General features: G+C 61.9%; 198 protein-coding genes, 4 tRNA genes, 1 other RNA gene and 2 pseudogenes. 88 read left to right on the top strand and 117 right to left on the bottom strand.

Annotated features, from left to right (window positions below; translation table 11 throughout):
• The 3 genes from tnpC to H147_RS20990 form a co-directional block, all read right to left on the bottom strand.
• Window positions 1-1040, bottom strand: a 1040-nt coding sequence (gene tnpC, locus H147_RS0109225; RefSeq protein ID WP_375342051.1) for an IS66 family transposase, incomplete at its 3' end; no start/stop codon positions are given.
• Window positions 1041-1163: 123 nt separating this feature from the next.
• Window positions 1164-1496, bottom strand: coding sequence for an IS66 family insertion sequence element accessory protein TnpB (gene tnpB / locus H147_RS20985; RefSeq protein WP_211216544.1), 333 nt, complete (start codon window positions 1494-1496; stop codon window positions 1164-1166).
• A 17-nt stretch (window positions 1497-1513) separates the two neighbouring features.
• The gene (locus H147_RS20990) at window positions 1514-1903 is read right to left on the bottom strand and encodes a transposase (RefSeq protein ID WP_026352401.1); all 390 of its coding nucleotides are present in this window, start codon (window positions 1901-1903) and stop codon (window positions 1514-1516) included.
• 86 nt (window positions 1904-1989) lie between these two features.
• Between H147_RS20990 and H147_RS20510 the strand changes: the two are divergent.
• A pseudogene (locus tag H147_RS20510) lies at window positions 1990-2256 on the top strand (integrase core domain-containing protein); the annotation flags it as partial.
• Between the two features lie 24 nt (window positions 2257-2280).
• On the opposite strand, the gene H147_RS21570 reads toward H147_RS20510, so the two are convergent.
• Both H147_RS21570 and H147_RS0109250 read right to left on the bottom strand, forming a co-directional pair.
• Complete coding sequence (locus tag H147_RS21570) at window positions 2281-3120, bottom strand: restriction endonuclease PLD domain-containing protein (RefSeq protein WP_375342052.1); 840 nt, start codon at window positions 3118-3120, stop codon at window positions 2281-2283.
• A gap of 440 nt (window positions 3121-3560) precedes the next feature.
• Window positions 3561-3650 (bottom strand) — tRNA-Ser (locus tag H147_RS0109250).
• Between the two features lie 126 nt (window positions 3651-3776).
• On the opposite strand from H147_RS0109250, the gene H147_RS0109255 reads away from it, so the two are divergent.
• The gene (locus H147_RS0109255; RefSeq protein WP_019955080.1) at window positions 3777-4919 is read left to right on the top strand and encodes an AI-2E family transporter; all 1143 of its coding nucleotides are present in this window, start codon (window positions 3777-3779) and stop codon (window positions 4917-4919) included.
• Here H147_RS0109255 and H147_RS0109260 read toward each other — a convergent pair.
• From H147_RS0109260 to H147_RS0109325, 16 genes are all read right to left on the bottom strand, one after another.
• On the bottom strand, window positions 4916-5278 hold the full coding sequence (locus H147_RS0109260; protein ID WP_019955081.1) for a hypothetical protein: 363 nt from the start codon (window positions 5276-5278) through the stop codon (window positions 4916-4918). The two genes, H147_RS0109255 and H147_RS0109260, sit on opposite strands and share 4 nt — an antisense overlap.
• 10 nt (window positions 5279-5288) lie before the next feature.
• The gene (locus H147_RS0109265) at window positions 5289-5915 is read right to left on the bottom strand and encodes a M35 family metalloendopeptidase (protein ID WP_019955082.1); all 627 of its coding nucleotides are present in this window, start codon (window positions 5913-5915) and stop codon (window positions 5289-5291) included.
• A gap of 3 nt (window positions 5916-5918) precedes the next feature.
• Complete coding sequence (locus H147_RS0109270; protein WP_019955083.1) at window positions 5919-6635, bottom strand: alanyl-tRNA editing protein; 717 nt, start codon at window positions 6633-6635, stop codon at window positions 5919-5921.
• The gene (locus tag H147_RS0109275; protein WP_019955084.1) at window positions 6632-8950 is read right to left on the bottom strand and encodes a DUF3772 domain-containing protein; all 2319 of its coding nucleotides are present in this window, start codon (window positions 8948-8950) and stop codon (window positions 6632-6634) included. The genes H147_RS0109270 and H147_RS0109275 overlap by 4 nt, the downstream gene beginning before the upstream one ends.
• Entirely contained in the window at window positions 8947-9978 is a 1032-nt protein-coding gene (locus H147_RS0109280; RefSeq protein ID WP_043699698.1) for a cysteine synthase A, read from the bottom strand. Before H147_RS0109280 ends, H147_RS0109275 begins: the two co-directional genes overlap by 4 nt.
• A 52-nt stretch (window positions 9979-10030) precedes the next feature.
• Complete coding sequence (locus H147_RS20335) at window positions 10031-10417, bottom strand: NUDIX domain-containing protein (RefSeq protein WP_019955086.1); 387 nt, start codon at window positions 10415-10417, stop codon at window positions 10031-10033.
• A gap of 18 nt (window positions 10418-10435) precedes the next feature.
• Window positions 10436-10966, bottom strand: coding sequence for an NUDIX hydrolase (locus H147_RS20340; protein ID WP_019955087.1), 531 nt, complete (start codon window positions 10964-10966; stop codon window positions 10436-10438).
• A complete protein-coding gene (locus H147_RS20820) occupies window positions 10905-11132 on the bottom strand; it encodes a gamma-glutamylcyclotransferase (RefSeq protein ID WP_110570952.1) in 228 nt (75 codons plus the stop codon). The genes H147_RS20340 and H147_RS20820 overlap by 62 nt, the downstream gene beginning before the upstream one ends.
• On the bottom strand, window positions 11133-11573 hold the full coding sequence (locus H147_RS0109290; RefSeq protein WP_019955088.1) for a TrgA family protein: 441 nt from the start codon (window positions 11571-11573) through the stop codon (window positions 11133-11135).
• Window positions 11574-11628: 55 nt separating this feature from the next.
• Window positions 11629-12837, bottom strand: a complete 1209-nt coding sequence (locus H147_RS0109295) for an SAM-dependent methyltransferase (protein WP_019955089.1) — start codon at window positions 12835-12837, stop codon at window positions 11629-11631.
• Window positions 12838-12939: 102 nt separating this feature from the next.
• Complete coding sequence (locus tag H147_RS0109300; RefSeq protein ID WP_019955090.1) at window positions 12940-14355, bottom strand: cryptochrome/photolyase family protein; 1416 nt, start codon at window positions 14353-14355, stop codon at window positions 12940-12942.
• Entirely contained in the window at window positions 14352-15566 is a 1215-nt protein-coding gene (locus tag H147_RS0109305; RefSeq protein WP_019955091.1) for an aminotransferase class V-fold PLP-dependent enzyme, read from the bottom strand. The genes H147_RS0109300 and H147_RS0109305 overlap by 4 nt, the downstream gene beginning before the upstream one ends.
• Window positions 15559-16542 (bottom strand): acryloyl-CoA reductase, encoded by a 984-nt coding sequence (gene acuI, locus H147_RS0109310; protein WP_019955092.1) that lies wholly within the window; start codon window positions 16540-16542, stop codon window positions 15559-15561. The genes H147_RS0109305 and acuI overlap by 8 nt, the downstream gene beginning before the upstream one ends.
• A gap of 24 nt (window positions 16543-16566) precedes the next feature.
• Window positions 16567-17076: a DinB family protein gene (locus H147_RS0109315; protein ID WP_019955093.1), complete on the bottom strand. Its 510-nt coding sequence runs from the start codon at window positions 17074-17076 to the stop codon at window positions 16567-16569.
• Window positions 17073-17714, bottom strand: a complete 642-nt coding sequence (locus tag H147_RS0109320; protein ID WP_026352402.1) for a DUF1326 domain-containing protein — start codon at window positions 17712-17714, stop codon at window positions 17073-17075. The genes H147_RS0109315 and H147_RS0109320 overlap by 4 nt, the downstream gene beginning before the upstream one ends.
• 15 nt (window positions 17715-17729) lie before the next feature.
• Complete coding sequence (locus tag H147_RS0109325; RefSeq protein ID WP_019955095.1) at window positions 17730-18464, bottom strand: DUF2182 domain-containing protein; 735 nt, start codon at window positions 18462-18464, stop codon at window positions 17730-17732.
• A 147-nt stretch (window positions 18465-18611) separates the two neighbouring features.
• Here H147_RS0109325 and H147_RS0109330 point away from each other — a divergent pair, with 147 nt between their 5' ends.
• The 14 genes from H147_RS0109330 to H147_RS0109390 all read left to right on the top strand — a co-directional run bounded on the left by H147_RS0109330 (window position 18612) and on the right by H147_RS0109390 (window position 28649).
• Window positions 18612-19652: an ABC transporter substrate-binding protein gene (locus tag H147_RS0109330; protein ID WP_026352403.1), complete on the top strand. Its 1041-nt coding sequence runs from the start codon at window positions 18612-18614 to the stop codon at window positions 19650-19652.
• Window positions 19653-19766: 114 nt separating this feature from the next.
• Window positions 19767-20165 (top strand): hypothetical protein, encoded by a 399-nt coding sequence (locus tag H147_RS0109335; RefSeq protein WP_019955097.1) that lies wholly within the window; start codon window positions 19767-19769, stop codon window positions 20163-20165.
• A 48-nt stretch (window positions 20166-20213) separates the two neighbouring features.
• Window positions 20214-20672: a copper chaperone PCu(A)C gene (locus H147_RS0109340; RefSeq protein WP_019955098.1), complete on the top strand. Its 459-nt coding sequence runs from the start codon at window positions 20214-20216 to the stop codon at window positions 20670-20672.
• Window positions 20673-20730: 58 nt separating this feature from the next.
• Entirely contained in the window at window positions 20731-21336 is a 606-nt protein-coding gene (locus tag H147_RS0109345) for an SCO family protein (RefSeq protein WP_019955099.1), read from the top strand.
• Between the two features lie 60 nt (window positions 21337-21396).
• Window positions 21397-22746, top strand: a complete 1350-nt coding sequence (gene hemN / locus H147_RS0109350; protein ID WP_019955100.1) for an oxygen-independent coproporphyrinogen III oxidase — start codon at window positions 21397-21399, stop codon at window positions 22744-22746.
• 46 nt (window positions 22747-22792) lie between these two features.
• Window positions 22793-23149: a DUF4345 family protein gene (locus H147_RS0109355; RefSeq protein ID WP_019955101.1), complete on the top strand. Its 357-nt coding sequence runs from the start codon at window positions 22793-22795 to the stop codon at window positions 23147-23149.
• Window positions 23135-23484: a transfer-messenger RNA gene (gene ssrA, locus H147_RS20515) on the top strand. Before H147_RS0109355 ends, ssrA begins: the two co-directional genes overlap by 15 nt.
• 66 nt (window positions 23485-23550) lie before the next feature.
• Complete coding sequence (locus tag H147_RS0109360; protein WP_110570954.1) at window positions 23551-24306, top strand: phytochelatin synthase family protein; 756 nt, start codon at window positions 23551-23553, stop codon at window positions 24304-24306.
• Between the two features lie 37 nt (window positions 24307-24343).
• Window positions 24344-24991: a DUF1194 domain-containing protein gene (locus tag H147_RS0109365; protein ID WP_019955103.1), complete on the top strand. Its 648-nt coding sequence runs from the start codon at window positions 24344-24346 to the stop codon at window positions 24989-24991.
• A gap of 10 nt (window positions 24992-25001) precedes the next feature.
• Entirely contained in the window at window positions 25002-26252 is a 1251-nt protein-coding gene (gene chrA / locus H147_RS0109370; RefSeq protein ID WP_019955104.1) for a chromate efflux transporter, read from the top strand.
• Between the two features lie 61 nt (window positions 26253-26313).
• Window positions 26314-26784 (top strand): SspB family protein, encoded by a 471-nt coding sequence (locus H147_RS0109375; RefSeq protein ID WP_019955105.1) that lies wholly within the window; start codon window positions 26314-26316, stop codon window positions 26782-26784.
• Window positions 26785-26850: 66 nt separating this feature from the next.
• Entirely contained in the window at window positions 26851-28242 is a 1392-nt protein-coding gene (gene fumC / locus H147_RS0109380) for a class II fumarate hydratase (RefSeq protein ID WP_019955106.1), read from the top strand.
• Entirely contained in the window at window positions 28239-28415 is a 177-nt protein-coding gene (locus tag H147_RS20520) for a DUF4169 family protein (protein ID WP_019955107.1), read from the top strand. Before fumC ends, H147_RS20520 begins: the two co-directional genes overlap by 4 nt.
• Window positions 28416-28649 carry a ribbon-helix-helix domain-containing protein gene (locus H147_RS0109390; protein WP_019955108.1) on the top strand — a complete coding sequence of 78 codons (234 nt, stop codon included), beginning with the start codon at window positions 28416-28418 and terminating at the stop codon, window positions 28647-28649.
• Here H147_RS0109390 and H147_RS0109395 read toward each other — a convergent pair.
• The 4 genes from H147_RS0109395 to H147_RS0109410 all read right to left on the bottom strand — a co-directional run bounded on the left by H147_RS0109395 (window position 28634) and on the right by H147_RS0109410 (window position 32546).
• Window positions 28634-28879: a hypothetical protein gene (locus H147_RS0109395; RefSeq protein WP_019955109.1), complete on the bottom strand. Its 246-nt coding sequence runs from the start codon at window positions 28877-28879 to the stop codon at window positions 28634-28636. The two genes, H147_RS0109390 and H147_RS0109395, sit on opposite strands and share 16 nt — an antisense overlap.
• Before the next feature lie 225 nt (window positions 28880-29104).
• A complete protein-coding gene (locus H147_RS0109400) occupies window positions 29105-30487 on the bottom strand; it encodes a cytochrome P450 (protein WP_019955110.1) in 1383 nt (460 codons plus the stop codon).
• Window positions 30484-31761, bottom strand: a complete 1278-nt coding sequence (locus H147_RS0109405; RefSeq protein ID WP_019955111.1) for a hypothetical protein — start codon at window positions 31759-31761, stop codon at window positions 30484-30486. The genes H147_RS0109400 and H147_RS0109405 overlap by 4 nt, the downstream gene beginning before the upstream one ends.
• 29 nt (window positions 31762-31790) lie before the next feature.
• Entirely contained in the window at window positions 31791-32546 is a 756-nt protein-coding gene (locus tag H147_RS0109410) for a cytochrome c biogenesis CcdA family protein (protein WP_019955112.1), read from the bottom strand.
• A gap of 93 nt (window positions 32547-32639) precedes the next feature.
• Here H147_RS0109410 and H147_RS0109415 point away from each other — a divergent pair, with 93 nt between their 5' ends.
• Window positions 32640-32867: a sulfurtransferase TusA family protein gene (locus tag H147_RS0109415; protein ID WP_019955113.1), complete on the top strand. Its 228-nt coding sequence runs from the start codon at window positions 32640-32642 to the stop codon at window positions 32865-32867.
• Window positions 32868-33017: 150 nt separating this feature from the next.
• Here H147_RS0109415 and H147_RS0109420 read toward each other — a convergent pair whose 3' ends face one another.
• From H147_RS0109420 to purC, 7 genes are all read right to left on the bottom strand, one after another.
• The gene (locus H147_RS0109420; protein WP_043699705.1) at window positions 33018-35588 is read right to left on the bottom strand and encodes an Rne/Rng family ribonuclease; all 2571 of its coding nucleotides are present in this window, start codon (window positions 35586-35588) and stop codon (window positions 33018-33020) included.
• 402 nt (window positions 35589-35990) lie between these two features.
• Entirely contained in the window at window positions 35991-36803 is an 813-nt protein-coding gene (locus H147_RS0109425) for a hypothetical protein (RefSeq protein ID WP_019955115.1), read from the bottom strand.
• Window positions 36803-38137, bottom strand: coding sequence for a sigma-54-dependent transcriptional regulator (locus H147_RS0109430; RefSeq protein ID WP_019955116.1), 1335 nt, complete (start codon window positions 38135-38137; stop codon window positions 36803-36805). Before H147_RS0109430 ends, H147_RS0109425 begins: the two co-directional genes overlap by 1 nt.
• Window positions 38138-38146: 9 nt before the next feature.
• Window positions 38147-39901: a sensor histidine kinase gene (locus H147_RS0109435; RefSeq protein ID WP_019955117.1), complete on the bottom strand. Its 1755-nt coding sequence runs from the start codon at window positions 39899-39901 to the stop codon at window positions 38147-38149.
• A 45-nt stretch (window positions 39902-39946) separates the two neighbouring features.
• On the bottom strand, window positions 39947-40615 hold the full coding sequence (purQ, locus tag H147_RS0109440) for a phosphoribosylformylglycinamidine synthase subunit PurQ (RefSeq protein WP_019955118.1): 669 nt from the start codon (window positions 40613-40615) through the stop codon (window positions 39947-39949).
• Entirely contained in the window at window positions 40616-40846 is a 231-nt protein-coding gene (gene purS / locus H147_RS0109445) for a phosphoribosylformylglycinamidine synthase subunit PurS (protein ID WP_019955119.1), read from the bottom strand. It lies immediately after the preceding gene.
• Between the two features lie 14 nt (window positions 40847-40860).
• Window positions 40861-41622, bottom strand: coding sequence for a phosphoribosylaminoimidazolesuccinocarboxamide synthase (gene purC / locus H147_RS0109450; protein ID WP_019955120.1), 762 nt, complete (start codon window positions 41620-41622; stop codon window positions 40861-40863).
• 134 nt (window positions 41623-41756) lie between these two features.
• On the opposite strand from purC, the gene H147_RS0109455 reads away from it, so the two are divergent.
• Entirely contained in the window at window positions 41757-42071 is a 315-nt protein-coding gene (locus H147_RS0109455; protein ID WP_019955121.1) for a DUF1476 domain-containing protein, read from the top strand.
• 29 nt (window positions 42072-42100) lie between these two features.
• On the top strand, window positions 42101-43120 hold the full coding sequence (gene bmt, locus H147_RS0109460; protein WP_019955122.1) for a betaine--homocysteine S-methyltransferase: 1020 nt from the start codon (window positions 42101-42103) through the stop codon (window positions 43118-43120).
• A gap of 46 nt (window positions 43121-43166) precedes the next feature.
• Here the strand turns inward: bmt and H147_RS0109465 are convergent, their stop codons facing one another.
• A complete protein-coding gene (locus H147_RS0109465) occupies window positions 43167-44249 on the bottom strand; it encodes a PA0069 family radical SAM protein (RefSeq protein WP_019955123.1) in 1083 nt (360 codons plus the stop codon).
• Between the two features lie 131 nt (window positions 44250-44380).
• On the opposite strand from H147_RS0109465, the gene H147_RS0109470 reads away from it, so the two are divergent.
• Genes H147_RS0109470 through H147_RS0109480 form a run of 3 tightly spaced genes read left to right on the top strand, consistent with a single transcriptional unit; the run spans window position 44381 to window position 45957 of the window.
• Window positions 44381-45088: a cobalamin B12-binding domain-containing protein gene (locus tag H147_RS0109470; RefSeq protein WP_019955124.1), complete on the top strand. Its 708-nt coding sequence runs from the start codon at window positions 44381-44383 to the stop codon at window positions 45086-45088.
• A gap of 52 nt (window positions 45089-45140) precedes the next feature.
• Window positions 45141-45320: a hypothetical protein gene (locus tag H147_RS0109475; protein ID WP_019955125.1), complete on the top strand. Its 180-nt coding sequence runs from the start codon at window positions 45141-45143 to the stop codon at window positions 45318-45320.
• Entirely contained in the window at window positions 45310-45957 is a 648-nt protein-coding gene (locus H147_RS0109480; RefSeq protein ID WP_019955126.1) for a DUF1638 domain-containing protein, read from the top strand. Before H147_RS0109475 ends, H147_RS0109480 begins: the two co-directional genes overlap by 11 nt.
• Here H147_RS0109480 and H147_RS0109485 read toward each other — a convergent pair.
• From H147_RS0109485 to purM, 4 genes are read right to left on the bottom strand one after another with little or no spacing between them, the layout of a single operon-like run.
• Window positions 45929-46339 carry a SufE family protein gene (locus tag H147_RS0109485; protein ID WP_019955127.1) on the bottom strand — a complete coding sequence of 137 codons (411 nt, stop codon included), beginning with the start codon at window positions 46337-46339 and terminating at the stop codon, window positions 45929-45931. The two genes, H147_RS0109480 and H147_RS0109485, sit on opposite strands and share 29 nt — an antisense overlap.
• Before the next feature lie 32 nt (window positions 46340-46371).
• The gene (gene rnd / locus H147_RS0109490; RefSeq protein WP_019955128.1) at window positions 46372-47529 is read right to left on the bottom strand and encodes a ribonuclease D; all 1158 of its coding nucleotides are present in this window, start codon (window positions 47527-47529) and stop codon (window positions 46372-46374) included.
• Window positions 47530-47586: 57 nt separating this feature from the next.
• Window positions 47587-48183: a phosphoribosylglycinamide formyltransferase gene (gene purN / locus H147_RS0109495; RefSeq protein ID WP_019955129.1), complete on the bottom strand. Its 597-nt coding sequence runs from the start codon at window positions 48181-48183 to the stop codon at window positions 47587-47589.
• Window positions 48180-49220: a phosphoribosylformylglycinamidine cyclo-ligase gene (purM, locus tag H147_RS0109500; protein ID WP_026352407.1), complete on the bottom strand. Its 1041-nt coding sequence runs from the start codon at window positions 49218-49220 to the stop codon at window positions 48180-48182. Before purM ends, purN begins: the two co-directional genes overlap by 4 nt.
• 181 nt (window positions 49221-49401) lie before the next feature.
• Here purM and H147_RS0109505 point away from each other — a divergent pair.
• Both H147_RS0109505 and H147_RS0109510 read left to right on the top strand, forming a co-directional pair.
• Window positions 49402-49478: transfer RNA gene (locus H147_RS0109505), tRNA-Ile, on the top strand.
• Between the two features lie 93 nt (window positions 49479-49571).
• Entirely contained in the window at window positions 49572-50780 is a 1209-nt protein-coding gene (locus tag H147_RS0109510; RefSeq protein WP_019955131.1) for an NADP-dependent isocitrate dehydrogenase, read from the top strand.
• A 30-nt stretch (window positions 50781-50810) separates the two neighbouring features.
• Here the strand turns inward: H147_RS0109510 and H147_RS0109515 are convergent, their stop codons facing one another.
• Window positions 50811-51722 (bottom strand): transferrin-binding protein-like solute binding protein, encoded by a 912-nt coding sequence (locus tag H147_RS0109515; RefSeq protein ID WP_019955132.1) that lies wholly within the window; start codon window positions 51720-51722, stop codon window positions 50811-50813.
• Between the two features lie 154 nt (window positions 51723-51876).
• On the opposite strand from H147_RS0109515, the gene H147_RS0109520 reads away from it, so the two are divergent.
• Complete coding sequence (locus H147_RS0109520) at window positions 51877-52482, top strand: YitT family protein (RefSeq protein ID WP_019955133.1); 606 nt, start codon at window positions 51877-51879, stop codon at window positions 52480-52482.
• Between the two features lie 63 nt (window positions 52483-52545).
• Here the strand turns inward: H147_RS0109520 and H147_RS0109525 are convergent, their stop codons facing one another.
• Window positions 52546-53499, bottom strand: coding sequence for a transferrin-binding protein-like solute binding protein (locus tag H147_RS0109525; RefSeq protein WP_162561653.1), 954 nt, complete (start codon window positions 53497-53499; stop codon window positions 52546-52548).
• A 193-nt stretch (window positions 53500-53692) separates the two neighbouring features.
• Here H147_RS0109525 and H147_RS0109530 point away from each other — a divergent pair, with 193 nt between their 5' ends.
• Both H147_RS0109530 and typA read left to right on the top strand, forming a co-directional pair.
• Entirely contained in the window at window positions 53693-54028 is a 336-nt protein-coding gene (locus H147_RS0109530) for an SMR family transporter (RefSeq protein WP_019955135.1), read from the top strand.
• A 77-nt stretch (window positions 54029-54105) separates the two neighbouring features.
• Window positions 54106-55923, top strand: a complete 1818-nt coding sequence (gene typA / locus H147_RS0109535) for a translational GTPase TypA (protein WP_019955136.1) — start codon at window positions 54106-54108, stop codon at window positions 55921-55923.
• A gap of 101 nt (window positions 55924-56024) precedes the next feature.
• Here typA and H147_RS0109540 read toward each other — a convergent pair whose 3' ends face one another.
• From H147_RS0109540 to recA, 3 genes are all read right to left on the bottom strand, one after another.
• Window positions 56025-56312: a DUF1330 domain-containing protein gene (locus H147_RS0109540; protein WP_019955137.1), complete on the bottom strand. Its 288-nt coding sequence runs from the start codon at window positions 56310-56312 to the stop codon at window positions 56025-56027.
• Window positions 56309-58963, bottom strand: a complete 2655-nt coding sequence (gene alaS / locus H147_RS0109545) for an alanine--tRNA ligase (RefSeq protein ID WP_019955138.1) — start codon at window positions 58961-58963, stop codon at window positions 56309-56311. Before alaS ends, H147_RS0109540 begins: the two co-directional genes overlap by 4 nt.
• A gap of 174 nt (window positions 58964-59137) precedes the next feature.
• Window positions 59138-60217, bottom strand: a complete 1080-nt coding sequence (recA, locus tag H147_RS0109550; RefSeq protein WP_019955139.1) for a recombinase RecA — start codon at window positions 60215-60217, stop codon at window positions 59138-59140.
• A gap of 182 nt (window positions 60218-60399) precedes the next feature.
• Here recA and H147_RS0109555 point away from each other — a divergent pair, with 182 nt between their 5' ends.
• On the top strand, window positions 60400-61002 hold the full coding sequence (locus tag H147_RS0109555; RefSeq protein WP_019955140.1) for a hypothetical protein: 603 nt from the start codon (window positions 60400-60402) through the stop codon (window positions 61000-61002).
• Between the two features lie 51 nt (window positions 61003-61053).
• Here H147_RS0109555 and H147_RS0109560 read toward each other — a convergent pair whose 3' ends face one another.
• A complete protein-coding gene (locus H147_RS0109560; RefSeq protein WP_019955141.1) occupies window positions 61054-61785 on the bottom strand; it encodes an RlmE family RNA methyltransferase in 732 nt (243 codons plus the stop codon).
• 14 nt (window positions 61786-61799) lie between these two features.
• Complete coding sequence (locus H147_RS0109565) at window positions 61800-62912, bottom strand: Ppx/GppA phosphatase family protein (RefSeq protein WP_019955142.1); 1113 nt, start codon at window positions 62910-62912, stop codon at window positions 61800-61802.
• 204 nt (window positions 62913-63116) lie between these two features.
• Between H147_RS0109565 and H147_RS0109570 the strand changes: the two genes are divergently transcribed.
• From H147_RS0109570 to H147_RS0109580, 3 genes are read left to right on the top strand one after another with little or no spacing between them, the layout of a single operon-like run.
• Window positions 63117-63413, top strand: coding sequence for a virulence factor (locus tag H147_RS0109570; RefSeq protein ID WP_019955143.1), 297 nt, complete (start codon window positions 63117-63119; stop codon window positions 63411-63413).
• A gap of 31 nt (window positions 63414-63444) precedes the next feature.
• Window positions 63445-64368 (top strand): methylenetetrahydrofolate reductase, encoded by a 924-nt coding sequence (locus H147_RS0109575; protein ID WP_026352409.1) that lies wholly within the window; start codon window positions 63445-63447, stop codon window positions 64366-64368.
• Between the two features lie 9 nt (window positions 64369-64377).
• Window positions 64378-65442, top strand: coding sequence for a methyltetrahydrofolate cobalamin methyltransferase (locus tag H147_RS0109580; protein WP_019955145.1), 1065 nt, complete (start codon window positions 64378-64380; stop codon window positions 65440-65442).
• Between the two features lie 36 nt (window positions 65443-65478).
• On the opposite strand, the gene H147_RS0109585 is transcribed toward H147_RS0109580, so the two are convergent.
• The 6 genes from H147_RS0109585 to H147_RS0109610 all read right to left on the bottom strand — a co-directional run bounded on the left by H147_RS0109585 (window position 65479) and on the right by H147_RS0109610 (window position 72878).
• Window positions 65479-66273, bottom strand: a complete 795-nt coding sequence (locus H147_RS0109585) for an HpcH/HpaI aldolase family protein (RefSeq protein WP_019955146.1) — start codon at window positions 66271-66273, stop codon at window positions 65479-65481.
• 61 nt (window positions 66274-66334) lie between these two features.
• A complete protein-coding gene (locus H147_RS0109590) occupies window positions 66335-67426 on the bottom strand; it encodes an ABC transporter ATP-binding protein (RefSeq protein ID WP_019955147.1) in 1092 nt (363 codons plus the stop codon).
• Window positions 67427-67448: 22 nt separating this feature from the next.
• Window positions 67449-69065 (bottom strand): alpha-amylase family glycosyl hydrolase, encoded by a 1617-nt coding sequence (locus tag H147_RS0109595; protein ID WP_019955148.1) that lies wholly within the window; start codon window positions 69063-69065, stop codon window positions 67449-67451.
• A gap of 88 nt (window positions 69066-69153) precedes the next feature.
• Window positions 69154-70308: a carbohydrate ABC transporter permease gene (locus tag H147_RS0109600; protein ID WP_019955149.1), complete on the bottom strand. Its 1155-nt coding sequence runs from the start codon at window positions 70306-70308 to the stop codon at window positions 69154-69156.
• Window positions 70308-71531 (bottom strand): carbohydrate ABC transporter permease, encoded by a 1224-nt coding sequence (locus H147_RS0109605; RefSeq protein WP_019955150.1) that lies wholly within the window; start codon window positions 71529-71531, stop codon window positions 70308-70310. Before H147_RS0109605 ends, H147_RS0109600 begins: the two co-directional genes overlap by 1 nt.
• Window positions 71532-71612: 81 nt before the next feature.
• On the bottom strand, window positions 71613-72878 hold the full coding sequence (locus H147_RS0109610; RefSeq protein WP_019955151.1) for an ABC transporter substrate-binding protein: 1266 nt from the start codon (window positions 72876-72878) through the stop codon (window positions 71613-71615).
• Between the two features lie 285 nt (window positions 72879-73163).
• Between H147_RS0109610 and H147_RS0109615 the strand changes: the two genes are divergently transcribed.
• From H147_RS0109615 to H147_RS0109625, 3 genes are read left to right on the top strand one after another with little or no spacing between them, the layout of a single operon-like run.
• Complete coding sequence (locus H147_RS0109615) at window positions 73164-74195, top strand: substrate-binding domain-containing protein (RefSeq protein WP_019955152.1); 1032 nt, start codon at window positions 73164-73166, stop codon at window positions 74193-74195.
• A gap of 1 nt (window position 74196) precedes the next feature.
• The gene (locus H147_RS0109620; protein ID WP_019955153.1) at window positions 74197-75519 is read left to right on the top strand and encodes a GH1 family beta-glucosidase; all 1323 of its coding nucleotides are present in this window, start codon (window positions 74197-74199) and stop codon (window positions 75517-75519) included.
• An 8-nt stretch (window positions 75520-75527) separates the two neighbouring features.
• Complete coding sequence (locus H147_RS0109625; RefSeq protein ID WP_019955154.1) at window positions 75528-76529, top strand: glucokinase; 1002 nt, start codon at window positions 75528-75530, stop codon at window positions 76527-76529.
• Here H147_RS0109625 and H147_RS0109630 read toward each other — a convergent pair.
• From H147_RS0109630 to guaB, 3 genes are all read right to left on the bottom strand, one after another.
• On the bottom strand, window positions 76526-78856 hold the full coding sequence (locus H147_RS0109630; RefSeq protein WP_019955155.1) for an ATP-binding protein: 2331 nt from the start codon (window positions 78854-78856) through the stop codon (window positions 76526-76528). The genes H147_RS0109625 and H147_RS0109630 overlap by 4 nt on opposite strands.
• Before the next feature lie 85 nt (window positions 78857-78941).
• A complete protein-coding gene (locus H147_RS0109635; protein ID WP_019955156.1) occupies window positions 78942-80111 on the bottom strand; it encodes an RsmB/NOP family class I SAM-dependent RNA methyltransferase in 1170 nt (389 codons plus the stop codon).
• The gene (guaB, locus tag H147_RS0109640) at window positions 80111-81559 is read right to left on the bottom strand and encodes an IMP dehydrogenase (RefSeq protein ID WP_019955157.1); all 1449 of its coding nucleotides are present in this window, start codon (window positions 81557-81559) and stop codon (window positions 80111-80113) included. The genes H147_RS0109635 and guaB overlap by 1 nt, the downstream gene beginning before the upstream one ends.
• Before the next feature lie 111 nt (window positions 81560-81670).
• On the opposite strand from guaB, the gene H147_RS0109645 reads away from it, so the two are divergent.
• From H147_RS0109645 to H147_RS0109660, 4 genes are all read left to right on the top strand, one after another.
• Complete coding sequence (locus tag H147_RS0109645) at window positions 81671-82357, top strand: hypothetical protein (protein WP_019955158.1); 687 nt, start codon at window positions 81671-81673, stop codon at window positions 82355-82357.
• A gap of 155 nt (window positions 82358-82512) precedes the next feature.
• The gene (locus tag H147_RS0109650) at window positions 82513-84543 is read left to right on the top strand and encodes an ASKHA domain-containing protein (RefSeq protein ID WP_019955159.1); all 2031 of its coding nucleotides are present in this window, start codon (window positions 82513-82515) and stop codon (window positions 84541-84543) included.
• 46 nt (window positions 84544-84589) lie between these two features.
• Window positions 84590-84663 (top strand) — tRNA-Gly (locus H147_RS0109655).
• 29 nt (window positions 84664-84692) lie between these two features.
• Window positions 84693-85043, top strand: coding sequence for a RidA family protein (locus tag H147_RS0109660; protein WP_019955160.1), 351 nt, complete (start codon window positions 84693-84695; stop codon window positions 85041-85043).
• Window positions 85044-85046: 3 nt separating this feature from the next.
• Here the strand turns inward: H147_RS0109660 and H147_RS0109665 are convergent, their stop codons facing one another.
• The 4 genes from H147_RS0109665 to zwf are packed head-to-tail and all read right to left on the bottom strand — an operon-like array spanning window position 85047 to window position 89262.
• Window positions 85047-85502 carry a prepilin peptidase gene (locus H147_RS0109665; RefSeq protein ID WP_019955161.1) on the bottom strand — a complete coding sequence of 152 codons (456 nt, stop codon included), beginning with the start codon at window positions 85500-85502 and terminating at the stop codon, window positions 85047-85049.
• Between the two features lie 27 nt (window positions 85503-85529).
• The gene (gene pgi, locus H147_RS0109670) at window positions 85530-87131 is read right to left on the bottom strand and encodes a glucose-6-phosphate isomerase (RefSeq protein ID WP_019955162.1); all 1602 of its coding nucleotides are present in this window, start codon (window positions 87129-87131) and stop codon (window positions 85530-85532) included.
• Complete coding sequence (gene pgl / locus H147_RS0109675) at window positions 87132-87803, bottom strand: 6-phosphogluconolactonase (RefSeq protein WP_019955163.1); 672 nt, start codon at window positions 87801-87803, stop codon at window positions 87132-87134.
• A 4-nt stretch (window positions 87804-87807) separates the two neighbouring features.
• Window positions 87808-89262, bottom strand: a complete 1455-nt coding sequence (zwf, locus tag H147_RS0109680; RefSeq protein WP_019955164.1) for a glucose-6-phosphate dehydrogenase — start codon at window positions 89260-89262, stop codon at window positions 87808-87810.
• Between the two features lie 134 nt (window positions 89263-89396).
• Here zwf and H147_RS0109685 point away from each other — a divergent pair, with 134 nt between their 5' ends.
• Complete coding sequence (locus H147_RS0109685) at window positions 89397-90404, top strand: glycosyltransferase family 10 domain-containing protein (RefSeq protein ID WP_019955165.1); 1008 nt, start codon at window positions 89397-89399, stop codon at window positions 90402-90404.
• Window positions 90405-90411: 7 nt separating this feature from the next.
• On the opposite strand, the gene H147_RS0109690 is transcribed toward H147_RS0109685, so the two are convergent.
• Window positions 90412-92133 carry a cation:proton antiporter gene (locus H147_RS0109690; RefSeq protein WP_019955166.1) on the bottom strand — a complete coding sequence of 574 codons (1722 nt, stop codon included), beginning with the start codon at window positions 92131-92133 and terminating at the stop codon, window positions 90412-90414.
• Between the two features lie 105 nt (window positions 92134-92238).
• Window positions 92239-92832, bottom strand: coding sequence for an HNH endonuclease (locus H147_RS0109695; protein ID WP_019955167.1), 594 nt, complete (start codon window positions 92830-92832; stop codon window positions 92239-92241).
• Window positions 92833-93111: 279 nt separating this feature from the next.
• On the opposite strand from H147_RS0109695, the gene H147_RS21615 reads away from it, so the two are divergent.
• Complete coding sequence (locus tag H147_RS21615) at window positions 93112-93432, top strand: REP-associated tyrosine transposase (RefSeq protein ID WP_043699714.1); 321 nt, start codon at window positions 93112-93114, stop codon at window positions 93430-93432.
• A gap of 135 nt (window positions 93433-93567) precedes the next feature.
• On the opposite strand, the gene H147_RS0109705 is transcribed toward H147_RS21615, so the two are convergent.
• From H147_RS0109705 to H147_RS0109740, 8 genes are all read right to left on the bottom strand, one after another.
• Entirely contained in the window at window positions 93568-94173 is a 606-nt protein-coding gene (locus tag H147_RS0109705) for an imm11 family protein (RefSeq protein WP_019955169.1), read from the bottom strand.
• The gene (locus H147_RS19590; protein ID WP_019955170.1) at window positions 94170-94427 is read right to left on the bottom strand and encodes a hypothetical protein; all 258 of its coding nucleotides are present in this window, start codon (window positions 94425-94427) and stop codon (window positions 94170-94172) included. The genes H147_RS0109705 and H147_RS19590 overlap by 4 nt, the downstream gene beginning before the upstream one ends.
• Before the next feature lie 129 nt (window positions 94428-94556).
• A complete protein-coding gene (locus tag H147_RS0109715; RefSeq protein ID WP_081625843.1) occupies window positions 94557-95180 on the bottom strand; it encodes an imm11 family protein in 624 nt (207 codons plus the stop codon).
• Window positions 95181-95183: 3 nt separating this feature from the next.
• Window positions 95184-95594, bottom strand: a complete 411-nt coding sequence (locus tag H147_RS19595) for a toxin-activating lysine-acyltransferase (RefSeq protein WP_019955172.1) — start codon at window positions 95592-95594, stop codon at window positions 95184-95186.
• 6 nt (window positions 95595-95600) lie between these two features.
• Complete coding sequence (locus H147_RS0109725) at window positions 95601-96269, bottom strand: alpha/beta hydrolase (protein WP_019955173.1); 669 nt, start codon at window positions 96267-96269, stop codon at window positions 95601-95603.
• The gene (locus H147_RS0109730; protein ID WP_019955174.1) at window positions 96266-96895 is read right to left on the bottom strand and encodes a DNA-3-methyladenine glycosylase family protein; all 630 of its coding nucleotides are present in this window, start codon (window positions 96893-96895) and stop codon (window positions 96266-96268) included. The genes H147_RS0109725 and H147_RS0109730 overlap by 4 nt, the downstream gene beginning before the upstream one ends.
• Window positions 96892-97614, bottom strand: coding sequence for a cobalt-precorrin-6A reductase (locus H147_RS0109735; protein WP_019955175.1), 723 nt, complete (start codon window positions 97612-97614; stop codon window positions 96892-96894). The genes H147_RS0109730 and H147_RS0109735 overlap by 4 nt, the downstream gene beginning before the upstream one ends.
• Entirely contained in the window at window positions 97611-98654 is a 1044-nt protein-coding gene (locus H147_RS0109740; protein WP_019955176.1) for a cobalt-precorrin-5B (C(1))-methyltransferase, read from the bottom strand. The genes H147_RS0109735 and H147_RS0109740 overlap by 4 nt, the downstream gene beginning before the upstream one ends.
• A gap of 97 nt (window positions 98655-98751) precedes the next feature.
• On the opposite strand from H147_RS0109740, the gene cobA reads away from it, so the two are divergent.
• The 3 genes from cobA to H147_RS0109755 are packed head-to-tail and all read left to right on the top strand — an operon-like array spanning window position 98752 to window position 102164.
• Entirely contained in the window at window positions 98752-99603 is an 852-nt protein-coding gene (gene cobA, locus H147_RS0109745; RefSeq protein ID WP_019955177.1) for a uroporphyrinogen-III C-methyltransferase, read from the top strand.
• Between the two features lie 55 nt (window positions 99604-99658).
• Window positions 99659-100933, top strand: coding sequence for a cobyrinic acid a,c-diamide synthase CobB (locus tag H147_RS0109750; protein ID WP_019955178.1), 1275 nt, complete (start codon window positions 99659-99661; stop codon window positions 100931-100933).
• Window positions 100934-100943: 10 nt separating this feature from the next.
• The gene (locus H147_RS0109755) at window positions 100944-102164 is read left to right on the top strand and encodes an MFS transporter (protein ID WP_019955179.1); all 1221 of its coding nucleotides are present in this window, start codon (window positions 100944-100946) and stop codon (window positions 102162-102164) included.
• Window positions 102165-102257: 93 nt separating this feature from the next.
• Here H147_RS0109755 and H147_RS0109760 read toward each other — a convergent pair whose 3' ends face one another.
• The 5 genes from H147_RS0109760 to H147_RS0109785 form a co-directional block, all read right to left on the bottom strand.
• Window positions 102258-103025, bottom strand: a complete 768-nt coding sequence (locus H147_RS0109760) for a phytoene/squalene synthase family protein (RefSeq protein WP_019955180.1) — start codon at window positions 103023-103025, stop codon at window positions 102258-102260.
• A complete protein-coding gene (gene cimA, locus H147_RS0109765) occupies window positions 103022-104641 on the bottom strand; it encodes a citramalate synthase (protein WP_019955181.1) in 1620 nt (539 codons plus the stop codon). The genes H147_RS0109760 and cimA overlap by 4 nt, the downstream gene beginning before the upstream one ends.
• A gap of 69 nt (window positions 104642-104710) precedes the next feature.
• Entirely contained in the window at window positions 104711-106144 is a 1434-nt protein-coding gene (gene cysS, locus H147_RS0109770; RefSeq protein WP_019955182.1) for a cysteine--tRNA ligase, read from the bottom strand.
• Between the two features lie 219 nt (window positions 106145-106363).
• Window positions 106364-107008 carry an outer membrane protein gene (locus H147_RS0109780; RefSeq protein WP_019955184.1) on the bottom strand — a complete coding sequence of 215 codons (645 nt, stop codon included), beginning with the start codon at window positions 107006-107008 and terminating at the stop codon, window positions 106364-106366.
• A gap of 501 nt (window positions 107009-107509) precedes the next feature.
• Complete coding sequence (locus H147_RS0109785; RefSeq protein WP_019955185.1) at window positions 107510-108619, bottom strand: anhydro-N-acetylmuramic acid kinase; 1110 nt, start codon at window positions 108617-108619, stop codon at window positions 107510-107512.
• A 61-nt stretch (window positions 108620-108680) separates the two neighbouring features.
• On the opposite strand from H147_RS0109785, the gene tyrS reads away from it, so the two are divergent.
• Window positions 108681-109991 (top strand): tyrosine--tRNA ligase, encoded by a 1311-nt coding sequence (tyrS, locus tag H147_RS0109790; RefSeq protein ID WP_019955186.1) that lies wholly within the window; start codon window positions 108681-108683, stop codon window positions 109989-109991.
• A 129-nt stretch (window positions 109992-110120) separates the two neighbouring features.
• On the opposite strand, the gene H147_RS21170 is transcribed toward tyrS, so the two are convergent.
• The gene (locus H147_RS21170) at window positions 110121-110270 is read right to left on the bottom strand and encodes a hypothetical protein (RefSeq protein ID WP_019955187.1); all 150 of its coding nucleotides are present in this window, start codon (window positions 110268-110270) and stop codon (window positions 110121-110123) included.
• Between the two features lie 45 nt (window positions 110271-110315).
• On the opposite strand from H147_RS21170, the gene H147_RS0109800 reads away from it, so the two are divergent.
• From H147_RS0109800 to H147_RS0109825, 6 genes are read left to right on the top strand one after another with little or no spacing between them, the layout of a single operon-like run.
• The gene (locus H147_RS0109800) at window positions 110316-111167 is read left to right on the top strand and encodes a GNAT family N-acetyltransferase (protein WP_019955188.1); all 852 of its coding nucleotides are present in this window, start codon (window positions 110316-110318) and stop codon (window positions 111165-111167) included.
• A gap of 30 nt (window positions 111168-111197) precedes the next feature.
• Window positions 111198-111617 (top strand): Fur family transcriptional regulator, encoded by a 420-nt coding sequence (locus tag H147_RS0109805; RefSeq protein WP_019955189.1) that lies wholly within the window; start codon window positions 111198-111200, stop codon window positions 111615-111617.
• A 3-nt stretch (window positions 111618-111620) separates the two neighbouring features.
• The gene (locus H147_RS0109810; RefSeq protein ID WP_019955190.1) at window positions 111621-112511 is read left to right on the top strand and encodes a DMT family transporter; all 891 of its coding nucleotides are present in this window, start codon (window positions 111621-111623) and stop codon (window positions 112509-112511) included.
• Between the two features lie 41 nt (window positions 112512-112552).
• Window positions 112553-113827 (top strand): phosphopyruvate hydratase, encoded by a 1275-nt coding sequence (eno, locus tag H147_RS0109815; protein ID WP_019955191.1) that lies wholly within the window; start codon window positions 112553-112555, stop codon window positions 113825-113827.
• Window positions 113824-114462 (top strand): DUF7002 family protein, encoded by a 639-nt coding sequence (locus tag H147_RS0109820; RefSeq protein WP_019955192.1) that lies wholly within the window; start codon window positions 113824-113826, stop codon window positions 114460-114462. The genes eno and H147_RS0109820 overlap by 4 nt, the downstream gene beginning before the upstream one ends.
• Window positions 114463-114471: 9 nt before the next feature.
• On the top strand, window positions 114472-114894 hold the full coding sequence (locus H147_RS0109825; protein WP_019955193.1) for a cupin domain-containing protein: 423 nt from the start codon (window positions 114472-114474) through the stop codon (window positions 114892-114894).
• Between the two features lie 117 nt (window positions 114895-115011).
• Here the strand turns inward: H147_RS0109825 and H147_RS0109830 are convergent, their stop codons facing one another.
• From H147_RS0109830 to pdxH, 5 genes are all read right to left on the bottom strand, one after another.
• Window positions 115012-118620, bottom strand: a complete 3609-nt coding sequence (locus H147_RS0109830) for a vitamin B12-dependent ribonucleotide reductase (RefSeq protein WP_019955194.1) — start codon at window positions 118618-118620, stop codon at window positions 115012-115014.
• 524 nt (window positions 118621-119144) lie between these two features.
• Window positions 119145-119221, bottom strand: a tRNA-Pro gene (locus H147_RS0109835).
• Between the two features lie 43 nt (window positions 119222-119264).
• Window positions 119265-119741: a DUF192 domain-containing protein gene (locus tag H147_RS0109840; protein ID WP_019955195.1), complete on the bottom strand. Its 477-nt coding sequence runs from the start codon at window positions 119739-119741 to the stop codon at window positions 119265-119267.
• Window positions 119738-120265: a cold-shock protein gene (locus H147_RS0109845; RefSeq protein WP_019955196.1), complete on the bottom strand. Its 528-nt coding sequence runs from the start codon at window positions 120263-120265 to the stop codon at window positions 119738-119740. The genes H147_RS0109840 and H147_RS0109845 overlap by 4 nt, the downstream gene beginning before the upstream one ends.
• A 116-nt stretch (window positions 120266-120381) precedes the next feature.
• Window positions 120382-120987: a pyridoxamine 5'-phosphate oxidase gene (gene pdxH / locus H147_RS0109850; RefSeq protein WP_019955197.1), complete on the bottom strand. Its 606-nt coding sequence runs from the start codon at window positions 120985-120987 to the stop codon at window positions 120382-120384.
• Window positions 120988-121140: 153 nt separating this feature from the next.
• On the opposite strand from pdxH, the gene fabI reads away from it, so the two are divergent.
• From fabI to trpE, 5 genes are all read left to right on the top strand, one after another.
• Complete coding sequence (fabI, locus tag H147_RS0109855; RefSeq protein WP_026352412.1) at window positions 121141-121947, top strand: enoyl-ACP reductase FabI; 807 nt, start codon at window positions 121141-121143, stop codon at window positions 121945-121947.
• Between the two features lie 4 nt (window positions 121948-121951).
• Complete coding sequence (gene gpt / locus H147_RS0109860; RefSeq protein WP_019955199.1) at window positions 121952-122455, top strand: xanthine phosphoribosyltransferase; 504 nt, start codon at window positions 121952-121954, stop codon at window positions 122453-122455.
• Between the two features lie 75 nt (window positions 122456-122530).
• Window positions 122531-123706 carry an aminotransferase gene (locus H147_RS0109865; protein ID WP_019955200.1) on the top strand — a complete coding sequence of 392 codons (1176 nt, stop codon included), beginning with the start codon at window positions 122531-122533 and terminating at the stop codon, window positions 123704-123706.
• Window positions 123707-123768: 62 nt separating this feature from the next.
• Window positions 123769-125610, top strand: a complete 1842-nt coding sequence (locus tag H147_RS0109870) for a peptidylprolyl isomerase (RefSeq protein WP_019955201.1) — start codon at window positions 123769-123771, stop codon at window positions 125608-125610.
• Window positions 125611-125617: 7 nt separating this feature from the next.
• Entirely contained in the window at window positions 125618-127126 is a 1509-nt protein-coding gene (gene trpE, locus H147_RS0109875; RefSeq protein WP_019955202.1) for an anthranilate synthase component I, read from the top strand.
• A gap of 3 nt (window positions 127127-127129) precedes the next feature.
• Here trpE and H147_RS0109880 read toward each other — a convergent pair whose 3' ends face one another.
• Entirely contained in the window at window positions 127130-128572 is a 1443-nt protein-coding gene (locus H147_RS0109880) for a divergent polysaccharide deacetylase family protein (RefSeq protein ID WP_019955203.1), read from the bottom strand.
• A 142-nt stretch (window positions 128573-128714) separates the two neighbouring features.
• Here H147_RS0109880 and H147_RS0109885 point away from each other — a divergent pair, with 142 nt between their 5' ends.
• The 7 genes from H147_RS0109885 to lexA all read left to right on the top strand — a co-directional run bounded on the left by H147_RS0109885 (window position 128715) and on the right by lexA (window position 134191).
• Entirely contained in the window at window positions 128715-129296 is a 582-nt protein-coding gene (locus tag H147_RS0109885; protein ID WP_019955204.1) for an aminodeoxychorismate/anthranilate synthase component II, read from the top strand.
• Complete coding sequence (gene trpD / locus H147_RS0109890; protein ID WP_019955205.1) at window positions 129293-130306, top strand: anthranilate phosphoribosyltransferase; 1014 nt, start codon at window positions 129293-129295, stop codon at window positions 130304-130306. The genes H147_RS0109885 and trpD overlap by 4 nt, the downstream gene beginning before the upstream one ends.
• Window positions 130306-130947, top strand: a complete 642-nt coding sequence (locus H147_RS0109895) for a uracil-DNA glycosylase (RefSeq protein ID WP_019955206.1) — start codon at window positions 130306-130308, stop codon at window positions 130945-130947. Before trpD ends, H147_RS0109895 begins: the two co-directional genes overlap by 1 nt.
• Window positions 130944-131753 (top strand): indole-3-glycerol phosphate synthase TrpC, encoded by an 810-nt coding sequence (trpC, locus tag H147_RS0109900; protein WP_019955207.1) that lies wholly within the window; start codon window positions 130944-130946, stop codon window positions 131751-131753. Before H147_RS0109895 ends, trpC begins: the two co-directional genes overlap by 4 nt.
• Window positions 131750-132226 (top strand): cyclic pyranopterin monophosphate synthase MoaC, encoded by a 477-nt coding sequence (gene moaC, locus H147_RS0109905; RefSeq protein ID WP_019955208.1) that lies wholly within the window; start codon window positions 131750-131752, stop codon window positions 132224-132226. Before trpC ends, moaC begins: the two co-directional genes overlap by 4 nt.
• Entirely contained in the window at window positions 132223-133395 is a 1173-nt protein-coding gene (locus tag H147_RS0109910; RefSeq protein ID WP_019955209.1) for a molybdopterin molybdotransferase MoeA, read from the top strand. The genes moaC and H147_RS0109910 overlap by 4 nt, the downstream gene beginning before the upstream one ends.
• Before the next feature lie 112 nt (window positions 133396-133507).
• Window positions 133508-134191 carry a transcriptional repressor LexA gene (lexA, locus tag H147_RS0109915; protein ID WP_019955210.1) on the top strand — a complete coding sequence of 228 codons (684 nt, stop codon included), beginning with the start codon at window positions 133508-133510 and terminating at the stop codon, window positions 134189-134191.
• On the opposite strand, the gene H147_RS0109920 is transcribed toward lexA, so the two are convergent.
• Complete coding sequence (locus H147_RS0109920; RefSeq protein ID WP_019955211.1) at window positions 134185-136251, bottom strand: ComEC/Rec2 family competence protein; 2067 nt, start codon at window positions 136249-136251, stop codon at window positions 134185-134187. The two genes, lexA and H147_RS0109920, sit on opposite strands and share 7 nt — an antisense overlap.
• A gap of 93 nt (window positions 136252-136344) precedes the next feature.
• On the opposite strand from H147_RS0109920, the gene gltX reads away from it, so the two are divergent.
• The 3 genes from gltX (at window position 136345) to H147_RS0109935 (ending at window position 139693) form a co-directional block, all read left to right on the top strand.
• On the top strand, window positions 136345-137745 hold the full coding sequence (gltX, locus tag H147_RS0109925) for a glutamate--tRNA ligase (protein WP_019955212.1): 1401 nt from the start codon (window positions 136345-136347) through the stop codon (window positions 137743-137745).
• Between the two features lie 91 nt (window positions 137746-137836).
• Window positions 137837-139132: a citrate synthase gene (locus H147_RS0109930; protein ID WP_026352413.1), complete on the top strand. Its 1296-nt coding sequence runs from the start codon at window positions 137837-137839 to the stop codon at window positions 139130-139132.
• A gap of 48 nt (window positions 139133-139180) precedes the next feature.
• Window positions 139181-139693 carry a GNAT family N-acetyltransferase gene (locus tag H147_RS0109935; protein WP_019955214.1) on the top strand — a complete coding sequence of 171 codons (513 nt, stop codon included), beginning with the start codon at window positions 139181-139183 and terminating at the stop codon, window positions 139691-139693.
• A gap of 31 nt (window positions 139694-139724) precedes the next feature.
• Here the strand turns inward: H147_RS0109935 and H147_RS20995 are convergent, their stop codons facing one another.
• Entirely contained in the window at window positions 139725-139880 is a 156-nt protein-coding gene (locus tag H147_RS20995) for a hypothetical protein (RefSeq protein WP_019955215.1), read from the bottom strand.
• Here H147_RS20995 and H147_RS0109945 point away from each other — a divergent pair.
• Window positions 139863-140372 (top strand): DUF2087 domain-containing protein, encoded by a 510-nt coding sequence (locus H147_RS0109945; RefSeq protein WP_019955216.1) that lies wholly within the window; start codon window positions 139863-139865, stop codon window positions 140370-140372. The genes H147_RS20995 and H147_RS0109945 overlap by 18 nt on opposite strands.
• Here the strand turns inward: H147_RS0109945 and H147_RS0109950 are convergent.
• From H147_RS0109950 to H147_RS0110000, 11 genes are all read right to left on the bottom strand, one after another.
• Window positions 140357-141133 carry an enoyl-CoA hydratase-related protein gene (locus tag H147_RS0109950; RefSeq protein ID WP_019955217.1) on the bottom strand — a complete coding sequence of 259 codons (777 nt, stop codon included), beginning with the start codon at window positions 141131-141133 and terminating at the stop codon, window positions 140357-140359. The two genes, H147_RS0109945 and H147_RS0109950, sit on opposite strands and share 16 nt — an antisense overlap.
• A gap of 69 nt (window positions 141134-141202) precedes the next feature.
• Window positions 141203-141643 (bottom strand): cytochrome c-type biogenesis protein, encoded by a 441-nt coding sequence (locus H147_RS0109955; protein ID WP_019955218.1) that lies wholly within the window; start codon window positions 141641-141643, stop codon window positions 141203-141205.
• Complete coding sequence (locus tag H147_RS0109960) at window positions 141640-143622, bottom strand: heme lyase CcmF/NrfE family subunit (RefSeq protein ID WP_019955219.1); 1983 nt, start codon at window positions 143620-143622, stop codon at window positions 141640-141642. The genes H147_RS0109955 and H147_RS0109960 overlap by 4 nt, the downstream gene beginning before the upstream one ends.
• A gap of 74 nt (window positions 143623-143696) precedes the next feature.
• Window positions 143697-143900 (bottom strand): hemolysin XhlA family protein, encoded by a 204-nt coding sequence (locus H147_RS0109965; RefSeq protein ID WP_026352414.1) that lies wholly within the window; start codon window positions 143898-143900, stop codon window positions 143697-143699.
• On the bottom strand, window positions 143890-144384 hold the full coding sequence (locus tag H147_RS0109970; protein WP_019955221.1) for a holin family protein: 495 nt from the start codon (window positions 144382-144384) through the stop codon (window positions 143890-143892). Before H147_RS0109970 ends, H147_RS0109965 begins: the two co-directional genes overlap by 11 nt.
• On the bottom strand, window positions 144375-144986 hold the full coding sequence (locus tag H147_RS0109975) for a holin-associated N-acetylmuramidase (RefSeq protein WP_019955222.1): 612 nt from the start codon (window positions 144984-144986) through the stop codon (window positions 144375-144377). Before H147_RS0109975 ends, H147_RS0109970 begins: the two co-directional genes overlap by 10 nt.
• A gap of 44 nt (window positions 144987-145030) precedes the next feature.
• Window positions 145031-145498, bottom strand: a complete 468-nt coding sequence (gene ccmE / locus H147_RS0109980) for a cytochrome c maturation protein CcmE (RefSeq protein ID WP_019955223.1) — start codon at window positions 145496-145498, stop codon at window positions 145031-145033.
• Window positions 145495-146523: an N-acetyl-gamma-glutamyl-phosphate reductase gene (gene argC, locus H147_RS0109985; protein ID WP_019955224.1), complete on the bottom strand. Its 1029-nt coding sequence runs from the start codon at window positions 146521-146523 to the stop codon at window positions 145495-145497. The genes ccmE and argC overlap by 4 nt, the downstream gene beginning before the upstream one ends.
• A 13-nt stretch (window positions 146524-146536) precedes the next feature.
• Entirely contained in the window at window positions 146537-147349 is an 813-nt protein-coding gene (locus H147_RS0109990) for a glutamate racemase (RefSeq protein ID WP_026352415.1), read from the bottom strand.
• A complete protein-coding gene (locus H147_RS0109995; protein ID WP_019955226.1) occupies window positions 147327-148232 on the bottom strand; it encodes a lysophospholipid acyltransferase family protein in 906 nt (301 codons plus the stop codon). The genes H147_RS0109990 and H147_RS0109995 overlap by 23 nt, the downstream gene beginning before the upstream one ends.
• Before the next feature lie 81 nt (window positions 148233-148313).
• Complete coding sequence (locus tag H147_RS0110000) at window positions 148314-151727, bottom strand: indolepyruvate ferredoxin oxidoreductase family protein (RefSeq protein WP_019955227.1); 3414 nt, start codon at window positions 151725-151727, stop codon at window positions 148314-148316.
• A gap of 153 nt (window positions 151728-151880) precedes the next feature.
• On the opposite strand from H147_RS0110000, the gene H147_RS0110005 reads away from it, so the two are divergent.
• Window positions 151881-152786: a LysR family transcriptional regulator gene (locus H147_RS0110005; RefSeq protein WP_019955228.1), complete on the top strand. Its 906-nt coding sequence runs from the start codon at window positions 151881-151883 to the stop codon at window positions 152784-152786.
• A 95-nt stretch (window positions 152787-152881) separates the two neighbouring features.
• Here the strand turns inward: H147_RS0110005 and H147_RS21250 are convergent, their stop codons facing one another.
• The gene (locus tag H147_RS21250) at window positions 152882-153091 is read right to left on the bottom strand and encodes a hypothetical protein (RefSeq protein WP_211216545.1); all 210 of its coding nucleotides are present in this window, start codon (window positions 153089-153091) and stop codon (window positions 152882-152884) included.
• 10 nt (window positions 153092-153101) lie between these two features.
• On the opposite strand from H147_RS21250, the gene H147_RS0110010 reads away from it, so the two are divergent.
• From H147_RS0110010 to grxD, 6 genes are all read left to right on the top strand, one after another.
• The gene (locus H147_RS0110010) at window positions 153102-153560 is read left to right on the top strand and encodes a hypothetical protein (RefSeq protein WP_211216546.1); all 459 of its coding nucleotides are present in this window, start codon (window positions 153102-153104) and stop codon (window positions 153558-153560) included.
• A gap of 263 nt (window positions 153561-153823) precedes the next feature.
• Window positions 153824-154111: a hypothetical protein gene (locus H147_RS0110015; protein ID WP_019955230.1), complete on the top strand. Its 288-nt coding sequence runs from the start codon at window positions 153824-153826 to the stop codon at window positions 154109-154111.
• Between the two features lie 251 nt (window positions 154112-154362).
• The gene (locus H147_RS20345) at window positions 154363-154935 is read left to right on the top strand and encodes a hypothetical protein (protein ID WP_211216547.1); all 573 of its coding nucleotides are present in this window, start codon (window positions 154363-154365) and stop codon (window positions 154933-154935) included.
• An 81-nt stretch (window positions 154936-155016) separates the two neighbouring features.
• The gene (gene purL, locus H147_RS0110025) at window positions 155017-157176 is read left to right on the top strand and encodes a phosphoribosylformylglycinamidine synthase subunit PurL (protein ID WP_019955232.1); all 2160 of its coding nucleotides are present in this window, start codon (window positions 155017-155019) and stop codon (window positions 157174-157176) included.
• A 100-nt stretch (window positions 157177-157276) separates the two neighbouring features.
• Window positions 157277-157513, top strand: a complete 237-nt coding sequence (locus tag H147_RS0110030; protein ID WP_019955233.1) for a BolA/IbaG family iron-sulfur metabolism protein — start codon at window positions 157277-157279, stop codon at window positions 157511-157513.
• A gap of 26 nt (window positions 157514-157539) precedes the next feature.
• Window positions 157540-157899, top strand: a complete 360-nt coding sequence (grxD, locus tag H147_RS0110035; RefSeq protein ID WP_026352416.1) for a Grx4 family monothiol glutaredoxin — start codon at window positions 157540-157542, stop codon at window positions 157897-157899.
• On the opposite strand, the gene zapA is transcribed toward grxD, so the two are convergent.
• A complete protein-coding gene (gene zapA / locus H147_RS0110040) occupies window positions 157900-158292 on the bottom strand; it encodes a cell division protein ZapA (protein WP_019955235.1) in 393 nt (130 codons plus the stop codon). It lies immediately after the preceding gene.
• Entirely contained in the window at window positions 158279-158749 is a 471-nt protein-coding gene (locus tag H147_RS0110045) for a hypothetical protein (protein ID WP_019955236.1), read from the bottom strand. The genes zapA and H147_RS0110045 overlap by 14 nt, the downstream gene beginning before the upstream one ends.
• Before the next feature lie 265 nt (window positions 158750-159014).
• Between H147_RS0110045 and tkt the strand changes: the two genes are divergently transcribed.
• A complete protein-coding gene (gene tkt / locus H147_RS0110050) occupies window positions 159015-161033 on the top strand; it encodes a transketolase (protein WP_019955237.1) in 2019 nt (672 codons plus the stop codon).
• A gap of 105 nt (window positions 161034-161138) precedes the next feature.
• Here the strand turns inward: tkt and H147_RS0110055 are convergent, their stop codons facing one another.
• Together H147_RS0110055 and H147_RS0110060 are read right to left on the bottom strand one after the other, a co-directional pair.
• Complete coding sequence (locus H147_RS0110055) at window positions 161139-161504, bottom strand: DoxX family protein (protein ID WP_019955238.1); 366 nt, start codon at window positions 161502-161504, stop codon at window positions 161139-161141.
• The gene (locus H147_RS0110060; RefSeq protein ID WP_019955239.1) at window positions 161501-162448 is read right to left on the bottom strand and encodes a DUF808 domain-containing protein; all 948 of its coding nucleotides are present in this window, start codon (window positions 162446-162448) and stop codon (window positions 161501-161503) included. The genes H147_RS0110055 and H147_RS0110060 overlap by 4 nt, the downstream gene beginning before the upstream one ends.
• A gap of 196 nt (window positions 162449-162644) precedes the next feature.
• Here H147_RS0110060 and gap (H147_RS0110065) point away from each other — a divergent pair, with 196 nt between their 5' ends.
• From gap (H147_RS0110065) to H147_RS21180, 4 genes are all read left to right on the top strand, one after another.
• Complete coding sequence (gene gap, locus H147_RS0110065; RefSeq protein ID WP_019955240.1) at window positions 162645-163646, top strand: type I glyceraldehyde-3-phosphate dehydrogenase; 1002 nt, start codon at window positions 162645-162647, stop codon at window positions 163644-163646.
• Window positions 163647-163671: 25 nt separating this feature from the next.
• Window positions 163672-163815: a hypothetical protein gene (locus H147_RS21175; protein ID WP_019955241.1), complete on the top strand. Its 144-nt coding sequence runs from the start codon at window positions 163672-163674 to the stop codon at window positions 163813-163815.
• 80 nt (window positions 163816-163895) lie between these two features.
• Window positions 163896-164897, top strand: a complete 1002-nt coding sequence (gene gap / locus H147_RS0110075; RefSeq protein ID WP_019955242.1) for a type I glyceraldehyde-3-phosphate dehydrogenase — start codon at window positions 163896-163898, stop codon at window positions 164895-164897.
• Window positions 164898-165078: 181 nt separating this feature from the next.
• A complete protein-coding gene (locus tag H147_RS21180; RefSeq protein WP_169379858.1) occupies window positions 165079-165237 on the top strand; it encodes a hypothetical protein in 159 nt (52 codons plus the stop codon).
• 54 nt (window positions 165238-165291) lie between these two features.
• On the opposite strand, the gene coaD is transcribed toward H147_RS21180, so the two are convergent.
• The 3 genes from coaD to H147_RS0110095 form a co-directional block, all read right to left on the bottom strand.
• On the bottom strand, window positions 165292-165786 hold the full coding sequence (gene coaD, locus H147_RS0110085) for a pantetheine-phosphate adenylyltransferase (protein ID WP_019955244.1): 495 nt from the start codon (window positions 165784-165786) through the stop codon (window positions 165292-165294).
• 66 nt (window positions 165787-165852) lie between these two features.
• Window positions 165853-166287: a CBS domain-containing protein gene (locus tag H147_RS0110090; RefSeq protein WP_019955245.1), complete on the bottom strand. Its 435-nt coding sequence runs from the start codon at window positions 166285-166287 to the stop codon at window positions 165853-165855.
• A 38-nt stretch (window positions 166288-166325) separates the two neighbouring features.
• Window positions 166326-167228 (bottom strand): LysR family transcriptional regulator, encoded by a 903-nt coding sequence (locus H147_RS0110095; RefSeq protein ID WP_019955246.1) that lies wholly within the window; start codon window positions 167226-167228, stop codon window positions 166326-166328.
• Window positions 167229-167324: 96 nt separating this feature from the next.
• Between H147_RS0110095 and H147_RS0110100 the strand changes: the two genes are divergently transcribed.
• The 4 genes from H147_RS0110100 to mmsB all read left to right on the top strand — a co-directional run bounded on the left by H147_RS0110100 (window position 167325) and on the right by mmsB (window position 171935).
• Complete coding sequence (locus H147_RS0110100) at window positions 167325-168824, top strand: CoA-acylating methylmalonate-semialdehyde dehydrogenase (protein WP_026352417.1); 1500 nt, start codon at window positions 167325-167327, stop codon at window positions 168822-168824.
• 92 nt (window positions 168825-168916) lie between these two features.
• On the top strand, window positions 168917-170053 hold the full coding sequence (locus H147_RS0110105) for an acyl-CoA dehydrogenase family protein (protein ID WP_019955248.1): 1137 nt from the start codon (window positions 168917-168919) through the stop codon (window positions 170051-170053).
• A complete protein-coding gene (locus tag H147_RS0110110) occupies window positions 170050-171072 on the top strand; it encodes an enoyl-CoA hydratase/isomerase family protein (RefSeq protein WP_019955249.1) in 1023 nt (340 codons plus the stop codon). The genes H147_RS0110105 and H147_RS0110110 overlap by 4 nt, the downstream gene beginning before the upstream one ends.
• On the top strand, window positions 171069-171935 hold the full coding sequence (gene mmsB / locus H147_RS0110115; RefSeq protein ID WP_019955250.1) for a 3-hydroxyisobutyrate dehydrogenase: 867 nt from the start codon (window positions 171069-171071) through the stop codon (window positions 171933-171935). Before H147_RS0110110 ends, mmsB begins: the two co-directional genes overlap by 4 nt.
• Before the next feature lie 64 nt (window positions 171936-171999).
• Here the strand turns inward: mmsB and uvrA are convergent, their stop codons facing one another.
• Entirely contained in the window at window positions 172000-174864 is a 2865-nt protein-coding gene (uvrA, locus tag H147_RS0110120) for an excinuclease ABC subunit UvrA (protein WP_019955251.1), read from the bottom strand.
• Window positions 174865-175136: 272 nt separating this feature from the next.
• Between uvrA and H147_RS0110125 the strand changes: the two genes are divergently transcribed.
• Together H147_RS0110125 and H147_RS21575 are read left to right on the top strand one after the other, a co-directional pair.
• Complete coding sequence (locus tag H147_RS0110125) at window positions 175137-175985, top strand: DUF4394 domain-containing protein (RefSeq protein ID WP_026352418.1); 849 nt, start codon at window positions 175137-175139, stop codon at window positions 175983-175985.
• 174 nt (window positions 175986-176159) lie between these two features.
• A pseudogene (locus H147_RS21575) lies at window positions 176160-176735 on the top strand (vWA domain-containing protein); the annotation flags it as partial.
• 1396 nt (window positions 176736-178131) lie between these two features.
• Here H147_RS21575 and lpdA read toward each other — a convergent pair.
• The 5 genes from lpdA to H147_RS0110155 all read right to left on the bottom strand — a co-directional run bounded on the left by lpdA (window position 178132) and on the right by H147_RS0110155 (window position 186001).
• Window positions 178132-179526 carry a dihydrolipoyl dehydrogenase gene (gene lpdA, locus H147_RS0110135; RefSeq protein ID WP_019955254.1) on the bottom strand — a complete coding sequence of 465 codons (1395 nt, stop codon included), beginning with the start codon at window positions 179524-179526 and terminating at the stop codon, window positions 178132-178134.
• Window positions 179527-179626: 100 nt separating this feature from the next.
• A complete protein-coding gene (locus H147_RS0110140; protein WP_019955255.1) occupies window positions 179627-180208 on the bottom strand; it encodes a DUF924 family protein in 582 nt (193 codons plus the stop codon).
• Between the two features lie 100 nt (window positions 180209-180308).
• Window positions 180309-181574 carry an MFS transporter gene (locus tag H147_RS0110145; RefSeq protein ID WP_026352419.1) on the bottom strand — a complete coding sequence of 422 codons (1266 nt, stop codon included), beginning with the start codon at window positions 181572-181574 and terminating at the stop codon, window positions 180309-180311.
• Window positions 181575-181655: 81 nt separating this feature from the next.
• Entirely contained in the window at window positions 181656-182711 is a 1056-nt protein-coding gene (gene queA / locus H147_RS0110150; RefSeq protein WP_019955257.1) for a tRNA preQ1(34) S-adenosylmethionine ribosyltransferase-isomerase QueA, read from the bottom strand.
• Entirely contained in the window at window positions 182708-186001 is a 3294-nt protein-coding gene (locus H147_RS0110155; RefSeq protein ID WP_245541130.1) for an AsmA-like C-terminal region-containing protein, read from the bottom strand. The genes queA and H147_RS0110155 overlap by 4 nt, the downstream gene beginning before the upstream one ends.
• A 92-nt stretch (window positions 186002-186093) precedes the next feature.
• Here H147_RS0110155 and bcp point away from each other — a divergent pair, with 92 nt between their 5' ends.
• From bcp to H147_RS0110170, 3 genes are all read left to right on the top strand, one after another.
• Window positions 186094-186561: a thioredoxin-dependent thiol peroxidase gene (gene bcp, locus H147_RS0110160; protein WP_019955259.1), complete on the top strand. Its 468-nt coding sequence runs from the start codon at window positions 186094-186096 to the stop codon at window positions 186559-186561.
• A 226-nt stretch (window positions 186562-186787) separates the two neighbouring features.
• Entirely contained in the window at window positions 186788-188080 is a 1293-nt protein-coding gene (locus H147_RS0110165; RefSeq protein ID WP_019955260.1) for a M23 family metallopeptidase, read from the top strand.
• On the top strand, window positions 188070-188570 hold the full coding sequence (locus tag H147_RS0110170) for a bactofilin family protein (RefSeq protein ID WP_026352421.1): 501 nt from the start codon (window positions 188070-188072) through the stop codon (window positions 188568-188570). Before H147_RS0110165 ends, H147_RS0110170 begins: the two co-directional genes overlap by 11 nt.
• A 205-nt stretch (window positions 188571-188775) precedes the next feature.
• On the opposite strand, the gene H147_RS0110175 is transcribed toward H147_RS0110170, so the two are convergent.
• The 10 genes from H147_RS0110175 to hemA all read right to left on the bottom strand — a co-directional run bounded on the left by H147_RS0110175 (window position 188776) and on the right by hemA (window position 200930).
• A complete protein-coding gene (locus H147_RS0110175) occupies window positions 188776-189411 on the bottom strand; it encodes a hypothetical protein (RefSeq protein ID WP_245541131.1) in 636 nt (211 codons plus the stop codon).
• Between the two features lie 30 nt (window positions 189412-189441).
• Window positions 189442-189918: a hypothetical protein gene (locus H147_RS0110180; RefSeq protein ID WP_019955263.1), complete on the bottom strand. Its 477-nt coding sequence runs from the start codon at window positions 189916-189918 to the stop codon at window positions 189442-189444.
• A gap of 276 nt (window positions 189919-190194) precedes the next feature.
• Window positions 190195-190965 carry a DUF2189 domain-containing protein gene (locus tag H147_RS0110185; protein ID WP_019955264.1) on the bottom strand — a complete coding sequence of 257 codons (771 nt, stop codon included), beginning with the start codon at window positions 190963-190965 and terminating at the stop codon, window positions 190195-190197.
• A 45-nt stretch (window positions 190966-191010) separates the two neighbouring features.
• Window positions 191011-192135, bottom strand: coding sequence for a peptide chain release factor 2 (gene prfB / locus H147_RS0110190; RefSeq protein WP_019955265.1), 1125 nt, complete (start codon window positions 192133-192135; stop codon window positions 191011-191013).
• 64 nt (window positions 192136-192199) lie between these two features.
• Window positions 192200-194719 carry a penicillin-binding protein 1A gene (locus H147_RS0110195; protein ID WP_026352422.1) on the bottom strand — a complete coding sequence of 840 codons (2520 nt, stop codon included), beginning with the start codon at window positions 194717-194719 and terminating at the stop codon, window positions 192200-192202.
• A gap of 123 nt (window positions 194720-194842) precedes the next feature.
• Window positions 194843-196003, bottom strand: coding sequence for an N-acetylmuramoyl-L-alanine amidase (locus tag H147_RS0110200; protein WP_019955267.1), 1161 nt, complete (start codon window positions 196001-196003; stop codon window positions 194843-194845).
• A complete protein-coding gene (locus H147_RS0110205) occupies window positions 196000-197145 on the bottom strand; it encodes a pyridoxal phosphate-dependent aminotransferase (protein WP_026352423.1) in 1146 nt (381 codons plus the stop codon). Before H147_RS0110205 ends, H147_RS0110200 begins: the two co-directional genes overlap by 4 nt.
• Before the next feature lie 38 nt (window positions 197146-197183).
• On the bottom strand, window positions 197184-198308 hold the full coding sequence (gene ispG, locus H147_RS0110210; RefSeq protein ID WP_019955269.1) for a flavodoxin-dependent (E)-4-hydroxy-3-methylbut-2-enyl-diphosphate synthase: 1125 nt from the start codon (window positions 198306-198308) through the stop codon (window positions 197184-197186).
• Between the two features lie 72 nt (window positions 198309-198380).
• Window positions 198381-199592: a helix-turn-helix domain-containing protein gene (locus H147_RS0110215; protein ID WP_019955270.1), complete on the bottom strand. Its 1212-nt coding sequence runs from the start codon at window positions 199590-199592 to the stop codon at window positions 198381-198383.
• 114 nt (window positions 199593-199706) lie between these two features.
• The gene (gene hemA, locus H147_RS0110220) at window positions 199707-200930 is read right to left on the bottom strand and encodes a 5-aminolevulinate synthase (RefSeq protein ID WP_026352424.1); all 1224 of its coding nucleotides are present in this window, start codon (window positions 200928-200930) and stop codon (window positions 199707-199709) included.
• 274 nt (window positions 200931-201204) lie between these two features.
• On the opposite strand from hemA, the gene H147_RS0110225 reads away from it, so the two are divergent.
• Window positions 201205-202584: a M20/M25/M40 family metallo-hydrolase gene (locus H147_RS0110225; RefSeq protein WP_019955272.1), complete on the top strand. Its 1380-nt coding sequence runs from the start codon at window positions 201205-201207 to the stop codon at window positions 202582-202584.
• A gap of 140 nt (window positions 202585-202724) precedes the next feature.
• On the opposite strand, the gene H147_RS20825 is transcribed toward H147_RS0110225, so the two are convergent.
• On the bottom strand, window positions 202725-202901 hold a 177-nt coding region (locus H147_RS20825), incomplete at its 5' end, for a transposase (RefSeq protein WP_211216548.1).

Below are 202901 nucleotides of genomic sequence, written 5' to 3' on the forward strand. Positions count from 1 at the left end.
ACGGCATAGATCTCGGCGATGCGGCGCAGGCCTTCGGCGGCGATCTGTGAGCCGTCGCGGTCAAAGACTTCCTTCAGCTTGCGGCGCGCGTGTGCCCAGCAATGGGCCACGCGAATGGGATCGCCGCCCTTGCGGGTAGGCTTGGTCAGTCGGTTGTAGCCCTGGTATCCGTCGATCTGCAGGATGCCGTCAAAGCCGGTGAGGAAGGTTTCGGCATTCTCGCCCGCTCGACCGGGTGCATAGAAGTAGACCACACCGGGTGGGTCCTCGCCGCCCCATGGCCGGTCATCGCGGGCCAGTGCCCAGAGATAACCTGTCTTGGTTTTGCCGCGCCCTGGATCCAGCACCGGGGCGGTGGTTTCATCCATGAACAGCTTGTCGGATCGTTTCAGGTGTTCAGCCAGCCGGTCGACGATGGGCTTAAGGTGGAATGCCGCCTTGCCAACCCAGTCGGCTAAGACAGCGCGGTGCAGATCGAGGCCAGCCCGCGTCAGGATCTGGCTCTGACGATACAATGGCAGGTGGTCGGCATATTTGCTGACCAGCACATGGGCGATGCTGGCCTCGGTCGGCAACCCGCCCATGATCAGATGCGATGGTACTGGAGCCTGGGTCACGCCGTCGGTGCAGGTCCGGCAAGCGTATTTGGGGCGGACGGTGACAATCACACGCAACTGCGCCGGCACGATGTCCAGCCGCGCGCTGCGATCTTCGCCAATCTTGTGCATGACACCGCAGCCACAGGGGCAGATCAGGCTGTCGGGTTCGATAATCTCTTCGATGCGCGGCAGTGCGGCCGGTAGATTACCGATGATGCGTTTTGGCGCAGGCCTGGTTGCCGTTTTCTCACCTGTCTTGGCGGCCAGATGCTCCTTCTGCACCTCGACCTCGGCCAGTGCGATGGACAGATCCTCGAAGGCCAGCTGCCGCTCATCCTCGGTCAGCTTTTCCGACCGCTTGCCATGCAGGGCATGGTTCAGCTCGGCGATCAGATGCTGTTGGCGTTGGGTAATATCCTGAAGTGCTGCGATCGTTTTCATCAACGACGTAACCACCGCACGCTGCGCGGCAGGGATAGTGGAAAGGTCAATGACAGGCGTCTCAATCATAGCCCGAGACTACGATAAAACCTCAGTAAAAACACGCAAAAGACAGCGCTTGATTCATTCTGCCGCAGCCGGTGGGCGCATCTCCAATGCCTTGACCTTCCGCCAGTCCAGACCGGCAAATAGGGCCTCAAACTGGGCGTGGTTCAGCGTCATCATCCCGTCCTTGATCGCTGGCCAAGTGAAGGTCGTATCTTCCAAACGCTTGTAAGCCATCACCAATCCGGTGCCATCCCAGTAGAGCAGCTTCAGCCGATCGGCACGGCGCGAGCGGAACACAAACACCGTGCCGGTGAATGGATCCTTGCGCAGCACCGACGACACGATCGCCGCCAGACCGTCATGACCTTTCCTGAAGTCGACAGGCTGCGTCGAGACCAGAACACGCACGCGGTTTGACGGGAACATCATAGGTTGGCTTCCAGGCCGCGCACGACCGATACAATCCGTTCCGCTGAGGCCCCGGCTTCCAGCCGGATCACGACTGCGCCCATGACAATCTCCGGCCTATCCTCCGCACCCGTTTTACCAAGCGGGGCCTCGTCAACGGGTCCAACGATCAGAGACGCGAATTCCGCAGGATCTTCCGGCGCAGGTAGCACCAGCCGTCCGGTCCGCGCCAGCGTCCGCCAGGAGGACAGATGGTTCGCAGGCACACCATGCCGCAGCGCTACCGCATTCACAGTGCTGCCCGGCAACAGCGTCTCCGCCACGATCCGTGCTTTCAGCTCATCCGGCCATTTCCGGTTCCGACGACCCCGGCCGCCAACCGGGAGAACCTCCGATGTAGTCTCCATGGAGAAAATCCAGTCCAACAATCAACAGGGTCCAATGAACCCATCATGCTGACAGACGGAAGGTGTGGGGCAGGAAACGCTTACCGCAGAATGGCTTCATCGAAAGCTTCAATGGCAGCCTGAGAGACGAGCTGCTGAATGAGGAGATCTTCGACACGTTAGACGATGCCCGCCGCAAACTGGCCCTCTGGCGATACGACTACAACAACGTCAGACCGCGTTCATCGCTGGGCAACTAAACACCCGCCGACGCGCGTCGAGCGCTTGAGCAATTTGAGGGCTCCGCGCACGACGCGCTTGCCCAAACTCACGACGAAGAATATGAAATCCAAACCCGCAAACTCTCGTTATGAATGAGGGAGCCTCGGGGGGGCAGGTCACAAACCAGTTGCACCCCCCGGTAGAGTGGAGCCTGTCAGGGCGGCAGTACCTGATGTTGGCGCCGCTGCTCCTGGTGCTAACAATATATAGGGCGGAAAAGGACTCAACGGAGCCGAAGGCAATGCAACTGCCGCAGGAGCCACCGGGGCGACCGGAGCGGTACCTGGGCTTTTTGTTGAGACCGGCGTTGCTGGCGAACCCGGGGCAGTAGCAGTCGATTTACTTGGCAAAGGCGGAAACTTTACCAGGGGCTTAAGGCCGATCCCTGCTGCGCCGCCACCCGAGCCACTAGACGCAGGACGCGGTCGACGAGGTGCAGGAGGAACCCCCAGTACTCCTTTGGCAACTAGCGGCGGAATATCCGTTAAGCTTCGAACTGTTTCCACGTTTGGCCGAGTTCCATCAAACCAAGAATCGATAGACGCGGAAATTTCATCCAGTGGCGGGACCGGATCTCCGTCATGCGTGTCTAAGATCACACCGACTTCTACATTTAGTCCTGTGACGCCGGCCAAAGTCAGATTGGCGGAACCGACATATGCCGTCCGACTGCCGTCTTGGCGGGTGACATGATACACTTTCGGATGAAATAAGCCGCTTGTGTAACTGAGAATGCCAATTCTTGCATCTGCTCTAGGGCACCCAATTAGGTCCACCAAGACTTCAATATCTTTCTGGCCAGTTTCTCCGCCATTTGATCCCAAAACGCAGCTGATTGGCAAACCCTGTGATGCCAGCCCCTGAATAAGCGGCAGCATGGGTGCCAAGCCATCTGAGCCGAAGTATCCAGACTGCCACCTTAGATGCCTGATATCCTCGGGCTTTAGGCTGGCCATCCAATCGCCTAGGGCGTGCGTCGCGTTTCGCGCTCCAGTATCGATGTATCTCACTCTGTAACTCCATGATCCTCCACGATGCTTAAGCTACAGGTTGAATATCTGGGAACAAGAGCGCTTTCTCAGGATTCAGACATCGGCATCACTTACTACTCACGTGTCGCAACTCCGGAAACGTTCGAACTCGGTTCCGCCCGGTAGCGAGATGAACTTGCAAAATCACCTAAAGTTACCAGTCGACAAAAGATCGCAAAAGCAATGCATTAAAGCTGTTCACCGAAACAGCCGCCGTTAACAGGTCGAGAGAAAGTTGCGCTGAAGAGAAGGCTTTCACGCGTCTGGTCACAAGTGACGGTGTACAGCCCCTCCCGCATAACCCCCGAAAACAACGGAAAAATCCGGCCGCGCCCGGATCGGGAGAACGCTTTCGTGAGGGCAATTGGCGGACAGACAGGGATTCGAACCCTGGAGACGGTCTCCCGCCTACACACTTTCCAGGCGTGCGCCTTCGACCACTCGGCCACCTGTCCGTGATGGGGGTTTAGCCGCAACTTGGCGGACTTTGCAAGACCCTCCGCACGAATTGTTCTGCCTGTTTGCCCCCGCCCCTTTCGCCCGATATATTGACCTGATCCAAGCGGAGCCGAATTGCCCTGATGCTGCATGATCCCCCCGAAGCGACCACCCTGGAAAAGCGGTCCGAGACAGCCCGGCTGCAAACCGGCGCCTTGATCATCATCGCCTTTGCGGTCGTGTTGTTCCTGCGGGTGCAGGCGCGGTTCATCCTGATTTCACTGGCGACGGCGATCATCCTGTTCAGTCTGACAAGCGATGTGATCACTTTCATCGCGCGTCAGCGGATCGGGCCGTTGCGCATCCCCAACGCCATCGCAAGCATCGCCGCGATGGTGCTGATCGCAACGGCGCTGTTGTTGCTGACATCGGTGCTGCTGGCGCAGATCAACACGGTGCTGGTCACCACGCTGGCCTATACCGAACGCGCGCCATCCGCGATCGCGTCGATGTTCAGCTGGCTGGGCGAGGATAGCGAGGCTGCAATCTTCAACGCCGTCCGGTCTATTGATGCGTCAAACTATCTGCGGGGTGCCGCCAGCCAGGCCAGCGGGATCACGCAGGCCACGGTGCTGGTCATTCTTTTCGTCGGTTTCCTGTTCGCCGAACGGGTGTGGTTCGACACCAAGCTTGAAAACTTCATCGGCGACAAGACGCAAGCGCGGCGCGTGCGCAAGATCATCCAGTCGATCATCCACCGCGTGAATTATTACCTGCTGGTCAAGACCGTGATCAGCGTGATCACCGGCGGCATGATCTATGTGCTAGCCCGCGCGTTCCAGCTGGAACTGGCGGTATCCCTTGGCATCATCACCTTCGTGCTGAACTTTATCCCCAATATCGGGTCGATCCTTGCCACGGGGCTGATCGCACTCGTGACCCATGTGCAACTGGGGGATCCGAACACGACGCTGGCGATCTTCGTGATCGCGACCTGCATCCAGTTCCTGAACGGCAATGTCATCGACCCGATGCTGATGGGTCGTGCCTTGCGGTTGTCGTCCTTCGGGATCATCCTGTCGCTGGCCTTCTGGGGGGCTGTCTGGGGTATTCCGGGTATGTTCCTGTCGGTGCCGATCATGGTGATGCTGCTCGTGGTGTGCAGCCATGTGCCCCATCTGCGCCCTTTTGCGATCCTTTTGTCGCGTGAAGGCCTGCCCGATACCGAACAGATGCTGAACGAAACCGCAGAACGTGACCTGTTCCAGAAGCCGCCAAAGCCCTAGCGGCGGCGCACCAGCACAAAGACCGCGCCGCCGATCACCTCGGCTGTGGCGGCGATCAGGATTGTGGCCTCCGCCTGCCCCATGGTGAATTCGTAAACACCCGTCGCCGCGATCCCGAACCAGACGGTCGCCAGCCCATAGCAGACCCCGTCCCGCGCGGTCCCGACCGGCAGGCCACGCAGCAGCCAGAGCATGACCGCAAGCCCCGCGAACAAAGGTGCAGCGCGTCGTGCAAGAAAATCTGCGCCGTCACTTGGGGCGACACCATAGGTCGTGACATAGGCCCGCCCCGCGACCAGAAGGATCACGAAAAGCACAAGAAAAACGACGGCGGTGACGCCGGCGGCGATGCGGAACATGGCGCTTCTCCTATGGTGGGGCTTTGCCTGACACGGGCTGACTTGCGTAATAGATCACGTCTTCGGTGTAATATTGATAATTGTCCGCGTTCTCGATCGCCCGTGCGGGGTCGGTGCTGGCCATCCGCGAACAGATACGGCGGGTATAGCAATGATCCTCGGTGCGGGCGACCGGTCGGAAATGCGACAATTCATGGACAAACGTCCCTTCGCGGGTGCCATTGTTGCTGGCCGTTGTGCCGGGCCGTAGTGCTGTCAACGGCGGCAGGTCAAAGAATGACGGGCAAAGATAAATCCGGTAGGGTCGATGAGCATAGACCCAGGCATATTCACCATTACCACATCCGTCATCGCGGATGCTGTCGCATTGCACGGTGACTGCCCCGGTGCGGATCGCCCTGACGACCGCCTTGAGGTTCGCCCGCACAATTTCGGCGTTGTGGTCTGAATAGACCCCGAACCAGCGCGCATATTCCGGCGTGTCACCGACCGCCGTGGCGGCCATTGTCGTCAATGATTTGGCACTGTCCAGCGCCTCGCGGACGATCCGGTCATGGGCCGGGCTGCATTGCAGGACGGTCTGCGCAGCGGCGGATTGACCGACCAGCAAGAGCACAAGGAAAAGGATCGCACGCATGGCCTACTCCAGATGCAGATAGACGCGCCGGTTCTGGCGGCCTTTCTTTTCGATCTTGCCAATCCGCACGCGGCCGATCTCGGACGTGTTGGCGACATGGGTTCCGCCGCAAGGTTGCAGGTCGGCGGTTTCTGAGCCGATCCCGATGCGAACCAGCCTGATCCGGCCCGACCCGCGCGGCGGTTGCACCGACATCGTCTTGATCAGATCGGGCTGCGCATCAAGCTGGGCATCGGTGATCCATTCCTCGGTCACGGCCATGTTGCAGGCAATGAGCCGGTTCAACGCATCATCGAGCGCGTCTTTGTCTTCGGGGGCGTCCGGCATATCAAAATCAAGGCGGCCCTTGTCCGCCGCTATCGCACCGCCGGACACCGGCAGGGGAATGACGACCGATAACAAATGCAACGCCGTATGCACCCGCATGTGCCGATGCCGGCGGTCCCAGTTCAACTTTTGCAACACGACCTGCCCGATGGCGGGCAAGGGTGCAGGTTCGGCAGGCAGCAGGATGATGCTGTCACCTTCGCCCTTGACGGCTGTCGCGATGTCAAGCGTCGCACCCGGCCAGGACAAGGTGCCGCTGTCACCCGGTTGCCCGCCCGATGTCGGATAGAACACAGTAGCATCAAGCACGATCCCCCCTTCGGTGGTGATCCCCAGCACGCGGCCTTCGGCCTGCCGCGCATATGCATCGTCACGAAACAGCGGTTTTGTCATGCAGGGGCACCTTTCAGGGTTTCGGGGTTGCGCAGCCACAGATCCTGCTGCGGGAACGGAATCTCGATCCCTTCGGCGGCGAATCTGCGGGCAATTTCATGGTTCATCTCTGATCTGGTGCTCAGCACGAAGTTCACATCGCGCAGGATCGCCCTGATCTCGAAATCAAGCGAGCTGGCACCGAAGCCGATGAACAGCACCGCAGGCGGCGGCGTGATGATGACCATGGGATGCGCCTCTGCGATCTCGCGCAGGATTTGCGTGACCTTCTCGGTATCGGTGCCATAGGCCACGCCCACCGGCACGATCACGCGGCCCACCAGATTGCCGCGCGTCCAGTTGGTGACCTGCCCGCTGACCAGATCGGCGTTCGGCACGATCACATCGGTGCGGTCGAATGTTTCGATCCGCGTGGAGCGAACCGAGATCGCGCGCACATAGCCCATCTGGCCGCCCACTTCGATCCAGTCGCCTTCGCTGATCGGGCGTTCGATCAGCAGAATGATACCGGATACGAAGTTGGACACGATGTTTTGCAGGCCAAAGCCGATGCCGACGGACAGCGCCCCTGCCACGATGGCAAGGCTTGACAGGTCGATGCCCGCAGAGGTGATGGCGACCAGTGCCGCAAGCAGGATGCCCACATAGCCAAAGCCCACGGCGATGGCATTCTGCCCGCCGGGGTCCAGCCGGGTGCGCGGCAATACACTGCGCCGCAGCGTCGCCTGAATGAACCGCGTCAGGATATAACCCAGCGAAAAGATGATCGCGAACATCACGAAATCGGTCGGAGAAATCCGCGTTTCGCCGATTGCGAACCCTTCGCGGAACCTGCTCCAGATTTCCAGGATATCGTCGGTGCGCGCCCCCCATATCAGCGCGAAAACCGGCAGGCTGGCCAGATAAAGACTGAAACTGACGAGGATCGGCAGCAGGGCGCGGAGGCCTTTGGTTTCCTCTGCGTTCTTGTGGCGCGTGCTGAGGTCGTGGACAATCCGCTGCAACACAAGGATCGCACCGATCAGTGCCAGCGACAAAATCGACGAGGTCAGCAAACCCTGCCCCGCCGAGGCATAGCCAAGTGCAGCAAGCGACGGACCAGCCACCGCAACGATGGTGCAGAACCGCCCCACCTGCATTCTGATCCGGCCTTGCGACACTGGTGCTGTCTCGGACGCCTGGGGTGGCGTCTTGATCAACCGTCCCAGCCGCCAGAACAGCGCACCCACCACAAGGATCACCGGTAGCGACATCGTCGCGACAACCCCTGGTCCAAGATCGATGGACCCGGCCGTCGCCTCGAACAATTCACCGAAGGCCAGGACCCAGGCCAGTGCCAAGGTCATGCGGCGCGCGTTGCTGCGGGTTTCCTTGCCATAGCCCAGATATTCCGGCAGCATCCCGTCGCTAAAAACCTGACGCCCCAGCCACCATCCCAGGACGACCGTCATCCCCGCCGCAGGAATGGCATCAACCATGGCCTGCCCCCGCAGCCCCAAGATCGCCAGCGTCTCGAGCCCGCGTGACAGCGCCACAAGCCCCGCAAAAGAGACAATGATCTGCAACAGCGACAACAGGAACAGCCAGATCGGCAACAGGAACGACTCACCGCGCGCCAGCCGTTGGCGTAATTGCACCAGCCACCAGCGGGTATAACCGACCAGCAGCACGGCAAGGCCAAAGAACAGGGCGGCGCGCGGCAGATTTTCAACCAGCCGTCCGTTGGCAAGCTGAACCTGCAAACCCGCAAAGGTTTCAGCGCCGACGGTGCGGAACACCTGCCATGTGGCGCTGGCCGCCTGTGGCCACAGCGCGGGGTTCAGGGGCGATGGGCCGCGCTGGAACAGCTCTGCCGTCTTTTGTTGCAGAATCTTGAGGTCCAGTTCGCTGATCAGTCCGTTCGCGCGGGCGTAAGCCTCTTGGGCCAGCGCGCGCGGGGCCAGCAAGGTATCGCGCTGCGCCTCAAGCTCTGCACGGCGTTCAGCGACCTGTGCGGGTTCTTCGCCACTTTCTGGGACCGCGCCGAGCGCCGCCAATTGCGCGTTTACCGTCACAAGCCGGGTCGCATTGACGTTGGTTTGCGATAGGAAATGATCCCGCCATCCGGCCAGTTCGGCCCGCAGGCGCATGATGACGAATTCGGACGAGGCGTCGCGCAGCACCAGCGTTTCAGCCCGTTCGGCCAGCGCGTTCCAGGCGGCAATGTTATCGTAGGTCGTGCTTGGCAGCGGTTGCGCGTCCTGTGCCGCCACGCAGAGCGGCCATAACAGGCTGCAACAGACAAGCAGCCGGAAGAACAGCCGCCGGGCCGTCATTCCGGTGCAAGCACCGACGGCACCACGGCCTTTTCTTCCAGCCAAGTGGGCACCGGCAGACCTTTTTCACGCATGAAAGCGGGGTTGTAGATCTTGGACTGATACCGGCTGCCGACATCGCACAGGATGGTCACGATCACATGCCCCGGCCCCATGTCGCGTGCCATGCGGATCGCCCCTGCCATGTTGATCGCGGTCGACCCGCCCATGCAGAGGCCTTCGTGCTGCATCAGGTCATAGATCAGCGGCAAGGCTTCGGCATCGGGAATCTGATAGGCGTAATCGGGCGTCAGCCCTTCAAGGTTGGCGGTGATACGCCCCTGCCCGATCCCTTCCGAGATGGAACTGCCTTCGGATTTCAATTCGCCATGGGTGTAGTAATTGTAAAGAGCCGCGCCTTCAGGATCGGCCAGCCCAATTTTGACACCTTTGGATTGCAGTGCCTGCGCCACGCCCGCCAGCGTGCCGCCTGATCCGACGGCACAGATGAACCCGTCGACCTTGCCATCCGTTTGCGCCCAGATTTCGGGCCCGGTGGTTTCCACATGCGCCTGCCGGTTGGCGGTATTGTCGAACTGGTTCGCCCAGATCACGCCGTTTGGCTCTGTCTCGCGCAGCGCATTTGCCAGCCGTTCGGAATAGCGGACATAGTTGTTGGAGTTGCGGTAGGGGGCGGCAGGCACCTCGACCAGCTTGGCGCCAGCAAGGCGCAGCATGTCTTTCTTTTCCTGACTTTGCGTTTCGGGAATGACGATCACCGTCTTGAACCCCATCGAGGACCCGAGCAGCGCCAGCCCGATGCCGGTATTGCCTGCCGTGCCTTCGACTATGGTGCCGCCGGGGCGGAGATCACCGCGCGCAATCGCGTCCTTGATCATGAAAAGGGCGGCGCGATCCTTGACCGACTGGCCGGGATTCAGAAATTCGGCCTTGCCCAGAATGGTGCAACCCGTCGCCTCGGATGCCGCCCGCAGCTTGATCAAAGGTGTATTGCCGATCGTGTCGGCGAAATCATTGCAGATCTGCATCATCAGGGCCTTTCGTTGCGCCCCTGATGTGTAGAACCGCGCCTGCCCGACATCAACCCATGGCGCGCAGGCGGTCGCGGTGTCTTGCCAGCCAGTAAAGCAGATGCAAAAGCGGGCCTGTCGCGATCTCGCCGCTGTCCGCAAGGGCCATGGCGGCGTCGAAACTCATCGTGTGCAGGCTGATATCCTCTGCCTCGGCTTCCAGCCCACCCGCATAGGGTGCCTCCGCCGACAGATCGCATAGCCCGACATAGGCATAGAAATAATCCGTCGTCGCCCCCGGTGACGGGTAATATTCGCCTGCCGGAACCAGATGGCGGATTGTGACCCCTGCTTCTTCGGCCGCTTCGCGCAGGGCAGCCTCCTGTGGGGTTTCACGCGCATCGACGATGCCTGCGACGGGCTCCAACATCCAGGGGTTCGGATCATGGCGCACCATCGGCCCGACACGCACCTGTTACAGCAGCAGAACCCGGTCGCGCTGCGGATCATAAGGCAGCAATAGCGCTGCATCGACGCCAACGAAAACCTCGCGCCGGAGCACCGGCGACAGGGTACCATCGAACAATGCATGGCTGACGTCGAAACCTTGAAACCGAAAGAATCTCCCCGATGCAGGTGCGGCGGGCGTGATGTCGAAATCCCGTGCGGTGCGCGTGCGGCGGGCCGCGCGTTGGCGTGCCCACGCGCGCGCCTCGATCATCGGCCACATCTGGCGGAGTGTGGCCGGATCGGGCAGCGGGTCGAGCGTCAGAACCTCCTGAGCGGCGTCGATGGCTGGCGCCAGATGTGCCTGTTCCCACACTTCAAGTGACCAAACCCCGCGGCCGGGGTTTTGGTCGCGGGGCGGCAGATAACCATGTGCTTTGTGCCGCCGGCCGTCCACCAAAAGGGTCAGGTCATGCAGGGCATAGCCGAACGCTGATTCATAAAGGCGCAGCCTGCGCATCTGCTCCTCGGACAGATCGGGCCAGATCAGACCCTGCACCAGCCCCCCCCGGACGTGGCGCGATGAACGGGACGACATGGCCCGCCACCGGAAAGACCGCGTAATCCAGCAATGTTGCGGAAACGGGTTCGGCCAGCCGCGCGCCGGATACCGCGGCCATCAGCCCGCGCGACATCAATGTCCCATAGACGAAAAGGTCAGTCACCTAGGGGTATTTCTGCGAAAAATATTCTGTGATCCAGGCGCAAAGCACGGCCCCGACGAAGATGCTTGAAATCAGGTTCACGTCGATGAACCGCACGCTTTCGGCCACCATCAGATTGAAGATATCGACGATCGCCTCCATCGGCCCGTCATAGCGCCGACGGAACGCATTGGCCATCATCAGGGAAAACGCCATGATGAACAGGGTAACAAAGGAAAAGGCGAAACCTGCCGACAGGCCGTGCCCGACCGCAGGCACATAACCTTCGCCTGTGCGTCGGCCGACATAGACCCAGCCGATCAGGATGCCGGTGATCACCGCCCCCGGCAAGAACGATGGCGGCGGGCGGCCTTCGACAAAAAACGGCGCGCCGACGCCAGCCAGATACCAGCCCCAAAGGCCGAACGTGATAGCACCGGCCAGCCGCCCGGCCGTGGGCATTGAAAGACGATTTGATGTCGCCATGTCAAAGCATCCTTGTCCCGGCCCGGCCCGTTCAGGACGCGCGGGTCACCGTAATCTGCGTTACGTCGCAGTTTCCGCTATGAAATGTCCCCGCGCAAGAGGTCAGATAAAAGTTCCACATCCGCCGGAATCTGTCGTCAAATCCCAACGCCGCCACCTGATCCCAGCGCGCATTGAACGTGTCGTGCCACCGGCGCAGGGTCTGGCTGTAGCTTTCGCCGAATTCGATTGATTGCGCGACCTTTAATCCTGCCTTTTCAATCTCTTGGCGCAGGACAACGGGGCTGGGCAGCATCCCGCCCGGAAAGATGTATTTCTGGATGAAATCCACGCCGCGCTTGTAAACATGCCAGCGGCGGTGCTCGACGGTGATGATCTGCAGCGTGGCATTCTTGCCGGGCTTGAGCCGTTCGCGCAGGGTTTCGAAATAGACGGGCCAGTATTTTTCGCCCACGGCCTCAAACATCTCGATACTGGCGATCCCGTCATAGACACCTTTTTCGTCGCGGTAATCCTGCAGCTTGATCGTGACCTTGTCGGACAGACCGGCCTTTTCCATACGCGCGACCGCGTAGTCGTGCTGCGCCTGACTGATCGTCAGGCCGGTCACCTTCAGACCGCGTTCGGCGGCGGCATATTCCGCGAACCCGCCCCAGCCGCAGCCGATTTCCAGCACATGATCGCCGGGCTGCACGCCCATCTGGTCGACCATGCTTTTGTATTTCTCGATCTGGCCGGCTTCCATGCTTTCCTGACCGGTCACGAACTTGGCCGAGGAATAGGTCATCGTGTCGTCGAGCCACAGACCGTAGAATTCATTGCCCAGATCATAGTGATAGCTGATGTTCTTGCGCGCCTGCTTTTTGGAATTGTTCTGCAGCCAGAACCGCATCTGTTCATAGAACCGCACCAGAAACTGCCCCGGAAAGCCGTCATAGATATGTTCCATGTCGTCATGCACGAGGTCCATGAAGGCCATCAGGTCCGGCGTCGACCACCAGCCGTCCATATAGGCCTCGCAGAAACCCAGATCGCCCTCGCGCAGGGTACGCGCAAAAACGTCGGCGTTGTGGACATGCACCTCGGCGACATAGCCGGGTTCGGCCCCTTCGGCACGGAAATGGCGGCCATCGGGCAGGATGATGTCGATCCGGCCGCGTTTCATGGTCTTGAGCGAGTCGAAGACATTGCTGAAATAACGCGGCAGTCCGGTCTGCCCATGCGTGGTCGTCAGAATCATTGATCTTCCGTTCGTATCTGTTGTTGCATCTGCAATAGCTGGGTAATTAACCTTTGCGCCAGCGAAGTCACGGCAATCCTTGCCAAAAAGTTTCCCGCCACATCAGAATCCGCGGTTGCTGTAGGCGTCAAGCGCCCGCGTGCGCCCCTGTTCGGGCGTGACCACCGGGTCGGGATAGGCGGCATCGGCGCGCAGGTGCCAGCTTTGCGGGATCATGCCGAAATAGGCCAGCGCGTCATCATGTGGGTTGCGCTGCCCTTCCGCGATCCAGCGTTTGACATAGGCGCGGTCCTTGTCGAATTTGTCGAGCTGCGTGACGGGGTTGAATACCCGGAAATAGGGCGTGGCATCCGGCCCCGACCCTGCCGACCATTGCCAACCCATCGCATTGCTGGCGGGGTCCCAGTCGATCAGGTGGTCGGCGAACCAGTCCAGCCCGATTTTCCAATGCGTCATCAGATGCTTGGTCAGATAGGAGGCCACGATCATGCGCCCGCGGTTGTGCATGGTGCCGGTGACATACATCTCGCGCATGGCAGCATCGACAAAGGGAATGCCGGTGCGCCCTTGTTGCCATGCCCGCACCTCTGGTGTGATGTCGGTATTCCACGGGAAGGCGTCCCAATCCTCTTTCCAGTTGTCGGTCAGGATGCGCGGCGTGTGATGTGCCAGATGATAGGCGAATTCGCGCCAGACGAGCTCTTTCAGGAACACCTCGGCATCGCCTTTGCCGTCACGCAAGGCGCGTTTGCCAGCGTGCCAGCAGATGCGCGGGCTGATCTCGCCGAAGGTCAGGTTTTCCGACAGGTTCGACGTACCCTTGATCCCCGGCAGGTCGCGGCCTTTGACGTAATCCGCCACGCGGTCGGCGATAAAGGCATCGAGTCTGTCGCGCGCGGCCTCCTCGCCCACGGTGCAATGGCTGGCCAGAATGTCAGCGGCGCGTTGCATCGGTTCGCGCAACTGCCAGTCGGCCAGATCGTCGCAGGCGGGCCAGGTCTGCGGCGCGGCGATCTTGGCAGGGCGCGGCAAAGGTTCGGCCACGTCATTGCCGCGCACGGCGTTCCACATGGGCGTATAGACCTTGTAGAACCCACCGGTTTTGGTTGCGACCGTCCAAGGCTCAAACAGCAGATGGCCTGCAAAACTGCGCGCGTCGATCGCGTCTTCTTTCAGCGCGGACTTCACGCCTGCGTCACGGTCATTCGCCGCCGGATGGTAAAGCCGCGACCAATAGACCGCCCCTGCCCCCGTTTCCCGGATCAGATCGCGCAGCACGTCAAGCGCCGGACCCTTGCGCAGGATCAGCTTGCTGCCCTGCGCCGCCAGCACCTTGCCGAACTGCGCCAAGGCCAGATCAAGCCGCAGTTTCTGCGCGGCGCCCAAGGTCGCCACCTGATCATCGTGGATATAGACGGGGATCACGGGCCGCCCGCTGTCACAGGCGGCGGTCAGAGCGGGATGGTCGGCAAGGCGCAGGTCGCGGCGGAACCAGACGATAACGGGTGTTTGTGTCATAGCACCTGATCTAGCGCCGCCATCAACTGGTCAACCTCGGATGGGCTGGTGTAATGCGTGAAACTGACCCGCAGCACACCTTTGTCCAGATCGACCCCCATCGCCTGCAAAGGACGCTGGGCATAGAAATCGCCACCTTCGGCCATGATCCCGAACGGCACCAGCCGTGCCGCGACCTCCGCCGCACTGCCTTGCAAAGCCATCGCCACGGTCGGCGCGCGGGTTGTGGCGTCGGATGGGCCGATCAACCGGACCGAGTTCTTGGCGCTGACATAGTCGAGCAGCGGTGTCAGCAGCGCGACTTCCTGCGCGCGCATCAGGTCATGCGACAGCCGCGCGGCATCCGCGCCAGTTCCGCCGCCGTGGTGCAACGACATAGCGTCGAAGTAATCGGCCATCCCCGCACTTGCCGCGATCTGCGCGTGATCTGGGCCTGCGGGGGTGAAGCGTTTGTAAAGGGTGTCGCCGTTGAAGTGGTGCCCCTGGTTGGGCAGATCAAAGCCGAAATCCTCGCGGATGATCATGATGCCTTGATGCGGGCCATAGGTTTTATAGGCGCTGAACAGATAGACATCGCACCCGAGCGCACCGACGTTGGCAAAGCCATGCGGCGCATAGCTGACACCATCAACACAGACCCGCGCGCCTGCCGCCTTGGCGATCCGCATGATGCCAGCTACATCATTAATGGCCCCTATCACATTGGAACAATGCGGAAAACAGACCAAGGCTGTATCATCACCCAAAAGCTGCGCCAGATCGTCGGGGTTCAGCAATCCGGTGTCGCGGTCAAGCTGCCATTCGACCACGCGCACCCCATCCTCGGCCAGCCTGCGCCACGGGCCGGAGTTTGCCTCGTGGTCCTGATCGGTGACGATGATCTTTTGTCCGGGCTTGATCCAGCGCCGCACGGCCTGCGCGAGCACATAGGTGTTCTGCGTGGTGGACGGACCAAAGGACAACTCCTGCCGCGCCACGCCCAGCATCGCCGCAAGACGCGTGCGGGCCTCGTCCATCTCCTCGCCACCAAGGCGCGATGCCTCATAGGCGGAATAAGGCTGCACTTTGCGTTGCGTGTAAAAGCGGTGCAGCCGGTCGATGACCTGCTGGCAGGCATAAGACCCGCCCGCATTGCCGAAAAACGCCTGTCCTTGCAGGCTGGGCTCCGAAAACGCGGGAAATTGCGCCCGCACCCATGCCAGATCAAGCATTCACATCCACCACGACACGCCCTTTCACCTTGCCCGCCAGAATATCCGCGCCCAGTTGCGGCAGATCGGACAGCGTCGCAGGCTGGATCATCGCGTCGAGCTTGTCCATCGGCAGGTCTTTCGCGATCCGTGCCCAGGCACGCACACGGTTGTCATAGGGCTGCATCACGGAATCGATGCCCAAAAGGTTCACCCCGCGCAAAAGGAACGGTATGACTGTCGCAGGCAGGGTCGCGCCCCCGGCCAGCCCAACGGCGGCGACCGATGCCCCATATTCCATCTGCCCCAGCACGCGCGCGAGCATCGCGCCGCCCACAGCATCCACGCAACCGCCCCACGTCTCGCCTTCCAGCGGGCGCTTGACAGTCTCGGCCAGTTCCTCGCGGGCGACGATCTGGGTGGCGCCGAGAGACGTCAGGTAATCGGCGGTTTCAGGCCGTCCGGTGACAGCCGCGACCTTGTAGCCCAGATGCGCAAGGATCGCCGTGGCAACCGACCCCACGCCGCCCGCTGCCCCTGTCACCAGCACAGGACCGGCCTTGATCCCGTGGTCTTCCAGCGCCATGACCGCCAGCATCGCGGTAAAACCGGCGGTGCCCACGGCCATCGCCTGCCGCGTCGTCAGACCATCCGGCAAAGGCACCAGCCAGTCGGCCTTGACGCGGGCCTTCTGGGAATAGCCGCCCCAATGCGCCTCGCCCACGCGCCAGCCGGTCAGGACGACCTTGTCGCCCGCCTTGTAGCGCGGATCATCCGACGCCTCGACCGTGCCTGCAAAATCGATGCCGGGAATATGCGGATAATTGCGCACCAGCCCGCCGCCCGGCCCGATGCAGAGCCCGTCCTTGTAATTCACAGTGGAATACTCGACGGCGACCGTCACCTCGGCGGCGGGCAGCCGGTCGAGCGTGATGTCCTGCACGGTGGCATGGGTTTGGCCAGCCTCGTCCTTGTCCACGATCAGGGCTTTGAACATTGGTCTTCTCCTTTGTGTGTCGGGTCAGAACGTCTCGGGCATGAAGGGGATATCGGTATCCTGCGGCTTCAGCCCCATCTGGGTCAGCATCGCATGAACCTGCCCCCGATGATGCGTCTGGTGGTTGAAGATCTGCATGACGCAGATCGCGCGCGGCTTGGTGATCTGGCGCTGCATGACACCGGAAAACCACGTGAGGTCCCCCGTCAGGTCAAGCGCGCGCACATCCTTGGCCCACAGGCTGATCCGCCCGTCGGTGCGAAAGCGGTCGGCGGACCAGACGGCGGCGGTGGGTGTCATGGTGACGCTGTCCCTGAATGGAACATCGGTGCTTGGGCCACCGTCAAGCCTGCTGATCCAGACGATATCGGCCCAAAGCAGATGGTTCAGCGTCCCGAGGATAGACCCGAAGAACGCGCCGCGATCCTTGGTCAGATCAGCAGTGGGCACGTCTTTCAACATCTCGCGCAGGCCCGCGTTCTGCCATGCGTTATAGCGCGCCATGATCTGGCAATATTCAGGCGAGACGATCATTGCGGACCGTGCCAGTCGATCTGGCAGATCTCGGCGCTGCGCCCGTCAAAATCCCACACGCGGCCAAAGGCCCGCACGCGCCCTTTGTTGGCGGTGGCGACCGTGATGTCGGGGCCCATCCAATAGCCGGTGTTGGTCACGACGATATCGGTGTCGGGGTCCTTGCCCACCACAGGGACCACCTCGCCCTGAATAGCCTTGCCGACCATCAGGCGGCGGGCCTTGCCTTCGGTTTCAAAGACGACGGGCGCACGTTCGGCCCCCAGAAATTCGCTGACCAGCACCTTGAACAGACCCGTCGTGCCGCGCGCCTTGCCGGTGAAGATGTTAAGCAGCCCGTCATAGGCGGCCTCACTCGCACGCTCGTCGATATAGGCGGCGGCTTTCCAGTTGCCCCGCGCCATCAGACCGGGGATTTCCAGCACCAGCCCGACATTCAGCCCGCCCAGATCCTCGTCACCATAATGGCCGCTGTCGATGCGGATGCCCGCCCAGGCCTGGCAATAGCCTTCGGTCGGTGCGTGTTTGCCCAAGGACACCACGCAGGGGCAGAACACCGTGCAATTGCAGTTGAGGATCAATTCGCCTTTGATTGCCCAAGGCACGGTGCCTACAGGTGCCGTCTGATCCAAAGCCATGAAGTCTCCCCCCATTTATACCGCACCCAGCAGGAAGCCGCAGGCCCCTGCCATCAGAACAAAGCCCAAAGGGCGTGTGACATAGCGCCCGACACTGTCCATCTTTTCACCCACCATGATCAGCGTGGCGATCCCCATGAAGGCAAGGTTCATCACCCCGCCCACGAAGGCAAGCAGCATCAGTGCCCAGCAGCAGCCAAGGCAGACCGCGCCCAGGCGCAGACCGTTGCGGAACGGCCCTTCGTCCCAGTGCTGCATGAAAAATGTCAGCGGCTGTCGGCATTTGGCGAGGCAGGCCTCTTTCACGGGCGAAAATTGGTAAAGCCCCGCGCCCATCAGCAACCCCGCCGTCAGCGAGACCGACAGGCTGTCACCGATCGCGCTGATCAGCCCGTAGCGGTACAGAACCAATTGCATAGCCGCGGCAATCAGGGAAAACAGGGCCCAGACCACGCCGTAGCCCGCCACCAGCGGCCAGAACGGCACGCCGGTCTGGCGGCCCAGATCGTCATGGGTTGCAAAGGCCGGCAAGGCGCTGGGCAACATCATCGCCGCTGCCATCAAACCCCACATCAGCGTCGCGCTGAGATACCCTGCCCCATCCAGCGTGACGGTGCAAAGCGCCTCCCAGAAATTCGCGCCATAGAGGCGCGACAGCCCCCGCAGATCCGCCGGCACCGCCATCAGATAGAGCGCCGACCATGCCGTGAGGATCAGACCGAACAGCAACAGCCAATGTGCTGTTCCCATCGCCCTGATCCGATCTGACAACATTTTAGGCATCCTCCGCTCGGGCTGAAGCCTGTCAGACATTTCTGGTCCCGGCAATGCGGAAATCCCCTTGCGATAACGCATGTGCGACCCTACGTTTCTGCGATGTCCAACAGGAGAACCACAATGAAAACAACCAGACTATTGGGTGCCGCCTCTGCTGTGGCGCTGGCGACAACCGCTTTCGCGCAGGATTCGGAATTGCTCGTGTTCGACTATTCCGGATTCGAGTCGCCCGACTATCATCAGGATTATATCGCGGCACATGGTGCCAGCCCGACGTTCACCTTCTTTGGTGACGAGGATGAAGCCTTCCAGAAGCTCCGCTCGGGTTTCCAGGCCGATGTATCGCATGTCTGCGCGCCATCCGTGACGCGCTGGACCGAAAGCGGCATCCTGGAACCTTGGGATACGGCACGCATCACCGCCTATGACGATCTGAACGCCAGCCTGACCGGTGAAGAGATCGGCGCAGGCCAGACCTATTTCATCCCGACCGATTTCGGCTCGACCGCAATCGCTTATAACCCCGAAGAAGTCCCCGCCGAAGACGTGGCCAGCCTGCAGGTGTTCACCAACCCCGCCTATGCCGGCCGCATGACGCTGCCTGACAACGTCGACGACGCCTTTGCGCTGGCCTATCTGGCGACCGGTGTCACCAACTGGCAAGAGGTGACGGATGAGCAGTTCGACGCCGCCGCCAACTGGCTGCGCGAGGTGCATCCGAACCTGCGCACCTATTGGACCGATCCGGCCGAACTGGCGCAGCTTCTGTCCTCGGGCGAGATTCTGGTGAGCTGGGCCTGGAACGAAACCTATCCCGCGATGGTCGAAGAAGGCCGTCCCATCGCGTTCCAGCGTGAAGCGACCGAAGGATCTTCGTTGTGGCTCTGTGGCTATGTGAAATTGGCGGAAGGTCAGGGCAATGTCGACAAGGCCTATGATTATCTGAACGCCTTCCTGTCGGAATCCTCTGTCGTGCCATTGCTCGAGTCCGGTTACGGTTCCGCAAATGCCACCGCGCTGAACGCATTGGTGACCGAAGAAGACCTGGTTGCATCCGGGCTTGAGGACATTGATGTGCCGATCCTTGCGCAATTGCCGATGAGCAATGAAGACCGTGAGCGGATGGCCGAAGCGTTTGAGATGATCAAAGCGGGCTTCTGATCAACCGGTCACGATGGAAAAGGGCGGCGCCGCTGGTGCCGCCCTTTTGCATGACCGCGACCCGCGTCAAAAAAGTGACTGGACCTTGGCGGGAAAGGTCTTAAACCACGCCATATGCAGCGACGACGCACCAGCACCGCACACGGCAATCATCCGCACCTGATAGGGCGCGTGATATTGGCATCCGTGCTGTCAGTGGCGCTGATGTTGGTCGGTTTCGGTCACAAGCCGGTGCAGGCCGAACCGCAGGCCGTGGCCTATCTGCTGGCCGGTGGTAACTGGGCCGACCTTTGCGCCGATGGCGACGCGCCTCATGGCGCGGGCGATATCTGCATGGCCTGCCTTGTCGTGCAGAGCGTCGGATTGGCCGACCCTGCCCTTTATATTCAACCCGCCCCATCCACACAAGATGCGCATTGGACACGGCATGCCACCGCGCGGCGTATCCTTGCAAGCGCGACGCCCCATCCGGCGCGCGCACCCCCTTGCGTTGATCGCACGATCATCATCTGACCCGATCATCTGCGCGGCCTGCCCGTGCCACCATTGAAAGACTCCATCATGAAAACCCTGTACATGGCCGGACTGGCCCTGCTTGGCCTTGCCACCACTGCCGCCGCCGAAAGTGCGATCAGCGTCGCGGATGCCCGCGCGTTCGAGACGGCGCCCACCGCGATGGCCGGTGGCGGCTTTCTTGCGATCACCAACACCGGAACGAGTGATGATACGCTCGTTGCCGTACTTGCTGACTTTCCCCGCGTCGAACTGCACACCACCGAATTCGAGAATGACGTCGCCCGCATGATCCATCTTGACGCGATCCCAATTCCAGCAGGCGAAACCGTCGCGCTGGAACCGGGCGGCATGCATGTGATGTTCATGGGTCTGCAAGGCAACCCGCTGACCGAGGGCGAAACGATCAACGCGACGCTTGTCTTCGAACAGGCGGGCGACGTGCCGGTGACTTTCGAGATCGTCAAGCGTGACATGGCGGGCCACGGTCACAGCCACAACCATTGATCCTGTCGGTGCTGTCCCGCATTCGCGCGGGCAGCGCCAGCGCATGAAAGGAAACCACATGAAAGCTGTCATCATCGGATCGAGCATCATGGCTGTCGCCGTGGGCCTCGGCGTCTATACTTGGCAGACCACCAATGCGGCGGCGGACCCCTGCGGAAACACCACCGTCGCGGGTGCGGCCATCGGCGGGCCGTTCGAGCTTGTCTCCGAAACCGGCGAAACCGTCACCGACCGCAATGTCATCACCAAGCCGACGTTGGTCTATTTCGGATATACATTCTGCCCCGATGTCTGCCCGATCGATACGATGCGCAACGCTATCGCGGCCGATATCCTTGCCGAACAGGGTGTCGACATCGGCACGGTGTTCATCTCGGTCGACCCCGAACGCGACACGCCCGAGGTCGTGGGCCATTTCACCGATAACTTCCATGACGAGATGATCGGCCTGACCGGCAGCCCCGAACAGGTGCGCGCGGCAAGCCAAGCCTACAAGACCTACTATCGCGCGGTCGAGGGCGACCCGGAATTCTATCTGGTCGACCATTCGACCCAGACCTATCTGATGTTCCCCGAGACGGGTTTTGCCACTTTCTTTCGGCGCGACACCCCTGCCGAACAGGTTGCCGAAATCACGGCGTGTTTCGCCGGGCGGGCAGCCTGATTTTGTGACTTTCTTGATCTGGCGCAATAAAATGCGCCGGATCATCTGCAAGATGGCCCTATGGATCATATTGCAAAACTGCGCCGCATGGGTCTGTTCGATGCGCGCGTCCCCCGCTACACCAGCTATCCGCCTGCCACCGCGTTCAACGCAGATGTTGGGCGCGGCTTTCAACGTGACAGCCTTGCCGCATTGGACCCTGCCGTGCCGGTCTCGGTCTATCTGCACATTCCGTTCTGTGAGCGGCTGTGCTGGTTCTGCGCCTGTGCGACGCAAGGGACGAGCACGCTCAAACCCGTCGAAAATTATGTCCGGGTGGTCAAAATGGAACTTGCGCTACTGGCGCGCACCCTGCCCGCCGGGGTGCGGATGGGCCAGATGCATTGGGGCGGCGGCACGCCCACGATCCTGCCGCCCGACATGATCCGCGATCTGGCACAGGCCGTGATGGATGTGATCCCGCCTGCGGATGATTTCAGTTTCTCGGTCGAGATCGACCCGACGCTGGTCGACGATGCCAAGATCGCGATGCTGGCCGATATGGGCATGACACGCGCCAGTATCGGGATTCAGGATTTCGCCCCCGATGTGCAGGCGGCCATCGGCCGCGATCAGAGTTTCGCCACGACCAAGGCTTGCGTCGACAGCCTGCGCGCGGCGGGAATCACCTCGCTCAACGCCGATCTGGTTTACGGGTTGCCGCATCAGAATGCGGCCAAGCTCGCGGACACCATCGCGCAGGTACAAGAGCTGGGCCCCGACCGGATCGCGTTGTTCGGCTATGCGCATGTGCCGAATTTCTCCAAACGCCAGAAACTGATCCCCGATGCGGCCCTACCCAAGGAAGAGGACCGCTATGCGCTGGCCCAACAAGCCGCGCGCGCGTTCGAGGCGGCGGGCTATCTGCCGATCGGGATCGACCATTTCGGCAAACCCGCCAATAGCCTGACCACCGCCATGCAATCGGGCCGGTTGCGGCGCAATTTTCAGGGCTACACCGATGACACCTGCCCCACGCTGATCGGGATTGGCGCGTCGTCGATTTCGCAGTATGGCGCGGGCTATGTGCAGAACGCGGCTGCCACCGCCGCATATCTTGCGCGGATCGAGGCGGGCGAGCTGGCCGGTCATCGCGGCTATGCGATGGGGCCGCAGGACAGGCTGCGCGCGGACGCGATCAACATGCTGATGTGCGATTTCGAAATCGACCTTGCTCTGCTGGACCGACACCCCGATGCCGCGATCCTGACGCCGGTGCATCGCGCGGTCCTTGACCAGTTCGCAGGGATGGTTGTGCTTGACGGCGACAGGATTCGCATCCTGCCGCAGGGCAAGCCGCTGACACGGATCATCGCCAATGCCTATGACGGGTTCAACGCAATGGCCGCGCGATATTCGCAGGCCTCTTGATATCCGTACCCGATGCGCCAGCTAAAGCAGGCAATCGGAGACCATCATGGACATCATCAACATCATCTTTGCGCTGGCAAGCATCGGGCTTGGCCTTTTCGGCTGGCTGGCGCCGCGCTACACGCTGGACACATTGGATTTGAAGGCGGGGCCCAGCAATATGGGGCCATCCGAAATCCGTGCGTCCGCGGGCGCGCTATTCGTGGGCATGGGTGGTGGCGCGCTGATCCTCGGCGGGCCTGTCGCCTACGCGATGCTGGGGTTCTGCTGGCTGGGCGCGTCTGTCGGGCGTGCCACATCGCTGGCGCTCGATGGCCGGTCGCGCAAAAAATGGACCTTTTTCGGGGTCGAAGCTGTCGTGGGTCTGGGCGCGCTGGCGCTGAACCTGCCCCTTGCAATGTGACGGCAGACCACCTAATTCTGGACTGTCCTTCGGGACTATGGACATAAACGCGCTCGTAATACGCGGATCGGACCCGGGGGCGGTACCCGGCGTCTCCACCAAACACTGCTCATTTGGCAGCCATGGGGACGAAACAGGATCGACGAACGTCTAAAGGGGTTTGCTTTGTCTCGGTGAGTTACCACCGTTATCGGTACAAAAAAGCTAGTTGCAAATGACAACAAAGCACCAATGGCGATGGCTGCGTAAGCAGTCGGAACTATTGAAACCTTAAGCCCTATGGTTTTGCGACCATAGGCGGGGTCCGCAGGTACCTGGCAACAGAAACCTGCACCTTTCCCCTTTCCAAACCGAAAATTCCGGCGCTAACGTGGTCCATCAACATCCCGATGGAGCCCCCGATGTCCCGTTACCCCACTTTTGCCGCGGCTGCGGTTGTTCTGGTCGCGGCCTTGCCTGTCGCCGCGCAGGAGGAAGAAGATTACGCCAAGCTTGGCCCTGACGCGCAAATCTTCACCGCCGACACCAGCTATCTGCGCAGCGCTCCCGCCCCCGATTACTGGGCGTTTTCGGCTTTCGTGAAGCCGCAATTCAGCACCTCCGCCTGTTCCATCGCGACCGTCACCGCCGCGATCAACGGGATCATGGGGCAGCCTGAATGGGCGTCGGAAACGATCATGACGCAGCAGAACCTGCTGGAGCTGACGGGCAATGCCGAATGGGCCGCCCTGTCAGCCGAAGGCGGCGATGGCGTCACCTTTCAACAATTGGTCGATTTCACCGGGCAGGCGCTGGCCGCTGTGGGGCTGGACCGGTCTGTGATGCAATTCAACCCGACCGCCGCGACCGATATGGCGCGCGGCCAGGTCGTCAACCTGCTGATCGAAAACGAGGCCAGCCCCGACGATGCCATCATGGTCTATTTCAATCAGGGCGTCGTGACCGGCGATTGGGATGGTCCACATATCGCGCTGATCGGGGCCTATGATGCCGCGACCGACCGTGTCCTGATCCTCGAGGTCGATCAGGAATGGTACGTGCCTTATTGGACATCCGTCGATGTGCTGCTTGACGCGATGGTGAAACCCACATCCGCCGAACACGGTGTTCTGGAAGGTGAAACTGGCGGTTTCGTGATGATCCGGGCGGCCAGCTAGGACTTGCCAAGCCCGCACGGGGCAAGGATGCTGCCTTATGCGTTGTCTTGCCCCGCTTTTCCTTGTTCTGTCCACGACCTCGGTACTCGCCTGTGAAACGGCGCTGTTGCTGACCATCGACGTGTCCAACAGTGTCGATACCGCCGAATATCGCCTGCAGACCGACGGGCTGGCCGATGCGCTGCGCGACAGCGAGATTGTCGAGACGATGGTGCGCGATCAGGTCGCTGTCGCGGTGGTGCAATGGTCGGGGGTGGGTGATCAGGTCATGTCGATCCCGTGGGAACGGATCACCCATGCCGGTCAGGCGGAAGTGCTGTCGCAACGCGCCCGCGCGATGGACCGCGCCTTTGTGCTGTCAGGCACCGCCACCGCCGAGGCTGTGCTGTTCTCGCTCGCACAATTCGACGCCGTGGCCGATTGCAAGCGAAAGGTCATCGACATTTCCACTGACGGCACCGCCAATGCAGGCAGCGATGTGCGCCTTGTGCGGGCGCGGGCCGAACGGGCGGGTGTCACGATCAACGGGATCGCGATCGAAAGCATGGGGCGCACCATTACAAACTTTTTACAAAGCGCCGTCATATCGCGGGACGGGTTCGTGATGACGGCCCGCATGCATCAGGATTATCCGGCGGCGATCAGGGCCAAGATCCTGCGCGAAATCTCCAGAGTGATCGGCTAGGGGAAACACCTTGAAGGAATTGTTCGCGGTCTTTGGCCGGATCGGGTTGTTGTCATTCGGCGGACCTGCCGCACAGATCGCGTTGATGCATCAGGAACTGGTGGACAAACGCGGTTGGCTGACCGAGGCGCAATTCCTGCGCGCGCTGTCGTTCTGCATGTTGCTGCCGGGGCCAGAGGCGATGCAGCTCGCCACCTATGCCGGCTGGAAACGCGGTGGCGTTGTCGGCGGGCTGATCGGAGGCGGGCTCTTTGTGTTGCCGGGCGCTGTGGTCATTGCCGCACTTGCGTTGCTTTACGGGGCCTATGGCGCTTTGCCTGTCGTGCAGGCGCTGTTCGTGGGCGTTAAGGCGACCGTGATCGTCATCGTGATCGCCGCGCTGATCAAGATCGCGGGCCGCGCGCTCGTATCCCGCGCGCATGTGCTGATCGCGGTCGCGGCCTTTGTCGCGCTGTTCTTTTTCGCCGTGCCGTTTCCGGTTGTCGTGCTGGTCGCAGGCATCGCGGGCGCGTTGATGCAGCATGACCGGACCACAACCGCCGCAGCACCGGGTGGCGGATTGCGACAGGCGGCCAAGGTGCTGCTGATCGGGGGTATACTCTGGGCAGCACCCGTCGTTGTCGTGGCCCTGTCAGGCAGCGCGTTTCTGCTGGACATCGCCGCTTTCTTTTCGCTGATGGCGGTGGTCACATTCGGCGGTGCCTATGCTGTCTTGGCCTATATGACGCAAGAGGTGGTGTTTTCCTACGGCTGGTTGACGACACCGCAGATGATGGATGCGCTGGGGCTGGCCGAAACCACGCCCGGCCCGCTGATCCTTGTCACGCAATTCGTAGCCATGGTGGCGGGACTGGCCCAAGGTGGCACGGCGCTGGCAATCGCGGCGGGGGCGCTGACGCTTTGGGTCACGTTCGTGCCCTGCTTTATCTGGATTTTCGCGGGCGCACCGCTGATCGACTGGCTTGACGGACGCCCGCGTCTGCGTGCCGCCCTTGCGGGGATCACGGCGGCGGTGGTGGGTGTCATCGCGAACCTGTCGCTATGGTTCGCGCTGCATGTCGTTTTTGCCACGATCAACCGGATGGAGACGAACGTGATCAGCGTTATCGTCCCTGATCTTGCAACAGTGCAACCCTTGGCAATCGCGCTGACCTTGCTGGCAGGCTTTCTTTTACTGCGGTTGAAATGGTCACTTTTGCTGGTTCTGCCGCTGACAGCACTTGTTTCGCTTGGCGCGACCTTTGCCTTGGGGATGGTTTGACTGCATCTTTTCTTGCCGGAAAATTCCCGTATGCTGCAACCAGACCGACAGGAGTAGCGCCGTGCCCGATACCATCGATTATGGAAACCTGATGCACCGCGCGATGCGTGGCCTGATCCAGGAAGTTCTGGCACGGGTCGCCAAGACCGGCCTGCCCGGCAGCCACCATTTCTTTGTCACCTTCGACACGATGCACCCCGATGTGGAAATCGCCGACTGGCTGTCCGACCGATATCCCGGTGAAATGACCGTCGTGATCCAGCATTGGTTCGCAAATCTGGATGTGACGGACGAAGGCTTTACCATCACGCTGAATTTCGGCGACAATCCGGAAACGCTGTACATTCCGTATGATGCGATCAAGACCTTCGTCGATCCGTCTGTCGAATTCGGGCTGCGGTTCGAGACGCAGGACGATCACACCGCCGATGTCGCCGAGGCACCGATGCATGAAATGGCGGAACCCGACGATGGCAAGCCCGCCGCGCGCAAGGAAGCAGAGGTCGTCAGCCTCGACAAGTTCCGCAAATAGCATGGCTTGCGCAGGGCGCAGCCCCTGCTAAAACCCTTTGGACCATTGATACCGAAGGATCACCCCATGACCGCAACCCGCATTGAAACCGACAGCTTTGGCCCGTTGGACGTTCCCGCCGACCGCTATTGGGGCGCGCAGACGCAACGCTCGATCCTGAATTTTCCCATCGGCTGGGAAAAGCAGCCCATAGCCATCGTACGCGGCCTTGGCGTGATCAAACAGGCCTGTGCCATCGCCAACAAGGACCGCGGCAAGCTGAATGCGCGGCTGGCCGATGCGATCATCGCGGCGTCGGCCGAGGTTGTCGCAGGCAAGCTGGATGATCATTTCCCGCTGGTCGTCTGGCAGACAGGGTCGGGCACCCAGTCAAACATGAACGCCAACGAGGTGATCAGCAACCGCGCGATAGAAATGCTGGGCGGCGTGATCGGGTCCAAGGACCCCATCCATCCCAATGACCATGTGAACATGGGCCAGTCGTCAAACGATACGTTCCCCACGGCGATGCATATCGCCATCGCGACCACGGCCCATGACGTGCTGCTGCCCGGTCTTGCGAAACTGCATGCGGCACTGGAGCAAAAGCAGCGCGAATTCGACGATATCATCAAGATCGGCCGCACCCATACGATGGATGCGACGCCACTGACGCTGGGGCAGGAATTTTCGGGCTATACCCATCAGGTCGCCATGGGCATCCGCAGGATCAAGGGTGCCCTGCCCGCGATCTATGAACTCGCCCAAGGCGGCACCGCCGTCGGCACGGGCCTCAACAGCCCTGTCGGCTGGGGCGAAACGGTTGCCGCGCATATGGCCGAAATCACCGGCCTGCCCTTTGTCACCGCCCCCAACAAGTTCGAGGCACTGGCGGCCCATGACGCGCTGGTGGAAATGTCCGGTGCGCTGAAAACCGTGGCCGCCAGCCTCTACAAGATCGCCTGCGATATCCGCATGCTGGGGTCCGGCCCGCGTTGTGGGCTTGGCGAATTGATGCTTCCCGAAAACGAACCCGGATCGTCGATCATGCCCGGCAAGGTCAACCCCACGCAGGTCGAGGCGATCACGCAGGTCTGCGCCCATGTCATGGGCAATGATGCCGCTGTCGGCTTTGCTGGAAGCCAAGGCCATTTCGAGTTGAACGTCATGAAGCCGATGATGGCCTATAACGTGCTGCAGTCGATGCAGTTGATCGGGGATGCCTGCGGTGCCTTTACCGACAATTGCGTCGTGGGTATTCAGGCCGACCGCACACGGATCGAAAAACTGATGCGGGAATCGCTGATGCTGGTCACGGCACTGGCCCCCACCATCGGTTATGACAACGCGACCACCGTCGCCAAAACCGCCCACAAGAACGGCACGACCCTGAAGGAAGAGGCGATCAACCTTGGCTTCGTTGACGAGGCGACTTTCGACCGCGTCGTGCGCCCCGAAGACATGATCGGGCCCAAGTGAAACCGGTCAACCTGAACCAGACGCGCAAGCAACGCGACCGCGCGGCGGCCAAGGCCAAGGCAGATGAAAACGCCATCCGTTTTGGCCGCACCAAGGCTGAACGCGTGCTAAATGCCGCCCGCGCGGCACAGGCCAACGATCGCCTGTCGCAACTGAAATTCGAGGATGACTAAGTGGACCACCGCCGCCCCGCGAAACGGTCACTGACCCTGCGGGGGCATCGCACCAGCGTCACGCTGGAAGACATCTTCTGGAAGGCATTTTGCGATATCGCGCGAGGTGATGCTAAGACCATCAACGGATTGGCGGCGGAAATCGACGCTGCACGGGGGGATATCGGGTTGGCGTCAGCGATCAGGATCTACGTTCTGGAACGCAGCCTGCGCCGCGATCAGTCCTTGGAATAAAGCGCGCCGCGCAGGTTGGACAAACGCGCGACATCCTGTTTTTCGGTCTCGTTGAGCTTGGCGGGTTTGACAACATTCGCAGGTGCGGCACCGGGCTTGTTCTTGAACAGCTTGGCCACCTCGTGACGGCCGAGCGGCTTTTGCGCCAGTGTCGGCGTGTCAGCCTCTTTCTTGCGGCCAAGCAAACGGGCCAAACCGCCTTTGGAAGATCCTGGCAGTGAAATTGTCATGTCATCCTCCTTTTTTCTTAGGCGCTTGTCGTTGTCTTAACTTCTTTGTGGCATAAACATGGCCAGAATTCAATCACATCTGCGGCACCGAAAAACGATACTCAGATGTTAAGGTATTGATTTCATTAACAAGCCGGATCACTCGCGCGCCTGTGATTGGTCGAATTGCGGCAAATCGCTGCTCATTCGTTTCCACAAACGCTCTAAAACTGTGCAATCCGTTGATCACTCACGAATTTTCGAAACGATGGGTGGCGATCTGGGTGTGATTCGCAGCATGATTCCATCACGTGCCCGCACCGTCAGATGCGCGGCGGGCACCGGCAACTGCGTATCGACAGGCTCGAAACGAAACCGCCCCACCAATTGCAAAAGCAGGACGACACCTTCGATCATCGCAAAGCCCGCGCCGCTGCAGATGCGTGGCCCCGCCGAGAACGGCAGATACCCATCGCGCTGTGCAGCCTTTGTCGCGGGGTCCTGCCAGCGCGCGGGGTCGAACGCGTCGGGATGATCCCATATCCGTGTGTGCCGGTGCAGATGCCATGGCGACAGGACAATCTGCGCACCCGCAGGCACGGCGCGCGACCGGAACACCGTGGCTTTGCTTGCCTGCCGCACCATCATCGGCACCGGCGGATAAAGCCGCAGCGTTTCGCGGAACACGTCGCGGGTGATGGTCAGCCGCGAAAGATCACTGAACTGACCGTCAAACGCTGCGGCCTCTGCCGCGACCTTGTCCTGCCAGTCGGGATGAGTGGCCAGCAGATACAGCGCCCAGGCCAGCGCCGACGCGCTGGTTTCATGCCCCGCCAGAAAAAAGATCGCGACCTGATCGACCATCTCGGATTTGGAAAAGGTCTTGCCGGTCGCAGGGTCGGGTGTCGTCATGATCTTGGTGGCCAGATCATCGGGCGCTGTGCCCGCAGCAATCTGGTCCAGCCGTGCTTGCGTCAGACCCGCGATCAGGCGGCGGATGGCGCGTGCCTCGGCGCGCACGCCGCGGCGGAAAAACCGTGGCATCCAGCGCCGTCCGGGCAGAAAGGCCGCAAGGTTCAGGATCGGCTGCGCCTGCTGATAGGTCTGGAAGCGCCGGTAAACCTCGCCCGCTGTCGCGTCCTCGATCGGGAGCGAGAACAGCGTGCGAAAGATCACATCGGCGGCGATATGGCTGGCCGCGGCGTCAATGGCGCGGGGGGTATCATCGGCCATCGCCGCGATCCGGTCGCAGCCCGCCTGCCCCGCCGCCACGATGCCGGGGAAGGTATCGCGCAGACGGCCGCCCTCGAACGCTGGGTCGATGATGCGGCGCTGCGCCTTCCATTCAACGCCGTTGGTCAGAAACACGCTGTTGCCCAGCAAAGGGCGCAGGCCCGCGCCGATCCGGTCGGATTTGGGATAGGCGTCGGGATTGTCGCGCAGCACCTCGCGCAGCAAGGCGGGATCGTTGATCAGAAAGGACCGGAAAAACGGCGTGCGGAATTCGGCCATCCATGCGCGGTACAGCCGTGCCGGTTGCGCCGACAGAATATCCTTCCGGAACAACCGCATATACCGCCAGAGCGACACCTTGTCAGGGCGCGCTGCGGGCTTGGGCGGCAAGGTCATGGCAGCGCGAGAGAGGTGTATTTCGACGCCGGCACGTCGATGCGGGATTTCGACGGTGCGCGGTCGCGGTAGCGGTCGGCCAGCGTCAGCGGGCCTGCTGTGATCTGGAAATAATCATAGTCCTTTGGCCTGTCGAACGCGCAAAGATACTGGAAATGCAGCCGGAAAAACCGCCAACGCAGCGCTTTCCAGCGTGCGGGCGACAGGCTTTGCGTGAAAGCAGCCGAAATCACCAGCGGCCAGCGTTTGCCGGGTGGCGTGACACCCGTGACCGCGACCGGATCACACAGCGCGAAACAGCAGCCATCGCCGGGGGCGGTCACATCGACCCATGTCAGCGCATCCTGTGTCGCAAGATAGGCAAGATCGGCGCGCAAGTGTTTGGCGCGCGGCAGGAACGACACCATCGGCACGACATGGCCCAGCGTCAGCAAAGCCAGCTTTGGCCCATCGACCGGCAGCCGTTTGTCACGGATCAGGTCAGCCACCACACTGATCGCCAGATGCGCGCCGGAAGAATGCCCAACGACCAGCACCTCGTCCACGGGGTCTTGCAAGGCGCGCGCGATCTGATCGGTAAAGGTCGCCAGCCGCGTGTCCAGCGCAGGCGGTGTCGCCCCCAGATGCTGCGCGCTGAAGGCGTAATCATGCATGAGGTAATGCGCGAACAGCCGCTTGTCCTGTGCCTTGAACCAGCGCAACGCAAAGACCATGACGCTGCCCAGTATCCCCAGTTTGACCAGCAGCGCGAGCCAACCGACAGCCGCCGCAATGATCCCGCCGTCAAGACCAGTGGCAACAACCGCGGCGTTCAGCCCCGTCTGCACCACCCCACCCAGCCACCAGCCAAGCAAGACGGCCAAGAGCAATTGCCCCAGCAACATGCCGACAGGATAGAATGCCGCGATGATTGGCCCTTTGCGCAGCCACATCAACCGCCGCAAGGTCCCCGTGCTGATATAGATAGATGCGGTCTGTACCAGTTGCCAATAGGTCGCGGCAATCGACTGTGCCATACTGGCGCGGACGATATCCGACCATACCAGCACGTCGATCCGCGCCTGTGCCGCCTGACCGTCGATCCGGCTTTGGACGGACCAGTGAAAGCTGTCCTCGGGGGCACCACCTTGGACGACGATCTCATAGCCGCTGATCTTTGCCTGTGCCGCGCTTTCACTGCGGTAAAGCTCGCGGTAGCGGCGCGGATGGATCGGATCATAGCCCGGAATATGGAACACCCGGCGTAGGCTGACGGGTTTCATGTCGCTGCTCATCGCCCTGCCCCGGTTATCACGGCGTCAGTCTAGCCCACTGTAGCGAGGAATGGAAAGCGCTCGAGCAGCCAAAAGCTGAAGGCAGCGAACTGGCCGGTGATCATCATCAGCCCCACAGTCCACAAAAGCAGGCCCGATGTCGCCTCGATCTGGCGCATGTGGCGTTTCATCAATCCCATGACACCTTTGAGACGCGGAAAGAACGCTGCGACCAGCAGAAACGGAATGCCCAGACCCACTGCATAAGCCCCAAGCAGGACGGTGCCGCGCCCGACATCTGCCTCGGATGCGGCAAGGCTGAGGATCGCGCCCAACACCGGCCCAAGGCAGGGTGTCCAGCCAAAGGCAAAAGCCAGGCCCAAGAGATAAGCGCCGAAGGCGGACCCGCCCTTGTCGCCCGCGTCAAGCCGCATCTCGCGGTCGAGAAACCCGATGCGGAACACGCCCACGAAATGCGCACCCAACACCATGATGACAAGTCCGGCACCGATGACGAAATATTCCTGCACCCCGATCAGCATCCGCCCCATCGTGGAAAACGCGATGCCCAGCAGCAGGAAAACAGTGGACAGCCCCAGCACAAAAAAGAGCGCGGCGATGAAAACGCGCCTGCGCGCGGTTGCGGCCTTTTCCATCTCGCTGACTGACACACCGCCCATGTAGGCGAGGTAAGGTGGGACGACCGGCAGCACGCAGGGGCTGAGGAACGACAACACCCCCGCCGCCAAGGCGACGATCATGGCCGGCAACAGGCCCGCGTCGAAGATCAATCCGGTTTCCAACATCGGGTTGTTCGTAGCCCAGCAGCGCGGCTCCGTCACGTGCCATCGCGTCACATCTTGGTGGACAAAGTGAAACACGCTGCCCAAAGTGCGGCCATGACACATGACGCCGATCTCGATGCCCGTGGGCTGCTTTGCCCGCTGCCCGTGCTGAAGGCCCGCAAGCGCCTGAGCGCGCTGGCGTCAGGGCAGGTGTTGCGGGTGCTGGCCGATGATCCTGCAGCCATCGTCGATGTACCGCATTTCTGCGCCGAAGCGGGGCATGAGATGCTGGAGTGTCAGGATGCCGACGGAGCGCAGGTTTATCTGATCCGCAAGGGGTGAAGGCGGCAGGGGCGCTGCCCCTCCCCCGGATTTCATTCCTAGAACGTCTCCGAGACAAGCTGCGTTTTTTTGAACATTAGAGAATGAGGCGCAAAAGGAAACGCCGCCCCTGTCACAGGGCGGCGCTTCGAGCGTTGCAGCGTCTACGCGTCACTTTCCGAGCGACCACCAGCCTTTGCGACGCGGCTTTTCGGCTGCGGGCGCGGGTTCCGGCTCTGGCTGCGGTGCGGGGGTTGGCTCCGGTGCAGGCTCAGGGTCTGCTGCCGGTTCCTGCGCAGCTTCAGCCGGGGCCTCGGCCACTGGGTCTGCCGCCTCGGCGGGCGCGGCCTCTGCCGCTTTCGGCTTGGCGCGGCTGCGGCGCTTCGGCTTGACGGGCGCTTCCTCGGCTTCGGCTTCGGTGGCCGCCGCTGGCTCTGCGGCGGTATCCTCTGCAACAGCGGGCTTCTTGCGGCTGCGGGTCCGCTTCTTGGGCGCGGGATCCTCTGTCGGTTCCGCCTCAGCCACGGTCTCCTCGGTCGCAGTTGCGGCATCGGTTACATTTTCGGTTGCGGCATCAGCCGGTTTGCGTGTCCGGGTCCGCCGCCGCTTGGGCTTGTCCGCGGCCTCGACCTCTTGCGCCGCAGGCTCGTCGGATTCGGCGTCATCGCCGTTTTCCGAGGCCTCAGCGCCATCGGCCTGTTGCGCCTCGCCGTTTCCACCCCGCCGCCGCCGACGCCGCCGCCGTTTGCGCTTGGGCCGGTCTTCGCCGTCAGCTTCAGGTACTACCGCTTTCGGGGCAGGCGTGGCCTCTGCTTCGTCCTCATCCGGGGTCTCGACGATCAGGTCGTCCTCGTCTTCCTCCATCAGCATGGCATTCGCGATGATCGGCGTCGCCTCCGGCACGATCCGGGTCGCGGTCTTGAACTTTTCCACGACAAAATCGGGCGAGACCAGAGTAGGGTCACACTCGATCCGCACCGACATGCCGTACCGCATTTCGATCTCGGCGATGTTCTCGCGCTTGCCGTTCATCAGGAAGTTGGCGATCGCGATAGGGGCGCGGACCAGCACCTCCTTCGAGCGAGCGCGCACGCCTTCTTCTTCGAGCTGGCGCAGGATCGACAGCGCGACGTTGTCATCCGACCTCAGAAGGCCCGTACCATGACAATGCGGGCACATCTGGGTCGTGGCTTCCAGCATGCCGGGGCGCAGGCGCTGGCGCGACATTTCCATCAGGCCGAAACCCGAAATCCGTCCCACCTGAATGCGCGCACGGTCGGTCTTCAGCTTGTCCTTGAAGCGTTTTTCGACGGCGGCGTTGTTCTTGCGTTCGTCCATGTCGATGAAGTCGATCACGATCAGGCCCGCAAGGTCGCGCAGGCGCAGCTGGCGCGCCACTTCGTCGGCGGCCTCCAGGTTGGTTTTCAGCGCGGTCTGTTCGATCGAGCCTTCCTTGGTCGCGCGACCGGAGTTCACGTCGATGGCAACGAGCGCCTCGGTGATCCCGATCACGATATAGCCGCCCGATGGCAGTTGGACCGTGGGGTTGAACATGCCCGCAAGATAGCTTTCGACCTGATAGCGCGCGTAGATCGGCATCGGTTCGGCGTAGAATTTCACGTTCTTGGCATGGGATGGCATGATCATCCGCATGAAGTCCTTGGCCGACCGATAGCCCGCCTCGCCCGCGACGATGACTTCGTCGATGTCCTTGGAATAGAGGTCGCGGATCGAGCGTTTGATCAGGTCGCCTTCTTCGTAAATTTTCGCGGGCGAGATGGATTTCAGCGTCAGTTCGCGGATCTGTTCCCACATCCGCTGCAGATATTCGTAGTCGCGCTTGATTTCGGCCTTGGTCCGCTGCGACCCCGCCGTGCGGATGATGAGGCCCGCGCCGTCGGGCACGGTCATTTCGCTGGCGATTTCCTTGAGCTTCTTGCGGTCCACGGCATTCGTGATCTTGCGGCTGATCCCGCCGCCACGTGCTGTGTTCGGCATCAGCACGCAATAACGGCCTGCCAGCGACAGATAGGTCGTCAGCGCCGCACCCTTGTTGCCGCGTTCTTCCTTGACCACCTGGATCAGCAGGATCTGGCGGACCTTGATGACTTCCTGGATCTTGTAGCGGCGTGGGCGCGGTTTGCGCACGGGGCGCATATCGTCGATGTCGTCGGCGTCTGCGACGCTTTCGATGGCATCGTCGGTCATGGCATCGTCGATATCTTCATCGGCGGCGGGGGTTTCGACCGGAGTCTCGCCCACCAATTCCATGGGCGAGCTACCTTCAAGGTCGTCGTCCAGATCGATCGTTTCGAGACCGGCCGGATCATCGCCCGAGGTCACGACCGCATCGCCGCTGTCCACAGAGGCGGCGCGCGGCTTGCTGTTGCGGGTGCGGCGGCGCGTCGGTTTCGGGCTGTCCTCGTCGTCTTCCTCGGCTTTGAGGCTTTCGGCATAGGCGCGTTCTTCTGCCATCAGCGCCTCGCGGTCGGCGACGGGGATCTGGTAGTAATCGGGGTGGATTTCCGCAAAGGCAAGAAAGCCATGCCGGTTACCGCCGTAGTCGACGAAAGCGGCCTGCAGCGATGGTTCGACCCGTGTTACCTTGGCAAGATAGATGTTGCCAGCCAGCTGGCGTTTGAATTGGCTTTCAAAATCAAATTCTTCGACCTTGTTGCCGTCCACCACCACGACGCGGGTTTCTTCCGCATGGGTGGCATCGATAAGCATTTTCTTTGGCATTTTGTCCATTCGCACATGGCGCGACCGGCCCCCCCGGGGGTGCGGCCGTCCGCGTGATGTGTCTGATTAGGGCGTGCGTCGCGCGGGCAGATGCCGGGCCCCTCGGGGCCGCTATGGTCTTGCCTGTATGTTGCGCGCGTTGCATCGCGGTTCTTCTCCGACCCCGGAAAGATCCGAGGCCCGTTCAAGGCCCGGTCGGCGCTGGAGGGCGCGCGGCCAAGGGCGTTTTTCTGACCCCATGGGATCAAATCAGCCGCCACAAAGACGGTCAGAAACCAGCTTCGGGCAGAGAATCTCGATCGGACAACACCGTGCAACCAACGCACGAGCATCCGTCCTTCATACATAGGGGAACCTGCGGGCCGATTACAACGATATTTTGCGCGCAAGCCCTCACGCGCCCTAACGCGCCATGTCTGCCTGTTGATCGGCCAAGGCTTGAGGGTCGCAGGCCCGCGCGGCCTGACAGATCGCGCGGGCCAGTTCCGCCAGCACGTCATCGGTCACGCGCACGGGATAATGGACGGAGTTGTTGGGGTTATAGGGAAAAGACGGCACATCGGTGTCATAGCGGTGCGCCTGCCACAGGCGTGCGTCATCCAGTGCAACGGCCTGACCCTGCGCCGCAAACAGGATGAACCGGGTGACCTGCCCGCTGATGTCGGTCTCGCCCGGTTCACCCGGATCGTCCCATTCCCGCACGGACAGCAGCACAAGATCGGGGGCCATCACGGTTGCATCGAAATCCGCAAGCCAGTTGCCATCGGCGTCCATGTCGACGCGGTAGGTGTAGTCCGGATCTGCCTGCCAGAACGGTGCGACGATAGTGCCGTTGTCGTCGCGCCATGCGAAATCGGCCCATCCCAGTTCATGGATAGCGCCCGATGCCGTCAAGGCGCGGACAAAGGGGATGGTGGCGATGCCGAAGGGGTCATCTTCCACCACCACCAGACTAAAACTGTCGGAGGCGGGCAAAGGACCGGTCCTGTCGTTGCGGAACACGGCGGCGGCCTCGGCCAGTGCGGCCTGTCGCGCCTGCCACCAAGGGACAGTCGCGACAAGGATCAAGGCGATGGCCCCGCCCACACCGATAAGCCAGCGCCGCCGCAGCAGAAGCCAGCAAATGACAAGTCCCCCCGCAAGATAGAGCACCAGGATGCCATAGGTCAGGGCACCCAGCAGCAAAGCCAAGCCAAGGCTGGTGCTTTCGCCCATCAGGACAAGTAGTCGGACCGTTGCAGGCTGTATTTCGCCATCTTTTCGTTCAAGGTGCGGCGCGGCAGGCACAATTCGTCCATCACCGCGACGATCGACCCGCGATGGCGGCGCATGGTGTTGTCGATCAGCATCCGCTCGAACGCCTCGACGAATTCCTTGAGCGGTTTGCCCTCGGTGGTCATCGCCGGTTTGGAATCGTCGCTTTCGGTCATCAACAGCGAAGCGATCGACCCGCTGCCGCGTCGGTTTTGCAGCACGGCGCGTTCTGCCACATTGATCAGCTGGCGCACATTGCCGGGCCAAGGCGCCTGCAGCAATTGCGCCGCTTCCTGGGCACTGACCTGCGGGGCATCGCAGCCGTATTCGTCGGCGAATTGTTCACTCAGACGGGTGAACAGCGTCAGGATATCCTCGCCGCGCTGGCGCAGCGGCGGGACCGTGATCCGCAGGGCCGCAAGGCGGTAGAACAGGTCGGGGCGCAGCACGCTTTCGCAGGTCTTGTCCTGTTCCTGCAAATTGCAGATCGCGACGATACGGGTTTCCGCAGGTGTGCCCTGATCGTTGATCGCAGTCAGCAGGCGCGCCTGCAAGGCATGGCTCAGCGCTTCGATGTCTTCCAGCACCAGCGTGCCGCCGCGTGCTTCTTCAATCGCGGGAATCGGTTCGTCATCATGCGACGGCCCGAAGATGATCCGCGCCAGCGTGTCCTCGTCATAGGCACTGCAACTCAGCAAGACGAATTTGCGGTTGGCCCGTGCGCCGACGGCGTGCAGCGCATGCGCAACCAGTGTCTTGCCGGTGCCGGTTTCACCTTCGATCAGAACATGGCCGTCCGCCTGCCCCAGATCGAGGATATCTTCTTTCAGGCGTTCCATGCTGGGTGACTGGCCGATCAATTTCTTCATCAGCGACGACCCGTCCGACAATTCCCGGCGCAGCGCACGGTTATCCAGCGTCAGGCGGCGCGCATTCGTCGCCTTTTTGGCCAATTCTGTCATCCGGTCGGGGTTGAACGGCTTTTCCAGAAAATCGAACGCACCGATCCGCATCGCCTCGACAGCCATAGGCACGTCGCCGTGGCCCGTGATCATGATCACGGGCAAGGTGCTGTCGACGCCCTTGAGCTTTTTCAGAAACTGCATCCCGTCCATGCCGGGCATCTTGATGTCGCTGACCACGATGCCGGGATAATCGCTGCCCAGCCCTTTCAACGCATCCTCGGCGCTGGCAAAGGTTTCGGTGTCGAAGCCCGACAGGGCCAGCCACTGGCTGATTGACTGGCGCATGTCCTTTTCGTCATCGACGATTGCGATCTTCATGACTTTGCTCATCTTGTCTTCCTATTCTGCCGCGGCCTGACCCTGCACATAGGCCGGCAACTGGACTTCAAATATCGCACCACCATCCGCCGCGTTGCGGGCGGTCAACCTGCCGCCAAGGTCGTTGACGATCCCCGAGGAGATGGCAAGCCCCAGCCCCACCCCGTCGCCGGGCTGTTTGGTGGTGTAGAACGGTTCAAACAATTCATCGAGGTTTTCGATCCCTTCGCCATTGTCATGAATTTGCAGGCTGACAGTGTCGCCCGCCGCCAGAAGGATCTCGATCGTGGGGTTGGCGGATGTCTTGGTCGCATCCAGCGCATTGCGCAACAGGTTGATGATGACCTGTTCCAGCCGCAGCCTGTCGCCCATGATCATCACCGGATCTGTGGGCAAAGTGCGGATGATATTGACCGACCGCGTTTTCAGTTGCGGTTCCATCATCGCCAGCGCCGAGGACACGGCGGCGCGCGTATCAACGGGTTCGAACGCGTCGGACCCCTTGCGCGCATAGGATTTCAGTTGCCGCGTGATCGCGCCCATCCGTTCCAGCAGATCGTCGATGCGCTGGAACGACGACAGCGCCTCTTCGGGGCGTTGACGCTGCAACAACAGGCGCGCGCCGGCGAGATAGGTTTTCATCGCCGCCAAGGGCTGGTTCAATTCATGGCTGACAGCTGCCGACATTTCGCCCAAAGCCGCAAGTTTCGACGATTGCGCGATGGTCTGTTCGGCGACCTGCAACGTCTTTTCGACCTTTTCGCGTTCGGCGATTTCCCGCTGCAAACGGCGGTTCAATGCGCGCAGTTCCGCCGATTCCCGCTGGAACAGGACCAGCCGCGACGCGGTCTGCCGCGACATGACCCAGAAACTGACGGCCAGAATGATGGCAAATCCCATGACTTGCAGCGCAAGGATGCCATTGACCTTTTCGCGCACCGAATCGTAGGTGGTGAAATTGACGATCCGCCAGCCCTGATGCGGCACGCGTGCCTCGCGGCGGAGCACGGCCTCACCGCGCAGATAGGCCTCTGCGGGGGCAAGCGCCCAGGATTGCGTCGCGCGCAGGGCGCGTTCGATGGCCGAGGATGCGGGCTGGCGGGCCAGCGCGTCGCGTTCCTGCAACCCGCGCCACAAGGGCTCGGTCGACATGATGATTGTCCCGTCCGCATCGGTCACAAAAACCGCGTCCGTGACCCCGGCCCAGCCTCGTTCCATCCGGCCCACGTCCACCTCGACCATGATGGTCCCAAGCGCCTGCCCGTTGGATTCGATCATCCGCGAATAGATGAACGCATAGGCCCCGTTGTCCATCCGGTAGGTCGAATAGACCGTCCGGTTGCTGCGCAACGCGTTGATAAAATAGGGGCGGTCGCTGTGATTGACGCCCAATTCGTTGCGGTTGGTCGCTGCGACCGCACGCCCGTTGCTGTCGAGCAAAGTCAACGCCGCCGCCCCGATTTCATCGACAAAGGACAACAGCCGTGCGGTGGAGCGCGAATAATCATTGCTGTTGAGCGCGCTGATCAATTCGGGATCGCGCGCCAAAAGCTGCGGCACGACCGAATTGCGCTGCAACTCGCTCATCAGATTGGCGCTGTAGAGGGCAAGGCGCAGTTCGGACCGGTTGCTGATCGTCTCGGTATAGCGCTGCGTCATCAATTCGTTGGTGACATACATCACACCGGCGGCGAACAGCGTAAACAGGCCAAGGGCGATCCGCAGATACCAGCGGCGCGCAGAACGTTTCGACCCGTGGAGCACAGCATCAACCATCGCCAGACTTTACGGCCAGCGGGCCTGCGCGGCAACTCTCAAAGGTCAGGCCGCGACGACCTGCCCGACCAGTTCGCGGAAAAGCGCCTGTCCGTCGGTGCCGCCATGACCTGCATCCACCGCGCGTTCGGGATGCGGCATCATGCCCAGCACGCGGCGGTTATCGGACACAAGGCCCGCGATATCCGCAACCGACCCGTTCAACGGCTGCGCATAGCGGAACACGATCCGGTCCTCGTCCTGCAACCGCGCCAGCGTGGCGGGATCGACCGTGTAATTGCCGTCGTGATGCGCGACAGGCAGGCGTATGCCCTGCCCCGCCTGATAGCCGGACGTGAACGCGGTATTGGCGGTTTCCACAACCAGATCAACGGTCTTGCAGATAAACTTCAACCCGGAATTCCGCATCAGGGCACCCGGCAACAGGCCCGTTTCGGTCAGCACCTGAAACCCGTTGCACACGCCCAGCACATAGCCGCCGCGACCCGCATGCGCGACCACCGCGCGGCAGATCGGCGATTGCGCGGCAATGGCCCCGCAGCGCAGGTAATCGCCAAACGAAAACCCGCCGGGGATTGCGACCAGATCGACCGCATCGGGCAGGCTCGCGTCCTTGTGCCAGACCATGGTCACATCGGCACCAGCAGCACGCAGCGCGACAGCCATGTCGCGGTCACAGTTGGATCCGGGAAAAACGACGACGGCAGCGCGCATTTACAACACCTCGATCCGGTAGCTTTCGATCACGGTATTGGCCAGCAGCTTGTCGCACATCTGTGCGATCGTGGCCTCATCCGTGCCATCGGCCAGATCAAGCTCGATCAGCTTGCCCTGCCGCACGCCCTGCACCCCGTCAAATCCAAGATTGGCCAGCGCGTGGCGCACAGCCTCGCCCTGCGGGTCCAGAACGCCTGTCTTCAGCATCACATACACACGCGCCTTCATGGCCTCGCCTCGCTTTAGTTGATCAATGTGGGTTTTGGGCGGTGCGTGACATTGGACGGCATCACGCCAAGACGGCGCGCGACCTCTGTATAGGCATCGGTCAGGTTGCCCAGATCGCGGCGGAACACGTCCTTGTCGAGCTTCTGGCCCGTCTCGATATCCCACAACCGGCAACTGTCGGGGCTGATCTCATCGGCGAGCAACAGGCGGGGGAATTCGTTGTCCCAGACGCGGCCGACCTCGATCTTGAAATCGACAAGCTTGATGCCAACGCCGTACATGACGCCCGACATCCAGTCGTTCACGCGCAGCGCAAGGCTGACGATGTCGTCCATGTCCTGCTGGCTGGCCCAGCCGAAGGCGATGATATATTCCTCGGGGACCAGCGGATCACCCAGCGCGTCATCCTTGTAGGAAAACTCGACGATAGGGCGCGGCAGTTGCGTGCCTTCCTCGATCCCAAGACGCTTGGCCATCGATCCGGCGGCCACATTGCGCACGATGATTTCCAGCGGAATGATCTCGACCTGCCGGATCAATTGTTCGCGCATGTTCAGGCGGCGGATGAAATGCGTGGGAATCCCGATCTGGCCAAGGCCGGTCATGAAAAACTCGCTCAGGCGGTTGTTCAGCACGCCCTTGCCTTCGATCACCGCGCGCTTTTCGGCGTTGAAGGCGGTGGCGTCGTCCTTGAAATACTGCACCAAAGTGCCAGGCTCTGGGCCTTCATAAAGGATCTTTGCCTTGCCTTCATAGATTTTCTTGCGGCGCGCCATCTTGACCCCTTACCCATCATGCGCCGTCGCATGGCGCTGTCATTCCCGCGTCATAGTGCAACCCCCCCTTGCGGGCAAGCACCTGTGCGGGCATATCTGAGACGACCATTCCACCACAGCCGAGGTATAGCCCCATGTCCACCTTCGACAACCGCGAGCAGGCCTTCGAAGCCAAATTCGCCCATGATGCCGAAATGCAGTTCAAGGCCGAAGCGCGCCGCAACCGACTTTTGGGGCTTTGGGCCGCGGACCTGATGGGCAAGACCGGCGACGAAGCGGCGGCCTATGCCGTGGAGGTCGTGAAATCCGATTTCGAGGAAGCGGGCGACGAGGATGTGTACCGCAAAGTGTCCGGTGACCTTGGCGGACGGGCCGACGAGGCCACGATCCGTGCCAAGATGGTGGCCCTGATGGTCGAGGCCAAAGCACAACTGATGACCGAACTCTGACTTCGCTCCTTGCCCGAAAAGACCCTGCAATGACCAACGCCCTTTCCAAGCTGCTCGAAACCCGCGACTGGCTGATGGCCGACGGGGCGACAGGCACGAACCTGTTCAACATGGGTCTGATGTCGGGCGATGCGCCCGAGATGTGGAACCTTGAAGAACCCGCCAAGATCCGCACGCTGTACAAAGGTGCCGCCGATGCGGGCAGCGACATTTTCCTGACCAACAGTTTCGGCGGCAATGCCTCGCGGCTGAAACTGCATGGTGCGGAAAATCAGGTGCATGAACTCAACAAGGTAGCCGCCGCCCTTGGCCGCGAGATCGCGGATGCCTCTGGCCGGACCATCGTGGTTGCAGGCTCCGTCGGCCCTACGGGCGAGATCATGTCGCCGATGGGCACGCTGACCCACGCACGCGCGGTCGAGATGTTCCACGAACAGGCCGAAGGGTTGAAGGCAGGCGGCGCGGATGTGCTCTGGGTCGAAACGATCAGCGCTGCCGAAGAATTCGCCGCCGCCGCCGAAGCCTTTGCGCTGGCAGGCATGCCATGGTGCGGCACGATGAGCTTCGATACCGCGGGACGCACGATGATGGGCTTGACCTCGGCCGATATGGTCAAGAAGGTCGGCAAGCTCGCGCATCAGCCGCTCGCCTTTGGGGCCAATTGCGGCACAGGTGCCTCGGATCTTTTGCGCACCGTGCTGGGCTTTGCTGCCGCTGGCCCGACCCTGCCCCTGATCGCGAAGGGCAATGCGGGCATCCCGAAATACCACGACGGGCATATCCATTACGACGGCACGCCGGCACTGATGGCCGATTACGCGGTGCTGGCACGCGACAGCGGGGCCACGATCATCGGCGGCTGCTGCGGCACGACGCCAGATCACCTGCGCGCGATGCGCGAAGCCTTGGAGACCCGCCCTCGTGGCGCGGCCCCTACGTTGGACGCGATCACCGCAGCCCTTGGCGGCTTCTCCTCGGCCTCGGACGGCACCGATGGTGCGGGGCCAGAGGCCGCCCCCCGCCGTGGCCGCCGCGCAAAACGCGACTGATCCCATCTTCCGAGCCCAAATATCCTCGCCGAAGGCATAGAAGTTTCTAAAACAACGCCAGCTGATCGCCCTTCTGCGGCGGCCTGGCGAAAAGGTCAGTGCGCAGCGGCGGCAATGTCCGGTCCAGCCCCAGCCGTGCGGCGGCCACTTTGAACCGTTCCTGCGTAATCTTGGCCCAGACACCCTGCCCCGTCATCCGCTTGCCGAATTCGGGATCGTAGTCGCGCCCGCCATGCAAGGCGCGCACCCGCCCCATCACCCGCGCGGCACGGTCGGGAAAATGCGCCTCCAACCAGTCCTGAAACAGCCCCGCCACCTCGCGCGGCAGGCGCAGCATGATGCAGGACGCGGCCACGGCACCCGCGCCCTGCGCCGCCTCCAGGATCGCCTCCAACTCGTGGTCTGTCAGCGCTGGTATCAGCGGTGACGCCATCACGCGCACGGGGATGCCCGCATCGGTCAGCGTGCGGATCACCCGCAGCCGTGCGGCAGGCAGCGGCACGCGCGGTTCCATCGCGCGCGATATCGCAGGGTCCAGCGTGGTGACAGACACACCCACCCGCACCAGCCCCTTAGCCGCCATATCCGCCAGAATATCGCAATCGCGCGCGATCAGCGTGCCTTTGGTCACGATGGCAACGGGATGGTTGAAATCGCGCAGCACCTCCAGCACCGCGCGCATGATGCGCCGTTCCTTTTCAATGGGTTGGTACGGGTCGGTATTGGTGCCAATAGCGATGGTCGCAGGCTGATAGCGCGGATTGGACAGCTCCTTGCGCAACTGCTCTGCCGCATTGGGGCGCGCGATCAGCTTGGTTTCAAAATCCAGCCCCGGTGACAGGCCCAGAAACGCATGGCTGGGGCGCGCGAAACAATAGATGCAGCCATGTTCGCAGCCGCGATACGGGTTGACCGAGCGGTCGAACGACAGGTCGGGCGAGGTGTTGCGCGTGATGACCTTGCCGATCATTTCCTCGCTGACGCTTGTGCGCAGCACCGGCAGATCGTCGTCCTGATACCAGCCGTCATCGACCGCCTCGGCCGCCAGACGGTCGAACCGGACAGCCGGATTGCCAAGGGCGGCACGCCCTTTGGCGCGGTGGGAACGAAGGGTCAGATCATGGGTCATGCCGCATTCTGGAACAAACAAAGAACACTGGCAAGCCCGCGTCGGTCCCGCGACGGTGAATGTCGCAATTCATCGGGTCGCCAGACGGAATAAAGCGCACTACAGGGGTAACGACTTTCATGAGGGTTCCCATGTCCGACCAAGACGACGAAATCATCCTGTCCGAACTGAGCGACGAAGATCTTGTCGCGCAGATGTATGACGACCTTTACGACGGCATGAAGGAAGAGATCGAGGAAGGCGTCAACATCCTCATCGCGCGTGGCTGGACGCCCTACCGCGTGCTGACAGAGGCGCTGGTCGGCGGCATGACCATCGTGGGGCACGATTTCCGTGACGGGATACTGTTCGTGCCAGAGGTGCTGCTGGCCGCCAATGCGATGAAAGGCGGCATGTTTATCCTCAAACCGCTTCTGATCGCGACAGGCGCACCGCGCGTCGGCAAGATGGTGATCGGCACGGTCAAGGGTGACATCCACGACATCGGCAAGAACCTTGTCGGCATGATGATGGAAGGTGCGGGATTTGAGGTCATCGACCTTGGCATCAACAATTCCGTCGAATCCTACATGGGCGCGCTTGAGGCTGAGCAACCCGATATCCTTGGCATGTCCGCCCTGCTGACGACCACGATGCCTTACATGAAGGTCGTGATCGACACGCTGGTCGAAAAGGGCGTGCGCGACGATTACATCGTGCTGGTCGGCGGTGCCCCCTTGAACGAGGAATTCGGTCGCGCCATCGGGGCGGACGCCTATTGCCGCGATGCTGCTGTTGCAGTGGAAACCGCCAAAACGCTGGTTGCGCGCAAGCATAATCAGGGCGCGGTCCACGCCTGACCCTTTAACGGGCCGGCATCAGACATTACCTGTTGAGCATAGGAGATCAAAGATGCCGCTTGAAAAACTCGCTCTTCTGCTTGTGGCCGTGATTGCGGCGGCGGGGGTCACCGTGGCGCTTGGGGCTTGGGCTGCAGGCGCTGCCGGACTGACACCGATGCTGGGTCTGGCCGGTGTCAGCATCGTCGTGCTGCTTGCCAGCGTGCTGTTGCGCCGGCACCGTGATCAGTGACGCCAGCCTGCGAACCGACGGTCTTGCCCCGGCTGGACAAGGTCAGGTCCTGCTGATCGCTTGCGGCGCACTGGCGCGGGAAATCCTCGCGCTGAAGGCTGCGAACGGCTGGACGCATCTGGACCTGCACTGCCTGCCTGCGATCCTGCACAACCACCCCGACCGCATCATCCCCGCGCTGCGCGAGGCTGTCGCGAAACATGGCGCAGATTACCACGACATCTTTGTCGTCTATGCCGATTGCGGCACCGGCGGGCTGTTGCAGGCCGCCTGCGACGAAATGGGCCTGCGGATGGTTGCGGGGCCGCATTGCTATGCTTTCTTCGAAGGTGTCGATGCCTTTGCCGCCCGCGATGAAATCACGGCCTTCTACCTGACCGATTTTCTGGTCCGGCAGTTCGATGCCTTCGTCTGGGAACCGCTTGGCCTGCACAAACACCCCGCCCTGCGGGACATGTATTTCGGCAATTACGAGAAACTGGTCTATCAGGCGCAAACGGATGATGCCGCCCTGACCGTCAAGGCGCAGGATTGCGCCACGCGTCTGGGTCTGGCGTTCGAGCGGCGCTTGACCGGCTACGGCGATCTGGCCACGGCCCTTGCAGGTGTTACAGCGCCGCCGCCGCCGTCTGCCTGATCCTTTCCACCATCGCGCGCAAACCGTTGGACCGCTGCGCCGACAGGTGGTCGTTCAGCCCCAACCGGCCAAGGGCGGCAGGCGCATCGATCTTGACCACCTCGGCCACGGGCTGGTCGTCGTACAGCGTGCGCAGCACCGCGATCAGCCCCCGCACGATCATCGCATCGCTTTCGCCGCGAAAGGTGAACACACCGTCCTTGATCTGGGGGACCAGCCAGACCTGACTGGCGCAACCGTCGACCTTGGTCGCAGGCACGCGCAACGCCTCTTCCAGCGGGTCCATCGCCTTGCCCATGTCGATCACATGGCGATAGCGGTCCTCCCAATCGTCCAGAAATTCGAACGTCTCGACAAGCTCTTCAAAGGCGGGGTTGGTCATATCTGGGTTCCTTCAGTCACGCCTGATCTAGCCTAAAGCGGGACGGTGACCACCTTTTGGCCTTTGACAGCCAGCCCGACCTTGCCTTCGCACAGCTGCAAGGCCGCGTCGCCGAACACCTCGCGCCGCCAGCCTTTCAGCGCGGGCACATCGCGTTCGCCTGCGGCCAGCGCATCAAGATCGGCAGAAGAGGCGATCAACTTGGACGCCACCCCCGCATCATCGGTCACAGCCTTCAGCAGCACGCGCAGCATATCGGCCAATGCGGGATTGACCTGCAACTTGGCGCGGGTCAGGTCGGGTTGCGGCAGATCGCCGGCTTTGGCGGCAAGCCCCGCCTTGATGCTGGCAAGGATGCCTTCGGCAATCTCGCCTTTGCGGGCTTCGCGCAACAGCAGGCGCGAGCGGTTCAAATCGTTTTCATTCAATGGCTTGGTCGATGCAAGTTCAACCAGCGCATCATCTTTATAGACACGGCTGCGCGGGATATCGCAGGCCTGCGCATAGGTTTCACGGAACCGTGCCAGTTCGCGCACGATCGCCAGAAACCGGCCCGAGGTGGTGCGCGTCTTGACCCGCATCCAGGCCTCGTCGGGGTTGGATTGATAGGTCACGGGGTCGTTGAGTACCGCCATTTCCTCGTCCACCCATTTCGCGCGGCCCGATTTGGCCAGACGGTTGGCAAGGTATTCGTAGACATCGCGCAGATGGGTGACATCGGCCAGCGCATATTCGGCCTGCGCATCGGTCAGCGGACGGCGCGACCAGTCGGTAAAGCGGGACGATTTATCAACCTCGGCCTTGGCGATCTTGCGCACCAGCGTTTCATAGCCCGCCTGTTCGCCGAACCCGCAGACCATCGCCGCAACCTGCGTGTCGAACAAGGGTGCGGGGATCACGCCCGCATCGACGTGGAAAATCTCGAGATCCTGACGGGCGGCATGGAACACCTTGACGACACCGGGATCGCGGAACAGGCCATAAAGAGGGTCAAGCGATATGCCCTCCGCCAACGGATCGACCAGCACCGCATCCTCGCCCGCCGCATCGCGGTAGGCCATCTGGACAAGACAAAGCTTGGAATAATAGGTGCGTTCGCGGAGGAATTCGGTGTCGACGGTGACATAGGCGCGTTTGGCAGCTTCGGCACAGAATGCGGCAAGGTCGGCGGTCGTGGTGATGATCTTCATGCAATGTCCGTCGTTTTGATCCGTCCTTGATAGGGCATCACATCGGCAATGAAAAGATCAGCCACCCAGCATGACCGGACGGCGATCACCGGCAGCAAACCGGCGCAGGACGGCGGGATAAAGCGCATGTTCCAACGGCAAGAGCCGCGCGGCAAGGATGTCCGGCGTGTCACCGGGCAGCACGCGCATCCGCGCCTGCCCCAGCACCGGCCCGTCATCAAGGGCGGCGGTCACTTCATGCACCGTGCAGCCGTGGTAGGTGTCGCCTGCCTCCAGCGCGCGGGCATGGGTGTGCAAGCCGCGATATTTCGGCAAAAGCGACGGGTGGATATTCAAAATGCGCCCGTCCCACTGGCGGATGAACTCCGCCCCCAGAATGCGCATGAAACCGGCAAGGCATATGATATCGGGCTGCGCGTCCAGCAGGGCCGCGTGCAAAGCCGCCTCGAACGCGGCGCGGTCCTTGGAATAGGCCTTGTGATCGACAACGGCGGTCGGCACGCCCAGCCCTGCCGCCTTGGCCAGCCCGCCTGCGGCCGGATCATTGGACAGGACCAGCACAGGCCGCGCGGGATGGTCGCCGGTCATCGACCGGACCAGCGCCTCCATATTGGACCCGCCGCCAGAGATCAGGATCGCAACCCGTTTGGTCACACAAGCGCGCCTGCGTAACGGATGCCCGCGCCTTCGGTAACAGTGCCGATGCGGTGCACAGTCTCGCCCGCGCCTTGCAGCAACTCGGTCAGCACATCTGCACGGGCGGCATCGACGACGAGCACCATCCCGATCCCTGCGTTGAAAGTCTTGAGCAATTCAGCTTGCGCCATGCTGCCGGTCTGCACCAGCCAGCCGAACACAGGCGGCAAGGACCACGACGCCAGATCGATCTCGGCGCCCAGATCGTCAGGCAGCACACGCGGCAGGTTCTCGGTCAGCCCGCCGCCGGTGATATGCGCGAGCGCATGCACGCCCCCTGCCCGCACGGCGGCCAGCGCTGGCTGCACATAAAGGCGGGTGGGCGTCAAAAGCGCCTGACCCAAAGACCCGTCGGCAAAAGGGGCGGCATCGTCCCAGCCTAGCCCCGAGAGTTCCACAATCCGGCGCACCAGCGAATAGCCGTTGGAATGCACGCCATCGGACGCAAGACCCAGCAGCACATCGCCAGCCACTACGTCGCGCGGCAGATCGGACCCGCGTTCCATCGCGCCCACGGCAAAACCGGCAAGATCGAAATCGCCCTTGTGATACATGCCGGGCATTTCCGCCGTCTCGCCGCCGATCAAGGCACAGCCCGAGGCTTCACAGCCTGCCGCGATCCCGTTGATGATGCGCGTCGCCTGATCCAGTTCCAACTTGCCGGTGGCAAAATAGTCCAGAAAGAACAACGGCTCCGCGCCCTGACAGACCAGATCGTTGACGCACATCGCGACCAGATCAATGCCGATCGTATCGACATGGCCCGTATCAATCGCGATGCGCAGCTTGGTGCCCACGCCATCGGTCGCCGCCACAAGGATCGGATCGACATAGCCCGCATCCCTCAGATCGAACAGCGCGCCGAACCCGCCAAGCCCCGCCATCACGCCGGACCGCGCCGTCCGCTTGGCCGCAGGCTTGATCCGTTCTACCAGCGTGTTGCCCGCGTCGATATCGACGCCCGCATCGGCATAGGTCAGGCCATTGTTCGTCATCTGGGGCACCCCGCTGTCTGGTTGACCTGCGGTTAGCGCAAGGCCGCGCCCCGCGCAACGCCCTCCTGTGCATCTTCCGAGCATAAATATCCCCGCCGGAGGCATCAAAGTTCTTTTCAAACCCGATCCGTGCAGCGAAACGCTTGACCATGACCACAGCGCCGATTACCCAACCCGCAGGGGGCCTGTAGCTCAATTGGTCAGAGCAGAGCGCTCATAACGCTTTGGTTGCGGGTTCAAGTCCTGCCGGGCCTACCACCCCGATTTCAGTATACAAATGCATACAGCCCTTCCCGTAGGGCCGATTTTGCGCTATGAGCGGCGCAGAATCCACGCCAAACGGAGCTTTGTATGTCCAAGATCAAGGTAGAAAACCCAGTCGTCGAGCTTGACGGCGATGAAATGACCCGGATCATCTGGGATTTCATCAAAAAGAAACTGATCCTGCCCTATCTGGACGTGGATCTGAAATATTACGATCTGGGCATGGAAGTCCGGGACGAAACCAACGACCAGATCACCGTGGACGCCGCCGAAGCGATCAAGAAATACGGTGTCGGCGTCAAATGCGCAACGATCACACCGGACGAAGCCCGGGTCGAGGAATTCGGCCTCAAACAGATGTGGCGCAGCCCGAACGGCACGATCCGCAACATCCTCGGCGGTGTGGTGTTCCGCGCGCCGATCATCTGCAAGAACGTGCCGCGCCTTGTGCCCGGCTGGACCGACCCGATCGTCATCGGCCGCCATGCATTCGGCGACCAGTACAAAGCCACCGATTTCCTGATGCCCGGCAAAGGCCAGCTGACCATGAAATTCGTCGGCGACGATGGCACCGTGATCGAAAAGGTCGTCTATGACAGCCCCGGCGCCGGTGTGGCGATGGGCATGTACAACCTCGATGCCAGCATCATCGACTTTGCCCGCGCCTCGCTGAATTACGGTCTGAACCTTGGCTGGCCGGTCTATCTGTCCACCAAGAACACGATCCTGAAAGCCTATGACGGCCGCTTCAAGGACCTGTTCCAGAAGGTGTTCGAGGAAGAGTTCGAGGACAAGTTCAAGGCCGCAGGCATCACCTACGAGCACCGCCTGATCGACGACATGGTCGCCGCCGCGATGAAATGGTCGGGCAAATTCGTCTGGGCCTGCAAAAACTATGACGGTGACGTGCAGTCCGATACTGTCGCGCAGGGCTTTGGCTCGCTTGGCCTGATGACATCTGCGCTGATGACCCCCGATGGCAAGATCGTCGAGGCCGAAGCCGCGCACGGCACCGTCACCCGCCACTATCGCCAGCATCAGGCGGGCAAGGCGACCTCGACCAATTCCATCGCGTCGATCTTTGCCTGGACCGGCGGGTTGAAGCATCGCGCAAAGCTCGACGACAACACGCAGCTGATGAACTTTGCCACGACGCTGGAAAAGGTTGTCGTGGACACCGTCGAAAGCGGCTTCATGACCAAGGATCTGGCCCTGCTGGTCGGCCCCGATCAGAAATGGCTGACGACCGAAGGGTTCCTCGAGAAAGTGGACGAGAACCTGAACGCCGCGATGTAACGCAAAGGGGGGCCGGTTGGCCCCCCTTTTTTATGGCAGAGCCGCCTGCGCGCCCAGAAAGACGAAGATCGCGTCCACCTGATATGGTTGGCGGTCAATGGTTCCGCTTTCGTCGATTACGCCGATTCCACCGACCTCCTGCCCCGCGGGGCCAAAGAACGCGCCGCCAAAGCTGTGGCGCGACGTGCAGGTCGCCCCCGAGATACACGCCATCGCAATTGATCCGTCAAAGCCGTTGCCGGTTTGCCGCCCACTCAAGGTGACATCGGCCGTACGTCCGGCGCTCGTGTCGCCAAATTGGGTTAACAACTGGCCACTGCCTGTGACCGATCCAGAGCCGAAATCAACATTCATGCCGACGGTGCCAAAAATCCGAAAATCTGACGAAATGTCGGTGAAGCGACTGTCGTTTCCTTCGCCGTTCACCGACAGGGTGTAGGTCACGTTACCGGACAAGGCCTCTGGGCGGGTCTCGTGGCCAAGAATGAAATAGGACGTCGATTGATTTCCTTCACGGCTGTCCGCAATGCGATAGGGCGCAACCTGTTCACCAACGACAGGAACGAACCTGACAAGCGTGATGTCGTCAGTTTCGCCGATGTTGGGCATGTTCGAGACAAGGTCAAAAACTTCATCGTCAACCGTGAACACCAGACGGTTCGTGTCTGGCCTGGACAAGGTTGCAGCCGGCAGGTCAACGCTGAATGTGGGCTGGCTGCGCAACCGGACAAGCCGCAAGTTGGCGGTGTCAGTCCCAACCACCGGCGCAAGGTTCGCGCCGTCCTGTTCGGCGAAGGCCTGCGCGAAGGCCAGCCCATTTGCCGAATCCGTGTTGCTTGTTGTTCCAAGATAAAGCGGCGAAGGTCCCGGATCGCTACCGCTACCGCCACCGCAGGCAGGCAATATGCAGGACGCCAGCAACAAACCGATATATTGCTTCATTCATATCTCCATCAAACTGACCAAAATATGAACTAAACATTAACATTGAATCGCCGCTTCACCGAGAAGATAAAGTGCGTGGCGCGTGACATGGTCTTGCGGGCTTGCACAGGGCTGGTTGCTTGTTCCCGTCGAATTGACTAACCGCCGCAGCATGACCCAAACCCCCGCCCCGCATACCCACCTTGAAGACGCGCAGGCCTTTGTGCTTGGCACGGCCATGTGCGCGCTGGGGGTGACGATGCTGACGCATCTTGGGCTGGTGACGGGGCAGACGGCAGGGCTGGCGGTGCTGTTGTCCTATGCGACGGGCCTGTCCTTCGGGATCGTGTTCTTTGCCGTGAACCTTCCATTTTACTGGTTGGCCTGGGTGAAGATGGGCCCGCGTTTCACGATCAAGAGCTTTGTCTGCGTCGCCGCGGTGTCGGTCATGGCAGAGATGTTTCCGCGCTGGATCGTCTTCGACCAACTCGACCCGGTGCTGGGCGCGCTCTTGATCGGCGCGGTGATCGGGCTGGGGTTGATCGTGCTGTTCCGGCATGGTGCGAGCCTTGGGGGGATCGGCGTGCTGGCGCTGTTGCTGCAAGAAAAAACCGGGTTCCGGGCAGGCTATACGCAGCTGATCTTCGATCTATGCCTCTTCGCCGCCGCCTTTGCCGTCATCGCGCCGCGGCTGGTGCTGTTTTCACTGGGAGGTGCCGTGGTCGCGAACCTGATCATCGCGACGAACCACCGCCCGGATCGGTATACCGGGCGCTAGGGCGCAAGGACGAAAAAGGGCGGCCGAAGCCGCCCCATGTAACGAAACGCTGTATCTCCCCTATTAAGGTGCCGTGCGATCTGCGGTATAGCCCGCAGCACCGACAATTCTGTCGCCATTGATCGTCTCGTCGATCACAGCAAGACCGCTGATTTCAGACCCGCCAGGCCCGAAGAAAGTGCCGCCGATTTGGGACGCCGACGGTGCGCAAACGATAACATCAAGGCAGTTCGTCAATGTCGTCGTCGTGGTAAATCCATTTCCAACGATATCCGTTTCGAGAATGTCGAATTCGAATGTCCCGTCGTCGCCAGTCACGCTGGCATCGCCATGGATGCGGCTATCACCGAAACGCGCCGTAAAACGGACTGATCCGGTGATGCTGCTGGCCTCACCATCCGAGAAGGTCTCTCCAGCCAATTCGCCAGCGTAATCCACACTGCCATCCGTTGGCAGATTTGCCGGATTCGTTTCAAAGCCGAAAGTATACAACCCGAACGGGCCTTCATCGGCGCCACCGATGATCGAAATCAGGTTGGTCGATGAAAATACGCTGCCGGTGTTTGGCTTAAGCTGATATAAAGTGCCGTCAAGACCGGTGGCGACCAGCGGAAAGAATGTATTCGGTGTCGCTGTAAACTCGAGAGTTTCGCCGTTGACATCAATGTTGAACGATCCGTCGGCACCGCCGGCGGGGTTGGCTCCGCGATCAATGCTATAATTTGCATCGGACAAATTGATCACGATCTCACCGGTGGTTCCATTGGTCGACCTTGTGACCAGAAGTACTTGCCCGGATTGATCGAAGCCCGAACCCGAAACTGGCACCAAGTTAGCGTCAAGAGGCACTGTATCCGCAAACGGCTGGCCATTCGATGATTCAGTATCACTCGTCGTGCCAAAATTAAGCTGGACGACAGTATCGCCGCCGGGTGTGGCGGTCGACGATCCCGACGAACAGCCCGCCAAAACAGCGGCGGCCAGCAAAAGGGACGGTAGAATTACAACTTTAGTCATTGGGTCTCCCAAAAATGTTAAAAAAGTATTAATAACCTAGAGGGCCAAATGTGACAGAAATACAAAAAATTTTGCGTCAAAGTGACACACGCAGAAAATGTGACACATCATCCGGCCGCATCCGGCGATAGCAGGCGCAATTTGCCGCACGAATGCACATGACAGCCGTCACGTCCCGCGCTACACGCTGAACATGCCGATCCATTATGTCTTTCTGATCTTTGCCATCATCGCCGAAACCATCGGAACGACAGCCTTGCAGGCGAGTCAGCAATTCACACGGCTCTGGCCGTCTGTTGTGGTCGTCATTGCCTATGGCGTGTCATTCTACCTTCTTGCGATGACGCTGCGGTTCATGCCGGTGGGCGTCGTCTATGCGATGTGGTCCGGCCTTGGCATCGTGATGATCGCGGCCATCGGGTTTGTCGTGTTCGGCCAAAGGCTCGATCTGCCCGCAATCATCGGAATCGGGATGATCCTTGGCGGTATCCTTGTCATACACCTTTTTTCGCAGACATCGCCCCACTGACGCGGGATGCGATTAAGGGGTGGCTTTTGCTGCGATAGCACGGTATCGCGCAGCTAAATTTCCCATAAGGCTGACCCATGGATATCCGCAATATCGCGATCATCGCGCACGTTGACCACGGCAAGACAACGCTTGTCGACGAACTTCTGAAACAATCCGGCGTCTATCGCGAAAACGAGGCGACGACCGAACGCGCGATGGACAGCAACGACATCGAACGCGAACGCGGTATCACCATTCTGGCGAAATGCACGTCGGTCGAATGGAAAGGCACGCGGATCAACATCGTCGACACCCCCGGCCACGCCGATTTCGGCGGCGAGGTCGAACGCATCCTGTCGATGGTCGATGGTGTCGTCCTGCTGGTCGATGCCGCCGAAGGGCCGATGCCGCAGACGAAATTCGTGACCTCCAAGGCGCTGGCGCTGGGGCTGCGCCCTATCGTCGTCGTAAACAAGGTCGACAAGGCCGATGGCGAACCCGACAAGGCGGTCGACGACGTCTTCGACCTGTTCGCTGCCTTGGAAGCCACCGACGACCAGCTTGATTTTCCGGTGATGTTCGCATCGGGCCGTGCCGGCTGGTGCGACCTTACGTTGGACGGGCCGCGCAAGGATTTGTCAGCCCTGTTCGACATGGTGCTGAGCCACGTGCCGATGCCCGCCCAGATCAGCCGCCGAAAAGAGCCGTTCCAGATGCTCGCGACCACCCTGTCCGCCGACCCGTTCATCGGACGCATCCTGACCGGCCGGGTCGAGGCGGGCACATTGCGCGCAGGCGAAACCGTCAAGGCGCTGTCGCGCAACGGTGACAAGCTCGAACAGTTCCGGGTGTCCAAGATCCTCGCGTTCCGCGGTCTGGGCCAGCAGGCGATTGACGTGGCCGAGGCAGGCGACATCGTGACGCTCGCAGGCATGACCAAGGCGACCGTCGCCGACACGATCTGCGATCTGTCGATCGACACCGCGCTTCCCGCGCAACCCATCGACCCGCCGACCATCACCGTGACCTTCGGGATCAACGACAGCCCCCTCGCCGGTCGCGATGGCAAGAAGGTGCAAAGCCGCGTCATCCGCGAACGCCTGATGCGCGAAGCCGAAGTCAACGTCGCGATCAAAGTCGCCGATACAGCCATGGGCGACGCCTTCGAGGTCTCGGGCCGTGGCGAATTGCAGATGGGCGTTTTGATCGAGAACATGCGCCGCGAAGGGTTCGAACTGTCGATCTCCCGCCCGCAGGTGATCTACAAGGATGTCGACGGCGTCCGCCACGAACCGATCGAGGAAGCCACGATCGACGTCGATGACGAATATACCGGCGCTGTCGTCGAAAAGCTGACCGGCCCCCGTAAGGGTGAACTGGTCGAGATGAAACCCGCCGGTGCCGGCAAGACCCGCATCATCGCGCATGTGCCATCGCGCGGCCTGATCGGGTATCACGGTGAATTCCTGACCGACACGCGTGGGTCGGGCATCCTGAACCGGTTGTTCCACGGATGGGCTCCCTACAAGGGCAAGATCGAAGGCCGCCGTCAGGGCGTGTTGATCTCGATGGAGAACGGCACTTCCGTATCCTATGCACTGTGGAAACTGGAAGACCGTGGCAAGTTCTTCATCGGCGCGCAGGAAGCGGTCTATACCGGCATGATCATCGGCGAACACAGCCGCGATAACGATCTGGAAGTGAACCCGCTAAAGGGCAAGCAACTGACCAACGTGCGTGCATCCGGCACGGATGAGGCGGTGCGTCTGACGACGCCCGTCACCATGTCGCTGGAACAGGCCATCGCCTATATCGACGATGACGAGCTGGTCGAAGTGACCCCCAACGCGATCCGGCTGCGCAAGCGTTTCCTCGACCCGCACGAGCGCAAGAAGAACGCCCGCAGCGCGTGAGGCGTTTCGCGCTGGTCTGACCAGCGCGAAGCCTCCGGCGGGGATATTTTTCTCTGAAGATGTAAAAGAGCCGGGGCAATCAGCGCCCCGGCTTTTTTGTTTCAGCCGATTTCTTCAACGATACACAGCTCGCGCTGGCTCGCACCTTTGGCGTAGCTCAGCGCCTCTTGATAGGCGGGCGAATGATAGCAGTCATGCGCGGCCTGCAGGCTGGGAAAGCGGGCCACGACGTTGCGGGGGCGGTCTGGTCCCTCAAGCTGTTCATAGGCGCCGCCACGGGCCAGGAAGACGCCGCCATGATCGGCGATGGCCACTGTCGCGCGCTTGGCGTATTCGCCGTAGGCGGCGTCATCGGTGACTTTGACATGGGCAATCCAGAGTGCGGTCATTTCAGGTTCTCCAACAGTGATTTTGCGGCACCGATCGCGGCATTGGCGTTTCCAGCGGAGGCACCACCGCCTTGCGCCATGTCGGGCCGGCCACCGCCGCCCTTGCCGCCCAGTTCCGGTGTCACCGCGCGCAGGATATCGACAGCCGAGACGCGCGCGGTCAGGTCTGGCGTGACGCCTACGGCGACGGCGGCCTTGTCGCCGGTATCGGCGATCAGCAGCACGACGCCGCTGCCCAGATCGGCCTTGATCTGGTCAATCAGCGACGGCAGGTCCTTGCCGGTGACGCCCGACAGCAGCTGCGCGTGAAAGGCGATCCCGTTGACCTGCGCCGCAGGTGCTGCCCCCTGCGCGCCGCCGCCCATAGCCAGTTCGCGGCGCAATTGTGCGACCTCGTTGGCCAGTGCGCGGCGTTCATCCATCAGCGCCTTGACGCGGTCGGCGACCTCGGATGCGGGGGCCTTGAGGGCTGCTGCGACATCTGCCAGCCGCTGGTCCTGCGCACGCAGGTAATCCAGCGCCGCCTGCCCTGTCAGCGCCTCGATCCGGCGGACACCGGCGCTGGAGGCCGCGTCGCCCAAAGCGACAAACACGCCGATGTCCCCCAATTGGCGCACATGCGTGCCGCCGCAAAGTTCCAGTGAATAGGTGTTGCCCGCCGCCCCCTTGCCGGACCCGTCCTTGTGGCCCATGGACACAACGCGCACCTCGTCGCCGTATTTTTCGCCGAACAGCGCCTGCGCGCCAAGCGCGCGGGCATCATCGGGCGCCATGATGCGGGTTTCGACGCGGGTGTTTTGCCGGATCAGCGTGTTCACGTCGCGTTCGATCTGGGCCAGTTCCTCCGCGCCGAGCGCCTTGGTATGGCTGAAGTCGAACCGCAGCCGGTCAGGCGCGTTCAACGAGCCGCGCTGCGCGATGTGATCGCCCAGCCGTTCACGCAAAGCCTCGTTCAGCAGATGCGTTGCGGAATGGTTGGCCTGAATGGCCGCGCGACGGCCTGCGTCCACGCGTAGCGCCGCACCCTGCCCCACAGCAATCGTGCCGCTGGTGACAGTGGCGAAATGGATGAACACACCGGCCACCTTTTTGGTATCGGTGATCTCGGCCGTGCCGGTGTCGGTCTGCAAGATGCCCGCATCGCCGACCTGCCCGCCGGATTCGGCATAGAACGAGGTCTGGTTCAGCACGATCTGCACGGCGCCGCCCGCTTGCTGGACCATCGCGCCATCGGCGACCAGTGCCTTGATCTGGCCTTCGACATCAAGGCTGTCGTAGCCGAGGAAATCGGTGGTCCCCGCCACATCGGCGACATCGAACCAGATCGCGCTGTCGGCGGCTTCGCCCGTGCCCGACCATGCGGCGCGGGCTTTAACCTTTTGCGCGGCCATCGCGGCATCGAACCCATCAGTATCGACGCTGCGGCCTTTTTCGCGCAGTGCATCCTGCGTCAGATCGAGTGGAAAACCATAGGTGTCATAAAGCTTGAACGCCGCCTCGCCCGGCAGGGCAGCCTCATCCGGCAGGCCCGCCAGTTCGTCATCGAGCAGTTTCAAGCCGCGGTCCAGCGTCTGCTTGAACCGGATTTCTTCGTTCATCAGCGTCTCTTCGATCAGGCGCTGGCCTTGGCCCAGTTCGGGGTAGGCCGCACCCATCTGTTGCACAAGTGCAGGTACCAGACGGTACATCACCGGGTCCTTTGCGCCCAGCAGATGCGCATGTCGCATCGCGCGGCGCATGATCCGGCGCAGCACATAGCCGCGGCCTTCATTCGAGGGCAGCACACCTTCGGCGATCAGGAACGAGGTGGATCGCAGATGGTCCGCGATCACGCGGTGATGCGTGTTGCCGGGGCCGTCAGGGTCGCTCGACGTTGCATGTGCCGACGCCTCGATCAGCGCGCGCATCACGTCGGTATCGTAATTGTCATGCTTGCCCTGCAACAGCGCGCCGATCCGTTCCAGCCCCATGCCGGTGTCGATCGACTGCATGTCGAGCGGGCGCATCGAGCCATCCTCGAACTGTTCGTTCTGCATGAAAACGACGTTCCAGATTTCGATGAAACGGTCGCCATCCTCCTCGGCCGATCCGGGAGGGCCGCCCCAGATGTGATCGCCGTGGTCATAGAAAATCTCGGTGCAGGGGCCGCAGGGCCCTGTCGGCCCCATGCGCCAGAAATTGTCGTCGGTGGGGATGCGGATGATCCGGTCTTCAGGCACGCCGATCTTTTTCCACAGATCGAACGCTTCGTCGTCAGTGTGATAGACCGTGGTCAAAAGGCGCGACTTGTCGATGCCGAAATCGCGGGTCAGCAATTCCCAGGCAAAGGGGATCGCGTCCGATTTGAAGTAATCGCCAAAGCTGAAGTTGCCCAGCATTTCGAAAAACGTGTGGTGCCGCGCGGTATAGCCCACATTGTCCAGATCGTTGTGCTTGCCGCCCGCGCGCACGCATTTCTGGCTGGTCGTCGCACGGCTGTAATCGCGGGTTTCGACCCCGGTGAACAGGTTCTTGAACTGCACCATGCCCGAATTGGTGAACATCAACGTGGGGTCGTTGCGCGGCACAAGCGGGCTTGACGGGACCACGCGGTGACCCTGTTTTTCAAAGTAATTCAAAAAGGTCGAACGGATGTCAGCAAGGCTGGTCATGGCGCGCTTTCACGGAAAAAGGTCTGGTCAGCGGCAGAAATAGCGTTGCAGCAGGCCAGTGTCCACCGATAGACCGCAGCACCTGATCACGCTCGCGCGTCTTTTTCGCCGGGATCGGCGCACCTGGCGCCTTGGGTGCGTGATCAGGGCGCAGTTTGTACTGCGCCCCGGCCTTTACATTTCGACGATATCGTCGTCGCCACTGCTATCTGCATCGCTCATCGCGAAGTCGAGGCCATGGGCCGCCCGGATCTTGTCCTCGATTTCATTGGCGATCTTGGGGTTTTCCTTGAGGAACAGCTTGGAGTTTTCACGCCCCTGCCCGATCCGTTCATCGCCATAGCTGAACCACGCACCCGACTTTTCGACCACACCGGCCTTGACGCCTAGGTCCAGCAATTCGCCGGTCTTGGAAATGCCTTCGCCATACATGATGTCGAATTCGACCTGTTTGAACGGTGGCGCCACCTTGTTCTTGACCACCTTCACGCGGGTCGCATTGCCCACCACCTCGTCACGGTCCTTGATCGCGCCGATCCGGCGGATATCAAGCCGGACCGAGGCGTAGAATTTCAGCGCATTGCCGCCAGTCGTGGTTTCGGGGCTGCCGAACATCACACCGATCTTCATGCGGATCTGGTTGATGAAGATCACCATGCAGCCCGACCTGTTGATCGACCCTGTCAGTTTGCGCATCGCCTGGCTCATCAAACGGGCATGCACGCCGACCGAACTGTCGCCCATGTCCCCTTCAAGCTCGGATTTGGGTGTCAACGCCGCAACCGAATCGACCACCACCAGCGACACAGCACCCGACCGCACCAGCGTATCCACGATTTCGAGTGCCTGTTCGCCGGTATCGGGCTGCGAGATCAGCAATTCGTCAAGGTTCACGCCAAGTTTCTTGGCATATTGCGGATCAAGCGCATGTTCTGCGTCGACAAAGGCGCAAATCCCGCCCTTTTTCTGCTCTTCCGCGATGGAATGCAGGGTCAGCGTCGTTTTGCCTGACGATTCAGGGCCGTAAATCTCGATCACGCGCCCTTTGGGCAGGCCACCGATCCCCAGCGCGATGTCCAGCCCCAGCGACCCGGTCGAGGTCGCCTCGATCTCGGGCATCTGGTTTTGGCCGCCGAGTTTCATGATCGAGCCTTTGCCGAACTGCCGTTCGATCTGCGCAAGCGCGCTTTCCAGCGCCTTTTCCTTGTCCGCGGTTTTCTTGTCCATCATTTTCAAAAGATCTGCCGTTGCCATCTACCCTGTCCTTATTTCACGCACCCCGCCGAGGGGCAATCGCTGCTTTGTTCGCCCTATGTTCCCTATTACATGGGATCAAAACGTGAACATTGCAACATGAATTTCCATCACCACTATCGGCGGGAAGTGGTTAAGGTTTGGTTTATGCGATAATTGTCGTCGGAACCTATGCAGGATCAATGCAAATGCTTGTTTTCTGGAAAGAAAACCTTGTTCTTCTCGCGGTGCCGAAAACCGGGTCCACGGCGTTGGAAGGCGCGCTCGCGCCGCGCGCGTCCATGGTTCTGCGCGATCCACCGCAGCTTAAACATGCGCCCTGCTATCGGTACAAACGATTCCTGCGGCCATTTTTTGTGCAGGCTGGCGGACAAACACCCGAAGTCATGGCGATCGTCCGGCATCCGGTGGCCTGGCTTGGCAGCTGGTATCGCTACCGGACCCGCGATGATCTCGTGGGACATGAAAACAGCACTCGCGGCATCAGCTTCGAGGATTTCGTCGTCGAATATTGCAAGGGAAGCCCGGCGCCTTTCGCCGCCGTCGGATCCCAGGACAAGTTCCTGCGCATCAATGATGGCCAGATCGGGGCCGAACATCTGTTCCGCTACGAAGCCTGGGACAAGGTCACGGCCTTCCTCGAAAACAGGCTTGATCTGCACCTGACCCTGCACCAGAAAAACGTCTCGCCCACAATGGAATTGTCGCTGTCCGGCGATGTGTTGGCCGAACTGCATCACAAACGCGCCGCCGAATTCGCCATCTGGAACGCGGCGCAAGGCTGAAAGCACAGGCCCCCTCCTTCTTATTTCCAGAAATACTCAAAAAAACCGGCGTCAGCCGGCGCTGTCGCGGCCTTTGAATCCGGTCGCTACGACGAATTTTTCCGAACTGTCCGACCGCGACGCCGGCGGCTTGACATTGGCGACTTTCTCGAACCGCGCCTTGAGCAGTTTTTGCAGATCACCCTCCGCACCCCCCGCCAGCACCTTGGCCACAAAAGTACCGCCTTCGTTCAGCACGTCGAAAGCAAAATGCGCCGCCGCTTCACAGAGCGCGATGATCCGGTTGTGATCGGTCTGCTTGTGCCCCGAGGCCGAGGCCGCCATATCCGACATCACGACATCCGCATTGCCGCCCAGCCAGTCGCGCACCTGCACATCGGCGTCATCGGCCATGAAATCGAGCTGGTGGATTTCAGCGCCGGGGATCGGATCGACCTCTTGCAGATCGACGCCCAGCACATAGCCCTGCGCCTTGGACGTGCGTTCCCCCAGCGCATTGGTGCGTTTGACCGCAACCTGCAACCAGCCGCCCGGTGCACAGCCAAGATCGACCACCCGCGCGCCCGGTACCAAAAAGCGGTATTTGTCGTCCAGCTCAAGGATCTTGTAGGCCGCCCTGCCCCGATACCCGTCCGCCTTGGCGCGTTTGACATAAGGGTCGTTCAACTGCCGCTGCAGCCACTGGGTCGACGACAGCTTGCGCCCGCGCGCTGTCTTGACCTTGACATGCAGGTCGCGCTGTCCGCGTCCAGAGGTGTTCTTGGTGGTGGGTTTTTTGGCCATGACGCGCTGTACCCTTAAAACGGGGCGTCTTCCAAGACCCCATCGGCGGACATCTGGGCATAAAGCAACCCTTCCCGCAAGCCACGGTCCGCCACCGACAGCCGGTCGGTCGGCCAAAGCCGCATCAAGGTCTGCAAGATCGCGGCCCCCGACATGATCAAAGCCTGCCGGTCGCGCCCGATCCGCGGGTCGGCACGCCGCCCGTCGGGGCCCAGCGTCAGATAATCGCGGATCACGGCGTCGATCTGGTCGGATGTCATGCGCAGCCCGTCCACCTTGGTCCGGTCATAGCGCTTCAGCCCCAGATAGCTGGCGGCGACCGTCGTGACCGTGCCACTGGTGCCGATGATCTGGAATCCCTCGCGCGCCTGGGCTGCGGCGGATGGCGCGAAGGCTTCAAGGTTTTCCTCGAAAAACCAGCTCATCAAGGCAAAGCGGGCAGCGTCGTCTTCGACGTCTGCAAACTGGTCGCGAAGCGTGGCCACACCAAGCGGCACGGAAATCCAATCCACGACCTTGGCGGCGGCAAAGGGGCCGGGGTCGGATTTGAACCCCGCATGCAGGCGCATGATCGCACGGGGGCGTTCGCGCTTGGGCACATTGGTCAGGTCGATCCAGACAAGCTCGGTCGATCCGCCGCCGATATCCACGACCAGCAATTGTTCGGTGTTCACACTGACCAGCGGCGCGCAGGAAATGACGGCAAGGCGCGCCTCTTCCTCGGGGCGGATGATCTCAAGGTTCAGGCCGGTTTCACGCCGCACCTGAGCGACGAAATGCTCACCATTCAGCGCGCGGCGGCACGCTTCGGTTGCGACAAGCCGCATCCGTGTGACACCATGACGGTGCAGTTTTTCGCGGCAGATGCGCATCGCCGAAATCGTGCGGTTCATCGACGCGCGCGACAATCTTCCTGTGCTTTCAAGACCTTGGCCAAGCTGGACAGATTTGGAAAAACTGTCCACGACATGGAACTGACTGCCCTTCGGCTGGGCAATCAGCATCCGGCAGGAATTCGTTCCAAGGTCCAGCGCCGCATAGAGCGTGGCCGGATCGGATTTTTGTGGCGCGGGGCTATCGACCGCTTTCGGGAACGCGCCCGCACCTTTGGGACGCTTGGGCGTCATTCTACACGCCCTCCATTTCGAGTTAAATCAAACGTATGCTGCCGGCTGCCACAAGACAAGCCCAAGACCCCGGCACATGCGCCTTGCGTGAAAATATCGCAGGACGCCGTCGACCGTCGCGGACCGCCTGCGTGATGTCGAAAACCGACCCTGCGTGTCGCCACGCGATGTTAGAACCGCAGCAGAGTTTCTTGGGGGAATCACATGCCTGACGTCACCATCGTTTACTGGCGCGACATTCCCGCGCAGGTCATTGTTGGGCGCGGACGGCGGGGCACCAAATTGCCCCTGCCTGAGAGGTTCGAACAGGCCATCGACCGCGCCGCGATGAAATCGGGGGCCGCGGAATCGGATGATTACATGTCGGGATTCCGCAAGGCCGACCCTTACGCGGCTGAAGGCACCGACGCCGAGGCTGCCGAAGCCGCCGTTGCCCGGATCGTCGCGGATTACGACCAAGAGCGCATCAAGGCGTTGATTGCAAATGACGGCTGGGCCTGATCCTGTCGCCCGCCGCCTGAAGGAGGCCATGATGTCGCTCTTGCCGTTTTTCAAATCCAAAGAACCGGAAACGCCTCCGGCCAACCCCGCTATCGCCGCCTTTCTGCGCGACTATTCGATCGAGGTGATGCCGCGCACCGCCGAGAAGGTCGAGAATTTCCGCGATCTTCTGCCCGAAGGCACGCGCGTCTATATCGCCCATATCGACGGCACGCCGATCGACGACATGGTCGTGACCGCCCGCAGGCTGGCCAGTGACGGCTACAAGGTCATGCCGCATTTTCCCGCGCGCATCATCAAGGACCGCGCGACGCTGGCTGACTGGATCGCACGCTATCAGGGCGAGGCGGGCGTCGATCAGGCGCTGTTGCTGGCGGGCGGCGTGGCGCAGCCGCAGGGCGATTTCGACAATTCCATGCAGTTGATAGAAACCGGATTATTCCGCGATTTCAAACGGCTGCATGTCGCAGGTCATCCAGAGGGCAACCGCGACATCGACCATGACGGCAGTGACACAAACGTGATGGCCGCGCTGCGCTGGAAACAACGGTTCCATGAGACATCTGGTGCTGACATGGCACTGGCCACGCAATTCGCTTTCGAGGCAGGGCCGATCATCGCCTGGGCCGATGCCCTGCGTGACGCGGGCATCACCATCCCGATCCATATCGGCATCGCGGGGCCCGCGAAACTGCAGACGCTGATCAAATTCGCCATCGCCTGCGGGGTTGGCCCGTCGCTGCGGGTCTTGCAAAAGCGGGCAATGGATGTGACCAAGCTGTTGCTGCCCTACGAGCCGACAGAGGTGGTCGCAGCCTTGGCCGCGCACAAGGCCGCCCACCCGGATTTCAACATCACTCATGTGCATTTCTTCCCGCTGGGCGGGATCAAGACCAACGCGCAATGGGCCATCGACAACGGCGGGGCCTCTGCCCTGCCTGCCGCGCACAGCTAAGGACCTTTCATGACCCGCACCATCGTCGAATCCAAGACCAAGACCGCCATCATCGGCTTTGACCAGCCGTTCTGCGTGATTGGCGAACGGATCAACCCAACGGGCCGCAAGATCCTCGCCGAGGAACTGGAACGCGGCGATTTTTCGCGGGTCGAGGCGGACGCCATCGCGCAGGTCGCCGCCGGTGCCACGGTGCTGGACATCAATTCGGGCGCGGTCTTTTCCAACAAGATGGCCGAAGACCCGCGTTACGCCGACAACAATTTCGTCGAACCGCCGCTGATGGCGGAACTAGTGGCACGGGTGCAGGCCGTGGTTGATGTGCCGCTTTGCATCGACTCGTCTGTCCCCGGTGCACTGGAACGGGGTCTTGCCGCCGCCGAAGGCCGCCCGCTGCTGAACTCCGTCACCGGCGAGGAAGAGCGGATGGAACTCGTCCTGCCGCTGGTGAAGAAATACAATGTGCCGGTGGTGGCGATTTCCAACGACGACAGCGGGATTTCCGAGGACCCCGATGTGCGCTTTGCCGTGGCCAAGAAGATCGTTGAACGCGCCGCCGATTACGGCATTCCCGCGCATGATATCGTGGTCGATCCATTGGTGATGCCGATTGGCGCGATGGGGACCGCCGGTTTGCAGGTGTTCACCCTTGTGCGCCGCCTGCGCGAGGAATTGGGCGTGAATACGACCTGCGGCGCGTCCAACATCAGTTTCGGCCTGCCCAACCGGCACGGGATCAACAACGCCTTTCTGCCGATGGCGATGACCGCCGGCATGACATCGGCGATCATGAACCCTGTCGCGCTTCCCATCGGGCCGCTCAAGATCGCCGAAAAACGCGCCGAGGTGCTGGCGGCGGGGATCATCCTGCCCGAGGATATGGATGATGAATCCTTCGTCACCCTGTTCGGCATGGGGTCCACCCTGCCGCGCGCAGGCAAGGAGATGGAGGCGATCCGTGCCGCGAATTTCCTGATGGATCAGGACCGGTCTGGCGCGGAATGGATCAGGTTCAACCGCGCGCCGGTGAAAGAAGGCGAAGGCCGCGCGCGGACGGGGCGGCGGCGGAAATGACTTTTAAGCCTCCGGCGGGGATTACGTCAATTCGCGCTAGCGCGATTTGACGGACTCTGAAGATGTGGGTTTCAGCCGTCCTGCCAGACCGCGCAGGGCCGTGTTCAGCAGCGTGACATCGGTCAACACACCCATGAAGGTCACGCCTTTGCCGACATAATCCGCAACGCGGGCCTCGTCGAAGGTGATGATCCCCGCGATCTTGCCCGCTGCGGTGGTGCGCGCGATGATATGGTCGATGGCGGCGACAACCTCCGGGTGGTCGGGCTGGCCGGGATAGCCCATGTCCGCGGACAGATCGGCGGGGCCGACAAAGACGCCGTCGACGCCGGGGGTGGCGGCGATGGCGTCGATATCGTCCAGTGCGGCGCGGCTTTCGGCCTGCACCAGCAGGCACATCTGCGCATTGGCCGTGCGCGCGTAATCGGGGATACTGCCATAACTGGACGCACGCGCGGATGACGCGCCCATGCCGCGGATGCCATCGGGGGGATAGCGCATGGCGCGGGCCATCAGCGCCGCCGTTGCCGCATCGTCAACCATGGGCACCAGTACGGTCTGGCAGCCTTGGTCGAGCACCTGTTTGACCAGCCAGACCTCGGCGCTGGCGATGCGCACGACGGGTGACGCGCCGGTGGCGGACAGCGCCTGCAACTGAGGGATCAGGCCGGTGGGCGCATTTGGCCCGTGTTCGGCATCGATCAGGCACCAGTCGAGACCCGCAAGCCCCGCCATTTCCGCAAGCTGCGCCGACCCTGTCGACAGCCAGATGCCGTATTGCACCTGCCCGGCCGCAAGGGCGGATTTCAGACGATTTTCGGGGGTTTGCATGACAGGCTCCGTGACGGTTTCCGCACCGATGCGATCACATCGGCGCGGCACTGGCAAGCCGTCACCGATAGTAGAGCGATTGCCCGTTCAGGAACACCTGCACTTTGTCGGGGCTGGCGGCCATCCGCACCGATCTGCCGCGCAAATCGGCATGGATACCCGGCAGCTTTCCGATCACGGCGGAATTGTCGCCGACCTTGTCGAAGTAGAGAAGCGTCACTTCGCCCAAGGCTTCGGTGATGTTCACCTTGCCCTCGAATGCGTAATCCTCGCCCGTGGTCTCGATCATGTCCTCGGGGCGGATGCCGACATTGACCTGCAACCCCATGTCGCTGTCGCGGGTCGGGGCTGCGGATTTGACGGTGCCGCCGCCATGCAGCTTGATGGTTGTGACAGCCCCGGTTCCCGTGATCTCGCCCGCCAGCAGGTTCATCGCGGGGGAACCGATGAATTGCGCCACAAATTCGTTTTCGGGCCGTTCATAAAGTTGCAGCGGCGTGCCGACCTGTGCGATCCCCTTGTTGGCAAGGACCACGATGCGGGTGGCCAGCGTCATCGCCTCGACCTGATCGTGGGTCACGTAGATCATCGTGCTGTCGGGCATCGATTCCTTGAGCTGCGCGATTTCGATCCGTGTGGCCACGCGCAAGGCGGCATCGAGGTTCGAGAGCGGTTCGTCGAAGAGATACACCTTGGGGTCGCGCACGATGGACCGCCCGATCGCGACGCGCTGGCGCTGTCCGCCCGACAGCGCCTTGGGCAGACGGTCAAGATAATCGTCCAGTTGCAGGATCTTGGCGGCGCGGTTCACGGCCTCTTCGATTTCCGCCTTGGATTTCTTGGCGAGCTTGAGGGCGAAAGACATGTTTTCACGCACCGTCATATGCGGATAAAGCGCATAGGACTGGAACACCATCGCGATGCCGCGCTGCGCGGGGGGCACGTCGTTGACGACCTGCCCGTCGATCTGCAATTCGCCACCCGTGATCTTTTCCAGACCCGCGATCATGCGCAGCAAGGTCGATTTCCCGCACCCGGACGGCCCCACAAAGACGATCAATTCGCCTTTCTTGATATCGAGGTTGATGTTCTTGAGAACATCAACCGTCCCGCCATAGGTCTTGGCGACGTCCGTCAGTTTCAGTTCAGCCATGTCTCACTCCCCTTCCCTTGCCTTACCTTTTGAGCGCGAAGCACACCTGCCACGGACCAAAATGCAACTTGCCGTCTGCCGATATTTGCGTACCGCCCAGTTCAGCCCCGATCGGTATCCAATCCCCCGGTGGTGGGTCGAAATCGGATGGCGTTTCGCTGACGTTGAACGCACAAAAGATCGTCTGATCGCCCGACGTCCGGGTAAAATAGATCACGTCACCAACTGCACGCAATTTGTCGTGCGACCCGATGCTGAGCGCGGGATGGCTGTGCTTGAACGCGATGGCGCGGCGGTAATGGTGCAGCAAGGCGCCGGGTTCGTCCTCTTGGGCTGCAACAGACAGGCCCAGATGTTCGGACGGGACCGGCAGCCAAGGCCGCACAGAGCTGAACCCGCCGTTGTGGTTGTCGCGGTCCCAGACCATGGGCGTGCGGCAGCCGTCACGGCCTTTGAATTCTGGCCAGAATTCGATGCCATAAGGGTCTTGCAGGTCCTCGAAAGCCAGTTCCGCCTCGTGCAGGCCCAATTCCTCGCCCTGATAGATACAGGCCGATCCGCGCAGCGACATCAACAATGACACGAACATCCGCTGGCCGCCGGGCGGCAGATCCCAGCGCGTGGCATGGCGCACGACATCGTGGTTGGAAAAGGCCCAGCAGGCCCAGCCATCGGCGGCGACTTCGTCAACCTGGCGCATGACGTCGACGATGCGCGCCGCGGTCGGCTTGTCCTTGGCCAGAAACTCGAACGCATAGCACATCTGCATCAGATCGGTGCCGGTCGTATACTGGCCCATGATCTCAAGACCGCGCTGGGCATCGCCCACCTCGCCCACGGCGGCCGCACCGTAAGGTTCCATGATGGCGCGCAGGCGTGCCAGGAACTTGACGTTGTCGGGGTGGTTCTTGTCGTAGATATGTTCCTGATGGTTATAGGGATTGACCGAAGGCGCGATATTGGCGTTGCGCCTTTCCTTGGCCAGGGGCGGGTTGTCCCGCAATGCGGCGTCATGCATGTAGAAATTGATCGTATCAAGCCGGAACCCGTCACAGCCCCGGTTCAACCAGAACAGCGCGATATCAAGCAGCGCATCCTGCACCGCAGGGCTGTGAAAGTTCAGATCGGGCTGCGACGCCAGAAAATTGTGCATGTAATATTGTTCGCGTCGCGCGTCCCATTGCCAAGCGGACCCGCCAAAGATCGACAACCAGTTGTTGGGCGGGGTGCCATCGGGCTTGGGGTCGGCCCAGACATACCAATCCGCCTTGTCGTTGGTCTGGTTTGCGCGGCTTTCCACGAACCACGGGTGCTGGTCGCTGGTATGGCTCAGCACGAGGTCGATCATCACGCGGATGCCAAGGCGGTGGGCGGTATCCACGACCGCGTCGAAATCGGCAAGGCTGCCGAACATCGGATCGACGTCGCAGTAATCGCTGACGTCATAGCCGAAATCCTTCATCGGCGAGGTGAAGAAAGGCGATATCCAGATCGCATCCACACCCAGCGAAGCGATATAAGGCAGGCGCTGCACGATCCCCAGAAGGTCGCCGATCCCGTCGCCGTTGCTGTCCTGATAGCTGCGCGGATAGATCTGATAGATCACCGCACCCCGCCACCAATCCTTGTCCACCGCCATTTCGGTGTTTGTGGCCAATGCCGTCATAGTGTCTTGTCCTGTGTTTTGACGACCCGGTGACGCCGGGCCGTCAGTACCTCAAAAGTTGTTACTTCACCGACCCAGCCAGCAGGCCTCTGACCAGATAGCGTTGCATCGCAAAGAACACGACGAGGGGCACCGCGATCGACACGAAAGCCGCCGTCGCGAGGATTTCCCAATTGCCCCCCCGTGTGCCCAAAAGCTCTACGATCTGGTTGGTCATCACCGTGGTTTCCCCCGTTGCATCGATCAGGAAAACCTTGGCGACCAGCAGATCGTTCCATGTCCAAAGAAACTGGAAGATCGCGAAGGACGCCAGTGCCGGAAACGACAGGGGCAGGATGATCTTGGTGAAGATCTGGAAGTCGGTTGCCCCATCGACCTTTGCATTCTCGATGATGTCGCGCGGCAGGCCGACCATGTAGTTGCGTAACAGATATATCGCGAGCGGCAGCCCGAACCCCGTATGCGCCAGCCACGTGCCCAGATACCCCTTGCCGATCCCGATTTCCAGATGCAGCCGCAACAGCGGGATCAGCGCCAGTTGCAGCGGCACGACCAGGAGGCCCACGACAGCGGCGATCAGCAGCGCGCGGCCCGGAAAATCCATCCACGCCAGCGCATAGGCGGCAAATGCCGCGATCACGATGGGGATGATGGTGGCTGGGATCGTCACGGTCAGCGTGTTGAAGAACGCCCGCGACATGCCGTCGGTGCTGTCGCCGCTGAACAGGACCCGTTCATAGTTCTGCAAGGTGAATTCGGGCGGCGTTGTGGCGGTGACGAAAATGCGCTGGCCGCGGCCCGAAAGCTCCTCGGGGCTGGTCCAGACATAGGCACCATCGGCCTGAACGGTCAGGGTTTCGCCGTCAGACAGTTCTGCCGTGTCGCCGGGTGCGAATTCGCTGATCCTGAGTGACGACGTGCCCCACACGCTGATTTCCGCCTCCGAGCCTTCACCGAAAAGCTGGCCTTGCACGGTATAGACGCCGTTCACCAGCACCTGCGCGCCGTCGTCTTCGGGGTCGGCGGTGCGCAGCGTCAGGTTCTGTTCGCTGGCCGTCAGGGCACCCCACCAGCCGGAGCCTGAAATCTGGTCGGCGGTGCGGAAAGACGACACCAAAAGACCGACGGTCGGGAACAGCCACAGCGCCACAAGTGCAACGACGGAAATCTGCACGATCCAGTTCAGCGCGGATGTGCGACCAGCGATATTATCCATCAGCGCATCTCCTTGCGGGCGTTGTAGACATTCCAGACCAGGATCGGGCTGACCAGCAGCATGATGACCATGGCAGAGGCCGAACCGACACCCCAGTCAGAGGCGCGGAACAACTTGTCGAACATGTAATTGGCCAGCACCTGCGTTTCCCATTGCCCGTTTGTCATGGCAAAGACGATGTCAAAGACCTTGAGCACGACCAGCGTAATCGTCGTCCAGACCACAACGATGGTGCCGGAAATCTGCGGCATCTTGATCTTGAAGAACACCTGAAACGGGTTCGCGCCGTCGACGATGGCGGCCTCGATGGTTTCCTCGGGGATACCGCGCAGGGCCGCAGACAGGATCACCATCGCAAAGCCCGTCTGGATCCAGATCAGCACCACCATCAGCAAAAAGGAATTCCAGCCCGGTATCGTCAGCCATGTCTGCGGTTCGCCATACGGATGGACATTCGTGAAGGCACCGTAAGCCAGACCCAGCGTGGAATAAATCACAAAAGCCATGACCGCGATCAGCACGGCGCGCAGCGCGGAACCTGCGCCGGCGCCTTTTTCGCGGATCGCCTGCATGTTGGTATAGACCAGAAACAGCGCCAGCGCCGCCGCCGAGATCATCAGCGCACCAGGCAACAGACGCAGGATCAGGAACGACCCGATCCCGCCGTCGAATTGCAGCCACAGCGCATTGAGCGCACCGATCTGGTTCTGATCGACTGGCCGCGTATCATAGATCAGCTTGAAAATGACCGAGGCCCCGACGAACGAAATAGCCATCGGCATGAAGATCAGTGATTTCGCGATCGCGCCCCATTTGATCCGGTCGGTCAGCTGGGCTGCCAGCAGACCGAATGCGGTCGATGCGGCGGGCACGATGATCAGCCAGAGCATGTTGTTGCGCAGGGCTTCCCAGAATTTCGGCTCAGCCATCATGCGCTGGTAGTTTGCAAAGCCCACGAATGCGCCGCCCTGATTGCGGTCGGTCAGCGAATACCACAAGGTCGCGACGACCGGATAGGCAAGGTAAAGGCCAAGCGCGAAGATCGCGGGAAACAGGAACAACCACGGCCGGATCAGGTTGGCGCGGTTGATGTTGCGGCCTGCGTTCTTACTTTTCGCGGGCAAGAGCACCTTGTCCAGAAACTGGTTGGAAAAGTAGAAATAGGCGATGCAGCCACCCACACCGATGATGATCGTCACAAGACCCTGTAATGCAGGATTCATGGTCCCCTCCCCTTGGGCAGCCTGTTTTGCGGATGACCCGACCCGCAGGCCGGATCACCCGGAAGTTAAGCCAAGGATGACTTACTGGATCGCGTCCCAGGATGCCTGAATGCGTGCGGCCACTTCGGCTGCATCGGCACCACCGGCATAATCGACCATGCCGGTCCAGAACGAGCCCGCGCCGACAGCGCCCGGCATCAGGTCGGATGCGTCAAAGCGGAACGTGGTCGCGCCCAACAAGATGTCGTTCATGTTGGCCAGTGTCGGATCACCGAAGGCGGCATTGTCCACGCCGGTGTGCGGTGTCAGGAAGCCGCCCAGCCCCATCCAGATCTCGTGCGCCTCGGGTGTCTTGAGGAACTCTATCAGGTCATTGGCCGCGTCATTGGGGTTGGTGATCGCCCAGAGCGTGCCGGCACCCAGAACGGGCGAGCCCAGGTCTTCTGCTTCATACGCGGGGAAGTAGAAGAAATCGGCATCCGCGCCCACTTCTGTCCCTTCAGGGAAGAAGGCGGGAATGAACGACGCCTGACGGTGCATGTAGCATTGCGGCGGGCTGTCGAACAGGCCACGTGGGCTGTCGCGGAAATCGGTCGTTGCGACCGCACCGGCACCACCGGCGACAAAGGCATCGTTGCGGGCAAAGAGGCCGAATTGTTCGATCGCGTTCACGACTTCTGGCGCGTCAAACGGCAGTTCGTTGCTGACCCATGCGTCATAGACTTCGGGAGGCTGGGTGCGCAGCATCATATCCTCGACCCAGTCGGTCGCTGGCCAGCCCGTTGCACCGCCCGACCCCAGACCGATGCACCAGGGCGTGCCGCCGTCCGCGACGATCTGTTCGGACAAGGCGATCAACTCTTCCATGGTTTCGGGGATTTCATAACCCGCGTCTTCGAAGTTTTCCGGGTTGTACCAGACCAGCGATTTCACATCGACCTTGTAGAAGAAACCGTAAAGTGCGGGGTTGCCCTCGGGACCGTTGTAAGTGCCCAGATCGACCCATGACTGGCCCGCTGCATAGTTTTCCAGCAACCAATCGCCTGTGCCTTCGGGCAGCGGCGTCAGGAAACCACGGCGCGCCATATCGGCAGCCAGACCTGGCTGCGGAAACACGGAGACGTTCGGGGCAGAGCCTGCTTCGGCGTCGATCACGATCTGCTGTTCAAAGCTGTCGGAGCCGGTGTAACGCACGTCATGGCCGGTGGCTTCGGCGAAGGCGGCAAGCACCTGTTCGACATTGGCCTGATCCGGGCCAAGCCAGGGGCCGAAAACAGTGATCTGCTCGGCTTGCGCCGCACTGGCCAAGGCAACCGCTGCCACGCTGGCATACAGTTTAAATTTCATAGGTATTCCTCCCAATCACGCAAGTTTGGCGTGTACGTTAATTGGCATCCGCTGTGCCGGTCGTGTCATCTCTTCCGCGCTGTGGAATCGCAATTCCAAAGCGCTTTGGATGCAACTACAGTCAATCAAGGTTTCGCTCTTGTCAATAACGCTGTCATTTTAGAAAAAATGACTTGGATTTAGGCAGATGCAGCGTTACTGAAACGATTACGGCTGGTGCGGCAAAAGAATGTCTTGCATAAATCGTTCTGCTGATTTGATAGCGCTTTGGAAGATGTCGGGCTTATGAACCTCAAACAACTCTCGCAAAAGCTGGGTCTGAGCCAAACCACGGTCAGCCGCGCGCTGAACGGCTACCCCGAAGTGAACGAAGCGACGCGGCTGCGTGTCGAACGCGCGGCGGCCCAGTATCATTACCGCCCCAGCACCCGCGCCAAAGGCCTCGCGACAGGCAAGGCGCTTGCCATCGGCCATGTCATTCCGATTTCAAGCAAACATGAAATGGTCAATCCGGTCTTCGGCGATTTCATTGCCGGTGCCGGCGACACCTATGCGCGTCATGGGTATGAAATGATTCTCTGTACTGCCGACGACGCCCAAGAAGAACAGGTCTATCGCGGCTTAAAGGCGCGGCGTGCCGTCGATGGGGTCGTGGTGCATGGTCCAAGGCTAGACGACAGCCGGATCAGGCTCTTGCATGAAATCGGCCTGCCTTTCGTCGTCCATGGCCGGTCATCGGGTGCCACCCTGCCCTATGCCTGGCTTGACGTGAACAACCGGCACGCGTTCCAACGGGCGACCGATTTTCTGCTTGATCTGGGGCATACACGGATCGGGCTGATCAACGGCATGGAATTCATGGATTTCGCCCATCGCCGGCGCGACGGCTATACGATCGCCCTGCTTGGACGCGGTATTCCGATTGACCCCGCAATCATGCGGTCCAGCGAGATGACCGAAGTCTTTGGCTATCAGTCAACCCGCGACATGCTCACGCTCGACAACCCGCCGACGGCCCTGCTCTGTGCCTCGCTGATTTCCGCGCTGGGGGCGCGGCGTGCCGTCGAAGAGGCGGGACTGGTCATGGGGCGCGATGTGTCGATCATCACGCATGACGATGATCTGTCCTATCTCAAGAACGGCGATGACATCCCGATTTTCACCGCCACGCGGTCCTCGGTGCGCGCGGCGGGCGCACGGCTTGCGGAAATCCTGCTTGCGGCAGTCGCGGACCCAGATCTGGCGCACCAGAACGTGCTTCTCGAAGCTGAATTGATGGTCGGCCGATCGACCGGACCCGCCCCCAGAAAGGACTGAGATGAATTTCAAACGCAGCGATTTTCCGGACGGTTTCCTGTTCGGGGCCGCCACGGCCGCCTATCAGATCGAAGGGCACCAATTCGGCGGCGCAGGTCCCACCCATTGGGACACATTCGCGGCCACCCCCGGCAATGTCGTGCGCGCCGAAAACGGGGCCTTGGCCTGCGACCATTACCACCGCTTTGCCGAAGACCTTGACCTGCTGCGCGATGCGGGCATGGATGCTTACCGCTTTTCGACATCCTGGGCGCGGGTGATGCCCGACGGGCGGACGGTGAACACGCAAGGCCTCGATTTCTACGACCGCCTTGTGGATGCGATGCTCGAACGCGGGCTGAAGCCGTTCCAGACGCTGTACCACTGGGAATTGCCGTCCGCGCTGGCCGACAAAGGCGGCTGGACCAACCGCGATACCTGTACCGCCTTTGCCGATTTCATCGATGTGATCACCGACCGGATCGGTGACCGTGTCCATGCCATCGCCACAATCAACGAACCCTGGTGCGTGGCCTACCTGGCACATTTTCTTGGCCATCATGCGCCTGGCCTGCGCGACATTCGCGCGACGGCCCGCGCGATGCATCATATCAACGTCGCCCATGGCATGGCGATGACACGGCTGCGCGCCAAGGGGATGCAGAACTGCGGTGTCGTCCTGAATTTCGACCATACCGCGCCGCTGGACAACAGCATAGGTGCGGCAAAGGCCGTCGCCACTTGGGACGCGATCATGAACCGCTGGTTCATCGAGGCCATCGCCAAAGGCACCTACCCCGCCCCGGCGCTGGACGGTTTCGCCGCGCATATGCCTGCCGGCTGGCAGAATGACATGGCCGAAATCAGCCAAAAGATCGATTTTCTTGGCGTCAATTATTACACCCGCCATCAGGTGATGACGGATGACACGCAACCCTGGCCGCATCTGGCGTCGCGCGAAGGTCCGGGGCCCAAGACCCAGATGGGCTGGGAGATTTACCCCGACGGGCTGCAATCCTTCCTGACGCGGCTTGCGGATGATTACGTAGGCGACCTGCCGCTGTTCGTGACCGAAAACGGCATGGCTTGGGACGATCACGTTGAAAACGGCGCGGTTTATGACCCTGAACGCACCGCCTTTGTGTCCGATCACATCCATGCAACGCAGCGCGCAATCGCGGCAGGTGCGAATGTCCAGGGCTTCTTTTATTGGTCCCTTCTGGACAATTATGAATGGGCTTTTGGCTATGAAAAGCGGTTCGGGATGGTCCATGTCGACTTCGACACCTTGAAGCGGACGCCGAAAGCGTCTTATCACGCGTTCAAATCCGCCATCGCGCGCTAGGAAGTTTCATGTCCCACCCCGCAAACAGCTATGCCCTTGTCGCCGATATCGGTGGCACGAATACGCGTGTCGCCTTGGCCGATGGGCGCAGGATCATCGAGACGACGATCAGGCGCTATGCGAATGCGGATTTTCCGGGGCTCGAATCGGTGTTGCGCCGCTATATCGCGGATGAAGGCGGGGTCGATCCTGTCGCCGCCTGCGTCGCGGTGGCGGGCCCTGTGCGCGACGGGCGCGCGACGATGACCAACCTCGACTGGACCATCGACAAGACAACGCTGGCCCGCGCAACCAAGGCCGAAACCGTCGCCATCCTGAATGATCTGCAGGCGCAGGGCCACGCGCTGGGGCATCTGGACGAGGCAAAGATCCGCACGATCCTGCCCGCACCTGCCGCCTCGCCACAGGCCGCAAGGCTGGTGATCGGGGTCGGCACGGGGTTCAACGCGGCGCCGGTTTTCGATTTGCCTGGTGGCCGGATCGTCACGCCCTCCGAAAGCGGGCACGCCAACCTGCCGATCCGCAACGAGATGGAATTGCGCCTGTGCCAGTTCGTATCGACCGCCCACGGGTTTCCCGCAGTCGAGGATGTGCTGTCCGGCCGCGGACTGGAACGGGCCTATGCCTTTCTTGGCACCGAAGCGGGCGACCCGCGCGAGGCAGCGGCGCAGGATATCATGGCGGCCTGCGCAGACGGCACCGATGCCCGCGCGGTCGATGCGGCGCGGCTTTTCACCCGCATTCTGGGGACGGTCTGCGGCAATCTATCTTTGATCCAGCTGCCCTTTGGCGGGGTCTATCTGGCCGGTGGTGTCGCGCGGGCCTTTGCCCCGCATCTGACGCGCTTTGGTTTTGCCGAAGCGTTTCGCGACAAGGGCCGTTTTGCCGGTTTCATGAGCAATTTCGCCGTGCATGTGATCGAGGATGACTATGCCGCATTGACGGGATCGGCCGCGCATCTCGTCGCGCTGGACGCGCCCCAATCACGCGCCGCGTCACACGAAAGCTAGGCTGACACGGCTTCGGCAAGCTGACCTTGGACGGTCTGGGTCAGCGCGTTCAGCGAAAACGGTTTGGGCAGGAAGATCGCGTTGGGGATCTGCGACTGGCCATCGCTGAACGCATCCTCGGCGTAGCCCGAAATGAACACCACCTTGGTATCCGGGCGGGCCTGTAGCGCCTGGCGGACCCATGTCGGCCCATCCAGTCCAGGCATGATGACATCGGTGACGAACAGATCGACATGCAGCGCCGGGTCCTCGAGCATCGACAACGCCGCTTCGGCGCAATCGGCCTCCAGCACGCTATAGCCGCGCAGGCGTAACGCACGTGAAGCGAAGGCACGCACCGGGGCTTCATCCTCGACCAAAAGCACCACGCCGGTGACAGGCGCGCCGACAGGTTCGCGGCGGGCCGGTTCGACCACGACCGGTGGCGCGACCGGACGGTCGTGGCCGGGGAAAAGCAATGTGAATTCGGTCCCTTGCCCGATTTCGCTGTCGGCGAAAATATACCCCCCCGTCTGTTTCACGATCCCGTAGGCCGTCGAAAGACCAAGCCCCGTTCCCTCTCCGGGGCGTTTGGTCGTGTAGAAGGGCTCAAATATCTTGGGCAATTTATCCGGGCTGATGCCATGGCCGTGGTCGATCACCTTGACCTTGACGTAATCCCCCGCAGGCACCACAGCGCGGTCCTTGACCATCGGTTCGCTCAGCCGCATGTTTTCCGTCACGACACGGATTTCCCCGGCGCCTTTCATGGCATCACGGGCATTCACGATCAGGTTCATCAACACCTGTTCCAACTGTCGCTTATCCGCCCGGATCGGCAAAAGGGCCGGGTCGTGATCCAATGTCAGCGAGACTTTTTCTCCGACCAGCCGATTCAGCAGATGCGTCAGGTCCGACAAGGTTTCTCTCAGGTCGATCACCTCTGGTTGGAGCGTCTGTTTGCGCGAAAAGGCAAGCAATTGGCCAACAAGGCTGGCCGCCCTGTTCGCATTTTGGTGAATCTGGATCAGATCGCTGTAATTCTGGTCGCCCGCGTCATGGCGCAAAAGCAACAGATCGCAATGGCCGGAAATCGCCGTCAGCAGATTGTTGAAATCATGCGCAACACCCCCGGCAAGCTGTCCGATCGCCTGCATTTTCTGGCTTTGAACGAATTGTGCTTCGAGCGTTTTCAGCTCTGTCACGTCATCCAGAACGGCGATCAGATGCGGATCCGACGTGCCGCCTGCCGCGTTCAATGTAACCTGGACAAAGGTATCCTGACTCTGGCCGCGGCCTTGCAGGAACTGCGGGCTGCGCCCGCTGCGTCCTTCGAAGGCTTCGCGCAGCCAGTCGTTGATCGGACGGCCGAGGCCATCCAGCAGGTCGGTCAGTTTGAGATTGCGCGTGTCGACGATGCGCAGCAACTGCCGCGATTCGCGGTTCGTGCCCAGTATTTCGCCAGAGGGGGCGATCTTGAGCAGGGGAATCGGCAAATCCTCGATCGCGTGCCATCCGGCTGTGAAAAACCGTGGCCCGTCCCCGCGCTGGTCGGCAAGCAGATAGACATCGCGCGCGCCGGCCCATCCGTCGGCAAGCGCCACGATCACGGGCTGCGTGCCTTTGGCGGTCTTGAGCATGTGGCGCTGTCCTGGCGCAAGGGGAAGATCATCGAACAGATCGTCGAGACTGGCGACCTTGTGCCCGAGCACGGCGCGCAGGGCGGCATTGACGTGCAGCACCGCGTTGTCTGGCCCGAGGGTCACCATCGGCAGGGGCAGATTGTCATGGTGGCGCGCGGCTGCCACGCCATGTTCGCCCAGGTCATCCATCCGCCACAAACGCAGCCCCGGGCCGATCACGACCACGCTTAACCGGAAATGGCCGCGCCGCGTGATCACATCCTCTTTGCTGGACCCCGTCAGATGCGCGCCTTGCGACAATCGCTGCAGGAAAGGATGCGGGTTGGCCAGCACGCTTCCGAACAGGTCGGACAGCCTGCGTCCCACGCAATCGCCGAACCGCTGTGTTGCGGCCTTGTTGGCATAGCGGACCAGCCCCACATTGTCGGTCAGAAAGGCACTGTCGGGATCATCCTGCACCAGCCTGACCGCCGTCACGTCGAGCCGCCGGTGACGCCATTCCGCCAAGACGGCCCGACCAGTCAGACCCGTGGCCAGCAGCACCAAGAGACTGCCCGCCGTCAGCATCCCGATCCGGGCTGGCAAGGCTGGCGTCCACTGGGCAGCGATCAGGCTGAGCACACCCGCGACAAAAACCCAAGGCACAAGTGCAAGACCGGGCGCTGCCGATGCGGTTGGCCGCGCGATCGTCGGATGGGCTGCCACTGATCACCTCGCTGCTCGGTCAGCACCGTTCTGACACGGAAAACTTAATCTTTCCTTAAAGGGACTAGCACATTCTACGGCACAGCTAAAGGTTGTTTCGACGTGTCAGCAGACAGAGAAAAAAACCGTCACCATCGGGACCCGGCAAGCTTTGGTCGCGCAGCTCGATGGACCAATCGGGGTGGTTTTGCACGAACCGCGCGACAACCGCGTCGTTTTCATCGGCCAGCACCGAACAGGTCGCATAGGCCAGCCGCGCTTGCGCGCCCGCCTTGGCGGCGGCCTGTTCGATCACCTCGTCCTGCAGCGCGGTCAGCGCGTGCAGCCGGTCCGGCGTCAACCGCCATTTTGCGTCGGGGCTGCGGCGCCACGTGCCGCTGCCAGAGCAGGGCGCATCACAAAAAACCACCTGAAACGGCGCATGATCACGCAGTTCTGCGGCGGTCAAGGTCTGAATACGCACACCCGCCCGCGCGGCCCGATCCGGCAGGTCGGCCATCCGTGCCGGTGCGATGTCATGCGCGACCACCGTTGCATCATGCCGGTCGGCAAAGGCCAGCGCCTTGCCACCGCCGCCTGCGCAGTAATCCAGCACAAGCGCACCCGGTGCGACCGGCACCAGTTGCACAGCCCGTTGCGACGCCGCGTCCTGCAATTCGACAAGGCCCGTGGCATAGGCCGTCGCGGTCCTGATCCGGCGGGCATTGTCCAGCACCCGCAGGCAGCCGTCGACCGCTTGGTGCAGGTCTGCCGTGATCCCGTCCTGCGCGAGTAAAGCGATCGCCGCGGCGGGCGTCGCGCGCCGCTGATTCACACGCAGAAAGACATCCGCACGCGCTTGTTGCGCCTGTGCGGCCTGCACGGCATCCGCGCCGAGACGCTCCTGCCAAAGAGGCCAGAGCCAGTCCGGCAGGTCGCAGGCGGCGGCGTCGGACAGCGCCGGAGGCGAGGCAACCACTGCGACCTCCTCTTCGCTCAAAGGATGAGGTGCATGCCCCAACCCATTGAAAACAGGTCCTAGGTCAACGCCGTTACGCTGCAAAAGCCGCAGCATCAACGCCCGCCCGTCACCATCGCCCAGCGACCGGCGACACCGGAGCACATCAAAGACGTGATCGCGCACGGCGGCGCGATCCTTGGCCCCGGCAAAGCGGCTGGCGCGCGCCCAGGCGGTCAGCGCCTGTTCGGCAAAGGCCCCGTCCCTGATCTGGTCCAGCACGGTGATAGCGGCCGCAACGCGCGCACCGGGGGTCATCAGCCGACCCGGTAATTCGGGCTTTCGCGGGTGATCTGCACGTCGTGGACATGGCTTTCCTTCAGCCCCGCCCCGGTGATTTTCACGAAAGTGCAGTTTTTGCGCATTTCCTCGACCGTGGCACAGCCGGTATAGCCCATCGCGGCGCGCAGACCGCCCACCAGCTGATGCACGACGGCATGGGCCGACCCTTTGTAAGGCACTTGGCCCTCGATGCCCTCGGGGACCAGCTTGTCGCTGGCGGCCTCTTTCTGGAAATAACGGTCGGCGGACCCACTGGCCATCGCGCCAAGCGATCCCATGCCACGATAGGCCTTGAACGACCGGCCCTGATACAGGATCACCTCGCCCGGGCTTTCGTCGGTGCCCGCGATCATCGAGCCGACCATGGCACAGGACGCGCCCGCCGCAATCGCCTTGGCGAAATCGCCGGAAAACTTGATGCCGCCATCGGCGATCACCGGCACGTCGCCTGCCGCCTGCGCGCAATCCATGATCGCGGTCAGTTGCGGCACCCCGACACCCGCAACCATGCGCGTGGTGCAGATCGACCCCGGCCCGATGCCGACCTTGACCGCATCGGCACCCACGCCGATCAGCGCGCGTGCGGCCTCGCCCGTGGCGATGTTGCCCGCGACGATCTGGACCTCGTTCGACAGCGCCTTGACCCGTTCGACAGCCCGCGCCACGCCTTCGGAATGGCCATGCGCCGTGTCGATCACGATCATGTCCACACCCGCGTCGATCAGCGCCTGCGACCGCTCAAACCCCGCATCGCCCACGCCAGAGGCGGCAGCGACCCGCAATCGCCCCAACTGGTCCTTGCAGGCCATCGGGTTCAGCACGGCCTGTTCGCTGTCTTTCAGCGTCAACAGACCCGTCAGCTTGCCCGCATGGTCGGTGATCAACAGCTTTTCGATGCGGCGGGCCTGCATCAGGGACCGTGCCTCGTCCAGATCGGCCGGTTCTTGCAGGATCGCGAGGTTTTCGGTCGTCATCATCACGCTGACGGGGGTCTTGTCGTCCTGCGCGAAACGCATGTCGCGGTTGGTGACGATCCCGATCACGCGGCCATCGGGGCCGACGACAGGAAAACCGGTGATCCGGTAGCGGTCCATCAGGTCTTTGGCATCGGCCAGCGTCTGGTCGGGCCGCAGGGTGATCGGGTTATAGACGGTGCCCGAGACAAAGCGTTTCACGCGCCGGATTTCATCGGCCTGCTGCGCGATGTTGAGGTTCTTGTGCACGACCCCGATGCCGCCCGCCTGTGCCATGGCGATGGCCATGCGCGCCTCGGTCACGGTGTCCATCGCGCTCGACAAAAGCGGAATATTCATGGCGATGGATTTGGTCACACGCGTGCGCGTATCCGCCGTGGATGGCAGGACGCTTGATGCCGCAGGGACAAGCAACACGTCATCAAATGTCAGGGCTTCACGAATCTCCATCAACCTGTCTCCGTTCGGGGGCTGTTGGCGCGTCCGTATCGCATGGATAGGCCACAGCCGAAAGGTCAAATCACCGCTTGAAGCGGCAAAGACGCCCGCGCATGGTGCGGCATGGCGAACCACCACCCCACCGACAGCAGCGGCACTGCCAACACCATCCTCTGGTTGGGGATCAGGTTCGCGCTGGTTCTGACATGCGTGGCGCTGGCCGCATTCGGGTTCGACTGGCTGAGGGGGCAGATCGCCTTCCTGGAAAGCGACGCATCCGCGCGCGCGATGACGGGGCTGATCTTGGCGGTGCTGGTCGTTTACGCGATCATTCTCGCGGTGCCCTTCATGCCGGGCGTGGAAATCGGTGTGGCGCTTTTGATCATTCAAGGCGCAACGGCAGCACCAGTCGTTTATGCCGCCACTGTCGGCGGGCTGAGCCTAGCGTTTCTGGTCGGGCAGACCGTGTCCCTGCTGTGGCTGATCCGCGTGTTGCAAGACCTGCGGCTGCGCCGGATCGCGGGCTGGCTGGAACGGATCGACGCGGTGCCGCGCGCTGACAGATTAACCGCGATGCAGGACAAACTGCCCCGCTGGCTGGTGCCTTTCGTCGTGAAATATCGCTATGCGACCGTCGCTCTCGCGATCAACACACCCGGCAATATCGCGGTGGGCGGCGGCGGGGGGATCATGCTGGTCGCGGGGCTGAGCCGGCTGTTCAGCACGCCCGCGACGCTCTTGGTCGTTGCCCTTGCGACAGCGCCGGTGCCTTTGGCGGTCTGGCTGTGGGGGGTGGATGTGGTGCGGTAACGTCGGGGTGAACCCCGACCTACACGATGTCCCGTAGGGCGAGGTCCATCCCGCCACCCCCGCCATGCCGCTCTTATCATGTAGATTGACGGATACCGCCCTTTCCCCTGCCTCGCCGCGCGGTATGTAGGCACAAACCAGAACAGGCACCCCCGATGACCACCGACCCACTTGTGATTTTCACCCCCTCCGGCAAACGGGGGCATTTCCCCGTCGGCACGCCCGTCCTGACATCGGCGCGGCAGTTGGGTGTGGACCTCGATTCCGTCTGCGGCGGGCGCGGCATCTGTTCGAAATGCCAGATCACGCCGTCCTATGGCGAGTTTTCCAAGCATGGCGTCACGGTCGCCCCTGACGCTTTGTCCGACTGGAACAGCGTCGAGGAACGTTATGACAGCATCCGCGGCCTGAAACAGGGACGCCGCCTTGGCTGTCAGGCGCAGATCAGAGGCGATGTCGTGATCGACGTGCCTGCCGAAAGTCAGGTGCACAAGCAGGTCGTGCGCAAACGCGCCGAAGTGCGCGAGATCACGATGAACCCGTCAACGCGGCTGTATTATGTCGAGGTCGCAGAACCCGACATGCACGACCCGTCGGGCGATCTGGAACGGCTTGTCATCGCGCTGCGCCGCGACTGGGACCTGCCCGCGCTGGAGGCTGACTTGGGCGTGTTGCGGACCATGCAAAAGGCGCTGCGCAAAGGCGACTGGAAAGTCACCGTCGCCGTGCATCTGGGCGACGCGGTGTTTTCGCCGCGCATCATCGCGATCTGGCCGGGCTTTTACGATGGCACGATCTATGGCCTTGCCGTCGATCTGGGATCGACCACGATTGCCGCGCACCTCTGCGATCTGCGCTCGGGCGAGGTCGTGGCCTCCTCGGGCATCATGAATCCCCAGATCCGCTTTGGCGAGGATCTGATGAGCCGCGTCAGCTATGGCATGATGAACCCCACCGGGTCCGAGGAAATGACCCGCGCGGTGCGCGAAGGGATGAACGCGCTTTTCGTGCAGATCGCATCCGAGGCGCAGATCGACCGCGATCTGATCGTGGATGCGGTCTTTGTATGCAATCCGGTCATGCACCACCTGTTTCTCGGCATCGACGCGTATGAGCTGGGGCAAGCACCTTTCGCGCTGGCCACGTCCGACGCGCTGTCGCTGCGCGCGCTGGAGCTGGATTTGAACCTGCATCCCGCCGCGCGGGTCTATATCCTGCCCTGCATCGCGGGGCATGTCGGCGCGGATGCGGCCGCCGTCGCCCTGTCCGAAGCCCCCGACAAATCCGAAGATTTGGTGCTGATCGTCGACGTCGGCACCAATGCGGAAATCCTGCTGGGCAACCGCGAAAAGGTGCTGGCCTGCTCGTCGCCCACCGGCCCCGCCTTCGAGGGCGCGCAGATCAGCTCCGGCCAGCGCGCGGCCCCCGGTGCCATCGAGCATGTCGAGATCGACCCTGTCACCAAGCTGCCCCGCTTCAAGGTCATCGGCAGCGATATATGGTCGGACGAGGACGGCTTTGCCGACGCCATCGCCCAGACCGGCGTGACGGGCATCTGCGGGTCCGGCATCATCGAGGTGATCGCCGAAATGCGCATGACCGGGATCGTCGACGGCCCGGGGCTGATCGGATCAGCCGACCAGACCGGATCGCCCAATTGCTTTGCCGACGGGCGCACCAATTCCTATCTGCTCTACGACGGCACGGCGGCGGGCGGCCCGCTGATCACCGTGACCAACACCGATGTGCGGCAAATCCAGATGGCCAAAGCCGCGCTTTATTCAGGTGCACGGCTGCTAATGGACAAATTCGGCGTCGACAAGGTCGACCGCGTGGTGCTGGCGGGCGCATTTGGCGCGCATATCAGCCCCAAACATGCGATGGTTTTGGGCATGATCCCCGACGCGCCATTGGACAAGGTGACAAGTGCGGGGAATGCCGCGGGCACCGGCGCGCGGATCGCGCTGCTGAACACCGACGCGCGGCGCGAGATCGAAGGGATCGTGCGGCAGATCCACAAGATCGAGACCGCGATCGAGCCGCGTTTTCAGGAACATTTCGTCAATGCCTCGGCCATCCCGAACGCGGTCGAGCCTTTCCCGATCCTCAATTCCATCGTTACGATCCCGCAGATCAACCACAATCAAGGCGGCGACCGCGGACCACGCAGACGCGGCAGACGGTGATTGGCGCTTGACGGCAGCGGGCGGCGCAATTACCTGAATGCAGCGCGCGGGTGTAGCTCAATGGTAGAGCAGCAGCTTCCCAAGCTGAATACGAGGGTTCGATTCCCTTCACCCGCTCCATTCCCCCTTCACTCACGAAAGCCCTCCCCATGCCCGAGATCATCCGTCACCACACCAATGGCCGCATGAGCCAGCTCGTCATCCATAACGGGATCGCCTATCTGGCGGGGCAGGTCGGCACGCCGGGGGCGAGCGTGTCCGAGCAGACGGCCGCGATTCTGGCGCAGATCGATGCGCTGCTGGCCGAGGCGGGCACGGACAAGACCAACATCCTGACCGCGCAGATCTGGCTGTCGGACATCGCCACGCAATTCGCCGACATGAACGCCGTTTGGGACGCCTGGGTTGCGGAAGGCCATGCCCCTGCCCGCTGGACCGGCGAGGCAAAGCTTGCCACGCAGGATTACAACGTGGAAATCATCGTCACAGCAGCGATCTGACCGTCACAACAGCCAGAACGCGCACAGACCGGCGATGCCGATGGGCAAGCTCATCGGCAGCACGCGCTTGTTCAGGATCACCCATTTGCTGTCCTCTGCGGCGAACCGCTTGTGGATTTGCAGGATGATGAAAGTGCCCACGAACATCGTCACGATGAAGATGACGAAGCTTGCTATCGCATGTTCGCGCGGGATGAAAAGAGCAAGCCCTGTCAACAGCTTGACCGCCCCCGCGCCAAAGCCCGCAAAGGCGAACAGCACCAGACCCAGCACGAACACCACTGCCGCCCCGATCAACTGGCCCGCAAAGGCCCCCGGATCAGCCGATGTCACGATTACCGCAATGAACACGACGAAGGGCAGCATCGTCAGCCAGTTCGGCAAGCGCCCGTCGCGCATTTCGATCGCCATGGCGGCGATCAGGATCAACGACATCAGATAAGGTGCATAGGCCGCCATTCGAAAATTCCCAAACCAATCGGGCCGTCAGACCCCGTTACTGCGCAAGAACCCGACAAGGGCGGCGGTGGATGCATCCTTGCCGTCCAGACCCGCACGGCCTTCGACGACAGGCTGCAGCGCGGTCGCCAGTTCCTTGCCAAGTTCGACGCCCCATTGGTCGTAGGAATTGAGGCCCAAGACAACCCCTTCCACGAAGACACGGTGTTCATAAAGCGCAATAATCTGCCCCAGCACAAAAGGCGTGAGCTGCGGATAGGCGATGGTGACCGAGGGCCGGTTGCCCGTGAACACACGGTGGCGCGCCTGCCGTTCCAGTTCTGCGCCCGTGAACTTGTCCGCGATCTTGGCGCGTGCCTCAATCAGACTGCGGCCGCGCATCAGCGCCACGGATTGCGCAAGGCAGTTGGCGACCAGTAACTGGTGCTGGTGGTGCAGGTCGTCTTCATGCCCGCGGGCCGCGACAAGGAATTCGCACGGCACAACGCCGGTGCCTTGGTGGATCAGTTGGTAGAAGGCGTGCTGCCCGTTGGTGCCGGGTTCGCCCCAGACGACAGGGCCGCTTGCGACCGGTAGATCGGTGCCGTTCATTGCGACACCCTTGCCGTTGCTTTCCATCTCCAATTGTTGAAGATAGGCGGGCAAGCGGCTGAGATTGTTGTCATAAGGCAGCACGGCCCGTGTGGGATAGCCGCAAATCTGGTTGTGCCAGATCCCGACGACGGCCAGCAGTGCGGGTAGGTTTTCCTGCCAGTCCGCCGCGCGGAAATGCACATCCATCGCCTGCGCGCCACGCAGGAAGGCACGGAACGCCTCCGGCCCGACGGCGATCATCAGGGACAGGCCAATCGGCCCCCAAAGCGAATAGCGCCCGCCGACCCAATCAGCGAAACCGAACACGCGCGATGGGTCGATCCCGAAGGCGGCGGTCTTGTCGGCTGCTGTGGACAGGGCCGCAAATTGCGCGCCGGTGTCGTTGACGCTTTGCGCCATCCAAGCCTGCGCGGTGCGCGCATTGGTCATCGTCTCGATCGTGGTGAAGGTCTTGGAAGCGACGATCACCAGCGTTGTTGCAGGATCGCAGCGGCGCAGCACACCCGCGATATCGGCGGGGTCGACGTTGCTGACGAAATGGCAGCGCGGGCCGTCGTGATAGGGCGACAACGCCTTGACCGCCATCGCAGGCCCAAGGTCCGACCCGCCGATGCCGATATTGACGACATCGGTGATCTTGCCGCCCTGCCCCTTATAGCTGCCGTCACGCACGGCGCGGGCAAAATCCTCCATCCGGGCCAGCGTCGCCAGCACGTCGGGCATGACATCGGCCCCGTCGACCATGACCGGCCCGCCGTCAAGGTTGCGCAAAGCGGTATGCAGCACGGCGCGGCCTTCGGTTTCGTTGATCGCGGTGCCTGTGAACATCGCTTCGCGCTTGGCGACGACACCGGTCTGGTCAAGCAGGTCGAACAACAGGTCGCGCGCGGTCGCGTCGATATTGGTCTTGGCATAGTCCAGAACCATATCGCCCGCCGTGGCGCTGAAATCCGCGGCACGGGCGGCATCGAGCATCGTCTCGAAGCGCCGGTCAGCGGTGGCCGCGTGATGGGCGCGCAGGTTGTCCCAGACCATCTATGCCTCCGCCCAATGCACGGTCGTATCTTTCAGCACGGCAGCGACAGGCGCTTCATGCGGATCAAGCCCCTGCGCCTTGTCGAGGGCGGCGCGTTTTTCGGCACCGATAATCACGACATGCCGCGCCATGGCCGCGTTCAGCACGCGTGCCGACAGGGTGATGCGCGGTTCCGGCGCGCCGGGTGCGCGCATGGCGACAAGCGGATCATCCCTTGTCAATCCATGCTCTAATTGGTCAGCGCCCGGAAACAGCGACGCAATATGCATATCCGCGCCCATGCCCAAAAGAACCACCGACAACGGCAGCACCGCATCAAGCCCCGCGGTCAGATCTGCGAGCTTTTCCTCGGGGGTGGTAGCATCGGCATAAAGCGGGATCAGCCGCGCCGCAGCAGCGCGATTGACCAGCAGACGGCGGCGCAACAGCGCCGTGTTGGAGCGCTCAGAGCTTTCGGGGACCCAGCGTTCATCGGTCAGCATCACATCGACGCGCGACCAATCCAGATCGACCGAACACAGGTTGTCAAAGACAGGCCCCGGCGTCGTCCCGCCCGGCACGGCAAGGGACGCACGGTCATGCGTCAGCAGCGTCTGTTTCAACTCGCTGGCCAAAATATCGGCCAGCCGCATCATCATCATTTCCGCGTCGGGATATTCGATCAGTTCCATGGGATTACCCTTTGACTTCGCGCCATTTCCGTCCGTCGCGGTGCAACAGCATCATCGCATCCTCCGGCCCGGTTGACCCCGCATCGTACAGCTTTGGCACATCGTTGCGCGCCTCCCAACCGTGGATGATCGGGTCGGTCCAGGCCCATGCGGCCTCGACTTCGTCGCCGCGCATGAAGAGCGTCTGGTTGCCGCGGATCACATCCATGATCAGCCGTTCGTATGCATCCGTGACCTCGCCCGCATCGGCCCCCAAGGCATCGGCGAATGTCATGTCCAAGGGCACGTCGATCAAACGCATGCCGCCCGGTCCGGGTTCCTTGATCGTGACCTGCAGATCCATCCCTTCATTGGGTTGCAGGCGGATCGACAGGATATTGCGATGGCGCGCGGTATCGCCTTCGAAAATCGTGTGGCCGAGGTCCTTGAACACGACGGTAATCTCCGACGACCGCGCCTTCATCCGTTTGCCTGTGCGGAGATAGAACGGCACGCCTGCCCACCGCCAGTTGGCGATATGGCATTTCAGCGCCACAAAGCTTTCGGTGAAACTGCGAGGGTTTTCGGCATCCTCGCGGTAGCTGGGGCCATCGGGGCCGGCATCATATTGCCCACGCACGATGTGATGCGGCGCGACGGGCTGCAAGGCGCGGATCACTTTCAGTTTTTCGTCGCGCACCTCGTCCGCGCCGAACCGGCTGGGCGGTTCCATCGCGATCAGGCACAACAACTGCATCAGGTGGTTCTGCACCATATCGCGCATCGCGCCTGATTTGTCGTAATAGGCGCCCCGCCCCGCCACGCTGACGGTTTCGGCCACGGTGATCTGGATGTGATCGACGTAATGGTTGTTCCAGAGCGGTTCGAACAGCACGTTGCCGAACCGCACGGCCATCAGGTTCTGGACGGTCTCCTTGCCCAGATAATGGTCGATCCGGTAGATCTGCTGTTCGCTGAAATGGGTCGACAGCACCGCGTTCAGCGCGCGCGCCGAGTCCAGATCGCGGCCAAAGGGTTTTTCCACCACGATCCGGCTGTCGAGGGAGGCGATCTTGTGATGGTGCAACCGTTCGGCCAGATCACCGAACAGCGACGGCGCAACAGAGAAATAAAAGGCCTGCACCACGTCGGACCGCACCTTCTGCGCAAGCTCCGCCCAGCCGCCATCGCCCTTGGCATCAATCGAGACATAATCGAGCGTGGCAAGAAACCCTTTCAGGCTGTCGCTGTCGTTGGCCTCTTCGCCGCCGAACTCGGCAATCGCCTCGGCAATCATCTCGCGGTAGCCATCAGCATCCATTTCGGACCGGGCCGCGCCGATGATCCGCGACCCGTCAGGCGTCTGGCCGGACCGGAACCGGCGGAACAGCCCCGGCAGGATCTTGCGGCGGGCAAGGTCGCCGGTGCCGCCGAAGATCACCAGATCGAAGGTTTCAACAGGAATGACGCGAGAAACCATGACTTGCTCCGCTTGTATTTCGTTAGCGCTAACGCCCGCTGGCTAAAGCATCTTGCCCTGCCTGTCTACAGGCTTTGCCCTTGGGCTGCGAGACGGTAAGGCTGGGCGCAGCAGATTCCCGTGAAGGCCAGAGAATGAAAACGATCAAGCTGCATTATACCGACATGTGGGGCACTTTCGACCCGCTGGCGCCATCACAGATCGACAGGATACTGCGGAAACATTTTCACGTCGTTCTGACCGATCAGGACCCCGATTACGTGATCTGTTCGGTCTTTGGTGACGGTGCCACCCGCCGACGCGGTGTGCGGTTGCGAGAGCACCATCTTTATCCCGATGCGATCAAGATCATGTATTCGGGCGAAAACACCCTGCCCGATCTGAATTTCTGCGACTATGGAATCGGATTCGATCACCTCGTTCTTGGCGACAGATATCAGCGGGTGCCGCTTTTCGCGATGAATGATGGCTATCAGGCGCTTTTGCAGCCGCGCGCGCCGCTGACGCGGGACGATATCACCAGCAGCGTGGAATTCTGCAATTTCACCTTTACCAACAATATGGCGATGCCCGCACGGGACCAGTTCTTTCACCTGCTGAACGACCGCAAGCCGGTTCTGTCGACAGGCCGGCATCTGCGCAATTCGGATGCGCTGGACCTTCATCAGCAGCAAACCGGGCTTGACCCGCAGCAGGCCAAAACCGATTTTCTGGCTCGGTTCAAGTTTACCATCGCTTTCGAAAATTCGTCGCACCCCGGCTATACGACGGAAAAGGTGATGGACCCGCTGGTCGCGCGGTCGGTGCCGATCTATCTGGGCAACCCGCGCATCGCGGATGATTTCAACACCGCCGCCTTTATCAATGGCCATGATTTTCCCAGTCTGGACGCGCTGGCTGACGAAGTGATGCGGATCGACGCCGATGATGCGGCCTATCTGGCGATTCTGAACGCGCCGCCCTTGCCGCCCGGGCAGCGGGAAGAACCGCATCTGTGCGCACTGGAAAGGTTCCTGCTTCAGATCTTCACCCCGCCCAAGGCAGAGGCGCAGCGCCGTCAACGCTATGGCTGGATCGGGCGGATCGACGATGAATACAGCGCATATCGGCGCCGCAGGACTCGCCGCTGGCGCTGGTTCTAGGCTGCGGTTACGCGTCCAGCGCGTTGTCTGCGAACCGCAGCGGACGATCCGCCCCGTCTTTGCCTGCGCCGCCGGACAGCAGATCGGCGGCGCGGTCGGCCGCATCCTGAAACGGCTCGAGCACCAGATCGGCACCGGCATCGCGCAGGCGTTGCGTTTCTGGTGCGTGGTGCGATGTCACCGCGATCTGCCCCCGATATCCGGCTGCACGGGCAAGCTGGATGAGCGTGATGCGTGTGTCTTCGTGGCTCAGGCTGGCGGGGTGGATCGGCACCGTGGACACGATCCAGTCCGCCCCCGCCAGCGGCAAATCGGCCACGAATTCGGGATCGGTCGCATCGCCGAAAGCGGTATCCAACCCCATGTCGCGCCAGCGCCGCGCAGCGGCGGGGTTGAAATCGACACCCAACACCTTGATACCGCGCCGCTGCAGGCGCAGCCCGATGGCCGTGCCGAACCGGCCAAGGCCGAAGATGACGACCTGATGGTGGTCGCCGGTCCGCGCGGCGTCCTGATTGTCGCGGGGGGTGGACTTGCGTTCAAAGACACCCAGCCAAGGCTCGAAGATGGTATAAAGCTGGTGCGAGTAGGTGATCATATAGGTCGAAGCCGCAATCGTCACGAGGCCGACCATCGTGACCAGCCCCAGCGCGTCTTGCTCTACATGGCCGATGGTGACGCCCATCGCGATGAAGATCAGTGAAAACTCGCTGATCTGCGCGACAGTTATTCCGGCCAGGAACCCCGTCCGCTTGCGATAGCCAAGCGCGCCCATGATCCCGAGCATGATCAACGGCTTGCCGATCAGAACAAAGGCGGAAAAGACCAGCGCCGCCCAAGCATAGGTGCCCAGCAAAGACAGGTCGAGGCCGGCGCCCAGCCCGATGAAGAAGAACAGCAACAGAAAATCACGCAAAGGCGCAAGCCGTGCCGCGATGGTTTCGCGGTAGGGCGTCGATGCCAGCGCGACACCGGCCAGCAAACCGCCGACCTCCTTGCCCAGCCCCACCACATCGCCGATCGCGGCGAACATGGCGGCCAGCGCGATGGCAAAGATCAGCAGCAATTCCGGTGTCCGCGCAAGACGTTCGGTCAAAGGGTCGGCAACATAACGCGCAAAGGCGATGACGGCGGCAAGCATGCCGACACCAGAGGCCAGCACCAGCGGAACCGATCCGCCGCCGTGCCCGTCGCCTGCCGCCCCGATCCCGATGGCCGACAGCACGATCATCGCCAGAACGACGACAATGTCCTGCACGATCAGAAGGCCAAGGGCAATCTGCCCGTGCAGGCTGTCGATCTCGCGTCTGTCAGACAGCATCTTGACGATGATGATCGTCGATGAAAACGTCAGTGCGATGGCGACATAAAAGCTTGTCGTCACCCCAAGCCCCAGCGCCAGCCCGATCAGGAACCCAAAGATCGCGGTAAAGGCAATCTGCCCCAACCCCGTCAGCAAGGACACCGCCCCCAGCGACCGGATCAGTTTCACATCGAGCTTGATGCCGACAAGAAACAACAGGATCGCAATGCCAAGCTGCGACAGAAGCGTGATCTGCGCATCCGCGCGCACAAGGTCCAGCGCCGATGGCCCGACCAGCAGCCCCACCGCGATGAAACTGACGATCAGCGGTTGCTGCAGCATGATCCCGACAAAGCCGATGCCTGCGGCCAGGACAAGCAAAAGGGCGATCTCCACGAACGGAGATTGGATCATCGCTTCGATCATGGGCAGACTTTCCTGTTCGCACGGGCGGGATGTGGCCCGCTTATCCGTCAACAATCAGGCAGGATGACGCAGCGGACCTTGATCCAGCGCATGAAACGCGAAAAATCACGCCTCCAGTTCGGCATCCCAGTAAAGATAATCAAGCCAGCTGTCATGCAGGTGGTTGGGCGGAAACTTGCGCCCGACATTGTGCAATTGCGACGGGGCCGGACGGCGCGGCGGTTTGCGCAGTGACAGACCCGACTGGCGCAGGGATTTCGACCCTTTGCGCAGGTTGCACGAACTGCAAGCGGCGACCACGTTTTCCCAGCTTGTCACACCACCCGCCGCACGCGGCACGACATGGTCAAAGGTCAGATCCCCCTTGGCCCCGCAATACTGGCACGAGAATTCATCGCGCAGAAACAGGTTGAACCGGGTGAAGGCGACCTGCCGTTGCGGGGTGACGTAATCCTTCAGCACGACGACCGACGGGATGCGGATCTCGGTCGACGGGCTGCGCACCGTTTCTTCGTATTCGCTGACGATCACCACGCGGTCGAGCCATGCGGCCTTGATCGCCTCTTGCCATGGCCAGAGCGACAGCGGGTAATAGGACAAGGGCCGGTAATCCGCATTCAGCACCAGCGCTGGAAAATGTTTCAACGACCCCGGGGCGCGTACGAAATCGGTCCGAAACTCTGTTTGCGTCATCGTCATCAATCCCACACATTCCGTGCGGAGGCCTTGCGAACCGGCGTTTCCGCAGCGATGTCAGCTTGACTATATCTCGCGGCAGATTTGTGACAAGCCCCACAATATGTGCCAAACAAACGCAGGCGCGGTGTTATGCCGATGTCAGGATCGGCCGTTTTGACGCGGTTAGGCCCTTTACTGACAAGCTCAAGGCTCGCGAAGCGATTTGCAAGCAGCTTGGCGTAGGCCGGGGTTCACCCCGGCGATATCCAATATGTGTTTGAGGTTGTGCCTGATGTCGGGGTGAAACCCGACCTACGGATTGTTGCTGGCGATGCCGACTTATCAAGGCGGTGGCGCCTCATCAAATCACGGTTCTCGCGGGCTGTCGGGCTGAAACAGCCGCGCAATGCGTCACAGGTGGCCAAGAACGAACACGGGTTGTGGCAACGCCGTTTCTGGGAACATTGCATCCGCGATGACGCGGATTTTGCCGCCCATCTTGCGTATTGTTGGGGAAATCCGGTGAAACATGGCCTCGTCACGCGGGCCGTCGATTGGCCGTATTCATCGTTGCACCGCGATATCAAAAAAGGTTTGGCGGGGGAGGAATGGGCGGGTTAGACATGGGTGCAAGCACCCATCCTACGTTTGCTGCGTATCGGACAATGATTCAGGGAAGATGTGATGGGCATTAATGCCAAAAATATTGTACCAAGACATGGATAATCCGTTCAGAAATACAGAATAAAATCAGGCTCAATCAACCATCACGCATTTGAGGAATTTCACCCGCTCAACAAGGCCAGAGCTCTGCAACGCCTGATACAACCGATCGCTCATAAACACTGCACCGCGTAAAAGCGGCTCCATCCAAAGATCGATTCCGCCTGCCTCATCAGTATTCACAACAATCGTGCTGTCTGAACAATTGAAGTCGTAATATGTTCCCCTGGGAATGAGTCTCTCGGATTCCTTATAAGCAAATGACTTTTTAGTCTCGGTGATGTTTACGTAGTAATAATCAGGGTTGCCCGGAATTTTCTGTTCATCATTCACGTACAACGTAACGTGCCTAAAATGTATCCCTCCAAGGTCAAAACCTTGCAAAAAATCCCGCAGTTGTTCTGACACAAACAAAAAGCCGTTTGTCATCAGATGTGGCACAGGGTTTATAGGGTTTACGACGCGTGTCAGAATAGCCTTTTCTTCGAAATTCTGTTGGAGATCGACAAACTCGGCATTCAAATAGGTGAAATCCAAGCTATTTTTAATGATGTTCATCCTAACATCTTGCGGTTGACTGAAATGATAGACCTGCTCAGGATCTGCCAACGCATCCGTGACCCATATCTGCTCGCTCATTTGGTATCTCCCACCTTGCTCGCCCCCATCTTCTCCAGCGTCTCTGCATCCACCAACCGCGTGACGATCGGATGCAATCGCAAGTCTCCGTCCTTCACCACCTGCTTGAAGTTCGCGATGACCGACGCAGTCGTCTTCTGGTTCGGCGCAATCACGTCCAGCAGCCAGTTGATGTCGCCCGACTGCCAATCCTCTGCCTTGAGCCGGATCGGGAACACGCCGCCCTTGATCTGGTCGCGGATTGGTGTCGTCATCGCAACTCTCCGTTCATCTCGCGGCATGGGTGCAAGCACCCATCCGACGCTTGCTTTGGGCAATGTAGGGAAAGGAAATAGGCCTGCTGGAAATGGCATCTGCGCTTCTCACTTAAAAATCTTGTGGAATCAGGCTTCTTGTTTCTTATGAAATGAAAGACCTGTCAGACCAGCGGTCTGAAGGCGTTCGACCAACACGTCAGACATGAATACTCCGCTTCCGCCGAGACCAGCAAACTTGTCGATCCAAGCATGGTGGTTCCCAATAGCTTCCATCGAAAACACAATTGACGATGGCTCGCCCTTCACGGGTTTCCAAAAACCGCGCGCATTGCGCGGGTAGGTCAATTCAGGATGATAGGTGTCAAGGCGATTGCAGACGTTGAGCAAATAGTAATGTGCTATCTTTTCGTCATTCTGAAAAATCTCCATCGGGAAAAACTGATGGGTATCTGGTTCAATTTCTTCAAGAATGTCCTTGAACGTCTGATTTACCAAGCATTTGCTCGGCCACCTTTCCACATCGAGTAGCGGAACGGGTTTGCGGTTTGGGTCGATCCGCTTGATTTTTGTCGGCATGTGGTCGGGTTTCAGCGGTCGCCCTGACCCTAGTCGAACAATCATCCCTCCGCCGTCTTGGGTACGGTCGTAAAGGTCGACCTTATCGAAATCACCGTCGAGCCATTGGAAGTATGGGTTATACTCCAACTCTTGGCCTTCAGGTCTGATGCCAGAATTCACATAAAAAGCCATCGTTTAACTCTCTTTGCTTTCTTGGGCTATCTTACTCGCACCCATCTTCTCCAACGTCTCCGCATCCACCAACCGCGTCACGATGGGATGCAATCGCAAATCACCGTCCTTGACCACCTGCTTGAAGTTCGCGATGACCGATGCCGTGGTCTTCTTGTTCGGCGCGATTACGTCCAGCAGCCAGTTGATGTCGCCCGACTGCCAATCCTCCGCCTTGAGCCGGATCGGAAACACGCCGCCCTTGATCTGGTCGCGGATGCGGGCGTCGACTTCTGCCGACACGCTCGCCCAGATCGCGACACCCGCCAGATCGGTCAGCGCGCTGCGTTCCTCGTCCTTAGGGTAGGCAATCGCAATGCGGTAGCGCGGCAAGGCCATCATCGCCATCGCGATCTTTCCGAAGGATTCGCGCACCTGGCCTCACTCCATCCCCAGACGGTCGCGCATGAACGCAAGCGCCACTTGCAGCCCGTCAGGGGCGATGCCGTGGGCGGTGCCTTTCATCACATGGGCATAGACTTCGATCCAGCCGGCCTGTTGCAGGGCCTCTGCCGCCATCGGCAGGGATTGCGGCGGCACGACATCGTCCTGATCGCCGTGGATCAGCAGGACAGGCGGGCGGCACAGCGCCTCGTCGGCCAGCAGTTCCGGCAGCAAGAGCCGCCCCGAGAAGACGACGATGCCTGCGACCGCATCCTCGCGGCGGGGCGCGACATGCAGCGCCATCATCGTGCCCTGGCTGAAGCCCAGTACGATCACCTGTTCGGGCAGAAGGTCCTCGTCCACCATCACCCCGTCAAGGAAGGCATCCAGATCATCGGCAGCGCGTTGCAGCCCGGCCTGGCTTTCCTCCTCGCTCGATCCGTCGATCCACGGGATCGGGAACCATTGGTAGCCCATCGGCGCACCGGCACAGCCTTCGGGCGCATCGGGGGCCAGAAACAGCGTGTCGGGCATGTGGTCGGCCAAAGGATCGGCCAGCCCGATCAGGTCCGCGCCATTCGCGCCATAGCCATGCAGGAAGATGACGCAGGATTGCGTCTCGCCCGATTGCGGTTCGCGCCGCTGCGCCTGAAGTGCCCGTGTCATCTGATCCCTTCCCGTTGCTTGATGGTCGCGTAATAGGCCCACATGATCCGTGCCGCAACCGAACGCCACGGCGCCCAAGGCTGCGCCATCGCGCGCAGCGCCTTGTCCTTTGGCCGTTCGGGCAGATCGAAGATCACGCGCGCCGCCTCTTGCAGCGCCAGATCGCCGGGGGCAAAGACATCGGCACGGCCCAGCGAGAACATCGCATAGATTTCCGCCGTCCAGACCCCGATGCCTGTCACCTGCGTCAGTTGCGCGATCACCACGTCGGTGGGCAGATGGTGCAGCCCCGGATAGTCCAGATCGGCCAGTGCCAGCGCCTTGGCATAACGCGCTTTCTGCCCGCTGAGGCCCAAGGCGCGCAGGTCATCGGCGCTGGCCATGGCAATGGCGCGCGGATCATCCATGCCCGCCGCCACCAGCCGCCCCATGATCGCGTTGGCCGAGGCCACGCTGACCTGTTGGCTGACGATCGCCCCCAAGAGGGCACCAAACCCATCGGGTTTCAGGCGCAGCGGCAAGGGATGCAGGTCAGGGATGATCGCGGCAAAGCGCGGTTCGATCCGCGCCAGATGGTCTGCGCCTTCACGGATGCAGGCGTCCGATGTGATGATCCGCATATTCATAGCTCCGCCACCCATGCCAGGGCCGCCGCAACACTGAGGACCTGCGGCCAGTTCCCGACAGCGGGCCGCGCGATCATCAGCACCGGAATGCGCAAGGTGCGTGCAGCGACCAGTTTCGTGGCACTCGCCTGCCCGCCTGCGTTCTTGACGACCAGCCAGTCCACACGCAAGCGCCGAAACAGCGCGATTTCATCCTGCACCGAAAACGGCGGACGACCGACCAGAAATTCCCCGCCCTGAAAGGGAAACGGCCCCTCGGGCGGATCGATCTGGCGGCAGATCACGCGCCGCCCCGTCAGATTGGCAAAGCCGTCCAGCATCTGGCGTCCGGTGCCAAGGAAAACCGTCGCCCCTTGCGGGATATGTCTGGCGGCCTCCTCCTCGCTGGCGATCTCGGTCCAGAGATCGCCCGGCCCGGCCACCCAGGGCGGGCGCAAGAGCTGGCAGAACGGCAGGTCCAGTTCGGCGCATACCGTGGCCGAGCGCTGCGTGATCCGCGCAGCATAAGGATGGGTGGCATCCAGCACGGCATGGATGTGATGTTGCGACAAGAAATCGCGAAACCCCTCCGCGCCGCCGAAACCGCCCACATGTGTCGCAACCGGCAACGGCGCCGGATCACGCGTCGCTCCTGCAAGCGAGGCCATCACATCCTGCCCTTGCAAAGCGGTGGCAATCGCGCGCGCCTCTGTCGTGCCTGCCAGCAGCAAAAGCGTCATGCCCCCGCCCTCGCCAGCACTGCCCCCGCGCGGTCGATCACGACGATATCAAAGGTCATGCCCGCAAACCGCGCGCTGACCTGCGCGAGGGCCGCATCCGCCACCGCCTGCGCGAACGGCGGCCCCGCGATCTGATACGCCTCGAGCGCGGTATTGGCGCTCGCCAACCTTGGATCATCCTTCATCCGCGCAAGCCGCGCAAAATCGACCTGAGAGCGCGCCGAATGCAGGTCCATCGCGCCTTGCGCAAGCTTGGTGATCTTGCCGATTCCACCCCCGATGGTCACGCGCGGGACCGGATGTTTCGCCAGATATTTCAGCATCCCGCCCGCAAAATCGCCCATGTCCAGCATGGCGTGATCGGGCAGGCCATGGATCGCCTGTACCACGGTTTCCGATGTGGCCCCCGTGCAACCTGCAACATGCGTCAGCCCGCCAGCCCGCGCCACATCGATGCCGCGATGGATCGACGCGATCCAGGCCGCACAGGAAAACGGCCGCACGATCCCGGTGGTGCCAAGGATCGACAGCCCCCCCGCGATCCCCAGACGGGGGTTCCATGTTTTCAGCGCGATCTCCGCCCCGCCCGGCACCGAGATTTCAATCACAACATCAGCGCTTTGTCCGTAAAGCGCCGCCATTTCGGCCACGACCTCCGTCATCATCTGGCGCGGCACGGGGTTGATCGCAGGCTCGCCCACGGCAATCGGCAATCCGGCCCGCGTGACCATGCCCACGCCGTCCCCCGCGCGGAAAATGACCCCGCCATCGGACACACTGACCCGTACCACGATCAGCGCGCCATGGGTCACATCGGGATCGTCGCCCGCATCCTTGGTGATCCCGACACTGGCCCAGCCTTCGCCCGCCTCGGCCAAAGCCAGCGGGAATGTCGGCGTCTCGCCCTTGGGCAAGGCTATCGTCACGTCGCGCGCAAAGGCCCCGCCCCACAGCCGGACCAGCGCCGCCTTGGTCGCCGCCGTCGCACAGGCGCCCGTGGTCCAGCCACGGCGCAATTCGGTCTGGGGTTTGCGTGTCATCGGCGCGACGATAGGCAGGGCTGCGGATGACGGCAATCGGCAATCGCAGGTCGCAACTCCGCTTTCCCTGCCGCAAAAAGCGCGGCATAAGCGGGGGATGGACAGCACGATCCCCCTTCCCGGCCACGACTGGCCCGTGATGCAGCCCGGCTGGGTCTGGCTCTGCGGGGCCGGTCCGGGCGATCCGGGGCTGCTGACCTTGCACGCGCTCAACGCGCTGCGGCAGGCCGATGTGGTGATCTATGACGCGCTGGTGCAAGAAGCCATCCTCGACTGGGCACCGCAGGCAGAGCTGATTTATGCCGGCAAACGCGGCGGCAAACCCTCGGCCAAACAGCGCGATATCTCGCTGCGGCTGGTCGATCTGGCGCGCGCAGGCAAACGGGTGTTGCGGCTCAAAGGCGGCGATCCGTTCGTCTTCGGGCGCGGCGGTGAAGAGGCGCAGACGCTGGTGCAGCACGGCGTTCCGATCCGCATCATTCCAGGTATCAGCGCAGGCATCGGCGGGCTGGCCTATGCAGGCATCCCGGTCACGCACCGCGACGTGAACCAATCAGTGACCTTCGTGACCGGCCACGACCAGTCCGGCAACACGCCCGGAAACCTCGATTGGACAAGCATATCAAAAGGATCGCAGGTGATCGTGATCTATATGGGGATGAAACACATCGCCCAGATCGCAGGCCATCTGATTACCGCAGGCCGCAGCCTGCACGAACCCGTGGCTGTCGTCACCACCGCGACAACGCAGGACCAGCGCGTGCTTGAAACCACGCTGGGCACCATCGTCGATGACATCGCCGCCGCCCAGCTGGAACCGCCCGCCATCATCTGCGTCGGACAGTCGGTGCTGATGCGGCAGGTTCTCGACTGGCAAGGCATGGCGGCAGGCGACGCCCCGCGCAACCTCGACCCGTTGGGCCGGGGGCGCGCCGCCGAATCGGCCTGATGCCCCTCTTCTTATTTCCCAAAATACTCCCGCCGGAGGCGTCCCGGAGGGACTTATGCGCTTTCTGATCAGCGCCCCCGCCTCGAGCAGCGGCAAGACGACGGTAACTCTGGGCCTGTTGCGCGCCTTCAGCCGGACGCAAACGGTCCGCAGCGCCAAATCCGGCCCCGATTATATCGACCCTGCCTTTCATGCCGCCGCCTCGGGTGCGGCTTGCGTGAACCTCGACTCCTGGGCGATGACGCCCGACCGGATCAAGGCGCTGGCCGCAGGCACCGGCACGCTGATCGTCGAAGGCGCGATGGGTCTGTTCGACGGCGCACCGCCTGCGGGCAAAGGCTCCAGCGCCGATCTGGCCAAGATCCTGAACCTGCCCGTGGTGCTGGTCATCGACGCCGGGCGCATGGCAGGGTCGGTGGGCGCCCTGGCGCAGGGCTTCATGCGCTACGATCCCGATCTGCATGTCGCGGGCGTGATCCTGAACAATGTGGGCTCGCCCCGGCACGAGGCGATGCTGCGCCACGCCTTGCAGGGTGTCACGGTCTTCGGAGCCTTGCCGCGCGACCCTGCCCTGCATCTGGGATCACGGCATCTGGGGCTGGTGCAGGCACAGGAACGCCCCGATCTGGAGGCGTTCCTCGACCGCGCCGCCGATCTGATGACACAGCATCTGGACCTGACCGCGCTGCAAACACTCGACACGCCCCGGCCCCGCGCCGGGGCCTCGCACCGCACTCCCCCACCCGCCCAAAGCATCGCCATCGCCCGCGACGCGGCTTTTGCCTTCGCCTATCCGCATCTGCTCGACGATTGGCGCGCAGGCGGGGCGGAGCTGACATTCTTCTCGCCCCTCGCCGATGACCCGGTGCCGCAGGCCGATTTTATCTACCTGCCCGGAGGCTATCCCGAACTGCACGCAGGCCGGATCGCTGCGAACACGCGGTTCATGGATAGCCTGCGGCAGTCGCCGGCCATGATCTATGGCGAATGCGGCGGCTATATGGTGCTGGGTGACGGGCTGGTCGATGCGGATGGCACACGGCACGCGATGGCAGGTCTCTTGCGGCTGGAGACCTCCTTTGCGCAGCGCAAGCTGCATCTGGGCTATCGTCAGCTGCATGCGACCGAAGGGCTGCTTGCGGGGCATTGGACGGCACACGAATTCCACTATGCCAGCACGCTGCGCGCTGACGGCACGCCGCTTTTCTCCGCGACAGATGCGACCGGCACAGGGCTATCGCCCATGGGCCTGACCGCAGGCCGCGTGTCGGGGTCGTTTGCGCATATTATCGACCAAAGCCCCATTGCCAGCGCCGATGCTCCGGCGTAGCAATCTGCGGATGGACATGATCGACGACAGCCGCGCGAAACGCAATGTGACCGTTCTGGTGCTGGCACAGGCCATTCTGGGCGCACAATTGCCGATGATGTTCGTGATCGGCGGGCTGGCGGGCAGCCAATTGGCGGGCAACCCCTGTTTCGCGACCTTGCCGATTTCGATGATCGTTTTTGGGTCCATGACAACCGCGCCATGGATCAGCCCGTTGATGCAGCGCAACGGGCGGCGCTTCGGCTTCATGATCGGTGCATTCGGCGGGGCGATGGGGGCAGCGGTGTCGGCCTACGGGCTTTATACCGGATCGTTCTTCATGCTGCTTGTGGGGTCATATCTGAGCGGGATCTACATGTCCGCGCAGGGTTTTTACCGTTTTGCCGCGACAGATACCGCGTCAGAGGCGTTCCGGCCCAAGGCGATTTCCTTTGTCATGGCGGGGGGGCTGTTATCCGCGGTGCTGGGGCCGCAATTGAACAAGCTTGCGCAGGATGCCTTTGTCGTGCCGTTTCTCGGCTCTTACCTTGCGATCATCGTGCTGAACCTTGTCGGCGTCGGCCTGTTCTACTGGCTTGACCTGCCCAAAGGCAGCCGGTCGGAACCCAAGGCGCTGAACGCGTTCAAAGGGCGCAGCCGTCGCGAATTGCTGCGCGATCCACGGATCGTGGTGGCGATCATCTGCGGGATGGTGTCCTATGCGCTGATGAACCTTGTGATGACGTCGACCCCCTTGGCCGTCGTCGGATGCGGTTTCACCACCAACAACGCCAATGACATCGTGTCGCTGCATGTGATCGCGATGTTCGCACCGTCTTTCTTTACCGGCCATCTGATCGCCCGCTTCGGCGTTGAAAAGATCATCGCGACGGGGCTGGTCATCCTTGCCTTGGCGGGGGGTGTGGCGATCGCGGGGGTAGAATTGGCGAATTTCTTTGTGGCGCTGGCACTTTTGGGCGTGGGCTGGAATTTCGGTTTTATCGGGGCCACGACCATGCTGGCAGGCGCGCATCGCCCCGAAGAACGCGGGCAGGTACAAGGCCTGAACGACATGCTGGTGTTCGGGATGGTGACGGTTGCGTCACTCGCAGGTGGCGGGCTGCTGAATTGTGCCGGCGGCACGACGGTCGAGGGCTGGAATGCCGTCAACCTCGCGATGATCCCGTTTCTGGTTCTGGCGGGGGCATCGCTGATCTGGTTGTCGCGCCAGCGCAGGGTTGTGGTGTCGTAAGGGGCGCTGCCCGCGCCCCGGACTTGATCCGGGGTCTCGCCCGGAGCAAGCCCTGAACAAGACGAGTATTTGCGGAAATAAGAAGATGCGGGCCTAGACCCACCAGCCGCGCAAAGCGACATGCGCGAGGCGCATGCTTTGGCGGAGCGGCGTGAGTTCGAGGCGGCCTTGCAGCGCGGCGGCGGGGTCTTTGGCGCCTTTAGTCAAAACGGGTCGGGTGGCATGGCCAAGCAGCAAAGGTGCGCTGGCCTCTTTGAGCAGATCGCGGCGCGCGGTGCGGGCGGCGTCCAGACGCGCCAAGGCACGTTGCGCAAGTCCGGCGATGCCATCGGCGCTGGCGTCCGGCAGCGGCTGGCGTTGCCGGTCCAGCAGCACGGGCAGCGCGCGCAAGAGGTTGGCCACACCTGTCGCATAGGCGAAATCGCCCACCACAATTTCGTCGGCGTTGCCCATGAGCCGCGCGGCTGTGATCATCGGCCCACCACTGGTCGCGTGGATATAGGCATCAAAATCTGTCTGATCCGCAAAAGGTTCGGTGTATATGTCCCAGCGCCGTGCCGCGATCAGCGCGTCGAGCCTGTCCGCGCCCTGCGCATCCAGCACCCAGGCCAGCGCGTCCACGACCTCGTGCTTGCGCACATTGCCGCCAGCCTTGATTTCTTCCAGCGCGTCGCGCCACCATTGCAGGCGCATTTCCGCGATCATCGGTTCCTTGGTCAGCCAGGGCGCACGGATGATTTCGACGTTGAAGGCATAGAGCGGGAACAGCACCCGGCGGGCGGCGACGGGGGCCACCATGATTGCGCGGAACCGTTCGGGATCGGCCTTTTCGACCAAAGCGGCGCAGGCGTCAAAGCTCATGCCTGCGCGCCGTCCCGCACGAGTTTCCAGTTGATCGCGTCGATCAGCGCATCAAACGATGCATCCACGATATTCGCACTGACGCCGACCGTGGACCAGCGGTTACCGGCGCGATCCTCGCTGTCGATGATGACGCGGGTCACGGCCTCGGTGCCGCCGCCCGTGATGCGGACCTTGAAATCCACCAGTTCGATATCCTCAATGATCGCCTGATAGGGGCCAAGGTCCTTGGCGAGGGCGCGGGCCAGTGCGTTCACGGGGCCCCGGTCGCTGCCGTCGGGGCCAAGGCTTTCACTGACGTTGAGGAATTTCTGACCCTGCACCTTGGTCACAACCACGGCCTCGGACAGCGATACCATCTGGTTGCGCTTGTTGCGGCGGCGTTCGACCGTGACGCGGTAGCGTTTGACCTCGAAGAAAACGGGCAAAAGGCCAAGTTCGGCGCGGGCCAACAACTCAAAGCTGGCCTGCGCGGTGTCATAGGAATAGCCCTGTGCCTCTTTCTCCTTGATCCGCTCGACGATGCGGGCCAGCGCGGGGTGATCCGCCGCAACGTCGATCCCCGCGTCGGCCAGACGCGCGCGCAGGTTCGACTGGCCCGCCTGATTGGACATCGGCACGATGCGCGTGTTGCCGACAGCCGCCGGGTCGATATGTTCGTAGGTGCTGGGGTCTTTGGCGATAGCGCTCGCATGAAGCCCGGATTTGTGCGCAAAGGCGGACGCACCGACGTAGGGCGATTGCTTGGCCGGCACGCGGTTGAGGATGTCATCAAGCAGCCGCGACGCGCGGCGCAGCCCGCGCAGCGCGTCATGGGTGACGCCGGTCTCGAACAGGCTGGCATAGGGTTCCTTGAGCAGCAGCGTCGGGATCAGCGTCGTCAGATTGGCATTGCCACAGCGTTCGCCCAGACCGTTCAGCGTGCCTTGCACCTGCCGGACACCCGCCATCACAGCCGCGAGCGACCCTGCAACGGCGGTCTCGGTGTCGTTGTGGGTGTGGATGCCCAGATGGTCGCCGGGGATGCCGCTGGCGATGACCTCGGTCACGATCCGCGCGATATCGTCGGGCAAGGTGCCGCCGTTGGTGTCGCAAAGCACGATCCAGCGCGCGCCTGCGCTATAGGCGGCGTGGATCACCCGCAGCGCATAGGCGGGGTTGGCCGTGTAGCCGTCAAAGAAATGTTCGGCGTCGAACAGGGCCTCGCGCCTCTGTTCGGCAAGATGGGCGAAACTCGCGCGGATGTTTTCGACATTTTCGTCAAGCGTGATGCCAAGGGCCGTCGTGACATGGAAATCATGCGCCTTGCCAACAAGGCAGACCGACGTCGTCCCCGCATTGAGCACAGCCGCCAGCACGTCGTCGTTGTCCGCGGACCGGCCCTGCCGCTTGGTCATCCCAAAGGCTGTAAAGCGCGCGCGGGTCGCGGGGGGGGTGGCAAAGAATTCGTTGTCGGTCGGGTTCGCACCAGGCCAGCCGCCTTCGATGTAATCCATCCCCATCCCGTCAAGAACAGCGGCGATCTGGTGCTTTTCCTTGGCCGAAAATTGCACACCCTGCGTCTGTGCACCGTCGCGCAGGGTCGTGTCGTAGAGATACAATCGTTCTTTATTCATCTGGCACGATCCAAAATTTTCGCCGAAAATTTTGAGCGGGGATGAAGAATTTTTGACAAAAATTCTTCATCAAAGCCCGCCCAGCTTTGACGCATCAAAATCAGGTCCCGGCGTCCATGTGGCCTGCCCGCCCACATCGGTGACCTGCACGCCGGCGGCGGTCAGGATGTCGCGCACCTCGTCAGCCTGCGCCCAATCTTTGGCTGCGCGGGCGGTGGCACGCGCGGCAAGCAGCGCATCGACGCGGGCAGCGACGGCGGGTGTCACATCCGGCCCCGCCTCTGCCCCGTCAAACATCGGGATCGCAGACCAGTCGCGCACCAGCCCGAGCATCTCCATGCCATGCGCAAAGCCCGCCAGCGCGGTCGCTGTCTTGCCTTTGGCGAGCACATGCAGCCGCGCAATGGCGCCCGGCGTGTTGAGATCATTGGCCAGCACGCCAAGGAATTCCGCATCCGTCTGCCATTTGCCATCAGCCTTCAGCGCGCGGATCAGATCAGGGCCGAATCCGTGGCCGTGCAGGATGCCGTACCAGCGGCGGAGCGTCATGTCAGCCTCGGCGCGGCGGCCCTCGGTCCAGTCCATTGTCTTGCTGTAATGCGTGCCCAACATGACAAGGCGGATCACCTCGCCCGGGATGCCCTGATCCAGCAGGTCGCGGATGGTAAAAAAGTTGCCCAGGGATTTGGACATCTTCTTGCCCTCGACCTGCAGCATCTCGTTATGGATCCAGTAGCGGGCGAAGTCACCCTGCGGATGGGCACAAGCGGATTGTGCGATCTCGTTTTCATGATGCGGGAATTGCAGGTCATTGCCGCCGCCATGAATGTCAAAGCTTTCGCCCAGCAAGTCATGCGCCATGGCCGAGCATTCGATATGCCAACCCGGACGGCCATAGCCCCAGGGGCTGTCCCAGCCCGGCACGCCGTCACCTGACGGTTTCCACAGCACGAAATCCATCGGATTGCGTTTGTAGGGAGCGACTTCGACCCGCGCACCGGCGATCATGTCGTCGATTGACCGGCCCGACAGCGCGCCGTAATCGGCATAGCTTTCGACGGCGAACAGCACATGGCCTTCGGCTTCGTAGGCATGGTCCTTGGCGACAAGATCCGCGATCATGTTGATCATCTGTGCGATGTACTGGGTCGCGCGGGGTTCATGCGTGGGGCGCAGCGCCCCAAGGGCGTCCATATCCGCGTGATACCAGCCGATGGTTTCTGCCGTGATATCCCCGATCGCGCGCCCGCTTTGCGCCGCGCGCGCGTTGATCTTGTCGTCCACATCGGTGAAATTGCGCACATAGGACACGTGTTTCGCGCCGTATGTTTCGCGCAGCAGCCGGAACAGCACGTCAAACACAAGCGACGGGCGGGCATTGCCCAGATGCGCGCGGTCATAGACCGTGGGTCCGCACAGATACATCCGCACATTGCGCGCGTCGATGGGCGCGAAATCCTCGCGTTTGCGGGTCTTTGTGTTGTGCAGCCGGATGGTGGTCATGATGCCTCGCGCGCAGGGTTATGCTGCGGGCTTAGCTGCTTGCGATCAGGTGTGAAACGACAAAAAGCGGCCCGCGACGGATGTCAGCAGGGAATAATGCAGCAGATAATGGTGCAAATGCTCTTCATGGGGATTGCCTAGCGCCAAATGCGGCCCAAGGCAACGAAAAAGGGCCCGCGCGTGATGCGCAGGCCCTTTCGGTCAGATCAGAGGATCGGATCAGAACTGGAACGACACGCGGGCCGTTGCAGTGGTGGCGCGTACGCCGAGACCTTGCACGTCACCTTCATAAAACTTGTGCTGCAGCACTTCACCGCCGATCAGAATGCTGTCGCTGAACTTGTAAGCGGCACCGAGACCGTAGAAGTCGCCATCCGCTTCCAGATCGCCAAGAACGCCATCGGTGGTCACGTTTGCGCGAACGACGCCACCTGTGACATACGGCAAGAAGGCACCAGCATCATATCCGACGCGCGCTTTAACGCGCAGGATATCGTCAACTTCGGCGTTGCCAAGATCTGTCGTGCCGGTTTCTTCCATGCTTGTCAGATCGTAGTCAATCTCGGCGCCCAAGACGACCGAGCCCAAATCATACATGTAGCCTGCGTGCACACCGTAGACAGCACCGTTGAAATCTTCGTCAGCCACTGCCGAGGATGTCAGTTCGCCATAGCCCAGCTGGCCACCGACGTAGAAGCCGGACCAGTCGGAGCCGGCCATCATTGGTGCGGGTGCGGGCGCCATTGGTGTGGGGGCCACTGTCTCGACAGGTTGGGCCAGACCGCCGGCGGATGCCATGCCTGCAGCCAGTGCGAGCGGTGCTGCCAGCATGGCTGTGCGTGCGAATTTGAATGTGGTGGTCATGAGTTATTCTCCGTGTTTCGGGTTGTCGTATGGCGCTTATTTGTTGGTTATCGGAGGAGGTACAACGGGTCTCACAGCGGTGTGATGGGAATCGGCGGGTTCGGCCCGAAATACATCTCCGCTCGGCCAGTATCCGCCCAATTCCGCGACAAAATCGCAACATATACCGGAAAAATATCCAATGACTAACGTGCGTAAGCACGTTTTCGTAGCCGCATCTGGTGCCCGCCATTAATGTTTTCTCTCTTGAACTGTCCGGTGCGCGCTTTCGCACCTTGGACGTCGCAGCGGGTTGCCGAATCCGCATCGCCGCCGTGCCAGACGACAGTCTTTTTCACCGGGCTGGATCATCGCAAAGGGTGGCTAGGGTTTGTCCTGCGAGACAGCGCAAGACCCGCATCTCAGACACGCCCAAGGCGACACCGCGTCGCGGGTTGCGGCACAGACCGCGCCACGGACCCCGCCCGCAAAGGTGTCATGCTGACCTAAGGCATGACCCGGTCAGGCGATCGCGCGCGCTGGCGGCACCGCGACGCGCCCGCCGCGTACCGGCGCAGATGCGCCTGTCGTGCCCGGTGCCGAAAGCGGAAGCCCCCGCAAGACGCGCACGGCAAGATAGGCAAAGGCCTGCGCCTCGAGCATGTCGCCATCCAGCCCCACCGCCTCGACCGGATCGACCGGCAGACCGCAAGTGGCGGCAAGGCCTGCCATCAGCGTGGCGTTGCGACGTCCGCCGCCCGTCACCAAAAGCCGTTCTGGCGGACGCGGGCAATGCGCCATCGCCGTTGCAACCGACCAGACCGCCGCCTGTGTCACTGTGGCGATGGCATCGGCATCCGCCAGATGTGCGGTCGCAGGGCCAAGTCCGCGGAAATGATCCCGGTCGAGCGATTTGGGCGGCGAGAGCCGGAAATAGGGATCGTCACGGAACCCCGTCAGGGCCTCCAGATTTACCTTGCCCGCAGCGGCGATCTGACCCCCGGTATCATGCGGGCGACCGTAGCGCATCCGCATCGCGTCATCGATTGGCGCATTCGCTGGCCCTGTATCAAACGCCAGCAGCGCACCCGGATCGGCCGGATCAGCGCGGGCCGGATCGACCCAGGTCAGATTGCCGACGCCGCCAAGGTTCAGGAACGCCACGGGCGCACGCGCGCCGATCCACTTGGCCAGCGCAAAATGATAGAACGGGGCCAGCGGCGCACCCTGCCCGCCAGCCGCCACATCGGCGCTGCGGAAATCCCACACGACAGGATAACCCAGCGCCGCCGCCAGCCTGTCCCCGTCGCCGCATTGGTGTGTGCCACGCCCGCCCGGGTCATGCGCCAAAGTCTGGCCGTGGAACCCTGCGACCGCAACATCGCGGAAATCCGACATCACAGCGATATGCGCGTCCTCGACGATACGGGCGGCGGCGGCGGTGTCCTGATCCTGCCAGTGCCCCAAAGCCGCACGCAGCACATCCTGTTCGTCAGGGCGATAGGCGCGATAGGCGACCGGCCCGAAACCAAAGATCTTGACGCCGTCGGTTTCCACCACCGCGGCATCCACCCCGTCGAGCGAGGTCCCCGACATCGTCCCCAACGCGTTGACTGCGATCCCGTCCAACATCTGCTTTCCCTCATGCCTTGCGCTGACTATAGAGTGCTGATGCGACATTAGGAACAAAGCGATGACTTACCACCCCAAATCCGATTTCATGTCCGTGATGATGGAACGCGGCTTTCTGGCCGATTGCACCGATTATCAGGGGCTGGACGATGCGTTGAGCAAGGGCGTGGTCACCACCTATATTGGCTATGACGCCACTGCGAAATCGCTGCACGTCGGGCATTTGCTGAATATCATGATGCTGCGCTGGCTGCAAAAGACCGGGCACAGGCCTGTCACCCTGATGGGCGGCGGGACGACCAAGGTCGGCGATCCCAGCTTTCGCGCCGATGAACGCCCGCTGCTGACACCCGACCAGATCGACGCCAATATCGCGGGGATGCAGCAGGTATTCGCCAAATACCTGACCTATGGCGACGGGCCGACCGATGCCTTGATGCTGAACAATGCCGAATGGCTGGACGGGTTGAACTACCTCGAATTCCTGCGCGACATCGGGCGGCATTTCAGCGTCAACCGGATGCTGGCCTTCGAGAGCGTGAAATCGCGGCTGGACCGCGAACAGTCGCTTTCCTTCCTCGAATTCAACTACATGATCCTGCAAGCCTATGATTTCCTGGAACTGAACCGCCGCTATGGCTGCCTGTTGCAGATGGGCGGATCGGATCAATGGGGCAATATCATCAACGGGATCGACCTGACGCGCCGCGTCCTTGACCATGAAATCTATGGCCTGACCTCGCCTTTGCTGACCACCAGCGACGGGCGCAAGATGGGCAAATCGGCGGGCGGGGCTGTCTGGCTGAATGCCGATATGCTGAGCCCTTACGAATTCTGGCAGTTCTGGCGCAACACGACCGATGCCGATACGGGGCGGTTCCTGAAGCTCTACACCGAACTGCCGGTGGAAGAATGCGACCGTCTGGGTGCGCTGCAAGGCTCCGAGATCAACGCGGCCAAGATCATCCTCGCCAACGCAGTGACAGCCTTGCTGCACGGGGCCGAGGCCGCCGCCACAGCCGAGGCGACCGCGCGCGAGGTCTTTGAAAAAGGCGGCGTGGGCGACGATCTGCCGACGCTGACGCTGGGCGCCGCAGACTTTATCTTCGAAGGACCGGCAGACCTGTCATCTGAGCAAGCTCTTGAAACTAACCCTCAGGCGCTCACAATCTCTATTGCGCAACTCCTCGTAAAATCCGGTTTGTCTCATTCGGGCAAAGAAGCAAAACGGCTTGTGGCTGAATCTGGTGCGCGTCTTAACGATGAACTGGTGACAGACACTGCTCTGATGGTCTCAGCGGCCGACCTTAAAAAAGCTCCGATCAAGCTCAGCGCCGGCAAGAAACGCCACGCGCTGGTGCAGTTGGGATAGCACCCTCGCGCCAGCTTCACGGCTGGCGCGCCCCTTTCTCCCATCTTCCGAGCGCGTCAATTCGCGCAAGCGCGATTTGACGTAATCCCCGCCGGAGGCAACCGTGCATGGCCCTGCCATGCGCGGTCCCTACAGCAGCAACAGGCTGACCAGCTGGATCGTGATCCCAATGGGAAAGGTGATGGCCCCGGCGACCAATGCGGCCCCCAGCACCGTGGGCCGCACCGGGGGTGCGATGACGCCGTGCACGGCGCGGGTTTTGCGATTCGTGTTTTTCATGCGCCGATTAACGCAGCCTTAGATGTCTGATGTCTTAACGGCGGCATGCATGATCGCCATCCCTTGCCGCTTCAACAGCATCCGCGCTTTGCCACAGCGCTGTCCGCAGTAGGTGCGACAGTCAGCGCTACGCATCTGCCACAGGCCGACGATATCCAGATCGTCCAGCGGTTCGGCCTGCATTTCGCCACACGCGGGCCGATTTTCGACCCAAAGGCCGGGCTGGACCAGCGCATCGCCGCCTTGCGGCAGGCCGGTCTGCACCTGCTCAACGCCGAAACGCCCGATCCCGCATTGCGCGGCGCGGGGTTCCGACAGACGCATACAGGCGCTTTCGTCGCCGAAATGATCCTTGATGCCGGCATCATCGGGCGGCTCCATCCCAAATGGCGCGCGACGTGGCGCAAGGCGGGCGAAATGACCTTGAAGCCAGCGCCTTTTACGCCGCACGATCACGGCTGGTTGTTGCAGGCGGACCATCTGCAGCAGCGAAAGGCGGGGTATCGCGCCCTGCCCCATGCGCTGATCCGCGCATTTGCCGCGACCGCGCCCGATGCCGCCACGGTCTATACAGCAGAAATAGACGACGCACCTATCGCCGCGATGCTGTTCCTGCGGCATGCCCCTGTCGTGACTTATCATCTTGGCTGGACATCGGAGCACGGGCGGCTTTGCGGCGCGCATCACAAGATCCTGATCGCCGCCGCCCATGACCATGCTGCCAAAGGGTATCGCAGGCTTGATCTGGGGCTGGTCGATACGCACAACAGCCCCGGTCTTGCGCGGTTCAAGATCGGCACAGGGGCCTTGATCCGCCAGTTGGGCGGCACATGGATCAGGCTGCCGGGGCTTTGCGAGGCGCGATCACGTCTGGCCAGCGGGCGGATCGGCCGTTAAGACGGGATCAGACGAATATCCGGGCCGCATATGACCGACACCATCCTTTCCCGCTGCGAGGCGCAGGGCCTGCGACTGACAGATCAGCGCCGCGTGATCGCGGGCGTGCTGGAAGCCGCCGACGACCACCCCGATGTCGAGGAACTTTATCACCGCGCCTCTGCCGTGGACCCGCGCATCTCGCTGGCCACCGTCTACCGGACCGTCAAATTGTTCGAGGAATCGGGTATCCTGGAAAAGCACGAATTCGGCGACGGGCGCGCGCGCTACGAGGCGGCCGACCGTGACCATCACGACCACCTGATCGACATGCACACGGGCGAGGTGATCGAATTCGTCGATGCCGAGATCGAGGCCTTGCAGGAACGCATCGCCGCCAAGCTGGGCTATCGGCTCATGGGGCACCGGCTGGAACTTTACGGGCTGCCGCTCAAGAAAAAGGATCATTGATCGTTGGAAAACCTGCGCGGTGCGGCCTTCATGGTCCTGGCGATGTTCTGCTTTGCGCTGCTCGACACCACGATCAAGCTGTTGTCGCAATCCATGTCCGTGGGCCAAGCGCTGGCGCTGATCAGCATCGGCATTCTGGTGCTGCTTCTGGGCTGGTCGGTGGTGCAACGCATCCCGCTGTGGCAGACCGAATACCGCAACCCGCGCGTGATCCTGCGCAGCCTGAGCGAGGTGGTCGGCACCTGCCTGATCTCGCTGGCACTGGCGCTGGTGCCGCTGACCACGGCCTCGGCGGTCATACAGGCAACACCTCTGGTGGTGGCGATGGGTGCGGGGCTGTTTCTGGGGCAAAGCATCGGCTGGCGGCGCTGGATCGCGATCATCGTGGGCTTTGGCGGCGTGTTGCTGATCATCCGCCCCGGATTGGAAGGGTTCAACCCCGCCACCCTGCTGGCCGTCGCAGGCATGCTGGCGCTGGCGTCACGCGACCTGCTGACGCGCGCGCTGACCGTCACGCTGTCGGGCGTGCAACTGGGCATCCATGCCTTTGCCTTCGTACTGCCCGCGTCCGTAGTGCTGATGGTCGTGCAAGACCAGCCGCTGGTGGCGCTTGATGCGCGCACCTCGGCGCTGGTCCTGGCGGGGGCGTTTATCGGCGTGTCGTCGTATCTCTCGATCATCGCGGCCACGCGCGGCGGCAATGCCGGTGTCATTTCATCCTTCCGTTACAGCCGCATGATCTTTGCGCTGGTGATCGGGTTCGTCGTCTTTGGCGAACGTCCCGATGCCGCAACGCTGATCGGTGCGGCGATCATCATCACCTCGGGCATCTTCACGCTCTGGCGCGAGGCCCGGATGCGCCGCGCTTCCCTTGCGGAACAAGCCGCGTTATAGACGCGGTGATACCGCTAACATCGCTTCCAAAGGAGCCTTTCATGACCACGATCATCGATATCCACGCCCGCGAAATCCTCGACAGCCGGGGTAACCCGACGGTCGAAGTCGATGTGGTTCTGGAAGACGGCACCATGGGCCGCGCCGCCGTGCCATCGGGGGCATCCACCGGCGCACACGAGGCGGTGGAACGCCGCGACGGCGACAAATCGCGCTATCTGGGCAAAGGCGTGCTGGAAGCCGTCGCCGCCGTGAACGGCGAAATCGCCGAGGCGATCCTTGGGTTCGACGCCACTGAACAGGTCGGCATCGACATGACGATGATCGAACTCGACGGCACGGCCAACAAATCCCGCCTTGGGGCCAATGCGATCTTGGGCGTGTCGATGGCGGTGGCCAAGGCTGCGGCCGATTTCACCAGCCAGCCGCTTTACCGCTATATCGGTGGCACATCGGCCCGCACCCTGCCCGTGCCGATGATGAACATCATCAACGGCGGCGAACATGCCGACAACCCGATCGACATTCAGGAATTCATGATCATGCCCGTCGCCGCCGCGAATATCCGCGAAGCCGTGCGCATGGGGTCCGAAGTGTTCCACACGCTGAAAAAGGAACTCTCTGCCGCGGGTTTCAGCACCAGCATCGGGGATGAGGGCGGTTTCGCCCCCGCCATCGGGTCCACGCGCGAGGCGCTGGATTTCATCATGAAAGCGATCGAAAAGGCAGGCTATAAGCCGGGGGCGGATATCTATCTGGCACTCGATTGCGCCGCGACCGAGTATTACAAAGGCGGCAAGTATGAAATGGCGGGCGAAGGCGCGTCGCTCACGAGCCAGCAGAACGCCGAATATCTGGCGAAACTCGCCGCCGATTATCCGATCATCAGCATCGAGGACGGCATGTCCGAGGATGACTGGGATGGCTGGAAAATGCTGACCGAGATGATCGGCGACAAGGTGCAGCTGGTGGGCGACGATCTGTTCGTGACCAACCCTGCGCGTCTGGCCGAAGGCATCACGCGCGGCTGCGCCAATTCCATGCTGGTCAAGGTCAACCAGATCGGCACCCTGACCGAAACGCTGCAAGCCGTCGATATGGCGCATCGCGCGCGCTATACCAACGTGATGTCGCACCGGTCGGGCGAGACCGAGGATGTGACCATCGCGGACCTCGCCGTCGCCACGAACTGCGGGCAGATCAAGACAGGCTCGCTGTCGCGGTCAGACCGGCTGGCGAAATACAACCAGCTGATCCGGATCGAGGAAATGCTGGGCGAAACGGCGACCTACGCCGGTCGGTCCATCCTGCGGTGACAGCCCGCAGCGATTTCATCCGCGCCTGTGGCGTACGCTTGCTGCATTGCACCGCGCGCAGCAACCTGACAGGCATTCGCCTGAACGGGTTGCTGTCACCGGACTTGCTGGCACAAAAGGCGCGCCGCGATGCGGCATCGCTGGCGCTGCGGCGCGACCGCGTTGTCCTGCACCTGCCCGACAGCACCACTGCGAAGTTAAACCACCAACTGCCGATCCTGCATGGTCTGGCCGCTGCGAACCGGGTGGTGGATGGCCATGATGCTGCAAGCTGGGCGCGCCAACTGGATCGCCGGATCTTTCTCTGGCCCGAACGCAAGGGCCGCGCTTTTGTGGAGAGCATAAGGCGGGATGCCGATATCGCGCTGATCTGGTTCGACACTGGCGCTCTGTTCGACGCCCTTGCCCCCGTGCTTTGGCTGGCACCAATCAACAGCGGCAACTTCACTCAGGGCGGTGCACATGCGCGGCGTGGTGACTGGATTTACTGTCTGGCAAGTGATGGGCTTGCGGCTTTTCGCGAAAACCGCCGCAAGCGAGGATTGATTGCAGGCACAGATACCGTTTCCGAAGTGTCTGTGACCATCCCGATCCCGCCCGCGCTGTTTACGGAACTCGTGACGGAAATTCAGTGAGGTAGTTGAATGACCGCAGATGATATCATCGCCCAGCTAGAGCTTGCGCCCCATCCCGAAGGCGGATTCTACCGCCAGACATGGGTCGCCGAGAATACCGGTCGTCCGGTATGGACCTGCATCTATTTCCTGCTCAAAGACGGTGCTGCGAGCCATTGGCACCGCGTCGATGCGGTGGAGATCTGGCATTTTTACGCCGGCGCGCCGCTGGTTCTGTCGCTGGCGGCGGATGCGGCGGGGCCGGCGGTGGATCATGTGCTGGGGCCGGATCTGGCGCAGGGGCAGATCCCGCAGGTGATCGTGCCGGAACAGCACTGGCAGGCGGCGCGCACCACGGGCGACTGGACGCTGGTGGGCTGCACCGTATCGCCGGGGTTCGATTTTGCGGGGTTCACGCTGGCGGATCCGGGGTTCGATATCCCGCGGGGGTAAGGGGCGCTGCCCCTCGCCCGGACTTTGTCCGGTCTCACCCAGGAGTATTTTTTGAAAAAAGAAGTTGGGGTTTTGGGAAACGCCCCCCGAGGAAGTTTCGGGGGGCGTTTTCTTGACTTAGCTACAGCCGCTTGTCCCACCGCAGGTGTTGCACTTCATGCACGTCCCATTCCGCACCAGCGTGTAGTTGCCGCATTCGCCGCAGGGGTCGCCTTCGTAGCCTTGCATCTTGGCCTTGTCGCGGGCCGACAGCGTGCTGGTTTCCGTGACCACGGCGGTCATCGTTGCCGTGCCGCTGACCAGTGCCGCAGAGCTGACGCCGGTTTGCAGCGCCATCAGGTCCTGCGGCATCCGCTTGCGCAGATAGCCGGTGGAGGAGATCTGTTTCAGCACCTCGAGCGAGCGGGAGGCCGCGTTTTCGCTCGGCGTACGGACGTTGGACACACCTTCGGCCTCGCCCCGGCCGATGTCGTCGAAGGCCGCGCCTTCGGGTTTGACATGCGCAAGATCGGTGCGGTCGAGGTAGCTGACAGCGAGTTCGCGGAAGATGTAATCCAGGATTGAGGTCGCGTTCTTGATACTGTCGTTGCCCTGCACCATGCCTGCGGGTTCGAACTTGGTGAAGGTGAAGGCGTCGACGAATTCCTCCAGCGGCACGCCGTATTGCAGGCCGACCGACACGGCGATGGCGAAGTTGTTCATCATCGCGCGGAAACCGGCACCTTCCTTGTGCATATCGATGAAAATCTCGCCCAGCTGGCCGTTCTCATATTCACCGGTGCGCAGGTAGACCTTGTGCCCACCGACGATGGCCTTTTGCGTGTAGCCCTTGCGCCGCTGTGGCATCTTTTCGCGTTCGCGGTTGCGGATTTCGCGAATGATGATCTTTTCCACGATCTTTTCGGCCAGCACAGCCGCCTTTTCATGGTGGTTGCCGCTTTCGAGCACTTCGCGCGCGTCGTCGTCATCCTCGACCAAGGCAGAGGCCAGAGGCTGCGATAGTTTCGAGCCGTCACGGTAGAGCGCGTTGGCCTTCACACCCAGCGACCAGGACAGTTCATAGGCTTTCTGGCAATCCTCGATCGTCGCGTCGTTGGGCATGTTGATCGTCTTGGAGATCGCGCCCGAGATGAAGGACTGCGCTGCCGCCATCATGTAGATATGGCTGTCAACGCTCAGATAACGCTTGCCTTTCTTGCCGCAGGGGTTGGCGCAATCGAAGACGTTGTAATGCTCTTCTTTCAGAAAGGGCGCGCCTTCCAGCGTCATCGTTCCGCAGACGTGGTCATTCGCGGCATCGATATCCTGCTTGGAATAGCCAAGGTGGCGGAGCAGATCGAAGGTCGGGTCGTTCAGCTTTGCCTCTGGGATACCCAGCGTCTTGGTGCAGAAATCCTTGCCCAGCGTCCACTGGTTGAACACAAAGCGGATGTCAAAGGCAGATCGCAGCGCGCCTTCGACCTTGTCGAGTTCCGCCTGCCCGAAACCATGCCCGATCAGGCTGGTATGGTTGATCGCAGGCGCCTGCCCCATAGAGCCGTGACCGACCGCATAGGCGATGATTTCCTCGATCTGGGCGGACCCGTAGCCGAGCTTTTCCAGCGCTGCCGGCACCGACTGGTTGATGATCTTGAAATAGCCGCCGCCGGCCAGTTTCTTGAACTTCACCAGCGCGAAGTCAGGCTCGATTCCAGTTGTGTCGCAATCCATCACCAGACCGATGGTGCCGGTTGGCGCGATGACGCTGACCTGCGCGTTGCGATAGCCGTGTTTTTCACCAAGGCGCAGCGCCTCGTCCCAGCTTGCTACGGCCAGTTTGACCAGACGGTCGTCGGGACAGTTCGCGTGGTCGAGCGGGACAGGCTTGACGTCCAGCGCTTCATAGCCGTCTGCCTTGCCATAGGCGGCGTTGCGGTGGTTGCGGATCACGCGCAGCATGTGCTTGGCGTTCTTGGCATAGCCGGGGAATGCGCCCAATTCGCCCGCCATTTCGGCGGATGTTGCATAGGACACGCCCGTCATGATCGCGGTCAGGGCGGCGCCCATGGCGCGGCCTTCGTCGCTGTCATAGCCAAAGCCCATATTCATCAGCAGACCGCCGATGTTGGCATAGCCAAGGCCCAAGGTGCGGAAGTCGTAAGAGCGTTGCGCGATTTCCTTGGACGGGAACTGCGCCATCATCACGGAGATTTCCAGCGTCACGGTCCACAGGCGCGTGGCGTGCATGTAATCTTCGACCTGAAACTGTCCGTCCTTGTAGAAGGTCAACAGGTTCATGGACGCAAGGTTGCAGGCGGTGTCGTCAAGGAACATGTATTCCGAACAAGGGTTCGATCCCCGGATCGCGCCGTCTTCGGGGCAAGTGTGCCATGCGTTGACGGTGTCGTGGTACTGGATGCCGGGATCGGCGCAGGCCCATGCGGCATGGCCCACCTGTTCCCACAGATCTCGGGCCTTGATGATCTTAGCGACTTCGCCGTTCTTGCGGTTGATCAGCTTCCAGTTCTCGTCGTTCTCGACGGCCTTCAGGAAGGCATCGGTTACACGGATCGAGTTATTGGAGTTCTGTCCGGAGACCGAGGAATATGCTTCCGAATCCCAGTCAGTGTCATAGGTCGGGAATTCGATGCTGGTGTGGCCCTGCTTGGCGTAATCGAGCACGCGTTTGATATAGGTCTCGGGAATGGCCGAGCGTTTGGCGTCCTTGACCGCTGCCGCCAGCGTTTCATTGGTCTTTGGGTCATAGGCGGCAACGGCGTCACCGTCCCATGATTTGATCGCGGCGAAGATCGCGTTCAGATAGCGTTCGTGCATCTTGGACCCGGCGACGATGGACGCCACCTTTTGTTCCTCGATCACCTTCCAGTTGATGAATTCCTCGATATCGGGGTGGTCGGCATCGACGATGACCATCTTGGCCGCGCGGCGTGTGGTGCCGCCCGATTTGATCGCGCCCGCTGCGCGGTCACCGATTTTCAGAAAACCCATCAGACCCGACGATTTGCCACCGCCGGACAGTTTCTCGCCCTCGCCCCGCAGGGACGAGAAGTTAGTGCCGGTGCCGGAGCCGTATTTGAAAAGGCGCGCTTCGCGCACCCAGAGATCCATGATCCCGCCTTCGTTGACCAGATCGTCCGCGACGGACTGGATGAAACAGGCATGCGGCTGGGGATGTTCGTAGGAGGAGGTGGATTTCGTCAGCTCGCCGGTCTGGTAATCGACATAATAATGCCCCTGTGCAGGACCGTCGATACCGTAAGCCCAGTGCAGGCCGGTGTTGAACCACTGCGGGCTGTTGGGCGCGGCGCGCTGGCTGGCCAGCATATAGCGCATTTCGTCGAAATAGGCGCGTGCGTCTTCTTCGCTGGTGAAATAGCCACCCTTCCAGCCCCAATAGGTCCAGGCGCCTGCCAGACGGTCGAACACCTGCTTGGCGCTGGTTTCACCGCCGAAGGTCGCGTCTTTGGCTGGCACGGATTTCCAAAGGAATTCCGGCACGCCCTTTTCCTTGACGCGCTTGGTCGCGGACGGCACGCCCGCCTTGCGGAAATATTTCTGCGCAATCACGTCGGATGCGACCTGGCTCCAACCGCCGGGAATTTCACAATCGTCGAGCTTGAACACGATCGTGCCGTCGGGGTTGCGGATCTCGGACGTGGTCGTCTTGAAAGCCAAAGCTGCGTAAGCGTCCGCGCCTTTGGTCGTGAAATTCCGTTCGATCTTCATGTTTCTGCCCCTACTATTACCAGCCGTCGTTGCGGCTCACATCGGTTAGGCACCGCTGACGCGGCGCAGGATCGTCTGACGATTGCAGCAAGGTGGTCCCGGACAGAAAAGCACAAAATGCCCTGTCGTCGACCGTGTATCGGCTCAGCGCCTGCCTGTTGAATCGTACCCCGTGCCGGCACGACATCCGAACGGTGTTGCAGCGGCTCGCATAAGGTGACGCATCTAGCCCTAGTGGGTCAACGGCTTTTTAACACAAAATACAGATTAAATCGGTTGACGTTTTTCGCTTGGGATTCGGTCCGCGCGGCCCGCCGATTCATCCACCGGATTGTCCACAGACCACGCACTGGAACACGCGCAAATAAACTCTTTGCGACGGCTGCTTTAGCCGTGAAAACTGCGTCGTGGCGCGAATTGGCGACGGCCCACCTGCCCGATTAACAGGCAACAGGCGGATCACACGCACGTGGCCCCGCAGCAACAATGCCGGAGCCGACAACAATACCAGATGTTGGAATTTATGGTCGGGGCGGAGAGATTCGAACTCCCGACCCTCTGTTCCCAAAACAGATGCGCTACCAGACTGCGCTACGCCCCGAACCGAGGCTGTCTTTAGCCCCACTCGACCGATTTGAAAAGCCCTAACTGTCGGTCTTTTCGCCACAAGGCGAAATTGCGTCAGGACCGAAACTGGGATGCTGCATCACATCGCCTGCGGTGATTCCCAACCTCGCGCTCAGCCCGCCATTGATTTCGAGCACCATCTGCACGCCGTCGCCGCCGGGAATCGGCGTCAGATCGCCGGGGATCGCGTTTTCATGCACCCGCAGGATTTCGCCGGCTGGGCTGGCGAAAATCATGTCCAGCGGGATCAGGGTGTTCTTCATCCAGAAACTGACCGCCTGAGGCCGTTCGTAGATGAACAGCATCCCCGTCATGCGCGGCATATCCTCGACGAACATCAGGCCCTGCGACCGTTCGGCGGGCGTATCCGCGATATCGACCGTAAACGTCGCCTGCCCCCAATCGCCCGAAATCGTCACACGGTCATCTGCACAAGCGGCCATTGCCGTTTGCGCGGACAAGCAAAGGCCAAGCGCAAGAACGACCGCCCTCATTTCGCGGCACTTTCCCAGCCGACGACCTCGATCGCCATGCGGCCGCGTTCGCCATCGACAAGACGCAGCCCGATCGCCTCGCCCGATTGCAGGTCGGACAGGCCGGACCGGCGCAACACCTCGATGTGAATGAACACGTCGTCCGATTTGCTGAACACGTTGGCAAAGCCGAATCCCTTGGCCTTGTCGAACCATTTCACGCGCGCAGGCTCTACCGGGCGTTTGGCGATATCCTCGGGCGTGAAATCCATCATGTCGCGCAGCGGCACCGCGGAATCAGTCTGCGGCGGTGTGATCGAGATCACCTCGACCGCCTGCATTCCCCGGTGCGTATCCTGCACCATGAGGTCGATCCGAGAGCCGTCAACAACCGACCCCTGCCCGAAATTGCGCAGCACATTGGCGTGCAGCAGGATATCCGGGCCACCTAATTCTGCGATCACAAAGCCGAAGCCCTTGGTGGGATCAAACCACTTTACCTGACCTTGCACCCGCCGAAGGTAGGCGGTGTCTTGCGTTTCCATTCCATCTTCCTTTTGACGCAATGCCTGTCCTGCACCGCATCGATTCACTTCTGGGTTCCACCACACGCCCCCGGGGCCAAGCCATCAGAACGCGGGTTCTTTCTTATGCCGACCCCTCAGGGGTTGAGGCGGGTGATTGTCCAATCGTCTTGGTCTGATCCACGCGACCAACGAAACCGGTCATGCAGGCGAAAAGCGCCATCCGACCAGAATTCTATTTCGAGCGGAATGATCCGGAACCCGCCCCAATAACGCGGGCGGTCGGGATCAGTTCCAAGCTGGAGCGTCTTTTTTGCAACTTCCGCCATCAAAGTCGCACGCGACTCCAATGGTTGAGATTGCCGCGACGCCCAAGCGCCGATCCGGCTTTTTAGCGATCTGGACTTGTAGTACGCATCCGCGATCGGCCCGTCTTCGCGCACGACAAGGCCCCGCACGCGGATCTGCCGCGCCAGAGACTTCCAGTGCATCACGAACGCCGCCTTGCCCGTCGCTGCAATTTCAGCGGCCTTGCGGCTTTCGTAATTGGTATAAAAAACAAATGCTGCCGGTTCGATCTCCTTCAACAGGACCATTCTGACATTGGGTAAGCCCGATTCATCGACCGTGGCCAATGCAATCGCGTTGGGGTCCGCAGGCTCTGATTCTTCAGCCTTCCGAAGCCATTGCTGCGCAATGACAAAAGGGTCGTCGCCCGCAAAAATGCCCGTCCGATCAGACATATCCGATCCTCACATAGGCCCCCGCCGCAAGACTTAGGATCAAACAGAGACAGTATCAACCATTTTGACGGATTGTTCCCGACTTGCTGGCATCTAGGCAACGCCCCGGCGCCCGTGCTAGGGACCACGAAACAAATCGTGAAGGGTGCAGCGATGACATCACAATTGATGCAAGGCAAACGCGGGCTGATCATGGGGCTGGCGAACGACAAATCGATCGCCTGGGGCATTGCCAAGGCCTGCGCGGATGCCGGGGCCGAACTTGCGTTTTCCTATCAGGGCGAAGCGTTGAAGAAACGCGTGGATCCGCTGGCGGAATCGGTCGGCTCCGACACGGTCCTGCCCTGCGACGTGGGCGACGAAGCGTCGATCGACGCGCTCTTCGCAGCGCTCGAGGCGAAATGGGGCAAGCTCGATTTCGTGGTCCATGCCATCGGCTTTTCTGACAAGAACGAATTGCGCGGCCGCTATGTCGATACCAGCCGCAGCAATTTCCTGATGTCGATGGATATCTCGGTCTATTCCTTCACCGCCGTTGTGCAGCGCGCCGAAAAGATGATGACCGATGGCGGATCCTGCCTGACGCTCACCTATTATGGCGCGGAAAAGGTGATGCCGCATTACAACGTGATGGGTGTGGCCAAGGCCGCACTCGAAGCATCCGTGCGTTATCTGGCCGAGGATCTGGGCAAGAAGAACATCCGCGTCAACGCGATCAGCGCCGGCACGATCAAGACGCTGGCGGCCTCCGGCATCGGCGATTTCCGCTATATCATGAAATGGAATGAGTATAACTCACCTTTGCGGCGCACCGTGACGCAGGACGAGGTGGGCAAATCCTCGCTTTACCTGCTGTCCGATCTGGCCAGCGCCGTCACCGGCGAGGTGCTGCATGTCGATGCAGGTTATCATGTCGTGGGCATGAAAGCCGTCGACGCCCCCGATATCACCAAGGATTGACACGATGACCGACCGTCTGCCGCATGAAAAAGGCTTTCACATCTCCTGGGACCAGATCCACCGCGACAGCCGCGCGCTGGCCTGGCGGCTTGACGGGCATGGCCCCGACGACGGGGCCTGGAAAGCCGTGGTCGCGATCACCCGTGGCGGTATGGCGCCAGCGATGATCGTCGCGCGCGAACTCGACATCCGCACCGTCGATACGATCAGCGTGAAAAGCTACGACCACCAGGCCCAGTCCGAGGCCCGCGTGCTCAAGGCCCCCGATGCCGCGCTGATGGGTGATGGCACCGGGATCCTGATCGTCGATGATCTGGTCGACAGCGGCAAGACGCTGGAACTGGTGCGCAGCCTTTATCCAAAGGCGCATTTCGCCACCGTCTACGCCAAGCCCAAAGGCCGCCCGCAGGTCCAGACCTTCATCACCGAAGTCTCGCAGGACACATGGATCTTTTTCCCATGGGACATGGCGCTGCAATATGTCGAACCCTATCGCGGCAAGGACTGATCACCCAATCTTCCGAGCCCAAATATCCCCGCCGGAGGCCTAAATGTTTTTCGGCGCAACCCGTCTGGACAGCGCATGACCCGATCCCGCACCGCCGCCACTTTCACCCCGCCCGTGATGGCGGCGCGGCGCTGGCTTGATGGCGTCACACATCCGGCGAACAGGCCGCTAATCAACGTCAGTCAAGCCGCCCCCGTCGAGGCACCGCCTTTGGCCCTGCGGCAGGCCATCGCCGAGATCGCGATGAACGAGCCCGAGGCGCATCTTTATGGCCCCGTCCTTGGCCTGCCCGCGCTGCGCACCGAAATCGCGGCCCAATGGTCGGCGTCCTATGGCGGAACGGTGACCGCGCCGCAGGTCGGCATCACCTCGGGCTGCAATCAGGCCTTTGCCGCCGCCATCGCCGCCCTTTGCGGTGAAGGCGACGAGGTGATCCTGCCGGTCCCCTATTACTTCAACCACCGCATGTGGCTCGACATGAGCGGTGTGACATCCGTACCGCTTGTGTGTGGTGCCGATCTGGTGCCCACGGCACAGGATGCGGCGGCGCTGATCACGGACCGCACCCGCGCCATCGTGCTGGTCAGCCCGAACAATCCCTGCGGCGTGGAATATCCCGCAGCCACCCTGCGCGCCTTCATGGATCTGGCGCGCGCATGCGGGATCGCGCTGATCGTCGATGAAACCTACCGCGATTTCGATAGCCGCACCGGCGCGCCGCATGACCTGTTCAGAGATCCCACATGGGATGACACGCTGATCCAGCTTTATTCCTTCTCCAAGGCCTACCGGCTGACAGGCCACCGTGTCGGCGCAATCCTGACCAATCCCGCCCGCCTGGCAGAGATCGAGAAATTCCTCGATACCGTCGCGATCTGCCCCAACCAGATCGGCCAACGCGCCGCCCTTTGGGGGATGCAGAACCTGTCGCAATGGCTGGCGGGCGAACGGTCGGAAATCCTCGACCGGCGTGCGGCGATCAATGATCATTTCCCGCTGCTGGCCGCCAAGGGTTGGAACCTGCTCGGTGTAGGGGCCTATTTCGCCTATGTGGAACATCCTTTCGCGATCTCCTCCAGCGATCTGGCGCAAGATCTGGTGACGCAGGCGGGGATCCTGCTTTTGCCCGGCACGATGTTCATGCCGGACGATCTGGCAGGCGGCGACCGCCAGTTGCGGATCGCCTTTGCCAATATCGACCGGGCGGGGATTGCCACGCTCTTTGACAGGCTCGCGAAGGTGGCTGTCTGACCCTTGCACCCAAGGGCACAGCCCCTTATTCATGCACGACCAAAAGAGGGCGGAGCGGCTGGATGGCACAGAAGAAAAAGACACGGATTGGCGCATGGATCATCGTGGGCGTCGTACTTGTCGGACTTGCGGGCTTCGGCACCGGTGGTCTGACCGGCAACGTCCGCACCCTCGGCACCGTGGGCGACAAAGACGTCACCGTCGCGTCCTATCAGCGCGCGCTGAACGAACAGATCCGCGCGTTATCGGCACAATTCGGAACGCAGATTTCCTTCCAGCAGGCACAGGCCTTCGGGATCGACCGGCAGGCGCTGTCTCAGGTTGTCCTGACCCGCACGCTTGACAACGAAGCGACGCAGATGGGCCTTTCTGCGGGCGACATGGCCGTGTTCGAAAGGATCAGCGCGATCCAGGCGTTTCAGGGTGCAGGCGGGTTCAACCGCGACACCTACCGCCTTGTGCTGCAACAATCCAGCCAGACAGAATCCGAATTCGAGGCCGAAATCCGCGAGGATCTGGCGCGCACCCTGCTGCAGGCCGCGATCGTCGCGGGTGTTCCGGGCTCTGCCGCCCCCGCTGATGCACTGGTGCGCTATGTCGCCGAGGCGCGCGACGTGACCTTGCTGCGGGTGGCAGCCGATATGCTGACAGCCCCCGTCCCCGGTGCAACGGACGAAGACATCGCCGCCTTTTACGACGCGAACGGCAACCAGTTTCTGCTGCCCGAAGCCCGCGAGATCACCTATGCTTGGATGACCCCGTCGATGATCCTCGACCAGATGGAGGTGACTGATCTTGCGATCGAGACGCTCTACCAGGACCGCATCGCCGAATTCGTGCAGCCCGAACGCCGCCTTGTCGAAAGGCTGATCTATGCCGATCCGGCCAATGCACAGGCGGCGGCGGACAGACTGGCGACCAACGAAGCGACCTACGATGCGCTGGTCGATGAACGCGGGCTTAGTCTCGCCGATGTCGATATGGGCGATCTGGGCCGCGATGACCTGCCGACAGAGACGGCGGACGCGGTCTTTGCAGCCACCCCCGGCGATGTGGTCGGGCCGTTTCCCACAGCACTCGGGGCGGCCCTTTTCCGCGTGAATGCGGTTCTCAATGCGCAGGAAACGACGTTGGAAGAAGCCTCTGACGGTCTGCGCGCCGAACTTGCCGCAGAAGCTGCACGGAGCGTCATCAACGAGGATTTCGACCGGATCACCGATCTGCTGGCCGGTGGTGCGTCGCTCGAGGATCTGGCCGACCGCACGGATCTTGTGTTGGACACGATCAGCTGGACCCCCGCCGTCACCGACGGGATTGCCGCATATGACAGTTTCCGCGCGGCAGCACAGGTCGCGACCGAAGGCGCGTTTCCCGAACTCGAGGTGTTGTCGGACGGCGGTGTGTTCGCCCTGCGTCTGGATAGCGTGACGCCCGCCCGCGTGCCGCCTTTGGAAGATATCCGCGAAGACGTCGCCGCCGCCTGGCAGCTACAGGCACAGCAAGACGCAATCCTTGCCCGCGCCGAGGAAATCGCCGCTGGTTGGGACGCGGAAACCGACCTTGCGGCCTTGGGCATCACCCCGCGCGTGGAAACTGGCCTGACCCGTCGCAGCTTTGTCGAAGGCGCGCCCGAGGGCTTTAACCAGACCCTGTTCGATCTGGCCTTGGGCGAGGCCCGCGTCGTGGACGCAGGCACCAGTGCGCTGATCGTGCGGCTGGATAATGTCACCGAGGCCGATCCGACCGCCACCGATCAAGCCGCACAGCGCGCGGCGATCTCGGATTCCATCGCTGCGGGCATCGCGCAGGACCTGTTCGACGCCTATGCGGTCTCGGTGCAGGAAAACACCCGCGTCACCATCAACCAGGCCACCGTCGACGCGGTCAACGCCCAGCTTCAATAGGTGCGCCATGGCATTATCGCCGGATTATGACAGCTTTGCCCGCGCGTATGACGCGGGCGAGAACCAGGTGGTCTATACAAGGATCGCCGCCGATCTGGACACGCCGGTATCCTTGATGCTGAAACTGTCCGAGGCGGGCACCAACGCCTTCATGCTCGAAAGCGTGACGGGCGGCGAAATCCGTGGCCGCTATTCGATCATCGGCATGAACCCCGATCTGGTCTGGGACTGCCGTGGCACCACGTCGCGCGTTAACCGCTCTGCCCGTTTCGACGCCGATGCGTTTGAGGTCATGCCGGGCGATCCGCTGGCAGCACTCCGCGCCATACTGGCCGAATCGCGGATCGACCTGCCATCGGGTCTGCCTGCGGCTTCGGCGGGGCTGTTCGGCTATCTGGGCTATGACATGATCCGGCTGGTGGAACATCTGCCCGATGTGAACCCCGACCCGCTTGGCCTGCCCGATGCGATCATGCTGCGGCCCTCGGTCGTGGCGGTGCTGGACGGCGTCAAAGGTGATGTGATCCTTGTGGCCCCCGCCTATGTGCGATCTGGCCTGTCCGCCAAGGCCGCCTATGCGCAGGCCGCCGAACGGGTGATGGACGCGCAACGTGCGCTGGACCGGTCCCTGCCCCAGCACAGCCGTGCATTGGCCGATCCGGCATCTGTTGCGCCGCCCATGTCGAATTTCACCCATGACGGATATTTGCAGGCGGTGGAAAAGGCCAAGGAATATATCCGCGCGGGCGACATCTTTCAGGTGGTGCCGTCGCAGCGCTGGACGCAGGAATTCCGCGAACCGCCCTTTGCGCTGTATCGCTCGCTCCGCCGGACCAACCCGTCGCCCTTTATGTTCTTTTTCAACTTCGGCGGCTTTCAGGTGATCGGCGCGAGCCCCGAAATCCTTGTGCGCGTCTTTGGCAACGAGGTCACGATCCGCCCCATCGCAGGCACCCGCCCACGCGGGGCGACCCCCGCCGAGGATGACGCGAACGAGGCCGATCTGCTGGCGGATCAAAAGGAACTGGCCGAACATCTGATGCTGCTTGATCTGGGGCGCAACGACACCGGCAAGGTTAGCAAGATCGGCACCGTGCGCCCGACCGAACAATTCATCGTCGAACGCTACAGCCATGTGATGCATATCGTGTCCAACGTCGTGGGCGAATTGGCCGAGGATCAGGACGCGCTGAGCGCCTTTTTCGCAGGCATGCCCGCAGGCACGGTATCAGGCGCGCCCAAGGTCCGCGCGATGCAGATCATCGACGAGCTGGAACCCGAAAAGCGCGGCGTTTACGGCGGCGGCTGCGGCTATTTCAGCGCGAACGGCGATATGGATATGTGCATCGCGCTGCGCACGGCCGTGTTGCAGGATGAAAAGCTGTATATTCAGGCCGGTGGCGGTGTCGTTTATGACAGCGACCCCGAGGCGGAATATCAGGAAACCGTCCACAAATCGAACGCCATCCGCAAGGCGGCGGCTGACGCGCGCATGTTCAAGGGCGGCGGGAATTAGGGACTATTCCGCGATCTGTTCCAACAGGATCGCAGACACCGGGGCCAGCGCGATCTGGGCAGGATCGGTGCGTTCGGCCCAGTTGCGGATCGCGGCCAGCGTATCTGGCGTGGTGCGCCCAAGCAGGACCGCGTTGCCCGATTGCCGCGCGCGGAGCGCTGCCTGCTGCAAGCTGCGCTCGATCGCATCCCGGCTCTCGCCCGCGCCATCGAGTTCGCGCGCGATATTCGCCACCGGCACCCCATCGGTGACGACATTGCGCAACGCACCGCCCAGACCGCGCGGCACGGTGACGAAACCACGCCCTTCATCGGCCATCAATTGTATCGCCTGATCGGCCAGCGCACGGTTCGTCACCTCCGGCCCGGTGCCATCCGAAAACAAGGCGATCGCTTCGGGCACCAGACCAAAGGCCGCGATATAGGTCGTTTCGAGGTCGGACGGCTGTGCGCCCTGCGGCAAATCGGCCTGCAAAAGCACTTCGATCCCGGCGTCACGATAGGCACGCATCCGGGCATTGACGTCAGGGGCCGACGCATTGAGCACGATCGTCGGCACGAAGGGCAGCCCGCTCAGGACGGCGGGCGCATCGAGGATCATCGCGTTGTCCAGCAGCACGACCGCAATCATCGGCAGGTCAGCGGCATAGTCGAAATCGGCGGCATAGCGCGCCAGCGGGGACATGTCTTCGCTACCGGGCACGGCCTCTGCGGGGGCGTCGATGGCGGGCGCCGCGCCGGGGCGGTTGACACGGATGGATGGGACGGATTGCGGCAGTGACGTCGTTGCGTCTTGCAAAGGGGCCGGCATGTTGTCGGCCTCCGGCGCGGGCAGCGCGTCGTCAGGCAGGATCTGCGGCAGCTCGCCCGAGGATGCGGGCGGTGCCGAATTGTCCTGCACGCCAGCAAGTCCGCGCAACGCAGGTGGCGCGGGCTCTGCCGGACGGGTCTGGATCAGCACCTCTTGATCCTGCACGGGCAGCGCGGGGGCCACGACAGCCAGTGGCGGCGACACCGGCACATCGGGGGCAACATCAAAGGCAAGGCCGGTCATGGCGGCCGGAACGGGCAATGCCGCGGACAGGATCACGGTCGCGGGTGGCACAGTGCTTGCGACATCGGGCGCAGGTGCCGGTTCGGCCACAGCGGGCGCAGGTTCGGGCAAGGGAACGATTGCCGCGACGGCTGGCGCTTGGGGGACGGCAGGCGCGGTCAGCGGCTCTGGCGCGGGGTCAGTGGCGGCGGTCTGTGGCGCGGGCAGCGCCGCGGGTACCGCGACCTCGGGCGTCTCGGGCAGCGGTGCAGGCACTGCGGTCTGGGCGATCTCGGTCTGGGGTGGCAGTGGTGGCTGGCTGCCGCTGGTCTGATCCGCCGAGACCGATGCCACGACAAGCGCACCGCCTCCGATCAAGGTCGCCCATAACCCGCCTGTCAGAAATGCCCGCATGTGACTGCCATCCTTGTTGCAATTGTGCCCGCCGCCTTGGGCCTTGACGCGGCGACGCCTGTCGGCCCATGTATGGCAGCGCTTATACCGTCAGCTTGGCCTTCGGCGGTAGCCCCAAATTTCATACCCGCGGGATCGAACCATGCTGCTTCTGATCGATAACTATGATAGTTTTACCTACAATCTGGTGCATTATCTAGGCGAACTTGGGGCAGAGGTACTGGTCCGCCGTAACGACGCGCTGGATGTGCAGCAGGCGATGGCGATGCGCGCGGATGCTATCGTGCTGTCGCCTGGGCCCTGTGATCCCGCACAGGCGGGTATTTGCCTGCCGCTCGTTCATGCCGCTGCCGAAACCGGCACACCGCTGCTGGGCGTTTGTCTTGGCCATCAGGCAATCGGCGACGCGTTTGGCGGCAATGTCGTGCGCTGCCATGAAATCGTGCATGGCAAGATGGGCCAGATGCGCCATCAGGGTCAGGGCCTGTTCGCGGGCCTGCCCAGCCCTTTTGCCGCCACACGTTATCATTCGCTGGTCGTGGACCGCCCCACCCTGCCCGCGTGTTTGTCCGTGACAGCCGATCTGGACGACGGCACGATCATGGGCCTGCAGCACAAGACCCTGCCGATCCACGGTGTGCAATTCCACCCCGAAAGCATCCGGTCCGAACACGGGCACGCCTTGCTGCGCAATTTCCTTGACCTTGCCAAGGTGCCCGCATGACCGAGGCGATGAAACCGCTGATTTATGCCGCCTCCGAAGGACCGTTGTCGCGCGCGCAGGCCGAGGAGGCGTTCGGCCATCTGTTCGCGGGCGCGGCCACACCAGCCCAGATCGGCGGGTTGCTGATGGCTTTGCGCGCGCGCGGTGAATCCGTCTCCGAATACGCCGCCGCTGCCGCTGTGATGCGTGCGCATTGTGTCCCCGTCAAAGCGCCCGACGGCGCGATGGACATCGTCGGCACCGGCGGCGACGGCAAACATACGCTGAACATTTCCACAGCCACCGCCTTTGTGGTCGCGGGCGCAGGTGTTCCGGTGGCCAAACACGGCAACCGCAACCTGTCATCGAAATCTGGCACGGCGGATGTGCAGTCGGCGCTTGGCATCAACGTCAACGTCGCCCCCGATGTGGTGGAACGCGCCATTGCCGAGGCGGGGATCGGATTCATGATGGCTCCGCTGCATCATCCCGCCATGCGACATGTCGGCCCCGTCCGGCTGGAACTTGGATGCAAGACGATCTTCAACATATTGGGACCATTGACGAATCCTGCCGGTGTGAAACGCCAGCTGACAGGGGCTTTTGCCATCGACCTGATTTTTCCGATGGCCGAGACCCTGCAACAGTTGGGCACCGAAAAGGCGTGGCTGGTCCATGGCGGCGATGGCACAGACGAGATCAGCATCAGCGGGCCGACATCCGTGGCGGTGCTGGAAAACGGCAAGATCACCAGCCGCCAGATCCACCCCGAGGATGCGGGCCTGCCCGAACATCCGTTCCGCGACATCATCGGCGGCACGCCCGAAGATAACGCGCAGGCGCTGCGTGCGCTGCTGGACGGCGCGGCCGGTGCATACCGTGACGCGGTGCTGTTCAATGCCGCCGCCGCCTTGGTCGTGGCCGACAAGGCCGCGAACCTGCCCGCAGGCGTAGAGATTGCCCGCGACAGCATCGACAGCGGCAAGGCCAAGGCAGCACTCGCCGCATTGGTGCGCGTCACGAACGGGTGATGTTCGATCTTTCCCGTCTTGGCGACTGGCGCGACCTGCCTTTTTTCACCGACGATCTGCCAAGGATCAGCGCAACGATTGGCGCGGATATCCTGCCGCCGCCCGCGCTGACCTTTGCCGCGCTGGAGCGTTGTCAGCCTGCCGCGACAAAGGTCGTGATCCTCGGGCAAGACCCCTATCACACGCCGGGCAAGGCGGACGGGCTGGCCTTTTCGATCAACCCCGGCTTCACCGGAAATCTTGCAAGCCTCGGCAATATCTTCAAGGAAATACAGGGTGATACAGGCCAAAGCCGCAGTAAGACAAACCTGCACGATTGGGCCGATCAAGGCGTGCTGCTGCTGAACACCGCGCTCAGCGTGGCACCCGGACAGGCAGGCGCACATGGCAAACTGGGCTGGGACGTGCTGGTGCGGCAGGTGCTGGCGCGGCTTGACCCCGCGCCGCGCGCTTTCATCCTCTGGGGTGCGCAGGCGCGGAAATACGCAGACCCGCTGGCCGCGCATCACCTGATCCTGACCTCTGCCCATCCGTCGCCCCTGTCGGCGCATCGGGGGTTTTTCGGGTCGCGCCCATTTTCAAATGTGAACGACTGGCTTAAGGATCGGGGGGACATTCCAATCAACTGGGCGGACCCATGACCGACATCCTTGCCAAGATCAAAGACTACAAGCTGGCGGATGTGGCGGAACGCAAGGCCGCCCTGCCTCTGGCCGAAGTCGAGGCGCGGGCGCGTGCCGCCTCTCCGGTGCGGGGTTTCGCGAATGCCCTCGCCGATGCCAGTCGCGAAGGCTATGGCCTGATCGCCGAGATCAAGAAAGCCAGCCCGTCCAAGGGCCTGATCCGCGCCGATTTCGACCCTGCCGCCTTGGCGCAGGCCTACGAACAGGGTGGCGCGACCTGCCTGTCGGTGCTGACCGACGCGCCGTCCTTTCAGGGCGACGACAGCTATCTGGTCGCCGCGCGCGACGCCTGCGCTCTGCCCGCCCTGCGCAAGGATTTCCTCTACGACCCATGGCAGGTCGCGGAATCCCGGGCGCTCGGGGCAGATTGCATCCTCATCATCATGGCCTCTGTCAGTGACGCGCAGGCGCAGGAACTGGAACAGGCCGCCATCGACTGGCAGATGGACGTGCTGATCGAGGTCCACGATCAGGCCGAGCTTGAACGCGCAACCCTGCTGACATCGCCCCTGATCGGGATCAACAACCGCAACCTCAAGACCTTCGAGGTGACGCTGGATACCACGCGCATCCTGTCCAAACGCGTGCCCGAAGACCGGCGCATCGTTTGCGAAAGCGGGCTGTTCACCCCCGAGGATCTGGCCGATATGGCCCGCTATGGCGCGCGCGCCTTCCTGATCGGCGAAAGCCTGATGCGACAGGATGATGTGGCCAGCGCCACCGCCCGCCTGCTGGCCAACCCCTCGACGGGGGCGATGCTGTGACAGGCCTCACGCATTTCGACGCCGAAGGTCAGGCGCATATGGTCGATGTGTCGGACAAACCCACAACCAACCGGATCGCCGTGGCCGAGGCGCATATCGTGATGACAGCCGCGACGCTGGCTCTCATCACCGAAGGCCGCGCGAAAAAGGGTGACGTGCTGGGCATCGCGCGGATTGCGGGCATCATGGCGGCCAAGAAAACCGCCGATCTGATCCCGCTCTGCCACCCTTTGCCGATCACCAAGGTCAGCATCGACCTGACGCCCGACACCGCCCTGCCCGGCATCCGGATCAGCGCCACGGTCAAGACCAGCGGCCAGACAGGGGTCGAGATGGAGGCCCTGACCGCCGCCAGCACCGCCGCCCTGACCGTCTATGACATGGTGAAGGCCGTGCAAAAGGACATGGTCATCGGCGGTTTGCGCGTCACACTGAAGGACGGCGGCAAATCGGGCCGGTTCGCGGCGCCATGATCACAGTCGAAGAGGCCCTGCGCGACCTCTTCGCGCTTGTCACTCCGCTGCCATCCGAGGAGGTGCCGCTGCGCGCCGCCGCCCACCGCGTGCTGGCCCGCGATGTGACCGCCCGCCGCGACCAGCCGCCCTTTGCGGCCTCGGCCATGGACGGCTATGCAATCCACGCCGCCGATCACCATCAGGGGGCCACGCTGACCGTGATCGGCGAATCCGCGGCGGGCCACGGCTGGCACGGCACATTGGCGCAAGGGCAGGCCCTGCGGATCTTCACCGGCGCGCCAGTCCCGGACGGGGCTGCCCACGTCGTCATTCAGGAAAACGTCGCCCGCGACGGCGACCGGATCACCATCACCGATGCACAGGACAGCGGCAGCAACATCCGCCCCAAGGGGGGCGATTTCGCGCAGGGCACCGCGATCACAGCGCCGCATCGCCTGACGCCCACGGATATCGCCCTGCTCGCGGCGATGAACATCGCCCGCGTACCCGTCACCCGCAAACCCGTGGTCGCGATCATCGCGACGGGCGACGAACTGGTGCAGCCGGGCGACAGCCCCGGCCCCGACCAGATCATCGCCTCCAACAGTTACGGCCTTGCCGCCCTGGTCGAAGCGGAAGGTGCCATCGCGCGCCTTCTGCCCATCGCGCGCGACACTGTCGCATCGCTCGAACAGACCTTCGCGCTGGCGCAAGGCGCGGATCTGATCATCACCATCGGCGGCGCCTCGGTGGGCGATCATGATCTGGTCGGACATGTGGCGCAAAGCCTTGGGATGCAACGCAGCTTTTACAAGGTCGCGATGCGGCCGGGCAAACCGCTGATGGCGGGCCGCATCGGCACCGCCGCGATGATCGGCCTGCCCGGCAACCCCGTATCTGCCATGGTCTGCGGGCATGTTTTCCTGCTCCCCGTGATCCGCAAGATGCTGGGGCTTGGCGCGCATCCCGCACCGCTGCAAACCGCGACCCTTGCCCATGACATCGGCGCGAACGGGCCGCGCGCCCATTACATGCGCGCAAATCTGAGCGCCGCCCGTGTGACAATTTTCGACCGGCAGGACAGCAGCCTGTTGACCGTGCTGGCGCAGGCGAACTCACTTGCTCTGCGCCCGCCGCATGACCCCGCGCGCAGCGCAGGCGAGAGCGTCCAGGTCCTGTCGCTCTGACATCTTCTCTTTTCCAAAAATACTCCCGCGCGGCGCGCGTCAATCGCAAGGCGATTGACACAAAAGGGGAACATGGGTAGAACATAAGCAAAACCAGCCCAAGGATTTCGCCATGTTGACCAAAAAACAGCTCGACCTTCTGGCCTTCATCCACACGCGGGTGCAGCGCGACGGCGTGCCCCCCAGTTTCGACGAAATGAAAGAAGCTCTCGATCTGCGGTCGAAGTCCGGGATCCACCGATTGATCACGGCACTGGAAGAACGCGGTTTCATCCGCAGGCTGGCGCATCGCGCGCGCGCGCTGGAAATCGTCAAACTACCCGACAGCATGATGGGCAGCGGGTTCCAGCCCCGCGTGATCGACGGCGACCGCCCCGCCAGCAAACCCGCCGCCGCGATGATGGTCGAAGGCGGATCGATGTCGCTGCCCGTCATGGGCCGCATCGCCGCCGGTGTCCCGATCGAGGCGATTTCCGAAGTGTCGCACCATGTCCATGTGCCGCAGTCCATGCTGGGCAAGGGCGAACATTACGCGCTTGAGGTCAAAGGCGATTCCATGATCGAGGCGGGAATCAACGATGGCGATGTCGTCGTGATCCGCGAAACCAGCACCGCTAACAACGGCGATATCGTCGTGGCCCTTGTCGAAGGGCAGGAAGCGACGTTGAAACGGTTCCGCCGCACCGGCAGCGCCATCGCGCTGGAGGCGGCGAACCCCGCCTATGAAACGCGTGTGTTCCGTGACGATCAGGTCAAGGTGCAAGGCCGTCTGGTGGGTTTGATCCGCACCTATTGACGCGACAGCAGAACGGCTTCCTCGGGCGCACCGGTGCGCCCGTTCCACGGCCTGTTGCCCGCCCGCGCCTCTGCCGCGTCAATGCGCAGATCACCCGCCTCGGTCTGCCCCAGCGCGAGCGCGCCCGTGTCGCGCAGCCGGATCACGTCATAAACAAGACAGGGGCGCGCAACCTCATCCGCCTGATTGACAACCAGCACATCCGCGCCGTCACAGCCTTGCAGATCGGCCAGCGCGGTCTTACCCGACACCTGCAAGATCCGCCAGTCCCCCAGCATGGCCGTCACCACGCGGCCATCACGCTGCAATCCGCCCCGCGCGGCGGCGATGTCCTGTGCGACCGGCGCACCATCGTTTTCAAGCCAGATCCCCGCCACGAAACTGCCCCCTGTCGGTTTGGACAGGCTCCGCCCCTCGGGTCCCATCAGCCCCAACAACGCGCCATCATCGGCGATCAGCAACGCAGGCCGCGTTCCCTGCTGCCAGATCACGAAGGGCAGCACGGCGACGGCAAGCCCCGCAAAACGCAGCCGCCCCTGCCACAGGATCAGCCACAGCAGCGCCAATGTCAGCAGCGGCAAGACGAGGCCGGGTGGTGCGATCACGTGGCTGACGGCATGCGGCTGGGCTGCCGCCGTTGCGGCCACGAACAAGATCCAGCGCAACCCCGGTTCCATCAGCGCAAAGCCGATCCATTCCAGCCCAACGGGCGCAAGACAGGCCGCCAGCACCGCCGCCGGCATGACCAGCACGCCCATGAGCGGGACGCTCACCAAATTGGCGATCAGGCCGTAATGCGACACCATGTTGAAATGCGCAGCAGCATAGGGGGCGGTCGCAAGGCCAGCGACAAATGACGACAGGAACACCGACAAGACCGGACGCGTCCAGCGCGGCAGCCGGTAAAGATCGACACCGCGCAACGCGCGGAACACCGCAACAAGCGCGACAGTGGCCGAAAACGACATCTGGAACCCCGGGCCGGTCAAGGCATCGGGCTGCCAGACCAGCACGATGATCGCGGCGATGGCGACCGCCCGCAACGTCAACGCACGCCGCCCCAAGAGCACCGCCACCAACATCACCGCCACCATGATAAACGCCCGTTCAGTCGCGACATTCCCCCCCGACAAGGCCAGATAGAAGGCCCCCACGATCAGGGCCGCGACAGCCGCGATCTTTTTCGTGGGCCAGCGCAGGGCGACATAAGGAACCAGCGCCAGCCCATAGCGGATCACCGCAAAGACAAAGCCGGTCAATAGCCCCATATGCAGCCCCGAAATCGCCAGCAGATGCGCAAGGTTCGACGCACGCAGCGCATCCAGACTGGCCTGCCCCATGCCGGACCGGTCGCCCGTCATGATCGCGGCGGCAAAGGCCCCCGGCTCGCCGGGGATCGCCTCCTGCACGGCGCGCGAAATCGCCATGCGTGCCGCGAAAATCCGCATCATGGCGTCCGGCGCGTCGGGCTGCGCCAGCCGCAGCACGGGGGTGCGGGTATAGCCGACCGCCCCCAACCCCAGAAACCATGCGTGGCGCTGAAAATCAAAGCCGCCCGGTTCGGCAGGACCTGCGGGCGGTGACAGATGGCCGGTCATGATCAGCACCTCGCCGGGCCGATAATCGGTCAGCATCTGATCGCCGTGGACCGATACGCGCACACGGGCGGGCGTGCGGTGAGGTGACATCCGCTCAAGCACTACACGGTCGAGTGTGAGGCGGACCGCATCGCTGGCCGAGCGGTCGATATTGACCACGCGCCCTTCGATCGCGCCGTAATAGCGGAACGTCAGCGCAGGGGCTGCGACGGCTTCGGTCCGGTATTTCGCAATGCCCGCGCCTGACAGGGCGATGACCAGCGCAAGCATGACAGGGCGGTAGGCGACCGTGGCAAACCGCAGCGCCAGCCCCAACCCCAGCGCCAAAGCGCCGCCCGCCGCAAAGATCATATCGGTCGGTTCCTGTATCTGCGCGAAATACCACCCGATCCCCAGCGCGAGGCAGACAGGCACCCAGCACAACAGGCGCCCGCGCTGCGCCAAAAGCGCGTCTTCGACCACGGCTCGCACTTGTTCTTCGTCCTTCGGCTGGCTATCCCCAAGGGGCACCGGCAGATTAGTCCAAAGTTGGTGAACGAAAGGTTAAAGCTCGTCATGTCCCGTCCCGTCGTCACACGTTTCGCCCCTTCGCCCACGGGTGCCCTGCATATCGGGGGCGCGCGCACGGCCCTTTTCAACTGGCTTTACGCGCGCGGGCGCGGTGGCAAGTTCCTGCTGCGGATCGAGGATACCGACCGCGCGCGATCCACGCCCGAAAACGCGCAGGCGATTTTGGACGGGCTGACCTGGCTGGGGCTTGATTGGGACGGCGAGCCGGTCAGCCAATTCGACAGCGCGGCGCGGCATGCGCAGGTCGCGCATGAATTGCTGGCGGCCGGCAAGGCGTATAAGTGTTTCAGCACACAGGACGAAATCGAGGCCTTCCGCGAAGAGGCGCGCGAACAGAAAACCTCGACGCTGTTCCGCTCGCCCTGGCGCGACGTGCCTGCGGCCGATCACCCCGACCTGCCTTTCGTCATCCGCATCAAAGCTGCGCGCGAAGGCACGACGACCCTGCATGACGAGGTGCAGGGCGATGTCACATGGTCGAACGACCAGCTTGACGACATGATCCTGCTGCGCTCGGACGGCAGCCCTGTCTATATGCTGGCCGTTGTGGTCGACGATCACGACATGGGCGTGACCCATGTGATCCGCGGCGATGACCATCTGGCCAATGCGTTCCGGCAGAACCTGATCTACGAGGCGATGGGCTGGCCCAAACCCGTTCTTGCGCATATCCCGCTGATCTATGGCCCCGATGGCAAGAAACTGTCCAAACGCCATGGCGCGACGGGCGCGGCCGAATATCAGGCGCTGGGGTATCCGGCGGCGGGGATGCGCAACTATCTGGCGCGGCTGGGCTGGAGCCACGGCGATGCGGAATTCTTTACCGATGCGCAGGCGCGCGACTGGTTCGATCTGGGCGGAATCGGCAAATCTCCTGCACGGTTCGACACTGCCAAGCTGGAACACCTGTGCGGCCAGCATATCGCTGTGGCCGACGATGCTGCGCTGCTGCATGAATTGCAGGGCTACCTTGCGGCAACCGGCGCCGATCCGTTGAATGATGCACAAAAAGACGGGCTGCTGCGCGGCATGTATTGCCTGAAGGAACGCGCCAAGACCTTCCCGGAACTGATTCAAAAAGCAAACTTTATCCTGACCAACCGCCCCATCGCCCCGGACGAGAAGGCCGCCGCGCAACTTACCGATGTATCCCGTGGTATACTGTCGGAATTGACGCCGCAGTTGCAAAATGCTAGCTGGACGAGAGATACTCTGGAAAGCATCGTCGCGACCACTGCCGAGGCACATGACACCAAGCTTGGCAAACTGGCGGGACCGCTGCGCGCAGCCTTGGCCGGGCGTTCGGTTTCCCCCAGCGTGTTCGACATGATGCTGGTTCTGGGGCAGTCCGAGACGATTGGCCGCCTTTCGGATGCCAGCAAATAAACCAGATCGTCACATGCTGTGATTATCCGGTAGTATGGAACAAGCACGCGCTGCGCGAATTGACGATGCGCCGCAGATGAGGGGAAGCACGATGGCTGAACAGACAGATACCGCGACACTGACGATCAAGGGCACGTCCTACGACCTGCCGATCTATTCCCCGACCATCGGCCCGGATGTGCTTGATATCCGCAAGCTTTACGCACAGGCCGATGTGTTCACCTATGACCCCGGTTTCACCTCGACCGCGGCGTGTGACAGCACGATCACCTTTATCGACGGCGACAAGGGCGAATTGCTGCACCGTGGCTATCCCATCGACCAGTTGGCCAGCCAGTCGCATTACCTCGAAGTGTGCTATCTGCTGCTGTATGGAGAGCTGCCGTCGGCAGCCGAGCTGGAAAAGTTCGAATCTCTTGTGACCAATCACACGATGATCCACGAACAGATGCACAACTTCTTCCGCGGGTTCCGCCGCGATGCGCATCCGATGGCAACCATGGTGGGTGTCGTGGGCGCGATGTCGGCCTTCTATCACGACAGCACCGACATCAACGACGAACACCAGCGCGAGGTGGCGTCGATCCGCCTGATCGCCAAGATGCCGACCATTGCGGCGATGGCCTATAAATATTCCATCGGCCAGCCTTTCGTCTATCCCCGCAACGATCTCGATTATGCGGCGAATTTCCTGCATATGTGCTTTGCCGTGCCTGCGGAAACCTATCACGTGAACCCGATCCTTGCCCGTGCGATGGACCGGATTTTCACGCTGCATGCGGATCACGAACAGAACGCCTCCACCTCGACCGTGCGTCTGGCCTCGTCCTCGGGTGCGAACCCGTTTGCCTGTATCGCCGCTGGCATCGCCTGTCTCTGGGGTCCGGCACATGGCGGGGCGAACCAGGCCTGCCTGGAAATGCTCAAAGAAATCGGCACGCCGGACCGCATCCCCGAATTCATCGCGCGCGCCAAGGACAAGAACGATCCTTATCGCCTGATGGGTTTCGGCCACCGCGTGTACAAGAACTTCGACCCCCGTGCGACCGTGATGAAACAATCCGCGGACGAGGTGCTGGATCTGCTGGGCGTCGAAAACAACCCGATCCTGCAGGTCGCCAAGGAATTGGAACGTCAGGCGCTGGCCGACCCCTATTTCGCGGACAAGAAACTGTTCCCGAACGTCGATTTCTATTCAGGCATCATCCTCGAGGCGATGGGCTTTCCGACATCCATGTTTACCCCGGTGTTTGCGCTTGCGCGGACCGTCGGCTGGATTTCGCAGTGGAAAGAACAGCTTGCCGATCCACAGCTGAAGATCGGCCGTCCGCGGCAATTGTATCTGGGCGAAACTGCCCGCGATTACGTCGATATCGAAAAGCGCTGAACACAACGGGCCGCCTTCGGGCGGCCCTTGTTGTAGCGGGGACTCCCCATGCGCCTGACCACCGAATGCTTGATAATGCGCGGCCCGCGCGCGGATGACCTTGACGCGATGTTTGCGATCTTCAGCGATCCCGCGACGATGAAGCATTGGTCCACCCTACCCCATACCGACAAGGCCGTGACGCAAGCCTCGCTTGACGACCGGATCGCCAGTTTCGCGCAAGCACCAACCTATTTCCAGATCGAGATGGCGGGGCGACTGATCGGCTGCGCCGGGCTCTACAAAAGCGACGAGATCGGGTTCATCCTGCATCGCGCCTTTTGGCGGCAAGGGATCGTGTCCGAAGCGATGCGCGCCATCATCCCCTATCTGTTCGCAACAACCGGTCTGCTGCAACTGACCGCCGATGTGGACCCCGGCAATGCGGCATCCATCGGCCTGTTGAAACGCCTTGGCTTCTGCGAAACCCACCGTGCCGCCAACACTTACCTGATCGGTGGTGTCTGGTATGACAGCGTCTATCTGGCCCTGCCCCGGTCTGCGGGCTTGCCTGGGGACTGAAACAACCTTACCCTCGGATTCGGTCATCAGTTCACCAAGGCGTCGCCAGACCGCGCAGGACCCCGCTAAACCTGAGATTGGCACAACGATCCGCTGACCTTTCCAGCCGGACGACAAGGGCGACCATCGCACCCCGTGACGGGTCCGGCATCCAGATAAAGGCCAGATCATGCCACGCGATATCCATGCGATCACCATTGCCGACCTGTCGGCGTTTACCAAATCACTGCGTGCCGCCTTGTTGCGTGCAGACGCCATCCCCGGCCATGCCGCGATGCTGGGCCTTGTGGCCCAAGCGGCAGGCTATGCCAACTTCCAGCACCTGAAAGCAGCGCCGACACCCACCGCCGCCAAACCCTCGCGGCGGCTGGCCCGTGCCTTGCGCTCATTCGACGGCGGCGGCATCATGACCCGCTGGCCGCAGCAAACAGCGGTGCAGGGTTTGTGCCTCTGGGCGTTCTGGGCACGCCTGCCCGCGCGGCAGGACCTGACCGAAAAGGAGGTGAACGCCGTCCTGAAAGCCGGTCACAGCTTTGGCGATCACGTCTTGTTGCGCAGGTCGCTGATTGATCACAAGCTGGCGACACGCACGATCGACGGCAAGACGTATCGGCGGATCGAACAGGCGCCGCCGCCAGAGGCACTTATGCTGCTGTCAGCCCTTCAGCGCCCTTCGTAGACCGGCTTGCGTTTTTCCAGAAACGCCACAACGCCTTCCTGAAAATCGCGGGTCTGGCCGCAGCGGCCCTGCAAACGCGCCTCAAGCGCCAGTTGTTCGTCGAGTGAGTTCTCGAACGAACTGCGGATCGCCTTTTTCAACTGCCGGTAGGCCACGGTCGGCCCCTGCGCCAGATGGGCGGCGCGAGCGTCGATGTGGTCGGCAAATACGGCGTCGGCGGCAACCTCGTAGATCATGCCCCAGTCGCTGGCCTGTTGCGCCGTGATCTTGTCCGCAAAGAGCGCCGCACCCATCGCCTTGGCCGCCCCCACCTGACGCGGCAGCCAATAGGTGCCGCCTGCGTCGGGGATCAGGCCAATGCGGGTGAAGGCCTGCACGAAATAGGCCGATTCTGCAGCGATCACCACGTCGCAGGCCAGCGCAAGGTTCGCGCCTGCCCCTGCCGCAGGCCCGTTCACGGCGGCGATGGTCGGGATGCGGCAATCGAATATCGCCTTGAGCATCGGCACATATTCGTCGCGCAGCGTGCGTTCGAGATCGAGCGACGCCGCAGACCCGCCATCGCCCAGATCCTGCCCCGAACAGAACGATTTGCCCGCCCCGGTCATGACCAGCACGCGCGCGTCCTTTTCAGCGGCTTTCACGGCATGCGCGATTTCGGCGCGCATCTGTGTGTTCAGCGCGTTCATCACCGCCGGACGGTTCAGTGTCAGCGTGCCGACCGCGTTGCGGATGGTAAGAGTGATGGCCTGATAATCCATTGCGCTGTCCCTATGCGATTTCTGCGCCAGATTACTGAACCAAGCGGTTCAGGAAAGCACAACATGACGTCAGGACCGCAATATCTTTTGTAATTCGGCCTTTTCGTCGTCGCTCAGGTCGTCGGGGGCTGCCGCAGGGCGTCGGATCACTGTCCAACCGATGCCAAGTGCTATGAGCAGCATCACAGGGGCGGCATACCACAGGATGACGTTGATACCGCTTGAATCAGGACGCAGCAGGACGAATTCGCCATAGCGGGCGACAAGGAAATCCACGGCTTGCTGATCGGTGTCGCCATCGACCAGACGTTCGCGCAGCAGGATGCGCAGTTCGCGCGCCAGTTCCGCATTGGATTCGTCGATGCTTTCGTTGCGACAGACCGGACAGCGGAGCCCTTGTGACAAGTCACGGGCGCGTTGTTCCAGCGCCGGGTCATCAAGAATTTCATCGGGCTGCACTGCAAAAGCGGACGACGCGACCAGCAGGAATATGGCGATCAGCCGCATCATTCGGCAGGCACCGCATCGACCCGCCTGCGCACCGGCTTGGCCGAGGCCGCGCCCACACGCAACCGCCGGTCCGACAGCGAGAAGATCCCGCCAAGCGCCATCAGGATGCATCCGCCCCAGATCCAATTCGCGAACGGTTTGTCATAGACCCGGACGGCCCAACCGCCGTTGACCTGCGGATCACCGACCACGACATATACGTCGCGGATAAATCCGTTGCTGATCGCGGCCTCGGTCGTGGGCATGTTGGCGACCGGATAGAACCGCTTTTCGGGTTGCAGCGTGTAGAGTTCCCGGTCGCCCCGCCAGATGGACATATCCGCCATCGTGGTGACGTAGTTCGGCCCCTGCAACTGGTTGACAGCGTCCAGCTGCACCTGGAACGCGCCCATGTCCCAGCGGTCGCCGATCTGGGCGATGCGGATATCCTCTTTTTGCCAGGCCAGCATCGCGGCGACGGCAAAAACGGTCACGCCCATCCCGATATGCGCTGTGGCCTTGCCCCAATCGGCACGCGGCAGATTACCGATGCGGCGCAGGCGCGTGCGCAGGTCGTCGCGCCCGGCGCGCAGCCACAGATCGGCAATCGCACCGCCGACGACCCAGACACCCAATGCCACACCGACAGGGCCAAGCGCGGAATTGCCGCTTTGTACCGCATAGGCCAGTCCCGCCAGCGCGACAGCCAGCACAAGCCAGCCTGCCATCGCCTTGGACATCCGTTCCAGTGTGCCGCGTTTCCACGCCAGCATCGACCCCAGCGGCAGGGCGATCGCAAGCGCCACCATGAAGGGCGTAAAGGCCGCGTCAAAGAACGGCGGTCCGACCGACAGCGTCCGGTCGAACAGCATTTCCGCCGCCAGTGGCCACATCGTGCCGATGAACACGACAAAACAGCTCACGGCAAGCAGGATATTGTTCAGCACCAGCGCGCTTTCGCGGCTGATCGTCGAAAAGACGCCTTTGGACTGCATGGCCGAGGCGCGGAACGCGAACAGCGTCAGCGACCCGCCAAGGAAGATGCCAAGGATGATCAACAGCAGGATGCCACGTTCCGGATCAACGGCAAAGGCATGGACCGAGATCAGGACACCCGACCGCACGATGAACGCGCCGAGCAGCGAGAAGCCGAAAGCGAGGATCGCCAGCAGGATCGTCCAGCTTTTCAGCGCCTCGCGCTTTTCGACCACGATTGCCGAATGCAGCAAGGCGGCGGCGATAAGCCATGGCATCAGGCTTGCGTTCTCGACCGGGTCCCAGAACCAGAACCCGCCCCAGCCCAGTTCGTAATAGGCCCACCATGACCCCAGCGCGATGCCCACGGTCAGGAACATCCAGGCGGCCAAGGTCCAGGGGCGCACCCAGCGGCCCCACGCCGCATCGACGCGGCCTTCGATCAGGGCGGCGACGGCAAAGGAAAACGCCATGCTCAAACCGACATAGCCGAGGTAAAGAAACGGCGGATGAAAGGCGAGACCGGGATCCTGAAGAAGCGGGTTCAGGTCGCGCCCGTTCAGAGGGGGCACCTCGAGCCGCAGAAACGGGTTCGAGGTGAAGATCACGAAGGCGAGGAACGCAACGCTGATCGATGCCTGGACCGCGAGGACCCGCGCCCGCAAACGCATCGGAAGGTTGCCACCGAACCAGCCCGCACAGGCACCAAACAGCGCAAGGATCAGGACCCAGAGCAGCATGGAGCCTTCGTGATTGCCCCAGACGCCGGTGATCTTGTAGATCAGCGGCTTGTCGGTATGCGAATTCAGATAGACCAGTTGCAGCGAAAAGTCCGACACGATGAAGCCCCATGTCAGCGCGGCAAAGGAAAAACCAAGCAGCAGGAACTGGACCGTCGCGGCGGGTTCAGCCAGATTCATCCATGCGACGTTGCCCCGGTGGGCCCCGATCAATGGCACGACCATCTGGACGATGGCAACGCCAAAGGCCAGAATCAAAGCGAAATGCGCAAGCTCGTTCAACATGCGCGACTGTTACCCTATCGGCGCCTCCGTGGGAACAGCGACCTGCATCACGTCAGCGATACAAATTGGCGCAGCTAGAGCGTGAAACCGCCCTGCACCGCATAGCTGACAACGGCCATCAACATCCCCCCGATGATCAGCCGCACCAGCCATTTGAGCGTGTCCTCGATCGCACCAAGGCGGTTTGCGACGTTGTCGCGATGCACCTCATCCACCGCATTGCGGGTTTCAAGCAAGCGCAGGCGCGATTCCAGCCTTTCCATGACGCTAGCTTCCATGCGATGCCTGCCAGTCCTGCAAGGCGGGGTTTGTCGTCTCCGTGCCGGGTGTCGCGGGCTTGCGCGCCACAGCAGCGGCCGCCAGCACACGCTGGAAATCCTGTTCCTTGGCCTGATGGCGCGCGCCGAAATAGAAGCTGACAATCGCGCCCATCAACCACCAAAGCGGTTCGGGCACCAGCGCCAGCCCGGTCATTCCTGCGGCGAACCCGTCAGGGTCGACCATCGCCATGACGAACAGCCAGATCGTCCCCAGCGCAAGCATCGGGCGCGGCAGACGGTTGAGCGCATCGACCATCCGATCGAACAGCCCTTGGCGGGCATGGACGAATTCGGCGGCGAATTGTTGCAGGCTTTCGCTTTTGGCATCGGCGTCGCGCACAGCGGATTGTTCGGCATTGGGCCGGAACACCTGCGCGGTTTCCACCAGCACGTTGCGGCTGTTGCCAAAGAAAAAGCCCATGATCCCCGAAATCAACCCCATGCTGCCGTCCTTTGCTGATGTTGCGCCGCTGTCAGGTGATAGCGCGGTGAAATGAATTCCTCGGCCCGTGTGATCCAGCCGCCTTTGCCGCCATCACGCCTGCGGGCGTATTTCCGGCTGGCGGGGCGGCGGTCGGCAAGGTCGTAGTAGTAATTGCGCCGCGCGACCCCGTAGGCATCGGCCAGATGGTCGGGGGCAGCCGCGGCTGCGCGGGCGGCGGCGGCAATGGTTTGCGGACCGATCGCGCCGTCCACTTCGACAGGGATGCGCATATCGACGAGCAGCCTTTGCAGGATGCGCACGGCATGGGCACCGGCGTTGACATACATGTCGAACACGCTTGACCGGATCACCTGCGGCAGGCGGTCAATGCCGGGGCGCTCATAGTAATGTTCGACAAAGATCGCCACCGCCTGCGCGCGGTCAAGCTGCTGCACATCGGTGGCATCGACCGTGCCATCGCCGTTCAAATCCAGCCCGAGCCTGCGCATCGTATGGATCGTGACGCCATGTTTGGTGGCACCACCCGGATCATCGGGGTCATTCACATAGCCGCCTTCACGGGCGACGATTTCGGCGGCGATGTCGGTGATGCTTTGCATGTCCTGCCCTCACTTGGGTGAGAGGACAGGGTATCAATCCAAGGTTAAGGCGAGATGCGGGCACCGTTCGGGTCTACATACACGCCCTGCGCCTTCAGCGCGTCGAGCACTTCTGTCGGCATATAGGTTTCGTCATGTTTGGCAAGGATTTCAACGGCTTCGAACCGGCCGTCGATCAGGTTGCCTTGGGCGACGACGCCTTCACCTTCGGAAAACAGGTCAGGCAGGATGCCCGCATAGACGACAGGGATCGACGCGCCGCCATCTGTCACGGCAAAGGTGATTTCCTGCCCCTGCCCGCGCACCAAGGTGCCGCGTTCGACCAGTCCGCCCAGACGGAAGCGTTCGTTGGGTGTTGGCGGAGCCTCGGACACCTCGGACGGCGAGCGGAAGAACTGGAAACTGTCACCCGGCAGGAAATACAGCAACACAAGCACCAGCGCGACGCAGGCCCCCGCGATGGAAATCACCTGCACGCGGCGGCGTTTCTTGAGGCTTTTCAAACCGCTCATGGGAAAACCGGCACCAGCATCAGACCATCCGTTTCATTCAGACCCAGCATCAGGTTGGCGTTCTGCACGGCCTGCCCTGACGATCCCTTACATAGGTTGTCGAGGGTGGCCACGACAAGGGCGCGGCCCGAAATGCGGTCCGATGTCACACCGATATGACAGAAATTCGATCCCATCACATGGCCTGTGCCGGGACATTGGCCGAAAGGCAGGACATGAATGAACGGCTCGTCCGCATAGGCCGCTGTCAGCGCGGCATGGATCGCCTGCGCATCGCCGCGCAGATAGCAGCTGGCCAGAATGCCCCGGCTGACCGGCACCAGATGCGGGGTGAACTGGATTTCGACCTTGCGTCCGGCCAGTGCGCTGAATTCCTGATCGAATTCCCCCAGATGCCGGTGCTTGCCGCCTTGGGAATAGCCAAGGACATCGCTGCTGCGTTCGGTGAACAGCATGTTTTCCTTCAGCGACCGCCCTGCCCCCGAAATCCCGTTTTTCAGATCGCAGATGATGTCGTCTAGGTCGATCAGGCCGCCGCTGATCAACGGGCGCAGCGCGAATTGAACGGTGGCCGCGTTGCAGCCCGTGCCAGCGACCAGCCGCGCGGATTTGATAGCGTCGCGGTAAAACTCGGTCAGACCGTAGACGGCGGTTTTCTGCAATTCGGTCGCGACATGGGCGGCACCATACCATTTTTCATAGGCCGCAGGATCACGCAGCCGGAAATCGGCACCCAGATCGACGACTTTCACCGATTGGGGCAGATCGCGCACCAGCGCTTGCGACAAACCATGCGGCAAGGCGGCGAACACCAGATCAATGCCGGAAAAGTCGATATCCTCCATCTTCACCAGCACGGGCAGGTCCAGATGGCGCAGATGCGGGAACACGTCGGCCATCTGCTGGCCAGCCTTGCGGTCGGCAGACAGGGCCGCAATCCGCAGACGCGGATGGGTGGCGATCAGGCGGACAAGTTCGGCACCGGTATAACCGGACGCGCCCAGAATGGCGATATTGTAGGTCATGGCGAACCTTTCCTCAGGCGGCTGTAAAGGTGATCTGGCGGCGCAGGAATTGCGTGGCGCGGGCCGACACGCGGGCCGGATCGCCCGTGGTCAGAAAGGCGCTGTCGCGGCCCGCGCCGATCATTTCGGGGCGGCGGGTCAGGTAATCGGCAAGGCTTTCGGCGACCAGATTGGCCTGGCTGAAGACCTTCACCTCTGGCCCCAGCGCGTCCTGAAATACCTTTTCCATCAGCGGATAATGCGTGCAGCCCAGCACGGCGGCGTCGGGCGTGGGCATCTTGCGGCGCAAGGCATCGACATGGCTGCGCACCAATGCCTCGGCCAGGATCATGTCGCCATCCTCGATCGCATCGACGACACCGCCGCAGGCTTGCGCCTCGACATCGACTCCGATGGCGCGGAAGGCCAGTTCGCGCTGGAAAGCGCGGCTCGACACCGTAGCGGGGGTCGCGAACAGGGCGACATGTTTGACAGCGACTTCGCGCGGGGGGGAATTGTCGCCCCATTGCCGTTCTGTCAGCGCCTCGATCAGCGGCACGAAGACGCCCAGCACGCGTTTGCCCTGTGGCACCCAGGCTTCCTGCATCCGGCGGAGCGCGGCGGCAGAGGCAGTATTGCAGGCCAGGATCACCAGATCGCAGCCCGCATCGAACAGGCGCTGCGTGGCGGCGGTGGTCAGGTTGTAGATATCGTCAGGCGTGCGCACGCCGTAAGGCGCATGGGCGCTGTCGCCCAGATACACCAGCGGCACATCCGGCAGTCGCGCGGCCACCGCGTCAAGCACCGTCAACCCACCCAGTCCGCTATCGAATATCCCTACGGCCATCGCGCACCTTGTATCTGTCTTCGAATTCATGCCCGATCATGGTCGGATCGAGCGGATCGAGACTTAACTCATAGGTGGCTTTGCGCAGGAAATCCATGCATGCTTTGGTGTCTTTTTTCAGCCCCGCCAGCACATCGGCGGCGATAGGCTTGCCGATGACGACGCGCACGGGCTTGTTGATCCGCGCCTTGAATTCGCGGATCAAAAGACCCATCCGCAGGGTGTAATGCAAATGGCTGGCAAGCTGGAACAGGCGGCTGTTGCGGCCTTCAAAGAAGATCGGGACGACGGTGGCGTCAGATTTGGCGATCATCTTGGCGGTGAAATTGCGCCAGCCGGGGTCCATCGGCTGCGAGAACGGCTTGGCGGATGTCGACACCGTCCCGCCCGGGAAAATCCCGATCGCCCCGCCTGCGCCCAGATAACGCACGGCCTCGGCCCGCGTGTCGAGGTTCAGCTTGGCGGCTTCCTTGGTTTCATCGAAAGAAATCGGCAGGATCACCTTTTCCAGATCGGGCGAGGCGCGGAAAATGCGATGCGCCAGCACCTTGAAATCGCCACCGCGCCGCTGCGACAGGATCAAGCCCATCATCAGCCCGTCCAGAATGCCATAAGGGTGGTTGGACACCACGATCAGCGGGCCACAGCTGGGAATATCGTCCAGCGATCCACCCGCGACCTGTAAATCAAGGCCGTAGCGCGCGGTCATCACCTGCCAGAAATCCGCACCCTGGGCCACGTCGCGGTCATAGCCGCGCGCCTTTTTGATCAGACGCAAGCGGCCCGTCGCGTTTTCCATCACGCGGATCAGCGCACGGCCCCCGCGTCCCTTGGCCGACGTGGCATAGGTGATATCCCGCGCCACCTGCCGATCTTTGCGCATCGCTTACCCCTGCACCAAATCCACGCGGGTCTTTAGCAGGGTGATGCAAAGTTTACATGACAAAGCGTTGCGCCTGCACAATCACTCTGCCGCCTGCTGCATCGGTGCCGCACACAGGCTGGCAAGCAGTTCCTCGCGCCGTTTTGCGGCCTTGCGGGCATTCGCGTCCTTGACGGGGCCAAACCCGCGAATGTCGAGCGGCAGGCGCGCCAAGGCCACGGCAGCGTCACGTGTATCGGGGCGCAGGATGCGCAGCACTTCGGCCATATCTGTCTCGTATTGCGCGATCAGCGCGCGCTCCATCCGCCGTTCGGGGTTGCGGCCAAAGGGGTCGAACACCGTGCCGCGCAGGAATTTGAACCGCGCCAGTTTCGGAAAAGCACCACCCATCCGCGCGCCGAATTCCCGTTTCATGGGCCGCCCGTCGCTGCCGGTTTTGGAAATGATCGGCGGCGCCAGATGATAGGTCAGCTTCAGCTCGCCATCAAACTCGGCGGCGGCCTTGGCGCGGGTCTGGGTCAATAGGCGCGCCACCTCGTATTCATCCTTATAGGACAAGAGCTTGTGATACCCCAGTGCGACCGCTTCGCGCAAAGGCTGATCCTGAAACTGGTCGACGAATTTGCGATAGCGTTTCGCCAGACGTGCGCCTTGATAGGCGGTCAGGTGATCCATGCGAAAGGCGATCTTGTCCTCCAGCGTCTGCGGGAAGGCCACCACATTCGGCGCAAGGATCGCCGCCGCATCCGCCGGATGCAGATAGGCCCAGCGGCCCAGCTCAAACGCGCGGATATTGCGGTTGATCGCAGCGCCGTTCAACTCGATCGCCCCAAGGATCGCCTCATAGCTCAGTGGGATCGCGCCCATCTGCCAGACCGCGCCAAAGATCATCATGTTGGAATAGATGCTGTCACCCAGCAGCGCCTTGGCAAGATCAGAGGCATCGAACAGGGTGACGCCATCGCCCAACCGCGCCTGCAGCGACAGGCGCAACGCGTCGGCAGGCAGTTTGAATTCGGTGTTGCGGGTGAAATCGCCGGTGATGATCTCGTGGCTGTTGACGACACCGCGCGTGCGGCCCGTCTTCATCAGGCCGAGCGTCTTGGCCCCCGCCGACACCACCAGATCGCCGCCGATCAGCGTGTCGCATTCGCCGGTGGCGACACGGATCGCGCTGATATCGCGCGGGTTTTCGGCGATGCGGCAATGGATATGCACAGCCCCGCCTTTTTGGGCGAGCCCCGCCATTTCCATCATGCCCGCGCCTTTGCCGTCAATATGGGCGGCCATCGCAATGACCGCGCCGATGGTCACAACGCCCGTGCCCCCCACGCCGGTGATGACAGTGTTATGCGTGCCGTGGATGGTGGGCAGCACAGGGTCCGGCATGTCGGGCAGATCGACGGCGGCGGTCGCTTCCTTGCGGATTTTTGCGCCTTCGATGGTGACGAAAGACGGGCAGAACCCTTTGACGCAAGAAAAATCCTTATTGCAGGACGATTGGTCAATCGCGCGCTTGCGCCCCAGTTCGGTTTCCACAGGAACGATGCTGACGCAGTTGGATTGCACGCCGCAATCGCCGCAGCCTTCACAAATGTCGGTGTTGATGAAGACGCGCTTGTCGGGGTCGGGGAATTGCCCGCGCTTGCGGCGACGGCGCTTTTCGGCGGCACAGGTCTGAACGTAAACGATGGCCGACACGCCTTTGTATTTACTGAATTTCTCTTGAACAGCTTGGAAATCGGCGCGTTCGTTGATGTCCAGTCCTTTGGGGAAAACCGACAGGTCCAATTCCTCTTTCGCGTCATGGACGAGTGCGATGTTGCGCACCCCCATCGCCTGCAATTCGCGGCAGATCTGGTCGGCGGTCAGCCCGCCATCGTTGCCCTGCCCGCCGGTCATGGCGACCGCGTCGTTATACAGGATCTTGTAGGTGATGTTCGTTCCTGCCATCAGCGCGAACCGGATCGCCTGCACGCCCGAATGGTTGTAGGTGCCGTCGCCAAGGTTCTGGAACACATGGTCGCGGGTGGAAAATGGCGCCTCACCGACCCAATTGGCACCCTCGCCGCCCATCTGGGTGAAGCCGACGGTGTTGCGGTCCATCCATTGCACCATGTAGTGACAGCCGATGCCCGCATAGGCCCGACTGCCTTCGGGCACCTTGGTCGATGAATTATGCGGGCAGCCCGAACAGAAATAGGGCAGACGCGCCGCCAGTTCCGGCGCATTGTCGGCGCGCCGGGCCTCGGCCAGGGCGGCCATGCCTGCGCTGATCCCATCCGATCCACAGCCTTCCTCGATCAAAATCCCGCCGATCTTTTCGGCGATCCAGATCGGGTCGAGCGCGGCACGCGTCGGGAAAATCTCCTCGCGGCGCCCTTCGGAATGTTCGTCGCCCTTGTGCCAGCCGTAGACGCGGGTGCGGGTATCGTCGAACAAGGCCTCTTTGACCTGCACTTCGATCAGCTTGCGCTTTTCCTCGACCACGATGACCAGATCAAGACCCGCCGCCCATTCATGGAACGACGCCATATCGAGAGGCCAGACCTGCCCGATCTTGTAGGTGGTGATGCCAAGGCGCTCGGCGTCGCCTTCGGTGATATTCAGCAGTGCCAATGCGTGTTGCAGATCAAGCCAGTTCTTGCCCGCCGCGACAAAGCCGATGCGCGCGCCAGCCTTGCCCCATTTGCGCTGGTCCATCCGGTTGGCGCGGCTGAACGCCTCGGCGGCGAAGCGTTTGTAGTCGATCATCCGCGCTTCTTGCAGTTGCGGGGTGTCGACCAGACGGATATTCAACCCGCCTTCGGGCAGGGCCATGTCAGGAATGACGAAATCGGCGCGGAACGGATCGGCATCGACTACGGATGTGACCTCGATCGTGTCCTTCATCGTCTTGAGCCCGACCCAGACGCCTGCATAACGCGACAAGGCCCAAGCATAAAGGCCGTAATCCAGGATTTCCTGCACGCCCGCAGGTGAGACGATCGGCATATAGGCATCAACCATCGCCCAGTCGGACTGGTGCAAGGTGGTAGAGCTTTCGCCGGTATGGTCATCGCCCATCGCCATGATGACACCGCCATGGGGGCTGGTGCCCGCCATATTGGCGTGGCGCATCACATCGCCGGACCGGTCCACGCCAGGGCCTTTGCCGTACCAAAGACCGAACACACCGTCATATTTGCCTTCGCCGCGCAGTTCTGCCTGCTGGCTGCCCCATAGGGCCGTCGCGGCCAGATCTTCGTTCAGACCCGGCTGGAACGTGATATCGGCTGGTTCCAACACCGATTTCGCCTTGCTCATCTGCATATCGACCGCACCCAGCGGCGATCCGCGATATCCGGTCACATAGCCCGCCGTATTCAGCCCGGCCCGCGCATCACGCGCCTTTTGCATCAGCATCAGACGGACCAGCGCTTGGGTCCCGTTCAGCAGGACGGGCGACTTTTCCAGATCGTATCTGTCGTTGAGTGTGATTTCATGGCGGCTCATCTGACACCCTCCCAAGCGCTTGCAGGATCATTATAGGTCAAACTTGCTGACCTACAAAGAACAAAATACCGCACAAGAAAGTTTGCAACCTTTTGCTGCAATAGCGTAATGAAGGATAAATGTGAGCGTTAACAACAGCACTGAAAGCGCGGAATGGACTGGGATAAGCTACGAATCTTTCACGCGGTCGCTGACGCGGGGTCGCTGACGCATGCGGGTGACACGCTCCATCTGTCGCAATCGGCCGTGAGTCGCCAGATCCGCGCCTTGGAAGAGGCGCTGAACACCACCCTGTTCCACCGCCATGCACGCGGGCTGATTCTGACCGAACAGGGCGAATTGCTGTTCGATGCGACCAAGTCGATGAACAAGCGGCTTGAAACCGCCTCTGCCCGCATCCGCGACAGCGAAGAAGAGGTATTCGGCGATCTGCGCGTCACGACGACCACGGGTTTTGGCACGCTCTGGCTTGCGCCGCGCTTGCCCAAGCTGTTCGAGACCTATCCCGATCTGAAAATCGACCTGATGCTGGAGGAACGCGTGCTCGACCTGCCCATGCGCGAGGCCGATGTCGCGATCCGCATGAAGGAACCCTCGCAGGCCGACCTGATCCGCAAGCGCCTGATGTCGGTAAGGATGCGGCTTTATGCATCGCCGTCATATCTGGAAATGAACGGCACGCCGGAAGCGCTGGCTGATCTGTCCGATCACCGGCTGGTCTGCCAAAGCCTGAATTCGATCCAGGTCTCGGCGGGCGCGACGCTGGTCCAGCATCTGCTGACCAGCGATGTGCAGCATCTGTTCACCGTCAATAACTACTTTGGCGTGCTACAGGGTGTGCTGAACAATATCGGCATCGGCGTGCTGCCCGATTATGTGATCGAGGATTTTCCCGACCTCGTCCGGGTCCTGCCCGAACTCGAAAGCGGTGAAGTGCCCGTATTCTTGGCCTATCCCGAAGAGTTGCGGCAGTCCAAACGGATCGCCGCATTCCGCGATTTTGTCCAGGAAGAGATTTTCGCCCATAGGCGCAAGATTCGCGAAACCGTGCCGCAATAGGCGCGGACCAGGCCGACGATCTGTCCCGTCTCCGAAAAGTTTGAATCAATTTCAGCAAAGCTGCGCCTTCCGGTTGCTGCGGCCCGTCAGTATTTTCATTGAATCTCAACTATTTGATGAGGTGCAGATCGCGGCGCATCTGCCCAATTGCGCGGTCGTGCTGCCCCCAACATGTTTACCAATGCCTTAAGCAAGGTATCGCCGCGCCGCGTAACGGCCCCTATGACAACATCCGTGATGGCCTTCGGGTCATTGAGTGATGAGTTGCAGGTGTTAACGATGATGATGTTAAAGATAGCCGTCATGGCCATGGCCATGACTTTCGGAACTGTTGTGCAGGCCTATGATCTGATCCCCGACCGGATCACCATTCCATTGGCGACCAACCATATCAACAGCGAGGCCAGAGACCGTCTGAACGAAAACAACCCCGGTCTTGCGCTGACCTGGGACGCGGCCTTGGCGGATGTCACCATCGGGGTCGTGCGCAACAGCTTTTCCGACCCCGCCCCTTTCGTCACCCTGTCTCGCGACTTGTGGCGCGGCGACACATGCAGTGCCGCGGGCTTTTTCGGCACGGCCCATTACCCGTCGCTTGCGAACCGGACCAGCTATGACGTCAATGGCTGGATCCCGGTCGGCGGGCTGCATCTGGAATGCGGACCGGGTTTTGTACAGGTCATGCCGGGCAGCAGCATCATGGACAAAGCCCCCGGCAAAGGCCATGCCAACGCCATTCTGGTCGTGGGGCTGACCTTCGACCTTGGCAAGTGACAACGAGCCATGCGTGCAACACATAGCGGGAATGCACCACCATCAGGAGATTTTTTCTTGATTGGTCAAAAAACGCGCCCTATCTGTTCATCCGAGGGCGATGATGCGTAATTGCTCATCACCCTCACCTCCCTGTTGGACTTCGCCGGGCCTTGTGCCCGGCTTTTTTTTGCGGCGCGCGTCGCATGCCATGCATAACTGCGCTCAAAGACACGCTTTCCGCGTGCAGGCAAAGGTCAAATACAACCTTTTGTAAGCTTCTCATGTTCTTCCGCATTGCAGCAAAAGGATGCGTCACCGCAGTATCGTCGGCGGAACATGCCAAATGCGTGATAATGCAGCAGATGGCGAATCACGCATTTCATCAGATCGTGACTGACAGGCGCTGGATCGTCCGCTGGTTGTCGTATTTCCCGATGCGGACAATCTGTTGCATTGAAACAGGATCGTCTTTTTTCCGCAGACAGATCCTGCGGCTTGGTATCCGCAACGCCCCCATTGATCCAGATCGCTACACTGGAACCGAAGGCGAACCAGAATCTGAACAATAACTTGTTCTATATTGCTATTTTTGCATGAAACCTGCGGCGATCGACACCAACCAACAAACAACGAGGTCGCAATACAACCCTAGGCATCAAAAAACGTTAGGTCTGAGACGAAACCTGAACTATCCTGAATCCGCGGGGTCGTCTGTGGTGGGACTGTCGCCGCCCGTGGAGAGTAACCAATTGTTATAGGTAGTCCCATGCAAAAATCCCAAAACAAGTATCTTATCGCTGCAATCGCAGCGTGCATCCCGATGTCGCCCGTTTTCGCGGAAGGTCTTGGTGTGTCCGTCAAGATCGGCGGCATTTCCGCAGGCGTCAGCGTTGGACGCGGGTCCATCGCGTCGGCCGATGTCAATGTTGGCGGATCGCACGGCGGCAATGCGGTCTCGGCCGGCGTCAGCGTCGGCAGTGGCAGCAATACCGGCGGCGGGTCCGGCAGCGGCAGCAATTCAGGCGGCGGGACCGGCAGCGAGAACGGTTCCGGTGGCCATTCGGGCGGCAGCTCGGGTGGTGGCGGTGCCTCTGGCGGCACTGACGACAACGCATTCGCCGCGACCAATCCCGATTTTCGGGTCGCCCCGCCCGTCTTTCCGACAGGCGACATCATTGGCACGACGGTCTGGACACGCGACAACGTGCTGGTCGGGATCGTCACCGGGGTGCGGCCCGGCCCCGATGACAACCTCATGCTGAGCGTTGAAATCGTCGACAACTTCGGCATCACCCAGAATGTCGTCATTTTCCAGATCGGGGCGCAAACAGTCACCGAAGGTCGCCTGACGCTTAAAATGATGCGCAACGAGCTGATCGCACGTCTGGCCTGATACAGGCCTGATCGCCTGCGTTTTGCGTCTTTAACCCCTCGGTCCACGCCTGTATGACAGGCACAGGACCGAGGGGACATCATGACAGAGCCAGCCATCACGCCCGATCTCATCGCAGCCCATGGGCTGAAACCGGATGAATACCAGCGTATTCTGGACATCATCGGCAGGACCCCGACCTTTACCGAACTTGGCATCTTTTCGGCGATGTGGAACGAACATTGTTCCTACAAATCCTCCAAGAAATGGCTGCGGACCCTGCCTACGACCGGCCCGCAGGTCATCTGCGGCCCCGGTGAAAACGCGGGCGTCGTCGATATCGGCGACGGTCAGGCCGTGGTCTTCAAGATGGAAAGCCACAACCACCCCAGCTATATCGAACCTTATCAGGGGGCCGCGACCGGAGTGGGCGGCATTCTGCGCGATGTGTTCACCATGGGCGCGCGCCCGATTGCGGCGATGAATGCGTTGTCCTTCGGCGAAACCTCCCACCCCAAGACGCGGCAGCTGGTCAATGGCGTCGTCGCTGGTGTCGGCGGCTATGGCAATGCCTTCGGCGTGCCGACTGTGGGCGGCGAAGTGCGGTTCCATCCCGCTTATAACGGCAACTGCCTTGTGAACGCCTTTGCCGCAGGGCTGGCCGATACGGACAAGATTTTCTATTCAGCCGCCTCCGGCGTGGGCATGCCTGTCGTTTACCTGGGTGCCAAAACGGGGCGCGACGGTGTCGGCGGCGCGACCATGGCCAGCGCCGAATTCGATGACAGCATCGAGGAAAAGCGCCCCACCGTGCAGGTCGGTGACCCGTTCACCGAAAAGCGCCTGATGGAAGCGACGCTGGAACTGATGGCCACGGGGGCCGTGATTTCCATTCAGGACATGGGGGCTGCTGGCCTGACCTGTTCGGCGGTGGAGATGGGCGACAAAGGCGGGCTTGGCGTGCGGCTGAACCTTGACGCTGTTCCGCAACGCGAAACCGGCATGACCGCCTATGAAATGATGCTGTCGGAAAGCCAGGAACGCATGTTGATGGTCCTGCGCCCCGAACTGGAGGCCGTAGCGCGCGCCGTTTTTGTCAAATGGGACCTTGATTTCGCCATCGTCGGCGAAACCATCCCCGAGGATCGGTTCATCGTTGTCCACAAAGGCGAGGTGAAAGCCGACCTGCCGCTGGCCACCCTCTCCGGCTCCGCCCCCGAATATGACCGGCCCTGGGTGCCGACCCCGGCGCAGGACGCTTTGGGCGATGTGGTGGGCGTCAGCCCGATCGACGGTTTGCGCGCATTGATCAGCACCCCGAACTATGCGGGCAAGCAATGGGTCTATGAACAATACGACAGCCAGGTGATGGGCGACACCGCCCGCATCCCCGGCCTTGGTGCAGGCATCGTGCGCGTGCATGGCACGGACAAGGCGCTGGCCTTCACCTCGGATGTGACCCCGCGCTATGTCATGGCCGACCCGGTGGAAGGCGGCAAACAGGCCGTCGCCGAGGCTTACCGCAACCTGACCGCCGTGGGCGCAAAACCGCTGGCCACCACCGACAACATGAATTTCGGCAACCCCGAAAAGCCCGAAATCATGGGGCAATTCGTCGGCGCGATCCAGGGCATCGGTGAAGCCGTCAAAGCGCTCGATATGCCGATCGTGTCGGGCAACGTCTCGCTTTACAACGAAACCGACGGCAAGGGCATCCTGCCTACACCGACCATCGGGGCTGTCGGTATCATCACCCATCCCGATCAGATCATCGCCGGTCAGTTGCGCGACGGCCATGTGCTGTTGCTGGTCGGTGAAACCTCGGGCCATCTTGGCCAATCCGCCCTCCTTGCCGAGGTCTATCACCGCGCCGAAGGCCCGCCGCCGCCTGTCGATCTGGACGCCGAGCGGCGCAATGGCGACTTTATCCGCGCCAATTGCGTCTTCATCACTGCCTGCACAGATCTGGGCGACGGCGGTCTGGCCTTGGCCGCGTTCGAGCTGGCTGAATCCGCAGGTGTGGGCATCACGCTTGATGCCGGCGACACGCCCACGCTTTTTGGCGAGGATCAGGCGCGTTACCTGATCGGCTGCAATTTCGATCAGGCCGAGGCGCTGATGGTCGCTGCAGGTCAGGCGGGTGTGCCGCTTGCCACCGTGGGCAAGGCCGGCGGCGACATGGTGACATTCGGCAGCGAAAGCGCGGCTCTGGTCGATCTCGCCCAGATCTATCGCACGAGCTTTGAAAAAGCGCTGGCCTGATGGCTTCTTTTTTCCAAAAATACTCCTGCCGGAGGCAGCGCCTTGCTTGCCGCCCGCATCACACCTAACTTGTACATGAGACGCCCGAAAAGGACCGCAGATGCCCATCACCGCCCATGAGATCGAAACGCTGTTGCGCGAAAGCTTCCCGCAGGCCCGGATCAGCGTACAGGGCCATGACGGCGCGCATTTTGCCGCAGAAGTCATCGACGAAAGCTTTCGCGGCATGAACCGCGTGCAACAACAACGCGCGGTCTATGCCGCGCTCAAGGGCCGGATGGACGGCAGCCACGGCGAATTGCATGCGCTGGCGCTGACCACCAAGGCGCCCGATTGAAACACGACCTGACAAAGGACCCACATATGACCGCCAAAGACAAAATTCAGGAAACAATCACATCCAACGATGTCGTATTGTTCATGAAAGGCACGAAATCCATGCCACAATGCGGGTTTTCCAGCCGCGTCGCGGGTGTTCTGAACTTCATGGGCGTCGATTTCGCCGATGTGAACGTGCTCGCTGACGAAGACATCCGCCAAGGGATCAAGGATTTCTCAGACTGGCCGACGATCCCGCAGCTTTACGTCAAGGGCGAATTCGTTGGCGGCTGCGACATCATCACCGAAATGACCCTGTCGGGCGAGCTTGACACGCTATTCGCGGACAAAGGGGTGACCTTCGACAAGGACGCCGCCGACAAGATCCGAGAAGCGAACGCCTGATCAGGCGAGTTTCGCATCCACCTGATCCGCCAAGGCTTCGGCCCTGGCGGCCAGTTCTGCCAGTGTTTCCACAACATCCGCAGGCACCACAGGCACCTCGATCCGCTGGGCCTCAGGACGAGGTGCCGCTTGCATCTGGTCGATCTTCGCGCGCAGTTCGACCGCTTCGACCTGCGCCTCGCGCAGTTTGTCCTCCAGCCCGGCTGTCTTGTCGGCCAGCAGCAACCCCGCCATCAACAACATCCGCGCTTCGGGCAGACGGCCGATCTGTTCGGCCAGCGTCGCAGCTTCGGCATCCAGCATGGCGGCGGCGGAATGCAGGAAATGCTCCTCGCCTTCCTGACAGGCCACCTCGAACGTGCGGCCCCCGATAAAGATTTCAACCTGTGGCATGGGCGGCCTCCTCGACCAGCGGTTTCAATTCGGCCAGAATCGCATCGACCTCGGCGGCATCGGCGGCGCGCAGCGCCTGCAAGGCCTCGACCTCGGCGGCAAGCGCGCTGTCGATCAGCGCAGGGTCAAGCCCCGCCGTCAGCGCGTGGCGCAACTGCCCGTTCAGATCGCGCAACTGCTGGGTCGCCGCACGCAGCCGTTGCAAATGGCCGTCCATCGCCTGCAATTGCGCGGCTTGGGTTTCCAAGCGCCGGGTCAGGTCGCCGTCCCCCGCGCCCTGCGTGCTTTGCAGCTCGGTGATCTGGGCCATCAAGGCAGCGTTTTGCGCCCGCTCGGCCTGCAAGGCGTCAAAAAGCGAACTTTCCGCCGCATCCGCCTTGCCCTGCGCCTCGACGCCACGGCGGATCCGGTCAAGTGCCACCGTGATCCGATTTCCGAGTTCAAGCACATCACTCATTGCCCGCCCTTTCACATAGTCGCGCGCCGGATTGCCCCGATCCGGGCCTGAACTTCAACCCGTACCGGCCCCGGTCAGCGGCGAAATTTCGCCTTGCCCCCCGAATCGTTCCGGCGTTTTCAAAGCCTATGCCATCAACAGCAGCGCAGCAAACGCGATGACGTCATTGATCAGAACAGCTTAGCTGTCGCGCTTGATCTTGGGGGCGACCCTGATATGACGCAGCCAAGAGTTTGTATTCCCCTTTGCCTGAAGGACTGCCCCCTTGGATATTGCCGCCCTGCGTTCCGCGCACCCCGAACATTGGAAAAAAGCCGCCGCCATCCGCACCCTGACGCTTGATGCGGTTGCGGCTGCCAATTCCGGCCATTCCGGCATGCCGATGGGCATGGCCGACGTGGCGACCGTCCTGTTCGAAAAGCACCTGAAGTTCGACCCCAAAGCCCCCGCCTGGCCCGACCGCGACCGGTTCATCCTGTCGGCAGGGCATGGGTCGATGCTGCTTTACGCGCTGATGTATCTGACCGGATATGAGGATATCACGCTCCAGCAGATCAAGGATTTCCGCCAGTGGGGTGCGAAAACCGCAGGCCATCCCGAATACGGCCATGCGCGCGGGATCGATACGACCACGGGCCCCTTGGGTCAGGGCATCGCCAATTCGGTCGGGTTCGCCATCGCCGAGGAAATCCAGCGCGCCCATTGGGGCGCAAAGATCGTCGATCACCACACCTATGTCATCGCCGGTGACGGCTGCCTGATGGAAGGGATCAGCCAAGAGGCGATCGGTCTGGCTGGCATGCAGAAACTGGGCCATCTGGTCGTGTTCTGGGACAACAACAACATCACCATCGACGGCACTGTCGATATTGCCGATATCACCGACCAGCCGGCGCGCTTTGCGGCCTCGGGCTGGCATGTGCAGGAAATCGACGGCCATGATCCGATCGCCATCGACGCCGCCATCACGGCAGCCAAGGCCGATCCCCGCCCCTCGATGATCGCCTGCAAGACGCATATCGCCTTGGGCCATGCCGCGCAGGACACGTCCAAAGGCCATGGTGCGCTGACCAATGCCGACCAGCTTGCTGCCGCGAAAACCGCCTATGGCGCGCCCATGGGGGCGTTCGAGGTTGCCACCGACGTGCTGGACGCTTGGAAAGCCATCGGCGCCCGCGGGGCAGAGACACGCGCCGCATGGGAGGCACGCTTTGCCGCCCTGTCCGGCACCAAGCAGGCCGAATTCACCCGCGCCTATGCCGGTGACGCGCCCAGGAAACTCGCCGCCACGATCCGCGCGCTGAAAAAGCAAATCTCGGAAAGCGCGCCTTCGGTCGCAACGCGCAAATCGTCCGAAATGACGTTGGAAGTCATCAACCCGATCATGCCCGAAACCATCGGCGGATCGGCCGACCTGACAGGGTCGAACAACACCAAGACCGGCGATCTGGGCGTGTTCCACCCTGACACCCGCAAGGGCCGCTACATCTATTACGGCATCCGCGAACACGGCATGGCGGCGGCGATGAACGGCATGGCGCTGCACGGCGGCGCGCGCGCCTACGGCGGCACGTTCATGTGTTTCACCGATTACGCACGTGGGGCGATGCGCCTGTCCGCGCTAATGGGCGTGCCGGTGACCTATGTGATGACCCATGACAGCATCGGTCTGGGCGAGGATGGCCCGACCCACCAGCCGGTCGAGCATCTGGCGATGCTGCGCGCCACGCCGAACATGCATGTGTTCCGCCCTGCCGATACGATCGAGACGGCGGAAGCCTGGGAAATGGCGCTGACCAGCAAGACCACGCCATCGGTGCTGGCCCTGTCGCGCCAGAACCTGCCCACCGTGCGCACGACCCACACCGCCAAGAACCTGACCGCGCAAGGCGGCTATGTGCTGGCCGATGCGGATGGCAAAAGGCAGGCGATCATCATGGCGACAGGGTCCGAGGTGGAGATCGCGCTGGCCGCGCGTGACCTGCTGCAGGCCGAAGGGATCGGCACGCGTGTCGTGTCGATGCCTTGTTGGGAATTGTTCGAGGAGCAGGACGACAGCTATCGCCGCAAGGTTCTGCCCGCAGGCCCCGTGCGCGTCGCGGTCGAGGCGGGGATCCGTTTCGGCTGGGACCGCTGGCTCTTTGGTGAGCGCGGCAAGCGTGAAAAGTCCGGGTTCGTCGGTATGCACGGCTTTGGCGCCTCTGCGCCCGCTGAACGGCTTTATCAGGAATTCGGCATCACCGCGCAGGCTGTGGCCGACAAGGTGAAATCGCTGATCAAATAAGCCGGGGTGAACCCCGGCCTACTGGGACACCGCGCCCGACCGTCAGGCGACAAAGCGTAGGCCGGGGTTCACCCCGACCACTCCGCAACACACCGTAGGTCGGGGTTAACCCCGACCGACCCCGAACCGCCCTGCCCCCGCAACCGCCAGCGCAAGGCACCCGCCCGCAATCGACCAGTTCTTGACGAAAATGCTCATCTGCCACGGATCATCGGGGATGAAGTGAAACACGCTGGTCACCGCGCAATAGGCCGCAAGCGACAGCGCTACAGGCCGCACGGCGACACCCGCCACCAGTGCCAGCCCTGCCAGCGCGTTATAGGCCAAGGCCAGCCAGACCAGCGCCACCGGCAAACCGAAACCCGCGAGCAGTGCCGCGGCATTACCCGGACTAACCACCTTTTGCACCGCACCGCCAAGGAACAGGGCCGCGATCAGTAGCCGCGCCAGCAACAGCAAGGCATCGTTCATTTGCCCGACACCCGCTGCATCAGCGGCGCAACCGCATAGGTCGCGACCGGGATCAGCACGAAACCGATGATCACTCCCAGCAGCCCGTCCATCGCCGCCGTCGCAATCCATTCAGTCGCATCCTTCATGCCCGCTGGCACAAGATGGCCCAGGACGACAGCCCAGCCGTGGATCTGGTGGCCAAGGGCCGCAAAACCCAGTTCCTCCAGTCCGTGCACGATGATCGACCCGCCAACCCACAGCATCGCCGCCGTGCCGACCCATGTCAGCCCCAATAAAAACGTGGGCATCCCCGCCACGATCCCCCGCCCCAGCCCGCGCGTCAGCGCCAGACGCCCGCGTGCGGCCATGGCAAGGCCGACGTCATCGGCCTTTACGATCAGCGCGACGGCGCCATAGACCATCGCCGTGATCGCCACCGCAACGAGCGCGAGGACAGCAGCCTGGCTCCAGATGCTGGGCGCGTCGATGGCGGCAAGGGCGATGGTCATGATCTCGGCCGACAGGATGAAATCGGTCTTGATCGCGCCTTGCACCTTTGCTTCTTCCAGATGCGCGGGGTTGCCGGTGGCATCGGGATGCGGGTCGCGTTTCCGAAAGGCATGCAGCAGCTTTTCGGCCCCTTCGAAACAGAGGTAAGCCCCGCCCAGCATCAGCAAAGGCGCGATCAGGAAAGGTGCAAAGGCCGACAATGCCAATGCGGCGGGCAGCAGGATCACCAGCTTGTTGCGGATTGACCCCAGCGCGATGCGCCACACGATGGGCAATTCGCGGTCCGCCGAAAAGCCCTGCACGTATTTGGGTGTCACGGCGGCATCGTCGATGACAGCGCCCGCCGCCTTGGCCCCCGCCTTGGTCGCCTGTCCGATCACGTCATCGACAGAGGCGGCGGCGACCTTGGCGATGGCGGCCACATCGTCCAGCAAGGCGAGCAATCCGCTCATTCCACGATTCCTTTGTTGCTGTGTCGACACTGGCCGTCCCGGCCCCGTTCGGCAACCCCGCCATGTTGGCGCAAACATTTAGCGGTAACAGCAACATACACCGCATGTTACCGTTAACATATTGAGATTGCGTAGATTTTTTCTGGACACAACGGTATGCACTTGGCAAGACCTTGCCCAACAAGGGGGATGCCACATGACAATCACCATCGGGATCAACGGGTTCGGGCGCATCGGGCGCTGCACGCTTGCCCATATCACCGAGGCGGCACGCAACGATGTACAGGTCGTCAAGATCAACGCCACCGGCCCGATTGCGACGAACGCCCATCTGCTGAAATACGATAGCGTGCATGGCCGGTTCGGGCATCCGGTGACAGTCAAGGGCAATACGCTCGATCTGGGACGCGGCCCGATTGACGTGATGTCGAGCTATGATCCCGCCACGCTGGACTGGGACGGTGTCGATGTCGTTTTGGAATGTACCGGCAAGTTCAACGACGGACACAAAGCCGCGGTGCATCTGGACCGCGGCGCGCGCAAAGTGCTGATCTCGGCGCCTGCGAAAAACGTGGACCGCACCGTGGTTTACGGCGTCAACCACCGCGATCTGGTGGCGACCGAACGACTGGTGTCGAACGGGTCCTGCACGACAAACTGCCTTGCCCCGCTTGCCAAGGTGCTGAACGACGCCATCGGGATCGAACGCGGCATCATGACGACGATCCACAGCTACACGGGCGACCAGCCGACGCTGGACCGGCGGCACGACGATCTCTACCGCGCGCGGGCTGCCGCGATGGCGATGATCCCCACATCGACGGGGGCGGCCAAGGCCTTGGGCGAGGTGCTGCCAGAACTGGCCGGCAAGCTCGACGGCACCGCGATGCGGGTCCCTACCCCCAATGTCAGCGCGGTCGACTTGACCTTTGAGGCCGGAAAATCCGTCACCGTCGCCGAGGTCAACGCCATCGTGGCCGAGGCCGCAGGCGGTTATATGGGCATGGTCATGGCCTATGACGCCGAGGCCAAGGTCAGCATCGACTTCAACCACACCACGCAAAGCTGCATCTTTGCCCCCGACCAGACCAAGGTCGTGGGCGGGCGCATGGTGCGCGTGCTCGCATGGTATGACAACGAATGGGGCTTTTCCGCGCGTATGGCCGATGTTGCGGCCACAATGGGGCGCTTGCATTAAACGCGCGTGCCGCTAGACCGTTGCCATGACGAATGGCATCGCGGTTTTTCTTCTTGTGCTGATCGGGGCGGCGCTGGCCTATGACGGGCTGGCGAACGATTGGCAGGGTTTCCTGTTCACCATGCGGAAATTCGTCGATCTGATCGAATATCTCGCCTTCTGGCGCTGACGGGTCCGGCATCGGCGGTTGACCTTTTGCGATAAATCGCAATGTTAGCGCCAACATTCATCCCCAAGGAGGATACAAGCATGGCCGTCAAAGTAGCAATCAACGGATTTGGCCGGATCGGCCGCAACATCTTGCGCGCCATTATTGAATCCGGCCGCACCGATATCGAGGTGGTGGCGATCAACGACCTTGGGCCGGTGGAAACCAACGCGCATCTGCTGCGCTTTGATTCGGTGCATGGCCGTTTCCCCGGCACTGTGACCACGACCGAGGACAGCATCGACGCAGGCCGCGGCCCGATTAAGGTGACCGCGATCCGCAATCCAGCTGATCTGCCCTGGGGTGACGTCGATATCGTGCTGGAATGTACGGGTATCTTCACCAGCAAGGACGCCTGTCAGGCGCATCTGTCCACGGGTGCCAAGCGCGTGCTGATTTCCGCCCCCGGCACCAATGCGGACAAAACCGTGGTGTTCGGGGTCAACCACCAGTCGCTGACCAAAGACGATATCGTCGTCTCGAACGCGTCCTGTACCACGAACTGCCTGTCGCCCGTCGCCAAGGTGCTGAACGACGCCGTCGGGATCACCAAAGGATTCATGACCACGATCCACAGCTACACCGGCGACCAGCCGACGCTGGACACGATGCACAAGGACCTTTACCGCGCACGCGCTGCTGCCCTGTCGATGATCCCGACCTCAACGGGGGCTGCCAAGGCCGTGGGTCTGGTGCTGCCGGAACTCAACGGCAAGCTTGACGGTGTGGCGATCCGCGTGCCCACGCCCAACGTCTCGGTCGTGGACCTGACCTTCGAGGCGAGCCGCGCCACCACCGTGGACGAGATCAACAACGCGATCATCGCCGCCGCTGATGGCCCGCTGAAAGGTGTCCTTGGCTATACCGCCCTGCCGATGGTCAGCAGCGATTTCAACCACGATCCGCATTCATCGATCTTCCATCTGGACCAGACCAAGGTGCTGGATGGCAACATGGTGCGCATCCTGTCGTGGTACGACAACGAATGGGGCTTTTCCAACCGCATGGCGGATACCGCCGTCGCCATGGGCAAGCTGCTGTAAACACACGCCTTTCACGGCGAATGGCCGGTCCCTTGCGGGGCCGGTCTTTTTTTGTGCATTCCGCAAACCCCGCCATGCAGCGAATGCATATCCGCTAGCGCTAACTGTCAGTTGTTCTGCGCCGCAGCATCGCTATTTGTGGATCAAGACAAACGAAAGCGACAGCAAAAGGAGCACGCCTATGACCGTCTTGACCAAAGTCCGCATCGCCGTGCAGAAACGCGCCGCCTATCTGCGTCTGAAGAACGAACTGGCCAGCATGCCGCAGGATGTGGCAATCGACCTCGGCCTGTTCCGCGAAGACGCAGCCAAGATCGCCAGCAAGGCAATCTACGGCTGAACCCGGCCACAGGATGACGACCAAGCCGCGCCTTCGGGGGCGGCTTTTGTGTGTCTAGCCGCGCAGGCGCTGGATCAGCGCGGCATTGACGGCAGGGGTGACGAATTTCGACACATCGCCACCTAGTCGCGCGATTTCCTTGACCAGCTTGGACGCGATGGCCTGATGTTCGGCTTCGGCCATCAGGAACACCGTTTCGATCGAATCGTCCAGAATGCGGTTCATCCCCACCATCTGATATTCGTATTCGAAATCCGCGACGGCCCGCAGACCCCGGATGATCACGTTGGCCCCAACGTCGTGGGCACAGTTGATCAACAGGTTCTCGAACGGGTGCACGACGATCTCGCAGCCGACATCGCGGCCCAGCGGCACACATTCCGCCTCGACCATGGCGACGCGTTCTTCGAGCGTGAACAGCGGGCCCTTGTCGCGGTTGATCGCCACGCCGATGACCAGCCGGTCCACCAGCGTTGCGGCACGCCGCACGATATCAAGATGCCCCAGCGTGACCGGATCGAAGGTTCCGGGATAAAGACCTACGCGCATGACGCACCTCTGGCAGAAAGAATATTGCGCGCAGGCAACACTATCGCGCGGCGGATTGCAACGGGGCTAGTGCCCCATGATCATCCCCGCCAGCGCGTCTTTTTCCATCGACAGTTCCGCCAGCCGCGCCTTGACCACGTCGCCGATGGAAATCAGGCCGATCATCTTGCCGTTGTCCATCACCGGCAGGTGGCGGAAGCGCCCTTCGGTCATCATTTCAAGCACCTGATCGGCGCTGTCGGCGGTGGTGCAGGTGGTCAGTTTGCTGGTCATCATCTCTGACACCGGGGCGGACAGGGCGCTGACCCCGCGCTTTCCCAGTTCACGCACGATGTCGCGTTCGGACAGGATGCCGTCCAGCGTGTCACCGTCGCCAGAGACGACGACCGTCCCGATCCGCTTTTCAGACAAGATCGCGACTGCGGACGATACAGGATCGGTCGGCTTGACCGAGAAAACGCCGATATCGGCTTTGGATTTCAGGATTTGCCCGACGATCATGATGTGTTCCCCCCACGTTCTGACGATGGTTCAGCGTGTCAAACCGCAGACCCGTCTGTCAAGCACGCGATGCGTTCAAGGCGCGCGACCTCGGCCGTCAGCCCGGCGCGGATCGCGGCGGCGACGCGCGTCAGCCGGTCCGATTGACGCGCCGATTTGTGCCGCACCAGATAAAAGGTACGCGTCAGCGCCACCTTGTCGGTCAGCACACGGCGCAGTTCGGGCGCGAAAGGCAGCGCGAAATCATGCACGATTCCGACACCCGCGGCACGGATCATCTGCAACTGCACCGCGACCGAATTGGAGGCAAGCTGCACACCCCCTGCCCCCAAGGCGCCCAGATAATCCAGTTCCTTGTCAAAGATCATGTCGGGGATGTAGCCCACGACAGGCCGCCCGCGCAGATCATCCAGCGTAGCGACGGCGGGCGCATCCGCGCGCATGGCAAGGTGCAGCTGGTAATCGGTGATCTTCTGCACGATCAATTGCCCTGCGACAGGCGGGCTGACGGTGATCGCCATATCCGCCTCGCGCCGGGACAGGTTGACGACGCGGGGCAAGGCCAGCACCTGCATTTCAAGATCAGGGTTGTCGTGTTGCAAGGCGGCACAGACCTGCGGCAGCAGGAAATTCGCGACACCATCGGGCGCCCCGATGCGGATCTGCCCTGTCAGCGCCGTGGCACCCCCGCGCGATTCCTCGACCGCCAGCGCGAATTGCGTTTCGGCATCGGCGGCACGGTCGCGCAACCGCTCTCCCAGATCGGTCAAGGCATAGCCCTGCGGCGATTTCACGAACAGCGCCGCCCCAACGCTGCGTTCCAGCCGCGCGATCCGGCGGCCAAGGGTGGCAGGGTCCATCTTGGTCAAAGGCGCTGCGGCAGACAGGCTTTCGGTGCGGGCCACCGCCAGAAACACGCGCATGTCGTCCCAGTTATCCATCTGCGCCCTGCGTTTATGCAAAATGATTTTGACATATTGTCGCTTTTACCTGCAAAAACGCAAGGCTATAGTGCCTGCAACCCTATGGAGGATGCTATGCAGGAACTCACCCATTACATCGGCGGCGAACACGTCAAAGGCACGTCCGGCCGTTTCTCGGACGTTTACAACCCCGCTACCGGCGAAGTGCAAGCGCGCGTGCCGCTGGCCAATGCTGCCGAACTGGACAAGGCCGTCGAAATTGCGGCCAAGGCGCAGCCTGCATGGGCCGCCGTGAACCCGCAGCGCCGCGCCCGGGTGATGATGGCCTTTGTCGGCCTTCTGAACCGCGACATGGACAAGCTGGCCGAGGCGCTCAGCCGCGAACACGGCAAGACCATCCCCGACGCCAAAGGCGATGTGGTGCGGGGGCTGGAAGTCGTCGAATATTGCATCGGCGCGCCGCAATTGCTGAAAGGTGAATTCACCGACAGCGCCGGCCCCGGCATCGACATGTATTCGATGAAACAGGCGCTGGGTGTCACCGCGGGCATCACGCCCTTCAACTTTCCCGCCATGATCCCGATGTGGATGTTCGCCCCTGCGATTGCTTGCGGCAATGCCTTCATCCTCAAACCCTCCGAACGTGACCCATCCGTGCCCCTGATGTTGGCCGAACTGATGGAAGAAGCGGGCCTGCCCAAAGGCATCCTGCAGGTCGTCAACGGCGACAAGGAAGCGGTGGATGCGATCCTTGACCATGACGTGATCCAGTCGATTGGCTTTGTCGGATCGACGCCGATTGCGGAATATATCTATGGCCGCGGCTGTGCCAACGGCAAGCGCGTGCAGTGTTTCGGCGGTGCCAAGAACCATATGATCATCATGCCCGATGCCGATATGGACCAAGCCGCCGATGCGCTGATCGGCGCGGGCTACGGGGCCGCTGGCGAACGCTGCATGGCGATTTCCGTCGCTGTTCCCGTCGGCGAGGAAACCGCCGACCGCCTGATCGAAAAACTGGTGCCGCGCATCGAGAAACTGAAGGTCGGCCCCTATACATCCGGCAATGACGTCGATTACGGCCCTGTCGTGACCGCCGCAGCCAAGGCCAATATCCTCAAACTGATCGAAAGCGGTGTGGCGCAAGGTGCAGATCTGGTCGTCGACGGCCGCGATTTCAAATTGCAGGGCTACGAGGACGGTTTCTTTGTTGGGCCGCATCTGTTTGACCGCGTGACAAAGGATATGGACATCTACACCAAGGAAATCTTTGGTCCTGTCCTGTCGGTCGTGCGCGCCCAGACCTATGAAGAAGCGCTGGGTCTGACCATGGATCATGAATACGGCAACGGCACCGCGATCTTTACCCGCGACGGCGACGCCGCGCGTGATTTCGCCAACCGGATCAATATCGGCATGGTCGGTATCAACGTGCCGATCCCGGTGCCTTTGGCCTATCACACCTTTGGCGGCTGGAAGAAATCCATGTTCGGCGATCTCAACCAGCACGGGCCGGATGCGTTCAAGTTTTATACCCGCACCAAAACGATCACCTCGCGCTGGCCCTCGGGCATCAAGGACGGCAGCGCCTTTTCGATCCCGCTGATGGAATGACGCAGATGGCAAGGGCGCAAGCCGCCCTTGCCAAACCGCCCGCAGGCGCGCAATAATTAAACACCTGTTCATTTCTTGCTGGGGGAGGCATCATGGACTTTGCGCTGACCGAAGAACAATCCGCGATTTTCGACATGGCGCTGGCCTTCGGGCAAGAGCATATCGCGCCTTTCGCGCGGGCTTGGGAAAGCGACGGCACCATCCCCAAGGACCTTTGGCCCAAACTCGCCGAGCTTGGTTTCGGCGGCCTTTACGTCTCCGAAGACAGCGGCGGCGCGGGGCTCTCACGCCTTGACGCGACCTTGGTGTTCGAGGCTTTGTCATATTCCTGCGCGTCCGTTGCGGCGTTTTTATCAATCCACAACATGTGCGCGCGGATGATCGACAGCTATGGCGCGGACGATCTGAAGGCGCGCATCCTGCCGCGCGCCTTGTCGATAGACCTGATCCTGTCCTATTGCCTGACCGAACCCGCATCCGGTTCTGACGCCGCAGCGTTGAAAACCCGTGCGGTGCGCAGCAATGAAAACTACCTGCTGACCGGCACCAAGGCCTTCATTTCCGGCGGTGGCTATTCGGACGCCTATATCGTCATGGCACGCACCGGCGACGCAGGCCCCAAGGGGATCAGCGCAATCCTGGTCGAGGCGGACGCCCCCGGCCTGTCCTTCGGCGGGCTCGAGGACAAGATGGGCTGGCGGTCGCAACCCACCCGTCAGGTGCAGCTGGACGATTGCGCCACACCTTTGGGCAACCTTCTGGGCACCGAAGGCCAGGGCTTCACCTATGCCATGGCGGGGTTGGATGGCGGGCGGCTCAACATCGCCGCCTGTTCCATCGGGGCGGCGCAATGCGCGCTGGACCAGACGCTGGCCTATATGAAGGACCGCAAGGCCTTCGGCCAATCACTCGACCAATTCCAAGGCCTGCAATTCCGGCTGGCCGATGCCGAAATCGCGCTGCAATCGGCGCGCACCTTCCTGCGGCAGGCGGCGTGGAAGCTCGACACGGGTGCACCCGACGCCACGAAATTCTGCGCCATGGCGAAAAAGCTTTGCACCGAAACCGGCAGCATGGTGGCCGATCAATGCCTGCAATTGCACGGCGGCTACGGCTATCTGGCGGATTACGGGATCGAAAAGATCGTGCGCGACTTGCGGGTGCATCAGATATTGGAAGGCACGAACGAGATCATGCGCCTGATCACCGCGCGCCAGATGATCCGATGAGCGATATCATCATCCGCAAGGACGGTCGCGCAGGGCTGATCACGCTCAACCGGCCCAAGGCGCTGAACGCGCTGACATGGGACATGTGCCTTGCCATCGAGGCGGCACTGGACGACTGGCGGCACGACCATCAGGTCGATCTGATCCTGATCGACGGCGCGGGCGACCGGGCGTTTTGTTCGGGCGGCGACATCGCGGATATGTATGCCAGTGGGCAGCGCGGCGATTTCAGCTATGGGCAGCGGTTCTGGCGCGATGAATACCGCCTGAACCGCAAGATCCACCATTTCCCCAAACCTGTCGTGACCTTCCTGCACGGTTACACCATGGGCGGCGGCGTCGGCATCGGATGCCATGCTAGCCACCGGATCGTGTGTGAGGCAAGCAAGATCGCCATGCCTGAATGCAGCATCGGGCTGGTGCCGGATGTGGGCGGCTCCCTGATCCTCGCGCGCGCACCGGGGTATCTGGGCACCTATCTGGGCCTGACCGGTGACCGGATGGATGCAGGCGATGCGATCCACGCAGGGTTTGCCGACCATTTCATCCCCGCAGCCTATTGGGAGGCGCTCAAATCGGTCCTGATCACGACCGGGAACGTTGCGGCGATCAAGGCAGGCCCGCCGCCCTCCAGCCGCCTGAAAGACTGGCAAAGCGTCATCGACGCCGCGTTCTGCGCGCCGGATGTGTCCGAAATCCGCGCGCGGCTGGCAGCGCAGGATAGCCCGCTCGCCGCGCATGCCCTGCCCATGCTGGACTACAACGCCCCGCTCGCCATGGCTGTCGCCGCACGGATCATCGCGGCCGTCAGGCAGGACCCGACGATAGAAACAGCGCTCGACCATGAATTCCGCTACACCTTCCGCTGCGCCGCGCAGGGCGATTTCATCGAAGGCATCCGTGCCGCGATCATCGACCGTGACCGCAGCCCGCGCTGGCAGCCCCATACCATCGACGACATCACGGCAATGACCGCCCCCTTGGGCAAGGACGCACTGATCTGGGAGGATGAGACATGAAGATCGGCTTTATCGGGCTTGGCAATATGGGCGCGCCGATGGCCGCGAACCTTGCGCGCGACCACGCGGTGACAGGCTTCGATCCGGTGGCGCAGCCCGCTGGCCTGACGCTGGCCAAAAGCGCGCAAGAGGCGGTTCAGAACGCCGATGTCGTCATCACCATGCTGCCCGATGGCGCGATCCTGCGCGCGGTCGCAGCAGAGATTCATCCGGCGATGAAGCCCGGTGCCATTCACCTCGATTGCTCGACCGTCGATGTGGACAGCGCGCGCGCGGTCGCTACAGCAGCAGAGGCCCACGGGCTGCAAGCCATCGACGCACCTGTGTCGGGCGGCATCGGCGGGGCCACAAACGGCACGCTGACCTTCATGGCCGGCGGCCCCCTGCCCGCGTTCGAGGCCGTCCAACCGCTTTTTGCCATCATGGGCCAAAAGGCCGTGCATTGCGGCGCTGCGGGCAACGGTCAGGCGGCCAAGATCTGCAACAACATGATCCTCGGCGTCACCATGATCGCCACCTGCGAGGCGTTTGCGCTGGCAGACAAGCTGGGCCTTGACCGGCAGGCGATGTTCGATGTGGTCAGCACCTCGTCGGGGTCATCGTGGTCGATGACCAGCTATTGCCCTGCCCCGGGTATCGGCCCTGTCAGCCCCGCCGACAACGGCTACAAACCCGGCTTCGCGGCGGAACTGATGCTCAAGGACCTGCGCCTCAGCCAGCAGGCCGCATTGGCCGCCCATGCCGACACGCCGCTGGGCCAAGCCGCCACCGCACTCTACGCGCAATTCGTGGAAGCAGAGGACGGACGCGGCCGCGATTTCTCGGCCATGCTGCCACGCTTCGCAAACCGCCAGCGCCCCTGACTTCTTATTTCCAGAAATACTCCCGCGCGGCGCGCCAGCGCCATCCCAAAGGATGGCGCTGTGACTACTCCGCCGCCACCTTGCGCGGGGTCAGCATCGGCTTGAGATAGCGGCCCGTGTGGCTTTCCGCGACTTCGGCCACCTCTTCGGGCGTGCCGACCGCGACGATCCGCCCGCCGCCATCACCACCTTCGGGGCCGATATCGATGATATGATCGGCGGTTTTCACCACGTCGAGATTATGTTCGATCACGATCACCGAATTGCCCTGATCGACCAATTCATGCAGCACCTCGAGCAGCTTGCGCACGTCCTCGAAATGCAGCCCCGTCGTCGGTTCATCCAGAATATAAAGCGTGCGGCCCGTCGACCGGCGCGCCAGCTCCTTAGACAGTTTCACGCGCTGCGCCTCGCCGCCTGACAGGGTCGTGGCCTGCTGGCCAACCTTGATATAGCCAAGTCCGACACGCATCAGCGCATCCATCTTTTCGCGGATGGACGGCACGGCGGTAAAGAATCCTTGCGCATCTTCCACTGTCATATCAAGCACATCGGCGATGCTCTTGCCCTTGAATTTGATCTCGAGCGTTTCGCGGTTATAGCGCGCGCCCTTGCAGGTTTCGCAGGTCACATAGACGTCGGGCAAAAAATGCATCTCGATCTTGATGACACCGTCGCCCTGACAGGCCTCGCAGCGGCCGCCCTTGACGTTGAACGAAAACCGTCCCGGTTTATAGCCGCGCGCCTTGGCTTCGGGCAGGCCCGCGAACCAGTCGCGGATCGGGGTAAAGGCACCGGTATAGGTCGCAGGGTTCGACCGTGGCGTGCGCCCGATGGGGCGCTGGTCGATGTCGATCACCTTGTCAAGGTGTTCAAACCCCTTGATCGTCTCGCAGGGCGCAGGCGTCTGGCGCGCGCCGTTGAGTTTCTGCGACGCGTTCTTGAACAGGGTTTCAATCGTCAGTGTGGATTTGCCACCGCCCGACACGCCCGTCACGCAGACGAACATGCCCAGCGGGAAATCCGCCGTCACGTCCTGCAGGTTGTTGCCCGTCGCCTTGACCACCGTGATCTTTTTACCTTTGCCCTTGCGGCGGGTCTTGGGCACGGCGATCTCGCGCTTGCCGGTCAGATACATGCCGGTGATCGACGCCTCATTCGCCATGATCTCGGCCGGGGTGCCTTTGGCGACCACCTGCCCGCCATGCACGCCGGCACCAGGGCCGATGTCAAAGACGTAATCGGCCTCGCGGATCGCCTCTTCGTCATGTTCGACGACGATCACGGTATTGCCCTGATCGCGCAGGTTTTTCAGTGTCGTGAGCAGACGGTCATTGTCGCGCTGGTGCAGCCCGATGCTGGGTTCGTCCAACACATAAAGCACGCCTTGCAACCCCGACCCGATCTGGCTGGCCAGCCGGATGCGCTGGCTTTCCCCGCCCGACAGGGTGCCGGAATTGCGCGCCAGCGTCAGATATTCCAGCCCGACATTGTTCAGGAACCCCAGCCGTTCGCGGATTTCCTTGAGGATCGCGACGGCGATTTCGTTCTTCTGCTTGCTCAGGCTGTCGGGGACAGTCAGGCACCAGTCATAGGCTTCCTTGATCGACATCTGCACGACCTGCCCGACATGCTGTCCACCAATTTTCACCGCCAGCGCCTCTTGCCGCAGGCGATAGCCGCCGCAAGTGCCACAGGGGCGGTTGTTCTGATAGGCCTCGAATTCCTCGCGGATCCAGTTGCTGTCGGTCTCGCGATAGCGGCGTTCCATATTGGGGATCACGCCTTCGAACGGGCGTTCCACCTGATAGACCCGCCCGCCTTCATCATAGCGGAACTTGATTTCCTCGGTGCCGGAGCCGCGCAGGAACACCTCCTGCACCTTGGGGTCAAGGTCTTTCCAGCGGGCGTTCTTGTTGAACCCGTAATGTTTGGCGATGGCCTCGATCGTTTGCAGGAAATAGGGCGACTTGCCCTTGCGCCACGGGGCCAAGGCGCCGTCGGCGATCTTCAGCGTCACATCGGGGACGACCAGTTGTTCGTCAAAGAACAATTCCACCCCCAGCCCGTCGCAATCGGGGCATGCACCAAAGGGGGCGTTGAAGGAAAACAGGCGCGGCTCAATCTCGGGGATCGTGAACCCCGATACCGGACAGGCGAATTTTTCCGAGAATGTGATGCGTTCCGGCTCACCCTCACCCTCGCCCGGTGCGGTTTCCAGCACGGTGATCCCGTCAGCAAGGTCGAGTGCGGTGCGGAAACTGTCGGCCAGCCGTGTTTCCAGACCTGCGCGCACCACGATCCGGTCGACAACCACGTCGATGTCATGGCGGAACTTCTTGTCCAATGTTGGCGGCTCGTCCAGCTCATAGAACTGCCCGTCGACCTTCACGCGCTGGAACCCCTGTTTGCGCAGGTCCAGAAATTCCTTGCGGTATTCGCCCTTGCGGTCGCGGATAATGGGCGCGAGCAGATAGCCGCGCGTCCCCTCGGGCATCGCCATCACGCGGTCGACCATGTCCTGCACCTGCTGCGCCTCGATCGGCAGGCCGGTGGCGGGGCTGTACGGTGTGCCCGCGCGGGCGAACAGCAGACGCAGATAATCGTAGATTTCGGTAATGGTGCCGACGGTAGACCGCGGGTTCTTGCTGGTGGTTTTCTGTTCGATGGAAATGGCGGGGCTCAGCCCGCTGATGTGATCCACATCGGGCTTTTCCATCATGTCGAGGAACTGGCGCGCATAGGCCGACAGCGATTCCACATAGCGGCGCTGCCCTTCGGCATAGATCGTGTCGAACGCGAGCGACGATTTGCCGGACCCCGACAGGCCGGTGATGACCACAAGCTGGTCGCGCGGAATGTCCACGTCGATGTTCTTGAGGTTGTGTTCGCGCGCGCCGCGCACTTCGATATGTTTCAGCTCAGCCATTCTGACCCCCGGGGACAACGTCCAATACATAGCGACCGATATCGACACTGCCAGTGCCGATCTAGAACATTAACAGAACATTTGCAAAATAAATGCGAAAGCGGTGCACGTGGTTTTCATGCGGGCGTAGTTTGGTCAGTGGAATACACGCAAGGGCCTGCGCAATAGTTTCGCGATCACATTAAATTTTATATCGTTTACAATCAAAGAATTAGAGATGACCTTTCACAACATCAAAAGGGCGCTGCGCCCAAGAATGAAAGGAATTCGCCATGAGAAATTCGATGATATCCGCCGGGGTTCTGGCCCTGCTGTCGCTGCCTGCATTCGCAGACGATCACAGCGCCGCCTCCGGCTTTGCGCTGTCCGCTGACGGCATGTCGCTGGTCACGCTCCCCGGCCTGACCGAAGCCGCCGAAACGATCACCCTGTCCGGCATGGTTGACGCAATTGCCTATCGCCCTGTCACGGGTGACCTGATCGGCATCGCACGCGACGGTATGGTCTACGGGATCGACACCACCACCGGCGCATTGACCGCGATGGACAATGCCGTCGCCGCCGAAGTGATGGTGGCCGCGGACGCCGCGATCGGGTTCGACTTCAACAACAACATCGACGCCGTGCGCGCGGTGGGCAGCGACGGGTCCAACCTTGTCTATTTTCCCGAGGGTTTCGGCGACAATGACGAGCGCGCCAATTCCGTGCGGCGCTTTACCGACCTGTTCTATGTCGATGGTGACGCGAACGCCGGTGAAACGCCTGCCGTCTTTGCCAATGCCTATACCAACGCGATCAACGGCGCGACAGCGTCCGAAACGCGGCAATATGTGCTGGACGCACAGACCGACTTGCTCGCCACGCTGGCCAACAACGCAGGCGAACTGACCACCGTCGCGCCGCTGACGATTGACGGCGCCGCCGCTGATGTGGCGATGATGGGCGGGTTTGACATCGTGTCCGCCGCCGAGGGCGACAACATGGCCTATGCCGTGCTGATGCTGGATGGCGCCGAAACATCGGGCCTCTATGCCGTCGATCTGGCAACCGGTGCCCTGACGTTGCAAGCCGATCTTGGCGCTGCCGCCTTCACCGGTTTTGCGGCAATGCTGTCCAATTGATTTGAATGCGTCTGGTCGGACCTGTCCCAACAACGACCGGACGTACGGATGGCCGCACCCACCTGCGGCCATCCGTTTATCTGCGGTCCGGCAGGCGGCCAGTGAAGTTTTCATTTGGTGGCCGGGCAGAGGCATGGTTATCTGCGGCAAATTGTTTGCACAAGGTCATCACCCATGCGTCTTTTGCCCACCTGCCTGCTGATCGCAGGGCTGTCGACATCGGCCTTTGCCCAAGGCCAGCCGAACACGATCCTTGTTCTTGACGGGTCGGGGTCGATGTGGGGACAGATCGACGGCGTCGCCAAGATCACTATCGCCCAAGAGGTGATCGCCGACCTGCTGGCCGACTTTCCTGCCGAGGAAGGGCTGGGCCTGACCGTCTATGGCCACCGCACCCGCGGCAGCTGCACCGATATCGAAACCATCGTGGCCCCTGCCCCCGGCACCGCCCCGGACATCATCGCCGCCGTCAACGCGATCAAGCCTCTGGGCAGCACGCCGATGACCGACAGCGTCATCGCCGCCGCGCAATCGCTGCGCTATACCGAAGAGGCTGCGACCGTGATCCTTGTCTCTGACGGGATCGAGACCTGCAACCCCGACCCCTGCGCCGCCGCACGCCTGCTGGAAGAAGCGGGGATCGCCTTTACCACGCATGTGGTGGGCTTCGACGTCTCTGACCCCGACGCACTGGCGCAGATGCAATGCATCGCAGAGGAAACCGGCGGCCAGTTCCTGACAGCGTCCAACGCACAGGAACTTGACCTTGCCATGGCGGCCATTGTCAGCGAACCGGCGCCCGAGCCCGAACCGGCACTGGTCGGCATGACATTTACCGCCGTGATCGGCGACGACAAGCGCGTGATCGACACGCCCGTCCAGTGGGAAATTTCCGGCACCGCCGACCTGCCCGCCGACATGACCGGCAACCCGCTGATGCTGGACCTGCCCGAAGGTGCCTATACGGCGACCGCCTATCACACTGCGGTCGAGGTCGCGGGCACCGCGCAGTTCATCGTGATCGGTGGCGGCAACTCCATGGTCGAGATCGCTTTTGAAGAACCCGCCCCGACAGCGCGAATCGTGGCCCCCGCGACAGCACCAGCAGGCTCGCGGGTGCTGGTCGGCTGGGACGGCCCAAACGATGTCAGCGACAACATCCAGATCGGTCTGCCGGGTGAACGCTATGCGTTCTACACCTACACATCCGACGGCAATCCGGTCAGTTTGCAGATGCCATCCGAACCCGGCAGCTATGAATTGCGCTATGTCCTGCGCGACAACGAAACGATCGCCACCGCCATGATCGAGGTGACACCGGTCGACGTGACCTTGACCGCACCCGACGAGGCTGCCGCCGGATCGACCATTCAGGTCGGTTGGTCGGGACCCGATGCCGACGGCGACAACATCCAGATCGCCGAGGTGGGCGGCAGCTATTTCAGCTATGCCTATGTCCGCGACAACAACCCGGTCAGTCTGGCGATGCCGGCCACACCCGGCGTCTACGAATTGCGCTATGTCTTCCGCGACAGTGAAACCATCCTGACCCGCCCGATCACCGTGACCGAAGTGAAAATCTCGCTTGATGCACCAGCCACGGCGCCCGCGGGATCGCAGGTGGCAATCGGTTGGGCCGGACCCGATGCCGACGGCGACAATGTGCAGGTGGCCGAGACCGGCGGCAGCTATCTGACCTACAGGTATATCCGTGGCAGCAATCCGGTCATGCTGCAAATGCCGGGGGTGCCGGGCGATTACGAACTCCGCTACGTGTTCCGCGACAGTGAAACGCTTTACACGCAGCCGATCACCGTCACCCCTGTCACAGCCCGCGTTGTCGCACCTGCAAGCGTTGCCGCAGGCGAGGCGGTGCCTGTCGGATGGGACGGACCCGGCTATGAAGGCGACTACCTGACGATCGCGCGCCTGGGCGACGACGGTTATGTCAGCTATACCTATATGGGCAGCGCCAACCCCGCGACACTGACCGCCCCGACCGAGCCGGGCGAGTACGAAGTGCGCTATATCATGGGGCAGAATGTCGTCACGCTGGCCACCACAAAGCTGACCGTGACAGCGCCCTGACCAACAAAAAACCCGCCCCTGTGATGGGGCGGGTTTTGCGTTGCACTGCGACCGCGGATCACATGTGGATCACACGGTCATAAGCATCCAGCACGCTTTCATGCATCATTTCCGACAGTGTCGGATGCGGGAAAACGGTGTTCATCAGGTCTTCTTCGGTGGTCTCCAACTGGCGGCCGATCACATAGCCCTGGATCAGTTCGGTCACTTCCGCGCCGACCATATGCGCACCCAGCAATTCGCCGGTCTTGGCGTCGAACACGGTCTTGATCAGCCCTTCGGGTTCACCCAAGGCGACGGCCTTGCCGTTGCCGATGAACGGGAATTTGCCGACCTTGACGGTATAGCCCAGTTCCTTGGCCTTCGCCTCGGTATAGCCGACGGATGCGACCTGCGGATGACAATAGGTGCAGCCTGCGATGCTTTCGGGTTTGACGGGATGGGCGTGTTTGCCCGCGATCAGTTCGGCGACCATGACACCTTCGTGGCTGGCCTTGTGTGCCAGCCAAGGCGCACCCGCGATGTCGCCGATTGCGTAAAGCCCTTCGACCCCCGTGCGGCAATATTCATCCGTCACGACGTGGGTGCGGTCGATCTTGACGCCCAGGGCTTCCAGCCCCAGCCCTTCGACATTGCCGACGATGCCGACGGCGCTGATCACGGTGTCGAACTCGCGCTTTTCGACCTTGCCGCCGCTTTCGATATGGGCGGTGACCTTGTCCTTGGCGCGGTCCAACTGCTTGACCGTCGCCTTTTCCATGATCGTCATGCCCTGTTTGACGAATTGCTTTTTCGCGAAGGCGCTGATTTCGGCATCTTCCACGGGCAGCACGCGGTCCATCACCTCGACCACAGTCGTTTCCGCACCGAGCGTGTTGTAGAAGCTCGCGAATTCGATGCCGATGGCACCCGATCCGATGACCAGCAGTTTCTTTGGCATGTGCGGTGGCACCAGCGCGTGCCGGTAGGACCAGACCCGTTCGCCATCGGCTTCCAGCCCCGGCAGGTTGCGCGCGCGGGCACCCGTGGCCAGCACGATGTTCTTGGCGGTCAATTCTTCGGTGCCGGCATCGGTTTTCACCGACACCTTGCCCTTGGCGGGGATCGTCGCCTCGCCCATGATGACGGTGACCTTGTTTTTCTTCAGCAGGTGTTTGACGCCGCCTTCCATCTGCTTGGCCACACCGCGCGACCGTTTCACCACGGCGTCCAGATCATAGCTGACCTTGTCAACGCTCAGCCCGAATTCCTTGGCGCGGTGCATCAGGTGGAACACTTCGGACGACCGCAGCATCGCCTTGGTCGGGATGCAGCCCCAGTTCAGACAGATACCGCCCAGATTTTCACGTTCGATGACAACGACATTCATGCCCAGTTGCGCGGCACGGATCGCGGCCACATAGCCGCCGGGGCCTGCCCCGATGACGATCAGATCAAAGTTTTTCGCAGCCATCTGGCCCTCCCTGTTCAGAATTAGTTGAACGTTAAACTAATTTGACGGCGATCTCCAGTGACCTTGGGGCATATCCGGTATCGCGCGGATGCAAGGCAGGTCAGGCCGATTTTTCCTGCTGTGCGCGCAAGGCAAAACCATAGCCACCCGCATCCAGAAACGCCTGTTCGGCAGAACTGGTGCGCCGGCCAAGGGCCTCGTTGCGATAGGGAAAGCGGCCGAAGTCACGGATAATACGACGATGGGCGCAGGCGTGATCGCGGTTATTGTGCCCGGTTTCAGGCATCCGGCTGTGGATAAGCCGGACGGCGCGGTCCTGATCGGACAACGCTTCGGAATGCATCAGCGGCAGGTAAAAGAATTGCCGCGCTGGTTCGGATATCTTCATGTCCCAGTTACGGTCGATCGCCATCTTGGCCGCCGCCAGCCCCAGAAGATCCGTCGCAAAGGCCTTGGCCGTGCCACGGAACATGTTGCGCGGGAACTGGTCGGTCAGGATGATATAGGCCAGCGCCCCCGTCGGATGGGTCAGCCACAGCCCCAGCGCCCCCTCGGTCGCGGCGATCCATGTCTGCTCGAAACGCTCGCGGATCAGGGCGTCAAACTCGGGCTCGGATCTGTACCAATCCGAAGGCGAACATTCGCCAAGCCAAAAGGCCAGAACTTCGTCTTCACGCGCCACTGCCCCATTCCTCCCGCGGATGCCGTCATTACGTCAAAGGAACAGACAAATCGTGGCGTGACAAGAGCTTCGTGGCAGCAATGGCCTGAATTAGCGTGGTCTAATCGGCGCGGGCGGCCATCTCGTCGGTGACGGCGTCCAGATAGACCTCCTGCGCGACACCCACGGCAACGGCGGACGACCCGGCAGAGACTGGCGCATAAGGCACCTGATCCAGATCCAGCGCCGCGCGCTTGCGCCGTGTCGTGCGGAAGATACCATAGGCCCCGACGCTGAGCATCAGAAGGGCGGTGAACAGCCAGAACCCGTTATCGCCGATCGTATCCATCATCAGACCCACGATCAGCGGCCCCATGATCGCGCCCAGCCCATTGATGAACAAAAGCCCACCCGACGCGGCGGCCATATCCTCTTTTTCGAGGTAATCATTGGTGTACGCGATCAGCAGTGCATACAGCGGGTTCGATGTGCCGCCGACGATGGCCCCGCTCAGGATAATCAGCGCGAAACTGCCGGGGATCAGGAAGGCGATCAGCGACCCTAAACCGCCCACCATCGCGATCCAGATGATCAGCACGCGCCGGTCCATACGGTCCGACAGCCAGCCGATAGGATATTGCAGCACCAGCGCCGCGATATAGATCGCCGAAACGAAGAAAGAGATTTCCGCCACGCTCAGCCCCACGCGACTGCCGTAAACCGCCGACATCCCGAACTGCGCGGCAAAGACGCCGCCCAGCAGGAACATGCCCGCACAACCCAGCGGAGAGGTCTTGATCAGGTCCCGGATCTTCATTGGCTTGGTCGCCGAAAAGGCGGGCATCGGACGGGCGGACAGCAGGATCGGCGCAAAGGCCAATGACACCAGCACCGACGGGATGATGAAGATCACATAGCCCGACACATCGCCCTGACTGACGATATACTGCGCAAAAACGATCCCTGCCATCTGCACGATCATGTAAAGCGACAGAGCCTTGCCGCGTGTCGCATTGCTGGACGCGTCGTTCAGCCAGCTTTCGGCGGTGATATAGACGCCGCAGAAACAGAACCCCATGATCACCCGCCCGATTGTCCAAGCGACAGGATCGACCAGCGTGGGATAAAGGATCAGTACGGCCGAAATCATCGACCCCATCGCGGCAAAGACCCGCACATGCCCGACACGGCGGATCAGTTCGGGGGTGAAACGCGAGGAAAACAGAAATCCGAGGAAATAGGCCGACATCACGAAGGACAGCGCCAGCGTGCTGAATCCTTCCAGCTCGCCACGCAGGCCCAAGAGCGTGCCTTGCAGCCCGTTGCCCACCATCAACAGGAACATCCCCAGAAAGAGAGCCCATGATCCTGTCAATACCTGAAACATTCCGTCCCCCTTTCGGGTGCTGCCGTTCTTGACCGCGTCTGACCTGTCCTTAGCCGGAATGCAATGTCGCTGCCGTGACAATCACGCGCGGTCAGGGATCAAAAGCGACGCATCACCGTAGGAAAAGAACCTGTAGCGTTCCGCGATGGCATGGGCATAGATCGCCTTGACCCTGTCCATGCCCATCAGCGCCGATACCAGCATCATCAGCGTGGATTTCGGCAGGTGGAAATTGGTCATCAGCCCGTCCGCGATCTGGAACGCAAAGCCGGGTGTGATGAAGATATCCGTGGGCCCCGTCCAGGGCTGCATCTGCCCGCCCGCTGCGGCACTTTCGATCAGCCGCAGCGCGGTTGTGCCCACGGGGATCACGCGGTTGCCCGCTGCCTTGGTCGCGTTAATCTCGGCTGCGGCTTTCGCCGTCACCTCGCCCCATTCGGCATGCATCTTGTGGTCGCGCACATCGTCGACCTTGACCGGCAGAAAGGTGCCAGCCCCCACATGCAGCGTGACATAGGACATGGTCACGCCGCGCGCGGCCAGCGCCTGCAACAAGGGCCCGTCGAAATGCAGCGATGCGGTGGGGGCGGCCACAGCGCCCGCGTGCTTTGCCCAATAGGTCTGGTAATCATCCTTGTCGGCGGCATCCGACGGACGCTTGGCCTCGATATAAGGCGGCAGCGGCATGGCCCCCACGGCATTCAGCGCGGCATCGAAATCATCGCCCGCCAGATTGAACGCCAGCCGCGCCTGCCCGTCCGCGCGGCTGACCACGGTCGCGGATAGATCGCGGGAAAACACGATCTCTTCGCCGTCGCGCACCTTTTTCAGCGGCTTGACCAGTGCGGTCCAGTCACCGCCCGCCTGCGGTTCGAGCAAGGTCACCTCGATCTTTGCAGATGTCTCGCCCGCCTCGCCCGACCGCGCGCGGGTGCCGGTCAGGCGCGCGGGAATGACCTTGGTATCGTTCAGCACCAGCCGGTCGCCCGGTTGCAATATCTCCACCAGATCGGTGACGATCCGGTCCGCGATGCTGTCACCCTGCGCCAGCAACAGCCGCGCCGAGGATCGTGGCCGCGCGGGGCGCGTGGCGATCAGGGCATCGGGCAGGTCGAAATCGAAATCGCTCAGCTTCATTGGGTCAGCTCCGGTGGCGGGCGGCGGAAAATCTCGCGGAACATGCCGGGCGTCAGCGCGGACAGCGGGTTGACGCCGACACGCGGCGCATCCGACGTGCCCGCGATGGTGAAATTGAAGCCGATCAGCCCCTCGCCCTTGCGGGTCAGGAACGCGCCGATGCTGTTGACCAGATAGAACGGAGACACGACACCCTGCAAATCAAACCCCTTGTCGGCGAGCGTGTAAATCCCGTCGACCGAGATGCCAAGCCCTGGACCGACGGCACTGGCCTGCGTCACGATGACCTGATCGGGGGTCAGGCGGAATTGGGCATCGACCTCGTCAAAGGCCAGCCCCTGCCCGTCCAGCTGTTGCAGCAGCCCCACGACGCTGATCGCATCGAGCAATTCCGCGATGGCAGGCGCATCGCGCACCCGCAAGGACCGCACCGCCAGCGTGCCGTCAAAGGTGCCTTCGCCCCCTGCGGGCAGCAAGGTCAGATCAAGCGTGCCACCGATCGCCGTGCGAAAGAACCCCGCCGCCTGTAGGACGCTGCCCGCATCATCGCTGCGCAGGCGCACGGCGGACCGCCCGTCGCGCGGTGCCACCGTGCCCGTGACCGCCGCCGCACCGTTGAGCGCGGCAGCGAATTGTCCGGTGAACCCCGCCAGGGTGGTGAAATCCCCACGAAACCCTGTCAGCGTGATGCCGCCCGTGACCACCAGCCGGTCGAGCGCGATCCGCACCGGCCCGCCGCCGCCGCCACCACCGCCGCCGAACCTTGCGCGGCGCAGATCGATCATGCCGCCGCCGACCTCGACGCCCAAGGCCTGACCGGCCCCGCGCCCCCGCAGGGTGATCGGCGCATCCAGCCAATCGCCGATGCGGACGCTGGAAAACACCGCCTGCGCCAGCCCGCCCCCTGCGGCCAGATCAATACGCCCCTCGGCCTGCAAGCCGCCGCCGCTGATCGTCAGCCGCGAGATTTCGGGCACCGGACCCAACGTGCCTTCGATGCGCAAATCGCCTGTCGTGCCGGGGGCCTTGGCCCAGCCCACTGCGGGAACCGCGATTTGCAGCCCCTGCAAATCAGATGTCAGCACGAAACGCGGCGGTGCGCCGCGTTGCAGATCGACCTGCAACTGCCCGCGCCCTTCGCCACTGATCATGCCGGGCGGCAGTTCGATATCGAAGGCGCGCAAGGCCGCTTCGGACAGGGCGACCTCGGCCTGCAAGCGGCTGGCGCCGCGGTGCGCCGGGGCGAAAGCGCGCGTCCAATTCGCATCCGCCGCCACACCGTCAAGCTGCACCGGCCCGGTGATCGACAAACCGTCATCGTCGACCACGACCTGCATGGACGCGGCAGTCAGCACGCGGCCGGGCAGCAGCACGTCGCTGTAGACCTCCGACAGATCGACACCGATATCATATCGGATCTGGTCGCGCGGCGCGCGTGGCTGCAAGGGCCAGGTCACGGTTCCCTGCGCGCGCGCGGTGCCTTCGGCGATGGCGACCGGCAGATTGGCCTTGTCCATGAAGGTGAACGGCGGCTGATTGATCACCGACAGCAGGTCCGGCAGGCTGCTTTGCGACCGCAGCATCAGCGTCGCGGGGCTGGGCCGCTGGCGCAGGTCCTCGATCGCAAGCGCTGTGCCGTCCATCGCGACCGGACCACCAAAGGGTGCGGTCATCGTGCCTTCATCAACCGCGACGACGAAACGATGGTCGATCAGGTTACCCGTGCCCCGCGCCTGCATCACCGGGGGCATATCACGCATGACGACGACAACAGCATCATCAAAGGTGAAATGTCCCGCAACCTCGGGCGCGGCGCCGGGTTGCGCGCGAAGCCCGAAACGCACATCGGACAGGCGCCCCGATTTCACGTTCCGGGTGAACCAATCCCGCGTGCCGGGCCGGAACCCGTTTGGCCAAAGCGCGCGTAGCCTCTCGGGGGCGATCTGATCGATCGCCGTATCGACGTCGACCTGCCAACCTGCATCCGTGGCCGCGATCCGGCCCTGAGCCATCATCCGCGATGCGCCGTCCAACACAACCGCCTGCCCGATATCGACCACGAACGGATCGAGCCGCAGCCGCAGGTCGACGCTTGCCCCATCAATCAGGGGAGGCACATCGAACAGGCCCGGCGGGTTCAGCGCCACATCGCTGAGCTGGAATTGCGCAAGCAGCGCGCGCGGCAAGCCATCGGCAAAATCGCGCAGATAGGCGTCGCCGCGCGCATGCAGGCTGCCCCATTCGCTTTGCACTGCGATCTCGCTGAACCGGATCAGGTCAAGGACGGGATCATAGCTGAGGTCGGCATTGGCGGAAGAAAAGGCGACGGGTGCCGCGGCAGGGGTCGGCTGCAGCACACCCGCCCCGATCTCGAGCGTGGCCTGCAACGGGCCAAGCGCGCCATCCACGTCAAGCTCGGTACGCAAGTTCGCTGACAAGGGCGCTGCCACCTCACTGAGCCAGTTCAAGGCGGGCGATTGGGCGGCGATGTCACGGGCTTCGATATTGGTGACATTCACAGCCAGTTGCGCCGCACGACTGTCGCGCGGGCTGGCATAGGACAGCAGCGCCGTCGTCACATCGGCCCGACCTGACAAGAGCGACAGTTCCGCCTGCAATGTCACCTGACTGCCGCGCATGTCCAGCGCCACTTGCCCGCCGTCAACCGTCCAGCTGCGCCTTGCGCGCGCGTCGTCGAAATTGACGATCAGGCCGGTCGCCTCGGCGGTGCGCAGGGCATCAAAGACGGGACGGTCAAGGAACAGGTCGATCTCGTCCAGCCATTCAGGCAATGTGCGCGTGCGCCCCTCGGCCCCTGAACCCAGCGCGAAACCGAGGCTCCCGTCACGCGCCCGGCGCAGATTGATCTGCGCGCCGATGATGCGGACCTGTTGGACCAGCAGATCGCGTTGCAGGATCAGACCGCGCGGGGATATGTCCGCCTCGATCACCGGCACCCGTGTCACAAGCGCTCCGTTCCGGTCGATCAATTGCGTATCCAGCAGCCGGATCGAAGGGTGCAGGTCGCGCCCGATCCGCACCGAAATGCCGGCAAAGCGCAGGCGTCCCCCGTCGAGCACCTCGGTTCCGCGGTCCTGCACCATATCTGTGACCCAGCTTGGCGCCGTGATGTCGCGGTCGATGATCATGATCCCGGCGGCGGCCACGAACACCAGCGGCATCAGGCAGACAAGCAGCACACTGCGCAGCGCAAACCGTCCGCGGTGCAGCGGTCGCTTGACGCGCGCAGGCCGCGCGACCTCTGGTGGGTCTGGGTGTTGGTCTGGCAAGGTTTCTCCGCCCATGGGATGTTCGCCCCTTTATCTTTGACACTATGGGACTAAAACAAGGCAATCAAAACCTCAGCGGAGATCAACAAGCCATGACCCAACCTGTGATCGGCGAAACCGCGCCTGCGATCAGCCTGCCCCGCGACGGCGGCGACATTGTTAACCTCTCCGATTTCTCGGGCCAGAAAGTCGTGGTGTATTTCTACCCCAAAGACGACACGCCCGGCTGCACCAAGGAAGCGATCGGTTTTACCGAAAGCGCCGGTGATTTCGCCGCCGCCGGTGCCGTGGTGCTGGGCGTGTCCAAGGACAGCGTCAAGAAACACGACAAGTTCATCGCCAAGCACGACCTGAAAATCGCGCTGTTGTCGGATGAAGACGGCGATGTCTGCGAACGCTATGGTGTCTGGGTCGAAAAGAGCATGTACGGCAAGACCTATATGGGGATCGAACGCGCCACCTTCCTGATCGGGCCGGACGGCAAGATCGCGCAGGTCTGGCCCAAGGTCAAAGTCCCCGGCCATGTCGACGAGGTGCTGGCGGCGGTGCTGGCGCTTTAGCAGGCCGGTCTGTCCAGGCGTAACCTGCGCGCTGGATCGTCCACAAATTGTGCAGCACTCGGCGGAACCCTGCGCAGCTTGGCGCGTTTCCCCCATCGCGCAGAAAATCCGGCATTCGGTGTTGCGACACGGCGCTTGTGTGGCTAACACAGATCAGCATCGCCCCACCGGGAGAGGGGGCGGGCATGCAGCCAAGCAAGGTGGATAACTGGTGCGTTCAAGACTGATGAAACCGATCCATGCCACGCTCGAGCGGTGGTTTCCCGAAAAGCGTCTTTTCCTGCGATCCGATACAGAAACGCGGTTCATCCGTCTGACATCCGAAACCCAGCTTGTTGCATGGGTCGGCAGCACGATCGTCGTGGGCTGGACGATCGTCGCGACTGCGATCCTGCTGATGGACAGCATCGGGGCGGGCAATTTCCGTGCGCAGGCGCAGCGCGATCAGATGACCTATGAACAGCGGCTTGGCATTCTGTCGTCAGACAGGGATGCAAGTGCCGCCGAAGCCGCCTCTGCCCATGCGCGGTTCGAGATGGCGCTGGAACAGATTTCGATCATGCAGTCCGAACTGCTGGCGACCGAAGAAAAACGCCGCGAACTCGAAACCGGGCTGGAGGTCGTGCAGACCACCCTGCGCGACACGATGAAAGCCCGCGAGGAAGCGCGCCAGCAAGTCGCCACCCTGACCGAAAACGGCGATGGAGAGACGATGCTGTCTATGCCCGACGAAGCTGTGGGCACCGTCAATCTGCTTGCCAGCGCATTGGCCGAAACCGCCGCCGAACGCGACCAGATCGCCGAAGATGCCGGCATGGCCATCGAACAGGCCGCCGAGATGCAACTGGAACTGCGCCTTCTGCAGGAACGCAACGACCAGATTTTCCGGCAGTTGGAAGAAGCGATGCTGGTCTCTGTCGAACCGCTCGACAACGTCTTCCGCGCGGCCGGCATGAACCCCGAGACGCTGATCGAACAGGTCCGTCGTGGTTATTCCGGCACCGGCGGCCCGCTTGCGCCGATCCGGTTCACCACGGCCACGGGCGCGCCGGACCCCGACAGTCTGCGCGCCAATGCGATCCTCGCGTCGATGGACCGGATCAACCTGTACCGCATCGCCGCCAACAAGCTGCCGATCGCGATGCCGGTACGGTCGAACTACCGCCTGACGTCAGGCTTTGGGCAACGCTGGGGGCGGTTGCACGCCGGCACGGATTTCGCAGGGCCCGTCGGTACGCCGATCCATACGGCCGCGGACGGCGTCGTCGTGCACGCAGGCTGGCAATCGAGCTATGGCCGCCTCATCACGATCCGTCATGATTTTGGCCTCGAGACCCGCTATGCCCACCTAAACACGATTGACGTGCGGGTCGGCCAAAGGGTATCGCGTGGCGACAAGATTGGTGCTATGGGGAATTCTGGTCGCTCGACCGGGCCCCACCTTCACTACGAGGTGCGCGTCAATGGCAACCCCGTCAATCCGATGACTTACATAAGAGCTGGACAGAATGTTTTCTAAATCCAAAATCAATGAGCCCGGGCCAAAGGTGGCCGACACTCCTGCACCTGCGACAGCGGATGCCAGCAAGACCGGCAGCCCGGTTCCTGATTTCAAGACAACACCGCCCAAGGCAAAGCCTCCGGCATCTGTCCTGTCCTCGGACCTTCTGATCACCGGCAATCTGAAAACGACCGGTGACATCCAGATCGAAGGCCAGGTTGACGGCGATATCCGCGCCCATCTGCTGACCGTCGGCGAAGGTGCGACCGTCAAGGGTGAAGTGATCGCCGATGACGTCGTGGTCAACGGCCGCGTGATCGGCCGTGTGCGCGGCCTCAAGGTGCGCCTGACCTCGACCGCCCGCGTCGAAGGCGACATCATCCACAAGACCATCGCCATCGAATCCGGCGCGCATTTCGAAGGCTCCGTGCAGCGTCAGGACGACCCGCTGTCGTCCGGCGGCAAGAAGATGCCCGTGCTGCCCGCGCCTGAAGGCGACAAGGGCTGAGGTTTACGGACCTGCGTGATTGGGAAAGGGCGTCCGAAGGGGCGCCCTTTTTGTTTGGGGGATGTGGGAGTCACAAGCGGATGCGGCGGGAGGAATTTGACTGGATGTCAGTTGTGCGGGACGAAGCTGACGTCTGCTCGAACGCAACCAATGTCCACTATGGGATGGCCTTCACCTAGCGACAAACAGCACGGGTGGGCGAAGCTTAGAATTGAAGGCCGAGAAAAATCACAGCCAAAGGCACTGGCGACACAGCAAGAATGACTGTCAGGAAGGTCGAAAGTGGTGTAAATATTCCGCTCAGACCCGCAATGATCATGATGCCGCCACCGCCGCCGATGATGGAGTTGCCTGGCGCATTCACGGCGACCGCCATCGCGACATAGCGATACCGCAGGGCAAGGCGAAGAACGCGTTTTGACTGCCCTTCAAGAAGCATTGCAACACGCTCGTCTTTCGACAATGGTGCGGCACGGGCCACTAATTCAGCCGCACGCCGCATCCTCAAGACCTGCAAGAGCCGCCCTAGCGCGCTTATTGGTAGGAACCGTCCGACCGTGAAGGCTAGCATCATGGCGGCAATCGTACAGACGTAAATTAGTGGTGCAATCGCCGCTCCGAAACCTGCGAGGAGTGCAATACCGATTTCTGCCCCCGGCACAAACGGCATTGCAAGAAGCGCGACATAGGCCACGGCACCGATCATGATCGCTTTGTGCACCTGCTGCTCATTGTCGGGCCGGATCTGAAGGTCCAGCGCGTCACGGATCATGTGCACGCCCCATGTGGCCAGCACGATAAACGCGAAAAGGATACCGACCCTGACAATCAGGCCAGGCATCGTCAGCCCCTTAGACGTCATGAGCGGGGCTCAACCGGATACCGCCTCCAATGCGACTGCCGTGCCAATGACCCGGATTGGGATTTGGTTGGTCCAGTACCAGCGGCGTGTCGTCCAGGTTACGTCGATTGAAATATCATCACCTGTGACAGTGCCGTACCAGACCACGGTGTGCGGAGCATCGGCGCAGATCGCCGTAGTGGTAAAGTGGATCACCCCGTCAATTTCCTTGGTCTGATAGTCGGACCAGCCAAAGTTGCAGTAATTTTCGCAATCAACCGATTGGAACGTGCCATCACGAAAAATGATCTCATCTTCCAACTCTGCACCACTGGACAGATCCTTACCGTATACACGGAACGCAATCCCATCTAACGCGCCTGTCGCAGCCCAATCACCTTCAGGCACCACGAGATCGGGGATGTCTTCATTCATCACCGAGAGGGTCGCGGCGCCAGTGCCAAAGGTTGCAACGGCAATTGCGGCAATCTGTAAAATCTGAGGCATGAACTGCTCCGTCCGTGGAAAAACTCAAGTATTGGTAATCTCTCAATTATGGATCAAATGACTTAGCAGACAAGACAAATCATAAGTCGGGGACCAGCATTGTGAGAATGTGGTACCGCACGTTGATCCGATAGTTGCTATCCGACCATCGGAACTAACTCATAGCTGTCTCGTCTACTGCACATCAGTTTATCTCGTTTCCAGAAACCAGACCTTCGCTGCGGCACAGAATACCGACAGAATGGGCTCCAAGCAGATCTTCGCCTAAAGCGGCCCCTACCCCAACGCCCGCCGATACAAATGCCACGTCGCATGCCCCAGCACGGGCAGCACCACGATCAGCCCCAGAAACCACGGCAGCAGCGCCACCAGCGTTAGTGCTGCAATCAGGGCGGCCCAGCAGAGCATCACGCCAAGGTTCTGCCGCACGACGGCAAGGCTCGTCAGCATCGCGGTGACGAAATCGACCTCGCGGTCCAGCACGAGGGGCAGGCTGACAACCGTCAGGGCAAAAAGCAGGAACGCCAGCACCGCGCCCACTGCCAGCTCGACACCGATCATGGTCAGGCCGGTGGGGGTCAGGAACACCTCCCAACTGTCGGACACGTTGGTCATCGTGCTCAGCCCCATGAACAGCGCAAAGATCATATGTGCGAGAAACGTCCAGAACAGGAAATAGATCACGATGATCGCGCCCAGCCACGGCAATTGCCGCGTACGTTCCTGCCAGACGATGCCCAACACCGCCCGCCATGTCAGGGGCTGGCCCATCTCGATGCGGCGGCTGACCTCGTAAAGCCCAGCGGCGGCAAAGGGGGCGATCAACGGAAAGCCCAAGGATGTCGCCAGCGTCCACGTCACATGCCCGGCCCCAAGCCAAAGCATCCCGAATCCACCCAGCACGTAGACAGCGCTGAAGAAAAGCCCGAATTGCGGGGTTTTGCGAAAATCGGCAAGACCGGCACGCAGCGCCGCGCGCAAGTCCGCCAGTGCCAGGTCACGGACCTGCGGCGGGGCGGCGGCGTTGATCGTCTCGGTCTGCGTCATGCGCAAAGCTTGCGCCCAAGGGTGGGGTTTGGCAAGCCTGACGGATCAGTCCGCGTTGGCTGCGTCGCGCCCTTTGCCCGACATGTCGAGCGCCAGCGTTGCCCCCATCAGCCCGTCGAGGTCGCCGTCGAGTACGCCCTTGGTGTCCGACGTCTCGAACCCGGTGCGCAGGTCCTTCACCATCTGGTAGGGTTGCAGCACATAGGACCGGATCTGGTTGCCCCAGCCCGCATCGCCCGCGTTTTCATGCGCTTCGTTGACCAGCGCGGAGCGTTTGTCGAGCTCCAACTGGTAAAGCCGCGATTTCAGCGCCTTCATCGCGATGTCGCGGTTCTGGTGCTGCGATTTCTCGGACGACGTGACCACGATGCCCGTTGGAAAGTGCGTGATCCGCACCGCGGAATCGGTGGTGTTGACGTGCTGCCCGCCAGCACCCGATGACCGGTAGGTATCGAGGCGGATGTCGTTGGGGCTCACTTCGATCTCGATATTGTCGTCGACGACCGGATAGACCTTCACGGATGTGAACGAAGTGTGCCGTTTCGCGGCGCTGTCGAAGGGCGAGATGCGGACCAGCCGGTGCACACCGCTTTCGGATTTCAGCCAGCCATAGGCGTTGTGGCCCATGATCTTGTAGGTGACGGATTTGATCCCCGCCTCATCCCCCGATTGCATGGATTGCAATTCGACCTTATAGCCCTTTTTCTCGGCCCAGCGGACATACATGCGCGACAGCATATTGGCCCAATCGCAGCTTTCGGTGCCACCCGCACCGGCGTTCACCTCGAGGAAGGTGTCGTTCGCGTCCGCCTCGCCGTCCAGCAGCGCTTCGAGTTCCTTTTGCGCTGCCTTCTCACGCAGGGCTTTCAGCGCCTCTTCCGCCTCTATGATGATGTCGGCATCGCCTTCCATCTCACCCATCTCGATCAGTTCGATATTGTCGGCCAGTTCCTGCTTAATCCCGTCATGCATCGTCAGCGCATCGACCAGCACCTGCCGTTCGCGCATCAGCTTTTGCGCGGCTTCGGGATCGTCCCACAGCGTCGGGTCCTCGACACGGGCGTCGAATTCTTCCAGCCGATAGCGCGCGGTTTCGTAATCCATCCGCTGCGCGAGCAGGTTCAACGATTTCTGGATCGCATCGACATTGTTCTGCGTTTCAGCGCGCATGGGACACCTGTTCAGATTGGGTTTTGTGGGGTCTTACAACCCGCATCCGCCAGCGGCAAGGCGGTCAGTACAGACCGCCCGTGGACAAAGTCCCGAATGTCGCCCGTTCGCCGACTGTGGCGGTGCCGCCTGTCGATGTCGTGACCTCGCGCGATGCGCGCGGCACCTCGTCATAAAGCGGCAGATCGGCGGCCATGGCGAAACCGCCGTCATACATGATGCCAAAGATCGGCTCTTCACCAGCGCGGAAACATTCCGATACCACGTTGTCACCTGATGCGTCGTTGGGAAGGCGGGCGCCGCTGAAACGATCGATCTTGATGAACTGACATTGATCGGGGATCGCAAAGGGCGGCGCGCCGTAAACGTCGATCGCTTCGCGCATGAAGCGGTTGAAGACAGGGCCGCAGAACCCGCCACCCGATGCACCGCCGCCAAGGCTGCGTGGCTGGTCATAGCCGATATAACAGCCTGCCACGATGTTGGACGAAAAGCCGACGAACCACACGTCTTTGCTGTCGTTGGTAGTGCCGGTCTTGCCCGCGATCTGTGCCGGCAGGTTGATCGCCCCCGCCGCCGTGCCGCGTTCGACCACACCCTGCATCATGGATGTAAGCTGGTAGGCCGTCACTTCGTTCATCACGCGGGTACGGTTCGAAATGACGTTCGGGGCCTGCCCGGCGGGCAGATTCATGTTGGCGCAATCTGGGCATTGCCGTTCATCATGCAGATAAACGGTATTTCCGAAACGGTCCTGCACGCGGTCCACAAGCGTCGGTTCGACACGTTCGCCGCCATTGGCGAACATCGCATAGGCCGCAACCATCTTGAACAAGGTCGTCTCGTCCGACCCCAGCGAGGCTGCAAGCACAGGGTTCATACGGTCATAGACACCAAACCGTTCGGCATATTCCGCAACACGGTCGATCCCGATCTCTTGCGCAAGCCGGATCGTCATGAGGTTCCGCGACCGTTCAATGCCGGTGCGCAACGGGGTCGGTCCGTAGAACTGGTTGGAGGCGTTCGTCGGCCGCCACAGCCCCTGCGGCGTCATGATCTCGATCGGGGCATCGACCACGATGGTCGCGGGCGAATAGCCGCTGTCCAGCGCCGCGGCATAAACGAACGGCTTGAAAGACGACCCCGGCTGGCGCTGCGCCTGTGTCGCACGGTTGAACACCGACGCCTGATAGCTGAACCCGCCCTGCATCGCGATCACGCGGCCGGTGTTGACATCCATCGCCATGAACGCGCCCTGCACCTCGGGGACCTGACGCAGGCTCCACCGAATGAAAGCACCGCCATCATCCTGCACCATTCGGCGGACATGCACGACATCGCCGCGGGTGAAATTGTCAAAGAAATTGCCGCGCATCCATTCGATATCGCGGCGCGGAACGACAAAGGGTTCTGCCTCTGTCTCGGTGACACCTTCGATACCGATGCGCAATTCGTTCTCGGCCACGTCAAGCACGACGGCGGGATGCCATTGCGACACCAGCGTCACATCGCGGGCCACCTCGGTCGCACGCAGCGCTGCGCGCCATGCCTCTTCACCGGCCAGGGCCTCTTCGGGTATCGTCAGCCCCGTGCCGCGCCAGATGCCGTTGCCGCGGTCAAATTCTTCCAGCGCCTGCTGAAGAGAATGGGCAGCAGTGACTTGCAGATCAGGGTCCACGGTCGCGCGGATCGACAGCCCGCCGGAAAAGAATTCGTCCTGCCCGAAATCTTGGCTGAGCTGGCGGCGGATTTCATCGGTAAAATAATCGCGGTCCGGCAGGGTCGTGCGGAAATCCTCGTAATCCCCGCCCTGCACCGACAACAGCGGTGCGGCGGTCTCGGCGGCAAGGGTAGCGTCGTCGATGTAACCGTTTTGGTGCATCAGGCGCAAAGTGTTGTTGCGCCAGAAAACCGCCGCTTCGCTGTCACGCACCGGGTGACGGTTGCTTGGCGATTTGGGCAGAGACGCAAGATAGGCGGCCTCGCCCGGCGTCAATTCGGTCAACGGTTTGTTGAAATAGGTCAACGCCGCGGCAGTCACGCCAAAGGAATTCTGGCCAAGAAAAATTTCGTTCAGGTACAGTTCGAGGATCCGCTCCTTGGACATTGCCTGTTCGATGCGCACCGCCAGGATGATTTCCTTGATCTTGCGTTCGATCGACCGCGACCCGTCGAGCAGGAAGTTCTTCATCACCTGCTGGGTGATGGTCGAGGCACCGCGCAGGTCCTCGCCCCGCGATTCCACTGCATCTATCAGCGCCGCAACCATGCTGGTCGCGTCAAAGCCCTGATGGGTATAGAAATTCTTGTCTTCGGCCGAAATGAACGCCTGTTTCACCAGATCGGGAATATCCTCAGCCGGGGTGAACAGACGGCGTTCGACGGCGAATTCGTCGATGATGCGGCCTTCCCGCGAATAGACACGGCTGATCGTCTTGGGCGTATATTGTGACAGCGTCTCATAGCTTGGCAGATCGCGGCCATAAAGAAAGATGACGCCACCCAGACCCAATGCGGCCATCACCAGCCCCATTGTCAAAAAGGTGAAGATTCCGCCGAAAAATGAGAAGATGAAGCGCAACACGGGCCGAAGGTTTCCTTTCAGGATTGCTCGCGCTTATACGCCCTGCCCGGCCAATGGTCAAAACCGCAAATGCCCGCAGGATCGTCGCGACAGGCACGGACGATCACAATCGGCTGATCCGGCCTAGCGCGCTTCGTCCCGGTACTGCGCGACGGCGGCCGCGATCGCCGCCACCAAGCGCCCGCGGCTTTGAGGATTTACCAGGTTCTCCCGGTCTTGTGCGTTGGACAGAAACCCGGCTTCGATCAGAACGCTGGGAAAATCGGCGGCAAGCAGGACCGAAAAGCGCCCGGCGCGGCGGGGTTTCGAATTGAGCCGGACGCCCTGAACGGCCATCTCTGCGATGATGCTACCGGCAAAGGCCTTGGCCCTTGGGCCGGTGGACCGCCGTGCAAGGTCCATCAGCACCCCTGTCACCCTGTCCTCGGTGACAGACAGATCGACACCCGCCAGCAGATCGCCGCGTTCATGCCGTTCGACCAGCCGTGCGACCGCCATATCGCCGCTGTCCTCGGACAGGGTATAGACAGATGCCCCCCAGGCGTCATCCTCTTCCAGCGCGTCAGCATGGAGCGAGATGAACAGATCCGCCGCCGCCCCGCGCGCGATGCTCATCCGCGCAAAGAGCGGCACAAAGGTATCGTCGCTGCGGGTCAGCACCACCGCCACCCCGTCCTGCGTCCGCAAAAGGGCGGCGATCTCTTCTGCGAAGTCCAGCATCAGATGCGCCTCGGTGATTCCGTCGCGTTCGGCACCGGGGTCAATGCCGCCATGGCCGGGGTCGAGCACGACGACGAACGCATCGTCGGTGCGCTGGTCCAGGCCACCCAACGCCTGCGCGGTCAGCGCATCCCATCCGGGATCAGGCGGGGCACCGGCGGCGGCGGCGAAATCGGCGGCTGACGCGCGCTCCAACCTGACCGACAAGAGCGCGCCTCGGTCGTCCGTGGTGATGCCCGCTTCGATCAGGGTCAGCGGCGCCGCAAGATCAAGCACCATCCGCGTCCAGCCGGGGCGGTAAGGGCCGAACCGCACATCTGTGACTGCATCGGCTCTGTTGATCGGTGCCGCGCTGATGCCGCCTGTGTCGAGCCCTTGGAAATCAAGCACGAGGCGGCGCGGATCATCCAGCGTAAAAATGCGGTAAGGTACGATGTCGGACAGCCCCAATTCGATCTGGACCGACCGCCAGCCGTCGCGGATCGCCGATCTGTCAGGGTCGTATTTCGCCTGTGCCGTGACCGTCGTGGCCAGCAGGCAGACCAGCACGATCCAACGGATCATCCCGCGCGCGCCTGCATGAACCGCGCGATCCGGGCCAACCCTTCGGTGATATCGGCGGTGCTGCGCGCATAGGAAAACCGCAGCCAGTGATGCCCGCGTGCGGCGTCAAAATCGAGGCCCGGTGTAACAGCCACACCCGCCTGATCCAGAATCTCGGCGGCAAAGGCGCGGGCGTCGTCGGTATAGGCCGAGACATCGACATAGATGTAGAATGCGCCGTCCGGTGGCGCAAAGGCCCCCAGCCCCGCCGCGCGCAGCCCGTCGATCATCAAGGCGCGGTTCGCGGCATAGACGGCCTTGTTGGCGTCCAGTTCATCCGCGCAATCCATCGCATGCAGGGCAAGGCGCTGTGCCGCGTGCGGCGCGCAGATGAACATGTTCTGCGCCAGCCGTTCGACCCGGCGGACATGATCGTCCAGCACGACCATCCAGCCCACGCGCCAGCCGGTCATAGAGAAGTATTTGGAAAAGGAATTGACGACATAGACCTCGTCCGTGACCTCCAGCGCCGACACAGGCCGCAGATCATAGTCGATCCCGTGATAGATTTCATCCGAGATGAAGGCGGCATCGCGGGCGACACAGGCCTCGGCCAGTGCGGATAGCTGCGGTTTGTCCAGCATCGTGCCGGTGGGGTTAGCTGGCGAGGCGACGATCAGCCCTGCCAGATCATGCTGGGCCACATGCTGCGGCTGCGGCTGGAAACGGTCGGCAAGGCTTGTCGGAATATCGACGGGCGTCAGGCCGACCGCGCGCAAGATCTGGCGGTAGGACGGATAGCAGGGCGTGCCCAGCCCGACCCGGTCGCCATTGTCAAAGAGCGCCGAAAACGCGAGCAGAAACGCCCCCGACGCGCCCGAGGTGATAACCACGCGGGCGGGGTCAAGGTCCAGCCCGTACCAGTCGCCGTAATGGCGCGCGATTCGGGCGCGTAAGTCCGGCAGGCCAAGGCCCACGGTATAGCCCAAAGGGTCCGCCATATCCGCGACCAGCTTGGCGCGCGCGGCGGCGGGTGCGCCGGTGCCGGGCTGGCCGACTTCCATATGGATGATATGGCGGCCTGCAGCCTCGGCCTGCCGCGCGGCTTCCATCACATCCATGACGATGAAAGGGTCCACGTCGCCGCGGGTTGCGTGTCGCATTCTCTGCCTCTTGGTGGTTGCCGCGCGGGGCGCTGGAGCTACTCGGCGGCCAGATCGCCCTTGGCTTCGATCTCGGCGGCGCGGCGTTCGACCTGTTCGACGATATGGTCGATCATGTCGACATTGGACTGTTTGTGGCTTTGCTTGCCCGCCAGATAGACCATCCCCGACCCTGCCCCGCCGCCGGTGAAACCGACATCGGTCATCAGCGCCTCGCCGGGGCCATTCACCACGCAGCCGATAATCGACAACGACATGGGCGTCTTGATATGTTCCAGCCGCTTTTCCAGCGCCTCGACCGTCTTGATCACGTCGAACCCCTGCCGCGCGCAGGACGGGCAGGAAATGATGTTCACGCCGCGATGCCGCAGGCCAAGGGATTTGAGGATCTCGAACCCCATCTTGACCTCTTCCACCGGATCGGCAGACAGGCTGACGCGGATCGTGTCGCCGATCCCCATCCAAAGCAGATTGCCCATCCCGATGGCGGATTTCACGGTGCCGCTGATCAGGCCACCGGCTTCGGTTATCCCGAGATGAATGGGCGCGTCGGTCGCTTCGGCCAGTTGCTGATAGGCGGCGGCGGCCATGAACACATCGGACGCCTTGCAGGAAATCTTGAATTCGTGGAAATCGTTGTCCTGCAGGATCTTGATGTGATCAAGCCCGCTTTCCACCATCGCATCGGGGCAAGGCTCGCCGTATTTGTCCAGCAGGTGCTTTTCCAGCGACCCCGCGTTCACGCCGATGCGGATCGAACAATTGTAGTCGCGCGCGGCCTTGATGACCTCTTTCACGCGCTTCTCGTCGCCGATATTGCCGGGGTTGATGCGCAGACAGGCCGCACCCGCCTCGGCGGCTTCGATGCCGCGTTTATAGTGGAAGTGGATATCCGCCACGATCGGGACCGACACATTGCGCACGATCTCGCGCAGCGCCTTGGCCGAGGCTTCGTCCGGCACGGAAACACGCACGATATCGGCACCCGCATCGGCCGCGGCCTGCACCTGCGCAATCGTGCCTTTGATATCGGTGGTCAGCGTGTTGGTCATGGTCTGCACCGAGATCGGTGCATCACCGCCCACCGGCACATTGCCCACCATGATCTGGCGGGATTTGCGGCGGTAGATGTTCCGCCAGGGGCGGATGTGGTTCAGGGACATCGGTTCGCTTTCACGAGCTGGGGATTTGGTGGCAACCTAAGCGCCAACGATCCTCTGGGCAAGCGGCTGCGGCTATTGGTCGGTGACGACTTCCGCAACGCGGACGATCTCGGCCAGATCGTTGTCGCTGTCCAGATCGGCGATCTCATAGCTTTCGGTCAGGTTCTCGGCGGACAGCACCACATTGGAGGTCACGACACCGCGCTGGCCAACGGGACCGTAATGCACGCCGTTCACTGCAAAATACATCGCACCGCTTTCGCCAACGCGCAAGGTTGCGGGTTCTTCGGTCGCGGGCAGCACGAAGCTTTGACCCGGTTCCATGATCCCTTCCAGCAGCACCACGCCATCGGCCGCCTGTACCCGCACCCAAGCAGAACGGGCCGCAACCAATTGGACTTCTGGTACCGGGGGTTCGACGACCTGAATGCTGGGGGCGGGCAAATCAACGCCAGACGCAGCCGCCAGATCGGCCACGACCTGCTGGTCGACAGAGCCCGCGATGTCGGCCTCGGCGACAAGTGCGCCGATCATACGGGGAGTCAGTGTCGAAATCGGCGTGTCACGCGCCACAAGCACCGGCACATCAAGCGCTTGCGGACGATAGAGCCTGTCCAGCGCCTCGGGCGATGGCAGCGCCATATCGGCCAAAGCATCGCCAACGTCGATCGCATTGGTCCCGCCAGCCAAAGGGTCGAGGTCCGACACGACGACGGGGGCCTGTTCGACAGGTGCGAACTGCACGCGCTGCACCTCTTGCAGGACGGTCCAGCCACCAAAGCCCAGCCCACCGATCATGGCGGCCAGAACAAGAACCGAACCGATGGCGCGCAATTCGACCTGCGCGAACATCGATTCCTTGGCAGGCACGAAAGGGGTGCGGGATGACAGGAAGATATCCTTGCCGACAGGCACACGGCTTGTGTCCGCGACGCGATTCTTCAGCGATGATGCCTCTTCGGACATGCCATGCGCTGTGGCGAAACCGCTTTCCCTGCAGAAGGTCGCGAATGCTTCGTCCGGGTCCATCCCCAGATACCGGGCGTAAGACCGCACATACCCGGCAATGAAACCGGGCGTGTCAAAGGCCGAAGGGTCCGCATTTTCAATCGCGGCAATGTAGGCTGCCTTGATCTTCAGCTCGCGCTGCACATCAAGCAGACTTTTGCCTAGGGTTGCACGTTCACCGCGCATGAGGTCGCCTAGACGCAAATCGTAGTCGTCAAACCCTTTGGTCTGAACGTCCTCCGCCGCGCTGGCACGCCTGAAGGTCTTTCCGATCATCGACTGTCCCGCCGCTCTATGCCCCTAAGCGTTGTACCGCCCGAATCAACCGGACAGGAACGCCTTTGAAACCAGTAGCATATCAGTGCCGCAGTTGCACATCGGCAATAGGCGTCATCCCGCCAATTCGGCCCGGTTCAGTGCACAATGTGACCATAAACCATCCAAAGCACCGACAAGCGCATTCATTTCACGCGGTCCGTGGACCGGCGACGGCGTAAATCGCAGCCTTTCGGTGCCACGCGGTACGGTCGGGAAATTGATCGGCTGCACATAGATGCCGAATTCGGACAGGAGCATGTCGGACAATTTCTTGGTGTGTTTCGGATCACCGACGATCAGCGGCACGATATGGCTGCCGTGATCAATGATCGGCAAACCCAATCCCTTCAAGCGCAGTTTCAGAATCTTCGCCTGCGTCTGATGCTGCTCGCGCAGCGCCTGATCCGTCTTGAGATGCGCGACCGAAGCCGCCGCCGCCGCCGCCACCGCAGGCGGCAGGCTGGTGGTAAAGATGAACCCCGGCGCATAGGACCGCACGGCGTCGCACATCTTGGGCGATGCGGCGATATAGCCGCCCATCACGCCATAGGCCTTGGCCAGCGTGCCATTGATGATGTCGATGCGGTGCATGACGCCGTCGCGTTCCGCCACCCCTGCCCCGCGCGGGCCATACATGCCGACGGCATGGACTTCGTCGCAATAGGTCAGCGCGCCGAATTCTTCGGCCAGATCGCAAAAGGCCGCGATTGGTCCGAAATCGCCGTCCATCGAATAGATCGATTCGAATGCGATCAGCTTGGGCGCTGCCGGATCGTCGGCTTCGAGTAATTCGCGCAGATGCGCCACGTCGTTGTGCCGGAAAATCCGCTTGGCCCCGCCATTGCGACGCACGCCTTCGATCATGGAGGCATGATTCAGCGCATCCGAATAGATGATCAAGCCGGGGAAAAGTTTCGGCAGCGTGCTGAGCGTGGCGTCATTGGCGATATAGGCGCTGGTGAACAGCAATGCCGCACCTTTGCCATGCAGATCGGCCAGTTCAGCCTCCAGCCGTTTGTGATAGACGGTCGTGCCAGAGATGTTGCGCGTCCCGCCAGAGCCTGCACCGGTGGCGTCAATCGCCTCGTGCATCGCGGCAAGCACGACAGGGTGCTGACCCATGCCCAGATAATCGTTGCCACACCAGACGGTCACGGGCATTTCGGACCCGTCGGGTTTCATCCATGTCGCATGCGGGAACTGACCACGTTTGCGTTCGATGTCGATAAAGGTGCGGTAGCGGCCTTCGTCGTGCAAGCGGTTGATCGCGGTATCCAGTTGGGCGTTATAATCCACCAATCCGTCCTTCTTGTCGTATCAAGGCGCTCTCCCTCAGGGCGCTTTGAATCGTTCTAAGCTGCATATAGGGCAGAAACCGCCCGGACAAGACGCTACAAACTGTCGCCCCTCGTTGCGCCGACCCTAGGTTCGCGCCGAAGCCGCGACCATGATCTGGATCAATAAACGATACCCCCTGCGATTTGTCCAATACGGGTGCGCGACGTCGGCCATTGACCTGCGGTGTGATAGGGACAACGTTGCGTCAGAATACATAAGAAAGGCTGAACCCATGTCCCTCGATCCCGTTCTCGACCGCATCGACGCCGATTTGCCGCAGGCGGTCGAGCGTCTGAAGGAATTGCTGCGCATCCCGTCGATCTCGACCGATCCGGCCTATAAGGCCGATTGTGACACCGCCGCCGACTGGCTGGTGGCGGACCTTGTGGCGATGGGGTTCACCGCATCGAAACGCCCGACGCCGGGGCATCCGATGGTGGTCGCCCATTCGGGCGGCGATGGTCCGCATGTGCTGTTCTATGGCCATTACGACGTGCAGCCCGTCGATCCGCTGCATCTGTGGGACCGCGACCCGTTTGATCCGCAGGTCGAAGAAACGCCCCACGGCAAAGTGATCCGCGGTCGTGGCACATCCGACGACAAAGGCCAGCTGATGACCTTTGTCGAAGCCTGCCGCGCTTGGATCGCCGTGCATGGATCGCTGCCTGCAAACATCACGCTGTTCTTTGAAGGCGAGGAGGAATCAGGCTCCCCCTCGCTGGTCCCGTTCATGAAAGAGAACGCCAAGGAACTGACCGCCGATATCGCCCTGATCTGCGACACGGGGCTTTATGGCGACAGCACACCTGCGATCATCACCCAGCTCCGCGGGCTTCTCGGCGAGGAGATTACCATCACCGGCCCCAACAAGGACCTGCATTCGGGCATGTATGGCGGATTGGCGATGAACCCTGCCCGCGTGCTGGCGCGTGTCATTGCCGCGCTGCATGACGAGGACGGGCGCATCACCGTGCCCGGTTTCTATGACGGCGTGCCGGAGCTATCGAACGAACTTGCCGCCGCCTGGGATGACCTACGCTTTGACGAAAAGGCATTTCTGGGCGATGTCGGCCTGTCGATCCCCGCTGGCGAAAAGGGCCGCCGCCCGCTGGAGATGATCTGGTCGCGCCCCACCTGCGAAGTGAACGGCATGTGGTCGGGCTATACGGGCGACGGGTTCAAGACCGTGCTGCCCTCGCAGGCACATGCCAAGATTTCGTTCCGCCTTGTCGGCACGCAGGACCCGCTGGCCATCCGCGCGGCGTTCCGCAAGATGGTGCAGGACATGATCCCCGCCGATTGCAGCGTGACGTTTCATCCCCACGGGGCCAGTGCCGCAGGCCAGATGACGACTACCCACCCCGCCTTTGACCAAGCGCGCAAGGCGCTGTCGGACGAATGGCCCAATGCTGCGGCCTATGTCGGCTGCGGCGGCTCGATCCCGATTGCGGCCTATTTCAAGAACATCCTCGACATGGACGCGATGCTGATCGGTTTCGGCAAAGACGACGACCAGATCCATTCGCCCAACGAGAAATACGACCTGTCGTCGTTTCACAAAGGCATCCGGTCATGGGCGCGGATCTTGCACGAGATGACCGTGAAGGGCTGAGGGCAGACACGACGCCGACTTCTAAAGCCGCCCTTCGAGCGTTGCGCAGCGAACGACTGCTTTTCGCCGATTCTGTTGAAAAACAGCTGTTCGCTCGCGCAGAAATTCAGGTGGTGATGAGCGCGCAAGCGCCTTTCTCGTCAGGCTGGGCGATCATGCTGCGGTGCAGGAAGGATCTTGGCCAATTTCCGGAGGTTTTGGGCGGTGGCGGCGAGCAAGAATTCGTCATTTGCGCCGTTCGGACCGCGCAATCGGAGCCGCCCCAGCTGCAGAATGCGTTTGAGGTGGGCGAAGAGCATCTCGACCTTCTTACGGAG

Origin of the sequence: Yoonia vestfoldensis DSM 16212, from assembly GCF_000382265.1 — a bacterium.
Classification (GTDB): Bacteria; Pseudomonadota; Alphaproteobacteria; order Rhodobacterales; family Rhodobacteraceae; genus Yoonia; species Yoonia vestfoldensis.

What these genes read in the sequence shown, in the direction of transcription:
- H147_RS0109455 (WP_019955121.1), top strand. Translation starts at nt 41,757, where the DNA reads ATGTCCACCTTCGACAACCGCGAGCAGGCCTTCGAAGCCAAATTCGCC.
- H147_RS0109665 (WP_019955161.1), bottom strand. Translation starts at nt 85,502, where the DNA reads ATGGCGGCCTATGCACCTTATCTGATGTCGTTGATCCTGATCGCCGCC.
- H147_RS0109870 (WP_019955201.1), top strand. Translation starts at nt 123,769, where the DNA reads ATGGCACAGAAGAAAAAGACACGGATTGGCGCATGGATCATCGTGGGC.
- H147_RS0109355 (WP_019955101.1), top strand. Translation starts at nt 22,793, where the DNA reads ATGGACATCATCAACATCATCTTTGCGCTGGCAAGCATCGGGCTTGGC.
- H147_RS21170 (WP_019955187.1), bottom strand. Translation starts at nt 110,270, where the DNA reads ATGAAAAACACGAATCGCAAAACCCGCGCCGTGCACGGCGTCATCGCA.
- eno (WP_019955191.1), top strand. Translation starts at nt 112,553, where the DNA reads ATGACCACGATCATCGATATCCACGCCCGCGAAATCCTCGACAGCCGG.
- H147_RS0109410 (WP_019955112.1), bottom strand. Translation starts at nt 32,546, where the DNA reads ATGTTGGAAACCGGATTGATCTTCGACGCGGGCCTGTTGCCGGCCATG.
- fumC (WP_019955106.1), top strand. Translation starts at nt 26,851, where the DNA reads ATGACCGCAACCCGCATTGAAACCGACAGCTTTGGCCCGTTGGACGTT.
- H147_RS0109695 (WP_019955167.1), bottom strand. Translation starts at nt 92,832, where the DNA reads ATGACGATGACGCAAACAGAGTTTCGGACCGATTTCGTACGCGCCCCG.
- grxD (WP_026352416.1), top strand. Translation starts at nt 157,540, where the DNA reads ATGACCGCCAAAGACAAAATTCAGGAAACAATCACATCCAACGATGTC.
- purM (WP_026352407.1), bottom strand. Translation starts at nt 49,220, where the DNA reads ATGACGAACAATGGCCTGACCTATGCCGATGCGGGCGTCGATATCGAC.
- H147_RS0109840 (WP_019955195.1), bottom strand. Translation starts at nt 119,741, where the DNA reads ATGAGGGCGGTCGTTCTTGCGCTTGGCCTTTGCTTGTCCGCGCAAACG.
- H147_RS0109995 (WP_019955226.1), bottom strand. Translation starts at nt 148,232, where the DNA reads ATGCGCAAAGATCGGCAGGTGGCGCGGGATATCACCTATGCCACGTCG.
- H147_RS0109970 (WP_019955221.1), bottom strand. Translation starts at nt 144,384, where the DNA reads ATGGGGTTGATTTCGGGGATCATGGGCTTTTTCTTTGGCAACAGCCGC.
- H147_RS0109530 (WP_019955135.1), top strand. Translation starts at nt 53,693, where the DNA reads ATGCCGATCCATTATGTCTTTCTGATCTTTGCCATCATCGCCGAAACC.
- H147_RS0109690 (WP_019955166.1), bottom strand. Translation starts at nt 92,133, where the DNA reads ATGATCGAAGCGATGATCCAATCTCCGTTCGTGGAGATCGCCCTTTTG.
- queA (WP_019955257.1), bottom strand. Translation starts at nt 182,711, where the DNA reads ATGAAGCTGAGCGATTTCGATTTCGACCTGCCCGATGCCCTGATCGCC.
- H147_RS0109580 (WP_019955145.1), top strand. Translation starts at nt 64,378, where the DNA reads ATGACCCGCACCATCGTCGAATCCAAGACCAAGACCGCCATCATCGGC.
- H147_RS21570 (WP_375342052.1), bottom strand. Translation starts at nt 3,120, where the DNA reads ATGGCCAGCCTAAAGCCCGAGGATATCAGGCATCTAAGGTGGCAGTCT.
- H147_RS0110060 (WP_019955239.1), bottom strand. Translation starts at nt 162,448, where the DNA reads ATGAGCGGATTGCTCGCCTTGCTGGACGATGTGGCCGCCATCGCCAAG.
- H147_RS0109620 (WP_019955153.1), top strand. Translation starts at nt 74,197, where the DNA reads ATGAATTTCAAACGCAGCGATTTTCCGGACGGTTTCCTGTTCGGGGCC.
- uvrA (WP_019955251.1), bottom strand. Translation starts at nt 174,864, where the DNA reads ATGGCTGAGCTGAAACATATCGAAGTGCGCGGCGCGCGCGAACACAAC.
- H147_RS0109750 (WP_019955178.1), top strand. Translation starts at nt 99,659, where the DNA reads ATGCGCTTTCTGATCAGCGCCCCCGCCTCGAGCAGCGGCAAGACGACG.
- guaB (WP_019955157.1), bottom strand. Translation starts at nt 81,559, where the DNA reads ATGGAGATTCGTGAAGCCCTGACATTTGATGACGTGTTGCTTGTCCCT.
- H147_RS0109570 (WP_019955143.1), top strand. Translation starts at nt 63,117, where the DNA reads ATGCCTGACGTCACCATCGTTTACTGGCGCGACATTCCCGCGCAGGTC.
- H147_RS0109600 (WP_019955149.1), bottom strand. Translation starts at nt 70,308, where the DNA reads ATGGATAATATCGCTGGTCGCACATCCGCGCTGAACTGGATCGTGCAG.
- H147_RS0109930 (WP_026352413.1), top strand. Translation starts at nt 137,837, where the DNA reads ATGGCTGAACAGACAGATACCGCGACACTGACGATCAAGGGCACGTCC.
- H147_RS0110055 (WP_019955238.1), bottom strand. Translation starts at nt 161,504, where the DNA reads ATGAACGATGCCTTGCTGTTGCTGGCGCGGCTACTGATCGCGGCCCTG.
- H147_RS0109975 (WP_019955222.1), bottom strand. Translation starts at nt 144,986, where the DNA reads ATGCAAAGCATCACCGACATCGCCGCCGAAATCGTCGCCCGTGAAGGC.
- H147_RS0109585 (WP_019955146.1), bottom strand. Translation starts at nt 66,273, where the DNA reads ATGCAAACCCCCGAAAATCGTCTGAAATCCGCCCTTGCGGCCGGGCAG.
- H147_RS0109555 (WP_019955140.1), top strand. Translation starts at nt 60,400, where the DNA reads ATGCAAATGCTTGTTTTCTGGAAAGAAAACCTTGTTCTTCTCGCGGTG.
- H147_RS0109945 (WP_019955216.1), top strand. Translation starts at nt 139,863, where the DNA reads ATGCCACGCGATATCCATGCGATCACCATTGCCGACCTGTCGGCGTTT.
- H147_RS0109255 (WP_019955080.1), top strand. Translation starts at nt 3,777, where the DNA reads ATGCTGCATGATCCCCCCGAAGCGACCACCCTGGAAAAGCGGTCCGAG.
- H147_RS0109395 (WP_019955109.1), bottom strand. Translation starts at nt 28,879, where the DNA reads ATGACAATTTCACTGCCAGGATCTTCCAAAGGCGGTTTGGCCCGTTTG.
- H147_RS0110200 (WP_019955267.1), bottom strand. Translation starts at nt 196,003, where the DNA reads ATGATCCGTTGGATCGTGCTGGTCTGCCTGCTGGCCACGACGGTCACG.
- H147_RS0110090 (WP_019955245.1), bottom strand. Translation starts at nt 166,287, where the DNA reads ATGATCGTCGGGCAAATCCTGAAATCCAAAGCCGATATCGGCGTTTTC.
- H147_RS0109645 (WP_019955158.1), top strand. Translation starts at nt 81,671, where the DNA reads ATGGCGAACCACCACCCCACCGACAGCAGCGGCACTGCCAACACCATC.
- H147_RS0109260 (WP_019955081.1), bottom strand. Translation starts at nt 5,278, where the DNA reads ATGTTCCGCATCGCCGCCGGCGTCACCGCCGTCGTTTTTCTTGTGCTT.
- H147_RS0109660 (WP_019955160.1), top strand. Translation starts at nt 84,693, where the DNA reads ATGCCCGAGATCATCCGTCACCACACCAATGGCCGCATGAGCCAGCTC.
- H147_RS0109845 (WP_019955196.1), bottom strand. Translation starts at nt 120,265, where the DNA reads ATGGAAACGCAAGACACCGCCTACCTTCGGCGGGTGCAAGGTCAGGTA.
- H147_RS0109605 (WP_019955150.1), bottom strand. Translation starts at nt 71,531, where the DNA reads ATGAATCCTGCATTACAGGGTCTTGTGACGATCATCATCGGTGTGGGT.
- trpC (WP_019955207.1), top strand. Translation starts at nt 130,944, where the DNA reads ATGACCGACATCCTTGCCAAGATCAAAGACTACAAGCTGGCGGATGTG.
- cobA (WP_019955177.1), top strand. Translation starts at nt 98,752, where the DNA reads ATGGACAGCACGATCCCCCTTCCCGGCCACGACTGGCCCGTGATGCAG.
- H147_RS0110030 (WP_019955233.1), top strand. Translation starts at nt 157,277, where the DNA reads ATGCCCATCACCGCCCATGAGATCGAAACGCTGTTGCGCGAAAGCTTC.
- coaD (WP_019955244.1), bottom strand. Translation starts at nt 165,786, where the DNA reads ATGCGCGTAGGTCTTTATCCCGGAACCTTCGATCCGGTCACGCTGGGG.
- H147_RS0109540 (WP_019955137.1), bottom strand. Translation starts at nt 56,312, where the DNA reads ATGACCGCACTCTGGATTGCCCATGTCAAAGTCACCGATGACGCCGCC.
- H147_RS0109895 (WP_019955206.1), top strand. Translation starts at nt 130,306, where the DNA reads ATGTTCGATCTTTCCCGTCTTGGCGACTGGCGCGACCTGCCTTTTTTC.
- H147_RS0110185 (WP_019955264.1), bottom strand. Translation starts at nt 190,965, where the DNA reads ATGACGCAGACCGAGACGATCAACGCCGCCGCCCCGCCGCAGGTCCGT.
- H147_RS0109435 (WP_019955117.1), bottom strand. Translation starts at nt 39,901, where the DNA reads ATGGTTGATGCTGTGCTCCACGGGTCGAAACGTTCTGCGCGCCGCTGG.
- H147_RS0109650 (WP_019955159.1), top strand. Translation starts at nt 82,513, where the DNA reads ATGACCACCGACCCACTTGTGATTTTCACCCCCTCCGGCAAACGGGGG.
- H147_RS0109365 (WP_019955103.1), top strand. Translation starts at nt 24,344, where the DNA reads ATGCGTTGTCTTGCCCCGCTTTTCCTTGTTCTGTCCACGACCTCGGTA.
- H147_RS0109430 (WP_019955116.1), bottom strand. Translation starts at nt 38,137, where the DNA reads ATGAGCAAAGTCATGAAGATCGCAATCGTCGATGACGAAAAGGACATG.
- H147_RS0109705 (WP_019955169.1), bottom strand. Translation starts at nt 94,173, where the DNA reads ATGAGCGAGCAGATATGGGTCACGGATGCGTTGGCAGATCCTGAGCAG.
- trpE (WP_019955202.1), top strand. Translation starts at nt 125,618, where the DNA reads ATGGCATTATCGCCGGATTATGACAGCTTTGCCCGCGCGTATGACGCG.
- purC (WP_019955120.1), bottom strand. Translation starts at nt 41,622, where the DNA reads ATGGCGCGCCGCAAGAAAATCTATGAAGGCAAGGCAAAGATCCTTTAT.
- H147_RS0109910 (WP_019955209.1), top strand. Translation starts at nt 132,223, where the DNA reads ATGATCACAGTCGAAGAGGCCCTGCGCGACCTCTTCGCGCTTGTCACT.
- H147_RS0109755 (WP_019955179.1), top strand. Translation starts at nt 100,944, where the DNA reads ATGGACATGATCGACGACAGCCGCGCGAAACGCAATGTGACCGTTCTG.
- H147_RS0109800 (WP_019955188.1), top strand. Translation starts at nt 110,316, where the DNA reads ATGCATGATCGCCATCCCTTGCCGCTTCAACAGCATCCGCGCTTTGCC.
- H147_RS0109805 (WP_019955189.1), top strand. Translation starts at nt 111,198, where the DNA reads ATGACCGACACCATCCTTTCCCGCTGCGAGGCGCAGGGCCTGCGACTG.
- ccmE (WP_019955223.1), bottom strand. Translation starts at nt 145,498, where the DNA reads ATGAGCGGTTTGAAAAGCCTCAAGAAACGCCGCCGCGTGCAGGTGATT.
- bmt (WP_019955122.1), top strand. Translation starts at nt 42,101, where the DNA reads ATGACCAACGCCCTTTCCAAGCTGCTCGAAACCCGCGACTGGCTGATG.
- H147_RS0109935 (WP_019955214.1), top strand. Translation starts at nt 139,181, where the DNA reads ATGCGCCTGACCACCGAATGCTTGATAATGCGCGGCCCGCGCGCGGAT.
- H147_RS0109275 (WP_019955084.1), bottom strand. Translation starts at nt 8,950, where the DNA reads ATGACGGCCCGGCGGCTGTTCTTCCGGCTGCTTGTCTGTTGCAGCCTG.
- H147_RS0109315 (WP_019955093.1), bottom strand. Translation starts at nt 17,076, where the DNA reads ATGATCGTCTCGCCTGAATATTGCCAGATCATGGCGCGCTATAACGCA.
- H147_RS0109575 (WP_026352409.1), top strand. Translation starts at nt 63,445, where the DNA reads ATGTCGCTCTTGCCGTTTTTCAAATCCAAAGAACCGGAAACGCCTCCG.
- H147_RS0109950 (WP_019955217.1), bottom strand. Translation starts at nt 141,133, where the DNA reads ATGGATTATCAGGCCATCACTCTTACCATCCGCAACGCGGTCGGCACG.
- H147_RS0109305 (WP_019955091.1), bottom strand. Translation starts at nt 15,566, where the DNA reads ATGCTTGATCTGGCATGGGTGCGGGCGCAATTTCCCGCGTTTTCGGAG.
- gltX (WP_019955212.1), top strand. Translation starts at nt 136,345, where the DNA reads ATGTCCCGTCCCGTCGTCACACGTTTCGCCCCTTCGCCCACGGGTGCC.
- H147_RS0109780 (WP_019955184.1), bottom strand. Translation starts at nt 107,008, where the DNA reads ATGACCACCACATTCAAATTCGCACGCACAGCCATGCTGGCAGCACCG.
- H147_RS0110215 (WP_019955270.1), bottom strand. Translation starts at nt 199,592, where the DNA reads ATGATCGGAAAGACCTTCAGGCGTGCCAGCGCGGCGGAGGACGTTCAG.
- H147_RS0109425 (WP_019955115.1), bottom strand. Translation starts at nt 36,803, where the DNA reads ATGGGCGAAAGCACCAGCCTTGGCTTGGCTTTGCTGCTGGGTGCCCTG.
- H147_RS0110110 (WP_019955249.1), top strand. Translation starts at nt 170,050, where the DNA reads ATGAGCGATATCATCATCCGCAAGGACGGTCGCGCAGGGCTGATCACG.
- zwf (WP_019955164.1), bottom strand. Translation starts at nt 89,262, where the DNA reads ATGGTTTCTCGCGTCATTCCTGTTGAAACCTTCGATCTGGTGATCTTC.
- H147_RS20990 (WP_026352401.1), bottom strand. Translation starts at nt 1,903, where the DNA reads ATGGAGACTACATCGGAGGTTCTCCCGGTTGGCGGCCGGGGTCGTCGG.
- H147_RS0109610 (WP_019955151.1), bottom strand. Translation starts at nt 72,878, where the DNA reads ATGAAATTTAAACTGTATGCCAGCGTGGCAGCGGTTGCCTTGGCCAGT.
- cysS (WP_019955182.1), bottom strand. Translation starts at nt 106,144, where the DNA reads ATGACCACCATCCGGCTGCACAACACAAAGACCCGCAAACGCGAGGAT.
- zapA (WP_019955235.1), bottom strand. Translation starts at nt 158,292, where the DNA reads ATGCCACAGGTTGAAATCTTTATCGGGGGCCGCACGTTCGAGGTGGCC.
- H147_RS0109590 (WP_019955147.1), bottom strand. Translation starts at nt 67,426, where the DNA reads ATGGCTGAACTGAAACTGACGGACGTCGCCAAGACCTATGGCGGGACG.
- H147_RS0109325 (WP_019955095.1), bottom strand. Translation starts at nt 18,464, where the DNA reads ATGGGAACAGCACATTGGCTGTTGCTGTTCGGTCTGATCCTCACGGCA.
- recA (WP_019955139.1), bottom strand. Translation starts at nt 60,217, where the DNA reads ATGGCAACGGCAGATCTTTTGAAAATGATGGACAAGAAAACCGCGGAC.
- H147_RS0109865 (WP_019955200.1), top strand. Translation starts at nt 122,531, where the DNA reads ATGACCCGATCCCGCACCGCCGCCACTTTCACCCCGCCCGTGATGGCG.
- H147_RS0109280 (WP_043699698.1), bottom strand. Translation starts at nt 9,978, where the DNA reads ATGCAGATCTGCAATGATTTCGCCGACACGATCGGCAATACACCTTTG.
- purQ (WP_019955118.1), bottom strand. Translation starts at nt 40,615, where the DNA reads ATGCGCGCTGCCGTCGTCGTTTTTCCCGGATCCAACTGTGACCGCGAC.
- H147_RS0110225 (WP_019955272.1), top strand. Translation starts at nt 201,205, where the DNA reads ATGTCCCTCGATCCCGTTCTCGACCGCATCGACGCCGATTTGCCGCAG.
- H147_RS0110180 (WP_019955263.1), bottom strand. Translation starts at nt 189,918, where the DNA reads ATGCCTCAGATTTTACAGATTGCCGCAATTGCCGTTGCAACCTTTGGC.
- H147_RS0109515 (WP_019955132.1), bottom strand. Translation starts at nt 51,722, where the DNA reads ATGAAGCAATATATCGGTTTGTTGCTGGCGTCCTGCATATTGCCTGCC.
- H147_RS0109265 (WP_019955082.1), bottom strand. Translation starts at nt 5,915, where the DNA reads ATGCGTGCGATCCTTTTCCTTGTGCTCTTGCTGGTCGGTCAATCCGCC.
- H147_RS0109595 (WP_019955148.1), bottom strand. Translation starts at nt 69,065, where the DNA reads ATGGCGGTGGACAAGGATTGGTGGCGGGGTGCGGTGATCTATCAGATC.
- mmsB (WP_019955250.1), top strand. Translation starts at nt 171,069, where the DNA reads ATGAAGATCGGCTTTATCGGGCTTGGCAATATGGGCGCGCCGATGGCC.
- alaS (WP_019955138.1), bottom strand. Translation starts at nt 58,963, where the DNA reads ATGACCAGCCTTGCTGACATCCGTTCGACCTTTTTGAATTACTTTGAA.
- H147_RS0109270 (WP_019955083.1), bottom strand. Translation starts at nt 6,635, where the DNA reads ATGACAAAACCGCTGTTTCGTGACGATGCATATGCGCGGCAGGCCGAA.
- H147_RS0109400 (WP_019955110.1), bottom strand. Translation starts at nt 30,487, where the DNA reads ATGACCTTGCCGCCCAAGCCCGCAGCGCGCCCTGACAAGGTGTCGCTC.
- H147_RS0109560 (WP_019955141.1), bottom strand. Translation starts at nt 61,785, where the DNA reads ATGGCCAAAAAACCCACCACCAAGAACACCTCTGGACGCGGACAGCGC.
- rnd (WP_019955128.1), bottom strand. Translation starts at nt 47,529, where the DNA reads ATGAAGATCATCACCACGACCGCCGACCTTGCCGCATTCTGTGCCGAA.
- H147_RS0110105 (WP_019955248.1), top strand. Translation starts at nt 168,917, where the DNA reads ATGGACTTTGCGCTGACCGAAGAACAATCCGCGATTTTCGACATGGCG.
- H147_RS0110015 (WP_019955230.1), top strand. Translation starts at nt 153,824, where the DNA reads ATGTTCTTCCGCATTGCAGCAAAAGGATGCGTCACCGCAGTATCGTCG.
- H147_RS0110145 (WP_026352419.1), bottom strand. Translation starts at nt 181,574, where the DNA reads ATGTTTCAGGTATTGACAGGATCATGGGCTCTCTTTCTGGGGATGTTC.
- H147_RS0109475 (WP_019955125.1), top strand. Translation starts at nt 45,141, where the DNA reads ATGCCGCTTGAAAAACTCGCTCTTCTGCTTGTGGCCGTGATTGCGGCG.
- H147_RS0109345 (WP_019955099.1), top strand. Translation starts at nt 20,731, where the DNA reads ATGAAAGCTGTCATCATCGGATCGAGCATCATGGCTGTCGCCGTGGGC.
- H147_RS0109415 (WP_019955113.1), top strand. Translation starts at nt 32,640, where the DNA reads ATGACACATGACGCCGATCTCGATGCCCGTGGGCTGCTTTGCCCGCTG.
- H147_RS0110005 (WP_019955228.1), top strand. Translation starts at nt 151,881, where the DNA reads ATGGACTGGGATAAGCTACGAATCTTTCACGCGGTCGCTGACGCGGGG.
- pgi (WP_019955162.1), bottom strand. Translation starts at nt 87,131, where the DNA reads ATGGTCTGGGACAACCTGCGCGCCCATCACGCGGCCACCGCTGACCGG.
- H147_RS0109615 (WP_019955152.1), top strand. Translation starts at nt 73,164, where the DNA reads ATGAACCTCAAACAACTCTCGCAAAAGCTGGGTCTGAGCCAAACCACG.
- H147_RS0110165 (WP_019955260.1), top strand. Translation starts at nt 186,788, where the DNA reads ATGAAACCGATCCATGCCACGCTCGAGCGGTGGTTTCCCGAAAAGCGT.
- H147_RS0109685 (WP_019955165.1), top strand. Translation starts at nt 89,397, where the DNA reads ATGAAAACGATCAAGCTGCATTATACCGACATGTGGGGCACTTTCGAC.
- purL (WP_019955232.1), top strand. Translation starts at nt 155,017, where the DNA reads ATGACAGAGCCAGCCATCACGCCCGATCTCATCGCAGCCCATGGGCTG.
- H147_RS20995 (WP_019955215.1), bottom strand. Translation starts at nt 139,880, where the DNA reads ATGGATATCGCGTGGCATGATCTGGCCTTTATCTGGATGCCGGACCCG.
- H147_RS20345 (WP_211216547.1), top strand. Translation starts at nt 154,363, where the DNA reads ATGTCGCCCGTTTTCGCGGAAGGTCTTGGTGTGTCCGTCAAGATCGGC.
- H147_RS19590 (WP_019955170.1), bottom strand. Translation starts at nt 94,427, where the DNA reads ATGACGACACCAATCCGCGACCAGATCAAGGGCGGCGTGTTCCCGATC.
- lpdA (WP_019955254.1), bottom strand. Translation starts at nt 179,526, where the DNA reads ATGGCTGCGAAAAACTTTGATCTGATCGTCATCGGGGCAGGCCCCGGC.
- H147_RS0109405 (WP_019955111.1), bottom strand. Translation starts at nt 31,761, where the DNA reads ATGAGCAGCGACATGAAACCCGTCAGCCTACGCCGGGTGTTCCATATT.
- H147_RS0109360 (WP_110570954.1), top strand. Translation starts at nt 23,551, where the DNA reads ATGTCCCGTTACCCCACTTTTGCCGCGGCTGCGGTTGTTCTGGTCGCG.
- H147_RS0109340 (WP_019955098.1), top strand. Translation starts at nt 20,214, where the DNA reads ATGAAAACCCTGTACATGGCCGGACTGGCCCTGCTTGGCCTTGCCACC.
- H147_RS0109880 (WP_019955203.1), bottom strand. Translation starts at nt 128,572, where the DNA reads ATGCGGGCATTTCTGACAGGCGGGTTATGGGCGACCTTGATCGGAGGC.
- acuI (WP_019955092.1), bottom strand. Translation starts at nt 16,542, where the DNA reads ATGTTCAAAGCCCTGATCGTGGACAAGGACGAGGCTGGCCAAACCCAT.
- H147_RS0109525 (WP_162561653.1), bottom strand. Translation starts at nt 53,499, where the DNA reads ATGACTAAAGTTGTAATTCTACCGTCCCTTTTGCTGGCCGCCGCTGTT.
- H147_RS0110100 (WP_026352417.1), top strand. Translation starts at nt 167,325, where the DNA reads ATGCAGGAACTCACCCATTACATCGGCGGCGAACACGTCAAAGGCACG.
- H147_RS0110000 (WP_019955227.1), bottom strand. Translation starts at nt 151,727, where the DNA reads ATGAGCCGCCATGAAATCACACTCAACGACAGATACGATCTGGAAAAG.
- purS (WP_019955119.1), bottom strand. Translation starts at nt 40,846, where the DNA reads ATGAAGGCGCGTGTGTATGTGATGCTGAAGACAGGCGTTCTGGACCCG.
- H147_RS0109760 (WP_019955180.1), bottom strand. Translation starts at nt 103,025, where the DNA reads ATGAGCTTTGACGCCTGCGCCGCTTTGGTCGAAAAGGCCGATCCCGAA.
- H147_RS0109955 (WP_019955218.1), bottom strand. Translation starts at nt 141,643, where the DNA reads ATGATGCGGCTGATCGCCATATTCCTGCTGGTCGCGTCGTCCGCTTTT.
- H147_RS0110205 (WP_026352423.1), bottom strand. Translation starts at nt 197,145, where the DNA reads ATGCGACACGCAACCCGCGGCGACGTGGACCCTTTCATCGTCATGGAT.
- H147_RS0110095 (WP_019955246.1), bottom strand. Translation starts at nt 167,228, where the DNA reads ATGGATAACTGGGACGACATGCGCGTGTTTCTGGCGGTGGCCCGCACC.
- bcp (WP_019955259.1), top strand. Translation starts at nt 186,094, where the DNA reads ATGACCCAACCTGTGATCGGCGAAACCGCGCCTGCGATCAGCCTGCCC.
- H147_RS21175 (WP_019955241.1), top strand. Translation starts at nt 163,672, where the DNA reads ATGACGAATGGCATCGCGGTTTTTCTTCTTGTGCTGATCGGGGCGGCG.
- ispG (WP_019955269.1), bottom strand. Translation starts at nt 198,308, where the DNA reads ATGTCCCTGAACCACATCCGCCCCTGGCGGAACATCTACCGCCGCAAA.
- H147_RS0109335 (WP_019955097.1), top strand. Translation starts at nt 19,767, where the DNA reads ATGCAGCGACGACGCACCAGCACCGCACACGGCAATCATCCGCACCTG.
- H147_RS0109510 (WP_019955131.1), top strand. Translation starts at nt 49,572, where the DNA reads ATGTCCAAGATCAAGGTAGAAAACCCAGTCGTCGAGCTTGACGGCGAT.
- H147_RS20335 (WP_019955086.1), bottom strand. Translation starts at nt 10,417, where the DNA reads ATGGTGCGCCATGATCCGAACCCCTGGATGTTGGAGCCCGTCGCAGGC.
- gpt (WP_019955199.1), top strand. Translation starts at nt 121,952, where the DNA reads ATGACCGACCGTCTGCCGCATGAAAAAGGCTTTCACATCTCCTGGGAC.
- pgl (WP_019955163.1), bottom strand. Translation starts at nt 87,803, where the DNA reads ATGGAACTGATCGAATATCCCGACGCGGAAATGATGATGATGCGGCTG.
- H147_RS0109785 (WP_019955185.1), bottom strand. Translation starts at nt 108,619, where the DNA reads ATGTTGGACGGGATCGCAGTCAACGCGTTGGGGACGATGTCGGGGACC.
- H147_RS0109715 (WP_081625843.1), bottom strand. Translation starts at nt 95,180, where the DNA reads ATGGCTTTTTATGTGAATTCTGGCATCAGACCTGAAGGCCAAGAGTTG.
- cimA (WP_019955181.1), bottom strand. Translation starts at nt 104,641, where the DNA reads ATGAATAAAGAACGATTGTATCTCTACGACACGACCCTGCGCGACGGT.
- H147_RS0109960 (WP_019955219.1), bottom strand. Translation starts at nt 143,622, where the DNA reads ATGTTGAACGAGCTTGCGCATTTCGCTTTGATTCTGGCCTTTGGCGTT.
- H147_RS0110010 (WP_211216546.1), top strand. Translation starts at nt 153,102, where the DNA reads ATGACTTTCGGAACTGTTGTGCAGGCCTATGATCTGATCCCCGACCGG.
- H147_RS0109320 (WP_026352402.1), bottom strand. Translation starts at nt 17,714, where the DNA reads ATGGCTTTGGATCAGACGGCACCTGTAGGCACCGTGCCTTGGGCAATC.
- H147_RS0109625 (WP_019955154.1), top strand. Translation starts at nt 75,528, where the DNA reads ATGTCCCACCCCGCAAACAGCTATGCCCTTGTCGCCGATATCGGTGGC.
- typA (WP_019955136.1), top strand. Translation starts at nt 54,106, where the DNA reads ATGGATATCCGCAATATCGCGATCATCGCGCACGTTGACCACGGCAAG.
- H147_RS0109470 (WP_019955124.1), top strand. Translation starts at nt 44,381, where the DNA reads ATGTCCGACCAAGACGACGAAATCATCCTGTCCGAACTGAGCGACGAA.
- H147_RS0109330 (WP_026352403.1), top strand. Translation starts at nt 18,612, where the DNA reads ATGAAAACAACCAGACTATTGGGTGCCGCCTCTGCTGTGGCGCTGGCG.
- H147_RS0109740 (WP_019955176.1), bottom strand. Translation starts at nt 98,654, where the DNA reads ATGACACGCAAACCCCAGACCGAATTGCGCCGTGGCTGGACCACGGGC.
- prfB (WP_019955265.1), bottom strand. Translation starts at nt 192,135, where the DNA reads ATGCGCGCTGAAACGCAGAACAATGTCGATGCGATCCAGAAATCGTTG.
- H147_RS0109965 (WP_026352414.1), bottom strand. Translation starts at nt 143,900, where the DNA reads ATGGAAGCTAGCGTCATGGAAAGGCTGGAATCGCGCCTGCGCTTGCTT.
- H147_RS0109485 (WP_019955127.1), bottom strand. Translation starts at nt 46,339, where the DNA reads ATGACCAACCCCGCCTTTGAAGAGCTTGTCGAGACGTTCGAATTTCTG.
- H147_RS0110175 (WP_245541131.1), bottom strand. Translation starts at nt 189,411, where the DNA reads ATGCCTGGCCTGATTGTCAGGGTCGGTATCCTTTTCGCGTTTATCGTG.
- H147_RS0109290 (WP_019955088.1), bottom strand. Translation starts at nt 11,573, where the DNA reads ATGCCCACGGCCGGGCGGCTGGCCGGTGCTATCACGTTCGGCCTTTGG.
- gap (WP_019955242.1), top strand. Translation starts at nt 163,896, where the DNA reads ATGGCCGTCAAAGTAGCAATCAACGGATTTGGCCGGATCGGCCGCAAC.
- H147_RS0109300 (WP_019955090.1), bottom strand. Translation starts at nt 14,355, where the DNA reads ATGACACAAACACCCGTTATCGTCTGGTTCCGCCGCGACCTGCGCCTT.
- pdxH (WP_019955197.1), bottom strand. Translation starts at nt 120,987, where the DNA reads ATGTCTGATCGGACGGGCATTTTTGCGGGCGACGACCCTTTTGTCATT.
- H147_RS0109725 (WP_019955173.1), bottom strand. Translation starts at nt 96,269, where the DNA reads ATGACACGGGCACTTCAGGCGCAGCGGCGCGAACCGCAATCGGGCGAG.
- H147_RS0110045 (WP_019955236.1), bottom strand. Translation starts at nt 158,749, where the DNA reads ATGAGTGATGTGCTTGAACTCGGAAATCGGATCACGGTGGCACTTGAC.
- H147_RS0109825 (WP_019955193.1), top strand. Translation starts at nt 114,472, where the DNA reads ATGACCGCAGATGATATCATCGCCCAGCTAGAGCTTGCGCCCCATCCC.
- H147_RS0109730 (WP_019955174.1), bottom strand. Translation starts at nt 96,895, where the DNA reads ATGAATATGCGGATCATCACATCGGACGCCTGCATCCGTGAAGGCGCA.
- H147_RS0110170 (WP_026352421.1), top strand. Translation starts at nt 188,070, where the DNA reads ATGTTTTCTAAATCCAAAATCAATGAGCCCGGGCCAAAGGTGGCCGAC.
- H147_RS21250 (WP_211216545.1), bottom strand. Translation starts at nt 153,091, where the DNA reads ATGACGGCTATCTTTAACATCATCATCGTTAACACCTGCAACTCATCA.
- fabI (WP_026352412.1), top strand. Translation starts at nt 121,141, where the DNA reads ATGACATCACAATTGATGCAAGGCAAACGCGGGCTGATCATGGGGCTG.
- H147_RS0109295 (WP_019955089.1), bottom strand. Translation starts at nt 12,837, where the DNA reads ATGATTCTGACGACCACGCATGGGCAGACCGGACTGCCGCGTTATTTC.
- H147_RS0109520 (WP_019955133.1), top strand. Translation starts at nt 51,877, where the DNA reads ATGACCCAAACCCCCGCCCCGCATACCCACCTTGAAGACGCGCAGGCC.
- H147_RS0109735 (WP_019955175.1), bottom strand. Translation starts at nt 97,614, where the DNA reads ATGACGCTTTTGCTGCTGGCAGGCACGACAGAGGCGCGCGCGATTGCC.
- trpD (WP_019955205.1), top strand. Translation starts at nt 129,293, where the DNA reads ATGACCGAGGCGATGAAACCGCTGATTTATGCCGCCTCCGAAGGACCG.
- H147_RS0109885 (WP_019955204.1), top strand. Translation starts at nt 128,715, where the DNA reads ATGCTGCTTCTGATCGATAACTATGATAGTTTTACCTACAATCTGGTG.
- H147_RS0109420 (WP_043699705.1), bottom strand. Translation starts at nt 35,588, where the DNA reads ATGCCAAAGAAAATGCTTATCGATGCCACCCATGCGGAAGAAACCCGC.
- H147_RS0109465 (WP_019955123.1), bottom strand. Translation starts at nt 44,249, where the DNA reads ATGACCCATGATCTGACCCTTCGTTCCCACCGCGCCAAAGGGCGTGCC.
- H147_RS0109990 (WP_026352415.1), bottom strand. Translation starts at nt 147,349, where the DNA reads ATGGCCGTAGGGATATTCGATAGCGGACTGGGTGGGTTGACGGTGCTT.
- H147_RS0109830 (WP_019955194.1), bottom strand. Translation starts at nt 118,620, where the DNA reads ATGAAGATCGAACGGAATTTCACGACCAAAGGCGCGGACGCTTACGCA.
- lexA (WP_019955210.1), top strand. Translation starts at nt 133,508, where the DNA reads ATGTTGACCAAAAAACAGCTCGACCTTCTGGCCTTCATCCACACGCGG.
- H147_RS0109635 (WP_019955156.1), bottom strand. Translation starts at nt 80,111, where the DNA reads ATGACCCCCGGTGCGCGCGTTGCGGCCGCTATCACCGTGCTGGACCAG.
- tyrS (WP_019955186.1), top strand. Translation starts at nt 108,681, where the DNA reads ATGACTTACCACCCCAAATCCGATTTCATGTCCGTGATGATGGAACGC.
- H147_RS21180 (WP_169379858.1), top strand. Translation starts at nt 165,079, where the DNA reads ATGACCGTCTTGACCAAAGTCCGCATCGCCGTGCAGAAACGCGCCGCC.
- H147_RS0110125 (WP_026352418.1), top strand. Translation starts at nt 175,137, where the DNA reads ATGAGAAATTCGATGATATCCGCCGGGGTTCTGGCCCTGCTGTCGCTG.
- argC (WP_019955224.1), bottom strand. Translation starts at nt 146,523, where the DNA reads ATGACCTACAATATCGCCATTCTGGGCGCGTCCGGTTATACCGGTGCC.
- hemN (WP_019955100.1), top strand. Translation starts at nt 21,397, where the DNA reads ATGGATCATATTGCAAAACTGCGCCGCATGGGTCTGTTCGATGCGCGC.
- H147_RS0109565 (WP_019955142.1), bottom strand. Translation starts at nt 62,912, where the DNA reads ATGACGCCCAAGCGTCCCAAAGGTGCGGGCGCGTTCCCGAAAGCGGTC.
- gap (WP_019955240.1), top strand. Translation starts at nt 162,645, where the DNA reads ATGACAATCACCATCGGGATCAACGGGTTCGGGCGCATCGGGCGCTGC.